Genomic DNA, 230073 nt, shown 5'->3' with positions numbered 1-230073 from the left:
AGTCCTGCGCGCGGGTCTTGAAAACCAACTCCCCCGCCACTTTAAAGATACGCTACGTATCGCCACGGCCCGCCTGTTCAATTTACAGACCAAAAAACGTGCGTGGGTCGTCGGTAAAGAACATTACGATTTAGGCAACGACCTTTTTACCCGCATGCTGGACCCTTATATGCAGTATTCCTGCGCCTACTGGAAAGATGCCGACACCCTGGAATCTGCCCAGCAGGCGAAGCTAAAAATGATTGCTGAAAAGCTGCAGTTGAAGCCAGGAATGCGGGTGCTTGATATTGGCTGCGGCTGGGGCGGTTTATCCCAGTTTATGGCATCACAGTATGGCGTTAGCGTAGTGGGTGTGACCATTTCGGCAGAACAGCAGAAAATGGCGCAGGCGCGTTGCGCGGGGCTGGATGTCACCATTTTGCTGCAGGACTACCGAGACCTGAACGACAAATTTGATCGCATTGTCTCCGTGGGCATGTTTGAGCATGTGGGGCCGAAGAACTACGCCACCTATTTTGAGGTGGTCGATCGTAATTTAAAACCTGACGGTCTCTTTTTGCTGCATAGCATCGGCTCCAAAAAGACCGACAATAACGTTGACCCGTGGATCAATAAATATATCTTTCCGAACGGCTGTTTACCGTCAGTTCGCCAGATAGCTAACGCCAGCGAGCCACATTTTGTGATGGAAGACTGGCATAATTTTGGCGCGGATTACGATACAACGCTGATGGCCTGGCACGAGCGTTTCATGAGATCCTGGCCCGAAATCGCCGATAACTATACCGAACGTTTCAAACGGATGTTCAGCTATTACCTGAACGCCTGCGCGGGGGCGTTTCGTGCTCGCGACATTCAGCTATGGCAGGTGGTATTTTCCCGCGGCGTTGAACACGGTCTGCGTGTTCCCCGCTAATCGTTATCGCCCCCGAGCCAACGGGGGCTTGACACTACGCTCCCGCTTCGCCCGTGACGTGACTGATGGCGCATTCACGCGCCGCCAGCACACGCTCAACGGTATCAACCACCGCCTGAGTTTGAGGGTCAATTTCAATGTTGACCCGCGCGCCCAGCTTTTTCTTGCCAAGCGTCGTACGCTCCAGCGTTTCCGGGATCAAATGCACACAGAAGCGCGTCGGCGTCACTTCACCGACCGTCAGGCTGATACCGTCAATACCGATAAATCCTTTGTACAGGATATATTTCATCAGCGATGGATCCTGAACCTTAAACCACACCTGTCTGTTGTTCTCAGAGGTCAGAATTTTCGACACTTCGGCGGTAGTCATAATGTGGCCCGACATTAAATGTCCGCCAATTTCATCGCTGAATTTTGCCGCCCGCTCAACGTTGACCAAATCACCGACCTTCAGGTCACCCAAATTGGTGATGCGCAGCGTTTCTTTCATCAGATCAAAGCTTATCTGGTTACCGTTAATTTCGGTGACCGTCAGGCAGCACCCATTGTGAGCAACCGATGCGCCAGTCTCCAGCGCATCCAGCATATATTCAGGCAACTCCACGACATGCGTACGAAAATTTGGTTTTTCATCAATGGACACCAATTTCGCGGTGCCCTGCACAATACCCGTAAACATACTTCAAACTCCTGAACTCAATTAAGACATCTCTGCACAGCACAATAGCAGGTGGAAATTCAGGTTGCCAGCGATGCGCCGCGCCTGCCTGTTTTTTCACTGGAGAATTACGTATTCCTCGCTACAATAGACTGAAATTTCCCCTGCATTTTCTCCTTGCTGCCAGATAAGGCGGCTTTTTTAGTCTCTCAAATAACAACAATATAGTGGTGTACACGTGCAAAAGTATGTAAGTGAAGCGCGTCAGTTATTAGCTCTGGCAATTCCGGTGATTCTTGCGCAAATCGCTCAAACCGCAATGGGATTCGTTGATACCGTCATGGCGGGCGGATACAGCGCCACGGATATGGCGGCCGTCGCCATTGGTACGTCCATTTGGCTGCCGGCCATTCTGTTTGGTCACGGACTACTGCTGGCATTGACGCCGGTAATTGCGCAACTCAATGGTTCCGGACGCCGGGATCGAATCGCCCATCAAATACGCCAGGGATTCTGGCTGGCGGGCAGCGTATCCATTCTGATAATGGTAGTGCTGTGGAACGCAGGCTACATTATTCACTCCATGCATAATATTGACCCGGCGCTGGCGGATAAAGCCGTCGGCTACCTGCGCGCGTTGCTGTGGGGGGCGCCTGGGTATTTGTTCTTCCAGGTAGCCCGTAACCAGTGTGAAGGTCTGGCCAAGACGAAACCGGCGATGGTGATGGGATTTCTCGGCCTGCTGGTGAACATTCCGGTTAACTACGTTTTCATTTATGGGCATTTAGGCATGCCGGAACTGGGCGGCGTGGGCTGCGGCGTAGCTACGGCAGCGGTTTACTGGGTGATGTTTATCGCCATGCTGTCTTACGTAAAACGCGCACGCTCGATGCGCGATATTCGTAATGAGCGTGGTTTCCAGAAACCGGACACCGCCGTAATGAAACGTCTGATTCAACTGGGTTTGCCTATCGCGCTGGCGCTATTTTTCGAAGTGACGCTGTTTGCGGTGGTGGCGCTGCTGGTTTCCCCGTTGGGGATTGTCGACGTAGCCGGACACCAGATCGCACTGAACTTCAGCTCGTTAATGTTCGTTTTGCCGATGTCTCTGGCTGCAGCCGTCACCATTCGTGTCGGTTATCGTCTGGGCCAGGGATCAACATTGGATGCGCAAACTGCCGCCAGAACGGGTCTGGGTGTCGGGGTCTGCATGGCGATGGTAACGGCGATTTTCACCGTGACATTCCGCGAGCACATAGCCCTGCTCTACAACAATAACCCGGAAGTAGTCGCTCTGGCGGCGCAGCTCATGTTACTGGCCGCGGTGTATCAGATATCGGACTCTATCCAGGTTATTGGCAGCGGTATCCTGCGTGGTTATAAAGATACGCGTTCCATTTTCTTTATTACCTTTACGGCATACTGGGTGCTGGGTTTGCCAAGCGGTTATATTCTGGCGCTTACCGATCTGGTCGTTGACCGGATGGGACCGGCGGGATTCTGGATGGGCTTTATTATCGGCCTGACCTCTGCGGCGATACTGATGATGCTGCGCATGCGGTTTCTACAACGCCAGCCATCAGCAGTTATTTTACAACGCGCCGCGCGATAACCCCATAACAGCCGCCATCTGGCGGCTTTTTGACAGCTTCAGAAGGGGCTGGCGTTTTCGGCATTCACCCACTGTTTGTGGACAGGATGCCTGAAATGCAACTCACTGGCATGCAGCATCAGCCGCGGGGTTAGTTCACTGCCTGGCAGTAGACGCCCGCCATACAAATCGCACCCCAAAATAGGATGCCCCAACTGTTGACAGTGGATCCGTAGTTGATGGGTTCGCCCAGTTTCAGGCGTCAGTTGTACGCGCGTCAAGGGGAGTAAAGTCCCCTCCTCCAGGGGGTGATAAAAGCGCTCAATAACCTGATAGCGCGAGCGGGCAGGTTTGCCGTTAATAGCGCAAATCGACATCAGTGGAAACAGCGCCGGGTCTTTGGCAATCGCTGCGTCGATAATCCCTTCATCGTTTTCCAGATGTCCGCATAACAGCGCGCTGTATACCTTAGTGACCGTACGCTGGCTAAACTGCTGGCAAAGCGCGGCATTGATAGCCTTGTTGCGGGCAACCACCATCAGCCCTGAAGTCCCAAAATCAAGCCGATGAACCAGCGTGCAGCCGGGGTAAATCTGTACCAGCCGGTAATGTACCGAATCAAGATTCTGCGGATTTTTCCCCGACAAGCTAAGCAGCCCGCTGGGTTTATTGATAAGCACCAGGTGCTCGTCCTGATAGAGGATCTCTATCTCGTCATGACAAGGTGGGGCAATGAAGGTATCGAGGATCGTAGACATGAGCGGCCTGGATAAAGTGTGGGAACGGATGATAACGAATTTTGACCAGCCAGGCGAATCGGCGCGCTTAACCCATGGCAATCATTGCATGATAGAGTGTGGATTATCCCGAGTGCGATGAGAGGGTTACACAGTGCAACAAATCGATTTTTACATGGTAGATGCCTTTACCACCACGACGTTTGGCGGTAATGCCGCAGCAGTCTGTCAGCTCGTTGACTGGCTGCCCGATGAAACATTATTAAAAATGTCGCAGCAGCATAACCAGTCTGAAACTGCTTTTTTTGTCGCCAAGGAAAATGGCTTTGAGCTGCGTTGGTTTACCACTCAGGGAGAAATCAATCTGTGTGGGCATGCCACTCTGGCCGCCGCGCATGTCATCTTTGAACATCTGGATTACCCGGACACTACCCTCCATTTTGCTACCCGGTTTGTGGGTCCGCTGACGGTCACACGCAGCGGTGAATGGCTGACGCTTGATTTTCCGGCCTGGCAAAGTGAACCTGTCGAGCCGCCCACCTTATTGTTGGAAACATTAGGCGTCACCGAATACAAAGAGGTGCGCGTCGCACGCGATTACATGGTGGTGCTGGAGAATCAACAGCAGGTTGAGGCAGTGCGCCCAAACATCCACGCCATGCTTCCGCTGGGGAAAATGGTTTGTATCACCGCACCGGGTGATGGGGAATACGATTTCGTCAGCCGTTTCTTCTGCCCGGGCGAAGCCGTTGCGGAAGACCCCGTCACAGGCTCGGCACATAGCATGCTGATCCCTTACTGGGCTGCAAAACTGAACAAAACACAGATGCTGGCGCGCCAGGTCTCGGCACGCGGCGGGGATTTACGCTGCCAACTGACAGGAACGCGTGTTTACATCGGCGGACAAGCTGTAACTTATCTGACGGGTCACGTGCTGTTGCGCTAACAGCCTTACCCGAATTAACCCATCCATGGAGGATTTATGTCGAACAAACTCGTACAGATACACTTTGATTTTCATGGTCCGTTTGGGGCTGAGATGTCGAATCAGCTCGTTGAACTGGCCGAATCAATCAACCAGGAGCCAGGGTTCATCTGGAAAATCTGGACCGAAAACGCAGCAAATAATGAAGCGGGTGGCATCTACTTGTTCCAGGATGAAAACACCGCGCTGGCCTATATCAAAAAACACACGGCCCGCCTGAAGCATTTAGGCGTGACAGACGTGACGTTCAAAATCTTCGATATCAATGAACCATTAAGTAAGATTAACCACGGTCATATCGGCTAATATTTTCCCCCAGACGCCCCGCTCCGGGGCGCTGCTACACTCTCCTGCCGTCCCCCTCATCAAAAGCCCCCCCTTTTCGCCACCTCACGATGGCGAAATAGCGTGTGCCGCGTTTGCAATAGTTCACAAAATTATCACCCGCGAAAACTACCACTAGCCGAAAGCAGTATGAAAGCGTATAAATAAGACAAACAGTATTATTTTATACAAAGTGAATTATCATCAGCTACAGGAGATTTCTTTTGTCCGTGGACATTACATCGAACTCATCTGCCGGAAGCTTCCCGCCAGCAGGTCATTACTCGCACAGTACAACGGCTGGCGGCTTCGTCTTCATTTCAGGGCAGTTGCCGGTTACTTTTGATGGCGAGAAAAAAGCGGATGCCTCTTTTGAAGATCAAACCCGACTGGTACTCAAGAATATTGATGCTTGTCTGGCGGGTGCTGGAGTTTCCCGTCAGCATCTGGTGTCTGTTCGCGTCTATGTGACGGATATGAACCAGTGGCCGACGTTTAACAAAATCTATGGAGAATGGATCGGTGATTTCCGCCCATCCCGTGCCGTAGCAGGCGTTGCTGAGCTTCATTATGGCTTCGCGCTGGAAGTTGAAGCCATTGCGTTGGCCCCACAAGCGTAACGTTTAACGACATACAGGTGAACAACAATGACTGAAATGACACTGCCAGATTATAACGATGTGGCCGCTGCGGCAGAACGCATCGCCGATTATGCCAACAGAACGCCGGTGATGACCTCCCGAACGGTTAATGAAGAATTTGCTGCTGAAGTTTTCTTCAAGTGCGAAAACTTCCAGAGAATGGGCGCGTTTAAATTTCGCGGCGCCATGAATGCGTTGCGCCAGTTCACCCCGGAACAACGCGCTGCGGGCGTCGTTACTTTTTCTTCCGGCAACCACGCGCAGGCCATTGCCCTGTCGGCAAAATTGTTGGGGATCCCGGCGACCATTATCATGCCGCATGATGCCCCGGCAGCTAAAGTTGCCGCAACAAAAGGCTATGGCGGAAATGTGGTGATGTACGATCGCTATAGCGAAGATCGTGAAAAAATTGGCCGGGACCTGGCAGAAAAACACGGGTTGACGCTAATCCCGCCTTACGACCATCCGCACGTGATTGCGGGCCAGGGCACCGCCACAAAAGAGCTGATTGAGGAAGTGGGTCAGTTAGACGTTCTTTTCGTGTGTCTGGGCGGCGGCGGGCTGCTTTCAGGATCCGCACTGGCAGCGCGACATTTGTCTCCTGACTGCATCATCTATGGCGTCGAGCCCGAAGCAGGAAATGATGGTCAACAGTCGTTTCGCAGCGGCAAAATTGTTCATATCGATACACCTAAAACCATTGCTGACGGCGCTCAAACTCAACATCTCGGGAATATTACGTTTCCAATTATCCAGCAAAACGTGAACGATATTCTGACTGTCTCAGACGATGAATTAGTCGCCTCAATGAAATTTATCGCTGAACGAATGAAAATTGTCGTGGAGCCGACCGGTTGCCTGGGTTTCGCCGCCGCCAGAGCGCGTAAAGCTGAACTGCGTGGTAAGAAAATCGGCATTATCATCAGCGGTGGCAACGTGGATATCAGCCGTTACAGTGAATTCCTTGCCGGGTGATCGAAAAGGTATCTGCTAAGCGGATACCTTACTATTGTCTGTACATTCCCGTCTGGAAAAGCGAGCCCAGCTCACTGTAAACTGCTCGCAATCGTGGCAACAGGCATCACCGCAGGAGACTGGCATGCCAAAAACCGACAACAATTCACTTCTCTGCCAAATTGATACTATCGCCAGGGGCTTGAGTGAGACCTTTTCTCCATTTTGCGAAGTGGTAGTTCATGATCTCAAAAATCCTGAACATGCCATTTTATCCATCCATAATAACCTGTCAGGACGTGAACCCGGCCAACCGGCAACAGAGCTTGGCCTGGCCAGAATCGCATCGCCTGAATTTCCCAGTATCATTGCCAACTACAGCAACCAGTTTGCCGATGGCCGCCCGGTGAAAAGCACGTCCATAGGCATCAAGGATGAAAAAGGCATATACGTAGCAGCACTGTGTCTGAATGTGGATATGACGCTGTTTCGTGGCATGCAGAGCGCCCTCGCGCGTTTTACTGAAACCACAGACTCGCCTGTTAAGGAACATATCGATCCTGGTAGTAATGAAGTCATCCGCCAGCGTATCGATGACTTTGCAGCTAAGCGCGCCACAACGGCCCGCGCCCTTAAACCTGAAGACCGTAAGCGACTGATTCAACAATTACGCAAAGACGGTTTGCTTAACGTACGAAAATCTATGGATACCGTCGCGCAGCATTTGGGCGTTTCCAGGGCTACCGCTTATCTGTATGCCCGTCAGTCAGTTCAGGCGGGTGAATAAACGGGTTCAGATAGACCACACTTGCCGCAGCATAGAATGTCTGCTCTTGATTACCGACACGAAGCGCTCCCGCTATACTAAGGGCGGCTTCGTGCCCAATTTCGTGTCCGATATAGTTATCCACCAGTAAACAACCAAATCCCGCTGCAGTGAAAAAATAAACCTTTATTTTCGTGCGTATTTATTGGCGCTGAGTAAATAGATGACTTATTTTTGTACGTACACAGTGAAATTTAGCTTTACTCAAATAACACCACCAGCATTGCTAATGCATCACAATAGAACAAATAACAACTAACCCACTGATTTAAAAGAATTTAAAAAATACTGAATTTATTGCACCAATAATACCTATGCAATATATATAAATAGCGTGATATCTAAATTATAATTCTTTTACATCCGGCTGATTGGTGAGGTAAGAATGCGGTTAATGGTCATGTTGGTAAGCTTTGTACTCTCCACCCAGCTTTGGGCAGGTGAACTTTCCAGGCCCACCGGTAAAGTTCTTTTAACGCTGTCGGGTAATATTGAAAATACAAATGCTGATGGGAAAGCCGTTTTTGATACCGCCAGCCTCGAGAAGCTCGGCATGGTCAGCTTCCAGACCACCTCCCCCTGGTATAATGGACGCACTACCTTTACGGGTATTCCACTTCAAAAAATCATGGATTATGTCGGGGCGAATGGCTCTGTTGTGAAGGTCACTGCGCTCAATGACTACACCACCGTTATCCCTCTCAGTGATTTCAAAAAATACAATGCTATCCTTGCTTTAAAAATCAACGGAAAATATATGCGCATCCGTGACAAAGGCCCGCTATTCATTGTGTACCCCTATGACAGCATGCCAGAACTGAATAATCAGATTTATTATTCAAGGTCTGCATGGCAGGTCAGTAGTATGGATATTGAGTAAACGTTCAGAGGAACATCATGAACAGAATACTGGCTGGCATCATCTTTTTTCTTTTTATATCTACCGGGTATATCTCTTTCCTAGTGCATGAACGGCAACAAGAGCTACAGAAACTGACTCATTACACCGATTCCTGGTCTGCTGCTCAGTTGGTATCACAATATTACCGATTTGAATCGTTGCTTGGTCTTTACACTATCGATGATACGATGAATCTCGATGATGTACGTATGCGTCTCGACATTATGCTCAGCCAGAGTGATTTGATAAAAGAAGGTGACCTGGGGCGCTACATAGAAAGCAATATAGCCCACCGTGAGCTGGCGGTAAAACTTGAAAATACTCTTAGTTATCTGGATGTTAATCTTGAGAGCATGAATCGTTCAGCACTCCAGGCATATCTGAAAAAAATGCATGCTCTGGATGCACCACTTGGCCGTCTTTCATCCGGTGCCTTAAACAAGGATGTTAACTCGATCAATAACGCCAACCAAAAAATTCAAACGCTGTACTATATTTACTCAGCTACCTCTGTATTGTTGATAATACTCAGTGCGATTCTGGGCGTGCTCATTTTCTATCAAAACAGAAATATTCTGCGGGCGCACCTTCAGGTCAAGAGTCTGGCCCAAGAACTGCAGAAATCTAAAGAAAAGCTACAAATCCAGAATGCTAAACTGGAATATGACGTCTACCATGATTCTCTTACCGAGATGAATAACCGCCAGCTATTCTGGAGCGATTTAAATAAAACAATCGAGATAGCAGAAAAAAATAACGATGCTGTGACCGTGATGTTGTTCGATTTAGATCGATTCAAAGAGGTAAATGATACGTATGGTCATGATGCTGGTGATATGTTATTGCGCCAGATATCAGACCGTCTGATTTCGATGAGCCTGACTTCGGATACCCTGTATCGCTTAGGAGGGGATGAGTTTGCGTTTCTGTCGAGCGGTCTGACAGAAAGCCGGGCCGTTTCACGAGCCCAGAAAATAAGTGATTTTATCAGCCAGCCCTACACTATTTACAACACGATTATCAACATAACTACCTGTGTTGGCATCGTTATCTCAGAAACTGAACGTCGCTCCGACTATCTTTATAAATTTGCCGATTTGGCCCTGTATGAGGCCAAAAATGAAGGCTCAGGTAAGATAAAAGTCTTTCGGCAACGCATGTTAGAAAAGCTGCAAGAAAGCAGAACGCTTGAGCATGATATGGCATTGGCAATAGTGAACAAAGAATTCGTGGTCTATTACCAGCCTATTGTCGATTCTTTCAGCCAGAAAATTTACAGCTATGAAGCGCTGATTCGCTGGATTCATCCTCTAAAAGGTCTGCTGTCGCCTGATAGCTTTATTCCTGTTGCTGAAAAAACAGGAATGATTAATGAGATGGGTAAAGCGGTGCTTGAAATTGCCTGCAGGGAAGCGGCGTGTTGGGCGGTTCCGGCTAAGATTTCGGTCAATGTCTCCCCTGTTCAGCTAAGCAGCAAAGGCTTTGCCGGCATCGTGTTAACCATACTGAAAGAAACAGGACTTCCACCGGACCGCCTCGAACTGGAAGTGACAGAGTCTTCTCTCTTTACTGAGAGTACGACACCAATGAACACGCTTAATAAGCTCAGAGCCCTGGGCGTGAAAATTTCCATCGATGATTTTGGTACCGGATACTCGTCTCTTTCGCGCCTCAGCAGACTTGCCTTCGATAAAATCAAAATAGACAAATCCTTTGTGCATTCGATATCCACACAGGAAGACGCCCTTAATATCATCAAACTGATCACCGGCATGGCGAAATCCCTCAATATGAAGGCTGTTGCAGAAGGTGTTGAAACGCAGGAGCAACTTGAAAGTCTTCAGGCACTGGGCTGCGATTTTGCACAAGGATATCTGTTTGGCAAACCTCAGCCTTGCATTGATGAGGAAATCAGAAACGGTTAAATCACGGACGACACATTTACTCGTGGATACAGGGCCGCGTTTTTTCTCATCTGCATACCGCGAGCGTTATCCCTGCGGGATCGCAAGGATAACCTTCGCAAACATGGTTATATCGGCCCCATGTTGATTCGCTATCAGGCTACTTGATCATCAACCGTAGTGCTAAATCATTCGGATAAGGATCAAAATAGTTCTGGGTAAGCAAATAGCTGTCCGGGTATTCAGCAAGATAGTGCTTGAGTAGCGTCAGTGGCGCCAGTATTGGCAGCAGCCCGCCGCTATAGTTGAGGATAACGTCACGTAACTCTCCGCGCTGGCGGGTGTTTAATCGATCGCGGAAGTAGCCCTGGATATGCATCAGTACGTTGGTGTGATTTTTCCGCGAGGCGGGCTTTTTAAGGATTGCCATGAGCTTTTCGCGATAAGCCACAAAAAAAGCGTCCAGATCATCCCACTGATGGAGCGATGCAACGAATGGACCAATCTCCCGGTAACCTGCCTGGTGATGGGCCAGAAGCTGAAGCTTATAGCGACTGTGGAAATTGAGTAAGCCGTGACGAGTAAGACCATCGGCCCGCAGCCTATTAAGCTCATGTAACGCGAACACTCGCTCGACAAAGTTCTCCCTCAGCACTGGATCGTGCAAACGGCCATCTTCTTCGACTGGCAACCACGGGTAGCTTTCCATCAATGCGCCGGTAAACAGGCCAGTGCCCTCTTTTCGGCCACGATTTCCTTTTTCGTCATACAACCTCACTCGCTCCATACCGCAGCTTGGTGATTTAGCACAGACAATAAAACCCGACAGATCGCCAAGTCCATCGATATATGAAGCAGCGAAATCGGACATTTTATCGGTGACATCCTCACCTGGCGCATGGCTAAAACACATGCGGATATTCCCTCGTGCGGTTTGAACCAGGCGCAACGCGGGACGTGGTACAGGCAAACCGATGGACATCTCCGGGCAGACAGGTTTGAAAGTCACCCACTGAGCCAGCTCATCCATCACAAACCCCATCCGTTTATGCCCACCGTCGAAACGCACGGCTGAACCGGTTAAACATCCACTAATCCCGATGACAGGTTGAGTGTTCATAACGACCCCCTCGTTTATTGACGACCCTTTTCGGGAAAAAACATAACGGTTTCACTATTAAATCATAGCGTACGATATCTGCTGTGAGTTCAACTGATAGATGCAAGTACTCAAAAAAATCCTGGCCGCCAGGGGAAGTGGTTAGCGGTTTTAAGATGCCTTTCGAGTGAACTGTTGCTCAGTAATAGTATTACCCCATTGATCGCCTTCCCATTCTTTCGATAATTCAAATCCGAATGATTCGTACAATCGTCTTGCCGCAGTAAGTTTATTAAATGTCCACAATTGAACCGAAGAGAATCTCTGCTCATCACAAAATCTCATCGCTTCGCCAATAAGTTTTCTACCCAGTCCGCTGCCACGACACCCATCGTCAAGGATGAACCAGCGCAGATGCGCCTCATTATTCCCCAGATCCTCACCGTCAATTGCAACTGAGCCGACTATGCGCTCATTCACGATTGCCAGCCAAATCTGATTACATGGCTTGTCCAGACGACCAGAAAAATCAGCAAGACCTGCGGCAACCTTCCCTTCAAAAAAACTGCCGAAGTTATGTTCTCTGGCGTAATAGCCGCCATGCATTTCAGTAATACGACCTATCATGCCGGGATGATAACCCGTGACTATTTTTACGCTGTTACGCAGGTTACCCTCGTTTCTTTCACGACAGCCTTTCAACGCGTTGGCATAGGAAGAAAGACCTTGTAATACAGCTTGCTGTGTAAACGGATCGAGCTTACCAAGTGCTGCTCCGACACGTTCGTCAGCATAAGTATTGATGCTATGTACGGTCTCCACGCCCTTCCCGGTAAGGCTTAGCCGTTTTGTCCTCGCATCTTCAGCAGAAGGAGCTTCTTTAAGCTCTCCGGCTTCAACAAGTTTAGCGAGCATGCGGCTAACGCTGGACTTCTCTAGCCCCAAGATCTGGACCAATTGAGCGGCTGTCAATGACCCATGTGTTTCAATTTCAAGCATGGCGTGAACTGCTGAAGGAGGATAGTCGGTTGCAGCCAGGTTTTGGTTCATGAACCCAAGCTCTCGCACCATTAAGCGTGATGCCGCACGTATGTTTTGTATGTTACTTAGTTCAGAAATCATGAGCATTACCCTGCAACAATAGTTGCATCATACAACCATTGGTGTGAGGAATTTGTCAATCCCTTATTTTATATCCGCTTCCCGCTCGAAGTAGACCTTGCGATGCATCAGGCTGTCCGTTTCGTGCCATGAGCTGACATAACGATTCAAGTCATCAGTTTTTTATCTATTGTTAAAAGCCAGAGCCTATCTGAGAAGGAATGAAAATTGTCACGTGATATCGGCATTTACATAATTATAGAAAAATTCCCACCAACTAATGACCTCAGAGATTCAATCATTCAGTCAGGCTTTCCCTGCGAACTGGATGATGAATTTGATCCTCTAACGTTCAGCGGCTTCTTACCATGTTCTGTTAATGGTTCACCTTCGGGCTTCGAATATATTGCACGTGAGGTGGATGGTGATGAACTTAATGAGTTAAATACTACCTTCGTACCTGACTTAGTTATTGTGTTTTCAACAGGTGGATATGAACTTGAGTGGATATCGGCTTTAGCGACAGCATGCTGTATTGCTGGTCTTGCCGGAGGACTGGTAGTGGACTACTTAACTGGCGATCAATATCTTACTAATGATGCTGTTAAATGGGCGAAATCTCAGATGTCAATTGTACGCTCCTAACTTTAGTAAATTTAAGTTGTCGTAGCCTGCTTCCGGCAATCAATTACATCTCTTTATCAGCAGTAAGGCAAGTGGATGCCGCTGGACAATCATTCGCTAACAGAGCCTGCTCCTCGCTCGCAGCAGACCTTCGCTGCTGACCTTTAAAAGCCAGGAAAGAACCTTCATATGACAGGGCGTCCGCTCATGCCTTGTCATCTTTCTTCTTAATATCTGCAGCTAAAGTTGGTAATTCCCCTGAACGGTTCTATAGTCGTGACTGCTTCTCATTACAGGGTTCACTAATGCGATTTAACGGACTGACTAAAGGTTTCTTCATTTTCATACTTGCCCTCGTGACCTGGGCATTCTTCGATGTATTGTCCCCCTACTTTTCCGCCATTTTGTGGGCCGCAATCCTGACCACTATCTTTAACCCGGTGAAAAACAGACTGCGCACGGCGCTTGGGGAACGCAACGGGCTGGCGTCACTGCTCACCATCGGCATCATTTGTCTGATTGTCTTTATCCCACTGATGATAATCCTCTCCTCGTTAGCTATTGAGCTGAACGTGGTCTATGCCAAATTACAACAAAACGACACTCAGTTTCCCGAAGTGGTCACCGCCATTATTTCTTATCTTCCTGACTGGGCCAGAAGTTTCCTCGCAGAACATAATCTGGATAACGTCGCGCAGATTCAGAAAAAACTGTCCGACATTGTCCTGCAGGGTGGACAGTACCTCGCAGGCAGCGCATTCCTGATTGGCAAAGGAACATTCGGCTTTGCTATTAGCTTTGGCATCATGCTGTATCTACTGTTCTTCTTACTGAAGGACGGACCGTACCTGGTGCGCCAGATTCTGGACTCATTACCGCTTTCCGATTTTGCCAAACAGCACCTGTTTGCCAAGTTCGTCGGGGTGACGCGGGCAACGGTCAAGGGCACGGCGGTAGTGGCATTAGTTCAGGGTATCCTGGGCGGCATCGCGTTTGCCATTGTTGATATCGACGGCAGCGTTCTGTGGGGCGCGCTGATGGCGTTTCTATCCCTCGTACCCGCCGTCGGCTCAGCAATCGTCTGGGTACCAGCGGCAATATTTCTCTTCGCTACGCACCAGTTGTGGCAAGGGCTGTTTATCGTAGGTTTCTTCGTGATTATCGTCGGGCTGGTGGACAATATCCTGCGCCCGCTGCTGGTGGGTAAAGACACCAAAATGCCGGACTACCTGATTCTGATTACCACCCTCGGCGGCATGGAGATCTACGGCATTAACGGCTTTGTGATTGGCCCCCTGATTGCCGCACTGTTCATCACCTGCTGGAACCTGTTTTCCGGGCGTGACCATGCAGGTAACGTGGAAGGAATCGACGAAGCCTTTATGGAAGAAGGAAAAAATCCTCCAGATTTATGATGGCAGGACGATAACAGAAGGCGGTCCTCGGACCGCCTTTTTTATTTTCACGCAAAATCATACGTTTCCTATAATTTCAATCATGCGTATTCATTAATCGTCGCAGAAGGAACTAATCAGTGCGAATTGCCACAATCACCAACTGGGCCTACAGCGCGACGGTATGTCTGACCATAGCCTCCGGCGTTGTCATGTTGATGGCCTCCAGCGCCGATAACACCGAACGCCAGGTGGTGGAGCAGCGATACCAATTCGATCAGCTGACCGAAGAAGTAGAGCTCGACGCCTGGTCGCTGTCCGATCTGGCACGCGAATATGTTATTGCAAAAGATCCTGAGGCGCTTAATGCCTACCGTCAGAAAGAAGCATCGCTAAAAGTGGTGGAACAGCGGTTGTCGAAGCTAAAAGACATCGGGGCAACGGATGAAGAGCTGGCGCTGTTACATGAAGGACTACAGATTGTTGATGCCCTGCAGGATGAACAAGCTACGGCGCTTGCCAGCGTCGCGCGCGGAGAAGAGTCGCAGGCCATCGCCCTGCTGTACGGGAAAACTTATGAACAAGAACTGGAGCGCGCCCAGGATCGGATAGACCATTTCCGTCAGTTGCTCGACAACCGCGTACGCAACACCATTGAAGATGCTACCCAGGCATCGCGCACGCTACGTACGGCCTCGGAAGTGATGGTCGGGCTAACGGCACTGCTATTTTTGTTTGTCCTCGGCTTTATTTTAAAACGCCGCGTATTACGCCCCGTTGTACGGCTGAGCGATGTGGTTAACCGTCTGGCGTCGCAGGATTACGCCGTGGAAACGCCCAGCTTTAACCAGATCGATGAAATCGGCGATATGGCGCAGGCGATCCGAATTTTTCGCGAAAACGGCCTGGTACGACAACGACTGGAGAAAGAACGAGATGCCGACTGGGCTATCCGCGAGCTGCTGGCGCGCATGACTCAACGTTTGCAGGGCTGCGAGAGTTTTGCCGATGTCATTAATGTGGCCGAGCTGTTTGCGCCAAATATTGCCCCGGGTATTGCCGGGCGGCTTTACATACTGGACCGCGAACCCTGGCAGATGCGCTGCGTTGCGCAATGGCTTTCACCACAGGGCAAAGCAGACGCTTTCCACCCGGACGAGTGCTGGGCTGTGCGCCGTGGTCAGAGCCATCCCCCGGTGCAAGGCGAACCCGATATCGCCTGCTATCATCTGCCGGAGTCATGCCAGCAGCACACTTTGTGCGTGCCACTGATTGCCCAGGGTGAAGCCATTGGTCTGCTCTCATTCCAGAACCTCAGCAAAGATTCTGCTCCCTCACGGGCGTATCTGGAGCTGATGGCGGAAGCACTCGGTCTGGCGTTAGCCAACCAGCGCCTGCGCGATGCGTTGCTGGAGAAAGCGCTCTACGATCCGCTAACCGGACTGCGCAACCGTCACCATCTGGAAGATACGCTACGCACCCAAATGAGCCAGGCAGTACGTAACAAAGAGCCGATAAGCTGCCTGATGATCGATATCGACCATTTCAAAAATATTAACGACCGCTTTGGTCATGAGGCAGGCGATAGCGTGATAAAAAGTATCGCGGCGACTATTCAACGCGTTGTCCACGACAGCGGCATGGCCTTCCGCTACGGCGGCGAAGAATTTCTGGTGCTGCTGGCTAATACGGATGAACAGGCCGCTAACCGCTTTGCAACGGATATCTACAACGGCGTACGCGAGCTGTCGCTGCGCTTTGGCGTCTCTGACATTGGTCACGTCGATGTCTCTATCGGCGTTGCCAGTTATCCACAGCACGCCCAGAGCGACAACCTGCTGCGCGCCGCAGATGTCGCGCTGTACCGTGCTAAAGAGTTGGGACGTTCGCGCATCGTTAGCTTTGGCATGCTGGAAGCAAGCTGAGTTACGCCGGCATTACGTGCATTGCTTTACCTCTGCGCCAGGCGGTGATATGTTAACTGTATGAACATAAAACACGATATCACCGCATTTAATTACAACCAGTGGTGGCTGCCTTCTTAAAGGCGGTCAGAATGTGTTTTCCCCATTTTTAGATAACCGCCGAAAGGCGGTTATCTGCATTTAAAGACCCCTTTCGGTTTTATGATTAAGGAGTCTTACATGTACAACAAAACCATCATCCTCACTGGCGATCGACCCACCGGCCCGCTGCATCTTGGCCACTATGTTGGGTCTCTGCGCCAGCGTGCTATTCTGCAACATGATTATCAGCAGTTTATATTGGTTGCTGACCTGCAAGGGCTAACCGATAACGGCAGCACGCCGCAAAAGATCCGGGACAATATTCCCGAAGTACTGGCCGATTACCTCGCCGCTGGTATAGACCCTTCACTCACTACCATTTGTCTGCAATCTGCACTGCCCGCCCTCGCTGAGCTGACCACTCTTTATATGAACATCGTCACCGTAGCTCGCGTGGAGCGTAATCCCACAGTCAAAAACGAAATTGCGCAGAAAGGTTTTGCCCGCTCGTTACCGGTTGGCTTTCTGGTTTATCCCATCAGTCAGGCAGCAGATATTACAGCTTTCAAAGCCGAAGTGGTTCCCGTCGGCGACGATCAGTTGCCAATGATTGAACAGACCAATGAGATCGTACATAAGATGAATAGCCTGTTACCAGCCCCCGTCTTGTCGCACTGTAAAGCGTTGCTGAGTGAAACCAGCCGCCTTCCAGGGATTGACGGTAATGCCAAAATGTCTAAATCGCTCGGTAACACATTACTCTTATCCGCCAGCGAAGAGGCTATTCATCATGCGGTCAGCGCAATGTACACCGACCCTAATCATCTAAAAGTCTCCGATCCGGGGAAAATTGACGGCAATATGGTATTCACTTACCTCGACGCTTTTCATCCGGATAAAGCGAAAGTGGCTGAGATGAAAGCGCATTATCAGCGCGGTGGACTGGGTGACCGGGCATGTAAAAACGAGCTGGAGATGTGCCTGCAAGAGCTTATCGCCCCGATGCGCGAGCGGCGGGCAACCTACATCCAGGATAAAGGCATGCTGATGGCGATGCTCAAAAAAGGAAGCGAACAGGCGCACGAAATTACGCAGCAGACATTAAGAGAAGTGAAGCAAGGTCTGGGTTTACCGGTATTCTGAGCGCTGATAACACCCTTTTCGATAAATAAAGATAGCTCCCGACGAATTACTATCGCCGGGAGTTATCAGAAGCTGACACGCAGCTTATTGGTCAAATACAGTAAAAGTTAGTTATCTTTAACCCGCTAAAATATTCTGCGTTACATCCTGGTATGTCCTGAACTTGCTTAGAAATGATATTAATTAAAGAATGATTTTTGCCAGAATGAAACCGACTGGTACCGCAACCACTATAGAGATACAGCCCGGCAAAAAGAATGGATGATTAACTATCTTAGAACCATTCCATCGTTTACTTAAAAATGAACCTGTATCATCGGTTGCAATAGCAAATGCAGTTGTTGGATAAATATTAGTGAGATAAAGTGCGCTAACCGCGACAAAACTGGCCAAAATTGCATCAGCACTAATCCCAATAGAAGCAGCAATAGGCATTAATAAGGCACACGTTGCCCCCTGACTGAATAACATTGCACTGGTACAGAAAAAAACAACTGCAAGTAAACCAGGATATAAACGCAACATATCACTGGCTTGTATTTTTATCTCGTCAATGTGTGCGCCAATAAGCGTACTGCTTAACCACACAATACCTAATACCACTACTAATGATTCAGCACCAGATTTAAATATAGGTGAATTCTTCAGCTCTTTCATATCCAACTTGCATATAAAAATAATGACCGTGGAAACAACAAACATGGTGATGATTATTAAATCGCGGGAGTTAATTTTGTGTCCAATAACTGACTTAAACATCAACATACAAACTACAAATAAAACACCCATCAGGAATATCACTACCGATGATTTAGCGCTGGCGGGAGTCTCATAGCTGACATGTTTATTTATAACTACTTTATTTTCCTGCATAACTTTCCTACAAACGGGATCATCAGCCAGTTTTTCGCCCTGTTTACTGGCGATGAAAGCTGCAACCAACACAGCAAAAAAAGCGGTGGGGAAAACAATCAACATAGCATCAGCAAAACTGACTCCCATTACCTCTACTGTACCATACATAATTGCCGTGGCGGCAGAGATTGGTGAGGCTGTAATCCCTAACTGTGAGGCTACAACAGCAGAGCTTAATGGCTGACTGGGTCTGATGCCGTTATCTTTTGCAACTTCCTGAATCACATTCATGACAGACATGGCGGTATAACCTGTCCCGGAAAGTACTGTCAGGATAAAGGTCACAGTTGGCGCAAGAATATTAAGGTAACCTGGATTATTGCGTAATAATTTCTCTGTCACAGTTACTAAATAATCCATTCCGCCAGCCTGTTGCATTGCAGAGAGCGCGACAATAGTAGACAGAATAATGAGCATAACGTCGACAGGTGGGCTCCCAACCGGAACATCAAAAATAAAAACTGCAATTGCTAATCCAACCCCACCAGCGAACCCTACGCCAATCCCTCCCCAACGGGCGGCAAGCATGATAGTCCCTAGCAATAAAGCGATATGTAAAATCACCATATATTTGACCTGTTTAAAATTATAATTCACGCAAAAGGGATGTAAAGGTAATGAATATAATTATTCATTACCTTAAGTTAAAGTTAGTTGTTTATCACATCGGTTGACTACGAAATATTCATTTCCTTTTTATACTGTTTAATTACTGCTGTACTTTTTTGTGGGTCAGTCATATTCATTGGGTCAAGCAAATAATCTGCCTGTTCTGGCGTCAGCAGCTTTTCTGCTAACACGACCTGTTTTACACTGGTCTGCTGCTGATACGCAGCCTTAGCAATTCTGGACCCAACCTGATAGCCAAACAGTGTTGCGATGATGGTCGAAAGCGCCGTACTTTCCTCTGCATAACGCGTGCTCACTTCTTCGTTGATCGCTATATCCTTCAGGCAGTTATCAATAAATAAGGGTATACCTTTACTCAATAACGAGCAGGACTCAAAGAGAGCTTTCAACAATACCGGTTCCCACACGTTCAGATCCAGTTCCCCCCCCTCAACAGCCATCGTCACCGTCAGGTCATTGCCAATTACCTGATACGCAATTTGATTTATCAATTCAGGCATCACTGGATTAATTTTTCCCGGCATAATTGATGAGCCGGGTTGAACAGCAGGAACAATAATTTCATTAAAACCGGCTCTTGGTCCTGAACCCTGAATACGAAAATCAGTAGCCATTTTTGAGAGAAATGCAGCTATTTTTTTTAGCTGCGAGGAAAATTCAATATAGAAATCACCATGTTGGAGACCATCGAAGAAATCTGATTCTGGGGCATATTTATCTCCAGTAATACTTTCCAGCCACTGATAAACTGCCGGAAGATATCCTTCGTGAGTGGATAATCCTGTACCTATTGCTGTTGCTCCCAACGGTAAAAATAATGCTTCTTCGCTTACTTCCACCATTTTCGCTTTAAGTTTACTGACCTGTGTGCGATAAGCGCCAAATTGCTGGCCAAACGTCATCGGCACTGCATCTTGTAAGCAGGTTCTCCCCAACTTTACCTTGTCAGCGAACAAGCAACTTTTTTCTGACAACACGGCTTCAAGTCTTTCTAATTGAACTAACAGTTGATTTATATTCATACGGCTGGTCATTTTCATCGCCGCTGGAATGACGTCATTGGTTGACTGTCCCATATTAACGTGGGTATTCGGGTGAATCTCATCATATCCACGTTTGCCAGTGATAATCTCATTGGCACGGTTTGCGACCACTTCATTCATATTCATGTTAGTTGAAGTGCCGCCTCCCCCCTGGAATATATCAATAGGGAAATGGGCATCATAATCTCCGGCCATTACCTCCTCTGACGCTTTAACGATGGCTGATGCCTTCTGTTGATCCAGAGCACCAATTTGTCTGTTAGCCTGTGCTGCTGCTTGCTTGATTACGGCGATAGACCATAAAAAGTGCGGGATTTCTCCTGCGGTTTTTCCTGACACTGAGAAATTCAACACCGCACGTTGTGTTTGAATACCGTAGTAAGCCTCGTCTGGCACCATTAAAGTTCCTAATAGATCCTTCTCTTCACGCATTTTTCTATCTCTTGTGTATTAAGGTTGCCAATACATTAAATTACCGATATGACAGATAGTTTGAAGTAGCTCAAAGAAAAAATACCATTTAAAAGTTAGATAGATACTATTAAAAACAGTAATAATCCGGGGTGTAAATGAAGGATATCAACTTCGACTTTAAGCAATTACAGGCATTTCTGGCCGTGATAGATACAGGCTCATTTACAGCTGCAGCCAAGAAACTTAGCGTAACCCAGTCATCAATTTCACAGCAGGTTGCGAACCTGGAACTCGCCTTAAATACTGCTCTGGTTAACCGTTCTCAACGCCCAATCCAGATGACAATAGCCGGGCAGGCTCTCTCCCCCCTTGGGAAAAGAATTATTGATAACGGTGTCCACCTTCAAGAACATATCAATGCTATAAGCGATGGGCATATCTCACATCTGAAAATTGGTTTTGTGGATTCAATTAGTAAAACTGTTGGTCTGGATATCCTTAAGTTCCTGCAACCACAGGTGAAGCATATTTTACAGGTAACTGGCACAGCATCAGGATTGCTCCTGGCGCTGAATAAGGGGGATATTAATCTGGCTGTAACGATGTTGCATACGGAAATGCCGCCCAATGTTAAAATGTACCCATTGATTGAGGAGGAATTCCTCTGTATTTGCCCAAAAGGATGGCCGGAAACAGAATTGGAAGAATTATGTAAGCAACGGAACTACATTGCTTATACCAAAAATACGCCAACAGGGATCCAGACACTCAACTGGCTGAAATGGCAGAATTTCTCCCCTTCAATTCAGTTTGAAATTGATAATGCTGATGAGATTTTAAAGCTAATTGCCTGCGGGTACGGATGGACGTTGACTACGCCGTTATTTATTACCACCTTTCCAGCTTTCTCTGACTCACTGAAGATCATTCAGATCAATAAACCCAAAGAGCGTCGCAAAATTGTTTTGTTGTGCAAGAATGATGAGCTTTCAGGATTTTATAAGAACCTGGCATCTGAGATTCGTTCAATACTGGAATTGAAACTGGAGCAGCAGTTTTACAATCACCTGAACCTGGGTGCTAATTCACTATCATAAATGGGTATACGTACCTGCTTGTTACCCAACCAGTAGGTATTGGCTCTGTCATGCGCCCGGTATAAGCAACAATCGCTTTCAGATGTGATCAGGATAACTATAAATACTATTCTTCAGATGAAGAATATCTGAGGGCGGTCTGAATTCTCTGAAACAGCATATGAGAGAAGTTGCGTTATGGTGTGGTTCTGACTGTAGCCTATTTTTCAGTTTCGTTCATGTAGAGGCCATTCGCTGAAAGCATGCACCGGGCTGAAGTGAACTAAACGGAAGGCTTTTAATGGAAAAAAACGGCGAATTCAGACCCTGGAAAGAGAGTTAACATCAATCAACGAGGAATACGTAATGACAGATGATAAAAGTAAACACCCGAAAGTGGATCATGCTGAAGAAAACGCATTTTTCCCTTCTGACTATTCTCTGAGTCAGTTTACCAGCCCAGTATCTGACCTTAGTGACTACAACTATCCCAAACAGTACATGGGAGAGAAAAAGGTGCTGGTCATCGCTGCGGATGAGCGTTACCTGATGACTGATAGCGGGGCTCTGTTCTCAACAGGAAACCATCCTGTTGAAACGCTGATTCCAATGTATCACCTGCATGCCGCCGGTTTTGATTTTGACATTGCGACAATATCAGGTTACATGACCAAGTTCGAATACTGGGCCATGCCGCATAAGGATGAAAAAATTATGCCATTTTTCAGCGGGTATAGGGCTAAGTTTCAAAATCCTGAGAAATTGTCCAATATATTGAGTAGCCTGAACGAGCAAAGTGAATATGCTGCCGTGTTTATTCCTGGTGGCCACGGCGCACTGATTGGACTGCCAGAAAGCAGCGAAGTAGCCGATACCCTTCGCTGGTTCATGAACAATGACCGCTTCGTCATATCCCTTTGCCATGGCCCTGCAGCATTCCTTTCGCTACGTAATGGCGATAACCCTCTTAAAGGCTATTCTATTTGTGCTTTCCCTGATTCAGCTGATAAGCAGACGCCTGATATAGGTTATATGCCTGGTCACCTCACATGGTATTTTGGCGAAGCGCTTAAGCAAATGGGGATGAACATTGTTAATGAGGATATTAAAGGAAGCGTTTACAAAGATCGTAAGGTGCTCACTGGGGACAGTCCTTTTGCGGCCAATGCACTTGGTCAACTGGCAGCTAAAGAGCTTCTTTCAGTTTATGCCTCCTAATCATTGTTAGCTAAAGTGTATAATACAGGAATCGGCTTATTTTTCTTATAGTAAGGCGTAATTGATCTGGCAGAGACAGTCACATTGATATATGTACCTGTCAGATCATATTTATGGTGTTTTGGGCTTGTGGAAGATTTAGTGATCCTGCTTTCGGGTCGTCAGGTCAGGACGAAATACCAGTCTCCGCTCATGCTAATAAGTCTCTGAAACTATTTTTCATAAAAAACAACATCTTAAAACCCTCAGCGACATACAATTTATATTTCTAATTGTAATGATAACCATTCTCATATTAATATGACCGCGTGATAATTAACTTTTGATGCATTCCGCATGTCTGACCACGCCACTACCACTGCTTCATTTACGCTCGAGTCGCTTTATGGCGCACATCACGGCTGGCTGAAAAGCTGGCTGACGCGCAAACTCCAGTCCGCCTTTGATGCAGATGACATTGCCCAGGACACTTTCCTACGGGTAATGGGCAGCGACACGCTCTCGACAATCCGCGATCCTCGCTCCTTCCTGTGCACTATCGCCAAACGAGTGATGGTCGACCTGTTCCGCCGACACGCGCTGGAGAAAGCCTACCTGGAGATGCTGGCGCTTATGCCTGAGGGGCTGGCGCCTTCGCCCGAGGTACGGGAAAGCCAGCTCGAAGCCCTGCAACTCATCGACTGCATGCTTGATGGACTAAATGGCAAAACACGCGAAGCGTTTCTGCTTTCGCAACTGGATGGTCTGACATACAGCGAGATCGCGCTAAAGCTGGGTATTTCCGTCAGCTCGGTGAAAAAGTATATGGCAAAGGCTATCGAACATTGTTTGCTGTTTCGACTGGAGCACGGCCTGTGAGCGCTTCTATCACCGATTCTCGCCGCCAGGCATTGCGATCGGCATCACACTGGTATGCCGTATTGAGCGGCGAGCGCGTCAGCCCACAGCAGGAAGCGCGCTGGCAACAATGGTATGAAGAGGACAAAGATCATCAGTGGGCATGGCAACAGGTTGAAAACCTGCGCAGCCAACTCAGCCACGTACCGGGCGATGTCGCCAGCCGGGCATTGCACGATACACGCCTTACCCGTCGCCACGTCATGAAAGGGTTACTGTTGCTGCTGGGCGTGGGCGGCGGCTGGCAGCTCTGGCAATCTGAAGCCGGTGAAGGGCTGCGCGCCGACTACCGCACCGCCAAAGGCGCGGTCAGCCATCAGCGGCTGGACGATGGCTCGCTGCTGACGCTCAACACGCAAAGCGCCGCAGATGTTCGTTTTGATACGCGACAGCGCGCTATTCACCTCTGGTACGGTGAAATTGCCATTACCACGGCAAAAGACGCCCAGCGGCGGCCTTTCCGGGTGATGACCCGCCAGGGTCAGCTCACCGCCTTAGGCACGAAATTCACCGTCTTCCAGCAGGACAACGCCACGCGCGTCATCGTTCAACAGCACGCTGTTGAAGTCATATTGGCAAACCGTCCGCAGGAAAAACGCATCGTCAACGCTGGTGAGAGTCTGCTGTTTAGCGCGTCTGAGTTTGGTGCGATAGCTTCAGCGGATGATGACAACGCCGCCTGGACCCAGGGCGTACTGAGCTTCAGCGATAAACCGCTGGGTGAAGTGATTGCCGCGCTCGGCCGTTATCGCAACGGCGTGCTGCGTTGCGATCCGGCTGTGGCCGGACTGCGCCTGAGTGGAACTTTCCCGTTGAAAAATACTGATGCGATCCTGGATGTGATTGCCCAGACACTTCCAGTTAAAATTCAGTCAGTTACACGATACTGGGTAAATATATCCGCATTGTAAGAAAAATAATTCTCATTTCGATTGTCCTTTTTCCCCTTCTCGTTCGACTCATAGCTGAACACAACAAAAATGATGATGGAGAAGGTATGACGCCTTTACGCGTTTTTCGCAAAACAACACCTTTGGTTAACGCCATTCGCCTGAGCCTGCTGCCGCTGGCGGGGTTATCGTTATCCGCCTTCGCAGCACAGGTTGATATCGCTCCGGGTTCGCTCGACAAAACCCTTAACCAGTATGCCGCGCTCAGCGGAATTACCCTGTCGGTTGACGCCAGCCTGACGCGCGGCAAACAGAGTGACGGTCTTCACGGTGACTACGACGTCCAAACTGGTCTGCAACACCTGCTGAGCGGTAGCGGCCTGCAGGTGAAATCGCTGGGCAATAACAGCTGGACGCTTGAGCTTGCGCCAACCCCGCAAGAAGATGCTCTGACCGTAGTGGGCGACTGGCTGGGAGATGCGCGCGAAAACGACGTATTCGAACATGCTGGCGCGCGTGACGTTATCCGCCGTGAGGATTTCGCCAAAACCGGTGCAACAACTATGCGCGAGGTGCTGAACCGCATTCCTGGCGTCACCGCCCCGGAAAACAACGGTACCGGCAGCCACGATCTGGCAATGAACTTTGGTATTCGCGGTCTGAACCCGCGCCTCGCCAGTCGATCAACCGTACTGATGGACGGTATTCCCGTGCCGTTTGCCCCTTACGGCCAGCCACAGCTTTCACTGGCACCCGTCTCGCTCGGAAATATGGACGCCATCGACGTGGTACGCGGCGGTGGAGCAGTGCGTTACGGGCCGCAGAGCGTGGGCGGCGTGGTGAACTTTGTCACCCGCGCTATTCCGCAAGACTTCGGTATCGAAGCCGGCGTGGAAGGCCAGCTCAGCCCAACGTCCTCACAGAATAATCCAAAAGAGACACACAACCTGATGATGGGCGGTACGGCAGATAACGGTTTTGGTACCGCCCTGCTATACTCCGGCACTCGCGGCAGCGACTGGCGCGAACACAGCGCGACGCGCATCGACGACCTGATGCTGAAAAGCAAATATGCGCCAAACGAAGTGCATACCTTCAACAGTCTGTTGCAATACTACGACGGTAAAGCCGACATGCCCGGTGGCCTGTCTCGCGCGGATTACAACGCCGATCGCTGGCAATCCACACGCCCTTACGATCGCTTCTGGGGACGCCGCAAGCTGGCAAGCCTCGGCTATCAGTTCCAGCCAGACAGCCAGCATAAATTCAATATTCAGGGCTTCTACACCGAAACCCTACGCAGCGGATATCTGGAACAGGGCAAACGCCTCACCCTTTCACCGCGTAACTACTGGGTACGCGGCATCGAACCTCGCTACAGTCAGAGCTTTATGATGGGCTCTTCCGCGCACGAAGTGGGCGTAGGTTACCGCTATGTGAGCGAGTCGACCCATGAAATGCGTTACTACACCGCCACCAGCAGCGGACAACTGCCGTCCAACGCCAGCCCTTACGATCGCGACACCCGTTCCGGCACCGAAGCGCACGCCTGGTATCTGGATGACAAAATCGACGTCGGCAACTGGACTATCACACCGGGTATGCGCTTTGAACATATCGAGTCATATCAGAACAACGCCATCAAAGGCACACATGAGGAAGTGAGCTATAACGCCCCACTTCCGGCGCTAAACGTGCTCTATCACCTGACTGACAGCTGGAATCTTTATGCAAACACCGAAGGCTCGTTCGGCACCGTACAGTACAGCCAAATTGGCAAGGCTGTGCAAAGCGGCAATGTGGAACCGGAAAAAGCGCGAACCTGGGAGCTTGGAACCCGATACGACGATGGCGCGCTGACAGCGGAAATGGGGCTGTTCCTGATTAACTTTAATAATCAGTACGATTCTAACCAGACCAACGACACCGTTACCGCACGCGGTAAAACGCGCCATACCGGGCTGGAAACCCAGGCCCGCTATGACCTCGGCACGCTGACGCCAACGCTCGACGACGTGTCGATCTACGCAAGCTATGCGTATGTGAATGCCGAGATTCGTGAGAAAGGCGATACCTACGGCAATCAGGTGCCTTTCTCGCCGAAACACAAAGGCACGTTGGGCGTGGACTATAAGCCGGGCAACTGGACCTTCAACCTGAACAGCGATTTCCAGTCCAGCCAGTTTGCGGATAACGCCAATACCGTTAAAGAGAGCGCCGACGGCAGCACCGGCCGCATCCCTGGCTTCATGCTCTGGGGCGCACGCGTAGCCTATGACTTTGGTCCGCAGATGGCAGACCTGAATCTGGCGTTCGGCGTGAAAAATATTTTCGACCAGGCGTATTTCACCCGCTCTTACGACGACAACAACAAAGGCATCTACACAGGCCAACCGCGCACGCTGTATATGCAGGGGTCGTTGAAGTTCTAAATCCCGTTTGCCCGGCCTGAATGCTGTTTTTTACAGGCCGGGTAAGCGCAGCGCCACAAGACACAGGCAACTCACATGTTCACACCATTACGCACGCTATTCGCCGCTCTGCTACTCACCAGTCACGCCTTTGCCGCCACGATACATGACGAACATGGCACCTTTACGCTTGATAAAACGCCACAGCGGATAGTCGTGCTGGAACTGTCGTTCGCGGATGCACTGGCCGCCGTCGATGTCAGTCCGGTCGGCATTGCCGACGATAACGACGCCGCGCGCATTCTTCCAGAGGTTCGCGCCCGTCTTAACCCCTGGCAATCTGTCGGCACGCGTGCACAGCCAAGTTTAGAAGCTATCAGCGTGCTGAAACCGGATCTGATCATTGCCGACAGCAGCCGCCATGCGGCTATTTACAGCGCATTACAGCAAATCGCACCGGTGCTGCTGCTTAAGTCTCGCAATGAAACCTACGCTGAAAATCTGCAGTCTGCGGCCATCATCGGTGAAGTCGTTGGCAAAAAGGCACAGATGCAGTTACGTCTGGAGCGACACAAACAACAGATGTCGGCATGGGCCAGCCAGTTGCCAAAAGGCACGCTGGTGTTGTTCGGTACCTCTCGGGAGCAGCAGTTCAACCTGCACACGCAGGAGACCTGGACCGGGAGCGTTTTGACCGCTCTGGGGCTGAAGGTACCTGCGGCGATGTCGGGCGCGTCTATGCCGTCCATCGGACTGGAACAGTTGCTGGCGCTCAATCCTGCATGGCTGCTGGTCGCGCACTATCGCGAAGAAAGCATCGTTAAACGCTGGCAGCAAGACCCGCTATGGCAGATGTTAACCGCGGCGCAAAAACAGCAGACGGCGTCGGTCGACAGTAACGCCTGGGCGCGAATGCGCGGCATTTTCGCGGCCGAACGCATTGCCAGCGACACGGTAAAAATCTTTCATCACCAGCCTTTATCCGATGTGAAATGACAGTTTTCAAACATCCAGCGTTGCAGTGGGGACTTCCCCTTGTCGCGCTTATCGCAATCTTCTGGCTGAGTCTGTTTTGCTACTCGGCCATTCCTGTTTCTGGCGTTGATGCCATTCGCGCCCTGCTGCCGGGTCATGTGCCGACGCTTCCACAAGCGCTGGTGCAAAACCTTCGTCTGCCGCGAAGCCTGGTCGCCATTCTGATCGGCGCAAGCCTGGCTCTCGCGGGAACGCTGCTGCAGACGCTGACGCATAATGCAATGGCCTCCCCTTCGCTACTCGGCATTAACAGCGGCGCGGCGTTGGCGATGGCACTCACCAGCGCCATCAGCCCTGTGTCCATAACGGGTTACTCCATCGCCTTTATCGCCGCCTGCGGCGGCGGCGTGAGCTGGCTGCTGGTGATGACCGCAGGCGGTGGATTCCGCCATACCCAGGACAGAAACAAACTGATCCTCGCGGGTATCGCGTTCTCGGCTTTTTGTATGGCCCTGACCCGTATCACCCTGCTGCTGACGGAAGATCACGCCTACGGCATTTTTTACTGGCTTGCGGGAGGCGTATCCCACGCACGCTGGCAGGAATTCTGGCAGCTTTTCCCGGTGGTGGCGGTTGCTGTACCGGTGGTGTTGCTGATGGCTAATCAACTGAACCTGCTTAACGTCAGCGACAGCACCGCCCGCACGCTGGGGGTGAATCTGCCGAAGCTACGTTTAATCATCAACATTCTGGTGCTGCTTCTGGTCGGTACCTGCGTCAGCGTGGCTGGCCCGGTGGCATTTATCGGCCTGCTGATGCCACATCTGGCTCGCTTCTGGGTGGGATTCGACCAGCGCAAAGTCCTGCCGATGAGCATGCTTATGGGCGCCACGCTGCTGCTACTGGCCGATGTTCTGGCCCGCGCGCTGGCCTTCCCTGGCGAATTACCCGCGGGAGCCGTGGTGGCTCTGATTGGTGCGCCCTGCTTTGTCTGGCTGGTCAGGAGGCGTGGATGAAAATTGCGCTAGTTATTTTCATCGCCCTCGCGCTGGCAGGATTTTCAGTGCTGTCGCTGCAAATGGGAGTGATCTCCGTTCCCTGGCGCGCCCTGCTGACCGACTGGCAGACCGGGCGCGAGTATCATTACGTGTTAACGGCGTACCGCCTGCCGCGACTGCTGCTAGCGCTGTTTGTTGGCGCAGCCCTCGCGGTTGCAGGCGTGCTGGTGCAGGGGATCGTGCGTAACCCCCTGGCATCGCCGGATATACTCGGCGTAAACCATGCCGCCAGCCTGGCCTCTGTGGGCGCACTGCTTCTCCTGCCGTCACTCCCGGTGATTGCACTACCGCCGCTGGCCTTTGCCGGTGGTATGGCGGGCCTGATCCTGTTGAAAATGCTGGCAAACTCCAGCCAACCAATAAAGCTGGCGCTCACCGGGGTCGCGCTTTCTGCCTGCTGGGCCAGCCTGACGGATTATCTGATGCTCGCGCGCCCGCAGGATGTGAACAGCGCCCTGCTCTGGCTAACCGGCAGTTTATGGGGCCGTGACTGGAGCTTTGTGAAGATTGCCCTCCCGCTGCTGATGTTGTTTCTGCCGCTGAGCCTGAGTTTTTGCCGCGATCTCGACCTCCTGGCATTGGGCGATGCGCGCGCCACCACGCTCGGTGTGTCGGTACCGCGTACCCAGTTCCGGGCTTTGCTACTGGCTGTTGCTATGACGTCAACCGGCGTGGCCGTCTGCGGCCCGATCAGCTTTATTGGGCTTGTGGTGCCGCATATGGTGCGCAGCATTACCGGCGGACGTCACCGCTGGCTGCTGCCCGTTTCGGCCCTGGCAGGTGCATTGCTGCTGGTGGTTGCCGATATGCTGGCGCGAATTATTCATCCCCCGCTGGAGCTTCCAGCTGGCGTGCTGACCGCCATTATCGGTGCGCCATGGTTTGTCTGGCTGCTTGTGAGAATGCGATAAATGACATTACGAACTGAGAATCTGACGGTCTGTTACGGTACAAATAAGGTGCTTGACGGCGTTTCACTCGCACTGCCAGCGGGGAAGATAACCGCCCTGCTCGGCCCTAACGGTTGCGGGAAATCGACGTTGTTAAACTGTTTTTCACGGCTGTTAATGCCGCAGTCCGGCAGCGTATTTTTCGGCGATCATCTCATTAACGCGTTTTCATCGCGCCAGCTCGCTCGCAGGCTGGCGTTGCTGCCACAGCACCATTTAACGCCAGAGGGGATCACCGTCCGGGAGCTGGTTTCGTACGGCCGCAACCCGTGGTTGTCACTCTGGGGGCGGCTTTCCGCTGAAGACAATACGCGGGTTAATACCGCCATGAGCCAGACCCTAATCCATCATCTTGCCGAACGACGGTTAACCGAACTTTCCGGCGGTCAGCGCCAGCGCGCCTTTCTGGCGATGGTCCTGGCCCAGAATACGCCCGTTGTACTCCTCGATGAGCCAACCACCTATCTCGATATCAATCACCAGGTAGAACTGATGCGGTTGATGGGCGAACTCCGGGCCCAAGGGAAAACGGTGGTCGCAGTGCTGCATGACCTTAATCAGGCCAGCCGGTACTGCGATCATCTGGTGGTGATGGCGAACGGACATGTTATGGCACAAGGCACACCAGAAGAGGTGATGAACCCTGGATTGCTAAGAACCGTATTCAGCGTGGATACGGAGATACACCCCGAGCCGGCATCTGGCAGGCCGATGTGTGTTGTGAAGTAGATGACACTGACCGTAATGGTATCAGGGTCTCAACAAGAAGATGACGAAACGGGGGAATAGGTTAATTAATCGTTCAGCTTAATATTAACGGGCGTCGGTTTGCTTGATACCGACGTCAGTTGTGTGCCAGGGGCGGACGTTGCTAATGGCATGATGTATGAACCAATCATCTATACACATATTAATCCATAACGAAAATATTGTTTTCACTAGCCCTGTAATGGAAGCGTTAATTTTATATTCTAACGCTTCCATTGAGCCTACCACTTTGGCAAAGCAATTCTTACACTTAAAAAGACTTTGGTTTTTTCTACTCAGCTAAATAACCTCCATCGATTGGATAAACGCCTCCGGTACAGAATGTAGAACTGTCTGACAGCAAGAACAATATGAAGTCTGCTATTTCCTGCATTTTTGCCATCCTTTTCATAGGGTGGCTATTTGCGAAACTACTTACAATATTTTCAGGGAACTCACTCATTCTTGGGGTTTGGACATAACCCGGAGCGACTGCATTGATTCGAATGCCTTGACATGCAAACTCTAGCGCTGCGGTTTGAGTTAAACCGATTATACCATGTTTAGCCACGGTGTAAGGTGCTAATCCAGGAATGCCAACCAGACCATTTACTGCAGATAAATTAACTATAGATCCACCAAACTTCATCATCTGGGGTATTTCATATTTTAGGCAGTGAAAAACGCCGCTCAATGAGGTAGCAATAACCTTATCCCAGTTTTCAACTGTCTGCTCTGTTATATTTTTACCATGTTCACCTGTTAAGCCTGCATTATTTACAGCATAATCAAGCCTGCCGAAATGTTTGATAACCTCATCTATCATTTGCCGTACTTGTTCGGGCTGTGACACATCACATCCGATCCCCATGGCTTGTTGTCCCTGTGAAGATAATTGTTTCGCTTTTTGTTTAGCCTGTTCTGACGAGCGGGATACAATAACAACTTTTGCACCATGCTTATGTAATTTCTCTGCGACGGCCTCACCTATACCTGTAGTGCTTCCTGTTATAACGGCAATTTTATTCTGGAAATTCATAACCACCCCCTATGAAGTAGAATTGAGTCTTTCATCTGGGATAGTATACAAACCATCTGTGACAGTTTTTGTCAGTACTCTTTCCCCTCGCAGATCCCTTCTTTTATTCTCCATTTTTTCAATAAAATTGTCCTGCTTTCACAATAGTTGGAGTCAAGTTGCACAATATCTTCAATTTTGTCAGTTCTAAAATGACGAAAATCATTTCTCATCTCGCACCATGCAACCAAAAGCCAGCACGACTCCATGTATACCAATCCGATGGGCCATATGACTCGTGAAGTGTAAGAATCTTTTTTATCACAATAATTTATTTTGATTTTCTTTCTTTTTTTTATAGCATTGCGAATGTCTTCAAAAAAAATCTCATTGTTTTCTGAAGGACCGATCAGATAGGATTGACTCTCAATAAGATTTTTCAATTCACTGGGAATGACGGCGTGTATTTTCGCAAGCGCATTCTTTGCGGTAATTTTGAAATTACAATCTGTATTGTGCGATACCCAATTTAACCCAAGTGTAATAGCATTTATTTCTTCATGAGAAAGATTTAAGGGAGGCAAATGAAAGTCAGATTTAACGATATAACCAATTCCAGCTCCACCTTCAATGCATACTCCTTGATGCTGCAGCGTTTTTATATCTCTGTAAAGGGAGCGTACACTTATTCCCAATCTTTCTGAGAGGATGGATGCTGTGATCGGATATCTTTGTGCCCTTAATATTTGTAGTAACTCGAGAAGTCTTTCTGTTCTAGTCATGTTGATAAATCCATTTTGAGGCGATTTCTTAAAGCATCTGTTAGATAAACATATTAGTACAAAGCAAGTGTACATGGCTAAGCTGAACTGCTACCGATGATTAATACAGTGCTATGTTCGTAATGCGTACATAAGCGGTGATCATGAGTGTAAACATCCGCTTTTCGCTTACAGCGGATCTTTAACCCAGTTAGCATGTCAGCGCTGTGCCAGGAGCTGACATTGCAGTACATTCCGCTTTCGACTCAAATCGGACTGAGGTAACGTAGCGGAAATATTATTCCGGACTCTACCAAGATGCCTTCCATCGAAACGTTTATGACTTTCCTTCTCGCGCTGACGCTTCTGGAGATTTCTCCGGGGCCAGACATGATGCTGACTATCGCCCGAGGAGTCGGCCAGGGAAGACGTATTGCACTGCTTACGGTACTGGGCAATGTATTTATAGCTGGTTTTGTGCAAGTTTCTTTTCTTGTCCTGGGGCTGGTAACCGTTGTTCATGCCTGGCCAGTAGCGCTAGATTTACTAAGGTGGGTTGGTGCGGCTTATCTTATTTGGTTGGGCATAAAAATGATTGCAACTTCAGGCACAGATACGCGTCTGCGAAAAACGGCAAAAATTTCTGACTGGAATGCCGTTAAGGAAGGCGCCCTAAACAGCCTGACTAACCCAAAATCCCTGCTCTTCATGTTTGCTTTTCTTCCTCAGTTTGTCGATCCCGCAGCGGGTCCTGTCTGGCTGCAATTGCTTGTTCTGGGCAGTATCCAAAAGCTGGCTGGAATTGTTTCCCTGGGATCAGTCGCGATGGCATCAGGAGCATTTGGAAACTGGTTAGGTAAACACCCAGGCGTTATCAAATGGCAGGAACGATTTACAGGCGTTGTCATGATTGGCCTGGGTATCCGCATGTTGTTTAGCGGGTCCGGCATAGTATCGAAATCAGCCCGCTAAGTGCCAATAGCAGACCTTACCCACTGCAGTAATTTACCCGACTGAGATCCATTCAGTAATGGTTCTCGCCAACGCCTCAGGTTGTTCGAGCGGGATCATATGACCGCAATCCTTGATGGTTCTCAACGATGCACCAGGTATGGCATCGACCAGTTCCTCCGCCTCCTGCATGGAACGGATGGCGTCATCTTCACTGGCAATAACCAGAGTGGGACAACCTATCGTTGCTGAAGGAATACCTTGTCGGGTTAAGGTCGATTGCGTAATGAAGGCTTCAAATCCGAGACAACGTCCCATTTGCTGGATAGTAGAAATCATATCCCGATCTGATGCGTTTAGGGGGTGCAGTGACCGGGCAATAGCATTGCTGCTCAGCCCCTTAAACGTTGCGGGTGACAATGACTGCACGCTTTGCCGCTTTGATTCCGCCTCTAATGGCGTATCCTCCCGTAACGAACTGGCAATCAGTACCAGGGACTCCACACGATCCGAAAAATCTGCAGCAAACTGCCGGGCAATGTACCCTCCCAGTGAAAAACCTATCAACGTAAATTTGTCAGGCAGACAGGTACTCATATGCTGCGCGATATCATGGAGGGTTAGTCCTCCGGTTACGGAAGCATGATGAACAATACAGTTTGCCGGCAGGTATGTTTCAAATTCATGCCAGAGCATTTCATTCAGCATATACCCGGGAATTAAAACGATCGTTCGTGGCATTAGGCTCATAGCACTCGCTTAAATGTATCGAAGGATTAGCTCAGGAACGGTTTAAAAATATCTGACCAAGGCTGAAACGACAATCCCAAGGGTGATAGCTATTAAAGGTCTTTTATAAACCAGCATCACGACGGCCGTGGTCAATAATGCCATCTGAGCGCCTTTGTCGCCTGTGAGGGCAACGGGGGCTAAAATCGCCACGAGAACGGAGCCTGACATCCCCTGAATAAAGGCTTTTATTCGGTGATTAAAAGGCACAAAGGACATAATCCAGACACCACCCCATCGGGTAACGAGTGTGACCAACGCCATAATAAAAATAATAATAAGAGGTCCTGTGCCTACCGTCTCAATACTCATTTTTTCTCTCTCATGATAATTCCAGTAATACCTCCGGCGAGGGCTCCAGCGATCACATGACTATTTTCTGGTAACCATTTATACGCTATCAGCGAGGCACTGGCCGCTGCGGCCCAGATAATCAACATCCTCAGGTTTCTTTCCCCTTCGAACACCATAGAAAGGAGAAAACACCCCATGACCATATCAAGACCAACGCTTTTGGGATCCTGGATAACGCTCCCAAAATACAGTCCTGCCAGGGTCCCTGCTCCCCAAAAAAGCCATAACGCAAGACCGCCACCAAAGAGTAATCCCAACCCCGCGCTTCCCCTGCTGAATGCCTGTATGGACATGGCCCAGTTAGCATCGGAAACGACCATCATGATCCCGTAGCGTTTAGCGGGTGTTAACGCGCGCAACCACGGGTATAAAGTGGCCCCCATTAACAGATGCCTGGCATTAATGGCAAAAACGGTGGCGATAAGGGTTAATACAGGAACCTGATCGGTCCAAAGCTCTAAGGTGGCGAATTGAGCATAACCGGCAAAAACCAGCAAACTCATCATTGTCGCCGACGTCGGGTCCACTCCTTTCTGCGATGCGGCCAGGCCAAAGGCGGCACCAAAAATAGCGACAAAGAGTGAAACCGGGATAAGCTGCCGAAAACCATCCCATATCAGCGAATGATTAAGTTGAGACAAATCGGGCTGGTGATGCGTCATCCGGGACCTCATGAATTTCATAACAGTGAAAGCAAACAGGGGGCCACTATGACAGTATTGTGGAATCGATAAAAACGCATAATAATTGATATTAATATTTGATTATCGAATGCAAGGCTCAAAGGTGCATCATCAAGACCTCCAGATGGACTGGCTTAAATGTTTTGTCGCGGTAGTGGATGCGGGATCGCTTTCGGCTGCGGCACCTGAAGTCCATCGCTCACAATCTGCGGTCAGCATGCAACTTAAAAAGCTGGAATCTGCATTAGGGTGTCAGCTTTTACTTCGCGGCCCTCGTCAACATCAACTCACGTCTGAAGGACAAAAACTGCTGGGGTATGCCAGAAGGATGCTCGACCTTCATGCTGAAACACAGGCCGCATTTCACGGTAAGGAGTTAACAGGGCGTATTCGTCTGGGAGTTCCTGATGACTATGCAGCAAAATACCTTACCCCTGCGCTGAAGAGATTTGCCCCTAACTTTGGGTCAGTCGAGATCGAACTGAGCTGCGAGCAATCAACGTCACTCATTCCTCGCGTTGAGAGCGGCGATCTCGATTTGGCCCTGGTCTCCCGGGAGCAACCCAACCAGGGCGCGTTACTGTTTTATGAACCGATGGTGTGGGTGGGTTCTCCACAGTTTGAGGTCTGGCGGCGCGATCCATTACCCATTGCGGTTTATGAAAGTACAAGCCTTGCTAAACGTAGTGCTATCAACGCACTAGCACTGCAGGGGCGGAGATATAAGGTGGTGTATAACAGCTCCAGTCTGTCGGGACAGATTACAGCTGTAGAAAGTGGCCTGGCTGTTGCCGTTCTGACCCAGTGCAGCGTGCCACCTCATCTGCAAATTCTTGGCAGTGAACATCTTTTGGGGCCTCTTGAACCCATGGAAGTCTCATTGTTCAGAAGCCATACTTCCCAGGGTTCTCCTGCAGTGGATAGTTTGTACGATTTGCTCCTCAGGACATTACGGGTCAGAAAAGTTGAAAGTTAAGACGATTTATTAGGTGCCTCAACGTCCGCTGCTCGCTCAAAACTGACATTCCAGTGATTTAATCCAGCGGACGCTGAATATTGATAATGGTTTCTGCGTAGGCCTATTTCAGGCGTACTGGATATTCATCATTCCCCGTTCAGTTCGACAGATGGTCGCATCGACCTGCCAGGTAGACTGAATCAGTTCCGGGGTAAGTACAGCAGCAGGCTCACCGGACGCCACAACCTGACCTTCACGCAGCACGACCAGGTGCTGACAATATTTTGCAGCCAGATTCAGATCGTGTAATGCCATAATCACGGTAATCGGCAGCGCGGAAATAAGGCGCATCAGCTCCAGCTGGAACTGGATATCCAGATGATTAATTGGTTCGTCCAGTAATAGAATATCCGGTTGCTGGGTGAGCGCACGGGCTATCTGACAGCGCTGACGCTCGCCGCCAGACAGACGCTGCCAGGTTCTCTGGGTCAGAGCATCAAGCCTCATCATCGAAAGCGCCTGTTGTACAGCATCTTCATCAGCTTGCCGCCATGGCGTGAATGCATTACGGTGCGGCGTGCGGCCGAGGCGAACAATATCAATAACACTTAGCTCCGCTTCCGCCTCCGCATGCTGTGGAACAAAAGCAAGCGTGCGGGAAAGCTGGCGCTGGCTCAAGTTACTTGTCAGCTTGCCGCCAATTTTCACCCCCTCACACGCGCAGGGCTGAACGCCAGCGATCGCGCGAATCAGCGTGGATTTACCAGAGCCGTTAGGACCGAGTAGCCCCACCGTTTGCGAACGGTGCGCAACAAAACTGATATCAGATAACACCCGACGAGCCTGGAGCGTCACACTTAGCTTATCAACCACGATATGCATAATTATTTATCCCGGTTGCGGTACAGAATCATGGCAAAAACAGGAGCGCCCACAAGCGCCGTTACTACGCCAATCGGCAAAACCTGATGACTAATAAGGGTGCGTGAGATCAGGTCTGCAAGAATCATAAAATGGCATCCGGCAAGAAAAGCAACAGGGATAGTGAGCAAATGACGATGCCCGGCGATCATGCGGGTTATATGTGGGATAACCAGCCCAACAAAGCCTACAGCACCGATGGCGCTGACGATTACCGCCGTAATCAACGCGGTAGTCAGCAGTAAAATAACGCGTACCTGAAGCACTCGCGTTCCAAGCGTCGAGGAGACTTCCATACCAAAGTTAAAGGTGTCCAGCGAGCGGCTATAGCAAACCACGATAAGCAACCCGATGATGACGACAGCGAAGCACAGCAGCGCATCAGCCCAGCGTACGCCACTCAGGCTACCCAGCAGCCAGAACATAACGCCGCGCGACTGTTCAGCATTGGCCGCCGTACTGACAATGTACGATGTTAACGCGTTAAACAGCTGCGTACCGGCGATACCCGCCAGAATGATGCGTGCAGAGTTCACGCGCATACCACCCGATAACAATATGATCAGCATAAAAGCGGTACAGGCTCCGATAAACGCCCCGACACCCGTCGTGATGGCGCCGCTGCCAATACCAAGCAACATCACGCTGACGGCGCCGGTTGAGGCACCAGCAGAGATCCCCAGCAAATAAGGATCGGCAAGCGCGTTACGCAACAATGATTGCAGAACCAGCCCGCATAACGCCAGCCCTCCACCGCAGCTGGCCGCCATCAGCGCACGACTCATCCGGTACTGCCAGACAATCCCTGCTTCTACGGCGGGTAAATCAAAGTGCGTTAGCCCCAGACCATTGGTTATTGCGCGAAAGGCAGTCGCGAAACTTACCGGTATATCGCCGGTTGCCGCAGCAAGGATCATCATGACCGGCAGACTTAGTATCCCGCAGGAAATTATCAGGCTGATTTGCCAGTAGAAAACAGATTTGCTCATCATCTGGAGGGAGCGAAAGCGTTCATCTGCTGGCTAATCAGTTCTACTGCTTCTACGTTACGCAATGATGGATTGAGCGACATGGCAGGAACCACCACGATATTCCCTTGTTTGACCGCAGGCATTTCACGGGCGACGGGATCGGTTTCCAGGAACCGTTTTTTAGTCTCTACGTCATCGGCGGGATAAAGCCGTCTTTCCATACTCGCAATAACAATAATATCAGGCTGAGACTTAACGATATGCTCCCAGGTCACCGCAGGCCACTCCTCATCAGAATCGATGATATTGTTCAGACCAAGTGTTTTATTAATCCAGCCTGGCGCGCCTTTACTGCCTGCTATCCATGGATCGCCTTTCAGACGGGGACTTGAAAACCAGTAAACCACTTTAAGCGGCGCTTGCGGTTGCATGTGGATTTGCTGCTGCGCGGCGACAATTCGCTCAGACAGCTTTTGCTTCAGAGCTTCACCACGTGCTGGCACATCAAAAACGCGCGCCAGCGCCGAGATTTCATCAAGAATGATATCGATTGAGTAAGGTTTTGATCGTGCGCCATCGCCGTTGGAGGTCGCTGTGACAGTTTTTGCAGTACAGTCGGCTGGAGAGATCCAGGTCCTGATCCCCAATTGTTCAAATTGTTGACGCGTAGCAACCTCTCCCTGCGGGCCAACGTGCCAGCTGTACTGAGCAAGAACCAGCTCAGGACGCTGGGCCGCTACGGCTTCGAATCCAGGCGCATTCTCAGCAAGTCGCTTTAACCCCGCCCCTTGCTTTTTCAAATCATCGGGTAATGCACCAAACCAAACAGCAGTGCCTACAATTTTATCTTTCAGTTCCAGCGCCAGCATGAGTTCCGTTTCATGTTGACCAATTGTCACCACACGTGAAGGTGCATGATTAAAGGTTTCTTTAACGCCGCAGTTTTCGATTGTCAGTGGATAGTGGCCGGCAGTTGCGCCAGTCAGGGGAAGCAACAGCAGTACAGACATCAACAGGGGGAAAGTGAGTTTCATAAGTCTACATTCAAGATATGTTATAACATAACAATATACGTATTCTAAAATTCGCTGTCAACGCATGGTACACCTCCTGCATATATCAGGATCTCAGAAAACGCGTACACGTCCGCTTCTTGCTGATAGCACACCTCACGGCGCTTCAGACGATCCGTTACGTGCCACGAAGATGACATTTTTTAAACTAAACTAAAGTAGTTAGCGTTGCGTTCAAACGCATCTCACCCTATGTGATACGATAATTGTTTTAGATTGTTACATGGGATCAGATTTTGAATTCATACATTTTCCTTGCCGGGGCCATCGTAGCGGAAGTCATAGGAACAACCCTGATGAAGTTCTCTGACGGATTTACACGCTTATGGCCATCTGTAGCAACTATTGTGTGCTACTGCACAGCCTTTTATCTTCTCTCCCAGACCCTGTCGACCATTCCAACGGGTATTGCGTACGCAATTTGGTCAGGTGCTGGAATCGTATTAATCAGCCTTTTGGGCTGGTTGGTAAGTGGGCAAAAGCTAGATTTTCCGGCGATCGCAGGCATGCTTCTTATTTGTGCTGGGGTTCTGGTTATTAATATTTTTTCAAAATCCTCCCCACATTGATTCTTTTCTCTTGCTTGAGCAGGAAAAGTGAGTATGAAAATACCAAAACTCCATACGAAACGTTTGCTGTTAAAACCAGTAGAAGCCGAAGATGCCTCGCAGATTCAGGTGCTTTATCCACGCTGGGAGATAGTTCGCTATATAGTCTCCTCATATCCGTTCCAAACGTATTTCAGACAGTAGCGGCATGCGGCTTATCAGGACAGAAAAGAAAGAGTATGTCAGCGGTTTGCTGGATTCTGAACTCTGGGAAATCACGCGCGACGAATGGAACGCTCGTCAGCCTGGTTAATATAAATTATGGAATGTCCATAACTGAACCGCAGAGAATTTCTCTTTTTGCCCTGCACCAATGGCAAGTTTATTAATCCTGCAGTTGCGATCATAATAAATAGATACGCAGCGAAGCCTGTCACTCGCGGGCAACATGAGTAATGCTATCTTATTTGAGGAATCCGGCATGACCCCCTTTCATCAACTAACTGCCACCAGTTTGCATGGCCAGCCCATCTCTATGGCCGACTACGCTGGCAAACTGGTTTTGGTGGTTAATACCGCCAGCCATTGTGGTTTCACGCCACAATATGCAGGCCTTGAAGCGCTCTACAAGAAGTACGCCGCGCAGGGTCTGGTAGTGCTTGGTTTTCCCTGCAACCAGTTCGGTAATCAGGAGCCCGGTGGAGCAGACGAAATCGCGCAAACCTGTCACATCAACTACGGTGTGAGCTTCCCGATGTTTGAGAAAGTGGAAGTCAACGGTGCCGCTACACACCCGGTGTTTCGTTACCTGAAAGACGAATTACCCGGCGTGCTGGGTGGGCGGATCAAGTGGAATTTTACTAAGTTCCTGATTGGGCGTGACGGCAAGCCGCTCAAGCGTTTTGCCCCCTTCACTACCCCAGAAAAAATAGAAGCCACGATCCTTACAGCGCTTAAAGTCTGAGCGCCCCTGTAATGCAAACCGCCCCTGGTATGCTCCAGTTCGCTGTCTGAATAAAAAACACGCTGCAAAATCAACAAAATATAATCAACTTGCTTAATTACTCTGCAATCGCGTGAGATCAGGAAGAAAAATGCTATTTCCCTCTTGCCTCATTCGGTCTGTGCCGCTAATATTCGTCCCCGTTGTCACCTACAACGTTGCGTTCATAGCTCAGTTGGTTAGAGCACCACCTTGACATGGTGGGGGTCGTTGGTTCGAGTCCAATTGAACGCACCATCTTGCGTCCGTAGCTCAGTTGGTTAGAGCACCACCTTGACATGGTGGGGGTCGGTGGTTCGAGTCCACTCGGACGCACCAAATCATCTCTTTGATTTGGTGCTATTTCCCTTCAAAACTCTCTTTTTATCTCTGGTTTGTATCCTTCAGTTTTATCATTTTCCATGATGATTCAATAGCACTGCGCTAAATCATTCTAAGTTCCATGATCAACGCGTATCATTCATCTTCTTCGCATAATGTCTTTCGCCAGAGAACGGATACCATGCCCTCTTCCATCCTCCTGTTCGCCGCAGGCAGTTTACGCCCGGCATTTACTCCACTGATAAGCCAGTTCACACACCAGAGCGGAATAGACGTTAAGGTTGAATATGGTCCGGCCGGTTTATTGCGCGAGCGGATTGAAGCAGGTGAACCCTGTGCGCTCTTTGCCTCGGCCAATCGGGAGCATCCGCAACGTCTGCTGGCTCAGAAGAAAGCGGTTTTCACGCAGACCTTTAGCTGGAATCAACTGAGTCTGGTCAGCAATCGAACCGGCGCCTGGCTGGATTTGCTGCGCGACCCAACGCTGCGACCAGGTACATCAACGCCCGGCTGTGACCCTTCCGGAGACTATACCTGGGCATTTTTCGACAACATGGATGTACTGGAGCCGGGACTCGGACAACAGCTTCGAACGCGCGCCATCCCGCTGGTTGGTGGTCGTGATACGATAAAAATCCCGCAAGGAGAAATAGCAAGCGCCTGGATCCTGCGCCAGGGGTTGGCCGATCTGTTTATCGGTTACGCGCATTACGCACACACGCTGCGCGCGTTGCCCGACGTACATTACGTGGCTATCCCTGATGAGCACAATATTCACTGCGAATACCAACTGGCGGTGCTTGATGCATCCAAAGAAGTGATGGCGCTGGTTGAATTCATACTTTCCCGCGACGGGCAGGCGTTTCTTACCGCCGCAGGATTCTTACCGCTTAACGACGAATAGAAAACAACGGCGCGATAAACGGCGTGTGGTGGTTCTCCACGCTAAGTTTTCGCAGTGGTAAGCCATAGGCCAGGAACAAATTTTCTTCCGTCACAATGCTGTCCGTAGGTCCTGCCCGCCATTTGCCTTCGGGGAGCAGCAGCAAAGTATGGGTGGCTATCTGTAGCGCATGCAGCGGATCGTGGGTTGAAAAGAGAATGCTGCATCCCTGATAATGGGCCAGATCGCTGATGAGTTGAAGCACCACCTGCTGATTAGCAAGATCCAGCGCGGAACATGGTTCATCAAGCAAAAGCGTCTGACACTCAGTCACCAGTGCCCGGGCTATCATCACCAGTTGTTGTTGCCCGCCGGAAAGTGAGCTAAACGAGCTGGAAGCAAGCTGCGCAATATTTAACTGCTCCAGCGCCTGCGTTGCTCTTTTTTGATCCTGCTGGCTCGGTTGCGCAAAAAGCTTCACGTGCTGTGCTCGCCCCATCAACACCACATCACTCACCGTATAAGGAAACGGCAGATGGCTATGCTGTGCCACAATCCCTATCCCACCGTTATTTTCAATACTGCCTCCCAAAGCAGGCAGCGTGCCGGTTAGCGTATCGAGCAGCGTACTTTTACCCAGACCGTTACGTCCCAGCACAGCCCAGATCTCGCCTTTTTGGCAGCAGAACGTAAGCGGGTCAAACAGCGGCGCGCGATACCCATAAGTCAGCTGATTTACACGCAGTGCGGCAGGTTTCATGATTTCTCCCGACGGCTGGAGCGGATGAGTAAAAAAGCAAACAGCGGCGCGCCGAATAATGCGGTGATAATCCCCAACGGTATCTCCGCATGCATCAGGGTGCGTGCAATATCATCCACTACAATCATAAAACCGCCCCCCAGCCAGAAGGCGCACGGCAGTAGACGACGGTGATCAACGCCCACCAGCAAACGCGCCAGATGAGGAATAACCAACCCAACCCAGGCAATACTGCCGCTAACCGCCACCTGAGCGGCGACTAAAAATGCGCAGCACACCAAAACGCTGCGTCGCAAAGGAACAACCGCGACGCCCAGCGCTCTGGCATCTTTGTCATTAAGCGATAACAGGTTTATCCGCCAGCGTAGCTGGTACAAAACCGTCGCGGCAATACCGACCGGAATCGCCAGCAGCAGTACTTTATGCCAGTTGGCCGTCGCAAAGCTGCCAAGCAGCCAGAACACGATATTGGGTAACGTCTCTTCAGTATCAGCCTGATACTGAATCAAGCTCACCAGCGCGGCAAAAAAGCCGCTCAAAATGATACCCGACAGGATCAGCACCAGCGTATTTTCCAGCCCCTGCAGCGCAGCAATGGCATATACCAGGATCAACGCCGTCAGGCCGAAGAAAAACGTTGAACCCATCATCAACCACGGCGACAGACCGAGCAAAATAGCCAGCGTGCCGCCAAAAGCGGCCCCGGACGTCACGCCGATTATATGCGGGTCGACCAGCGGATTATGAAATACTCCTTGCAGCGTCGCGCCGCATAAACCCAGCGCGCCACCCGCCAGCAGCGCCATCAGAATACGCGGTAGCCTGACCGTCCAGATGACCTTACCGGCAATCCCTTCGGCATCGCTAAAGTGCGTCAGGTGATAAAATACCTCGCGCAACGAAAGCGGATACTGCCCGAGGCACAGCGAACTGACGCCCAGCAACAGGACCGCCGCGATCAAAATCGGCTGCTGGGGTAAAAAGCGGTTACTTAGCTGCATCAGACTGCCAGTTCACGCGATAAAAACGCTGATAATAGTCTTGCGCCTGCGCATCAACATCCACGTCTTTAAAAGCATCCGGATACAGTTTCTTGGCCATCCATAGCTCACCGATCGCCAACGCTTCCGGCATCGGATAGCCCCAGGCTTTAGCGTATTCAGGCATCAGCCAGACGCGATGATTTTTCACCGCATCAATCCCCTGCCAGTTAGGATCATTTTGGATCTCAGTCACCACCTGCGGATAGCGATCCTGCACAAAAATCACCTGCGGATTCCACGCCAGTACCTGCTCCAGCGCAACCTGACGGGCACCTTTCACACTGGCAGCCGCCACGTTTAATCCCCCCGCGTGCTGCATCATCAGTCCTGTGTACTTCCCGGAGCCGTAAGTCATCAGGTCGGGGTTAGCCATATAAATACGGACTTTTTGCGCATCCGGGATTTTTGCAACCGGCGCATTAAATTTTGCCCGTGCCGCAAAAACGTAGTCGATTAATGTCTCGGCCTGCGGTTTACGCCCAACCACGTCCGCAATCAGGCGAATCCCTTGCTTTAACCCTTCGTTGTAAACCTGCTCTTCATCGGCCATGGTCGGGTTCATTTTATTCTGTTGCCCTGCGGCGTCCTTACGTAACGAGATAGCCACGACCGGAATACCGGCGCTTTGAATCTGCTGGATCATCTCCGCAGGCGCATAGTTAGCGACAAACACCACCTGTGGATGAATCGCCAGCAGGCTTTCGATATTCACGCTGGTGAGGTCGCCCGGTGTCGGCAATGTGGAAATTGTCGGCATAAAGCGTTCAAACTCAGGCCCGAGCTGTTTTTTCCAGCTCGACATCACGCCAACAATGTCCTGCTGCGCATCGAGCTGGACCAGAATATTTAAGGTCTGGTGTTGCAGCACGACCACTTTGTCGATGTGATCCGCTATCGTGACCTGACGACCAAGCTGATCGGTGATCGTACGGTCGGCCTGGGCAGAAAACGCAAACAACATGCTGGCGCATACCAGCACAAAAGAACGGAAAGTAAACATGGGATACCATCTGGATAGAGGAGTAAAATCGATATGCATTAAATTATATAACGTGATAACTGGCAACCCATTATCATCATGCGTCGCATCAAATCCCACATTTAAAAGGGGTAAATATGGCGTGCAATCCCTAGCGCGCCAGTCTTTACACGTGGACGCTACTCCTGTGGAGGTAACGCATTTAAAATTCGCATCGCCTGCTCCTGAGTAAGCGAATAATCGAAGAACTGGCGATAAAAATCTCGCGTCACGCTGACCATATCCAAACCGCTAAACAGCGCAGGATGCAGTTTTGATGCAGCCCACTGCAGCTGCAGCGCACTTTCAGTACCGTAACGATCCCAGGGGAACACGCCCGCCGGATTACGCCAAACGTTACCCTGCTTAACCGCGTCAAGTTCTTTGAACAATGCCGCGTAGGGTGAATTGCCGATATCACCGCAACCCGCCCCGAGAATAATGACCTGCGGTTGCCAGTAAAGCACCCGCTCAGGCGATACCTCTTTCATATTGCCGTTCACTTCTCCTGCCGCGTTCAATCCGCCCGCAAGCGTAATCCAGGTATCGATCAACGTGTGCCTGCCGTCGACTTTAAGCGGATTCAGCGATTGAATATGGAGTACCCGTGGGCGATGGTTTGCCGTCAATCCCGCCGTTTTAGCCTGCACGTCAGCAAGTACACGGTTTAGATACTGATTGTAAGCCGTCGCCCGGGCGCGCGCTTGCCCGGTACCCAGCACTTCTGCGGTTGTAGTGACCGATTTTTCCATCGAAGCATAGTCAGTAAATGCCATTTCAAGAGTCGGGATGCCCGCCTGGCTGTAACTTTGAGCATCCCCTTTTCCTTTTGCCACAAACAGCACATCGACGTGCCGGGCAAGCAAATCCTCACTATTGAATGATGTTCCCCATATCTGTAAGGCTTGTCTCAGGGAAGGATTGATTTTGAACATCCAGGGCTGGTTCTCCTCATGGTTCACCGTCGCAACAATGTTACGGCCAGCACCCAGCGTCATCAGTACCGAATGATGAGCAAACCAGCCATCAGCAATACGCTCAACTTGCATGGGAACGGTAACCGTGTGACCAGCATCATCCACAACCTGGCGTGTTGCCAGGGCAGGAAACGCCAGCCACACACAAAGCAGCCATGTGTGGCACGTTTTCATGAGTAACCTCTAAAAATCAACCTGAACAGAAATCTGAGCCTGACGCGGTGCGCCAAGTTGCGCGCTGGCAGCCCCTGCCCCCGTGTAACCGGTCAATGCGCCGGGAACAATATTGGTCCAGTAGTGACGATCGGTGAGGTTGGTGATATCAAACCGGAAGGTGGTTGGCGTGTTCCATAGCCTGGTGGCATAACGCGTGCCGATATCCACCGTGGTGTAACTCCCGACCCAGCTGTCATTGGCGTTATCAGTAGCCCGACGCCCGACATAATGCACGTTCGTGTCGACATCCAGTCCTGGAACCCGTTCAATGGTGTAGATCGCGAGGATATTCGAGGCGAAGCGTGGTAAACCAACAACTTGCTTACCATCCGCATTGCTGGCCGCGGTATTATGTAGCACCGGATCAAGCCAGGCTCCGCCGCCTAACACGCGCAAATTTCGGGTAATATGCCCATCAGCCATCAGTTCCAGTCCTCGGTTTTTCTGCGTTCCGTCCTGGGCAAAATCACCGTTGTCGTTGGTATAGGCAAAGGGGCGTTTAGCTTCAAACAGCGCAGCGGTAAGCAGCAGATCCTTTACTGGCGCATATTTTGCGCCCACTTCAACCTGGCGACTACGGTAGGGATCTAATACCTGCCCGGCATTGCGCGCCCCAGCGGGTGCGGTATCGCCCTGCTGCAAGCTGTCCGCCCAGGTGGTATACAGCGTGACGCTCTCCACCGGTTTATACATCAGGCTGGTAGAACCGCTCATGCCATTGTCTTTCTGCCGGCTACTTTCATGCCCAGTTTTGTTGTAGTTACTGACGGTAAACAGGTTCTCACTACCGGAAAGCAGCAAGCTCCACTGCGGGGAAAAATGCAGCGTATCGCTTAGCAAAAACGCATGCTGAGTGGTCGTTGCTGAATGATAGCGATCGTTAAAGTCCGGATATGGTGGTCGTGGGTAGTCGGGATGTTGATCAAGAGAAGAATGCCCAAGGGTGAAGGTTCCCCCGTTTCTGGGATTATAGTTTTTCCATACAAATCCACGCATTCCGGTAGAAATGTCCTGCGTCAGCCAGCCGGTATCAATGCTACCGGTCAGGTTCGCTAAATAACTGTTGATGGTAAAGCGACTGGCCGCCGAATTGGCGGTTGTGGTGGTGTAATCTCCCCGATTATTCGTCAGAGTGTTAGTCACTGCCGTCGATTCTCGATCTGCGACCTGGTGTAGCGCCCCCAGATCCAGCATCCAGTTACCGTCAAAATCATGCTTAATATGCATATCGGCGGTGGTCGTTTCGTCATCATGACCCGCATAAGACTGACCATATTTACTGTTCGTAGGATCAAATGCCGTGGGGAAGTGAACGCCCTTCGCCAGGGCAAAACTCCCAGGCATGCCTTTTTCATAGTAATGGTAATAGCTGAAATTACTCTCCAGCACCGTTTGATCTGTCAGTTGAAAATCCAGCCCTAATCCTGCGTACTGTCGACGGACATGGCTATCGGTGGTGTAACTACGGCCCTCATCATTTAGCAAGTTAAGGCGATATTTCACCCGGTCTCCCTCATCGATTGGGCCGCTGAAATCCATCGACGTCAGCGTTCCCGACCCTGTACCTTGCCCTACGGTTACGCGATGTAACGGCGTATCGACAGGTCGTTTAGACACCAGATTAAACATCCCCGCCGGATTGGCTGGGCCGTACAATGATCCGGCTATTCCATTCAACACGTCTATGCTCTGGAACTGTTCAGTCGAATATTCCGTCGTGGAGACGGCGTTCAGGCCATCAATCATATGATTCTGTACCACACTGCCCTGCATGCCGCGGGTTTGCGGGCGGACGCCGTCCCCCTGAACGGAAGGTAGGTAACGATAGGCATCTTTCACGTCTTTGATCTGTTGCTGATCCAGCACTCTTTTCGACAAGGTCTGTACCGACCAGGGAACATCAATCAGCTCACGCTCGCCAAGGCTACCTAACATTGCTTTTTTTTCACTCGCCGGCAGTTCATGTTTCGAAAACGAGGATTGTGACGAGGCGGGCGCCGAAACGATGACGGTATCTTCAGCATGCGCGGTTACGGCGGTGGAAAGACAGGCAAAGGTCAACAACCCAGAGGCTACTGGGGTAATTTTGTTATTTAACATTCGTTAATTCAGTTTGTTAGGTAGAAAGACTGGAGGCCACTAACGCAAGCGCCTTCTCTTGAAGAGTACAGTTGTTATATTTGTATGATAAATAGGATAGACTCAATCGATATGTATGTAAATATATAACGACGTGTAATTGGTCAATTTATAGCAACAAAAAAGCCGACGGTGATGACGACCGTCGGCTATGAGTATCCTTTTGACTTATGGATTATTTGGTTGCCGCTTTGATGATATCAAGCGCTTTGGCGAACTGATCCTGCGGAATGGTCAGCGGGTAAAGGAAACGAATAACGTTGCCATATTGACCACAGGTCAGCAGTAGCAATCCTTGCTCAAGGGCTTTCTTCTGCACGCGCTGTGCGGCGGCGGCGTTGGGTTCTCCCGTCGTTGCATCACAGAATTCAGCGGCAATCATAGAGCCTAAGCCACGCACTTCGGCCAGTTCAGGACACCCTGTTTGCGCCTCGGTCAGAGTGGCGCGCAGTTGTTCACCGAGGGCCGCCGCACGCTGGCACAACTGTTCATCACGAATGATATCCAGCACCGCATGAGCCGCCGCAATCGACAGCGGGTTCCCGGCGTAAGTTCCGCCCAGACCACCCGGCGCTGGCGCGTCCATGATTTCGGCTTTGCCCACGACGCCTGACAGCGGCATGCCGCCCGCAAGGCTTTTTGCCATGGTCATCAGATCCGCTTTATCAGCGTAATGATCCATCGCAAACAGCTGGCCCGTACGGGCAAACCCGCTTTGCACCTCATCAGCGATCATCACAATGCCATGCTCGTCGCAAATACGGCGGATGGCGGTCACAAATTCCGGCGGCGCTACTACGAAGCCTCCTTCGCCCTGGACGGGTTCGAAAATAATCGCCGCAACCTGGGTTGGATCGATATCGGCTTTAAACAGGCGCTCGATCGCTTTTATGGAGTCTGCCGTAGAAATCCCCTGCAATTCAGAAGGATACGGCGCATGGTAAATGGAGCCAGGGAACGGGCCGAATCCTTTTTTATAGGGCGCTACTTTGCCGGTTAACGCCATCGTCATGTAAGTACGCCCATGAAAACCGCCGCCAAACGCGATAACGCCAGGACGGCCGGTATGCGCGCGGGCGATTTTCACTGCGTTTTCTACCGCTTCAGCCCCGGTGGTGAAGAACGTGGTTTTCCGCTTACCGTCGATTGGCGCAACGGCGTTGATTTTCTCAGCCAAAGACACATAGCTTTCATACGGGACAATCTGATAAGCAGTATGGGTAAAAGCCTGAAGCTGTGCTTCGACTGCCTGCACCAGGCGAGGATGACGGTGTCCGGTGTTCAGCACGGCAATCCCGGCGGCAAAATCAATGTACTGATTGCCTTCGATATCGGTAATCGTGCTGTTTTCTGCCGACTGGGCATAAAAATCACACATTACACCCACGCCACGCGGGGTGGCATCCAGACGACGTTGTTGCAGGTTTTTATTGTTCATTCTTACACCTTGTCCATTAATACATTTAGGTTGAATTACCCTTTAAATTTAGACGCCGTCTGGTACTTTAATCGAGAGCCAAATCGTTTTATTTTAAGGATCCAAATGCGTTCACTTGCCGGAGATGTGATCAAGCAGGCATTTAGCCAGCAGCCAGATGAAAAACTGCATCGTCGTCTGTATGCCGCCATTTGTAGTTGCATCCTCGAAGGTAGCCTGAAACCGGCTACCCGAATGCCTCCGTCGCGTGATCTGGCAGGAGAGCTGACGCTATCGCGCAATACCGTCCTGCGGGTTTACGAGCAGTTGCAGGCCGAAGGCTATATTTCTGCGCGTACCAGCAGCGGCACATTTGTCACTGACAGCGTGCTGGACAATCTCAACCTGCGTCCCAATAAAGAACCTGTTGCTGCCACTCTGGAGGATCACACCCGCTTATCTGCCCGCTGCCTTGAGCTGTTGGGTCATGCCAGCGCCAGTCCCCGTCAGTGGGGGGCATTTATTCCAGGCGTACCTGATGTAGAGCATTTCCCTCACCGGGTACTCAAAAAAATTCAGGACAGGCTGGCGAGACGCCTGCGTCCGGAGTTTCTTACTTACGATGCCGCAGGCGGCGTGAATGAGCTAAAAGAAGCGCTGGCAGACTATCTGCGAACCGCGCGTGGCGTGCGGTGTTCGCCGGAGCAAATTCTGATTACTGAAGGTATTCACCAGGCGCTGGATCTGGTGACCCGAACATTATGCAACCCCGGTGATAATGCCTGGATTGAGGAGCCGGGCTACTGGGGAATCAAAAATATTCTGCGCATCAATGCGGTAAATTTTTCGGCTATCCCGGTTGATGAACAAGGCATGGTCCCTCCGGAAGCTGGAGAGCCTGCGCCAAAACTTATTTTTGTGACACCGTCACATCAATATCCTCTCGGTTCGGTGATGAGCCTCAGTCGCCGTCAGCAACTTCTGTTTCGCGCACGCGAAACGCGAAGCTGGATAGTGGAAGATGACTATGACAGCGAGTTCCGCTTTTCAGGTCAGCCGATCCCCTCTTTGCAGGGACTGGAAGAAGAGACGCCGGTCATCTATATCGGGACATTCAGTAAGACACTCTATCCTGCGCTACGTCTCGGGTATGTGGTGCTGCCCAAACCGCTAGCCGCACCGCTGAAGAAAGTTCATAACGACCTCTATCGCGGCGGACATTTGCTGATTCAGGCCGCGCTGGCAGAGTTTATCCGTGAGGGTTACTACGCGGCGCACATACGTAAAATGCGCCAGCTGTACAGTCGTCGGCGTCAGACACTGGTGGAGCTTATCAGCCGCCAGCTTGGTGAGCATTATCTTGGCTCTTTCAGCAGCAACGCCGGGCTACACTTGATTCTACAGTTGCCCGCCGGGAGCGATGACGTTGTTATTGCCCAACAGGCGAACACACAAGGGCTGCTGGTGCGCCCGCTGTCTCGCTACTACGTGAATGAAGAGAAGCGCAGCGGACTGCTGCTGGGATTTGCCAGTATCGAAGAGCATGGAATGGCGGCGGCGTTTACACGACTGGTGGGTATTATCAGAGTAAACGCCGTATAAGCACTGCCGGATAGCGGCATAAGCGCCTTATCCGGCATGCTGTTTAATGTGACGCTTTTTTAACGCCAGCCAGGTCTTCCTGGCTTACTTCGCCATTCCCTTCTCCCCAACTCTTACGCACGTAGTTAATCACGTCGCGCATTTCGGTGTCGTTTAACAGGCCACCGTACGCAGGCATCTTAAAGGAGACGTTGCCACGCGTAGTCGGTGTTTCTGCGCCGTGGGCAATCACTCTGAACAGCGGCGTCGGGTCATCAACCATGACCAACGGGTTATTGATCAAAGAAGGCGCGTTATCATCCGTACCTTTCCCTTCCAGTCCGTGACAGGTGGAGCAGTAGCGGTTATAGGTCACTTTGCCCGCCTCGGGTGAATTCGACCAGGATGCAGTAGTCGATGCGGTACGCCCCGCTTCAGGCTTCGCGCTTTTCAGGCTCAGCAGATATTGCGCGATCGCCGTGGCATCTTCATCAGTCAGATACTGCGTACTCTGCGTAACGACTTCAGCCATCGAACCAGAAACCGCGGCATGTTTGCTTTTACCGGTCAGCAGCAGCGATTTTAACGCCTGCTCAGACATTCCGCTGCCCCGCAGCGAAGGCGCATACCAGCCGTCGATCATCGCGCCGCTCAGGTACTCGGCATCAGCATTGGTATACGCTTTTTCGTTCATCGCCATGCCTCTCGGTGTATGACATGAACCGCAGTGCCCGGGACCTTCCACCAGATAAGCGCCCCGTTTTACCAGGGCAGCGTTGTCATCTGGTTTCGCATTCACTGCTGTCGTTGTTGGCGCGTCGGTAAACAACCAGTTCCAGATATGCAGTGGCCAGCGAGCGGAGAGTAGCCACGGAATAGCATTCTCTTTATTGGGTTGCGCAGACGGCGTGACATCATGCATAAAATAGCGATACAACGCCTGAACATCCGCGTCAGAAAGTTTTGCATAAGAGGGATAAGGCATAGCCGGATAGAGCGGATGACCGTCTTTGGCAATTCCCTGACGTACCGCCTTTTCAAAATCCTCGTATGAGTAATTACCAATACCCTGCGTCTTGTCTGGGGTAATGTTGGTCGAATAAATATCCCCTACCGGGGTAGGAAACTTTTTGCCACCCGCCATCGCAGCACCACCTTCAGTGGTATGGCAGGCCACACAGTCTGAGATTCGCGCGATATATTCGCCATTAGACTCCGCAGCGCTAACAGAGGCGGTAAATAAACAGGCGGCAAGAACGGTTACATTACGCATAGATCACCCCATATCCTTGAGTTCATTAACCGCACGCCATGCCTGGTCGATCGCCGTATGGGCATAAGCACTCCAGTCAGAATCGGAGTTAGCGATGGCGATGCGACCGACTGGCTGACGCGCCCGCTCGATAATTTCTGGCATTTTATCCATATCATCGAACAGCGAGTTGGCGTAATACGCATAGCCATGCGCCCAGCGGTTAACGGTAATGGCGGCGATATCGCGTTGATTATCAAAGCCCGTTGAGCCAAACATTTCCTGCAGCTGGGAGCGAATCATCTCCTCATGCGCCGCAAATGTGGTCCCCAGTAAATAGGCTCGTCCCAGACGGAACTGCTCTCTGGCCGACAGGTTACTGCCCGGATAGGTAGGCACATAGACCATGTGAATGACCATCGGATCGTCCGGTGAGGCCGGATGTTGGTACCCGCCGATGCTGACCGGATAGTCGAGCTTAACCCTGCTATAGGGAGCAGCCGGAGAGTAAAATTCATGTACGCCAAGCTGTTTGAACGCCTGCCAGTTTTTGACCACCACGTTGGTGTACACCAGCGGTGCTTTCACGTTCAGTTTGAGATCCGCCTGCTGCTGTTCCGGCATCTCGGGCACCAGATACGGGATCATCATGTTATAGCCTGCCATGATGGTATTCTTACCGCGCACACGGTGCATTTTACCGTCACGCAGATAGGTCACCGCCACGCCATCCTGTACGTTGGCCGCATTTATCACCGTGCTGTTCAGGCGCAGACGCGTGGTGTTTTCTGGTAGATCCAGCTTTTCGTAATGCAGTCTGGCGAGAACAGAGTCTTCCATAGTGTTACCCGGTAGCGCATCCGGCAGCATATACCTGACTAACAGTCGGGCCAGACCGGCGTTACCGTCCGGGAAATGGTAAACATACGGCTCTTCGAGGTCGGCCAGCGACTCTCCGTCCAACGGCGGTAACCCCATCCCTTCCATGCCAGGTAAGGCGCACGCCCTGGCATCGCTGCAGGAGATGCCTTCAATGCCGATGGCAAAGAAGTCATTGGAACGCTGCTGAAAATAGAGCAGCGCCATTTTACTCAAACCAACTTTTGTTGCTAAAAATTCACTGTAGCTGTGGGTATCCAGCCATTCCATTTTCTCATCGACCGTCATCCCCGGAAGGTAATCGCCAGGACGTACGTGCAGGTCGATCAGCGCTTTTCTGTCGTTCTCACTTAGCGGGAAATCATTGATAAAGTCTTCAATTTTACGCCCATTGAGCCTGTCCGGCGGGATATCATCAGATACCGCGCGGCCCGGATCGCCGCTGACGATTTTTGTTTCGCCAAAATTCTTTTTGTCGAAGAAAACGCCGCGACTGAGCTGCCAGTCGGGGTAGAAGTTTACGTCAAAACTCTCTTTTAACCGCGTGACGCTAACGCCCACGGTTTCCATCAGTTTTTGTACCTCAGGACTGAAATTATGCGCGGGTGACTGGAATGCTTCGCTGCCGCCATAACCGAGTAGTTTCTTGCCCGAGCTGGTAAATTCATTACGTTTGGCATGCCCGCCAAAATCATCATGGTTATCGAGGATCAGGACCCGGCTATTTTGTCCGGCAAGTTGTCGCCAGAAACATCCGGCAGCCAGCCCGCTAATCCCGCCCCCCACTATCACCAGATCGTACTCTTCCTCAACGGGCAGAGCGTTTAGATCAAAATGCTTATGCTCGCGGCCTAGCGCATGCGCCATTTCAAACGATCCAGGATGATTACCCCGCAGCCCCGTCAGCGCGGGCGGATAATAGTGTCCATCTATAAATGCGTTTCCCTTTCCTGCCGCCCTGACCCATTCCAGCGGAGTAAGCCCCGCCGCAATAGTCACCGCGACGCCGTTGAGAAAATCACGTCTGGTAATTGCCATTAACTTTTTTCCTTATTGCTACACACTGCCCTTAATACGACACAAATAAGAGATATACCCCTTCAAATTATTAAAGGGGTACAGCCGACTACTTCACTGGCTTTAACTCTTCGTCCAGTTTTTTAGAATCATAATAGTCACCCTGCCAGGTGATTTTTCCTGCTTTAACATGAATATAGCTGACGCCTTCAAATTTGATCGGATTATTTGTCGGCGGACTCCCTGCCCATTCACCACTATTTTTTCCTGAAAATTCCCAACGGAATGCCACGGTATCTTCGTCGTAGACGGGTTTACCCACCATTTTCCAGCTCAGGTCTGGCACCGCCTTAATAAAAGCGCCGATGACCTCTTTTCCCGCTTTTTCTCTGCCATTTATTGGTTCGCCCGCAGCGGCATCATAATAGACCGCATCATCTGCAAGATATTGAGCGGCTCGCGAAGCATCGTGCGCATTCCACGCCGCCATATACTCTTTCACGGTATTCAGCGAGGTGCTTTCTGCCAGGCTAAAGCCCGAGAACATCACTAATGAAAGCACCGCTATTTTTATGGTTTTCATCGTCATCCTCTCTATTCAGAAATGTCACACATGATATGTTTCACCCGAGTGTATTCTTCGAGCGAATAGGATGAGAGATCTTTGCCATAACCCGATTTTTTGAACCCGCCGTGCGGCATTTCGGCGCACAGAGGAATGTGATTGTTAATCCACACCGTGCCAAAATCGAGGTCAATGCTGAAGCGCTGCGCGCGACCATGGTTACTGGTCCAGACGCTGGCGGCAAGACCATACTCCACATCATTCGCTTTGTGTAGTACTTCTTCGTCAGTAGAAAACGATTGAATAGTCATTACCGGACCAAATACTTCATGCTGAATAGCTTCATCATTTTGATGCAATCCGGAGACGATCGTCGGTTCAAAATAGAAGCCTGGCCCAGATCCTGCGCGCCCACCGGTTTCAATTTTTGCATGTGCTGGTAAACGTTCAATAAAGCCTTTCACCTGCTCCAACTGATTTTTGCTATTTAATGCGCCATACAGCGCCTCCTGGTCCTCTGGCGGTCCAAATTTAATACTCTTCGTTTTCTGGATCAGCTTTTCCAGAAACTCAGCGTAAATGGACTGTTCGACCAGGATACGCGTAGCCGCCGTGCAGTCCTGCCCGGCATTGAAAAAGCCTGCCGTGGCGATTGTCGCAATCGCCTTGTCCATATCCGCATCGGCAAAAACCACCGCGGGCGCTTTCCCGCCCAATTCCAGATGCGCCCTGGTCAGGTTTGCCGCAGCCGAAGCCGCAACCTGCAGACCCGCACGGACCGAACCGGTAATCGAAACCAGCGAGGCTTTCGGGTTTGAAACCACCAGCGAACCGGTGCTGGCTTTGCCCAACACGACGTTAAATGCTCCTCTCGGGAACAACGGGGCAGCCAGTTCGGCCAACAGCAGCGTGCTGATCGGTGTGGTGTCGCTTGGCTTTAATACAACCGTGTTGCCTGCCGCCAGCGCTGGCGCAATCTTCCATACCGCCATCATGAACGGGTAGTTCCATGGCGTAACCTGGCCAACAATACCCAGCGGTTCGCGGCGGATAGTTGAGGTAAACCCGGCGGAATATTCTCCTGCCGCCTTCCCTTCAAGACAGCGCGCCGCGCCGGCAAAAAAGCGGATGGCATCGCAGGATGCCGCGATCTCTTCTTTCTCAATAAAATGGCGAAGCTGACCGGTTTCCTGGCTCTGCGCGTTTACTAACCGCTCAACGTTGCGTTCAATCTCATCAGCCAGGCGCAATAACGCCTTTTGCCGCTGTGCCGGCGTCGATTTTCTCCAGATGCTATACGCCGCCTCCGCCGCCGAATATGCCTGCTCCACCTCTGCCGCGCTGGCGTTAGGAGATAATGCGTACGTTTCGCCGTCAACCGGACTCACCAGCTCGAAGGTGTCTTCGCTGCTGCCTGCTACATATTGCCCATTAATAAAATGCTTCAGGGTTTTCATACCTGTCTCCTGCCAGTTAATACATAAAGAATCTTATGTAATATATATATTGTAAAACATTTTCAAATGCGCAACATTGACACTATGATAAGCCTCGCATTTTTAACTTAATTTTCACATTTACAAGGTAAGGTTTTTCATCGTGAGTCAACGCGTTATGCCCGGCTCATCATGAGGTTATCGGGACACACATTCGCCTGTGCAGTTAAGTTGCGCCCAGGCATGTAAAATGACTCGGCCATTCTTACCTTCCTTGCCCGACGGGCATGTGTTAAAAATGGTCGTTGTTTCAGGGAATTGAGTACAGAAAAGATTATGATTACTCACGCGGTCATATTTGCGCCTATCGGGCAGGTCAGTCGTTCAGACCAGATAGTGCAGCGCCTTTCAAACGCCATTATCACGGGATTGCTGGAGCCAAAAGAACAGCTCCCCAACGAAACTGATTTGGCAAAGATGATGGGTGTCTCACATATCACCATCAGAGAAGCGCTAAACACGCTTCGGGCTAATAATCTTATCCATACGGTTCGTGGGCGTAATGGCGGGAGCTTCGTATGCGAAAACATCGATGGCAAAAACAGCGCTCTGCATCCGTTCAAAGCAATCAGCACGGATTACCTTTCTGATCTGGGTGAAATGCATTGCGCCATTATCAGCCATAGCGCAAGGCTGGCCTCCAGACGGATGACAAGCGCGGATATCGCCAAATTTCGCGAGTTTGTTGAAGTACTCAGTAAAGCAAACTCACCTGAACTGATGACCCAGGCCGATATGCGTTGCCTGCTGGCGATAGCCGCCAGTTCGCATTCGGCGCGGCTGGCCAACCAGGAGCTGCAGGTGCAGGCTGAATGGGCATCGCTGGTGGCGATACTTTATCGTGCAGACAACATTCATGCCGAAATTATCGCGCTTTATTCGGCGTTGGCCGATGCGCTGGCGGCGCACAACGAGGCGGAATCTGTGCAGCTTGCCACACGGATCATCGACACGTTTACCTATTACCTTATTGAAAAAAAGCTGAAATATAACGCGAACTGACAATCAGTGAAGGCAGGACAGATAATGAGCTCTTCGACATCCTTAAGCGCATTAATTCGTAAAATTGATGATATTACCGCCTCTACCGTAGATTCTACCGTTGCGCTGGCGAGGAGCATCCATGAGGCGATTTCCGGGGTGCAAAAGCCCTCGGCAGAGGTTGTCCTCGATCCCTCGGTGAGATCGACCGTTCAGCAACACATCAAGCGCACGCTCAACGACAATCATTACTGTTCAGGAGCCGGGTTTGCCAGCCATATTGAGAGTACCGCAACAACAAAAGAGTATTGGCTGCTGGAATGGTGGTATAAAAAGGATAATGGTTTGAGTCAGGCGCACCTCGATTTGGATCAGGCCACACAACAACGACTGGATTTCAGAACCTTCGAGTGGTTTAAACACTCACCTCCGGCAGGAAAAGCCTATATCCACGGTCCCTACGTCGACTATATCTGCAATATCTCCTATACCCTGACCTCGGCAGTACCGGTCTACTACAACGATCAGTTTCTTGGTGTCGCTGCCGTCGACCTGCTGGTTAGTCAGATAGAAGCCGAACTGCTCTCCTGCGCTCACCCTGATTATGTGATTCTGACCAATCTGGAAAACAGGATAATCTTCTCCAGTTGGCCGCGCTTTCGCGTGGGTGAATTACTCGCTCCAGCAAACAGTAGTGTGGTTTATCAGAGCGACTACTTTATCCTTTATCACTATCAAAACTAAGGGCCCGAAGGCCCTTAGTTTCTAGTTATCCTGGCCTATATTCAGCTTGTTAGCGTAAGCAATAGCATCATTTTCCGGTGCCGCAGAACGACCAAACGGTCGGGTCAGGAACATATAGATAAGCCCCGAGCCAACAACAATCGCCAGGCCGAACAATACCGTCCAACGATCGATGAAGTCGCTGCTGTCTGCTGGTTGCGCCAACAACCAAATCCCACATAATCCATAGGCCAGCGCCAGCACGTTCACAATTGTGCCCCAACCGCCAATGGTCCACTCCCCGGCCGGTTTCCAGCCTTTCAGGCGCTGGCGCAGTGCGGCAAGCACAACCATCTGGAACGAAATGTAAATCCCGATGACGGCAAATGCGGTAATACGCGACAGATTATCTGGCTGAAAATAGACCCAAACACAGATGATGACCGGCAGCAAACAGCTGACGACCATGGCATTATCCGGAACGCCATTTTTAGATATCTTTGACATCCATTCACTACCCGGCAGCATTCTGTCGCGGGAGAAGGAAAAGATAAGGCGGCTTAAGGCAGCCTGCAGAGACAGAATGCAAGACAGCATCGCCACAATCGCGACGATGATAAAGACGGTTGCGCCGGTTTCGCCAAGTGCTTCGTTCAGGATAGCCGGGATCGGATCGGACGTTTTGCCATTCACGATACTGACCAGATTCGGTGAAGCCAGCAAATAACCCATTACGGAAATAATCGCAGAAATCGCACCAAATACGATGCTTAAAATCATCGCGACCGGGATCTTTTTACTCGGATTCTGCACCTCTTCCGCAACGTTACCGCAGGCCTCAAAGCCAAAGAACATAAACAGCCCCATCAGTGCGGCGGACATAAATGCGGTGGAATAGCTGCCGTCATGAGCCAGCACGCCCATCGAATCGAAGATGACAGAGAACGGCTGCGAACGGTGGAAAATCAGCAGATAAATCCCCAGCGCAATCACGCTGACGATTTCACACCAGAAGCCAATTTTCGCAACACGGGCCAGATTCTTAGTCCCGGACATATTAACCGCCATCATCAACAGCAGCAGCAGGACGGAAGTCACCAACATGGTGGCTGGCGTCTGACCATAGTGGAAGAGCGATTCAACAAACGTAGACGTATATTCCGCGATTGACGTAATGGTGACCACCAGCGCCCACAGGTAAATCCAGGCGGCGATCCACGCATACTTCTTGCCCCACAACCTTCTGGCCCAGGGATAAAGCCCGCCGGTTATTGGATACTGGGAAGCGACCTCACCAAACACTAACGCCACTAAAAGTTGTCCACATGCGACGATTAAAATCCACCAAACTGCAGGCGGCCCCGCCAGCGTTACGGCCAACGCAAACAGTGAATAGACGGCGGTAAGCGGCGACAGGTAGGTAAAACCCAGCGCAAAGTTTGAAATAAGACCGATCGAGCGATTGAACTGTTCTTTGCCATCTTTCTGAAAATTATCGTTTTTCTTATCAGTAGTCTGTTCCATATAGCTTTCTCTTTTGTGGAATAGTCGCAGGGTTGAACAATTAATGTATAAAAGATATTAAGTTATATGTATAGTGATTTTGTCGCGCGTTTGTTAAAAATGATCGCATATCACGTTAATGAAAAAATGAAGGTAAAACGGTAGAGAGAGCGAGGATTTTGCGGTATTTACGACCAACAATTCTTTAGCAATTGCGAACCGTGGGCCACTTTGGCGGATAAATACGCACAGCGGATTGCGTTCGATGCTAAGTAGCAAGAATCGCTGCTATTAAGCAACATTTTTGCAATATAATAACGGGATGTTAAACGCTGAACCTGAGCAGGTGAATGATGGAAATTGATCTCGATAATCTGGTCTTTGATGGACTGGAAGAAGCGCAAGAGCGTAATGCTGAACGTCTGGAAGATGCAGACAAGAAAGCGCAGGAAATTATTGCTGATAATGACTGCGGCGACGCCTGCAAAATCTGATTTCTAAACCGGCGCAATGCCGGTTTTTTATCGCCTGCTACCCCTTCCTGCTTGAGCCCGTATATCGCAACGCCTCAATCAGTTGCGCAAAAGCGGCGGTATGCTGTTTGCGACTGGGGTAGTACATATAATAGCCAGGAAACGGTTCGCACCAGTCCTCCAGCACTTTTTCCAGCGCGCCGTCCGCAACGGCCCGTTCTACGGTATCTTCCGGCACAAATGCCAGCCCCATTCCGGCAATCGCCGCGCCGATCCGCGGGGGCAGATTGTTAAAAATAAGCTGTCCCTCCACCCGCACGCGCAAATCTTGCCCGTCTTTGGCAAACTCCCAGGCATACAGACCGCCCAACGTCGGCATGCGCATGTTAATACAGTTATGATTTTGCAGGTCGTGCGGAGTATGGGGTTTGCCATGACGGGCAAAATATGCCGGTGAACCCACCACTACCATGCGCCAGTCTGGGCCAATCCTGACGGCGACCATGTCTTTCGCCACCTGCTCGCCAAGCCGAATACCCGCATCATAGCGGCCGGTTACAATATCCGTCAGGCTATTGTCGATGGTCATTTCAACATGCACATCAGGGTAAGTCTGTAAAAAAGGCTCCAGCGCGGGCCAGACGGTAGATTGTAACGCGTGCTCGCCCAACGTCAGACGGATGTTACCGGCCACACGCTGGCGGACATCGGTTAATGCCAGCAGCTCCGATTCAATGTCATCAAAACGCGGGCTGATACTGTTGATGAGCCGTTCTCCGGCTTCGGTCGGCGCAACGCTGCGCGTGGTGCGTGTCAGAAGTCGTACATCCAGACGTTCCTCAAGCCCACGAATCGCATGGCTTAGCGCGGATTGCGAAACCCCAAGCTTTGCCGCTGCCCGGGTAAAACTCCGCTCGCGGGCCACGATAATGAGATAATAGAGATCGTTAAAATTATCACGCAGCATGCATTTCCCCAATCCAGACCTGTTGTGACACATGGTACAGGTCAGGAGGATATTCCAGTAGCGTTTCTGGACATTAGCACACTTCAGTCATATTCACGCGCACCCTCATACAAAAACCAAACGTGAATTACTGCCGGGGTTATGCACTATTTTGCCTTCCGCCATTGCAATATTTTCACCCGTAATTAACACCCTTTTCACTAATAACATTTTGTATATAGATAAGAATTTTTTCTTATTTTGTCCCAACCGTAAGTTATGGGAGCGTAAAAAGCACAAACCAAAAACTACAGGGATTTCATACAATGATGGCAACGAAAAAATACCGCGCTAAAAAAACACTGCTGGCGCTCGGCGTGCTGCTGGCTTCAGGTCTTACCGTCTCGCAGGCACAGGCCGACCAACTGGCTGATATCAAGGCCGCTGGCGTAGTAAAAGTCGCGACATTCGACGCGAATCCGCCGTTTGGCTCCATCGATGCGAAAACGCATAAGATTGTCGGCTACGACGTTGATTTTGCCGAAGCGCTGGCCAAATCCCTTGGCGTAAAACTGGAACTGGTCGCGACCAATCCGGCAAACCGCATTCCGTTATTACAATCCGGTAAAGCCGATTTAATCGTCGCGGATATCACGATCACGCCTGAACGGGCGCAGGTGATTGACTTCTCCGTCCCTTATTTTGTTACCGGTCAGCAGTTCCTTGTGCCAGCAAAATCTCCGGACAAGCTCGAGGAATACAGTAAAGCGCGAATCGGCGCGGTAAAAGGTACCACCGGCGAGCAGGCGCTACATCAGCGCTTTCCGCAGTCGCGTGTGCTGGCCTACGACGATATTCCACTGGCGTTAACCGCGCTACGCAACGGCAATGTCCAGGCGATTACCCAGGACAGTACGATTCTGGCCGGTTTATTAGGCGGCGCGCCGGATAAAGCAGATTTCAAAATTCTGCCGGATCTGCTGAGCAAAGAAGAGATCGGCGTGGGGGTGAAAAAAGGTGAACCTGCGCTGTTAAAAGCCGTCAACGATGAGCTTTTGAAGCTGGAGTCTACCGGGCAGGCGGCCAAAATTTATGATGTCTGGTTTGGTCCTGAAACCAAGAATCCCCAACCCCGCGCCTTTAAAATAGAAGCCAGATAATATGCTCTCAGCCCTTTTTCATCGGTCCGCAGCTTCTGCTGCGGATTTTACCCATTTGCGTCAGGCGAGCGTTGAACTGCGCAATGTCATCAAACAGTATGACGCTCACACCGTACTTAACGGCGTCAACCTGTCAGTCGAACCCGGTGAAGTGGTGACTATTCTGGGCCCTTCTGGCTCCGGAAAGTCCACTCTTATACGTCTTATCAACCAGCTTGAGTCGCTGAGCGGAGGTGAAATCTTCATTGATGACAAACCGATTAGTCAGTTGCGCGGGGCTGCATTACGCCAGTTACGCAGCCGTATCGGTTTCGTATTTCAGCAATTCAATCTCTATGCGCATCTGACAGCGCTTTCGAACATCGCGCTGGCGCTGGAATATGTTCATGGCTGGAACAAGGCGGAAGCGGAGCGTCGGGCATTCGAGTTGCTGGAAAAGGTAGGACTGGCAGAAAAAGCCAACGCCTATGCCGCGCAGTTGTCCGGTGGGCAGCAGCAGCGCGTGGCCATCGCCCGTGCGCTGGCCTCGTCGCCACAAATCATTCTGTTTGATGAGCCAACTTCTGCGCTGGATCCGGAAATGATCGGCGAGGTATTACAAGTGATGAAAAACCTGGCCCACAGCGGCATCACCATGATCGTCGTGACCCATGAAATGCATTTCGCCCGTGAGATTGCCGATCGGGTGGTATTCATTGATGGCGGCGATATTCTTGAAGTAGCCGCACCAGAAGATTTTTTCACCCGACCACAGCACCCGAGAACCCAGCGTTTCCTGAAAAAAGTGCTCGATCCGTTACACCAGGAGTCATCGCTATAATGCTTGCAATGGACTGGCAGGGGGTGCTGAGCGGGCTACCTCTGCAATGGATTATTTCCGGCTTTCTCACCACGCTCTGGGTGACGCTGGCAGGTATCGTGCTCGCCACGCTTATTGCCATCGCGCTGATCGGCCTGCGCCTGACGGGCAATCGCCTCGCCAAAGCGGTAGTCGGCGCGTGGGTCTCGGTGTTTCGCAACACACCGTTACTGGTGCAACTGATGTTCTGGTATTTTGCCGCATGGAACTGGCTGCCCCGCGACATCATTACCTTTATCAATGCTGAGCATCCATGGTCTATTCTGCCGGGGGATGTCTGGTGGTTAACACCAGAATTTATCTGTTCAGCATGGGGGCTGGGCGTATTTACCTCGGCATTTTTGGTCGAGGAGATCGCCTCTGGTTTACAAGCGGTTTCTGCCGGACAACGCGAGGCTGCCGTGGCGCAGGGTTTTTCATCCTGGACGACGTTCCTTCACATTCTGCTGCCTCAGGGGCTGGCAAACGCCTGGCAACCCATTGTTGGGCAGTATCTCAACCTGATGAAGCTCTCCTCGCTCGCCAGCGGTATTGGTTTTGCCGAGCTCACCTACCAGGTACGGCAAATTGAAAGCTACAACGCGCACGCGCTGGAAGCCTTTGCCGTTGGCACGGCGCTTTACCTGTTCACCGGCATCGTTCTGGGTATGCTGCTTACGCGTCTTGGCCCGCAGCCAGCGTCGGGTAAATCGTCAAAGGTAAGAACGCGCATTTTCTGCGTCAGGAGCATACCGCGTGATCGCTAATATTTCGGTCATTACCGACAATCTTGACTATCTCCTGTGGGGACGAATGGCGCAGGGGCAACCCGGCGGCGTTCTGCTCACTTTGCTGATGGCTTTCGGCGCGGCGCTGCTGGCCCTGCCGGGCGGAATAGTTCTTGCCTGCTGCGCCTGGCGGTTTCCTGGCGCGATTCGCAACCTATTGTTCATCTGGGCAGAGTTTATTCGCGGCATTCCGCTCATCTTTGTGATTTTCTGGATGTGGTATTTGCTCCCCATGCTGACCGGAAGCGATCTTCCCGGCGCCGTTACCGTGACGCTGGCGTTGGCATGGTTCACCGCCGCCTCGGTGATGCACTCAGTGTACGCAGGAATCAGCGCACTGCCTGGCGGGCAATATGATGCAGCAGTGGTTCAGGGTTTTCGCCCTTATCAGGCACTGTGGCTTATCTTATTGCCACAGGTGCTGCGTAACGTGCTGCCGTCGCTCACGGGGATCTTTATTGGATTACTGAAGGATACATCGCTGGCATTTATCGTTAACGTGCCGGAACTCACGACGGTTGCCGGTCAGGTTAACAGCCGGGTGCAAATCTACCCGGCAGCTATTTTTATCTTTACCGGACTGGTCTATTACCTGCTGTGCCTGAGCCTGGAGAAAATCACCCAACGCCGCTTCGCGCTAAAATGACACCACGGCTCAACATTCCACGAACTGATGGTCTTCGTTGAGCCGATATTTCACCCCTGCCCGAATGTTATTTTCCCCTTCAACGGCAAGCGCAAAACGCATCCTCTCGCCATCGTGGTAGGCCAGCGCCGCGCAGCCGCCGGGACCGAGCGTTATCGAATCGACAACGCCTGTACTGGCAACGACGGCGTTCTCTCCGCTGGCAATAATGTGGATGTTATCCGCGCAGTTGGCGATTTTGGACTCTGCGCCAAAACAGGCCAACTGGGTTAAATCGCCACTGCAGGCAATCCGGTTTCTGTCACCGAGCGAGCTGATGCGTACGCGCATGCCGGTACTGGCGATACGCGTCCCGTCACCCACGCTACTGATACGTGCCGAATTTCCCGCAACCGCAATTCGCCCGCGATCGCCTGAGCTGCCGATATGCACGTTGTAGCCTACGCTACCAATGCGTGCGCTATAACCTGCGCTGGCAATCTGGGCGGCATACCCTGCGCTGGCGATTTTAACGTTATCGCTAGCGCTACTAAACCGGGCATTATCTTCCGCATCCGCCAGCGGACGGCGGGTTTCCCCCGCCGTTTGCACACGGGAAATACTCCCCATCGCGCGAATATCCTGCTGGACAAAACTCGCCTCTTCCCGCCATTTTGACCAGCCGTATTCCACCAGGCTGTCTGCCCAGTCTGTATACCCTTCTCGCTGGAGCGCACGATGGACATCGGCATAGCTTCCACCAGCGGGAAAAGTACGTAAAAACCAGCGATACATAACGGGCCCAACGCGCCAGGCCCGTAAATCACTTCGCGTAATCATCATCGCTTAATGTCGGTGATAGCCATCCACCATACACTTGAAGGTTTCGCCCGGCGTGCGACCTGTCGTGCAGAGATAAAGATGCCCAAAAATGAAAAACAGACTGACAATCGCCAGCGCGAAGTGCGCCTGCAGCAGCCAGTAACGCACGCCAGGGAACAGATCGCCGACAACCGTCGGATAGAGCGATAACAGCCCTGAGATTAGCAGTAATGGCAGCAAACCATACATCACGCCCACATAGGCCGCCTGCTGTAGCGGATTGAACTTAGAACGCTTTGATGCCGGGAATGGGTGTGATTCACCCTGCATAATGCCGAACAGGTAAAATCGCGTTTGTCTTTGCGCGCGTGCGATCCATCCTTGACGTTGAATAATATAATGATGTCCGTTGCCGCCAATCAGGTTGATCAGGACAAAACCAATCCAGCAGGCAAGCAATAAAAAGCCGCAGATCTCATGTACGGTAAGCAGGCTTTTCATCACCGATGCGCTGACGGCGGAGAAGTGATTGACCAGACCACTAGCCAGAAGTAGTAAAAAAAGCAGCGCATTTGACCAGTGCCATAAACGTACAGCCTTCGAGTATAAATAGACTTTCTCACCGTGCCCTGCCGACGCTTTATGCGCCGCTCGAAAGCGCAGCATGGCGTGTAGCGCCAGCACCAGCCACATTCCCACCAGCATTAACCCAGCGATAACCAGCCACACAGGCCAGTAGTCCGGTGAAAACAGGGGAACATACTGCGCAAGCTGGGCGTGAAACTGTTCGGCATTCTGCGACGCGTTCATACATTATCCTTTTTAATCAAATGTTGACCGAACCGACGATACAGATGGGGTTTTCCGGCGCCTGCAAGTTGATGTTCGTAATACTTATTTTCTCGCAACCAGCTCTGAATTTCTGGGCTATCTTCACGACCAAAAATCAGCGCATGTTCCGGGCAGGCGTTAACACAGATCGGCGGAAAACCTTTCGCCAGACGTGTTTCAGCACAGAAGTCGCATTTATCCGCCACTTTGGTTTGCGGGTTGAGATAACGCACCTGATAAGGACACGCGCCAATACAGTAGCTGCAGCCGATACAGGAAGACGTGTCTACCCGCACAATACCGTTTTCATCTCGCCAGGAGGCGCCGGTCGGGCACACCTCAATACAAGGCGCATCGTCGCAATGCTGACAGGACTGACGGAAGTAGTGATACAGCGTTTCGTTGTCGTTGTCAGAGACCGGAATATGCGCTATCGACAAACGGCTGCCCTGGGCAGGAACATGGTTGGTTTTCCTGCATGCGCGGGCGCAGAGATTACATCCGTTACACAGTGATTCGTCGTGAATCATGACGTAATGAACGTCTTTAGGGCTTCTGGTACTCGCTAACAGATTTTGACCTGGGCCGGTAAAAAAAATCACCGTCCCCATGCCAATGACAAATTTTCGTCGGGTGAAGGACATCGGGTTATCCTCTAATACTGTGACAGTGGTCGTCCACACATTCCATGACATCAACCTGAATAATTCAGGGGTTCTGATACTGCTCAACCTCAAGCCATTCACACAGGCCGTACGCTTTGCCATAACTCATAAAACGTTCGCTGAACAAATAAGGCTCCGCATTTGACGATTCCACAGGCCGTATATCTGCGTAATCAGGATGCGTTTCCATGGCTGTGAGCGCACCTGCAAGCTGTTGAGACTCAAAGCTATACGGCGGTTGCGTCAGCATGGCGACCTTATAGGGGCGAGGATACGTGCGACAGTCGAAGCGTACCGCTTCGGCAATCGCACGGCAGATGTCGTTTTCCATCACCTGCACACACATATCGGCGTAATTTGCGCTCATGGTTTGCGTCGAATAGAAATACGCATCTTCCGCGCCCTGCACACGGCTAATATCCGCGTCATTCGCGTCCTGACACAGCGCATCCAACAGCGTAGAAAGCTCGGTTTCAGGGACCGAATAAGGTGGCTGCAGAAACACGCTGCGCGCCACAACTTGTCCTGATGCTGAATGCTGACGAATAAAATCTGCCACAATCGACTCCGGGCTGACGGGTTCCTGAACCTGAGGTGCAGTCACCTGCTCTACAGGAGGGTGAAACGCCTGCAGCCACTGTCTCTTTTGACTGTCAACCTCGTCAGGAAACGCCTCAACGGGTATCAGAACGTCGCTCACGTTAGTCATCTTGCTTTCCTTACGCCGGCAACAGATCCTGTGCAGCCAAATCAGCGGCTACGTCTTCAAGTCCGAGTCGGTTCAGGGTTTCACGCGTTGGGCAACCCAGCTCTGGATCCCAGCCCATTTCCTGATAGAACATCGTCAGGGACTGACGCATATCCTCCCTGTCCATCTTGTCGGTTCCTTCAGTGAAAACCGGGATCTTCGGATCTTTATCAAACACCCAGGAACAGATGAGATCGTGCTCATTGCGCATATCTTTGGTTTGCATCAGTTTGACCGTATAAGCACGATGCAGAGTAAAGATGCGTTCAGCGGCCAGGTCCAGACTCGCCTGCGTGGTTTCATCACCGGTGACCGCCTGGAAGAACTTCGCTTCCAGATCCAAATCCCCGCGATAGTTACGGCTCTTGAGTGGTGAAACCGTCATCGGCCAAACCCAGTTACACAGCGTAACCGCGTTATGCAGACAGACTTTCAGCAGCGTCCATTTGGCATATTTAATCTTGGCGGCATTGATCGGGGTGTAGTTTTTGGTTTCATCGTAGGCATCCTGCGAACCAAATAACTCGCCCGCCACTTCGCGCTGTAATTTCAGCGGTAATCCGGAACCGATGAAGTTGATATGGGTATGCGTCATACAGTCACGGTTAAACATACAGTTGGTGATCGCCCCCACCTGTGCGGAGGCCTCGTTTGCATGGTGGACTGGAAAACCGAACGGTGACCACAGTTTATTTTTGGCATAACCCCAGTACTCTTCGCCCAAATCCCAGCGTTCAGCAATGGCATACGAGCCGTCCGCAAGATGGCTGAGTTCACCCACGCGATGCGCCAGGCGGTAGTAGAAGTCTTTAATAAAATGAGGATCGCCCGCTTCCAGCTGATCCCAGCGGATCTCCGCATACTCTTCAGCGGGCAGTACGCGCTTAAAGACGCCTTTCGAATAGCAATAAGTAAAATCACGGTGCAACTGCCCGTAGTTACACCAGATGCCATAATCGTCGAACAGGTTCAGACCTATCAGATTTCCCACCACGCGCCCGTCGTCTTTATCGTCGAAATCTTTCGGGCCATTAGGGAAAATGGTGGTGTGAACGAAGTTCGCTACGCAGGTGTTACCACCGGTACTCGGCACGCCAAAATCTTTCACTCGCGGGACATTAAGCTGCGACATACAACGAATGGGACATGAATGGCAGCCGCTCATTTTGACCGTGTATTTCTCAGCGGCTGGCCCCAGATCGAACACGGATTTATAGGTACGGAAACCCACGGTATTCTGGTTACCCGGCGGGATTTCGCCGGTTTCGATTGGCCCACCTTCTGCCGCGCCCCAGAAAAGTCCCTTACGGGCTGTCCAGCGCGAGTTTGGCGAAGAATATTCTGCCCAGGCCTGCGGGGTGCTTGGCACAACGTGGTTGTTGTTGGCGCCGATAAGCTCGGTCATCATGTAGTCATTGAGCCGCTTCATCTCTTTGCGATCGGCAATATTGACCCCTTTGGTCCCTTCTACCGCAATGGCCTTCAGGTTTTTCGAGCCCATCACCGCGCCAGTACCGGCGCCGCCGCTATGGTTACGGCTGTTGATCATGCAGGAGAGCGGCACCAGATTCTCACCCGCCTGGCCAATAGCCGCGACGCAGGTTTCCGGGCTGGTAATACGGCAAATTTCCTCGGTTGTGGCGCGCGTTCCCTTGCCCCACAGGAAATCGGCTTTTTCGATGCTCACCTTATCGTCTTTGATGTTGATCCAGACCGGAGATGCGGACTTTCCTTCGATAACAATGGCATCGTAACCGGCGAATTTCATTTGCGCGGCGAAGAAGCCGCCCATGTGGGCATCCACCACTAAATTGCCTTTGGTGAACGTCGATAAGGAGGTGATATTGACGCGGGAGCTACAAGGGGCACCAGAACCCGTTAATGGTCCGGTGGCGAAAACCAGTTTATTCCCTTCATCAAAAGGCATGGTGCCAGGCGGGACTTCGTCGTACATAATTTTATAACCAAAGCCCATCCCGCCGACAAATTTTTTAAATTTACTGGAATCTTCCAGGGTGATATTACCCGTGGTGAGATTGACCCGTAAAATATTACCTGTCCAACCATTAGCCATCATGTTTTCCTTTGCAAGAAGGTTTAATAGATATACCCGCCATTTTCCAGGTAGCTTTTATCTGCAAAACTGCGATATTTTTGGCAATTAATGACGCGTACCAGACATACCTGCTATCTATCAAACAGTAATATCTTTCCACTCGATAATTTTTAATGCTCCAGTCGGACAAGCATTGGCGCATTCCCCGCATAACACACATTTTGAGGATTTTTTGGTTTCGGTATTTACGGTCGCCATCATCCACGGACAGGCGGTAGTACACGCGCTGCAGCCAATACAACGTTTGTGATCCACCACAATACAACCCTCTTCCTGTTTCCAGGTAATAGCGCCGATGGGGCAGACCTTCATGCATTGCGGATCTTTGCACTGACGGCAAGTATCAGCGGTATAGTTTAAATCGCCATACAGTCCGCCGCCGGAACCAACGCCATCATCGCCAAAGAAGTAATTACGATGGATTTTTATACGGGAAAAGAAAGTGCCCACGGCGCCATCGTTATAATTAGTACAGGAAATTTCACAGCGGTGACAGCCCGTACAGCGCGCTCGCTGGGTTACCAGCACCCCTTTTGGCGTATTGATAAGCCCCACGGTGCCGCTGTCGACATCTTCCTGCTTACAGCCCAAAAGGGATAACAGTGCGGGGGCAATGGTTAATCCCGCCAGACCTTTTGCTGATATCCGCAGAAATTCAAGCCGCGTTAAACCACAATCTAAAAATGGACGATCAACCTGGTTCATTTATTTCGCATCCTCTTCGCAAACGCTGTGGTAGCAACACCTCCAGGCTAAATTAAACCAGTCCAGCTCAAGCCATTTCGGGCGGTTTATGTTGCCAACAACACGTAAAATTTTGCCCTAACCTGATCGCGTAAATGACGGTGGTTAAACAGAATGAATCTAATTCTTTAGGGTTAGGCGTAGAAATAATGTGGTTATTCAGCATACATAGTCTTGATCGTCATCAATTAAAAAACGGAAGGGAAATAATTAATGCGGAGTGAGATTTATTATCATTTAGATAAATTAAAATAGCACTTCATATGCTGTGCAAATATTTGTGACTCCACTCTCATATATATTTTTATATAGCATGCGATATATAATTAAATATACAGCGAGTTTGATAACGCTAATTGCAGCACTAAATTATAATTATTGATAGATTAACGTAATGAGAATAAGAGGACGGCGAGAGAAACTACCGCCCTCTTTTTTGCGGATTATCCGGCCAATGCTTTAATCACGGTCTCAATGGCTTGTTTTTCTAGCTCGCTGCGCTTCACACGTTGGTTGGCGAGGGTGGTTCTCAGTACTCCCGCAATGACGATATGCTTAGGTTCTTGTCCCAGATCGCGCATTTCCAGCACTACTTTACCGACTACTCTGCACATTTCACGGTACAGCTCATCGTCTTTGGTCTGATTTCCCATTTTTGCCCGCTCGTCATTAACTCAAACCAACAGCATATATCAGTCTGACGGTTTAGACAAAATTCAATGAAAATCAAACAAATGTCATAACTCTACTGAATCTTCTGGAGTCGATTTACCAGCTCCGCAAGACTTCCCGCCTGCATTTTTTCCATCACCCGCGCCCGGTGAACCTCTACCGTGCGCACGGCAATATTCATTGCGTCAGCAATTTCCCGATTCATCAACCCTTTTGCTACCAGCTGTGCCAGCTCTCGCTCCTTTGGCGTGAGCTGCTGATAACAGACGACGATCTCTTGTCGCGAGAAGGCGGCGAGAGAAACCTGCAAAGCATGCTCTAACGCCGCCTGTAAAGGCGCAGCGGAGACCGGCTTTTGCAAAAAATCGACCGCTCCGCGCTTCATTTGCTCAACCGCCATCGGAACATCGCCATGCCCGGTGAGAAATACCACCGCTAGCGTACTTTCTTGCTGACGCATGGCTTCATGGACAGCGTGCCCATCCAGAACCGGCATACGCATGTCCAGCAAAAGTACGCCCACCTGGTGCAGATTTGCCTCGGCGAGGAATGTTTCGCCCTGATCCCAGCAACACACCTCATATCCCAGACTTTCCAGTAAAAACGCGCAGGCCTGGGTGACGGCAATATCGTCATCCAGCAGATGAATGATTGCCACTACGGCCTCCCTCCAGGTTTTGCTTAAAATGTAATGTCACCATCGCACCCGCTTTTTCATCAGGAGCCTGATGATTATTGATCTCAATGTCTCCATTCGCGTAGCGCACCAGCCGCTGACAAATGGCTAATCCCAGCCCCATCCCCTCTTTACGGGTTGTCATAAACGGCTGAAAAGCCTGATACAATTGTGCCTCATCAATACCTCCGGCGTTATCCTGCACCTGAATACACACATCGCCATCCTCACGCTCGGCGCTAAACCACACTGTAGTTGCCCCTGCCTGGGCCGCATTGAGCACCAGATTGGCCAGAACCTGTTCGAGGAGAACGGCTGGCAGCGTTAATGTTAACGCCTTACTAATCTGCGTTTGCAGCGCCACCGCCGGGAATTGCTGAGGCATGCGCAATAATTGCCAGACATGATGGATGGCATCGTGAATATTGACGACTTGCCAGTCGTCGGTAATTACCGGATTGCCCTGCGCCTGGCTAACCCACTGGCGAAGATTACGCAGCGTATCAGCGCCTCGCTGTGCCTGGTTATCAATGTGCTCCAGCGCGGGCAGCAGCGGGTGCTGCTGATCCTGACCACGCAGGCGGATCAGACAGCCTTGCGCATAATGTCGGATAGCCGACAGAGGCTGATTGAGCTCATGAGCAAAACCTGAAGTCATCTCGCCAAGCACGCTCATTTGGCGAGCGGTTTCCAGTTCCTGTTCCTGTTTGCGCAACAGTACGTTGTTTCGCTCCAACTGCCTGCCGCGTCGACGAACCAGCAGCATCACCCAGATATAATTGAGCGTCAGCAACAGCAGTACGAGAGCCGCGCCTCCCATCGCCAGCCGATGTTGAATAAACCAGCTTTTGACATCCAGCCACAGCTGGCGCTGCTGCGGATGTTGGCGGACGTCGCGCAGCAACGCTTCGACTTCGCGAGTCGAGGCGGGCGCCCCCCAGCGAAACGTCGCATTCTGCGGCGCATTGAACAGTGCCCGCGTGACGCGATCGGCCAGCTCGTCGCTTACTGCAGGCAGTGCCGCAAACGACCAGTCAGGATAGAGCGGCGTACTGGTTAAACAGGGAATCGACGTTGGATGGTTAAGTACGGCCATAAAATCTGTTTTACGAATAAGCCCTTCTTCATCCATTTTTTCCAGCAGACACACCGGTACAATCACTGCCTGCACGGCTTTTTCGCGTAATAAATAGAGTAAGGCATCGGCGGGAAATCCAGTGAACATCAGATGCAAATCGCGCTCCGGGCGCAAACCGGCATCGCTGAGCGCTTTATATCCCAGCAAATAACCGCCAAATGCCTGTGCGTCAATGGCGCCAACCGTTTTGCCGATCAGATCGTGTGCGGAGGTTATCCCGCTGTCGCGTCTGACGAGGATCGCGCTGCCAATCACGTTACTGGTGGCTTTCCCCCCGCGAGTAGAACGTAGCGACGCCAGCCAACGTAGTGCAGCGCTGCTGTTTAGCTGCACAAACTGCGCCGGATTGGTGACCACAAATTGTACCGTGCCACGATTCACCGCCTCCTGCATCTGGTGCAGGTCCAGTGGTTGAATATGAAACTGTTCGCCGGGGATTTGCTGATTCAACAAGGTTTCCAGCGGCTGCCAGTGATTACGTGTGGAGACCTCCCCACGCATCGCCAAAACGCCGATATTCCATGTCTGTGCCCTGACCACCCCGCTTAGCATCCATAGCGACGCCAGCACCACCAGACATTTTACTACGTTGCGTCCCACTCAATTATCCCTGTCAATTATGTTGTTTTAGATCAACAACAAGCCGGGTATGTGGTTAACCACAATAGAGTACCCCCATCACGATTTTTACACTGTAAATCATCGAGATTCTTTATTCATCACAAGCAAATCAACGGCGTGACCAATGTTTCGTTGTTGCATCGTGACGGGAGAAAATATGGACAGCAGTAAACGGCAGTTTCTCCAGCAACTGGGCGTCCTGACCGCCGGCGCATCGCTGGTACCTTTAGCTCAGGCGCAATTCCCCTTCTCGCCTGAACGCCATGAAGGCTCACTTCAACACCGCTACGCCATGCTGGTTGACCTGCGTCGCTGTATTGGCTGCCAGGCGTGTACCGTCAGTTGCGCCATTGAAAACCAGACGCCGCAGGGCGAATTTCGTACCCTCGTTAACCAGTATCAGGTGCAGATTGAGGGCCAGCAGAGCGTCACCAACGTCCTGCTGCCGCGGCTGTGCAACCATTGTGATAATCCCCCCTGCGTCCCCGTTTGCCCGGTACAGGCCACTTTCCAACGCGAAGACGGCATTGTGGTAGTCGACAACACGCGCTGCGTGGGCTGCGCCTACTGCGTGCAGGCCTGTCCTTATGATGCGCGATTCATCAACCATGAAACGCAAACCGCTGATAAATGCACCTTTTGTGTTCACCGTCTCGAAGCCGGCCTGCTCCCGGCCTGCGTGGAATCCTGCGTCGGTGGCGCGCGCATCATAGGCGATATCAAAGATCCGCACAGTCGAATCTCGCAAATGCTGCGTGAATACCATGACGCCATTAAAGTCCTGAAACCAGAAAATGGGACAGCCCCGCACGTGTTCTATCTGGGTCTGGACGAGGCGTTTGTCACCCCGTTGATGGGACGTGCTCAACCCGCTCTCTGGCAGGAGGTTTAAATGAACCATTCACTGGTTATTGAAGAGGTTCTGGCCCATCCCCAGGACGTAAGCTGGTTACCCTGGGCCGTACAATATTTCTTTTTCATCGGCATTGCCGCCTGCGCCGCGCTGTTCGCCTGTCTGCTTCACTGGCGCAAACAAGAGACGGCGGAACTGGAAAACCTGACGCTGTTAATCGCCCTGACCTGCGCGATTACCGCGCCGCTGGCGCTGACCGCTGACTTACACCAAACCGCCCGCGTCTGGCATTTCTACGCCTGGCCAACGCCATGGTCGTGGATGCCATGGGGCGCGCTGTTTTTACCCCTATTCACCGGCTTCTTAGGTCTGTGGTTTTTGGCGCAGCACGTTAAACGGTTAACGCTCAAAAGTTACAGCGTCACCAAATGGTTAGCCATAGGTAGCGCCCTGTCGGCCATCGGATTGCTGGTTTACACCGGTCGAGAAGTGTCAGTGGTGCAGGCGCGTCCGGTCTGGTTCAGCTACGCCTTTCCGATTGCAATGTTTCTCAGCGCGCTGCAAACGTTTCTCGCCCTGCTCATCGCAACGACCAAAAACCAGGAAACATTAGCACGCAAACTGGCATGGGGGCAGACAATTACCCTGATCGCGCTGGCTGGAGTGGTGGTGATATGGGCGAGCGGCAATTCGCTTTCCGGTTCAGCTATTCGCCAGTGGCTCGACGTTGCCTCTTCGGCACGACACTACGCCATCGGCTGGGTTGCGCTATGGCTTGCATCGCTTGCTCTTTGTGGGCTGGTGCTACGTAACCCCCTGTCGCTGCCGCTGCGCATAATACTCGCATTTAGCGCGATGGCGCTGTGCTGGCTGTTGCGCTGGACGTTACTCATCCAGGTACAGACCATCCCGAAATTTAACGCGCAGTTTAACCCTTACACCCTGCCTGGGGGTACCGATGGCTGGCTGGCCATTTTGGGCACCTTTGGACTGTGGATTGCACTGATCATTATTGTTCGTGAAGCCCTGAACGCGATCGCAAGGAGAATGCAACATGGCTAATTTAACACGTCGTCAGTGGCTTAAAGTAGGCCTTGCCGTAGGTGGCATGGTGACTTTTGGCCTGAGTTATCGGGATGTGGCAAAGCGCGCAATAGACGGTTTATTGGACGGAACCTCGGGCAAAATTACCCGTGATCGCATCTTTGGTAACGCCCTCATTCCCGAAGCCAATGCCCAGCCGCGCTGGCAGCAGAACCCGCAGCAGGTTATCTCCATGACGCAGTGCTTTGGCTGCTGGACGCAGTGTGGCGTGCGGGTACGCGTCGACAATGAACAAGGCAAGGTGCTGCGCATTGCGGGCAACCCCTATCATCCATTGTCTCAGGAGCATCATATTGACTCCGCCGTCCCCTTTGCCACCGCAATGGAACAACTGGCGGGCGAATCGGGTCTTGACGCGCGTTCCACCGCTTGCGCCCGTGGTGCAACCTTACTGGAAGGGCTGTACAGCCCGCTACGTATTCTGGAACCTATGAAGCGCGTCGGTAAACGCGGTGAGGGAAAATGGCAGCGCATTAGCTTCGAACAGTTGATCGAAGAAGTGGTGGAAGGCGGCGATCTGTTTGGTGAAGGCCACGTTGACGGTCTGCGGGCAATCCATGATACCAACACGCCACTTGATGCCGGGCATCCCGGCTTTGGCCCAAAGTCCAATCAACTGCTGGTCACGAATACCAGCGATGAAGGACGTGATACATTTTTGCGCCGCTTCGCGCTGAACAGTTTTGGCAGTAAAAACTTCGGTGCTCATGGCGCTTACTGCGGTCTGGCCTATCGTGCCGGTTCCGGTGCGCTAATGGGCGATCTGGATAAAAACACCCACGTGAAACCCGACTGGGATAACGTCGAATTCGCGCTGTTTATGGGCACTTCGCCGGCGCAATCCGGTAATCCATTTAAGCGCCAGGCCCGGCAACTGGCTAGCGCCCGGTTACGCGACGACTTCCGTTATGTGGTGGTGGCGCCCGCCCTGCCATTGACTACGGTGCTGGCTGACGAGCGCGGTCACTGGCAGCCCGTACGTCCGGGAAGCGACTCTGCGCTGGCGATGGCGATGATCCGCTGGATTATCGATAAACAGCGTTATAACGCCGATTACCTCGCTATTCCCGGCATACAGGCCATGCAGCAGGCCGAAGAAAAAAGCTGGACTAACGCCACGCATCTGGTGATTACCGATGAGCTTCCAACCCTTGCCGGACAGCATTTAACCCTCGCACATTTGAACGCAAATGCCGCCGAGGAGCCAGCAGTCGTTAACGAGGCCGGCGAAATTGTCGCCGCCAGCGGTTGCCCGCGTGCGCAGTTGTTTGTCAGCCGCGAAGTCATGCTGGCAGACGGCCAGACGGTGACGGTCAAAAGCAGCCTTCAGTGCCTGAAAGAGTCCGCCGGGAAACTAACACTCACGCAATACAGCCAGCAGTGCGGCGTGTCTGAAGCAGACATTAGCGCACTGGCCGATGCGTTTACCCGTCATGGACGCAAAGCGGCGGTGATCACCCACGGTGGCATGATGGCAGGCAATGGATTTTATAATGCCTGGTCGGTGATGATGCTCAATGCACTGATTGGCAACCTCAGCCTTGAAGGCGGCGTGTTCGTCGGCGGCGGCAAGTTTAATGGCGCCACCGACGGTCCGCGCTACAACATGGACAGCTTCGCCGGGAAGGTAAAACCGAAAGGGTTAAGCATCGCGCGCAGCAAAACGGCTTATGAGTCTTCCGAAGAGTACCGCAATAAGGTGGCTGCCGGACAATCCCCCTTCCCGGCCAAAGCCCCGTGGTATCCGTTTGTCGCCGGTCAGCTAACCGAACTTCTCGTCTCAGCGCTTGAAGGTTACCCTTATCCGCTGAAAGCCTGGATCTCCAACATGACCAACCCGTTCTACGGCATTGCAGGGTTGCGCGGCGTGGCGGAAGAAAAACTCAAGGATCCTGCGCGTCTGCCGCTGTTTATCGCGATTGACGCCTTTATGAATGAAACCACGGCGTTGGCAGATTACATCGTGCCAGATACCCATAACTTCGAAAGTTGGGGATTCAGCGCTCCATGGGCGGGCGTGGCCAGTAAAGCCACAACCGCGCGTTGGCCGGTTGTCAGAGCCGCGACCAGCACTACCGCCAACGGTCAACCGGCCTCGATGGAGTCTTTCTGTATCGCTGTAGCAAAACGCATCGGGCTACCCGGATTCGGCGACAATGCGATCACCGATCCGCAAGGCAACCGCTATCCACTGAACCGTGCGGAAGATTACTACCTGCGACTCGCCGCTAATATTGCGTTTATGGGCAAAGCGCCGGTCGCCGAGGCACAGCCGGAAGACATTGCGCTGACCGGGGTACAGCGGATAGTGCCTGTGATGACCCAAACGCTGAAAGCCGATGAAATTAGCCGGGTGGCATTTATCTACTCCCGGGGCGGACGCTTTGCGCCGGACATCAGCGGGCGGGTTGAGAATCGGGTAGGCAATGCGTGGGAAAAACCGCTACAAATCTGGAATGCGAACGTCGCCGCGCACCGCCATGCGATTACCGGCGAGCGCTTCAGCGGCTGCCCGGCCTGGTATCCTTCGCGCCTGTCAGATGGCCGTGCTGTCGAGGAGTTGTTCCCGGAACAAGAGTGGCCGCTGAAACTGATTTCTTTTAAATCAAATACAATGTCCAGCGCCACGGCGGTGATCCCGCGTCTGCAGCATCTGAAGCCGGTAAATCTGGTGGCGCTCAATCCGCAGGACGGTCAGCGATATGGCTTAGCGCACGGCGATAAGGTACGGATCACCACGCCTGGCGGTCAGGCGCTGGCGCAGATAAGCCTGCTGCATGGGGTCATGCCTGGCGTAATCGCCATTGAACACGGTTATGGGCATAAAGAAATGGGCGCTGCGCAGCATACGCTCGACGGCGAACCGATGGCGTTTGATGCACAAATAAGGTCGGGGATTAATCTCAACGATTTAGGCTTTGCGGATCCTACCCGGCAGGTAGCGAATACCTGGCTTGACTGGGTATCGGGCGCGGCGGTGCGCCAGGGGTTACCCGCGAGAATTGAGCGAGTGTAATTCTCGCACCGGATGGCAACGGCAACGCGCCTTATCCGGCCTACAGGACGTCGTAGGCAGGGTAAGGCACAGTCGCCATCCGGCAAAAAGCAAATTAGTTATTTACCGGGATCACCGCGCCTTTATATTTGGTGCGGATCCAGTCCTGGATCTCTTTTGAATGCAGGACATCAACCAGCGCCACGATATCCTTTTTCTTCTCGTCGCCACGATGCACGGTAATGATGTTGGCATACGGGTTGTTTTCACCACTTTCGACGGCGATAGGATCTTTCACCGGATCCAGCCCGGCATCGATCGCGTAGTTGGCGTTAATCACCACCGCATCCCCTTCGTCGTTGTTATACATCTGCGGTAACAGCGCCGCTTCGACGTTAGGCAGGAACTTCAGTTTTTTCGGGTTTTCGACGATATCGCTAATGCGCGCGGTCACTTTATCCACACCCGGCTTCAGCTTGATCACACCCTCTTTTTCGAAAATCGACAGAATACGGCCTTCTTCAGATACCGCATCGCGCATGATGATCTTGCCACCTTCCGGCAGATCTTTAAGCGATTTTACCTTTTTCGAATAGATACCAATCGGCTCGATGTGAATCGCTCCGGCGCTGACGAAATCATAGGTTTTATCACCCGCATGGTCTTTAATCACGCTGTTCAGGTACGGAATATGCTGGAAGTAGTTCGCGTCAATCTCACGGCCAGCCAGCGCGGTGTTCGGCAGAATGTAATCCTGGAACGGTTTAATCTCTAAATCGATCCCCTGCTTCGCCAGAATCGGCTTAGCCTGCTCAAGGATCTCCGCATGCGGCACGTTAGATGCGCCAACGGTCAGAGTATCAGCCCAGGAGGCAAAGCTCAGGGCGCTTAAGGTTGCTGCGGCGAGTAACGTCAGTGATTTTTTCATGATAATGGTTTCCGTATTTTATTAGCGTTTATCTAACAGAGAGGTGATCACATCGCCGCAAAGCTGGATGATGAAGACAATGAGCAAAATCGTCACCGTCGCCACCAGCGTGACGTCGCTGTGGTTGCGCTGGAATCCTTCCAGATAAGCCAAATTCCCTAATCCACCGGCGCCAATTACCCCTGCCATCGCGCTGTAGCTAACCAGCGCAATCAGCGTCACGGTGATCCCGGACACCAGAGCAGGAGAAGATTCCGGCAATAAAACTCGAAAAATAAGCGTGCTCAGCCGTGCGCCCATCGAACGCGTCGCTTCAATAACGCCTTTATCCACTTCACGCAGGGCAATTTCGACCAGACGCGCATAAAACGGCGCGGCCCCCACGATCAGCGCAGGCAACGCGGCATTGGCACCGAGAATGGTGCCAACCATCGCTTTGGTGAACGGGATCAGCAGCACGATCAATATGATGAACGGGATGGAACGGAAGATATTCACCACCAGTGAAATAACGCTATATACCGCGCGATTGTGAAACAGTCCGCCGCGTGCGGTCAGGAACAGCGCCAGGCCAAGTGCGATCCCCAGTACAAAGGTCGCCGCACCAGAAAGGGCTGTCATATAGAGCGTTTCCTGGGTTGCCGCCAGCAGTTGCTCCCACTTCAGATGGGGAAACAGTTCTTCAGCCATGTTGAATCACCTCGCCTTCAATATCGTTCTGGCGCAGGTCGGCCAAAATATTGTTCAATTGTTCTTCAGAGGCCACAACGTGCACCCAGAGCTGACCAAACACACCGTGCGCAGTTTGCGTCATCTTGCCGTGTAAAATGTTAAACGGCAGGCCATAGCGCAGGGTCAATTCGCCAACCACAGGCCGATGCGTACGCTGCCCGGTGAACGTAAGCTTGATAACTACGCCGCCAAGCTCGCTTGCCAACTGCGGATTAAATTCGTCTTCCTCGGTGTACTGGCTCACCTGACGCACAAACTGTCGGGTGATCGGCTGCTGCGGATGGGTAAAGACGCTGAGCACGTCGCCCTCCTCAACAACTTTGCCATTTTCCATTACCGCCACGCGATCGCAGATTTTGCGTACCACGTGCATTTCATGGGTGATCAGCACAATGGTCAATTTGAAGCGGCGGTTAATATCGAGCAGTAAATCGAGGATCTGATCGGTGGTTTGCGGATCCAGCGCCGATGTGGCTTCGTCACAGAGCAGGACGTCCGGATTGTTCGCCAACGCACGGGCAATTCCTACCCGCTGCTTTTGCCCACCGCTCAGTTGGGACGGATACGCGTTTTCACGACCGCTCAGCCCAACCAGCGCAATCAGTTCAGCAACTCGCGCTTTAATAGAGGCTTTTGGCGCTCCGGCAATTTGCATTGAGAACGCAATATTCTCGCTTACGGTTCGTGACCACAGTAAATTGAAATGCTGAAACACCATGCTGATTTTCAGTCGCGCCTGGCGTAATGACTCCCCACGGGCGGCAGAAATATCGTGGCCGTTGATCGTTACGCTGCCGGAGGTCGGTTTTTCCAGCCCATTGAGCAAACGAATTAAGGTGCTTTTCCCCGCCCCGCTGTAACCAATAATTCCGTAAATCTGTCCCTGTTCAACCGTCAGGTTGACGTTATCGACAGCGGTAATGGCAAGCCTGCCTGGCGTAAACACTTTCGAAATATTTTTCAGGACAATCATGTCGTTTGGGTATCCGCTGCTGCTTATTGTTCTTCTGCTAGCGCTTTTGGCTGTTTAGCAGTATGGATGTCCAAACGAGTGTAATCAGTAGAATTGGCTTTTAAAATGAATTAAAACGCATTTGATATAACTTTTAGAAATATGCTTACCTGGACGGCGTTAAATGCCAAAAATTCAGACAGTGGGACGACAATAACGACCTGTTGCGCAACAAACCGCTGCTGCGAACAGCTTCTTTATCCATACAGCTGAACAAATTAATGAATAATTTTTGTAAAACTGCACAGATGTGTTTTGAAACGCTGTTTCCATTTTCCTTTTTGATAATTTTCAGCGTATAATGCGCGCCAATTGTCTCTTGAATGGTTTCAGCACATTGACCTGTAAAACTCAACGACTACAAAACTCACCATCCCGTTGGGCTGAAACACAAGCACACATTCCTCTGCACGCTCTTTCGATGTCACCTATCCTTAGAGCGAGGCATCACAACTTTCGTAACTCAGGTTTAGCTTCCCGTCCGTGCGCGGCGGGAGCCAGATTTCCATATCCTTCTCAACTTAAAGACTAAGACTGTCATGAAAAAGACGAAAATTGTTTGCACCATCGGTCCGAAAACCGAATCCGAAGAGATGTTAACCAAAATGCTGGACGCGGGCATGAACGTCATGCGTCTGAACTTCTCCCACGGCGACTATGCAGAACACGGTCAGCGCATCAAGAATTTGCGCAACGTCATGAGCAAAACCGGTAAGAAAGCCGCAATCCTGCTCGACACCAAAGGTCCGGAAATCCGTACCATTAAACTGGAAGGCGGTAACGACGTTTCCCTGAAAGCGGGCCAGACCTTCACGTTCACCACCGACAAATCTGTCGTAGGCAACAACGAAATCGTTGCTGTTACTTATGAAGGCTTCACTAAAGATCTGTCCGTCGGCAATACCGTTCTGGTTGACGATGGTCTGATCGGCATGGAAGTTACCGCCATCGAAGGTAACAAAGTTATCTGTAAAGTGCTGAACAACGGCGACCTGGGCGAAAACAAAGGTGTTAACCTGCCGGGCGTTTCCATCGCACTGCCAGCCCTGGCTGAAAAAGACAAACAGGACCTTATCTTCGGTTGCGAGCAAGGCGTTGACTTCGTTGCTGCATCCTTTATCCGTAAACGTTCTGACGTCGTAGAAATCCGTGAGCACCTGAAAGCGCACGGCGGCGAAAACATCCAGATCATCTCCAAAATCGAAAACCAGGAAGGCCTGAACAACTTCGACGAAATCCTCGAAGCGTCTGACGGCATCATGGTTGCGCGTGGCGATATGGGCGTTGAGATCCCGGTTGAAGAAGTTATCTTCGCGCAGAAGATGATCATCGAAAAATGTATCCGTGCACGTAAAGTCGTTATCACTGCGACCCAGATGCTGGACTCCATGATCAAAAACCCGCGTCCTACCCGCGCTGAAGCCGGTGACGTAGCAAACGCCATCCTCGACGGTACCGACGCAGTAATGCTGTCTGGCGAGTCTGCAAAAGGTAAATACCCGCTGGAAGCCGTCACCATCATGGCGACCATCTGTGAGCGTACTGACCGCGTGATGACCAGTCGTCTGGACTTCAATAACGACAGCCGCAAACTGCGCATCACCGAAGCCGTTTGCCGTGGCGCGGTTGAAACTGCAGAAAAACTGGACGCGCCGCTGATCGTCGTCGCTACCCAGGGCGGTAAATCTGCTCGCGCAGTACGTAAATACTTCCCGGATGCCACCATCCTGGCGCTGACCACCAACGAAACGACCGCGCGTCAGCTGGTGCTGAGCAAAGGCGTTGTTGCACAAGTGGTTAAAGAAATTAGCTCTACCGATGATTTCTATCGCCTGGGTAAAGAAGTCGCTCTGGAAAGCGGTCTGGCTCAGAAAGGTGACGTTGTGGTTATGGTTTCCGGCGCACTGGTTCCGAGCGGCACGACTAACACCGCATCCGTTCACGTGCTGTAATAATTCCAACACGAATTAATTTGCTTAAAAAAGCGCCCTGGTGGCGCTTTTTTTATTTTATCGATAGCCGCAATTAATAAAAAATCAAATCGGATTTCACTATCTAATCCGTGATTATCTAAGATGAATCCGATGGAAGCTTTCTGTTTTCACTCGGGTTTTTAGCTGTTTTTGCACAATTCGATGCTTCTTTGAGCGAACGATCAAAAATAAGTGCATTCCCATCAAAAAAATATTCTCAACATAAAAAACTTTGTGTAATACTTGTAACGCTACATGGAGATTAACTCAATCTAGAGGGTATTAATAATGAATCGTACTAAACTGGTACTGGGCGCGGTAATCCTGGGTTCTACTCTGCTGGCAGGTTGCTCCAGCAACGCTAAAATCGATCAGCTGTCTTCTGACGTTCAGACTCTGAACGCTAAAGTTGACCAGCTGAGCAACGACGTGAACGCAATGCGTTCCGACGTTCAGGCTGCTAAAGATGACGCAGCTCGCGCTAACCAGCGTCTGGACAACGCAGCTACTAAATACCGCAAGTAATAGTATCTGTGTAATAGAAATGGCGCACATTGTGCGCCATTTTTTTTGCCCCGAATTTCCTTCCCTGTTATTGCGTAATACGCACCTCTGCGCCCTCTCCCGGCGCGCCATTCTGTGCAGACTTCACTTCCGCTCCATTGTTAACGACCGAGGCTTGCCCGGCAGTCACGGTGACCGGATAGCCCGCGCGGCGGTACAACGCTCTTTCCACCAGGCTGTTATCCACGGCGTTACTGTCTTTAAACTGGGTAAAACCGGCTGGCAGCACATACGGCATGGTCTGGACGTTTTGCTCCTCTTCCGGCGACAGCGGTCGGTGCACCTCGACATACCGCATGCCGTTCGGCTCAATCGAATATTTTATCGGCTCATTAATCACCCTGACCGGCGTACCTGTACGGACCTGGGCAAACAGTGCTTTGATATCCGGCGCGTTCATACGAATACAACCAGAACTCACGCGCAGGCCCACGCTGTCCGGCGCGCTGGTGCCATGGATCAGGTATTCACCGTTTCCATACGCCAGACGCAGTGCAAAGCGTCCTAACGGGTTATTTGGCCCGGCGGGTACTACCGGCGGTAATGTGATGCCGCGCTCCAGAGAGCGTTTACGGATGCCTGCTGTAGGGGTCCAGGTCGGATTGGGGATTTTCTGCCCAACCCGGGTTTCCATTACCGGCGTTTCCAGCCCCTGCAAACCGATACCAATCGGGAATACCTGAACAATATTCTCTCCCGGCGGGAAGTAATACAGACGTAATTCCGCCAGATTCACAATAATGCCTTCGCGTGGCGCATCCGGCAGCAGTAATTGCGAGGGAATAGTAATCAGCGTTCCAGGTTTAGGTACGGGGGCAATAGTATTGTTGGCTTCAAGGATCAGCATTGCGGCGGTATCAAACTTACGGGCTATCGCCTGGAGGTTTTTATCGCCTTCCTGCACGGTGTAGGTTTGGTTTTGCCCAACAAGACGGCTGTTCGCCTGGGGCAAAGGATAATCGACCGCCCATGCGGCCTGAATAGCGCTGTAAGCGCCGATTAGCATTAACGTAATAACAGACGCGCGTTTCATACTCACTCACCCCCCTGGCGTTCTTGCCGGACGGCGACAAGCGCCCGATCCGGCCTACGAGTCACTGCGTTGCCCTACACGAACGCTTTCAAGAAGGTCTGAAAGTTGACGTGTTTTATCAGTTTAGCTAAGAGTTGCAGCTTTGGCGCGAATCGCCCGAATCATCGCCTCCAGCCCCTGTGACCGGGACGGTGTGAGATGCTGTGCGAGCGCCATTTTTTCAAACCACGGACGCACATCAAAGTTCACAATATCCTGAGCCGTCATGCGGTCATACAGAATGAATACCACAGCGATAAGCCCTTTCACAATTGCCGCATCGCTGTCGCCCTGTAATTCAATAATACCTTCGCCATTCTGACGCATAACAATCCATACCTGACTTTGACATCCCTGGATGCTATTTTCCGCATTACGATCGTCGTCGTTTAATGTCGGCAGGCGCTGACCCAGTTCAATAATGTACAGGTATTTCTCTTCCCAATTCGCGCAACGCAGAAAATTACGCAACAACTTTTCTTTGTCCGGTAGCGCAGCCATAACGCCTCCCTGTTATCCCAGTAAGTGATGAATACGCTTGAGACCCGTTACCAGGCGATCCACTTCTTCGTGGGTGTTGTACATGGCGATCGACGCACGACACATCGCGGGAACGTTGTAGTAGGCCATCAGCGGCATAGCACAGTGATGTCCCGTCCGCACGGCGATCCCATAATTATCGAGAAAACTCCCGACGTCATAGGCGTGATGTTTGCCGAGGTTAAACGCAATCACCCCCAGGCGGTTATCCGGACCGTAAAGCGTCAAATCCGGCACTTCCGCCAGTTGTTCCAGCGCATAGCGCATCATGAACTGTTCATATTCGCTGATTTCAGTAAGCCCCAGCGCTGAAACGTACTCAATCGCCGCGCCAAGCCCAATAATGCCCCCGGTGTTTGGCGTTCCGGCTTCAAACCGCCAGGGGGCTTTGGCCCACGTCGTCCCCTGGCTCAGGCTTACTGTCGCAATCATCGAACCACCGCCTTCCCAGGGTGGCATTTCCTGCAGCAGCGACTCTCTGGCATACAGAACGCCAATACCGGTTGGCCCGTAAAGCTTGTGTCCGGAGAAAACATAGAAGTCGCAATCCAGCGCCTGCACATCCACCTGATGATGCATAACCGCCTGTGCGCCATCCACCAGCACTTTTGCGCCGTATTGATGCGCCAGCTCAATCATCTCACCCAACGGGTTTTCCGTGCCCAGCACGTTAGATACGTGGGTAATCGCCAGCAGTTGCGTGCGATCGTCAAACAGCGTCGGTAGCGTTTCCAGCTGCAACGTACCGTCTGCATTTAGTGGAATAACGCGCAGTTCTGCGCCTACGCGGGTACACAGCATCTGCCAGGGTACAATATTGGCGTGATGCTCCATTTCACTGATGATAATGTTATCGCCCGCCCGCACATTGCTGCTGCCCCAACTGTTCGCCACCAGGTTGATACCTTCCGTGGTACCACGCACGAACACCAGCTCTTCAGCTGAACGGGCGTTAATAAACAGCGAGGCGAGCTTGCGTACATTCTCCATTTTTTCTGTGGCCTGCGCGCTCAGCGTATGGATCCCGCGGTGGACCGCTGCATAGCCATGACGGTAAAATTCGGCTTCGGCATCAATCACCTGATTAGGCTTTTGCGCGCTGGCGGCGCTGTCCAGATAGGCTAGCGGTAAACCGTTCACTTCACGCGCCAGGACCGGAAAATCGGCCCGCACTTTTTCAATGGGAAATGTCATGCTACGCCTCCCGGCAAGCGTTGGGCGATCCGCGCCAGTACCAATTGTTTCAGCGTTTCCTCGCCCAGGGCTTCCGTTAGCTCAGCGGCAAACGCATAGAGAATCATTTGTTGAGCATCCTGCTGGCCGATCCCGCGTGAACGCAGATAGAACATCTGCTCATCGTCAATCCGCCCTACCGTCGCTCCGTGACTGCATTTCACGTCGTCGGCATAGATTTCCAGCTGTGGCTTGGTGTCCACTTCTGCCAGTCTACCGAGCAGCAAATTATTGTTGGTCATCTGACCATCGGTTTTAATAGCGTGCTGGGCGACGTTGATCAGGCCATTAAATACCGCCCGGCCCTTATCGCTGACAATCGTTTTATGCAGCTGGCGGCTGTTGCAATATCCTTTGTTATGCGCAAGCCAGGTCCGTGTATCGCAGACTTCATTTTTCACTGGCATCGCCAGGCTGTTAAGCCGAAGCGTGGTGTTTTCACCATTAAGCTGGGTGCTGGTGTTATGGCGCAACACCGCAGCACCGAGTAAAAAGCTGTGGCTGGCGGCGGTGGCATCTGCGCCCAATTGAATATCGTTATGGGCGAAATGGTGGCTGAGCGAATTCTCAAATGCCAGTTTGATATGGCGCAAATGCGCATTCGCCGCGACGTTCATGGTTAAACGAGCACCGGTAAAATGGCGAAGCTCGCTTAGGCTTACATAGTATTCAATGACGGTGGCTTCAGCGCCTTCCGCCAGCTCCAGATGGTGGCGGTAGTGCGCTGTGTTCACCTTATCGCCCGTCAGTCCCTGAGTAATGTGCAGCAGCAGCAACGGTTTCGCGGGGCGCTGGTTACGCTTCACCTGAATGTGCGTTACGCTGCGGGACAGGCTTTCCGTCAGGTGCAGAAAAACTTCCGGTTGTACAGCCGCAGGCAGCGTCTGGCGCACATCGTCAACGACAATCTCAAAACCGCTACCCTCCGCGCTGTCGCTGAGCGTCGGAGAGAATTGCCCGTCGACAAACACCAGTCGGACAGCATCAATAGCCGGCGCTAACGCTTCACACTGGGCTGACGTTATTTCAGCGACATGGCTGACAAACTGGCTGTTGGTTAATCCCTCCAGCGGCGTGTATTTCCAGTCCTCATGCTTACGCGTTGGCAGTCCCAGACGTAGCATCTGTTGCAGATGCTGCTGGGCATGATGCGAGCGCGTCTCCCCTTGCGTCTCAAACAGATGATGCCACTGTTGCAGCACGTTACTGCTGTTCGCTAAGCCAGCCATAACCTTGCTCCTCCAGTTGTTTGACCAGCGAGAAATCGCCAGACTTCACAATTCGCCCCTGGTAGAGAACGTGAACATAATCGGGTTTGATATAGTCCAGGATGCGCTGATAGTGGGTGACGATAATGAATGAACGTTGCCCATCGCGCAGCGAGTTCACGCCATCGGCGACGATTTTCAGCGCGTCGATATCCAGCCCGGAGTCCGACTCGTCAAGAATGCACAGTTGAGGCTCCAGTACCGCCATTTGCAAAATGTCATTACGCTTTTTCTCGCCGCCGGAGAAACCGACGTTTACCGAACGCGTCAGCAGATCTTCCGGCATCTTCAACAACGCGATTTTCTCTTCCATCAAATCCTGGAAGTCAAACCTGTCCAGCGACTCCTCGCCACGGTAGCTGCGCACCGCATTCAGCGCCGTTTGCAGGAAAAACTGATTACTGACCCCGGGGATTTCCACCGGATACTGAAATGCCATAAAGATCCCTTCACCGGCCCGGTCTTCCGGTGACAGTTCCAGTAAATCTTTACCATTGAATTCTACCGTCCCGCCGGTGACTTCGTAGTCATCACGTCCGGCCAGCGTGGCGGAAAGCGTACTTTTCCCGGAACCGTTCGGTCCCATAATGGCGTGGACTTCTCCGGGGCGAATCTCAAGGCTGAGCCCACGCAGGATCGCCTTATCTTCCACACTGACCTGTAAATCTTTGATGCTTAGCATGTGCTTTCCTTAAATTTTAACCGACGCTGTGTTCAAGGCTTATGGCGAGCAGTTTTTGCGCTTCCACGGCAAATTCCAGCGGCAGTTCAGAGAACACGTCTTTACAGAAACCATTCACGATCATCGAAATGGCATCCTCTTCGCTGATGCCGCGCTGCAGGCAGTAAAACAGCTGGTCTTCACCAATACGCGACGTTGTGGCTTCGTGCTCAAGCTGGGCGCTATTGTTACGACACTCGACATACGGGAAGGTGTGCGCCCCACAATCCGCGCCGATCAGCATCGAATCGCATTGGGTATAGTTGCGGGCATTGGTGGCGGTCGGCATGATCTTCACCAAACCGCGATAGCTGTTCTGGCTGTGTCCGGCGGAGATCCCTTTCGAGATAATGGTCGATTTGGTGTTCTTGCCGATGTGGATCATCTTGGTGCCGGTATCGGCCTGCTGGTGACCACTGGTTAGCGCAACGGAATAGAATTCGCCGATAGAGTTGTCGCCACGCAGAATGCAGCTTGGGTATTTCCACGTAATGGCTGAGCCGGTTTCCGACTGCGTCCACGACATTTTGCTGTTTTCGCCTTCGCACAGAGCGCGCTTGGTAACGAAGTTTAAAATGCCGCCAGTGTTACCATCGCCAGGGAACCAGTTTTGTACCGTCGAGTATTTCACTTCGGCATCTTTGTGGATGATGACCTCCACCACCGCGGCATGCAGCTGGTAGCTGTCACGCACCGGGGCTGAACAGCCTTCGATATAGCTGACGTAGCTGCCCTCATCCGCAACCAGAATGGTGCGTTCAAACTGCCCGGTTTTTTCCGCATTGATACGGAAATAGGTCGACAGTTCCATTGGGCAACGCACACCTTTCGGTACATAGATAAACGTACCGTCGGATGCCACCGCCGCATTCAGCGCGGCAAAGAAATTGTCATTACCTGGTACCACCGTGCCCAGATACTGTTTTACCAGCTCAGGGTGATCGTGAATCGCCTCACCGAACGAACAGAAAATAATGCCCTGTTCCGCCAGTTTGTCACGATAGGTGGTCGCTACCGACACCGAGTCAAAAATGGCATCAACCGCCACCTCTTTGCCTTCGCGGACCGGCACGCCAAGCTGTTCAAATGCGTCCTCAACCTCTTTGCTTAAAAACGCATTCGCCCCCGTTTGCTGTACCGCTCCCGGCTCAGATGCGCAGGTTTCATCGCAATTGCCGCAGGACGGCGCGGAGTAATAGCTATACTCCTGGTAATTCAGTTTGTCGTAATGCGCTTTCAGCCAGTGCGGCTCTTCCATGGAGAGCCATGCGTTAAAGGCATTCAGGCGAAATTCCAGCATCCAGTCGGGTTCATTTCGTTTTGCCGAAATCGCACGCACGACATCTTCGTTGATCCCTTTCGCCAGCTCATCAGTTTGCAGTTGGGTGAAGAAGCCCTCTTTATAATTAAGGTGCCCGCCAGCCCAGGTGTTGACATCGTCAGTTGCTTCAGTATTACGAGACATAGTACCGCCTATACCCCAAAACTTTCGCCACAGCCGCATTCGTTCTGGGCTTTCGGGTTATGAAATTTAAATAACTGATTTAATCCTTCGCGAACGAAATCGACCTCTGTACCGTCGATAAACGGCATCGCCTGTAACGGCACATAAAGTCTGGCGCCATCCGTTTCAAACAACAGATCGTCTTTTTGGACCTCGCGGACGGTGTCCAGCACGTAGCCGAATCCCGCACATCCCGTTTGCTTCACGCCTAAACGCACGCCCAACATGTCGGGTTGCTTTGCTACCAGCTCGCGGATATGCGCCGCAGCCGCTGGCGTTAACGTCAGTCCACGCCAGGCAAAATCGTCCGGGTTAAATGTTCCTGAATGCAATTCCATAGAGTTACCTCGAGTCACTAGCTTTGAAGCTATAACACCATGTTAGTGATAATGATTATCACTTCAACCCCTCAACAGCAGGGGCATTCGGGTTAATCGCCCTTTTTGACTACTTTTACTAAGCATAGACCCTGCAGCGTGGGTTTACAGGGATGGAATTTTTTGTTCAATACATTGATTAACAATGGATTATAAAAATCCAATCGTTCAGGCAGGTCAAATATTAAAAGATGTATAGATAATGTCTATTTAAGAGATAGGTGGGGATGACCGGAGGAAAATACAATTCTAATAATGAACAAACAAAAAACCCTTAAGTCTGCTTGCTGGCAGGCTTAAGGGTTCCGGCCCCATCCGGCGCTTATCTCCGGCACTCACGATGGCTTAGCTCTTGAAGGGGCGATAAGAAGAATCTCATACACTGAACAGTTTTTTTTAACACTAATGGCGGTTTGACTATTTTATAAGCACGTTTAGCCACCCAGTTAGCACTCTGGTTCACTAAGCGCATCCAGCAACAGGCGCAACCCTGCTGGCTGATGCTCTCGAGAAAGGTATAAACCATATATCGGCAGGCATTTAGGTTGAAGCTCGGGCAATAGTCTAATCAGTTTTCTCTGTGCCAGCCCTTCTCGCGCCTCCAGTTCAGGCACCAACGCAACGCCTATTCCCGCCAACGCCGACTCACAAAGTAGCGAAGAGATCCCGGCGCTCAAATTACCTCTGATTGCAGCAGAGACAGCCTGGCCCTGGGCATCCAGAAAGTGCCAGGATTTTCCAGCAAAACCGCTGTAGTAGAGACAATTATGCTGCGTAAGATCATCGATAGTCTCTGGAGTGCCATGCTGATGCAGATAATCAACAGACGCACAGAGCACCGATTTACAGTCGCCAAGGCGACGGGCGATAGTCCCTGGCTCGGGGTTTTCCGTTATACGGATCGCCACATCAATACGTTCTCCCACGAGGCTTACCGGTTGGTTATTGATCTCCACCTCGATACGCAGTTGCGGATACCTCGCCAGAAAAGCGGGCAGAACCGGCGCTAAGATATGCAAGGCAGTAAAATGTGCACAGGCCACACGTAACGTGCCGGACGGCGTTTGTGCGGCGCTGGCGGCGCCAATATCCAGCGAAAGTTGCGCCAGAGAACGTGTTTTCAGTAATGCCTCTTCACCCGCTGGCGTGATCGTCAAACGGCGCGACGAACGATGGATAAGCCTTGTCCCCGCCCATTTCTCCATCTCGTCGAGATATCGACTGACCATCGGGCGCGACAACCCCAATGCGCGCGCGGCGGCACTCAGACTGCCCAAATCACAGATATGGTTGAATACCGTTGCCGCCATCACTCTGTCCATTGCATCCCATCCGATCGTTTTACGAAACTCAGCATGTCCTAATGAGGGAATTCTAACAGATACGAATATGCTTAAAATACGGGAACTATCAAAAGACAATTCCCTGCATAAGGTTACCTGGTATGAAAGTTAAATCTCTGGCCCTGTTATTACCTCTGTTTGCGTCTTCAGCTTTTGCCGCACCGCTACAGCTCGACGTCTATAATCCGCAGGATAAGGCTATTTTCCCAGTCTCTTCGACGCTGGTGTCTGGCCCTAAAGAGGCGATTTTGTTTGACGCCCAGTTCAGCACCAAAGATGGCGAACAACTGGTGCAGATGATTCGCGCCAGCGGTAAAACGCTGAAGGCTATCGTGATCACTTCCGGCGATCCGGATTTCTATTTCGGTCTGCAGCCCATCGTCAACGCGTTCCCGCAGGTAAAAGTTCTGGCAACACCGCACGTAGTAGACCATATCCGCGCCACCAAAGAGGCTAAGCTGCAGTTCTGGGGCCCGCAAATGAAGGACGGCGCGCCAACATCGCTCACCGTTCCACAGGCAACCACGCAAACGCATTTCACGATTGATGGCGAAACGCTGGAACTGCGTCATCCTGACGATTATGCAGCCTATGTCTGGATCCCGGCGAACCGTGCCATTATTGGCGGGACCGGCGTGGCTTCCGGGATTCACGTATGGACGGCGGATACACAGTCTGCAGAACAACGTAGCGCATGGCGTAGCGTACTGAGCGAAATGCAGAATTTACAGCCTACTCAGGTAGTTCCGGGCCATTACATTGGCGAACGCCCTGCGGGCGATAAGGCCATTCGCTTCACACATGACTATTTACAGTCGTTTGAGCAGGCGTTGGGGGCGAAGAAAGGTTCAGACTATGTGATTAAAACCATGACCGCAGCATGGCCGGGTCTTGCGGACGCAAGTTCTCTGGAGCTAAGTGCGAAGGTTAATAGCGGTGAGATGAAGTGGTAATTAAGATCTAAGGCAAAAAATAACCCCGAACGCGTGTCGGGGTTTTATTACGATAAGCATACCGGAATCAATGAACGCCCATGCGCCAGGCAAAATAGATCTCTTCTTTCAATTCAGTTGAAGAGAGCGCCAACAGATCTGCAAACTCCAGCTCAAGTTGTTTCAGTCTTTTCAGGTACTGAGCCGGTGAAAGATCGGTTTTATCACGACGTAAAAATTCTATTGCCAGTTGGGCCGGGTCTAATTGGGTAGACATATCATCCTCGCTTGTGTTCAAAACCTGCACAGTATAACACATTCCCTGTGCAGATAATGACCAAAAGCAATATGCATCACAAAATTGCGGTTGTCAGACGCGACGTGCAGCACAATCGTCCCTGCTCATCGAAGATTTCGATTTGCCACACCTGATGACGAGAGCCGGTATGTACCGCGCGACATACCCCTCTGACGCGCCCTTCCCGCGCGGAGCGAATATGGTTGGCGTTAACCTCCAGGCCCACGACTTTCTGTTCCCCCTGGGTACACAGGTAGCCAGCCACCGAACCAATACTTTCCGCCAGCACTACGGACGCGCCGCCGTGCAGCAAACCAAAAGGTTGTTTGGTACGGTGATCCACCGGCATCGTGGCTTCCAGCGTATCATCGCCAATGTGCACAAAACGAATATCGAGCAGCCCCACCATGTTTCCTTCACCCATAGTATTGAGCGCCTCGAGTGTAACTTCACGTTTCCAGATCATCCTATAATCTCCAGCAGTGCCTGTAATGGATGGCGAACGCCCGTGCCTTCAACGCGTTTGACCTGGCTGCGGCAGGAGTATCCAGTAGCCAGGCAACGGTTACGCGGCAATCGTTGCATTGCCTGGTGCCATGATAGCTCATAGATCCCCAGTGAATTCTGATGATTCTTCACTTCGTGACCATAAGTGCCCGCCATTCCACAGCAACCCACGCTGACATTCTCCAGTCTGGCGCCAAAGCGTGCAAAGATAGCCGCCCACTGCGCAGGCGCGCCCGGCAGTGCCGTCACCTCAGTACAGTGTCCAAAGAAGTACCACGGTTCGCCGCCGATTGTGACTGCCGGCTGTGACTCCAGGACTGTCGATAACCATTCGTTAGCCAGCAGCACATGGAAATCACCCCGCTGTTCCCCGAGCGCCAGCTTGTATTCATCGCGATAACAGAGCACCAGCGCCGGATCGACCCCCACCATCGGAATGTTCAGCTTCGCCACCCGGTTGAGAAACTCGGATGTCTTTTTCGCTGTTTTGGCAAAACGGTTTAAAAAACCCTTAATATGCTGAGCTTTGCCGTTTGGCGAGAAAGGCAGCAATACCGGCTGCAGACCCAACTTTTCAACCAGGCGTATAAAATCAGCCACCACCTGCGCATCGTAATAGCTGGTAAATGGATCCTGCACCACCAGCACCGTACGGGCTTTTTGCTCAATGCTGAGCAACTCGAGCTGTTCCAGCGTCATATTGGCGGAACGATGACCAACCATCTGACGTTGAAGCGATGGCGCAGACAGCAGCGGTAAATCGACCATACCGATGTGCTTTTTAGCCAGATTCCGCACCAGCGGCTGGTTGATGAAAAAGTTAAACGTTTTGGGCGCCCGCGCCATTAACGGCGCATAACTCTCAACGGTCGCCACCATATGATCGCGCAACGGTCGCAGATAACGCGTGTGGTACATTTGCAGGAAGCGCGAGCGGAATTCCGGGACATCGATTTTAATCGGACACTGTGTGGAACAGGCTTTACACGCCAGACAGCCGGACATTGCCTCTTTTACTTCGTGCGAGAAATCGTATTCACCCTTGCGCGCATGCCAGCTGTTGCGGGTACGGGCAATCAGCGTACGTAAACTGGCGCGTTTTTCCGGTAGCTCTTTCTCCAGCTGTACCGGGTCAATCCCGCGATCGGCCAGCAGACGCAGCCATTCACGCACCAGCGTGGCCCGCCCCTTTGGTGAATGAATACGGTTGAGGCTGATTTTCATCGACGGACACATGGGGCTTTTCGCATCGAAGTTAAAGCACAACCCGTTACCGTTACACTCCATCGCCCCGCGCCACTCCTGGCGTACGGCCAGCGGAATCTGACGGTCATACGTTCCGCGCTTCACCGCGTCCACTTTCATCATCGGCGCATCTACGCCTTCAGGTGGACAGATTTTCCCCGGATTCAGCCGGTTTTGCGGATCAAAGACCGATTTTACTTTACGCAGTTCGCTATACAGCTCCTCACCGAAGAACGCCGGGCTGTATTCTGCACGAAAACCTTTTCCATGCTCGCCCCAAAGCAGTCCGCCATATTTTGCCGTCAACGCGACGACATCGTCAGAAATGCGTTTCATCAGCACTTCCTGCTGCGGATCGCACATATCCAGCGCGGGTCTGACGTGCAGCACGCCTGCGTCTACGTGACCAAACATGCCGTAACTGAGACCATGGCTATCGAGCAGCGCGCGGAACTCGGCAATATAGTCAGCCAGATGTTCAGGCGGGACGCACGTATCCTCGGCAAACGGAATCGGCTTCGCGGCACCTTTAGCATTCCCCAGCAAACCAACGGCTTTTTTACGCATAGCGTAAATTCGTTCTACACCCGCCAGTTCGGTACATAGCTGCCAGCCAATGACGCCCGCTTCCTGACGAGCGATTAAGCTATCCAGACGTTCACACAGTGCGCTGACCTGCGAATCAATCAATGCTTCGTCGTCACCGGCAAACTCCACAATGTTCAGACCCAGCATCTCTTTATCAGGAACATCGGTAATCAATTCACTTACCGAGTGCCAGACGATATCTTCCCGCGCCAGATTAAGCACTTTAGAGTCGACGGTTTCTACCGACAGCGCGCGAGCTTCCACCATCACCGGGGCATTACGCAACGCCGAGTCGAAAGAGTCGTACTTAACGTTAACCAGTTGTCTGACTTTGGGCAGCGGCGTGATGTCCAGACGGGCTTCGGTGATAAACGCCAGCGTACCTTCAGAGCCGGTAAGAATGCGGGTTAAATCAAATTCGGTCATCTCATCGTTAAAGACGTGCCGTAGATCGTAACCGGTCAGGAAGCGATTAAGTTTGGGGAATTTATCAATGATCAACTGTCGGTTATCGCGGCAACGCTCATAAACCGTCTTGTAGATGCGGCCAATAGTGGTATTGCTGTTACCCAGCGTTTGGGCAAGTTCGACCGGCATTGGCTGAGTATCAAGAATATCGCCGCCCATCAGCACCGCGCGGATACCCAGCACGTGATCGGAGGTTTTACCGTAAACCAACGAACCTTGTCCGGATGCGTCGGTATTGATCATCCCCCCCAACGTTGCCCGGTTACTGGTGGATAATTCGGGAGCAAAGAAATAGCCGTAAGGTTTCAGAAACTGGTTGAGCTGGTCTTTAATCACCCCGGCTTCGACCCGCACCCAGCCTTCCTGCACATTGATTTCTATAATGCGGCTCATATAGCGGGACATATCAACAATAATGCCCTGATTCAGCGCCTGACCGTTGGTCCCGGTGCCGCCGCCGCGCGGGGTAAAAATCAGCGAAGAGAAAAGAGGTTCCGCCGCCAGACGGGCGATCAGCGCCACATCTGCGGTTGAACGCGGGAAAACAACAGCATCAGGAAGCAGCTGATAAATACTGTTATCCGTCGACATTGTCAGGCGATCGGCATAGCTCGTTGCCGTATCGCCCGTAAATCCTTGCTGCTCCAGCGCCTGCAAAAAATTGAGCACCAGTTGAACGACACCTGGCGCCTGAGAAATTTGTGGAATCATTATAGTGACCCTTTCCTGCGGTCTGTGTTGTGAATTTAATCGTTTGCGTGTTGCTTTGTTTGTTGTATCACATTTTTTTCTAATACGCTCAGCAGATTTACAGGCAGAATCCGCCTGTTCAAAACCGCTGAAATTGCTCATCATTACAGGGTGTCATTTAAGTGTTCACGTCGCGTCAACGTTCTGGCGCAAAGACAAAGGTGAAAAGTATTTATGGTAAATTTCCGTCAGCCCAGGGATATTGCACAAGTGCTGCTATCGGTGCTGTTTTTAGCCATCATGATTGTGGCCTGTCTCTGGATTGTTCAACCCTTTATCCTCGGTTTTGCATGGGCAGGTACGGTGGTCATTGCAACCTGGCCGATCCTGCTACGCTTACAAAAATTACTTTGGGGACGCCGCTCACTGGCCGTGCTGGTAATGACCCTGCTGCTGGTGCTGTTGTTTATCATTCCTATCGCGCTGCTGGTTAATAGCATTGTTGATGGCAGCGGGCCGTTGATCCATGCCGTAACCGCTGGCGATATGACGTTGCCGGATCTGGCGTGGTTGAACAGTATTCCGTTGGTCGGTGCCAAAATGTATGCCGCATGGCACAGCCTGCTGGATATGGGCGGCTCGGCCATCATGGCCAAGGTTCGTCCTTATATTGGTACGACGACAACCTGGTTTGTCGGACAGGCTGCGCATATTGGTCGCTTTATGATGCACTGTGGTCTGATGCTGCTGTTCAGCGCCCTGCTGTACTGGCGCGGTGAACAGGTGGCGTTAGGTATTCGCCATTTTGCTTGTCGCCTGGCATCCAAACGCGGCGATGCTGCCATTCTGCTGGCAGCGCAGGCCATTCGCGCCGTCGCATTAGGTGTTGTGGTCACCGCCCTGGTGCAGGCTGTTCTTGGCGGCATTGGTCTGGCGGTAACCGGCGTGCCGTATGCCACGCTGCTGGCGGTATTGATGATCCTGTCATGCCTGATCCAACTGGGGCCGTTACCGGTGCTGGTGCCGGCCATTATCTGGCTGTACTGGACGGGGGATTCAACCTGGGGCACCGTGCTGCTGGTGTGGAGCGGCGTGGTCGGTACACTGGATAACGTTATTCGCCCGATGCTGATTCGCATGGGCGCCGATTTGCCGCTGATCCTGATTCTCTCTGGGGTCATCGGCGGACTGATTGCTTTCGGTATGATTGGTCTGTTCATCGGCCCGGTAGTACTGGCCGTCTCCTGGCGTCTGTTCTCAGCCTGGGTAAACGAAGCCCCTGCACCAGGCAGCAATCCGGATGAAATCCTCGAAGAAATTGCTGAAATGGAACGCAATAAGTAATCCCACTTCAGGCGGCACGGCCGCCTGATTGTTTAACAATGCTAATCAATTCCTTTCCCTTACTGTATTGGACTGAACCTCGCCCCTCTTTAAATACTCATTTGTGTCGCAAATTCTTTACAGTTTTTAAACTATTGAGATGAATCTGATCGACGTAAAAAACCAGTATGCCTACTATTAGCCCATGGCTTTAGATCAACACATTGATTTATAAGCATGGAAATCCCCTGAGTGAAACAACGAATTGCTGTGTGTAGTCTTTGCCCATCTCCCACGATGGGCTTTTTTTTGTCCTTAGCACGCCTCGCCACCCACCTAACCGCTCCACACGTCCACTTCCCCGTTGATGAACAAATAATATTGCACAAGATACTGTGACTCTCTTCAAGCCGAAATATCCACAGCAATGTTATTACTATTCCACCGTCTTTGATGAGGTTATCAAATAATGAACGCATTAGAGCTCCAGGCTTTCCGCCATATTTTTGCTATGACGGTAGAAGAAAGCGCTATGTATATCTCGCGGGATCATAATGTTGCCGCCTGGCATCAATGGGAAAATGGCGAAAGGGAAATCCCGGAAGACATCACGCGAATTTGTGCAGAAATGAAGGCCATGAGAAAGTTAAGAATTAACGCAATTATCGACAAAATAAATAATCGTATCGGTAATAACACCATGCGTTTTTTCCCCGATTTCATCTCTTTTCAGACGGTTTATCAGCACGATAATTTTCTTGACTGGAAAATCTACCAATCTGCTGCTGCAGAGCTGTATGCCCACGACCTTGAGCGTTTGTGTTAAGAGACAGCAACACCACTCTCATTTAGCCTCTTCGCTGAGTAACATATTATGAAAAATACCTATTTCTCCACTGCGATAGGGCTGTACTTTAATTACCTGGTACACGGCATGGGGGTGATTCTGATGAGCCTCAATATGTCTGCACTGGAACAACAGTGGCAGACCAATGCCGCAGGTGTTTCAATTGTTATTTCCTCACTCGGCATTGGCCGTTTAAGCGTCTTACTGGTGGCAGGCATGCTCTCAGATCGCTATGGCCGCAGACCGTTTATTATTTTCGGCATGACCTGCTACCTGATTTTCTTTGTCGGTATCGTCAATACTCACAGTATTTATATTGCCTATGCATTTGGGTTTTTGGCAGGAATAGCAAACAGTTTTCTCGATGCCGGTACATACCCCAGCCTGATGGAGGCGTTTCCCCGCACACCCAGCACGGCCAATATTTTAATTAAAGCGTTCGTCTCCAGCGGCCAGTTTTTACTGCCTATGATTATCAGTCTACTGGTGTGGGCCGAACTTTGGTTTGGCTGGTCCTTCCTGCTGGCTGCAGCCATTATGTTATTCAACGGTGTGTTTTTGTTTCGCTGTCGGTTCCCGCCGCATCCCGGGCCTGATATCGTCATCAGAACACAACCTGCAAAACAAGAAACCGCACAGCCTGAACATCAATGCTCCTTGCTCGACCTTGCCAGTTATACCTTATACGGCTATATCGCTATGGCGACATTTTATCTGGTGAGCCAGTGGCTGGCACAATACGGACAGTTCGTCGCCGGGATGTCCTATACGTTATCGATCAAACTCTTAAGCATTTACACCTGCGGTTCCCTGTTGTGCGTTTTGATTACTGCCCCACTGGTACGCAAAGCAGCACGCGCGACATCGTTATTGATGCTGTACACGTTCATTTCATTTTGCGCCCTGCTCATGGTGTGTCTGCATCCAACAACCTACGTGGTCATCGTCTTCGCGTTTGTCATCGGTTTTTCTTCAGCCGGAGGCGTGGTGCAAATCGGTTTAACGCTGATGGCGGCACGCTTTCCGCAGGCAAAGGGCAAAGCCACCGGGATTTACTACAGCGCAGGCAGCATAGCCACTTTTACCATCCCGTTGATTACAGCGAAACTTTCCGAGATTAGCATCGCTCACATCATGTGGTTTGATACCGCCATAGCCGCTGTAGGTTTTCTGTTGGCGCTGTTTATTGGTTATCGCAGCAACATCGCATCAAAGCATCAATTAAAAATGACTCAAGTCGCAGAATAGCGCGGATGCAATATTGTTCCTCATACCTGCAAAATAATTGACTGCATTTTTAAAATTTCAGCAAAAAGTCGGCGCAGAGTATTAAATTCACAATTTGACATGCAACATCCCTGGTAAGTTAAACGCCATGCTATGTAGGCCCAATAGTTACCAACCGGTATATTATTCACAAGGTCGCCGCAATTTAAACTAAACCGACGAGCACAGAACAATTTTAAAATCCGCAAGGAGTTGTGAAAATGTCTCAAAACAAGACCTTTACTACGCCATTTCTTTTGGCGATAAGCTGTATTTATTTAAGTTATTTTTTACACGGCATTAGCGTCATTACATTGGCGCAAAATATGAGCTCGCTTGCAGAAAAATTCTCCACCGACAATGCCGGGATTGCCTATTTAATTTCCGGCATTGGTCTTGGTCGATTAGTGAGTATTTTATTCTTTGGGGTGCTCTCAGACAAATTTGGTCGGCGGGCAATCATTCTGTTAGGTGCGATTCTGTACATGCTGTTTTTCTTCGGTATTCCCGCCAGCCCGAATCTGATGATTGCCTTTATTCTGGCTGTTTGCGTCGGTGTGGCAAACTCGGCGCTGGATACAGGCGGCTATCCGGCATTGATGGAGTGTTTCCCTAAGGCATCTGGATCCGCTGTTATCCTGGTTAAAGCGATGGTCTCGTTTGGGCAGATGGTCTACCCCATCGTCGTCAGCACCATGCTGCTCAATCATATCTGGTACGGCTATGCGGTCATTATCCCGGGCGTATTGTTTGTCATCATCACCTTAATGCTGCTAAGAAGTCGCTTCCCCAGCCAGATGGTGGATGCGGGCATTGCAAAAGAACTCCCCCAGATGAACAGTAAACCGTTGGTCTGGCTGGAAGGCGTGGCATCCGTCATGTTCGGGGTAGCCGCATTTTCGACCTTTTACGTCATCGTTGTCTGGATGCCGAAATACGCGATGGCATTTGCCGGTATGGCAGAAGCCGACGCGCTAAAAACCATCTCTTACTACAGCATGGGATCGCTGGTCTGCGTGTTTATTTTTGCAGCGCTGCTTAAGAAAATGGTTCGACCCATTTGGGCGAATGTCTTTAACGCCGGACTGGCAACCGTCACCGCCGCCATTATCTATTTATATCCATCTCCATTGGTGTGTAACGCCGGTTCATTTTTGATTGGGTTCTCTGCAGCAGGGGGAATTTTACAGCTCGGCGTTTCGGTGATGTCAGAGTTTTTTCCCAGGAGCAAAGCCAAAGTCACCAGTATTTATATGATGATGGGTGGCGTCGCCAACTTTATTATCCCATTAATCACCGGATACCTTTCTAACATTGGCCTGCAGTACATCATTTTGCTGGACCTCGCATTCGCTTTGCTGGCCTTCGTCACCGCGATCATCGTTTTTATTCGTTACTACCGCGTATTTGATATTCCCCAAAATGATGTGCGGTTGGGCGAACGTTATTTTCAATAAATTATTCAGAAGGAGTATCAAATGGACGTAACTGCAAAATATGAACTGATTGGTCTGATGGCCTACCCTATCAGACATAGTCTGTCGCCTGAAATGCAAAACAAGGCATTAGAAAAAGCAGGATTGCCTTTTACTTACATGGCATTTGAAGTTGATAACTCAACGTTTGCTAACGCAATTGCCGGGCTGAAAGCCTTAAAGATGCGCGGTACCGGAGTCTCTATGCCCAACAAACAGCTGGCATGCGAATATGTTGATGAATTAACGCCTGCAGCCAAACTGGTCGGCGCGATCAATACTATCGTCAATGACGATGGTTACCTGCGCGGCTACAATACCGATGGCACCGGTCATATTCGGGCAATCAAGGAAAGCGGTTTCGATATCAGAGGTAAAACCATGGTACTGTTGGGCGCAGGCGGCGCGTCAACGGCCATTGGCGCCCAGGCAGCGATTGAAGGCATCAAAGAAATCAAACTCTTCAACCGCCAGGATGAGTTCTTTGCCAAAGCGCAAGAATTCGCCAAACGTGTCAATGAGAATACCGACTGTGTGGTCACCGTTATCGATCTCGACGATCGACAGGCTTTTGCTGACGCACTGGCCAGTGCAGATATTTTAACCAACGGTACGAAAGTGGGCATGAAACCGCTGGAGAACGACTCTCTCGTAACCGACGTTACCCTGCTGCGACCGGACCTGCTGGTAACTGAATGCGTCTACAACCCGCATATGACCAAATTATTGCAGCAGGCACAACTTGCCGGTTGCAAAACGATTGATGGTTACGGCATGTTGTTATGGCAAGGGGCTGAACAATTCAAACTCTGGACCGGGAAAGATTTCCCACTGGAGTATGTGAAACAGGTTATGGGTTTTGCAGCCTGACGGACAAGCATTTGTAATTTATTAATAGGGTAATCGATGAAAACCGTAACCGTAAAAAACCTCGTGATTGGCGAGGGTGCGCCGAAGATCATTGTCTCGCTGATGGGTAAAGACATCGCAACGGTAAAAAGTGAAGCGCTGGCCTATCGCGAAGCGGATTTCGATATTCTGGAATGGCGCGTTGACCATTTCAGCGATATCTCCTCCATAGATGCCGTGCTGGAAGCTGCACGCGCCATCCGCGATGTAATGACTGACAAACCGCTGCTGTTTACCTTTCGTAGCGCTAAAGAAGGTGGTGAACAGGCGCTATCTGTTGAAAACTATATCGAGCTAAACCGTGCGGCAGTAGATAGCGGTCTGGTGGATATGATCGACCTGGAGCTTTTCACTGGTGATGAGTTGGTTAAAGCCACCGTCGAACATGCGCACGCTAAAAATGTCGCCGTCATTATGTCGAATCATGATTTCCATAAGACGCCAGCCGCACAAGAGATTATTCAACGTCTGCGTAAAATGCAGGAACTTGGCGCTGATATTCCTAAAATCGCCCTGATGCCGCAGAACACATCGGATGTATTGACCCTGCTTGGCGCCACGCTGGAAATGCAAGAACGCTATGCCGATCGGCCGATCATTACCATGTCAATGGCCAAAACAGGGGTGATTTCACGCCTGTCCGGTGAGGTTTTCGGTTCAGCGGCAACCTTTGGCGCGGTGAAAAAAGCCTCTGCCCCTGGGCAAATTTCGGTCACCGATCTACGTACCGTTTTGACCATATTGCATCAGGCGTAATAATAAAATTTATTCATATTAATATCAGTAATGCCCTGCCCCAGATATTCGCTCATTCACGAATATCGGGCAGCTGGCCGAACATTATTAAATAACTCAAATTATTATTGTCGAATATAGCGACAGGCTGTCGCACGCATATAATCTGGAGTTTACATGAAATTATTAAGACCAAAACGCATTGATGGTCGGGTACCCGTATTATCCGCAACTGAAGCCATTAATTACATTCCTGATGAAGCAACGCTCTGTGTTTTAGGCGCAGGCGGAGGTATCCTCGAAGCAACGACATTAATTAACGCGCTGGCTGAAAAATATAAAAATGAACAGTCACCGCGAAACTTATCATTAATTAGCCCAACGGGGCTGGGTGACCGTGCAGACCGTGGAATTAGCCCGCTGGCACAGGAAGGTTTAGTCAAATGGGCATTATGCGGCCACTGGGGACAATCACCACGAATCTCCGACCTCGCTGAACAGAATAAAGTCGCCGCCTACAACTATCCTCAGGGCGTATTAACCCAGACCCTGCGTGCATCGGCAGCCCACCAGCCTGGCATTCTGAGTGAGATTGGTATCGGAACATTTGTCGATCCCCGCCAACAGGGCGGAAAACTGAATGAAGTGACCACCGACGATCTGATCAAGCTGGTGGAAATCGATAACAAAGAGTACCTCTATTACAAAGCCATTGCGCCAAACATCGCCTTTATTCGTGCCACCACCTGCGACAGCGAAGGCTACGCCACCTTTGAAGATGAAGTTATGTATCTCGATGCGCTGGTGATTGCCCAGGCCGTACACAACAACGGCGGCATCGTCATGATGCAGGTGCAAAAAATGGTGAAGAAAGCCACCCTGCACCCGAAAGCGGTACGTATCCCGGGCTATCTGGTCGATATTGTGGTCATCGACCCCGATCAAACTCAACTGTACGGCGGTGCGCCAGTTAACCGCTTTATCTCGGGCGATTTTGTCCTCGATGACAGCCAACAAACGCCTCTGGCGCTCAATCAGCGTAAACTGGTGGCTCGCCGCGCCCTGTTCGAAATGCGTAAAGGCGCGGTCGGCAACGTTGGCGTGGGTATCGCCGATGGTATAGGTCTCGTCGCGCGCGAAGAAGGCTGCGCTGATGACTTCATTCTGACGGTTGAGACCGGCCCGATAGGCGGTATTACCTCTCAGGGCATCGCTTTTGGCGCCAACGTCAACACTCGCGCAATTCTGGATATGACCTCTCAGTTTGACTTCTATCACGGTGGCGGGCTGGATGTATGCTATTTAAGCTTTGCTGAGGTGGATCGCCACGGCAACGTCGGCGTACATAAATTCAATGGCAAAATCATGGGTACTGGCGGTTTTATCGATATCAGCGCCACCTCGAAGAAAATAATATTTTGCGGCACATTAACTGCCGGAAGTCTGAAAACAGAAGTTGCCGATGGCAAATTAAATATCGTTCAGGAAGGACGGGTAAAAAAATTCGTCAATGAATTACCTGAAGTTACCTTCAGCGGGAAAATTGCCCTCGAGCGAGGGCTTGATGTGCGCTACATCACCGAGCGCGCTGTATTTACGTTAAAAGAAGATGGCCTTCATTTAATCGAGATTGCCCCAGGAGTCTCTTTACAGGAAGACATTCTGGACAAAATGGATTTTTCTCCGGTTATTTCCCCCGAGCTGAAACTGATGGACGAAAGATTATTTATCGACACCTCGATGGGTTTTGTATTACCCGATGCTGCCAATTAAAAGGAGTACCCTAATGGATTTTTCATTAACTGAAGAACAAGAACTGCTGCTTGCCAGCATTCGGGAACTGATTACCAGTAATTTCCCGGAAGAATATTTCCGTACCTGCGATCAGACAGCTACCTATCCGAAAGAGTTTATGCGCGCCCTTGCCGACAATGGTATTTCGATGCTGGGCGTTCCGGAAGAGTTCGGCGGTATCCCGGCAGATTACGTCACGCAGATGCTGGCGCTGATGGAAGTGTCCAAATGCGGCGCACCCGCTTTTTTAATAACGAACGGTCAGTGTATCCACAGTATGCGCCGTTTTGGCTCCGCCGAGCAGTTACGTAAAACGGCAGAAAGCACCATGGAAACGGGCGATCCGGCCTATGCGCTGGCATTAACCGAGCCGGGAGCGGGTTCAGACAACAACAGCGCGACCACCAGCTACACTCGCAAAAATGGCAAGGTCTATCTCAACGGGCAAAAAACCTTTATCACCGGTGCGAAAGAGTACCCGTATATGCTGGTACTGGCTCGCGATCCGGAGCCGAAAGATCCGAACAAAGCCTTTACGCTGTGGTGGGTGGATTCGAAGAAACCCGGCATTAAGGTTAATCCACTGCATAAGATTGGTTGGCACATGCTCAGCACCTGCGAAGTCTATCTTGATGACGTTGAAGTAGACGAAAGCGATAGGGTCGGCGAAGAAGGCATGGGTTTCCTTAACGTCATGTACAACTTTGAAATGGAACGGTTGATCAACGCTGCACGCAGTACCGGTTTTGCCGAGTGCGCCTTTGAAGATGCCGCCCGTTACGCTAACCAACGCATCGCATTTGGTAAACCGATTGGCCATAACCAGATGATCCAGGAAAAACTGGCGCTGATGGCGATTAAAATCGAAAACATGCGCAACATGGTGCTGAAAGTTGCCTGGCAGGCCGATCAGGAACAGTCACTGCGGACCAGTGCGGCGTTGGCAAAACTGTATTGCGCCCGTACGGCAATGGAAGTGATTGATGACGCCATTCAAATCATGGGCGGGTTGGGTTACACCGATGAAGCTCGCGTTTCCCGATTCTGGCGCGATGTCCGTTGCGAACGTATTGGCGGCGGTACCGACGAAATTATGATTTACGTCGCTGGTCGCCAAATCCTGAAAGACTATCAGAACAAGTAAGCGGTAATACGTGCCGGATAGCGCAAATGCGTTTTCCGGCACAAGCCAGGATAATCAGACCTCTGGCATCAGGCATTCCTGCTCAGCCAGATTATTTTTAAACTGCTTACGATAATCACTGGGTGTACAACCCACATGCCGCTGGAAGAGTTTGGCAAAGTGATCGACATTTTCATACCCTACCCGCCAGGAGATTTCCGCTAACGAGGCTTCCGTATTTGTCAGGGCAAATTTTGCCTCAGTCATCCGTCGCTGAATCACATAATTTATCGGCGAAATACGATACTCTTTAGTAAATTCGTGACAGATATAACTGACACTGGCACGGAATTTTTTGGAGAGCTGATCGAGAGTTATTTTTTCGCGGAAGTTATTATTCAAATAAACCAGCACATCTTTAATTAAAACATCTTTTTTGATATAACCTTGCTCTGAACGATATGCATTTTTAAAATTTTCGTAATATAAAACAGTTAGTGCATAAGCAAATGCATCGTAAGCTGAAGACGACAAATTATTTTTGCTCTGGGGCAGCATGACGCTCAACTCATTAAAGATACTCTTAATAACCTCCTTACCCTGAGTCACGCTTATGACCGGACACGAGTGCAGTTGTAATAGCTGATTATCCTGCCAACCGTTGAAACGAAAATCGTGGAGCGCACAGGTGTATGTGGTAGCAGGCGCATTGCTATCTGAAGCAACCGCATGAAGCCGCCCTTGCTCTATCACCACGATATCCCCGGCATGCGCGACATACAGCGACGAATCGATAATAAATCTTGCGACCCCTTTTTTGACATAAATAAGTTCCGTTTCATTATCGTGAACATGATGCCCCGACTCCCACTTAGGGTCATCACTGATGACGAATCGCGAAAACCTCGGGTTTTTCCCCTGTTCAAAAAGGGTCTCCATGGCATTATCAAAGCAGCGTTGATACATGACAACCTCCACCTAAAGGCAGCAATTTTATGAATTATTAATATGAAAAAATAAAAGCGATAATGACGTTATACAACGTTATTCCTTCCAGGCGAAACAAAATTATTTGCGCCATCTGCAAGATGACACCGGCTGCTCCAGTGCATTGTCACCACTGATTATTTGTGTTTTATAATAATCAGAAAGAATAAATGTTATTAACCCTGCATTAATAATTTACATATAAGAAACAAATCACGCATAAAAGCGATTAAAAACATGATGCATTTCGCATTTATTTTCACTGCCTTTGTCTTCCCGTTTTTTCCTGCAGTACGCAACGTCTGATTATTGCTGATAAACCCGGTAATCCCGGGTCGTTTTTTTTGCAAGATTGTTGGCAATGAAAACAGATTGTCCCGTCGAAAATACAGTCCCCTCTGTCGCACACTATTTTCAGTCAATTTTCCCTACTGTCGATAATGACGCGCCACGTCATCATCCACACGAGAATCACTGGAGATGCCATGAAAATAATAACCTGCTTTAAGTTGGTGCCTGAAGAACAGGACGTTGTTGTTACCCCACAGCGCTCGCTTAACTTTGACCGGGCCGATGCCAAAATCAGTCAGTTTGATTTAAATGCGATAGAGGCCGCTGCGCAACTTAGCGCCGAGGGCGATGAAATCGTCGCCTTAACGGTGGGTGGTTCGCTACTACAAAACTCTAAAGTGCGTAAGGACGTGCTGTCCCGCGGGCCGGACAGTTTGTTTATGGTGCAGGATCCACAGTTGGAGCACTCATTACCCCGCGATACCGCTCAGGCGCTGGCCTGCGCGGCCAAAAAAATGGATGTCGACCTGATGTTGTTCGGTGAAGGATCGGGGGATATCTACGCGCAGCAGGTCGGCTTACTGGTTGGTGAACTATTACAGCTCCCGGTGATTAATGCCGTCAGCCGCATCCAACGTAACGGCGATCGCCTGGTGGTTGAGCGCACGTTGGAAGATGAAGTCGAAGTGATTGATCTGCCGCTCCCCGCCGTACTTTGCGTGACGTCGGATATCAACACACCGCGTATCCCCTCGATGAAAGCGATTCTGGGCGCAGGTAAAAAACCGGTCACTCCGTGGCAAGCCAGCGATATTGGTTGGATACCTGCGTCACCGTTAGCAGAACTGGTGAGTCTCACCGTGCCGCCGCAAACCGAACGTCAGCACATCATTCTGGAAAATGACTCAGCAGAAGCCATTGCCGAACTGGCTGAACATCTGAAAAAAGCCCTGAACTAAGCCCAACGGAGAGAAATTATCATGAGTAAATTAGCCAACGTCTGGGTGTTCAGCGATAACGTAGAACGCTATGCAGAATTAATGGCCGGCGCTCGCCAGTGGGGTGAGCAGGTACACCTTATTGTGCAAGGCAGCGCCCGGGCCAAGCAGTTGCAACCCCTGGGCGCTGATAAAATCGTCGTGCTCGAAGCAATCTCCGGTTTGCAGCGTGTTGAAAATTATGCCGAAACCATCGCCGCTCTGATACATGAACACGCCGGACTGCTATTGATGCCCGCCACCAAACGGGCCAAATCCCTTGGCGCGCGCTTAAGCATTCAGCTCAACGCCGCGATGGTGAACGATGCCACATCAGTAACGCTTGATGCAGGCACACTGTTCGCTGAACACCGTATGTACGGTGGGCTGGCATTTGGCAAAGAAAAAATCAAAAGCACGCTGGCGATCGTCACGCTTGCCCCTGGCCTGCTTGAACCCGTAGCGGAAAACGCCTCGCACAACTGCCCTGTTGTCTCAGCAAATTACATCGCACCGCACCATGAAATTATGTGCCTGGAGCGTCGCGCCAAATCCGTGAGCAGCGTGGATCTCAGCAAAGCCAAACGCGTGGTGGGTGTGGGTCGCGGCCTGGTTGCGCAAAACGACCTGGCAATGGTGCACCAACTGGCATCCGTACTGGGTGCTGAAGTGGGTTGTTCACGCCCCATTGCTGAAGGCGAAAACTGGATGGAGCGCGAACGCTATATTGGCGTTTCTGGCGTGTTATTGAAATCGGACCTTTACCTCACGCTAGGCATCTCAGGACAAATCCAGCATATGGTCGGCGGTAACGGCGCGAAAGTCATTGTCGCCATCAACAAAGATAAAAAAGCGCCTATTTTCAATTACGCCGATTACGGCCTGGTAGGCGACATCTACAAAGTCGTTCCAGCGCTTATCGAACATCTCAGCCGCTAATCCTCTTTAACGCACATCTCCCGCTGCCTCGCGGCGGGAAAGGAGCATAAAGCATGTCAGATGAAAAATTTGATGCCATTGTGGTCGGTGCTGGCGTAGCGGGTACAATTGCAGGCTACGTTATGGCCCAGGCAGGACTGGACGTACTGGTCATCGAGCGCGGGAACAGCGCAGGCAGTAAAAATATGACCGGTGGGAGACTCTACGCGCACAGCCTTGAGCGCATCATGCCTGGATTTGCGCAGGAAGCACCGCTCGAACGTAAAGTGACCCGCGAAAAAATCTCCTTTCTGACCGAAGAAAGCGCCGTTACCCTCGACTTCCATCGTGAGAAAGACAACGCGCCAGCGCAGGATTCCTGGACAGTTTTGCGCAACAGGCTCGACCCATGGCTTATGGAAAAAGCGGAACAGGCTGGCGTACAGTTCATTCCCGGCGTGCGCGTCGACGCACTAATCCGCGAAGGTAATAAAGTCACCGGCGTGCAAGCCGGGGACGACATCCTGGAAGCCAATATGGTTATCCTTGCCGATGGCGTCAATTCTATCCTGGGACGGTCACTGGGGATGGTGCCTCCCTCTTCTGCACAGCACTATGCCGTTGGCGTGAAAGAGCTGATCGGCTTACCGTCGGCGGTCATTGCGGATCGATTCAACCTGGCAGGCAACGAAGGTGCAGCCTGGCTGTTTGCAGGCTCGCCGTCAGATGGACTGATGGGCGGAGGATTTCTGTATACCAACCAGAACTCCATCTCTTTGGGTCTGGTGTGTGGACTGGGAGAGATTGCCCATGCGACGAAAAGCATTCCACAAATGCTGGAAGACTTTAAGCAACACCCGACAATTCGTCCGTTGATTGCCGGCGGCGAACTGCTGGAGTACTCCGCACATATGGTACCAGAAGGTGGACTGGCAATGGTTCCGAAGCTGGTTGATGACGGTGTGATGATCGTCGGCGATGCCGCTGGTTTCTGTCTGAATCTGGGTTACACGGTGCGTGGCATGGATTTGGCGATAGCCTCCGCAGAAGCCGCCGCCAAGACAGCTATTGCAGCCAAAGAACGTCAGGATTACTCAGCCACTAGCCTGATGGACTACAAACGCGCCCTCGAACAGGGCTGCGTGATGCGTGATTTGCAGCATTTTCGCAAGATCCCGGCGCTGATGGAAAACCCGCGCCTGTTCACCCAGTATCCCCGCATGGTGGCCGATATTATGAGCGATATGTTTACCGTTGACGGACGCCCAAATCAGCCGGTTCGCAAGATGATCATGTCCCATGCCAGAAAAGTTGGGCTGATGAACCTACTGAAAGACGGCATCATGGGGGCAACCGCGCTATGAATCAGGACAATAACGTTAACGTCGACGTCAAACTGGGCGTCAATAAATTTAATGTCGATGAAGGTCATCCGCACATCATCCTGGCAGAGCACCCCGACCTTAATGAATTTCGCAAGCTGCTGAAAGCCTGCCCCGCCGGACTGTATAAGCAGGATGAGAGTGGCAATATTCATTTTGACTCCGCAGGCTGTCTGGAGTGCGGCACCTGCCGGGTGCTGTGCGGCGACACGATCCTCACACAATGGGAATATCCGCTCGGAACATTTGGCGTCGATTTCCGCTACGGCTAGCGGGTTTTGCATGTTGTCCGCCGGATTGGCCCCGCTGGCCATCCGGTCAGATGTATGCCGAAATCATCCAGGGAATAACTTCATGAGTATCACACTAACGTTTAACGCCGAACGCCGCGAAGCCTGGCGAAAACAGGGTTTATGGGGAGATGCTTCGCTTAGCGACTACTGGTGCCAAACGGCCAGAGCCATGCCGGATAAAATCGCCGTGGTTGATAATCATGGCGCTTCGTACACTTACGCCGCACTCGACGGTGCTGCCAGCAGTCTGGCAACCTGGTTTTTAGCCTGCGGTATTCAACCCGGCGATCGCATTGCCTTTCAGTTGCCGGGCTGGTGCGAATTTACCATTATCTATCTGGCCTGCCTGAAAACCGGAGCGGTTTCCGTCCCACTGTTGCCTGCCTGGCGCGAAGCGGAGTTGGTATGGGTACTGAACAAATGCCAGGCGAAGATTTTTTTCGCACCAACGCTTTTTAAGCAGACCCGACCGGTCGATCTGATCCTCCCCTTACAAAACCAGTTGCCGCATCTGCAACAGATTGTCGCCGTAGATAAACTGGCGCCAGCAACAACCTCGCTGGCGCTCAGCCAGTTGCTTTTAGCGCCACCGTTAACTCAGATGATTAACGTTCACGCCGATGAACTGGCTGCCGTGCTGTTTACTTCCGGGACCGAGGGAATGCCGAAAGGCGTCATGTTAACCCACAACAACATCCTTGCCAGCGAGCGTGCCTACTGCGCCCGCCTCAACCTTACCTGGCAGGATGTGTTTTTGATGCCCGCTCCACTTGGACACGCTACCGGTTTTCTGCATGGCGTTAACGCGCCGTTTTTAATCGGCGCGCGCAGCGTATTGTTGGATATTTTCACCCCAACAGCTTGTCTTGAACTGCTGGAGCAACAACGCTGTACCTGCGTGCTCGGAGCTACGCCATTCGTCTACGACATGTTATGTAGCATGGAAAAACGGCCCTGCGATCTCACCTCACTGCGTTTTTTCTTATGCGGAGGCACCACTATTCCGCAAAAGATTGCCCGTGACTGCCAACAGCGAGGCATTAAATTGTTAAGTATTTATGGTTCTACGGAGAGCTCGCCGCATGCGCTGGTCAATCTCGATGATTCACCCTCCCGCATGATGACAACCGACGGCTATGCTGCCGCAGGCGTCGAAATTAAAGTCGTCGATGAAGCGCGCAACACCCTGCCCGCAGGAGTAGAAGGTGAAGAGGCCTCGCGTGGTCCCAATGTTTTTATGGGCTACCTCGACGAACCCGAACTAACCGCTCGCGCGCTGGATCAGGACGGCTGGTATTACAGTGGCGATTTATGCCGAATGGACGACGCGGGATACATCAAAATCACCGGACGAAAAAAAGATATTATTGTGCGCGGAGGGGAAAACATCAGCAGTCGCGAAGTTGAGGACATTTTATTGCAGCACCCACGCATTCATGATGCCTGCGTTGTCGCGATGCCGGACGAACGCTTAGGTGAACGGTCGTGCGCTTACGTGGTGCTGAAACCTCCGCATCACTCACTCTCGCTGGAATCAGTGGTGGCCTTTTTTAGCCGCAAACGGGTGGCAAAGTATAAATATCCGGAGCATGTCGTGATTGTCGAGAAGTTACCGCGCACGGCGTCCGGTAAGATACGAAAATACCAGCTGCGTCAGGATATTATTCAGCGTTTAAACGTGGAGAGTGTGGAGATCGTTGCAGGATAAAATGCCGGATGGCGACGCTCTTGCGTCTTATCCGGCCTACATTGAATAGGCCGGATAAGGCATGATGTTACTTGTTCAGTTCAGCCAGGCTCAGCCAGGTCTGCACGACGGTGTCCGGGTTCAGCGACAGGCTGTCGATACCCTCTTCCATCAGCCAGGCCGCGAAGTCTTCGTGGTCGGATGGTCCCTGACCGCAAATACCCACGTATTTACCCTGTTTCTTAGCTGCGCGAATCGCCATCGACAGCAACGCTTTCACCGCGTCGTTACGCTCATCAAACAGTTCAGAAACCACACCAGAGTCACGGTCCAGACCCAGCGCTAACTGCGTCATGTCGTTTGAGCCGATGGAGAAGCCGTCAAAGTACTCAAGGAACTGCTCGGCCAGCAAGGCGTTGGACGGGATCTCACACATCATGATGATCTTCAGTCCGTTCTCACCGCGTTTCAGACCCTGACGCGCCAGCTCTTCTACTACCGCTTTCGCCTGAGCAACGGTACGCACAAACGGTACCATCACTTCAACGTTAGTCAGGCCCATATCGTTACGGACACGTTTCACTGCATCACATTCCAGCGCGAAGCAGTCGCGGAAGCTATCAGCAACGTAGCGGCCCGCCCCGCGGAAGCCCAGCATCGGGTTCTCTTCATGCGGCTCATAACGCTCACCACCAACGAGGTTGGCATATTCATTGGACTTAAAGTCCGACATACGCACGATGACGCGTTTCGGATAAAACGCCGCCCCCAGCGTTGCAATCCCTTCCGTCAAACGACCGACGTAGAATTCACGTGGGGAATCGAAACCTTTCATCATGCCGCGGATTTCGTTTTGCAGCTCAGGCGTCTGATCATCGAACTCCAGCAACGCACGCGGGTGTACGCCAATCATACGGTTGATGATAAATTCCAGACGCGCCAGGCCGACGCCTTCGTTTGGCAGGCAGGCGAAGTCGAAAGCCCGATCCGGGTTACCGACGTTCATCATCACCTTCAACGGCAGATCCGGCATGGTCTCCACGCTTGAGCTCTTCACGCTAAAGTCGAGCATGTCAGCGTAAACATAACCAGTATCCCCTTCGGCACAGGAAACGGTTACCTTCTCACCGTCTTTCATGCGCTCGGTGGCATCGCCACAGCCTACCACGGCCGGGATCCCCAGTTCGCGGGCAATGATCGCCGCGTGACAGGTACGACCGCCACGGTTGGTCACAATCGCCGCCGCTTTCTTCATGATCGGTTCCCAGTCCGGGTCGGTCATGTCGGTAACCAGTACGTCGCCTGGCTCGATACGGTTCATTTCGCTGATGTCATGAATGACTTTGACCGGGCCAGCGCCAATGCGATGGCCGATAGCACGACCTTCAGCAATAATTTTACCCTGCGCATGCAGCGTATAACGCTCCATGACCTGGCCGCGAGAACGCACGGTTTCCGGGCGCGCCTGCACAATGAACAGCTTGCCGGTATGACCGTCTTTCGCCCATTCGATGTCCATCGGACGACCGTAGTGCTTCTCGATCTGTACCGCCTGCTTCGCCAGCTCCTGCACTTCTGCATTGGTCAGGGAGAAAATGTCGCGCTGTTCCTGCGGTACATCCTCAATCGTTACCTGCTTACCGTGTTCCTGGGTTGGCGCGTAGACCATGCGGATTTTTTTCGAACCCATTGTGCGACGGACGATCGCCGGACGGTCAGCCGCCAGAGTCGGTTTGTGCACGTAGAATTCATCCGGGTTAACGGCACCCTGCACGACCATTTCACCCAGGCCCCATGCGGAAGTGATAAACACCACCTGATCGAAACCAGATTCGGTATCGATGGAGAACATTACGCCAGAAGACGCGAGGTCTGAGCGCACCATCCGCTGGACGCCAGCGGAGAGCGCCACGCCACGATGGTCATAGCCCTGGTGAACACGATAAGAGATCGCGCGGTCGTTAAACAGCGAGGCAAATACGTGTTTGATAGCAACCAGTACGGCATCAAATCCCTGGACGTTGAGGAAGGTTTCCTGCTGACCGGCAAATGACGCATCTGGCATATCTTCTGCGGTAGCGGAAGAGCGCACGGCAAAAGAAGCATGGGCATCGTCCGCTGAAAGCTGCGCGTAGGCATCGCGAACGGCATTTTCCAGCTCCGGCTGGAAAGGAGTGTCGATAATCCACTGGCGGATCTGTGCACCGGCTTTCGCAAGCTCGGTGACGTCGTCAATATCCGTTTTATCCAGCAGCTCATAAATGCGCTGGTTTACACCGCTCTGGTCCAGAAACTGGTTAAACGCATCGGCGGTCGTTGCAAAACCATTCGGTACGGAAACACCCATACCGGAAAGGTTAGTAATCATTTCACCCAGGGAGGCATTTTTGCCCCCAACTCTGTCTACATCATTCATGCCGAGTTGGTTATACCAAAGCACCAGCGGTGACGAGCCATTGTTGGACATCGAACAATCCTTATATATGAACGAGGTTAGGAAACTCAATTTTGCGTAATTATCTTTGCATATTTACCTCAACGAAAAAAACGGTGAATCGTTCAAGCAACTTTATTTTTTATTTTTTCAGATTGTTTACGCATTTGCGCAAACCCGCAAGCCACAGGGGATCACCACAAAAACTATCGGTATAAACATTTGTTCCGAAAAATGAAATGTACTTTTCATTAAATATAAAAATACCGTTTCATTTTATAAAATAGATGCAGCAATATTCGCTTCTGGCGAATTTTAATTTATGCTTTCAGAGAATTATGTCAGCCCCAGGATGAGCAAAATGGATAATGCTGTTGATCGTCACGTATTTTATATTTCTGATGGTACGGCCATCACCGCCGAGGTATTGGGCCACGCGGTAATGTCGCAATTTCCGGTCACGATCAGCAGCATTACGCTGCCGTTTGTGGAAAATGAGAGTCGTGCGCGGGCGGTTAAAGACCAGATTGACGCGATCTACCAACAAACTGGGGTGCGCCCTCTGGTGTTTTACTCCATCGTCTTGCCGGAAATTCGCTCAATCATTCTACAAAGCGAAGGATTTTGTCAGGATATCGTGCAGGCATTGGTTGCCCCACTGCAGCACGAAATGAAGCTCGATCCCACGCCGATAGCCCATCGTACCCACGGTCTGAATCCCGGCAACCTCAACAAGTACGATGCGCGCATTGCCGCCATTGATTACACCCTGGCCCATGACGACGGTATTTCGTTGCGCAACCTCGATCAGGCGCAGGTGATCCTGCTCGGCGTTTCTCGCTGCGGCAAAACCCCAACTAGTCTTTATTTGGCGATGCAGTTTGGTATTCGTGCGGCCAACTACCCCTTTATTGCCGATGATATGGATAATCTAGTGCTGCCAGCGTCACTGAAGCCGTTGCAGCATAAATTATTCGGCCTGACCATCGACCCTGAGCGCCTGGCGGCCATCCGCGAAGAGCGCCGGGAGAACAGCCGTTACGCCTCCATACGCCAGTGCCGTATGGAGGTGGCTGAGGTGGAAGCGCTGTATCGTAAAAATCAGATCCCATGGCTGAACAGTACCAATTATTCGGTAGAAGAGATTGCTACCAAGATCCTCGACATAATGGGGCTGAATCGCCGCATGTACTAGAATGCTAGTGCATTGGTTCGATTTTTTGTTATTATGCTCGCCACCAGGCAGGATGAGTGTGATATTGTGATGTACATCACTTCCCGGTAGTCCTGCCGTTGAAGCAACAAATTTCTGAGACAAGTAATGAACAGAACCGATGAACTCCGTACTGCGCGTATTGACAATCTGGTCACTCCAGCAGAGCTTGCGCAACGGCATCCTGTTTCTTCCTCCGTCGCCCGTCATGTCACGGAATCCCGACGTCGGATAGAAAAAATATTAAATGGTGAAGACGCTCGTTTGCTGGTGATCGTAGGTCCCTGCTCGATTCACGATCTTGATGCCGCCATGGAATACGCGACCCGCTTGCAGGGGCTGCGCGAAAAACATCAGGCGCGCCTGGAAATCGTGATGCGCACCTATTTTGAAAAACCGCGCACCGTCGTGGGCTGGAAAGGCTTAATTTCCGACCCGGATTTAAACGGCAGCTACCGCGTGAATCACGGCATTGAACTGGCGCGCAAGCTGCTGTTGCAGGTCAATGAACTGGGCGTACCCACGGCAACAGAATTCCTCGACATGGTGACCGGTCAGTTTATTGCCGATTTAATCAGTTGGGGAGCCATTGGCGCGCGCACCACCGAAAGCCAAATCCACCGTGAAATGGCGTCCGCGCTCTCCTGTCCGGTCGGCTTTAAAAACGGCACGGATGGCAACACGCGTATCGCTGTCGATGCGATCCGCGCCTCCCGCGCCAGCCACATGTTCCTCTCTCCGGATAAAACCGGCCAGATGACCATTTATCAAACCAGCGGTAATCCTTACGGACATATCATTATGCGCGGCGGTAAAAAGCCGAATTATTATGCTGAAGATATTGCCGCCGCCTGCGATACCCTGCACGAATTTTCGCTGCCTGAGCATCTGGTAGTCGATTTTAGCCACGGCAATTGCCAGAAGCAGCATCGTCGTCAGTTGGACGTTTGTGATGACGTGTGTCAGCAAATTCGCAACGGTTCGACGGCGATTGCCGGGATTATGGCGGAGAGTTTCCTGCGTGAAGGTACGCAAAAAATCGTTAGCGGCCAGCCGCTGGTTTACGGTCAGTCCATTACCGACCCATGCCTAAACTGGGAAGATACTGAACTGTTGGTTGAAAAACTCGCCTCTGCGGTTGATAGCCGTTTTTAATGTTGTTCGCCGGGTAACATCACGTTGCCCGGTGCTAATCCTTTGTTTTTCCCCTCCTTGTTGTACAAAATCTATTCTCGTCACAATTATTTCACAAAAATGCTTGCCGCAAATTTGCAGTTTGATGATAATGATTATCATTGTTAAATTGATTGTTATTTTTAAAAACTATTTCACGTATGGATAACACAACAACAACGCACGCAAAAGAGAAAGCCCCCCCTGCTGTCGCGCCAAACGAGCGTCGAATTGACAGTAAAAGTCTATTGGGCAAAGAGGGACGCGTGATCATAGAACACGATGGTCAGCTCTATCTGCTGCGCCAGACCCAAGCCGGAAAACTCATTCTGACTAAATAAACAACACTTTTCGCCAGCCACCCAGGTAATCCCCAGGCAGCCAGCGCTTTTCGATTTCCTAATGGAGAGTTGCTATGCCACACCTGCACACTGCATCCCTGCGTCCATCACTGTTGGCGCTGGCGATTATCAGTAACCTGCCCGCCGTCGCTTATGCGGCGGTTGAAGATATGACCGTTACCGCCACTGGCAATGCCCGTAGCGCCTTTGAAGCGCCGATGATGGTCAGCGTGATTGATGCCACGGCCCCAGAAAACCAGACCGCCAGCTCGGCAGCCGATCTGTTGCGGACGGTTCCGGGTCTGACCCTCGATGGCACAGGTCGTACCAATGGCCAGGACGTGAATCTACGCGGCTACGATCGACGCGGCGTTCTGGTGCTGGTTGACGGCGTTCGTCAGGGCACCGACACCGGACACCTGAACAGTACCTTCCTCGACCCGGCGCTTATCAAACGCATCGAAGTCGTACGCGGCCCTTCTGCACTGCTGTACGGCAGCGGTGCGCTGGGCGGTGTGATCGCCTATGACACAGCGGATGCCAAAGATCTGCTGGAAGCCGGACAAAACAGCGGTTATCGCGTGTTTGGTACTGCGGCAACCGGCGATCACAGCCTCGGTATGGGCGCCAGCGCTTTTGGGCGCACCGATACGCTGGACGGACTGCTTGCCTGGTCGAGTCGCGATCGTGGTGATTTGCGTCAGAGTGACGGTACAACAGCGCCAAACGACGAAGCGATCAACAATATGCTGGCGAAAGGCAGTTGGAAAATTGACAGCGCCCAGACGCTGGCCGGTTCGCTGCGTTACTACAACAATGACACCCGTGAACCTAAAAATCCGCAAACCAGCGCAGCGGATGCCACCAGCAACCCGATGACCAACCGTTCAACGATCCAGCGCGATGCGCAACTGACCTACTCGCTCTCCCCGGCGGACAATGACTGGCTGAACGCGGATGCTCGTATTTACTGGTCCGAAGCGCGCATTAATGCACAAAACACGGATAACACCGGCGAGTTTCGCAAGCAGACGACCAAAGGCGGTAAACTCGACAACCGTACCCGCCTGTTTACCGACTCTTTCGCATCTCACCTGCTGACCTACGGCGGTGAGTACTATCGTCAGGAACAACAGCCAGGTGGCACAACCACCGGTTTCCCAGAGGCAAAGATCGATTTCAGCTCCGGCTGGCTACAGGATGAAATCACCCTGCGCGATCTGCCGGTTACGCTGCTGGGCGGTACCCGTTATGACTCTTATCGCGGCAGCAGCGACGGCTATGAAGATGTCGATGCCGATAAATGGTCGTCCCGCGCCGGACTCACCGTTGCGCCAGCAGACTGGCTGATGCTGTTTGGTTCTTACGCTCAGGCCTTCCGTGCACCGACTATGGGCGAGATGTATAACGATGCGAAACACTTCTCGATTGGCCGTTTCTACACCAACTACTGGGTGCCAAACCCTAACCTGCGTCCGGAAACCAACGAAACGCAGGAATACGGATTTGGTCTGCGCTTTGACGATCTGCTGATGGCAAGCGATGCGCTCGAATTTAAAGCCAGCTATTTCGACACCAAAGCGAAAGATTACATCTCCACCAGCGTCGACTTCGCCGCCGCAACAACGATGTCTTATAACGTCCCCAACGCGAAAATCTGGGGCTGGGACGTCATGGCGAAATATTCCGCCGATCTGTTCAGCCTCGACATGGCCTATAACCGTACGCGCGGCAAAGATACTGACACGGGAGAATACATTTCCAGCATTAACCCAGATACGGTCACCAGCAAACTGAACGTGCCGGTTGCGCACAGCGGATTCTCCGTGGGCTGGATAGGGACATTTGCCGATCGTTCAACGCATATCAGCAGCAGCTACACTAAACAGCCCGGCTATGCGGTAAACGATTTCTACGTGAGCTATCAGGGCCAACAAGCGCTGAAAGGTATGACCACCACACTGGTACTGGGCAACGCCTTCGACAAAGAGTACTGGTCGCCGCAAGGCATTCCGCAGGATGGTCGTAATGGCAAAATTTTCGTGAGTTATCAGTGGTAATCACTTTTCCCCGGTTCGCCGGGGTAGCAATCTGGAAGGAAGAGACAATGAATCATTACACACGCTGGCTGGAACTGAAGAAAGAAAATCCTGGCAAATACGCACGTGACATTGCGGGGTTGATGAATATTAGCGAAGCCGAACTGACCTTCGCCCGCGTCGGTCATGACGCCTGGCGCTTACGTGGCGAAGTACGCGAAATCCTCGGCGCACTGGAAACCGTAGGCGAAACCAAATGCATTTGCCGCAACGAATACGCGGTACATGAGCAGGTGGGTGCTTTTACAAATCAGCACCTCAACGGTCATGCCGGGCTGGTTCTTAATCCGCGCGCCCTCGACCTGCGCCTGTTCCTCAATCAGTGGGCAAGCGTATTTCATATCAGCGAAACAACCGCCCACGGCGAACGTCAGAGCATCCAGTTCTTTGACCATCAGGGAGATGCGCTGCTGAAGGTCTACGCCACACAGAATACCCTCATTGAGGATTGGGCGGCGTTGCTGACCCGATTCATCTTTGCCGAAAACCCGCCACTGGTGCTGCAACCCGCCAACAATTCTGCTCCCGCCGTCGTCACGGTCGATGCGCAGACCGTTGATCAAGAGTGGCGAGCAATGACCGATGTCCATCAGTTCTTCGGTCTGCTGAAACGCCACGACCTCACCCGCCAACAGGCGTTTAATCTGGTGGGCGACGATCTGGCCTGTAAAGTTTCTAATAGTGCACTGGTGCAGTTACTCGACACCGCGCGTCAGGATGGCAATGAAATCATGATCTTTGTGGGTAATCGCGGCTGCGTACAGATTTTTACCGGCGTGATTGAAAAATTGGTACCGATGAAAGGCTGGCTGAATATATTCAACCCGGCATTTACCTTACACCTGCTGGCAGAGAGCGTGGCAGAAACATGGGTAACGCGCAAACCGACCGCCGATGGACACGTCACCAGTCTGGAACTGTTTGCTGCCGACGGCACGCAAATTGCCCAGTTGTACGGTCAACGTACGGAAGGCGAGCCGGAGCAGACGCAATGGCGTGCACAGATTGACGCGCTGACGCCGAAAGGACTGGCCGCATGAAAAAACTGCTGGTCCTGATCGCGCTGCTGCCCATTGCAGCGCTGGCTGCTGCCGGGGAACGGGTTGTTGCACTCGGTGGCGATGTTACCGAGATTGTATACGCATTGGGAGCACAGTCTTCCCTTGTGGCGCGAGACAGCACCAGCCAGTGGCCTGAAGCAGCAAACGCGCTACCGGATGTTGGTTACTTACGCCAACTCAACGCCGAAGGGATCCTTGCTACACGCCCTACGCTGGTCCTTGCCAGCGCGCAGGCACAGCCCTCTCTGGCGCTAAAACAGCTTGAGCAGAGCAACGTCAGGGTTGTTACGATCCCGGCGAGCAACGATCTTGAGGTGATTGATGAAAAAATTCGCGTCATCGCCGAAGCAACCCATCGGCAGGCCGAAGGCGAAACGCTGCGCGCCAGCTTACGTCAGGAAATGGCGGCGTTGCCGTCATCTGAACTAAATAAACGCGTGCTGTTTATTCTTAATCATGGCGGGATGACTGCAATGGCGGCGGGCCAGCAAACCGGAGCCGATGCGGCTATTCGTGCCGCCGGTTTGCACAACGCCATGCAGGGCGTTAACCGCTATCAGCCGCTGTCACAGGAAGGCGTCATTGCCAGCCAGCCCGATCTGGTGGTGATTTCACAGGACGGCGTTAAGGCGATGGGTGGCGAAGATAACCTGTGGGCGCTGCCGGGCCTTGCGCTAACGCCTGCCGGGCGGAATAAACAGGTGTTACAGGTGGATGATATGGCGCTACTCGGCTTCAGCGTGCGTACGCCGCAGGCCATTTTGCAGCTTCGCGCTAAAGCAGAGCAATTGCCCTGATGTCCCGACGTATCAGTTATTCTTTATGGGCGCTCGCACTCATATTAGTCATGATGACAATCCTGGCTACCGGTTTTGGCGCGTTGCGCCTGCCGGTAAGTCTGCTCTGGCATGATGGCGATGAGGCACTGCGTCAAATCTGGCTCACAATTCGTCTGCCGCGCGTCCTGCTGGCGCTGGTGATTGGCGGCTCTCTGGCGCTCGCAGGCTGCGTGATGCAGGGACTGTTTCGCAACCCGCTAGCTGACCCGGGATTACTGGGGATAAGCAGCGGCGCCGCCTGCGCCGTCGCCCTGTGGGTGGTACTGCCTGTCTCTTTGCCCGCGCTGCTGATGCTGTACGCCCCAATGCTGGCCGCTTTTATGGGTGCCCTGGCGGCAACGGTGGTGATTTTTATCCTCAGCCAACAGCGCGACGGATCACTCTCGCGTCTGCTACTGGTCGGTATTGCCATCAACGCGCTTTGCGGGGCGGCGGTTGGCGTTCTGTCGTGGGTCAGTAATGATGCGCAACTGCGCCAGCTGTCGCTATGGGGAATGGGAAGTCTGGGGGCTGCGCAATGGTCCACGCTGCTGGCGGTAACCTCGCTGACTATCCCGACGGTGCTGATTATCTGGCGTCTGGCGCCGGCACTGAACCTGCTGCAGTTGGGTGAGGAAGAGGCGCATTATCTCGGCGTAGATGTTCGTACCGTTCAGCGTATTTTGCTGCTTTGTAGCGCATTGCTGGTTGCCGCAGCCGTGGCGGTAAGCGGCGTAATTGGATTTATCGGGTTGGTTATCCCGCATCTGATGCGCATGTGGCTTGGCTCAGATCATCGGGCCGTTATTCCGGGATCCGTGCTGGCGGGCGCGTTTCTGTTACTGATTGCCGACACGTTGGCCCGTACGGCGGTTGCCCCTGCAGAGATGCCGGTCGGTCTGTTGACCAGTCTTCTCGGCGCACCGTGGTTTTTATGGCTTATTTTTCGTCAGCGAGGACCGCATGGCTGAACATTTCATCGCTGAAGGGATTCATTATCGCGTGGCTGGCAGAGCGGTAATTGACGATGTATCACTCGCCCTCGCAAAAGGTGAACTGGTGGCGCTCATCGGCCCAAACGGTGCGGGAAAATCCACCCTGCTGCGCCTGCTGACCGGTTTTCTCAAACCGGCAACCGGGCGCTGCGTGCTGGCGGGCAAACCGCTGGAGGAGTGGCCTACCCAAACGCTGTCGCGGCATCGGGCGGTAATGCGCCAGCAAACGCAACTGGGATTTGACTGGCCGGTAGAGGCCGTCATCGCGATGGGACGTGCGCCCTGGACCCAACAGCAGGAACCCCAGCTTATCGCTCAGGTAATGGAAATGACCGGGTGCACACCGTTGGCGGGCCGGCAATACGCCGCACTTTCCGGCGGCGAGCAACAGCGAGTGCAGTTGGCCCGTGCACTGGCGCAACTTTGGTGCCACGGCGCGCCTCGCGGTTGGTTATTCCTTGATGAACCCACCTCTGCGCTGGATCTTTATCACCAGCAGCACCTGTTGCGCTTGCTGAAGACGCTAACCGCTTCGGGAGAGCTACATGTGTGCATTGTGCTTCACGATCTGAACCTCGCCGCACTATGGGCGGACAGAATAGTGTTGCTGCACGATGGCAGGTTGGTATCGCAGGGAACGCCTGAGAGCGTGCTACAGGCCGATGACCTGAAGCGCTGGTATGGCGCTCAGGTACACGTTGGCCAGCATCCGGCCAACGGATCTCCGCAGGTGTTTCTGGCCCTTTAACTTGAACAGCTCACTTCCAGCCGTTTACCCCAGTCAGGTGGACGGCTGACATAGTCATCATCACGATCGGTAAACGGGGTACGCAACGCCTGGTGCAACCGATGCAGCTCGGCGTAATCCCCCTGCTCTGCCTGACTAATCGCCCGTTGCGCCAGCCAGTTACGTAATACCATCGCCGGGTTAGCCGCCTTCATCTGCGTTTGTCTGACTGCGTCAGCAATGTTGTCTTGCTGTAGACGCGAGCGATACCGCGTGAACCAGTCGTCAAACGCCGCGCGGTCGATAAACTCATCGCGCAGTGGGGATTGCGCACTGTGTTGTTCCGTTTGGCTGAGCATACGAAACGTTCGCGTATAGTCGCTTCTTTCCCTCGCCATCAGACTAAACAGTTCGCTTAGCAATTCGTTATCGTCTTTCTGCTCGCTAAAGAAGCCGAGCTTTTGCCGCATCCGCTGACCGTAGCGAGTTAACAGCGCCAGTTGGTAACCGTCCAGCGCATCATTGAGCGTCTCGACCGGGATAAATGGCGACAGGGTTTGCGCCAGACGTTGCAAGTTCCACAGCGCCGCGGCCGGTTGATTATCGAAACTGTATCGTCCCTGGTTGTCCGAGTGGTTGCAGATAAAATCGGGCTCGTAGTCATCTAGAAAACCGAATGGACCGTAATCCATCGTCAGTCCCAGAATCGACATGTTGTCCGTGTTCATGACTCCATGCGCAAATCCTACCGCTTGCCAGTCAGCGATTAACGTCGCTGTACGCGTGACAACATCGTTAAACCACAGCTGGTATTTATCGGCTTCTTCCTGCCATTGCGACCAATAATGGCGAATTGCAAAATCAGCCAACTGACGCACTTTTTCCGGCTCGCGGCGATAGTAGAAGTGTTCAAAATGGCCAAAACGCATATGGCTTTGCGCCACGCGAATGAGCATCGCCCCTGCTTCTACCGTTTCGCGATACACCGGCGTGTCGCTGGTAACAATCGACAATGCCCGCGTGGTTGGTATGCCCAGGTAGTGCATCGCTTCGCTGGCCAGGCTTTCGCGAATTGTTGAGCGCAGTACGGCGCGCCCATCCCCCATACGGGAATAAGGCGTAAGTCCGGCGCCTTTCAGGTGCCAGTCAAACGTGGAGCCATCAGCGAGCCGTTGCTCGCCCAGCAGGATCCCGCGGCCATCGCCAAGCTGGCCTGCCCAGACGCCAAACTGATGTCCGCTATACACTTGCGCTAAAGGCGACATCCCGGGGAGCAGCGATTCGCCACCCCAAACACCCGCTCCGCTCGGAATATCAAAAAGCGACTCAGGAATAGCTAATAGCTCCGCCAGCGCATCGTTATGCCAGATCAGGCGTGCGTTTTTCAGGGGTGTCGGCGAAAGTGCTGTATAGGTTGCTGGTAATTCATCACGCCAGCGAGTGGTAAAAGACAGGGTCATAGGGCCTCCTGTCTCTAGTGTAGACTGTTAAAAGCCTGTTAAACACCAGCAAATAAAAGGGTTATATTCTGGATAACGAAATTATCTGTGCCGGTGGCACGGCGGGCCACAGCGCGCCCTGTATGGCGCTGAATCCCAAAGGCAGTACGCGCGCTAACATCTCTGGCGTATCGATACCGCTAATGATGATTGACTCACTGCTGGGAGATAACTGTGCCAGAATAGCCCGCATAAACGGCTCAAACGAAATATGTGTAATCCTTTGTTGAACAAAGTTTTTATCTAACACAACGCGTTTGAACAGCCCATCAAAAATTGCCCGGGTGGATATACCGCCAGCACCATAGTTTGTCAGAACTAATGGAAATCTCGCCGCCAGCGCGGCCAGCGTTGGATTCTCTTTTCCATTATTTAACTCTGGATAGTTTTCATTAATAGCCAGTTCCAGAAATGAAAATCGTTCAACTTGTGAAGCAAATTTAGCATCTGATAATAAAGTATTAGCAATTGCCGGCGTTAAATTAATCCAGGCCAGGACATTTCGCTGAATAAAAAAATGTTGGCACGTTTCGATTAATTCAAGCTTTTCGGTAAATAAGCGACATTGCTCTTCATCCGACATCCGAGGTAGGACCAGCTCGGTGGGTATACGCACATCCCCATCCGCGCTGGCGAAACTGGTGATGATATCGACGTATTCAAGATCGCCTTTTTCGCTTCTCGCAGGCAAAAAAGAAAACTCTGAATGGTAAAGAGTATCCAGTGAAACAATCATCGCGCCAGCCCCTCTGCATAGGTGTTATCCGGCATCCTGTAGCAAAGGATGGAGAAATACGTTATTGCTGATGCAAGTAGAGGCCCTTTCATTTTTCCCTTTATAGCCAGTAAATCGAATCCTTTTTTTTAGCTTATCCTGATTATAAGCGAATATCCAGCTTTGCACTTTTTAATATCTCGGGATAAATCATATTTTTAGCAAGATACGCTCTTACTGTTCAGGGGTATAGTCCGGCTGATGGTAGAATTAAAAAGTGACTTTCAAATGGAAATGCCGAGGCCGCACAGTCCTGGGCGGCCTTGTGACTAATGAGGATTAAATACGTCGCGCCTGCCAAAAGTTTTTACGCCAGTAAACGTTGTCCAGGGACGAGCGCATCACTCCGCGGCTGGTGGAGGCATGAATAAATTGATTATTGGTATCGTAAATTCCGACATGCAGACCACTTTCTCCAGACCCGGTTTTAAAGAAAACCAGATCGCCGGGCAGCAAATCGTCTTTATCAATTTCGGTACCAATCTTTGATTGCGTGCGCGTATCACGCGGGAGTTGCAGATCGAATTTATCGCGCATTGTCATCAAAACAAATCCAGAACAATCCACCCCGCTACGGCTCATGCCGCCATAACGATAGGGTGTGCCATGCCAGGTTTGTAGCTGGTCATTAAGACCGGCGATAACCGCGATAGAATCCGACAATCGGGCATTTGGCGCAGGAGCACGATGGCTGCTGCAGCCCGCCAAAAACAATGCTGTGATGAAAAGAAGCCAAAAGCGCATTCAGGACGAATCCTCTGAATTATATTTTTATGCCAATTTAGCGTGGAAATTATATGATTTTCAAGAACCCATTTAACTTAAGTGGTTGATATGAGCATTCTGTGGCCTTCAATATCCAAACGACGGAAGTTCACGCCATAAGCCGCAGACAGATTGGCGGGCGTGAGTACCGCATCACGAGCGCCGCTGGCAAGCAACTTCCCACGTTTGAGGAGCCAGGCCTTATGCGCATGACGTAAGGTGTGATTAAGGTCATGGCTGCTCATGACAATCGCTATGCCCTGCAGACACAGCTGACTCAACAAGCGGTCCAGCGCGTTTTGTTGCGCCACGTCCAGGCTGTTCATCGGCTCATCCAGCAGTAAAAGTTGGCCGAATGGATTCGCTTGCGGGCTAATCTGCAGGATAACCGCAGCCAGACGCACGCGCTGCCACTCACCGCCGGAGAGCTGATTCACGCTGCGCCCCAGCTTATCCCCAAGCCCAAGCGCATCAGCGATTTCCTGTAACAGATCGGTGCGCGCTTTGTCTGGCTGATGCAGCGTCAGAAAATGCCAGACCGGCATCGCAAACGGCGGGTTTTGCTGTTGCGCCAGATAGGCGCGGTATTGCGCCAGCTTTGCTGACGGCCATTCGTCCAGCGGCATATCACCAAAGATGATGCTGCCCTCACCGGTCGTCAGCCCCGCCATTCGTGCCAACAGCGTGCTCTTTCCAGCACCGTTAGGCCCCACTAAATGCAGGATCTCTCCGGCTTTTATCTCACCAGAAAGCGGGCCGAGACGGGTCGATTCCGCTACGTCCTGTAGCTGCATCAATCGAGACATTAGTTCGCCAGCGCCTTCTTGATAGATTGCACCAGAATGGGATCCTCAGGCGTCATATCGGGTGAGAATCGTTGCAATACCTGACCATCTCGCCCCACTAAAAACTTCTCGAAATTCCATAGAATATCGTCCGGATAGAGCGGTGCCCGACCTTTACTCGCCATACGCTCATAGAACCCACTATCCGCAGGCGCAGTGGCCGTTGGCGCGGCATCAATCAGCTTCTGATACAGCGGATGGCGTCCCTCGCCGTTAACGTCAATTTTGCTGAACATTGGGAAGGTAACCCCCCAGGTGGTACTGCAATACGTTTTTATTTCCTCTTCGCTGCCCGGCTCCTGACCCAGAAACTGGTTACAAGGGAACCCAAGGACAGTAAAACCCTGTTGATGCCAGGCTTTCTGCAGATTCTCCAGTTGCTCGTATTGCGGCGTCAGTCCACATTTTGAGGCCACGTTGACGATTAACAGCACATTTCCGGAATACGGCTGCAGTGAGGTAGCCTCACCGTCGATGGTCGTCACTTCTGTATCGAGAATAGTGTTTTGCATAGCATCTCCAGAACAACAGGTGAATTTTCAGTTTTTAATCATAGACCGAACCAACGCGTTCTAGCGCGCGGCTTTTAACAATAGCCAGATAAATACCGGTGCGCCCATGGTGGCCGTCACCACGCCGATTGGCAGCTCAGCCGAGGCCAGCACCAGACGCGCGACAACATCAGCAAACAGTAGTACGATTGCACCAGCCAACGCGCAGCCCGGCAGCAACACGCGGTGATCGGTTAAGCCGCACAGCCGCAGAATATGTGGGATCACCAGCCCGATAAAGCCAATCGCTCCGGCCAGAGCCACGCTTACGCCAACCATCCAGCCAGTGGCGACCACCAGCAGGTTGCGCCAGAACCACAGGGGCAGTCCCAGCTGACGTGCGGAAGTCTCCCCCAACGCCAGCATATTCATCGGCTGCGACTGACAGCAGATCCACACCAGCACCGGAATCAACGCCACCATGAGCCAGGCCTGATGCCAGTCTACGCCACCAAAGCCCCCCATCATCCAGTACATCAGCTGTCGCAAATCAAAAGACGTGGAGAAGTAGATGGCCCATGTCATCAACGCGCTACAGATAATCCCCAGCGCTACTCCCGCCAACAACAGGCGGCTGGTAGACAAATGACGTCGGGCAAAACGTAGCAGAATAAGCGTGATAATCAGCGCCCCAGCGATAGCGCATAAACCCAACGCCCAGCCGGGGAGTTGCCCCTGCCCCAGCAGCACCGCTGCGATAAGCCCGACTCCCGCGCCGTTAGACACGCCCAATAATCCAGGCTCTGCGAGCGGGTTTTCAAATAGAGCTTGCATCACGGCTCCTGATAAGGCCAACGCAGCGCCTACCAGCAAAACGGCAAGAGTACGGGGAAGTCGAATTTGCCAGACGAACAGATCGCCGCGGGCGCTGAACCAGTCGCCGGGGGCGATCCACTGTTCTCCTGCGCACAAGCTTAGAATCGTTGCCAGTAGCATCAGTACTGACAGTGACAGTATCCAGCGCACGTTTCGTCGCTGCTGTTGATGGGCGAAAGTCAGCATGTTTTCCATTCTGCTGAAAAGAGATGGAGGTGATTCTACGGTGCTGATTCAGTAGTGAAAAGGAAAAAGGCCGCATAGCGGCCTTTTTAGTTATACGCGTCATACTCTGCGTATCGTTAAATCACTCTTCTTTGGGCGTTGCGTTTTCGACCCGGCTTTTTAACTTCTGTCCGGGTCTGAAGGTCACCACGCGCCGTGCTGTAATGGGAATATCTTCGCCCGTTTTCGGGTTACGTCCCGGACGTTGATTCTTATCACGCAGATCGAAGTTACCAAAACCAGAGAGTTTTACCTGCTCACCATTTTCCAGAGCACGACGGATCTCTTCGAAAAACAGCTCGACCAGTTCTTTGGCATCCCGCTTGCTAAGCCCAAGCTTATCAAACAGATATTCTGACATTTCAGCTTTTGTAAGCGCCATAGGTTCAATCCCTCAATGATGCCTGGAATCGCTCTTTTAATGCCTCTACACATTTGGCGACGGTAGCGGCAATCTCCTCTTCTTCAAGTGTACGGCTGGTATCCTGAAGGATCAGGCTGATAGCGAGGCTCTTATAACCCTCCGCAACACCCTTACCGCGGTACACGTCAAATAAGTTTACGCCAACTACCTGATTTACGCCAACTTTCTTACACTCGGATAAAATATCCGCAGCGGGAACGTTTTCTGCCACAACGACCGCGATATCGCGACGGTTCGCCGGGAAGCGAGAAACTTCACGCGCCTGAGGCACCACGCGGTCTGCGAGCTTGTTCCACTCCAGTTCAAACACCAGAGTGCGACCGTTCAGATCCAGTTTACGTTCCAGTTCAGGATGAACAACCCCAATGAAACCAATGCGTTCACCTTTCAGATAAATCGCCGCAGACTGCCCCGGATGCAGCGCTGGGTTCGCTTCAGCGTTGAACTGAATGTCCGCCAGTTTGCCGGTCAGGTCGAGAACCGCTTCCAGATCGCCTTTCAGATCATAGAAATCAACGGTCTCTTTTGCCAGGTTCCAGTGTTCATCATGACGGTTGCCGCAGATCACACCCGCCAGCATCAGATCCTGACGGATCCCGAGGTTGGCCTGCGTATCCGGAACGAAACGTAAACCCGTTTCGAAAATACGCACGCGGTTCTGCTGACGGTTCTGGTTGTACACTACCGTAGACAGCAAGCCAGTCCACAGGGACAAACGCATTGCCGACATATCAATAGAGATTGGGCTTGGCAGCAGCAGCGCTTCTTCACCCGGATGCAGCAGCGACTGGACTTTCGGGTCGACAAAGCTGTAGGTAATGACTTCCTGGTAGCCTTTGTCATTCAGCATGGTTTTTACGCGTTTCAGCGACAAATCCGCTTCACGATGCGTACCCATGATAAGACCCGCCTGAATTGGCGTGTTCGGGATATTGTCATAACCGTATACGCGGGCGACCTCTTCTACCAGGTCTTCTTCGATTTCCATATCGAAACGCCAGCTCGGCGCTACCGCTTTCCACTCATCCTGCCCTTCCGTCACGTCACATCCCAGACGACGCAGAATGTCGCTCACCTGCTCATCCGCAATATGGTGTCCGATCAGACGATCCAGTTTGCTACGGCGAAGCGTAATGGTTGCGCGTTTTGGCAGCGTAGCTTCGTTCGTCACATCAATGATTGGACCCGCTTCGCCGCCGCAGATATCAATCAGCAGGCGTGTCGCGCGTTCCATGGCTTTATGCTGCAGAGCCGGGTCAACACCACGCTCATAGCGGTGAGATGCATCGGTGTGCAGGCCGTGACGACGTGCGCGACCAGTAATAGACAGCGGGCTAAAGAATGCGCATTCCAGCAGGACGTTTTGCGTTTCATCATTCACACCGGAGTGTTCGCCACCAAAGATGCCGCCCATCGCCAGCGCTTTGTTATGGTCCGCAATCACCAGCGTATCCGCATTCAGCTTCGCTTCGCTGCCGTCCAGCAATACCAGGGTCTCCCCCTCTTTTGCCATACGGACAACAATCCCGCCTTCAATGCGGTCTTTGTCGAAGGCGTGCATCGGCTGGCCCAGTTCGAGCAGCACATAGTTAGTCACGTCAACCACGGCATCGATAGAGCGGATACCGCAACGACGCAGTTTTTCTTTCATCCACAACGGGGTTGGCGCTTTAACGTTGATACCTTTTACCACGCGCCCCAGGTAGCGTGGGCAGGCTTCCACCGCTTCGACCTGAATCGGCAGGACGTCGCTAATGGTTGCGGCCACAGGCGCCATTTCTGGCTCAACCAGCGGGGCTTTGTTCAGTACAGCAACGTCACGTGCCACACCGATAATGCCTAAGCAGTCGGCGCGGTTCGGCGTAACGCTGATTTCGATAGTGTTGTCGTCAAGCTTCAGGTATTCACGGATATCGGTGCCAATTGGCGCATCGGCTGGCAGTTCGATAATACCGTTATGATCGTCGGAAATACCCAGCTCGGAAAACGAGCACAGCATGCCTTCAGACGGCTCACCGCGCAGTTTAGCGGCTTTGATTTTGAAATCGCCCGGCAGAACGGCACCCACGGTTGCCACGGCCACTTTCAGGCCCTGACGGCAGTTTGGCGCACCGCAGACGATATCCAGCAGGCGGTCGCCGCCGACATTCACTTTGGTAACGCGTAGTTTGTCAGCGTTCGGGTGCTGAGCGCACTCAACCACTTCGCCCACCACAACGCCATTGAACGCGCCGGAAACGGGATCCACACCGTCAACTTCCAGACCCGCCATCGTGATTTGGTTTGACAGCGCATCGCTATCAATTGCCGGGTTTACCCATTCGCGTAACCACAGTTCACTGAATTTCATTGTTTTATCCTGCCTTTATTTAAACTGTTTGAGGAAACGCAGATCGTTTTCGAAGAAAGAACGCAGATCGGTAACGCCGTAACGCAGCATGGTCAGACGCTCCATACCCATACCGAATGCAAAGCCAGAGTAGATTTCCGGATCGATGCCGACGTTACGCAGCACGTTCGGGTGAACCATCCCGCAACCCAGCACTTCCAGCCATTTACCATTTTTGCCCATCACGTCCACTTCCGCAGAAGGTTCGGTGAACGGGAAGTAGGACGGACGGAAACGAACCTGCAGGTCTTCTTCAAAGAAGTTGCGCAGGAAATCGTGCAGCGTGCCTTTCAGGTTGGTGAAGTTGATGTTGGTATCAACAATCAGCCCTTCCATCTGATGGAACATTGGGGTGTGCGTCTGATCGTAATCGTTACGATATACACGGCCCGGAGCGATAATACGGATCGGCGGTTGTTTTTCCTTCATGGTGCGGATTTGCACGCCTGAAGTCTGTGTACGCAGCAGACGCGTCGCGTCAAACCAGAAAGTGTCGTGGTCAGCGCGCGCCGGGTGATGGCCAGGAATATTCAGCGCATCGAAGTTATGATAGTCATCTTCGATTTCTGGACCCGTCGCCACGGTAAAGCCCAGCTCACCGAAGAAACTTTCAATCCTGTCGATAGTACGCGTTACCGGATGCAGACCGCCGTTTTCGATACGACGCCCAGGCAAAGAGATATCGATCGTTTCTTCAGCCAGACGGGCATTCAGCGCGGCATTTTCTAATTCGGCTTTACGCGCGTTCAGTGCCTGCTGAACCTGCTCTTTGGCAACGTTTATCACCGCACCTGCAGCCGGGCGCTCTTCTGCCGGCAGTTCGCGCAGGGTAGTCATCTGAAGGGTCAGGTGCCCTTTCTTGCCCAAATATTCGACGCGGACATTGTCTAACGCGGCAACATCTGAAGCCTGGTTAATGGCGGCCGTTGCACTGGCAACCAGCTCTGCGAGATGTGACATGGTTTTCCTCGTTATGTTGCGATATTCACTAGTCGCTCGTCTATACGCCAAACCATTCAAGTTGTATCAACGCGGCAAAAGAGCAAATGCAGCCAATACAGAGACAACTTGAAGGATGACGCGTATAAAAAAAGCCTCCACCAGGGAGGCTTTTAGGCGCTGTTTTCCGTTTCTTCTTTCACGCGCAAGCCTCCTGAGTTCAGGTGCTAAAGTAAAAGAAGAAGCGGAAAATAGCAGCATTCATGCTTGCGTTACCTTGTGTGGTAAAAAAAACCGGACAACCGTTATTGAAAAGGCTTACGGATAAATTGTCAACTAATTGATTGCGCTACAAATAAAAGAGAGGGAGCCAGGCTCCCTCTTTTCACCGGCTTATGCCAGAGCTGCTTTCGCTTTTTCGACCAGAGCGGTGAACGCTACTTTGTCGAATACTGCGATGTCAGCCAGGATCTTACGGTCGATTTCAACAGAGGCTTTTTTCAGGCCGTTGATGAATTTGCTGTAAGAAATACCGTTCTGACGTGCTGCTGCGTTGATACGCGCAATCCACAGTTGACGGAACTGACGCTTTTTCTGACGACGGTCACGATAAGCGTACTGACCAGCTTTGATAACAGCCTGGAAGGCAACGCGGTATACGCGAGAACGCGCACCGTAGTAGCCTTTAGCTTGTTTCAAAATTTTCTTGTGACGTGCACGGGCAACTACACCACGTTTTACGCGAGCCATATGTGCTCTCCTGTATCTATATTCTTAGTAAAAAAATGAATTAAACGTTAACGGCTTATGCGTACGGCAGGCACGCGATAACCAGACCCAGATCGCCTTTAGACACGAGGCCTTTTGGACGCAGGTGACGTTTACGCTTAGTAGATTTTTTGGTCAGAATATGACGCAGGTTTGCGTGCTTACGCTTAAATCCACCACCACCGGTTTTTTTGAAGCGCTTAGCAGCACCGCGTACGGTCTTAATTTTTGGCATTTTAATAACTTCCACTTCGCATTGTTAATAAACGAAACGTAGGCGAACAACGGCTGTGGAACCCGCAGGCTCCACAGACATTGCTACTTGAAGGCCTTACTGTTTCTTCTTAGGAGCGAGCACCATGATCATCTGGCGGCCTTCGATCTTCGTAGGGAAGGATTCGACTACTGCCAGTTCACTCAGATCGTCACGGACGCGGTTGAGCACTTCCATACCGATCTGTTGGTGGGCCATCTCACGGCCGCGAAAACGCAGCGTGATCTTAGCCTTATCGCCATCTTCCAGAAAGCGTACCAGGCTGCGGAGTTTTACCTGGTAATCGCCATCGTCGGTACCAGGACGGAATTTAATTTCCTTAACCTGGATAACTTTTTGCTTTTTCTTCTGTTCCTTAGAAGACTTACTCTTTTCATAAAGGAACTTGCCGTAGTCCATAATACGACAAACTGGCGGTTCGGCGTTAGGGCTGATTTCAACTAAATCTACTCCAGCTTCTTCAGCTTTTTCGATCGCTTCTCTCAGACTCACAATACCCAAAGCTTCGCCTTCCAGACCTGTTAAGCGAACTTCCAGGGCGCGAATCTCGCCATTGATACGATTCGGACGTGCCGTTTGAACTCGTTTTCCGCCTTTAATACCTTATTCCTCCAGTTGTTGAAGACTGCGGCTGCGAATCTCTTGTTGCAGCTTCTCAATCACTTCATTTACGTCCAGGCTGCCCAAGTCTTTGCCACGACGGGTGCGCACGGCAACTTTGCCTGCTTCTACCTCTTTGTCGCCACAGACCAACATGTAAGGGACACGACGTAAAGTGTGCTCGCGGATTTTAAAGCCAATCTTCTCATTTCTCAAGTCTGCTTTTACACGAATACCCGCATTTTGTAGTTTCTGCGTTAATTCGTTAACGTATTCAGACTGAGAATCGGTGATGTTCATGACAACAACCTGAACCGGCGCAAGCCAGGTCGGGAAGAAGCCAGCGAACTCTTCGGTCAGGATACCGATGAAACGTTCCATCGACCCAAGAATTGCGCGGTGAATCATAACCGGCACCTGACGCTCGTTATTTTCGCCAACATAAGAGGCGCTTAAACGGGACGGCAGGGAGAAGTCCAGCTGTACAGTACCGCACTGCCATGCACGATCGAGGCAGTCATACAGGGTAAATTCAATTTTCGGACCGTAGAATGCGCCCTCACCCAGTTGGAACTCAAACGGGATGTTGTTTTCTTCCAGCGCAACGGCCAGGTCAGCTTCAGCACGGTCCCACATTTCATCGCTGCCGATACGTTTTTCGGGGCGAGTGGACAGTTTGACGACGATTTTCTCGAAGCCAAAGGTGCTGTACATATCGTAGACCATACGAATGCAAGCGTTAACTTCATCACGGATCTGCTCTTCTGTACAGAAGATATGCGCATCATCCTGAGTGAAGCCACGAACACGCATCAGGCCATGCAGCGCGCCTGACGGCTCATTACGGTGGCAGCTACCAAACTCTGCCATACGCAACGGCAGATCGCGATAGGATTTCAGACCCTGATTGAAGATCTGCACGTGGCCTGGGCAGTTCATGGGCTTAATGCAGTATTCACGGTTCTCAGAGGAGGTCGTGAACATTGCATCTTTGTAGTTATCCCAGTGACCTGTTTTTTCCCACAGCACGCGGTCCATCATGAACGGACCTTTAACTTCCTGATACTGGTATTCTTTCAGTTTTGAGCGAACAAAGACTTCCAGTTCACGGAAGATAGTCCAGCCATCGTTATGCCAGAACACCATACCCGGCGCTTCTTCCTGCATGTGATACAGGTCAAGCTGCTTGCCGATTTTACGGTGGTCGCGTTTGGCCGCTTCTTCCAGACGTTGCAGATAGGCATTCAGGGCTTTTTTATCTGCCCATGCAGTACCATAAATACGCTGCAGCATCTTGTTATTGCTGTCGCCACGCCAGTATGCCCCAGCGGTCTTCATCAGTTTGAAGTGATGGCAGAAACGCATGTTCGGCACGTGCGGGCCACGGCACATATCGACATATTCTTCATGATGGTACAAGCCAGGCTTGTCATCATGGGCGATGTTTTCATCAAGAATAGAGACTTTATAGGTCTCGCCACGCTTCACGAAGGTTTCACGCGCTTCGTACCAGCTGACTTTCTTCTTAATGACATCGTAGTTTTTCTCAGCGAGCTCGTGCATCCGCTTCTCGAGCGCGTCGACGTCTTCCTGGGTTAACGTACGGTCAAGATCGATATCGTAGTAAAAACCGTTATCAACAACCGGTCCGATCGCCATTTTGGTGTGCGGCCAGAGTTGTTTGATCGCGTGCCCTAACAGGTGCGCACAGGAGTGACGAATGATCTCCAGACCTTCTTCATCCTTCGCGGTGATGATGGAGAGCTTCGCATCATGCTCAATCAGATCGGAAGCATCTACCAGCTCACCGTCAACACGGCCAGCAATAGTGGCTTTCGCCAGACCTGGACCGATGTCCAGCGCAACATCCATGGGGCTTACAGCGTGGTCGTAATGGCGTTGGCTGCCATCAGGAAGAGTAATAACAGGCATGTTATATCCTTATTTGCAGTGGTGACCCACACGTAAGATCACATACAAAGATTCAATATTTAAAATTATCAAAAAGGTGTGGGCTGATTCCCGCTTCACTCTGCGAAATATGTCACTGATTGCCTCAATGGCTACACTGGACCTACACCCGCTTTTTGATAACACCGTTTCACAGTGTACACGGCATTTCGAGCCGATCAAAGCAACAATCAACGCGTACTCTATGATGTAAATCAATTCACTGACACCCTGACGTCTTTGTTACACTTGCAGAAAGTCATCTAATCTGAGCAGGAAAAGAACAATGCCAACAAATCGCTTTGCAAAGAAACACTGGAAGATGGTGGTGATCCTACTCGTTATTTGTGCGGCAATGCTAATGCTACGTTGGGCAGCGATGATCTGGGGTTAAAATACTGGCGCGCTGTTCCGGTTCGGATGTATTTATCAATTAAATCGAATTTGTCTGAAAAATAGCGCGTTATTGATAAGTACTAAAAATAAAACACAGATTAACTATTAAATAACCTTAACTTTAATAGATAAAAGCCGGGCCAATTATTTGACCCGGTTTGTCATTACATCCGGTAGCCGAGTGAAACAGTAGTACGACGATCGGTATGTTCCGGCGCTGTTGCCGGTGGTTCAGAGTTCCAGGTGACGTTGTAAGCCACCTTTAACCCAAAGTGTTCGTTGATGGCAACGTTCAAGGCCGTTTCAGAGTTGAGCGTTGTATCGTCAGCACCGAATACCGACACGCCTTGCGTAAATTTAGTATTGTCAGTCATTTGCCACGCATAGGCCCCGGACGCATAGCCCAACGGCTGCGTTTCGGTGGTGCCATCCGTATGCTCGTCGTAGCGCACGCCAGGACCGAATTCAAAACGGAAGCTATGTACTGGTCCGTTAAGGAACTGGCGACCATAACCGGCGGTCAGCACGTCACGCTCGCGATAGCCGTTGTAACGGTCGGTCAACCAGCTTGCCTGCCCAAAGAGGTAGTCATAGTCGGTCATGTTGTAACGACTACGACCACCTACGGCATATTTCTCTGATGAACGCTCATCATTTGAGGAGGTATTGCTGGCATTTCCCCACAGAGACCACGCCGTGGTTTCACCGTACCAGGTCATGGTGGTGTCTGCGGTTAAAGAAGAACTTTTTGTGTTGCCTGACTGGGCGAGATATCCCGCGTTCAGGTTACCTTCAAAGGGTTTTTTCGCGCTGGAAGGGTCATCCATGACAGTAAAAACGGAATCATCGGCGGCAGCATGCATTGACGCAAGCAGGCCACCCGTCAGCAGTAATGCTGCGGGCACTGTCTTCAAAAGCTTCATTTATTAAGAGTCCGTACAACAAAAAAAGAGACCATTACGGTCTCGGAAACTTTCATATGGATCAATGACAAAAGACCCTTGAAAGGTAACAAATTATAAAAAGACTCGAATAACATAGCAATAAATTCTTATTTCATTTTTTGAATAAGAGCGTTCCTAAACCGTTTTTTTATTTATATATCTTTGACGCAAATGTTTTAAATAAAGATATTAAAAATCATGTTGTTAATTACTTCACTTTCGCGAGGTTAAGTGCCAGACTGAGGACAGCCTAACAGGAGGTAAAGATGGTACGTATCTATACGTTAACACTTGCGCCCTCTCTCGATAGCGCAACAATCACTCCGCAAATCTACCCGGAAGGTAAACTTCGCTGTACCTCGCCGGTTTTTGAACCCGGCGGCGGCGGCATCAACGTCGCTCGCGCAATTGCCCATCTTGGCGGAACCGCGACGGCTATCTTCCCTGCGGGAGGCGCTACCGGAGAGCATCTTGTCGCTCTGCTCGCCGACGAAAATGTTCCCGTATCCACCGTCGAAGCCAAAGACTGGACCCGACAAAATCTCCATGTGCACGTTGAGTCCAGCGGCGAACAGTATCGCTTCGTCATGCCAGGTGCTGCGCTGACCGATGACGAGTTCTACCAACTTCAGGATCAGGTGCTGGAAATAGAGTCTGGCGCGCTGCTGGTTATTAGTGGCAGTTTGCCGCCTGGCGTACAGCTTGAGAAGCTGACCCGTCTCGTTACCACAGCACAAAAACAAGGGATTCGCTGTATTGTCGATAGTTCTGGTGAAGCGCTGGCGGCGGCGTTGGCTATCGGCAATATCGAACTGGTCAAACCTAACCTCAAAGAACTGAGCGCACTGGTCAACCGCGAACTGACACAACCCGATGATGTGCGCAAAGCCGCGCAGGAAATCGTGCAAAGCGGAAAAGCCCATCGCGTTGTGGTCTCGCTTGGGCCGCAAGGGGCACTGGGCGTTGATCGCGACACCTGCGTTCAGGTGGTTCCGCCACCGGTGAAAAGTCAAAGTACCGTAGGCGCGGGCGACAGTATGGTCGGCGCCATGACGCTTAAACTCGCTGAGAACGTACCTTTTGAAGATATTGTCCGCTACGGTGTAGCAGCAGGTAGCGCCGCTACCCTGAATCAGGGTACGCGTCTGTGCGCCTTAGACGATACGCAAAAAATATATTCGTATCTTACTCAGTAATGACACCTTCCCCCTTGTGTTGATTCAGGGGGATTTGCCCGTAAAACTGTCGGCATGGGTGTTATACGTCTATGATAAAAAATCACGTGATTACAAAGAAGTGAATCATGTGCAACAGGACGTCTTCACATCGATGCGAGGTGAAGAAGAACGACAAACATTAAGTGCCTTTCCAGCGATGACGCGTCAGTGGTGTGCGTCAGTTCGTGTTTTTTAACCGCATTCTTGCGCTAACCTTATGATCTGGCAGACAACATGGGGAGAGACATCATGTGGCAGGCTATCAGTCGTCTTTTAAGCGAGCAACTAGGTGAAGGCGAAATCGAACTGCGTAACGAACTGCCCGGCGGAGAGATCCACGCCGCATGGCATTTACGCTATGCGGGGCGCGATTTTTTCGTCAAATGCGATGAAAGAGAGCTGTTAACCGGCTTTACGGCGGAAGCCGATCAGTTGGAGCTACTTTCTCGCAGTCAAACCGTATCTGTACCGAAAGTCTGGGCGGTAGGCGCAGACAGAGATTACAGCTTTCTGGTGATGGATTTCCTCCCTCCCCGTCCGCTTGATGCGCACAATGCTTTTATCCTCGGCCAACAGCTGGCGCATTTGCATGAATGGAGCGATCAGCCGCAGTTTGGGCTCGACTTCGATAATGCGCTCTCTACCACACCCCAGCCCAACACCTGGCAACGTCGCTGGTCAACCTTTTTTGCCGAGCAGCGTATTGGCTGGCAGTTGGAACTCGCCGCTGAAAAAGGCATTGCGTTTGGCAATATAGACGCCATTGTTGAGCATGTTCAGCAGCGTCTATCTTCCCATCAACCGCAGCCGTCTCTTCTGCACGGTGATTTGTGGTCCGGGAACTGCGCTCTCGGTCCAAACGGTCCGTACATCTTTGACCCTGCCTGCTACTGGGGGGACAGAGAGTGTGACCTGGCCATGCTGCCGTTGCATACCGACCAGCCGCCGCAAATCTATGACGGCTATCAGTCTGTTTCGCCGCTACCATTAGATTTTCTCGACAGGCAGCCTGTCTACCAGCTCTATACGCTGCTGAATCGGGCAATTTTGTTCGGGGGACAGCATCTGGTGGTCGCGCAGAAAGCGCTGGACAGGTTACTGGCGGCTTAGCCTGCTTATCAGGCCTGGCGTTTCACAACGCGGCAGGCCTGATAGACCTGCACTTACAAAAAGCCCAGCAATGAAAAGAAGAAGTAGCCGATCACGATAACAATCACCGGCAAAATATAGAGTGGGAATATTTGCAAAAAAATCGTATGGTGCGGAACCACGATACGCGACTCAAGTTGCGCGCGCGATAAACCTTCACTGCCTTTTGCCTGTTCCAGAATCAACTGGTCCTCAACGCCCTCGCGTAAAAAACGCGCCTGACGACTCATTCTGGCACCGGAGTCCTGCAACGCCAGACCGATAAAAATCAGAATGAAAATCAGCCAAAAGACGAGATTCAGTCCACTTTGAAAATCGGGCGTCGGCGAGTTATACCAAAACACGTTAAGAAAAGGTGTGTTCACCCGCATCATGTCGATCATCACATGGGCAAAATCGAGCATGACTGCGTTAATTCCTTCCTGCTTTTCGCTGTGCGCATACATAAACTTCAGTACTGAAACCAGCGTTGAAATCAGCGCGGGAATGAAAACCACCCATCCCACCAGCCTTTTCAAGATGGCAATGCGTCCAGCTTGTTGATACGTCATGAGTTCCCCTTGATTAAGACGTGTCATTTTGGCCTAAGTTTACCCGTTGATTACCGTTTTCGCCTGATCTTTAAAGGCGGTATACTGCCGAATTAGCCATAATGAACGCTCAGAGCCCGTTCTGGCTGGCTCTTAATCCCTTTTATCACCGTACAGGAGAGGTTGTGATGTCAACCCCGCGTCAGATTCTTGCTGCAATTTTCGATATGGATGGATTACTGGTCGATTCTGAACCGCTTTGGGATCAGGCTGAACTGGATGTGATAGCAAGTTTAGGCGTTGATATCTCCCGCCGCCATGAACTTCCCGATACCCTTGGTTTACGCATCGACATGGTGGTTGATTTGTGGTTTGCGCAGCAACCATGGAATGGTCCCTCACGTCAGGAAGTTACCGAGCGCATCATTACCCGGGCAATTGCGTTAGTAGAAGAAACAAAGCCGTTGCTGCCGGGCGTGCGTGAAGCCGTGGCGTTGTGCAAATCTCAGGGAATCAAAGTAGGACTGGCATCCGCCTCGCCGCTGCATATGCTGGAAAAAGTGCTGACCATGTTTGAGCTGCGCAGCAGCTTCGACGCACTGGCTTCTGCGGAAAAACTGCCCTACAGCAAACCGCACCCACAGGTTTATCTCGATTGCGCGGCGCTACTGGGTATCGATCCTTTAAACTGCGTAGCACTGGAAGACTCGGTAAACGGTATGATTGCTTCGAAAGCCGCCCGTATGCGTTCCGTCGTGGTGCCGGCGCATGAAAATCAGGACGATCCTCGCTTCGTTCTTGCCGACGTCAAACTGACCTCGCTCACCGAACTCACCGCCGCTCACCTGCGCGGCTAATCCTGTGACGGGCAATGTTCGGATTGCCCGCCTTCCCTGCTTTTTATTTTTTAAAACACCGTTTCATTTTCAATTGTATTTCTGTTTAACCTCTCCTATCCTTGCCCTACAGAGCAAGCGTTAATGGCATATATAGTTGAGGTAAACATGATTCAGGAAGCTTTTCGTCTCGAGGGTAAAATCGCTATCGTCACAGGATGTGATACCGGCCTTGGGCAAGGTATGGCAGCGGCGCTGGCGGAAGCGGGCTGCGATATCGTCGGCGTGAATCGTAAAATACCGCATGAAACCGCAGAGATAATTAACGGCCTTGGTCGGCGCTTTATGGCCATTCAGGCCGACCTCAGCCAACAGGATGCGCTCACCAACATTGTGACACAAGCGGTGGCGGCGTTTGGCCGGGTCGATATTCTGGTTAACAATGCGGGAACCATCCGTCGCCAGGATGCGCTGGACTTCAGCGAAAAGGATTGGGATGACGTGATGAACCTCAATCTTAAATCCGTTTTCTTTCTGTCACAGGCCGTGGCGCGCCAGTTTCTGGCTCAGGGCAACGGCGGAAAAATCATTAACATTGCCTCAATGCTCTCTTTTCAGGGCGGTATCCGCGTACCTTCCTATACCGCATCAAAAAGCGGCGTGCTGGGTATCACCCGCCTGCTGGCCAATGAATGGGCGCCCCAGGGGATTAATGTTAATGCCATCGCTCCCGGCTATATGGCGACCAATAACACACAACAGTTGCGCGAAGACAGTGAGCGTAATCAGGAGATTGTCGATCGTATTCCCGCCGGACGCTGGGGCACGCCAGATGACCTGAAAGGCCCAGTCGTTTTCCTCGCCAGTCCTGCCTCTGACTATATACATGGCTATACGCTGGCCGTGGATGGCGGTTGGCTGGCGCGGTAAAGGCGCACTTGTGACAAAGGGTTACAACGTCACCTCTTCCGCCTACTGTATAAAACCCCTATACTGTATGAATCGACAGTTTATTGGGTTTTATCATGACGGCGGAAGGTCACCTTCTTTTTTCTATTGCCTGTGCGGTATTTGCCAAGAATGCCGAGCTAACGCCCGTTCTTGCGCAGGGTGACTGGTGGCATATTGTTCCTTCAGCCATTTTAACGTGCTTGCTGCCGGATATCGATCATCCCAAATCCCTGCTGGGGCAGCGTCTGAAGTGGATATCAAAACCCATTGCCCGGGCATTTGGTCATCGCGGGTTTACGCATAGCCTGCTGGCAGTCTTTGCCCTGCTGGCCACGTTTTACCTGAAAGTCCCGGACACGTGGATAATACCGGCAGATGCCTTACAAGGTATGGTTCTTGGTTATCTCAGCCATATACTGGCCGATATGCTAACCCCGGCGGGCGTTCCTCTGCTTTGGCCATGCCGCTGGCGTTTTCGTCTGCCGATCCTCGTGCCGCAGAAAGGTAATCAACTGGAGCGGTTTCTGTGCATGGCGCTGTTCGCGTGGGCAATCTGGATGCCGCAGACCGTACAAGAGAACAGTGCGGTGCGCTGGTCATCACAGATGATAAATACGCTGCAAATGCAGTTTAATCGTTTTATAACGCACCAGGTTGACTAATTAATCAGCCAAAAAGTCATTTTTGGCATAAACAATTCCATTTGAATATAAGAGGCAAGTCACAGTTCTGCTAATCTTGCGCCAACAGAATCACCTTTAAACGGTGATACGCATAATAAGATCAGGAGAACGGGGATGAACTTTCCATTAATCGCGAACATTATCGTGTTCGTAGTGCTGCTGTTGCTGCTGGCGCAAGCCCGTCACAAACAGTGGAGTCTGGCAAAAAAAGTACTGGTCGGTCTGGTCATGGGTGTCGTGTTTGGCCTCGCCCTGCACACCATTTATGGCTCCGACAGCCAGGTTCTTAAAGATTCCGTACAGTGGTTCAACATTGTCGGCAACGGTTATGTCCAACTGCTGCAGATGATTGTCATGCCGCTGGTGTTTGCGTCTATTCTCAGCGCCGTCGCACGTCTGCACAACGCCTCTCAGTTAGGTAAAATCAGCTTCCTGACCATCGGCACCCTGCTGTTTACCACGCTGATTGCCGCGCTGGTAGGGGTTCTGGTGACCAACCTGTTCGGCCTGACCGCCGAAGGTCTGGTTCAAGGTGGCGCCGAAACTGCACGCCTGAATGCGATTGAAACCAACTACGTTGGCAAAGTGGCTGACCTCAGCGTTCCGCAACTGGTGTTATCCTTTATCCCGAAAAACCCGTTTGCCGACCTGACTGGTGCTAACCCGACGTCGATTATCAGCGTGGTTATCTTCGCTGCATTCCTGGGTGTTGCCGCGCTGAAGCTGCTGAAAGATGATGCACCAAAAGGCGAGCGCGTTCTGGTCGCTATCGATACCCTGCAAAGCTGGGTGATGAAGCTGGTTCGTCTGGTGATGCAATTGACTCCGTACGGCGTTCTGGCGCTGATGACCAAAGTGGTTGCAGGCTCCAACCTGCAGGACATCATCAAGCTGGGTAGCTTTGTCGTGGCCTCTTATCTCGGTCTGGGCATCATGTTCGTGGTTCACGGGATCCTGCTGGGTATTAACGGCGTTAGCCCGCTGAAATACTTCCGTAAGGTGTGGCCGGTACTGACTTTCGCCTTCACCAGCCGTTCCAGCGCAGCCTCAATTCCGTTGAACGTTGAAGCGCAAACCCGTCGTCTGGGCGTGCCTGAATCTATCGCCTCTTTCGCCGCCTCTTTTGGCGCCACGATTGGCCAGAACGGTTGTGCGGGCCTGTACCCGGCAATGCTGGCAGTAATGGTCGCGCCGACCGTCGGAATCAACCCGCTGGACCCAATGTGGATTGCCACGCTGGTCGGTATCGTGACCGTGAGTTCCGCAGGCGTTGCGGGTGTCGGTGGCGGAGCAACGTTTGCCGCGCTGATCGTCCTGCCTGCTATGGGTCTGCCGGTCACGCTGGTTGCGCTGCTGATCTCCGTTGAACCGCTGATCGATATGGGTCGTACCGCGCTGAACGTAAGCGGGTCTATGACTGCCGGTACGCTGACCAGTCAATGGCTGAAGCAGACCGATAAAACGATTCTGGACAGCGACGATAACGCCGAACTGGCGCATCGCTAAGCCGGTTAGTTGAAAAACAAAAAACCGCCGGAGTGTCATGCTCCGGCGGTTTTTTTATATCCATTAATCGCTCAGTTCATTTTCCTGACGAACCTGATTAGCCCAGCGTTGCGCTGATTCCGGGACCGTAAATGCAGGCGAACGTTGAAACGCCTCCCCCATTAAGACAAAAGCGACATATTTTCCGCGCAGTATCCATACGTCACGAAACGCATCCATTTTAACCGCATGCTCTGGTGGGGCTGGCTCCACGCGAGGAACATAGCTGATAACCGGACGATTTTGTTGGCGAAGAGGTTTCATAATCAGTTGCTTCACTAAAGACAAATTCTAAAAATCAGAAAACTGCTATCTTAGCCGATTTTGCCTCCTGACGTCCTGCCTTGCGTGCGCTGTTTGCCTGGTTCATCGCGCTTTACACCATCGGTCTGTTCCTGCGCCACTGAGTGAGTGGTCTATAGTTAAAGCTTTTGACGGCAACAACGACCCTTTAAGCGATGAAAGCAGGAGAAGAGTTTAATGTCACAGAATGATAAGCACCCACTCCATCACTCAGCGCCGGTTCATGATGCCAGCGAATCCCAGCCAGGACTTGACTCACTGGCGCCAGCAGACGGTTCACATCGGCCAGCGCCTGAACCCACGCCACCAGGCATGCAGCCCACTACGTCCGGCAGCTTAAAAGCGCCTGACGTCACAAGTGACAAACTCAACGCGCTGGAGAGTTTTCGCAAAGGAAGCGAGGATTTTGCCCTGACCACCAATCAGGGCGTGCGCATTGCGGATGATCAAAACTCTCTGCGCGCCGGAAACCGTGGGCCCACCCTGCTGGAAGACTTCATCCTGCGGGAAAAAATCACCCACTTTGATCACGAACGCATCCCTGAGCGGATCGTACATGCCCGAGGTTCTGCCGCTCACGGTTACTTTCAGCCCTATGCCAGCCTCAGCGCAACGACGAAAGCGGACTTTCTGAGTGATGAAAATAAAATCACACCGGTTTTTGTGCGTTTTTCTACGGTTCAGGGCGGCGCAGGCTCCGCGGATACAGTCAGAGATATTCGGGGGTTTGCGACCAAGTTTTACACTGAAGAGGGCATTTTCGATCTGGTGGGAAACAACACACCTGTTTTCTTTATTCAGGATGCCCATAAATTCCCGGATTTCGTCCATGCGGTTAAACCGGAGCCGCATTGGGCAATCCCACAGGGCCAAAGCGCGCATGATACCTTTTGGGATTATGTCTCATTACAGCCGGAAACGTTGCACAACGTCATGTGGGCAATGTCCGACCGGGGTATCCCACGCAGCTATCGCATGATGGAAGGCTTTGGCATCCACACATTCCGGTTAATCAATGCGCAAGGGAAAGCCACCTTTGTCCGATTCCACTGGAAACCGCTGGCAGGCAAAGCGTCGCTGGTATGGGATGAAGCGCAAAAACTTACCGGTCGGGATCCCGATTTTCATCGTCGCGATCTGTGGGAAGCTATCGAAGCGGGCGATTATCCGGAATATGAACTGGGGCTACAGTTGATTCCCGAAGAAGACGAATTTAAGTTCGATTTTGACCTGCTCGATCCGACCAAGCTGATCCCGGAAGAGCTGGTTCCGGTGCAACGCGTCGGTAAAATGGTGCTGAACCGCAATCCGGATAATTTCTTTGCTGAAAATGAGCAAGTCGCGTTTCATCCCGGACACATCGTCCCCGGCATCGACTTTACCAACGATCCCCTGCTACAGGGCCGCTTGTTCTCCTATACCGATACCCAAATCAGTCGCCTTGGCGGGCCAAACTTCCATGAAATCCCGATCAATCGCCCAACCTGTCCGTACCATAATTTCCAGCGTGACGGCATGCATCGTATGGACATCGATACCAATCCTGCCAACTATGAACCGAACTCTATCAATGATAACTGGCCGCGCGAAACGCCGCCGGGACCAAAACGCGGTGGATTCGAGTCGTATCAGGAACGTATTGAAGGAAACAAAATCCGCGAACGCAGCCCCTCTTTTGGCGAATACTATGCGCAGCCTCGCCTGTTCTGGCTAAGTCAGACGCCAATTGAACAGCAGCATATTATCGGTGGATTCAGTTTTGAACTCAGTAAAGTTACGCGCCCCTATATTCGTGAAAGAGTGGTCGAACAGTTAGCTCATATTGATACGGCCCTCGCCAAAGCGGTTGCCGATAATCTCGGTTTTGAGCTAACCAAGGAACAGACCAACATTGCGCCGCCGCCCAACGTCAACGGTTTGAAAAATGCACCGTCACTCAGTTTATATGCGGGTTCGCAGGGAGAGATTAAGGGCCGTGTGGTCGCCATCCTACTGAATGACCAGGTGAAATCGAGCGACCTGCTCGCCATCATGCAAGCCCTACAGGCTAAAGGCGTACATGCCAAATTGCTCTATTCCCGAATGGGTAATGTGGTTGCCGATGATGGTTCTGCCCTGACGATCGCCGGTACTTTTGCGGGTTCGCCATCCCTGACGGTCGATGCGGTTATCGTTCCGTGTGGCAATCTCGCGGATATCGTTACGAACGGTGATGCCCGATATTACTTACTCGAAGCGTATAAACACTTAAAACCTATCGCCCTGGCTGGCGATGCTCGTCAGTTTAAAGCAACGTTGAATATCAAAAATGATGGAGAGGAAGGCGTGGTTGAAGCGGACAGTGCAAACGCACAGTTTATGGATACCCTGCTGACGCTGATGACCGCGCACCGCGTCTGGTCACGCGCCGGAAAAATAGACACGATTCCTGCCTAAAAAATGCGGCGCATTAAGCGCCGCAAACTCAGGAATTACACGTTCAGAAAACTGCCAAGACGATAACCGCGCTCCGCAATAGCATATTTCAGTGACGAAGACGTCAGCACGTCGAGCTCAGTTAAGCGGGGGTAACAGTAGGCACTTTGACGAATAATGTCATCGATAAAGGCCGGGTGACACATCACTTCCAGCGAGGACTCTCCCCGGTCTGCTGACGCGTCAAGCGTTTGCAAAAACAGGGCTTCAGAAATCGCCTCGCCGTAAAACTCGCTGCTGAATCCCTGGGAAGTCCGTAACGTCTGTGGAAAGTCAGACGCCTGGAATACCGCCTGACGATCGATCCGTAACGCAATCCCTTTTTGGGCAGCAAACCCGGCCACTATAGGGAAAATCTGCGGGAACATATGCACGTGGTGATGGCTATCCAGATGCGTCGGCTCCCGCCCGAACAGGTCAATAAAATGCTGATACTGCGCGGCCAGCTCCTGAGAAATTTCATCCAGCGGTAAGATGTCTTCTTCAGCCATCTGCCAGATCCATTTCCCCAGTAATCCGTCACGAGTAAGACCAGGCATTGCCGTCAACGGCCTGCCCAGCGTCAGAACAAAATGCATGCCGACGGCAAGTTCCGGTATGTCGCGACTCAGCTGTACCGCATGGTCAATTGCCGCGCCGTTAACCAGTGCCGTCGTCGAGGTGACAACGCCATTGCGGCAGGCTTCAACAATGCCGTAGTTTTGTCCTTTACTCAGGCCAAAATCATCCGCATTTACAATCAGTACGCGTTCCATAGCCGACCTCAGTTAGTGTTGTTCGCTTTTGAGTTTTTCAATACACCCGGCAAAGTTTGGCAGCCATTTTTCATGCGCCAGAATCAGCTCACGCGCCAGGATTTCGGCATCGCTGTCGGAGTGCACCAGCGGACTCAGGTTCAATGCCAGCAGCACATCATTCAGCTCGCCGCTCAACGCCGCATTGCTCGCCGCGACCTCGAAGCCTTTAATGGTATAGATAAGGCCGAGCACTTTCTCATCAAAATGGGTAATCCGTGGATGCGGTGTAGCCCCGTTACGTCCCAGCGTGCAGGTCATCTCTACCGCCCAGTCCGCAGGGATATTATCAACATGCCCATGGTGCGGAACGTTGACATAGTGCTCGGTCTGTTTGTCGTTGTAGATGGCGTTGATCACTTCGCAGGCCGCATCGGAGTAATAGGCTCCACCGCGCTGCTCCAGTTCTTTCGGCTTCACGTTCAGATCCGGGTTTTTGTAGAGATCAAACAGTTGTTTCTCCACTTTCTGTACCACCTGAGCGCGTGCGCCGCCCTTATAGTATTCACCCATTTCAATCGCCAGCATCTCTTTTGGCTTGAAGTAGTAGAGCAAATAAGAGCACGGCAGCAGTTTCAGCGAACGAATCAGTCCTTCACTAAACGGCAGGTCAAAGATGTTCTTCACGGTAGAGGCTTTCAACTGGCCCGAAGCCACACCGTCCAACAGTTCATCAAAGCGTGATGTACCGTTCACCAGTACGTCTTTAATAAAGACCATATGGTTGAGACCAAACAGATCGATGGATAAGTCGTCGCTCTCGTTAAGCGCCAGCACATCGCTAATGAACATTTTCATGCCGACAGGAATATTACACACGCCGATGAATTTTTTGAAATTCGTATGACGATAGACCGCTTCAGTCACCATCCCGGCCGGGTTAGTAAAGTTAATCACCCACGCATTCGGGCACAGCTCTTCCACATCTTTCACAATATCAAAGATAACCGGAATGGTACGCAAACCTTTGAACAGCCCACCAGCGCCGTTAGTTTCCTGCCCCAGATAACCGTGACTCAGTGGAATGCGCTCATCCTTTTCACGGGCTTTTAGTTGCCCTACGCGCAGCTGGGTAGTAACGAAATCAGCATCTTTCAGCGCTTCACGGCGGTCCAGTGTTTTAAACAACTTCATCGGCACACCCGCTTTGTCGATCATTCGCTGGCAAAGGTCAAAAATAATGTCCAGTTTCTCTTTTCCACCGTCGACATCAACCAGCCACAACTCAGAAACCGGTAATTCATGATAGCGCTTAATAAAGCCTTCAAGTAACTCAGGGGTGTAGCTGCTCCCGCCACCGATAGTGACGACTTTTAATTTCTGGCTCATAATTTCTCCCTTCAGTGTCAAAACACTGACGTGTATTATGCTCAACCCGTTTGTCAGGTATAGCGTGGCTGTCCCGACGCTATTTTGGGCAAGCTATAAAAAATGGGTTATTGGCAAATAATATCTACTGATTAAACTCAGTTAATTTCTTACGATAGCTATTAGGTGTAAATGACGTCAGCTTTTTAAACGTTTTAATAAACAGGCTTGGACTACTGTAGCCAGACTCATAAGCAATATCCGTTACAGAGTAGTTAGTCATTTCCAGCTGTTTTTTAGCAAAGTTAATGCGGATTTCATTGATGATCTGCATCGGCGTTTTGCTGTAATAACGCTGGGTCGCGCGGGTCAGATACTCCTGGGATTTCGCGGACAGGTGTACCATATTTTCCAGCGCATTCTCGCTAAACTGCCGTTTGTCGTGCATGGTCTCGACGGTTATTTTGAGCCACTGCGGAATATCATCTAACACCTGCTCTTCGCGATGATGGCGTAACCGATTAATAATATAGAAGGTGACCACTTCTACAAATTCATCGAGTCCGCTCTCACGAAAGTTCAGTGATGCAATAACCGTTTCAATATAGGTAAGAAACGCGTTATTCGCGTGATAGACCTGCGATGCAACAAAACAAAATGGCAGCAGCGGATGATAGTGCTGTTCAAAAAAACGTTTACTGATGCCGACGTTAAGGATCCTTGTTGCACCAAAATCATAAAAACTTTGGTGGTGCGATCCCAACGGGATAAAGACAAAGTCTCCACGTTCGAGCAGTACGCGTTTGCCGTTGATTTCCTGATAATAGCGCCCGGTTAACACCAGGGTGAATTCATAGTAGTCATGCTGATGCAGCCCGCTGATGCTCTCAGTTTTGTTATAGATGAACACATGGAAATTTTTGCCATTAAATAGCTGCTGCTCATAGACGGTCTTGATTTCCGGTGCGTTAATCTGTAGCTGCATTATGCACTCCTCGCTATTTCAGCTTTTCGTGAAGCTCAATCAGTTCAGTCACCAGCTCACGCGCCAGCATTGATGTCATCAGGTGGTCCTGCGCGTGGACCAGCACCAGACTAACTTTCATTTTACCTTCGCCCTGATCGCCTTCAATCAGTTTCGTTTGCACGAGGTGCGCTTCGTTCAGCGCCAGGCGAGACTGGTCCATCATGGCCTTAGCCGACTCGAAATCACCTTGCTTGGCCATTTTGAGCGCGCCGTACGCCAGGCTACGCGCCTGACCGGAATTGATGATGAGGCCCATCACCACTTCTTCAAGTTCTTCTGCTTCTGACTGCGTGTCGACGATGTTTTCGATATCCAACATACTTTTTTCCTCTGGTTCAGTCCGGCATGACCGTGAAGCCATGCCGGATTAAATTTAGAATTTCAATGCGTTAGCGATATCTTCTTCGCTTTCTTCTTGATCAATAACGTTCTGCGCTTTATTGGCTACCACCACGAATGGCAGGTAAACCAGCGTTGCAATACCGAGGTTGAACAGTGCGACCAGCAGAGCAGCGACGCTACCGTTGGTGTTAAAGAACGCGCCCAAACCGGTTGGCATAGTCCACGGTGCAATGTTGGTAATCGGTGGAATAATGCCTGAGTAATAAGCTGCCAGCGTAATCGCCGCCAGAATCGGCTGAACCAGAATGAATGGGATAAACATCACCGGGTTCATGATGATCGGCAGACCGAACAGGATAGGTTCGTTAATCTGGAACAGACCTGATGGCAGCGCCAGTTTAGCAACCTGACGATAGTCAGGACGACGCGATGCCAGGAAGATAGCGATAATCAGACCCAGCGTTGCCCCGCTCCCTCCAAGGAAGATGTAGGAGTCGAGCATCGGTTTCGCCCAGACGTGGAACGTCTTACCGGCTTCCAGCGCGGCGTCTACGGAACCAAACTGTTGGTAGATGGAGATGTTTTCCAGCGCCCATGGCGTCATGATTCCGCTGTCCAGCGCGGTCAGCGCCAGAGAACCGTGAATACCGAAGAACCACAGCAGTGGAACAAAAATCACGTAGGCCCAGCCCACCACGCTGCCCAATGACGCCAGCGGAGTTGAAATGGAATCCATGATGATCTGGTGGAAGTTCGTACCCCAGGTGTTCAACGCCCAGGCGATGATCCCCATAATGGAGAGGATAAGGAAGCCAGGAATCAGTGCAGAGAAAGAACGCGATACGGATGTCGGTACGCTATCAGGTAATTTAATAACCCAATTGCGACGGACCACAAAGGTAAACATTTCCGCGACCGCGAGGCCGATAATAATACCGGAAATAATATTGGCACCGCCGAGCCAGTTTGCGCCAACGGCATAGGCTTCACCCACGCTATATGGCGTTACGGTCATAAACGCGGCGACGGATAACAGCCCGGCTGCCAGTGAGTCGACTTTGCGTTCTTCTGCCAGCGCCATGCCAATAAAGAACGGCGCCATCAAGGACATGATACCCAGCGTACCGTTATAGACGTTTCCACCAATGCCTTTCAAACTATTCAGCGTTTCAATAGTTGAGGCATCAAGTCGAATACCCATTGAATAAAAAAACGACCCCTCCCCAAAGCTCAGGAAAACGTTATTGATTAATACAAACATGGCCCCTGCGAGGGTTAACGGCATTAAACGAATAAAGCCGTTTTTGATTGCATTAACGTGTGGCTGCTTTCCAATTTTTACAGCAAAAGGAAGGAGTACCTTTTCAAGTGAAGCAATAGCGTTACTCATAGAAAAATACCCTTAAATACCGCAATTGATAATTACGGTGAATGTTAATGAAATAACTCTTTGACGGGAAAAATTAAAATAAAATAATTAATTTGCTGCGGCTTTTTTAATTGCTGCAACTGCAGCCTTAAGCACGCCTAAACCATCGACTTTGCCATACAGCAGCGAGTCAATCACTTCCACAGGCTTGTTGGGTAACAAGCGCTGAATTTCGGGCAACATATAAGCAATTTGTGGACCTAATAATACGACATCGGCCGCAGGACCTTTTTCTCCGGCCAGCGTCTCAGGAAACGCTTCAATAATAACCGGTACTTCGTATTTTTCGGCCTGAGCACGCATCTTCGAAACCAACAATGAAGTCGACATGCCCGCAGAACAAAACAGATAAATGTGTTTCTTTTCCATTAAAACGATCCTCATATGCGATTATCTGTCAACCAGACACTCCGCAAGCCATAACCTGCATCCATGCTCTGGGTAACTTGCGTCAGCTAAATTACTTTTTTAGGTGGCTGAAACGAGTATACGGGATTGCACCGATGGATGGTATTTCCTTGACCAACTAAATTGTCTCTCCTTGACCTATCGTTATGACCCCCCTCACATTTCGGGCAAATAATTCGCGGCAATAAATAAGATCGTGTGGCACAAAAAAACCGGCGCGATGGCCGGTTCTTCTGTGTGCTCAGGCAATAAACAGTTGTTACTTCTTCGCCGCCTGCGGGTCGGTGTCGTACTCTGCACAGGTCTGATAACCGGAGTTAATCACGTGTCCGGTGTCGTCCAGAGCAACAAAATAGGTTTCAGCTTTACCATCTCGTTGACCCAGGATGTAGGTCTGGCATGTCCCACGTGCATGGATCATACTGACTTCAGAAGAAGGTTTACCGGCAATCTGCGCCACCTGCGCCCGGCTCATCCCTTTCTTCACATCTTTCACCACGGGCTGAACAAATTGGTCTTTGGTACGGTCGTAGGCCGTACACCCTGCCAGCATAGTCAAAACAGCCGCTGCGCTCAGAATTCCTGTTAGATTCTTGTTCATATTCCGTCCTCTTTTATTTCAGCGTGTTATATAAGCCTGGAGCACAACAACGCATTTTTCAAGCAATCAGATGATACTTAGGTAGTTTCGGAAAATTCTATACCCTAAATAATTCGAGTTGCAGGAAGGCGGCAAGGGAGTGAATCCCCAGGAGCTTACTAAAGTAAGTGACCGGGGAGAACGAGCGCAGCCAACGCACATGCAACTTGAAGTATGACGGGTATATTAAAACAAAATACTGCGATATCAGGCTCGGATCCCTTGTCGTTTGGGCCTCAACGCGTTAGCTTTAACACATCATTTTTTTGATCATTTTTATTTTAGGAGGGGGTTAAATGACTCTGCAGCAAGAGATAATTCAGGCGCTTGGCGCAAAACCGCACATCAATGCAGAAGAAGAAATTCGCCGCAGCGTGGATTTCCTGAAATCCTATCTGCAGGCCTACCCCTTTCTGAAATCGCTGGTGTTGGGAATTAGCGGCGGACAAGACTCGACGCTCGCTGGAAAACTGTGTCAAATGGCGATATCCGAGCTTCGCAACGAAACGGGGAATGACGCGTTGCAGTTTATTGCCGTGCGCCTACCGTATGGCGTTCAGGCTGATGAACAGGACTGTCAGGACGCCATCGCCTTCATTCAACCGGACCGCGTGCTCACTGTTAATATCAAGGGCGCGGTGCTGGCCAGCGAGCAGGCCCTGCGTGAGGCGGGTATTGAGCTGAGCGATTTTGTGCGTGGCAATGAAAAAGCCCGTGAGCGCATGAAGGCACAATACAGCATCGCCGGCATGACCAGCGGCGTTGTCGTGGGTACCGATCATGCAGCGGAAGCCATCACCGGATTTTTCACTAAATACGGCGATGGCGGCACCGACATTAACCCTCTATTCCGTCTGAACAAACGCCAGGGTAAACAGTTGCTTGCGGCGCTGGGCTGCCCGGAGCATTTATATAAGAAAGCGCCAACCGCCGATCTTGAAGACGATCGTCCTTCTCTGCCAGATGAAGCCGCTTTGGGCGTCACCTACGACAACATCGACGATTATCTGGAAGGAAAAGCACTGGCTGCCGACGTCGCGAAAAAGATTGAAGGCTGGTACGTAAAAACTGAGCACAAACGCCGTCCACCGATCACCGTGTTTGATGATTTCTGGAAAAAAGCGTAACCCTTTTCTCTTCATAATGCCGGATAGCGCCAGTATTGACGAAATCCGGCATTAGCCTGCTGACCTCATGCCGCTTTTTTAATCGCCTTCAAGCTGCTACACTGGATGAATAACCAGCATCCGGAGTGAACAGTGGTACAGCGTCAATCAGCCCCTCGCCTGTCATTTGAGGCAGCGGCAATCTATGAATATCCCGAACACCTGCGCCCATTTTTGAGTGAGCTTCCCACCGCGCCCGGCGTCTATCTGTTTCACAGTGATAGCGACACCATGCCGCTTTATATTGGTAAAAGCGTCAATATTCGCAGCCGCGTGCTGGCGCATTTACGTACCGCAGATGAAGCGGCCATGCTACGTCAGGCCAAACGCATTAGCTGGATTTGTACGGCCGGAGAAATTGGCGCCCTGCTGCTGGAAGCACGGCTTATCAAAGAACAGCAGCCGTTGTTTAACAAACGACTGCGACGCAATCGTCAACTTTGTGCCTTGCAGCTTACCGAGCGGACTGTTCAGGTTGTCTACGCACGAGATATTGATTTCTCCCACGCCCCCAATCTGTTTGGTCTGTTTGCTAATCGCCGCGCGGCGCTACAGACGCTGCAAAGTCTCGCCGATGAACAAAAGCTGTGCTACGGCCTGTTGGGTCTGGAACCCCTGAGTCGCGGGCGCGCCTGTTTTCGCTCCGCGCTTAAACGCTGTGCCGGAGCCTGCTGTGGGAAGGAAAGCCCTGAAGCGCATCATTTGCGTCTGGTAGAAGCACTGGAAAGAGTGCGCGTGATCTGCTGGCCATGGAGCAATGCCATTGCGCTGCAGGAAACGCGCGCTGAAATGACGCAGTACCATATCATCAATAACTGGCTGTGGCTGGGGGCCGTTTCTACGCTGGATGAAGCGGCAACACTGGCGCGTATGCCGGCCGGCTTTGACCATGATGGCTATAAAATTCTCTGCCGGCCTGTTCTGTCTGGTCAATATGACATTATTGAACTGCGTCCGGAGAATGCCCCGGCATCCAGTTAATCTCACTAAACAGCAGTTTCCCCTCACGCTCCAGCAGTCGTAATGTGTGTTTACCGTCGTGCCAGCTTGCACCCTGATCGGCCGTCAACAGCTTATCGCCCAGTTGCCAGGCGCCGCTGATAACGAACACCACACCGCCGCGCGAACCAAAGGTCGTAAAGGTGCGATCGGCCACCCTGACTTTCGCCTGGCAGACATCCCGTCGGGTCATGATATTAAAATCCATCGACATCTGCCCTTCCGTCAGCTTCGCTTTTACCACCTTGTCACCGGCAAAGGTAAAAGGCTGATGCTGTTTCAGGGTATGCGTGAAGGTGTTCGACTCTTCCAGGGTCACTTCTCCGCCTTCCAGCAGGGTAATCACGCGTTCTACACCGGGAAAAAGAGAAAACTCACCGTTTGCTGCGATGGAGGCGATACTCGCCCGCCAGTGAAAATCTCGTGTTGCTGGTGGAAAACAGCAAATTTCACGCGTTTCTCCCGCACCATTTCGCCACAGATTGACCGGCATTTTGCGGATATCAAAGTATTCCATCATCCCTCCAGAAAGGCGCAGCACGGCAGCCCGCCATAACAGGCAGCCATAAATCATCATTGTTTTGTTCACCCTGCAGATTATTGTTATCGGCAGCAGAGTTGATTTGCCTTAGCGATGAACCCGGTGTTTTGCAAAAAAATTAGCGCCTTCCAGGTGGAATTTTCGCGGGCTTCAGGAGAATAACGCGTCACAAGCGCGGTGCAAGAGGCGGTAAAGAAAAAACCGCCGATCCTGCCCACCTCGTTAAACGTGTTGTGGACAAGAGCGGCGGTCTTGAGTTTGGTTTCACACTGCGCGGCAATCAGCACACACAGCGTGAATGATTTAGTGTAGACGCTGAACGATTACTCAGCAGCTTGCGGCATTTTACCTTTCTGCGCTGCACGTTCTGTCAGACGCTTCTCAAAATTGGCATTAAACTGCTTTTTCTGTTCCGGCGTCAGGATGTTGTAAATCTTGTTCTGGGTTTCCATATGCGCCAGCATATTGGCTTTGCGCTGTTCTTCCATCTTCGCAATTTGCGCTTCTGCTTTTGCTTTATCGAAGCTATCGCTGGCAATGATGTCGTGCATTGCGCGGCGCTCTTCCAGCGGTGGACGTTTCATCTGATCGCGCTGACCTTTCATGATTTCGCGAATCTGCTGTTTCTGTGCGTCGGTCAGGTTCAGGTCTTTGAACATCATGTCATGATGCGGGGCGAATTTGCCGTTGTGGTGCATCATCGGTTTGGCATCCGCTGGCGCAGCTGTTGTCGTGTCAGCGGCGTGTGCCAGGTTAGCAGCGCCCAGCGCCAGGGTAGAGGCAACAAACAGAGCAGTCAGTTTACGCATAATTTCTATCCTTTCTTTCAGTTATTTTTACGACACTCATGCGACTCTTATGCAATGTGATGTCGTGTTGACGAGATTAACTTTACCGGCTTAAGCGTCAATTAATCAGAGCAACGGTAAAACAGTGAAAGTGTAAAAAACAAACTTTCATCAATTATGGAGAAAAAAAGAATTAATTGCGCAGAGTTGCAATGAAAAATTACAACAGGATGATTTTGAAGGGATTATGAAGAACTATACCTGAACCCTGATTATTAAGAAAGCAATTCACCAGGAATAATCTGTAATAAATAAAAACAGCACGCAAAATATGCCCTTAAGGATAAACCTGCAGGGCAAATATATTCGTCACAATTTTTCCAGCATCAATCCGGCACGTAAGCCACAGGCCACGTTAGGGTTCGGAAAGAGAACGTATTCAACATCATGGGTGACGATAAAACGTTCATCCCCGTCCTGCGCAAGCAAAGTTCCCTCTTTAAAAGGGGTAAAGTTGAGCGTCTGGTTATCCATATGGAGAATGAAATCATCACTACGCCGCGTAATTTGCGACACCACGCGGTAACGCAGCGGGGATGTTTCTCCGCAAGCCATTCGCTCGCCCCGCAGCAGCTTCGCCAGCGCATCTGACGTCTGCGAAAACTGGGCCAGATCGTTTTGTCCAAACGGTAGCGCTTTACCCAGCTCCAGCGTACAGGCCAGCGCGCCAAAATGTTCGGCGCTAAAATGGGTAAACGTGCCGCCAGGTGTCTGATGGAAAACCAGCGCCTCCAACCCTGCATCACCCAGCCATCCCAGAAAATCTTCGTCCCAGGCAACGTTGCGTTGTGGCAACACGCCAAAGCGCAGATGCTGTGACCCGCGGATCGCGGTGTGCAGATCCAGATGCCAGCGTACTGGCTCTTTTGCCCGCGAATAGAAATCCTCCAGACACAGCTCAAGCTCGTGGGCGCGGTACGTTTCTTCACTCGCGGCAAAAATCTGCCAACGACCGCCAAACATCCGGTTCAGGTCACTATGGCAATAACGTTTTCCCGCTGCCAGCGCCTGCGGGTTTCCCAGAATCACCAGCAGTCGCCATGTCAGTGCCAGCTCGCCGCTAAACAGCCTGGAAAGCAATGATTCGAGAATCTCTACCGGGGCCGTTTCATTGCCATGGATCCCCGCAGACAGCACCAGAGACTGTTCAACGGGTGCATTCGGCGTCAGTTCCAGAATCCCGCGCCCCACCCACTGCCAGGTAAAACCATGTGCTGTGCCCTGGATTTGCTCGGGGATTTTCCCGTTAAGCGTTTGGGTCAGAAAATTATCCATGACTGGTCCTCTCCTGCTGGAAAGGATACACAGAGCCGAGATTGAGCAATTGCGTCAGCGTATCCAGCGCTTCACGCCCCTCGCGCAACAGCTGCGGGTCGGCAAGATCCGCGGCGGTAAGACGATCGCGGTAGTAACGGTCAACCCAGTTATTCAACGTGTTAAACAGCGTGTCGTTCATGATAACCGCCGGGTTCACCACCTGCAGCTCTTGTGGGGTAAGCACCACTCTCAGGCGCAAACATGCCGGACCACCGCCGTTGGACATACTTTCGCGAAGATCGAATACCCGCAGGTCATCGATCGGATTGTCTTCCTCGAGCAGACGGTTCAAATACCGCCACACGCACGCATGCTCCCGACATTCCTGCGGCAGGACCAACATCATCGAACCGTCATCCCGGCTGAGTAACTGACTGTTAAACAGATAGGTAGTGACCGCATCCTGCACCGACACTTCCGCAGTCGGGACTTCCAGCGGAGTAAATCCAGCCACCTGGCTGCGTAACTGCTCTAACAACGCCTGCTGTCTGACAAATGCCTGTTGATGACAAAACAGCACCTGACGATTCGATACCGCAATCACATCGTTATGAAACACGCCAAGATCGATGACGTCCGGGTTTTGCTGGGCAAAAATGCGCTGATGCGGGTTAACCTGATTCAGTCGTGCGACCGCTTCGCTGGCCTCACGGGATTGCCTCGCCGGATAGCGCTTCGGCTGGGAGGCATTCCCTTCTTCACGACCGTAAACGAATAGCTGTACGCCAGGGTCACCGTAATCTCCACCGAGGCGGTTATGGTTTGCCGCCCCTTCATCACCGAAAAGCGCAACCTGAGGCAACGCGCCGTGGACCGCAAAGCTATGCTCATCGCGGAAAATTGCCCGTAACAATGCTTCGGTAGTTGGCGCTTCCAGCGAACGGTGGAACTTATTATTCAGATTCGCCACTGTCAGATGTACTTTCCCGTCCAGCGAATCTGCCGAAGGGCAGACCGTTGCCGCATTCGCTACCCACATAGGCGATGCGGAGCTGGCGCAGGAAAGCCAGTGAGGCGCCTGACGCGCCACCTTCTCCAGCACCTGTTCGTCACTGCCGTGAAACCCCAACTGACGCAATACCGGAATATAAGGCCGTTCGTGGGGAGGGATCACCGCCTGGGGAAATCCCGCATCCGCCAGCGCTTTCATCTTTAGCAGACCCTGTTTCGCCGCCAGACGCGGGTTCGACACCTGAAAACGATGTTTGGTTGAGGCCTCATTACCAAATGACAGCCCCGCATAATGGTGGGTCAGTCCCACCAGACCATCAAAATTTACCTCACGGGCTTTCATAGCTTGTCCTCGCGAGAAAAATCCAGTCCGGGGCTAAGCGCCGTTGGCAGCGTTAAGGCAGGTGATTCCAGACTTGCCATCGGCCAGGCGCAATAATCTGCGGCATACCACGCGCTCGCGCGATGGTTCCCGGACGCGCCAACCCCGCCAAACGGCGCTGTGCTCGCCGCGCCAGTTAACGGCTTATTCCAGTTGACGATCCCAGCCCGCGCCTCCAGCAGCAATTGGTCAAACTGGCTGCGATCGGGTGACACCAGGCCGCATGACAGCCCAAAACGGGTGTTGTTCGCCATACGAATCGCATCATCAAAGCTGTCATAACGCCAGACGCCGAGCAGCGGACCAAAAACCTCTTCATCAGGTACGTTTCCTGCCCCGGTCAGTTCGATAATACCAGGGGTCAGCAGTGACGTTCCGGCTTTCACCAGACGTGGCGCCAGCAGCGTACGGCCACCCAATGACTCCAGGCGCTGCCAGGCATCATAGACGTGCTGCGCGGCCTGTTCGGAAATCAGTCCGCCAAGAAACGGCTGCGGTTGTGCATCCCAGTTGCCGGGCATTAAACGCTGGCTGACCTCCACCAGACGCGCCAGGAACGCATCCCCCTGCGCGCCTTTTTTAACTAACAGGCGGCGGGCGCAGGTACAACGCTGTCCGGCGGTAACAAACGCGGATTGAATCGTCAGATGCACCGCGGCATCAATATCTTGCGGATTCTCAATAATCAGCGGGTTGTTGCCCCCCATTTCCAGGGCAAGGATTTTTTCCGGCTGGCCGGATAGCTGTCGATGCAGTTGATAACCGGTATTGGCACTGCCAGTAAACAGCAGACCATCAAGATCTTCCTGCGCGCTCAGCGCCTGCCCCGTTTCGCGTCCGCCCTGCACCAGGTTCAGCACGCCCGGCGGTAATCCCGCCAGCTCCCACAGCTTTGTCACGGCTTCGCCGGTCCACGGCGTCAGCTCGCTGGGTTTGAAAATCAACGTATTGCCTGCCAGCAGTGCCGGAACAATATGACCATTGGGTAAATGGCCGGGGAAGTTATACGGGCCAAATACCGCCAGTACGCCGTGCGGGCGATGGCGCAACGTTGCCGCGCCATCCGGTAACTCGCTGTGCTGCTCTCCGGTACGGGCATGATAAGCTTTCACGGAGATAGCTATTTTATTGATCATCGCCGTCAGTTCAGTCGCGGCTTCCCAATGAGGTTTGGCGGTTTCCCGGGCGATAATCTGGGTCAGCTCGGCTTTATTGCTTTCCAGCAATGAAGCAAACTTTTCAACAATAGTCTGACGGGCGCTAAAGGGCTGTTTAGCCCAACCGGTAAAGGCTGCGCGCGCGGCCCGACACGCCTGTGCTACCTGAGTTGCATCGGCATCATTGCCCTGCCACAGCGCATCACCGCTTACCGGATTGGTTTTCACCCGACGCTCACCCTGCCCGGTCACCCAGTCGCCGTTTATCCATAATGTCATGCTGTTTTCTCCTCTGCACAAAGACGCACAAAACGTACATGGTCGCCCGCATGGCATTTCAGGGCGTCCAGTTGCGCCGCCGTCAGTACCAGACGCTGAGTATCCGGGTCGGCACGAACCAACATGACGCGGAAGTTTTGATAATTTTCATTGGCAACCAGACAAGCTGGATAATCGCCCGGCGCAGGCTGCCCTTCAGCCACCTCCACCAGTCGGCTTTTACGGATAGCCCGCACCCGGTCAATATCACATTCCAGGGTCGGCCCGCCGTCGAAAATATCGACATAGTTACGGTAGCGAAACCCTTCTTTCTCCAGCACTGCCCGAGCAGGAGCCGTTTGCGGATGTACCTGACCAATCACGCTTTGCGCTTCATCAGACAAGAAATGGGTATAAATCGGATGCTTAGGCATCAGTTCAGCAATGAATGCTTTTTGCCCGGTTCCGCAGAGAAAATCCGCCCGGCTAAACTCCATCGAGAAAAATCGTTTGCCGAGGCTTTGCCAGAACGGAGAGTAGCCATGCTCATCGATCACGCCGCGCATCTCGGCCACGACTTTCTCATTGAATCGATCGCGAAAGGCCGCCATAAACATAAAACGCGACTTCGACAGCAAATAACCGTTGCCCTCTTTACGCCAGTCCGGATCGAGAAACAGAGTGCAAAGTTCGCTACTGCCCGTATGATCGTTACTCAGAAACAGCGTCGGCAGCGCGTTGTACACGTTCAGCTCTTTCGACGCGTGCACCAGAGTACCGACCCGGTAGTTGTACCAGGGGTCGTTAAGTCCCACCGCCACCTCGATGGCGCAAATCCCCGCCACGGTTCCGCTGGCGCTGTCTTCTAGCACAAACACATATCCCTGCTCACTTTTTGGCAACTCACCGCGCCAGGTTTGTAGCGAACGTTCGATACGCGCCATCAGCGTAGCTTCATTCGCCGGTAGCGAAGTCAATCCGCCGCCGGTCTTACTGGCAAGCTGCATCAACGCAGTGATATCCGCGCGTTCAATGGGACGAATCACCATCATGATGAACCTCCTGCTTTAATGCGTTCGCAGGCCAGCGCAAAGCGATCCAGCCCGGTGGCGACCTCTTCTTCGCTGACGTTTAACGCAGGGGCAAAACGCACCACGTTAGCACCAGCAATCAGTACCATCACCCCGGCAACGGCCGCTTCTTGCGAGATAAGTTTCGCTTTCCCGGCAAATTCCGCGTTCAGCACGCAGCCGATCAGCAGTCCGAGTCCACGAATTTCACTAAACAGTCCAAAACGTTCGTTAATGGCGTTAATACGCTCCACAAACCAGTCGTGGCGCTGTTTCACTCCGTTGAGCACTTCCGGCGTGTTAACAATTTCCAGCAGTTTGCCCGCCACCGCCGTGGCCAGCGGGTTTCCGCCGTACGTTGTACCGTGCGTACCGACCGTCATCACGCTGGCACAATGCTCTGTCGCCAGCAGTGCGCCGATGGGAAAGCCACCGCCCAACGCTTTTGCTGTCGTCAGTAGATCCGGCGTAACGCCATAATGCATATAGGCATACAGTTCTCCGGTACGGCCAACGCCGGTCTGAACTTCATCAAATATCAGCAGTGCATTATGGCGATCGCATAATTCACGCAGCCCCTGTAAAAAGGCATTCGTTGCCGGCACCACGCCGCCTTCACCCTGCACCGGCTCCACGATAACCGCGCAGGTGGTGTCATCAATCAGTTGGCTGGCAGAGTCGAGATCGTTGTATACGGCATGACGGATATCCGGCGGCAGCGGTGCGAAATCCTGTGAATAGGCAGGCTGTCCTCCGGCGCTGACGGTAAAGAGCGTGCGGCCATGGAAAGCATTTTTAAACGCTACAATGCCGCTCTTCTGGCTGCCAAAACGATCGTGAGCATATTTACGCGCCAGTTTTAGTGCCGCTTCATTGGCCTCTGCGCCAGAGTTACAGAAGAAAATGCGCTCGGCGAAGGTGGCGTCAATTAACTTTTTCGCCAGACGCAGCACCGACTCGTTGGTGTAGCCATTTCCCGTATGCCAGAATTTGCTCGCCTGGTCGTTTAATGCATCGCGCAATGCCGGATGGGCGTGACCCAGCGCGTTAACCGCAATGCCTCCCGCGAAATCGATATACTCTTTGCCCTGCTGGTCCCACAGACGTGAACCTTCACCACGCACCGGAATAAAAGGGGCCGGAGCGTATACGGGCATCATCCATTCATCAAAATTTTCACGCGTAATTGACAGAGACATAGCGACCTCAACGGTAAATAAAAAGTTATCTGTATGTTAATAAATATAGTGTTTGCGGTGTAAATGTAGATTGCAGGGTTCGTGCCAGCCAGCGAAAAAAGTGCATAAACAGAGGTTGGTAACGGAATATCAACAGGTTACAACGTGGCGATATTCACTATATGTGCATATAAAGTGAATATGTTTGCGCATCCGGCGACTAAACAGAGGAAAAAACGCAGTTTTATTCAGTCGCCAAATATAATTCTGAAATTGTGATCGTATACGAAATTTATCGGGAATTATTGCCCTATTCCGACGCGCTTCGCGCCAAAACGGTGCAGTTTTTGCTCCATCGTTAACGCCATTAGCAATCATTGTTGGAATCAGGTGACAAGAAGCAGTCAGCCTGCGGAAATTCTGCTACCATCCTTGCACTATTCATCTTGCAAAGTGGCAGCGACTATGAAATTTGTCTCTTTTAATATCAACGGCCTGCGCGCCCGTCCCCATCAACTGGCAGCCATTGTCGAAAAACACCAACCGGATGTTATTGGCTTACAGGAGACAAAGGTCCACGACGATATGTTCCCTCTCGAAGAGGTAGCAAAGCTCGGTTACAACGTCTTTTATCATGGACAGAAAGGTCATTACGGCGTGGCGCTGTTAACGAAAGAAACGCCAATCGCGGTGCGTCGTGGCTTCCCGGGCGATGGCGAGGAAGCGCAGCGTCGTATCATCATGGCGGAAATTCCATCCCCGCTGGGCAGCATCACGGTGATCAACGGCTATTTCCCGCAGGGCGAAAGCCGTGACCATGAAACTAAATTCCCGGCCAAAGCCGCGTTTTATCAGAACCTACAAAACTATCTGGAGACAGAACTGAAACGCGACAATCCGGTGTTGATCATGGGCGATATGAATATCAGCCCTACCGACCTCGATATCGGCATCGGCGAAGAGAACCGTAAACGCTGGCTGCGGACCGGTAAATGTTCCTTCCTGCCGGAAGAGCGCGAGTGGATGGAGCGCCTGCTGGGCTGGGGTCTGGTAGATACCTATCGCCACGCTTATCCTGAAAAGAACGACCAGTTCTCGTGGTTTGATTACCGCTCAAAAGGCTTTGACGATAACCGTGGCCTGCGTATCGATCTTCTGCTGGCGAGCAACCCACTGGCGGAGCGCTGCGAAGAAACCGGCATCGACTATGAAATTCGCAGCATGGAAAAACCGTCCGATCATGCGCCTGTATGGGCTAAATTCCGCGTCTGACCTTCTGCGTCTTTTCACTCTCCGGGCCCGGCCTGGAGAGTCTGTTTATTCTGTGCAAAATCAATAAAGCGACGGTAATACATTGTTACGGCCGGGAATTTATTATATCTTCCCGCGCACTTTTCGCTGACGAAAATGCTGCATTGCACTCGGTTTTACAGGAGAACCCCCATGAAAAAGAAGTTCGCATAAAGCAGAATACCGGCTGCTGATTGTCGCGGTCCTGTTCTGCGTTCTGGCGGGAGTTTTCCATCATTATGGTCTGACCGACCTGATAACCAATTTCCATCATTTACGAGACGTCATCCGCCAAAGCGGTATGTTCGGCTATACGCTTTATATCCTGTTGTTTATTGTTGCTGCGCTGTGTCTGATCCCAGGCAGTATCCTGGTGATCGTCGGCGGGGTGCTATTTGGTCCCGTGACAGGAACGCTCATCTCGTTAGTGGCGGCAACCGTTGCCTCGGCGCTGTCGTTTTTGCTGGCTCGCTGGCTTGGTCGGGATCTACTGCAAAAATACGTTGGGCACACAGCGACGTTTCAGGCTATCGAAAAAGGCATTGCGCATAGCGGAGTAGACTTTCTGATCCTGACCCGGCTCGTGCCGCTGTTCCCCTATAACATTCAAAACTACGCTTATGGGCTGACGGCGATTCCGTTCTGGTCATTTACCGTGATATCTGCGGTAACCACCTTGCCCGGCATCTTCATTTATACGCTGATGTCGCACGAACTGGCCAGCGAAGGGATTAGCTGGGCATTTATCGGTACGCTCAGCATTGCGGGGCTGGTGTTATTCGCCCTCGTTCAGGCCGCCAAAGCCTGGGCCAGGTATAAGCATATCGATCCATCGTCCCGTCATGAGTGCACGGGTAAATGTTCAAAATGAATACACCGCGGCTGACACGCTATTACCGGGTAAGCTTGCTTGCTCTGCTGCTGCTCGCGCTAATCGCATGGGCGTGGATACCAGGCGTGAGCGACTTTCTCCACGCCAGCCTGGCGGCGTTTGCTACGCTCGATCAGCATGCTGTTGAGAACTTCATTCGTTCTTACGGAACCCAGGCCGCGGTGGTGTCGTTCTTCCTGATGATCCTGCAGGCCATCGTCGCGCCCCTTCCTGCCTTTGTTATTACGTTTGCCAATGCCTCGCTATTTGGCGCATTTTGGGGCGGCGTACTGTCCTGGAGCAGCGCGATGGTGGGTGCGGCGCTGTGCTTTTTTATTGCCCGCGTTTTAGGTCGCGGCGCGGTGGAGAAACTGACCGGAAAAACGGTGCTGAACAGCATGGACGCTTTTTTCGAGCGCTATGGCAAGCACACAATTCTGATCTGTCGCCTGTTACCTTTTGTGCCCTTCGACCCGGTAAGTTATGCAGCAGGCCTGACCTCGATTCGCTTTCGCCATTTTTTCATCGCCACCGGCATCGGACAATTACCTGCCACTATCGTCTATTCGTGGGCGGGTAGCCTGTTAACCGGCGGCACATTTTGGTTTGTTACCGGCCTGTTCATTCTGTTCGCCCTGAGCGTAGTGATATCCGTGGCGAGAAGCCTTTATCTTGAGCATCAACGGAAAAAAACCTGAGACTTCCCCCCATTTTTAGCAATGGAGATATTATGCGTTACTGCTTATTGTGCCTGAGTTTGTTGCTCTGCCCGCTGGCGACGTTTGCCCAGGACGCCACCTGGCAGCAAATCAAAAAAGATGCCCGCGGTCAGACGGTGTGGTTCAACGCCTGGGGTGGCGACAATGCAGTTAATCAGTATCTCGACTGGGTTAGCGGTGAGATGAAAACGCACTACGCCATTAACCTAAAAATCGTGCGCCTGGCGGATGCTGCCGACGCCGTAAAACGCATTCAGACGGAAGCGACATCCGGGCGAAAAACCGGTGGCTCTGTCGATTTACTGTGGGTTAACGGCGAAAACTTCCGTACGCTGAAAGAAGCCGGACTGCTGCAAACTCAGTGGGCGCAAACGCTGCCTAACTGGCGCTATGTTGATACCCAAAAACCGGTGACGGAAGATTTCTCCGTTCCAACGGAGGGGGCTGAATCACCGTGGGGCGGCGCCCAGCTAACCTTTATTGCCAGGCGCGATCTCACCGCGCAGCCGCCGCAATCCCCGCAGGCACTTCTGGAGTTCGCGCAGGCGCACCCCGGTACCGTGACCTATCCGCGCCCGCCAGATTTTACCGGAACAGCGTTTCTTGAGCAGTTGTTAATATCGCTCACCACCAAACCGCAAGCGTTGAAAATCGCTCCCGATGCAACCACCTTCGCCGACGTTACTGCCCCGTTATGGCACTATCTTGATGCGTTGCACCATGTACTCTGGCGCGAAGGCAAAGACTTTCCGCCCACGCCTGCGCGAATGGATGCGCTGCTTAATAGTGGCGTTCTGCGTTTCTCAATAACCTTTAACCCTGCCCACGCACAGCAAAAAGTGGCCAGCGGCGAATTGCCCAAAAGCAGCTATAGTTTTGGTTTCTCACAGGGCATGCTCGGCAACGTGCATTTTGTCACCATTCCGGCGAATGCGCGCGCCAGCGCCGGAGCGAAAGTCGTGGCAAACTACCTGCTTTCGCCCGAAGCGCAACTGCGCAAAGCCGACCCGACTGTCTGGGGGGATCCTTCGGTGCTTGATCCACAAAAATTACCTGTCGAACAGCGTAATGCGCTGCTGGCACGGATCCCGCAAGGACTCCCTGCCGTACTGCCAGAACCGCATGCAGCCTGGGTAAACGCTCTGGAACAAGAATGGCTACGCCGCTACGGTACGCATTAATACTGCTACTCTGGGCCATTATGGCGGCAGTATATCTGCCGCTGGCGCCAGCGGCATTGTCGCTGATAGCACCGGCGCTTAACACCGCACACTGGCTGGCGTTAGTCACCGATCCTCAATTCCCGCAGGCGTTACTGGCAACGCTGGTTTCCGTAATCCTCGCGGCTGGCGGCGCGCTGCTCATCGCTCTGCTGGCAATCCTCGCCTTGTGGCCCGGCGCTGGCTGGGTACGTCTGTATACGCGTCTTCCCTGGCTGCTGGCAATTCCGCACGTTGCCTTTGCCACCAGCGTGCTGTTAGTTTTTGCCGAAGGCGGCCTGCTCTGGCAATGGCTTGCGTTTTTCAGCCCCCAGCCGGATCGGTACGGCATTGGTCTTGGCGTGACGCTGGCCGTGAAAGAAAGCGCCTTTTTGTTATGGATCCTCTCGGCCCTGCTAAGTGAAAAACAACTTTCGCAGCAGGTTATCGTGCTGGATTCGCTGGGTTACAGCCGACTGCAATGCCTGAAGTGGCTGGTTCTGCCCGCTATCGCCCCGGCGTTGGGCAAAGCTATGCTGGCGATTGTCGCCTGGTCACTCTCCGTTGTGGATGTGGCAATCGTTCTTGGCCCCGGCAATCCGCCAACGCTTGCCGTATTGAGCTGGCAATGGCTCAGTCAGGGCGATGTCGAACAGCAGGCTAAAGGTGCGCTCGCCAGCCTGCTGCTGGTGTTGTTGCTCCTTATTATCGCGCTGGTGGGTTATCTGTTCTGGCACGCCTGGCGACGAACTATTCCGGCAGTCAACGGTGAACGCCTGCGTTTTCCATCCGCTACGACCGCACGCCCGCTGGTACAGCTTTTACCCCTGAGCGGTATGGTATGTGCGCTGGTGCTGGCACTTCTCGCCAACTATTCCTCGCTAAACAGCGAGGCGCTCAGCAACAGCCTGCAACTGGGACTCCTTTCCAGCGTGCTGGCGCTGCTGATACTGTTTGCCTGGCTGGAATGGGGTCCACAAACCGGACACCGCTGGGTCTGGCTACCGCTCATTTTGCCTGCGCTGCCGCTGGTGACCGGACAGTACCTGTTGGCATTATATGGCGGACAGGATGGGCTGATGACGACCATTATCTGGGGCCACCTGCTGTGGGTGATGCCATGGATGCTGTTTGTTCTCAAACCGGCGTGGCAACGCATTGATCCGCGATTGATTTTGATTGCACAAACGCTGGGCTGGACGCGGGAGCGGATATTCTGGCAGGTGAAATGCCCACTGCTAGTGCGCCCGGCGCTGATTGCCTTCGCGGTTGGATTCTCTGTCAGTATTGCCCAGTATATGCCGACGCTGTGGTTAGGTGCCGGACGCTATCCGACGCTGACCACCGAAGCGGTGGCATTAAGCAGCGGTGGTAGCACCGCGATTCTGGCTACCCAGGCATTATGGCAGCTTCTGTTACCACTGTTAGTTTTCGCACTCACGGCGTTTCTCGCTGCGTGGATTGGCCGCTTTCGACAAGGACTCCGCTAATGCTTACCGTACGAGACGTTTCGTTGTACCAGGGCGCGACAGCGCTGGTAAAGGACGTTAATTTTCAGGTAAATAAAAGTGACATTGTCACTATTATGGGGCCTTCCGGCAGCGGAAAGTCTTCGCTATTTTCGTGGATGATCGGAGCGCTGTCTCCTCAGTTTCAGGCGTCAGGCGAACTGTGGCTCAACGAACGACGCATTGACACCCTGCCTACCGCGCAGCGCCAGATTGGCATCCTGTTCCAGGATGCGCTGCTGTTTGACCATTTCAGCGTTGGGCAGAATTTACTGCTGGCCTTACCCGCCAGTCTGCAAGGTCCCGCCAGGCGTCATGAGGTAGAAAGCGCCCTCGCGCGCGCGGACCTGGCAGGATTTTATTCACGCGATCCGGCTTCGCTCTCCGGTGGGCAGCGTTCGCGGGTCGCCCTGCTTCGCGCGCTGCTGGCGCAGCCTCAGGCGCTGTTACTCGATGAACCCTTTAGCAGGCTGGATGCGTCACTGCGCGATACATTTCGCCAGTGGGTCTTCACTGAAGTCCGTAAGCTGGGTATACCGGTGGTCCAGGTTACCCATGACGCGCAGGACGTTCCGCCCGCAGGCCGTGTATTACAGATGGAAAGCTGGGCGTGAATGTAGCGATATGCTGCGTTAACGCAAGGTTTTTACTTCACTGGCGGCACAGAATGTCGTCCTCTTTTTTCAACGTCGGGCTATTCGATGAAACGTGTTTCTCAAATGACCGCGCTGGCACTGGCTTTAGGGCTCGCTTGCGCTTCTTCCTGGGCTGCTGAAACAGCACAAACGCTCACCCTCAACCAGTTACAGCAAAAGCAGGGCGCGGCGATCGATACCCGTCAGAGCGCTTTTTACAACGGCTGGCCGCAGTCGCTCAATGGTCCTTCAGGACACGAACCTTCCGCGCTGAACCTGTCTGCCGCCTGGCTCGACACGATGAATGATGCACAACTCAGCGCCTGGGTTAAGTCACATCAGTTGAAAACCGACGCGCCGGTCGCGCTGTATGGCAGCGATAGCGACATGCAGGCCGTCAAATCTCGCCTGCAGAAAGTCGGCTTTAGCCATATCTCAACCCTCAGCGATGCGCTTACGGACCCTGCCCGTCTGCAACGTCTGCCGCACTTCGAACAACTGGTTTACCCGCAGTGGCTGCTCGACCTGCAGCAGGGTAAAGACGTGACTGCCAAACCGACCGGTGACTGGAAAGTGATTGAAGCCGCCTGGGGCGCGCCGAAGTTGTATCTGCTGAGCCATATCCCCGGTGCGGGCTATATTGATACCAACGAAGTCGAAAGCGAACCACTGTGGAATAAAGTTTCCGACGAGCAGCTCAAAGCGATGCTGGCGAAACACGGTATCCGCCACGACACCACGGTGATTTTATATGGACGCGATGTTTATGCCGCCGCGCGCGTGGCGCAAATTATGCTGTACGCAGGCGTGAAAGATGTTCGTCTACTCGACGGCGGCTGGCAAACCTGGTCCGACTCAGGTTTACCGGTCGAACGTGGTACTCCGCCGACGGTGAAGCCAGAACCTGATTTCGGCGTAAAAATTCCTGCCCAGCCGCAGTTGATGCTGAATATGGAACAGGCTCGCGGCCTGCTGCATCGACAGGATGCGTCGTTGGTGAGCATTCGTTCATGGCCGGAGTTTATCGGTACTACCAGCGGCTATAGCTACATCAAGCCAAAAGGTGAGATCGCAGGCGCACGCTGGGGCCACGCAGGCAGCGATTCCACGCATATGGAAGATTTCCATAATCCGGATGGCACCATGCGCAGCGCGGATGACATCGCCGCCATGTGGAAACAGTGGAATATCACGCCAGACCAGCAGGTTTCTTTCTACTGCGGCACCGGCTGGCGTGCTTCAGAAACGTTTATGTATGCCCGCGCGATGGGCTGGAAAAACGTCTCTGTTTACGACGGCGGCTGGTACGAGTGGAGCAGCAATCCGAAAAACCCGGTTGCCCGCGGTGAACGGGGTCCGGACGCCAGCAAGTAAAATGGTCACGATTGCCGGATAAGCGCATCCGGCAACGCAATACATTACGCCTGACGCTGAACCGCTTTCAGCGTCAGATATCCACTCCAGATTCGGGTGAACGTCGTCATCCAGCACAGCGCGCCAAAGACCCACGCCATCACAGCGAAATAGTCCGGGAACAGACATCCCAACACAAACAGCATAATCGTCTCGGTTCCTTCGGTTAGTCCGCCCAGATAATAAAACGATTTATGCGCGTAGCCAGGGTTATCTATCTGATGCTTAGCCGCCAGCGCGGCGAAGGCCAGAAAGCTGCTGCCGGTGCCAATAAACGCGAACAATAGCCAGCCGCCTGCCAGGGCATTTTGCGCCGGTGCGGCAAGAATAAAACCAAACGGCACTAAAGCGTAAAACAGAAAATCAAGCGAGATATCGAGAAATCCTCCCGCATCGGTAAGCCCTCTACGCCGAGCCAGCGCCCCATCCAGCCCATCAAATAGCCGATTGAGCACAATGGCCACCAGCGCCGCCAGATACCAGCCTAGCGCCAGAAATGGCAACGCCAGCACACCAATGGCAAAACCGACAAGCGTAAGTCCGTCCGGAGTAATCGCGGGTTTATCAATGACCCCCACGCAGCGATGCAAAAGCGGTTTTAATCGCGGGTGAAGATGACGGTCAAGCATGCGGGCGTCCTTTATAACTGTCGCACAGTCCCTGGGAGGGGATATCGAGTGCGGCATTAAAACGCGCCGAGAGATTTTGAAACGCAATCAGCGCGGTCATTTCAGTAATCGCGGTATCGGTAAAATACTGCTTCATCTGCGCTTTCAGCGCATCGTCAACCTGTGGAGGCGTTGCGGTCACCGCATCCGCATAGGCCAGCGCTACGCGCTCTTCTGCACTGAACAGCGTCGATTCTTGCCAGTTGGCAACCTGCAAGACTTTATCCAGCGCGCCGCAGCGTTCAGCCAGCCGTAAACTGTTGGCATCAACGCAGAAAGCGCAGTGGCACACCTGAGATACGCGGGTCATTAGCAATGCGCGCATCACCGGCGTTAAGCGCGCCTTTTTACGCTCCAGAAATCCAACAAACAGCGCTACCAGCCAGAACAGAAATGGCATCCGCCCCCACCAGCGCGTGGGATGCAGCACATCGCCATAATGCTTTTTCTGCGTCGCAACGAGCGGTTTTAAACTGAAAGGGATACGCGTTAACGGTTTTACCCACGACTGAGGATCGTTCAACGGTTGCTCCTGAATACTTTAGATAAAACGAAGATAACGATAGTATGTCACTTTCTGCCGTTAGATCTTGATGAATATAATGAAAACTCTCGACGTGGTCGCCGCTATCATAGAACGTGATGGCAAAATTTTACTGGCTCAACGTCCGCAGCATGCGGATCAGTCAGGTATGTGGGAGTTTGCCGGCGGTAAGGTTGAGTCTGGCGAAAGTCAGCCCGAGGCGCTGGTCCGTGAACTGCGTGAAGAGTTGGGCATCGAGGCGGTCGTTGGGCGCTACATTGCCAGCCATCAACGCGAGGTTTCAGGCCGACTGATTCACTTACATGCCTGGCATGTGCCGTCATATCAGGGAGAACTGAAGGCGTATGAGCATCAGGATATCGTCTGGTGTTCACCCGAAGAGGCGCTGCGTTATCCGCTGGCGCCTGCCGATATCCCGTTGTTAAAAGCGTTTATCCTTTTACGCGCCGCCAGACCAGCGGATTCGTGCTGATCGTTTTATCATCACGCTGGCACTGCAACAGAACGCCATCCGCCTTAATCACCGCCCCTTCTGAGTAGTTTTGATCCTGATAAATACAGCACTGACTACAGGGTTGCGCCCGCTGACCGCTGGAACTGAATACTTCCGGCGGCACATTCACCTGCACGTCCGGGCGATAAAGCTGATTTGCCAGCGTCGCGCTGGACATTATTGCCAACGCTCCAGCCACGATTAAACGGCGCATATTCTTTCCTTTTTGACTGACAGTTATGCTCAGTATAACGGTATAAATCGGCAGAAACTTTAGCCCCTTCCGTCATCGTTTTTGGTTATGACCCGCGGCGCAATATTAATTTACTTAGCGGGGTTAATTTTTTCTTGCGTCCCGTCACACTGCTGATGTTATAGTCAAAAACTGCAAAACACTTAACACAAAAATCAAAAATATAACCATATCAATACATAAGAGGTTCTTATATCTATGGATCAGACATGTTCTCTGGAGTCATTCCTTAACCATGTGCAAAAGCGCGACCCGAATCAGACCGAGTTCGCGCAAGCCGTTCGTGAGGTAATGACGACACTGTGGCCCTTCCTCGAACAAAACCCACGTTATCGTCAGATGTCATTGCTGGAACGTCTGGTTGAACCGGAGCGCGTGATCCAGTTCCGCGTAGTCTGGCTGGACGATCGCAATCAGGTACAGGTTAACCGCGCGTGGCGTGTGCAGTTCAGCTCCGCCATTGGCCCGTACAAAGGCGGTATGCGTTTTCACCCTTCCGTGAATCTGTCGATCCTGAAATTCCTTGGCTTCGAGCAGACGTTTAAGAACGCCCTCACCACGTTACCAATGGGCGGTGGTAAAGGCGGGAGCGATTTCGATCCGAAAGGGAAAAGCGAAGGCGAAATCATGCGCTTCTGCCAGGCGCTGATGACCGAACTGTTCCGCCATTTAGGCCCCGATACCGACGTTCCGGCGGGCGATATCGGGGTGGGCGGTCGTGAAGTCGGCTTTATGGCCGGGATGATGAAAAAACTGTCCAACAACAGCGCCTGCGTCTTTACCGGTAAAGGTCTCTCTTTTGGCGGCAGCCTGATTCGCCCGGAAGCCACCGGCTACGGCCTGGTGTACTTTACCGAAGCAATGCTGAAACGCCATGGTCTGGGCTTTGAAGGCATGCGCGTAGCGGTCTCTGGTTCCGGTAACGTGGCGCAATTCGCCATTGAAAAAGCTATGGAGTTTGGCGCCCGCGTCGTTACCGCCTCCGATTCCAGCGGTACCGTGGTTGACGAAAGCGGCTTTACCAAAGAAAAACTGGCGCGTCTGTGCGCGATCAAAGACAGCCGTGACGGTCGCGTGGCGGATTACGCTCGTGAGTTTGGCCTGACCTATCTGGAAGGCAAACAGCCGTGGTCGGTTCCGGTTGATATCGCCCTGCCGTGCGCCACTCAGAACGAACTGGATGTCGATGCGGCGCGCGTGCTGATCGCCAACGGTGTGAAAGCTGTCGCCGAAGGGGCCAACATGCCGACCACCATCGAAGCCACCGACCTGTTCCTCGAAGCGGGCGTCCTGTTCGCACCGGGTAAAGCAGCCAACGCCGGTGGCGTAGCGACATCTGGTCTGGAAATGGCGCAAAACGCCGCTCGTCTGGGCTGGAAGGCGGAGAAAGTGGATGCGCGTCTGCATCACATCATGCTGGATATTCACCATGCCTGCGTCGAGTATGGCGGCGAAAGCAAGCAAACCAACTACGTACGTGGCGCCAACATCGCGGGATTCGTGAAAGTTGCCGACGCGATGTTGGGCCAGGGTGTGATTTAATTCATCCCGTACGCCGGATGCGGCACACGTGCCTTATCCGGCCTGCAAACTACACGCCCGCCTCTTCAGATGGCGGGCTTTTTTTCGCCGTACGTTTACGCGGCGCGCTCTTTTTCTTGTCGCCACCACTACCGCCCGGAGCGGCAATGCCACGGAAGCGTCGTACCGGCGTGCTGCGCGCCTGATCGATAAGCTGATACAGCGTTCCCACCAACGGCTGCATGAAGTCCTGATAACGACACTGCTTTTCACTGATTTGGGTCAGGATAGATTCCCAGTGCGCGGTCATGTCCGGACGCGTCGCCATTTCGGGCAGCGAGTGAAACAGCGCTTTTCCCGCGTCGGTAGAATGGATATAACGCCCTTTTTTTACCAGGAATCCGCGTTTAAACAGCAGCTCGATAATCCCGGCGCGCGTCGCTTCCGTTCCTAATCCATCCGTGGCACGCAGGATCTTTTTCAGATCTTTATCCTGCACAAAGCGCGCAATCCCGGTCATCGCTGACAGCAGCGTGGCATCAGTAAAGTGCCGCGGGGGCTGGGTCTGACGTTCAACCACTTCGCCTTTTTCGCACAGCAGCTCATCGTCTTTTGCCACCACCGGCAGCGGCGTCCCGTCGTTATCTTCATCGCGCTCTTTGTTGCCAAGCAGCGTGCGCCATCCGGCCTCCGCCAGAAAACGCGCTTTGGCGACAAACTTTCCTTTGGCGATATCCAACTCAATAACGCACTTCCTGAAGACCGCGTCCGCACAGAACTGCATCAGATACTGACGGGCAATCAGGTTGTAAATTTTCGCTTCGTTATCGTTCAGGTTGATGGACGAACTGCGTGCGGTAGGAATGATGGCGTGGTGCGCATCCACTTTTTTATCGTCCCAGCAGCGGTTTCGCGTATCAGGATTGACCGCTGGTTGCGGGAGCAAATCGGGGGCATGAACGCTAATCGCGTTCAACACCGCGTGACGTCCGGCAAAGTGTTCTTCCGGCAGATAACGGCTATCCGAACGCGGATAGGTAATCAGCTTATGGGTTTCATACAGCTTCTGGCAGATATCCAGAACGTTTTGCGCACTTAAGCCAAAGCGTTTCGCCGCTTCAATCTGCAACGCCGACAGCGAAAACGGCAGCGGCGCAGATTCTGATTCCCGTTTATCGTTATAACTGGTGACTATCGCCGGCTGGCCGTTAATGCGGTTTACCACGTGTTCAGCCAGGGTACGATTCAGCAAGCGCCCTTCTTCATCCTGATACGGCTCACACGCTTCGCTCGGTTGCCAGATAGCGGTAAATCGCTCATCGGCAGGCGTCACGATATGCGCTTTTACCTCGAAGAAATCTTTGGCGACGAAGTTTTCAATCTCTTCATCGCGACGCACAACCAGGCCGAGCACCGGCGTTTGTACGCGCCCGACCGAAAGTACGCCCTGATAGCCCGCGTTACGCCCAAGAATGGTGTAAGCGCGCGTCATATTGATACCGTACAGCCAGTCCGCCCGCGCCCGCGCCAGTGCCGACACGCACAGCGGAATGAACTCACTGTTGGCGCGCAGGCGCTCAATAGCCCGCTCGACGGCCTGCGGGTTGAGGTCGTTAATCAGGCAGCGTTGCACCTGCTGGCGCTTTTCAGGGGCCAGTTGCAGGTAATCAAGTACCTCATCCACCAGCAGTTGTCCTTCACGGTCGGGGTCACCTGCGTGAATGACTTCGCTGGCCTCATGTAAAAAGCGCTTAATGACATTGAGCTGTTTGGTCACCGAGGGACGCGGCTGCAGTTGCCACTTTTCCGGGACAATCGGCAGATCGACCAGACTCCAGCGAGCATAGCGACTGTCGTAGGCATCTGGCTGCGCCTGCTCAAGCAGGTGACCAATGCACCAGGTCACCACTTGTCCGTTTCCGCATTCAATAAAACCGTCACCTTTGCGATGCGGCTTCGGCAGCACATCGGCGATAGCGCGCGCCAGACTCGGTTTTTCGGCAATAAACAACCGCATCGAGTTAACGGATCTCAACCATGGCGCGACCGCCACGAGCTTCCACTAACTCACCAATCGCGGTGAGGTCGATGCCAAACTGCGCTGCCGCCGCTTTCACTTCGGCTTCAGCTTCCGGCGTTACCGCCAGCAGCAGACCACCAGAAGTTTGCGGATCGCAGAGCAGATCGCGTACCGACTGCGGCATTTCACCCATCAGGTGTCCGTAGCTGGCAAAGTTACGCTGGGTTCCGCCCGGCACCGCGCCCTGCGCGATGTATTCTTCAACGCCAGGAAGCTTAGGAATATCCTGGTAGACGATCTGCGCCTGAACGCCAGCGCCCTGACACATCTCGCTCAGATGTCCCAGCAGACCAAAACCGGTAACGTCGGTCATGGCTTTCACGCCGTCGATATCGGCGAATGCCGCCCCTGCAATGTTCATCCGGCACATCACTTCCGTCGCCAGTCCTTTGTGTTCGTCTTTCAGCAGCGATTTTTTCTCTGCGGTAGTCAGGACGCCAATACCCAGCGGCTTGGTCAGGAACAACTTACATCCGGCCTCGGCGGTGCTGTTTTTCTTCACGCGTTCGGTCGGCACAATGCCGGTTACCGCAAGGCCAAAGATAGGTTCTGGGGCATCGATAGAGTGGCCGCCCGCCAGCGCAATACCCGCCTGACGGCAGGCAAAGCGTCCGCCTTCGGTAACTTCGCGAGCGATTTCCGGCGCCAGCTTATCCAGCGGCCAGCCCAGAATAGCAATTGCCATAATCGGTTTGCCGCCCATTGCGAAAATATCGCTGATGGCGTTAGTCGCAGCGATGCGGCCAAAATCAAACGGATTATCGACAATCGGCATAAAGAAATCGGTGGTGCTGATAACGCTGGTGCCGTTCCCCAGATCGTATACGGCCGCGTCGTCTCGGGTTTCATTACCCACCAGTAAGTTCGGATCAACAAACTTCGCCTGCTCGCTGTGCAGAATGGTTTCCAGCACTTTTGGGGAAATTTTACAACCGCAACCGGCTCCGTGGCTGTATTGCGTTAAACGAATAGCTTGCTCGCTCATGGACATCTCCTGTCATTGCAATCCGGATATGGTAGCGCTCATTCCATGATGTGGTAAGAGTGACTGTCTGAATTCGGGTGTCTTTGCTCATAATCCAGACAGTTTTGCCGTTGATATCAGAAATAACGGACGAATGCGCTCGGATCGGCAAGGTTAACCGTCGTGGACGCTTTGAGCTGTGGTGTGCCCAGATAGAGAAAACCAACGATTTTATCCTGCGGGCGACAGTCAAACGCGTCACGAACGACCGCACTTTCGGTTAATGCGCCGCTGCGCCATATACCACCAAAGCCCTGCGCAATTGCAGCCATCTGCATGGCCATTACCGCACAACCGGCAGACATTTCCTGTTCCCATAACGGAACCTTGTCGTTTTCTTCACATTTCGCCACCACGGTAATAATCAGCGGCGCGCGAAACGGTGCGCTGCGCGCTTTTTCCTGGGCTTTCTCATCGCTGCCTGCGGCAATCGCGCCTTTTTCCAGCACATCACTAAAGCGTTCACGTCCCTCGCCCTCAATAACAATGAACTGCCACGGTTGCAGCGTTTTGTGGTCCGGCGCGCGCATTCCCGCCCGTAGAATATTTTGCAGTTGCTCACCAGCCGGGGCCGGATCGACGAGACGAGAGGCGCTACGACGGGTCATAAGTAATTCGAGTGCATCCATTTGCTTAACTCCAACAATGAGATTTGTTCACAAAATTAACACGTGAGCGGATTTTGTTACAGCACAGGCGGTGATTCCTGCTGACAAGTGCCTGTAGGGTCATTACGATAGCCTCATCTTATCGCCTTTCTCCGGGATTTCGGGATGGCGTGTTGTTAATCGGTAGGGAGAATACATGCGAACCCTGTGGCGATTTATTGCCGGATTTTTTAAATGGACATGGCGATTACTCAATTTCGTCCGTGAATTTGTGCTTAACCTGTTCTTCATCTTTTTGGTGCTGGTTGGCGTGGGCATCTGGATGCAGGTCAGCAGCAGCAATACCAGCGAACACGCTGAGCGAGGCGCGCTGCTGCTGGATATTTCGGGGGTGATTGTTGATAAACCCTCAAGCACCAGTCGTTTAAGCGTGATTGGCCGTCAGCTGTTTGGTGCCAGTTCCGATCGTCTGCAGGAAAACTCCCTGTTCGATATCGTGAATACCATTCGTCAGGCAAAAGATGATCGCAACATCACCGGCATAGTGATGGATCTGAAAAATTTTGCCGGGGCTGACCAGCCCTCCATGCAGTATATCGGCAAAGCGCTGCGGGAATTCCGTGACAGCGGGAAACCGGTCTTTGCCGTGGGCGATAACTTCAGCCAGGGACAGTATTACCTCGCCAGTTTTGCCAACAAAATTTACCTCTCTCCTCAGGGTTCCGTTGATCTGCACGGCTTTGCCACCAACGGTCTGTACTACAAGTCTCTGCTCGACAAACTGAAAGTCTCCACGCACGTGTTCCGTGTCGGAACCTATAAGTCTGCCGTAGAGCCGTTTATCCGCGATGATATGTCTCCTGCCGCGCGTGAAGCGGACAGCCGCTGGATCGGCGAGCTGTGGCAGAACTATCTCGACACGGTCGCCGCCAACCGCCAGATCCCAGCTCAGCAGGTGTTCCCTGGCGCGCAGGCGATGCTGGACGGATTAACGAAAGTCGATGGTGATACCGCGAAATACGCGCTCGACAACAAACTGGTGGATGCACTCGCTTCCAGCGCTGAAGTCGAAAAAATGCTGACCAAACAGTTTGGCTGGAGCAAAGCGGATAAAAACTATCGCGCCGTCAGCTATTACGATTATTCGCTGAAAACGCCAGCGGATACGGGAGACAGCATTGGCGTTATCTTCGCGAATGGCGCGATTATGGACGGTGAAGAAACCCCGGGAAATGTGGGTGGCGACACCACTGCCGCACAGATCCGCGAAGCGCGTCTCGACCCGAAAGTTAAAGCGATTGTGCTGCGTGTGAACAGCCCTGGCGGCAGCGTCAGCGCCTCCGAAGTCATTCGTGCTGAACTGGCTGCGGCAAAAGCGGCGGGTAAACCGGTTGTCGTGTCCATGGGCGGCATGGCGGCTTCTGGCGGATACTGGATCTCCACGCCAGCCAGCTACATTGTGGCAAATCCCAGCACCTTGACCGGGTCAATCGGGATCTTTGGTGTGATCAACACCGTCGAAAACAGTCTGGATTCTATTGGCGTACATACCGACGGCGTGGCGACATCCCCGCTGGCGGATATCTCCATCACCAAAGCGTTACCGTCTGAAGTCCAGCAAATGATGCAACTGAGCATTGAGAACGGCTATAAGCGCTTTATCACGCTGGTTGCGGATGCGCGTAAGACAACGCCTGAGCAGATTGACAAAATCGCGCAGGGCCACGTCTGGACCGGTCAGGATGCGAAAGCCAACGGACTGGTAGACAGCCTCGGTGATTTTGACGACGCCGTCGCGAAAGCGGCTGAGCTTGCCAAACTGAAACAGTGGCATATTGAGTATTATCAGGACGAACCAACATTCGTCGATATGGTGATGGACAGCATGTCAGGCTCCGTTCGCGCCATGCTGCCCGAAGCCATTCAGGCCATGCTCCCGCCACCGCTTGCTTCTGCGGCGAGCGCGGTAAAAGCGGAAAGCGATAAGCTGGCCGCGTTTAACGATCCGCAAAACCGATATGCGTTTTGCCTGACCTGCGCCAACGTTCGCTAACTATTGACCCCTCTTCAGGATGAAGAGGGGTTTTCTTTGAGACAGAAGATAAGTCATGCAAAAGAAATCGATTTACGTTGCCTATACCGGCGGTACCATTGGTATGCAGCGCTCCGAACAGGGTTATATTCCTGTTTCCGGTCATCTCCAGCGTCAGCTGGCGTTGATGCCTGAATTCCACCGCCCAGAGATGCCAGACTTCACCATCCACGAATATGTCCCGCTGATGGATTCCTCCGACATGACGCCTGAAGACTGGCAGCATATTGCGGAAGACATTAAAGTGCACTACGACGATTACGACGGTTTTGTCATCCTGCACGGTACTGACACCATGGCGTTTACGGCTTCAGCGCTCTCTTTCATGCTGGAGAATTTGGGTAAACCGGTAATTGTGACAGGGTCACAAATCCCGCTGGCAGAGCTACGTTCAGACGGGCAAATCAATCTGCTGAATGCGCTGTACGTGGCGGCAAATTACCCGATCAATGAAGTGACCCTGTTTTTCAACAACCGACTGTTTCGCGGCAACCGTACCACTAAAGCGCACGCCGATGGTTTTGACGCCTTTGCCTCCCCTAACCTTGCACCGCTGCTGGAAGCCGGGATCCATATCCGTCGACTGGGTACACCACCAGCCCCACACGGCACAGGCGAACTGATTGTTCATCCTATTACTCCACAACCAATTGGCGTGGTCACCATTTATCCCGGCATCTCTGCTGATGTGGTGCGCAACTTCCTGCGCCAACCGGTAAAAGCGTTAATATTGCGCTCCTACGGCGTGGGCAATGCCCCACAAAACAAAGAATTTCTGAAAGAGCTTGAAGATGCGAGTTCGCGTGGCATTGTGGTGGTGAATCTGACCCAGTGTATGTCCGGCAAGGTAAATATGGGTGGCTATGCGACGGGGAATGCCCTGGCGCATGCTGGCGTGATTGGCGGCGCGGATATGACCGTCGAGGCTACGCTCACCAAATTGCACTATCTACTGAGCCAAGGACTGGACACGCAGACCATTCGTGAAGCAATGACGCAAAATCTGCGCGGCGAGCTTACCCCGGACGAATAAGGAGTCTATGCCCATGGCCCGAGCCTTACTGTTGGTCGATTTACAAAATGACTTTTGTGCCGGCGGCGCTCTCGCCGTTCCGCAAGGCGACAGCACAATCGATATTGCCAACCGTCTGATTGACTGGTGCACAGTACGCGGCGACACTGTCGTTGCCAGTCTGGACTGGCACCCGGCGAATCACGGTAGCTTTGCCAGTCAGCATCAGGTCGAACCTTACAGTCAGGGGCAACTCGATGGCCTGGCACAGACGTTCTGGCCCGATCATTGCGTGCAAAACAGCGAAGGGGCAGCTTTGCATCCGCTGTTGAACCAACGTGCGATTTCTCAAACCTTCACCAAGGGAGAGAATCTACTGGTCGACAGTTACAGTGCATTTTTTGATAACGGCCGTCGTCAGGCAACCGCGCTGAACGCTTGGCTGCTCGAACACCGCATTGCCGAGCTTATTATCATGGGGCTGGCTACCGACTATTGCGTTAAGTTCACCGTACTGGATGCGCTCGATCTTGGTTACACCGTCAGCGTGATTACCGACGGCTGCCGTGGCGTCAACATTCACCCCCAGGACAGTGCAGAGGCTTTTATGGAAATGGCGGCAGCGGGCGCAACGCTGTATACGCTTGATGACTGGCTGGAAACCCAGCCGTAAGCGATGCCGACAGGGTCACTCCTGTCGGCGCATTTTCTCAGGCCAGCGCTGAAATCTCTTCCAGCGATACTTTGCGTGTTTCGATGCCAAAACAAAAAAGAATTAGCGCGCATAGCACCAACATTACGCCTAGCACGATAAAGACCGTAATCGACCCGTAACGGGTCAACAAAATAGCAACGCCATAGGGCGTAAACACCGCGACAATCCTTCCGACTGCATTCACAAAACCCGACCCCCGCAATCTAAGATGCGTGGGCCACAGTTCAGGGACATACACCGCAGAAGCAAAGCAAACATACATATACAGAAAAAAGATCATCACCAGCCCATAGCTCAGAATGGCCCACTCTTCGGTTTGAATCGAATAGAAATACCCGAGCAGCGCGATAATAATCAACAAGGATGAACCAAATAACCGCCGTGGAAAACGATCGATAATTAGCGCAGCAATAAATATTCCAACCGGCGCGCCAATCATAATTATCGCGGTCATAAAGATGGATTTCGTTACATCGATTCCTGAATTAACAAATATCGTCGGGATCCATACCGTAATGGTATAGAGCGAAATATTCATCGCGATAAGCACAGTGATCGCCACCAACGTACAGCGCAACATCGGCCCCTTGAACAGGAGCCAAAATGACCCACTTTCCGTGCTTAAGTCCGCCGTCAGGCAACCATTCTGGCAGGAGGATAAAGTGATGTTTTTTTCTTTCTCAATTTGCGATTCCACCTGCAAAAGATGTTTTTCAGCTTCACTTCTTTGACCTTTACCAGCCAGCCAACGCGGGGATTCAATATAGTATTTTCCCGACAGATACCAGGCCAACAGCATTGCCATACCACCAAGCAAAAACATCACCCGCCAGCTTATAAAGGCAATAATCACGACGCCAATTGCCGCCGATAGCATTGGCGCCCAGTTGCCGACAAACGACAGGCGGGCAGACCATTTTCCGCGCACCTCAGGCGGAATAAATTCCGTAAATGAGGCATAGCCCACCATAATTAGCGCCCCCATTCCAACCCCCATCAGACAGCGGAAAAAGATAAGCCAATACATGTTGGGCACAAACGTTGCCGCACAGGCTGAGGCCCCGACGATTAGCAAATTGATACGGAACGCTTTGCGTCGTCCGAAGTAATCACCAATAAAGCCACCGCCGAGTGAACCGATAAAGTAGCCGAACATCAACGCTGAGGTAAACGCGGCATTCAGATAATTATTTGACCAGCCGGTACTGACTAATTTTGCCAATACCACATTCCCGGAGTAGCTGAGAAAACCGGTTATTAATAAACTAAAACTAATAATGCCGAAAATGCGAAAATGAAATCGAGATAAAGGTAAGCGATCTAATCTTGCGCCGATAGGGTCACATTTTTCCATCTGGATGCCTCAAACTCAGCTAAATAGAAAGTATGGCGATCGCGGCAGAAACAATTTTGCCGCGCCATCCATCATCATTAGATTCTTATGGCATTTTCCAGGTGCAAACTAAAATAATATCGACGCAACTCACGCTACAATTAATAAACGAGTTGAATATTATTCTCTTGGCAAAATGCAATCCACTCTGCACCCGGTGCCTTATTGGTTATAAGATAATTAATATGGCTAAAGTCAACGAGCTGGACGAAAGCTTTGCGATCAAATTTTGAGTGATCAACCAACAGCGCCACTTCAGTCGCCTGACGGATCATGGTTTTTTTGATTTCCGCTTCCGCTTCGTTAGAATCAAGCGCCCCGCTCTGCATATCCAGTCCTTTGCAGCTCATCACCATAATATCAACATGATAGCGGCTGATAATCTCCTTGGTGATCCTTCCCTGCAGCGACAGTGTATTCTTGTTCAATTCACCGCCGGTAGAAACCACGTTAATTTCTGACTGCGCCAATTCATGAAAAGCTTCAGCCGAGTTGGTAAGCAGTGTCAGATCGTTTCTTTCCTTCAACAGCTTTAATAATTCCATCGCAGTACTGCTGGAGTCGGCAGCCATCGTGGTCTTATTTTTAATAAACGGCAATGCATTACGGGCAATGATCTGCTTCTCTTCAAAGAAAGATTTTGCTCGCTTATAAAAATGAATATTGTCGGACAACGCTGTGGTATTGAGCACTGCACCGCCATATGTTCGAGTCAAAAAACCTTCATCTTCCAGTTTTTCAAGATCGCGGCGAATCGTTTCCTCAGTTACCTGAAAGATTGAACTTAAATTCGATACCGCCACTTTCTTATCGTTAGCCACCATTTGCTTAATGGCCTGAATCCTGTCTTTTGCCGCCACGATGACACCTCTGTTTCCTGCAAAGTAATAATAAGACCCTAGTATCTCACAGGCTATGTTTATTTTCAAAAGAACATGTCTGAATCACAGATTTTAATACTATTTTACACAGAAACAGAGGTCAGTCCCATCAGGCTTATTTGCTATCCAACGCTTCTGACATTTGTCTCATCAATAATGAATCATCATCTGACAGAGGAATAGTTAACGCCTCAACATTCTCACGAACCTGCTCAGGCGCAGTTGCGCCGCTCAGTAAGGTGATTAAATCACTTTGCTTTAATATCCACGCCAGAGCCAGCGCGGGGATTGTACAATGGTATTTCTCGCACAGCGGCCGCCATTGCTCAAGCATGTCAATCACCCTCAGCATATTGTCCCGTTGGAACCAGACTTTGTTGGCCCGCGCACCGCCAGGGACATAATCCCGATCAATAGTCCCGGTCAGGAGTCCCTGCTCGAGCGGTGAATAAACCTGCACAACAATGCCATTCTGCTGGCATAACGGCAGCAGTTCAGTTTCCAGTGCGCGATCAAGAATGCTGTACTTGGCCTGGATGATATCCAGCTCACCATGTTTGAGATACTCTTTGATATGCCCGGCATCCACGTTTGCGGCACCTATAGATCGAATTTTGCCTTCTTTCTTCAGGGCGTTCAGCGTATCAACAGTTTCCGCTATCGGCGTAAAACAGGGTTCGACCGACTGCCAATGGGTCATATAGATATCAATGCTGTCGATACCCAATCTTTGCAGGCTGGCATCAACCTCTTCGCGAATAGATTCAGGCGTGAGGTTTTTATACAGCTGGCGATCGCCCACTTTGTTAAACAGGCTACCTGTTCGCTCCCAGACGATGCCGCATTTGGTTTCAACCACTACCTCACTGCGCGGCAGCTTTTTCAGCGCCTGCCCGACAATCACTTCACTGTTGCCAAAGTTGTAGCCTGGCGCGGTATCTATCAAATTGATACCGCAGCGATGCGCCTCAACAATGGTATCGATACAAATCTGCAGATCGAGATCGCCATTCCATGCTGGGCCGCCGCCAATGGCCCATGTGCCTAATCCCATGCGGGAAAGCATAATATCCGTACTGCCTAAAGGAATCATTTTCATCTGCCGCTATTACCCTTCGTATTCGTCAAGAAGTTGTTCAACCAACTTTCTGTTCTTCACGCCCGTCGTGGCGCCCACGCTCAGTACCGATATCGCTGCCGTTGCGTTAGCAAACAGCGCGCACTCGCGCAGCGGCTTGCCTTCAAGCAGTGCAGAGATAAATCCCGAGGCAAAATTGTCTCCCGCACCGATGGTGTCGATAGCGGTAATTCCCGAAACTGCCGGGACCTCCATTTTCAGATCGGCACGTTTGATAAAGCAGCCTCTTTTGCCGGTCTTAATCACAACTGTTTTCACGCCACAGTCCAGGAAACTGTCGGCAATATCATCCAGCGTCTCTTTCCCGGTGAGCAGTTTTGCCTCCTCGAAATTGGGAAACAGATAATCGACGTAGCTTAACGCCTGGCGAATATCTTCCAGTGTTTCATTAAGCCGCGGCTTGATCATATCGGCACAAATAATTAACTGATGCGCTTTCGCCTGAGTGAAAATTGCCGTCAGCGCATCGCCATCCAATAATGGGCTATTAAAAATACTTGCCAGCGACAGCAGTTTTGCCTGAGAGAAACGGTCAAAATCTACATCGTTTATATTCAACTGCCACAGGCTGCCGTTGCGGTTAGTCACAAAAGTACGCTCACCATCAGCAGTGACTAAGCCCACATTGATAGAGGTATCAACACCGGCATCCTGTTTCAGACTCTGAATATCGATACTCTCCCGACGGCAATGTTCGATAATAAAATGACCTGCCGCATCATCCCCCACCCGACTAATTAACGCTGTACGATGGCCAAGGCGAGAAATAATGGTCGCCTCATTAATAGCGTCGCCGCCCGTGGTCATGGCTATTCTTTCTAAAGGATAAGAGTCTACATCAAAGATATTTTTGCTCACTGGCTGCAAAGGAATATCAACAATTGCCGCCCCTATACAAATAACCTCGATATTATCCATATTGTCATTCCGCTTTACCGTCAGAGCCAAACAATTTAATTTTTTCTAATGCTCGCTCTTTTACTGCTTTACGAACTTCACGTTCAACGTGGAGAAACGGCTGATTCTGATTCGCTTGTACAGCCGCCATGGCGGCCTGGCATAGTTCAGTATGAATGTTGATTTTAGAGATGCCTAATGAAATGGCTTTTTTGATATCCGCATCGCTGATACCTGACGCACCGTGTAGCACCAGCGGAACAGAAACCGCCCGGCGTACGCGCTCAACAACCTCGAAATTAAGTTTCGGTTCAGAGGTATAAACCCCGTGCTGGTTGCCAATCGCCACCGCCAGAGAATCACAGCCGGTACGCTCGACAAATTCCGCCGCCTGGCTTGGGTCGGTATAGTGATAGCCCGCCAACGCCTCTTCATAAACCGTTTCATTCCCCACATGGCCCAGTTCAGCTTCGACCGGCACGCCCAGCGGATGGAAAAAATCCACAGCCTCTTTCGTCAGACGAATATTCTCTTCAAAATCAAAGGCAGAGGCATCACGCATTAGCGAATTCATACCATGGGTCCAGGCGTTATGGATAATTTCCATGCTGCGTCCGTGATCCCAGTGCGTAATAACCGGAACCGAGGCTTTTTTCGCCATTGAAACCATCATGTGCGAGAAATCTTCAAATGTGGTATTACCTACAAAACCAGTGCCGAAGGAAATAATCACCGGCGATTTAGATTCTTCCGCCGCATCCATCACCCCCATTAGCATTTCTGCATTCCACACGTTAAAGTGGGCAATTGCATAATGTTTATTTTGGGCATCATTTTCCCAATATTTAATATCTGCCAACATGGTTATTTCTCCCTTTTGAATAAATTAATGATTTACTTTAATAACGCCTTTGATAATTTCACGCTTGTTATTAACGGATTCATCAAACGCGCGCTGAACATCTGCATAATCGTAAATATGCGTCACCATCGACTTCACATCGAAACGACCAGAGGAGATGGCTTCAATCGTTACCGGGTAGCGGTTGGCATAACGAAAAACCGTCTGAATCGACACTTCACGGTTAATTTTGAGGAAATTAATCGCTGAATCACCAGGTACTGTACCCACGATCATAATTTTCCCGCCGCGCATCACCAGATAGGGAGTCTGTTTAACGGTGATGGCTGAGCCGGCGGTTTCGAAAACAATGTCCGCCCCCATGTCGCCAGAGAATTGTTGGCAACAGGCGATGGTGTCCTCTTTTGCACCGTTGATAACGGTCGACGCCCCAAGTTGCTCGGCCATCACCAGGCGTTTTTCCAGCACATCAACCACCGCAATGTCGGTTGCGCCCAAACATTTACAAGCTTGCAGGGTCATTAAACCAATACAGCCAGCCCCCAGAATGATGATTTTCTTGCCCGGCTTAACGTCCGCCAGCATTGCAGCATGCATACCGACCGCCGCAGGCTCCACCAGCGCGCCTTCCAGCGTGTCCATGTTATCGGGCAGCTTGTAAGTGAAGCTCTCCGGATGACACAGATAGTGGGTTAGCGCGCCGCGATAATTGGGCTGAGTGGCCATGAAATCGACGTCCGGACAGATGTTGTATTTCCCTTCAAGACAGTAGCGACAGTGACCACACGGCACGCCCGGCTCAATGTTCACCCGGTCTCCGGGTTTAAATTTTGTCACTCGGTTTCCTACCGCCACCACCGTACCAGCGCATTCATGCCCCAGACCAATTTCCTGATTGGGATCTTTCGGCGGAATAAAAGGACCCGATTCAAAACCATGAACATCTGATCCACAAATTCCAACGTATTCCACTTTAATCAGCACTTCATGCTCTTTTGGCACCGGAATTTCGGCGTCGATAATTTTCATCGTTCCCGGTGTTTTTAAGATTGCTTTTGAATTTTTCATCTTATTTCCCATCAATATTATTTGCTGGTAATTGCATCAATACCGAGACTTTCGACAGAGACGCCTTTTGTTTCGATTCCGATAGTGGCAATAGCAACCGCGACAATAATTGAGACAGCGCCAAGTAGTACAAATACTCCCGTCACACCGTAGCTGCTAAGCAATACCGCGACAGCATAAGGTGCCGCGATACCGCTGATACGCCCTACCGCGTTGGCAAGCCCAGACCCGCGAAGTTTCGCCTCGGTCGGCCATATTTCCGGAACATAAACCGCTGAGGCATAACAGACGTACATATAAACAAATGTAATCAGGAAGAAACCAATTAATGTTATTAACAGCATGCTGGTTTGCAGTGAATAGATATAACCCAACACAGCGATTAATACTAATAAGCCAACTCCCATGATTTTTCTCGGAATTTTATCCATTACCAACATGGCGATAAAAATCCCAAACGGCGCGCCAAACATACTCATGGTATTTAAAACAATGGAGTCTTTCAGATTAATACCTTGAGTCATAAATATTGTCGGTAGCCAGTTAATTAAGGTGTACTGCACGACGTTCATGGCAATCAGAACAAAGGAACCCAAAATAACCCGTTTAAGTAACACCCCTGTTAATAAGGCGGAATACGGAACAGAACGCGGTTGTTTGCCATCATCATCTATTACGACTGGTGGCAGCGGCTTGCCGGTCTGGCGAATAACGCCCTCCTCAATTATCCGCATTACCTGTTCGGCTTCCTGGTAGCGTCCGCGAGATTCCAGCCAGCGAGGCGACTCCGGGAAACTGCGCCATGCAATAACAGTTGCTATAAGCGACAGCACAGCTGGAATCAACAACTGTACACGCCAGTTCCATTCCGCGCTGATAAGTGGTGTCAGCCCCATAGCAATCAGCGAACAAAGTGGATAAGACCAGTTACCGATAAACGATACCCGACTGGACCAGGTACCACGATTTCGGCCTGGCATATATTCGGTAAACCCGGCAAATAAGGTCACCAGCAATGCACCTAATCCAACTCCCATTACAAAACGACAGGCGATCAGGAAGGTCATGTTGGGTGAAAACGCACCAACTATCATAGAAATAATATGAATCGCTTCATACAAGATAAATGCGTTTTTACGCCCGGTTTTGTCACCGATAATTCCCCCCCCGAGCGCGCCGAGAAACATTCCTGCCGTCGTAATGGCAGAAAACGTGGCGGTGGTGGAATTATCGGTCCAGCCGAGTTCTTTTAACTGCGCGAGAATTAATCCGCCAACGGCATTACTCCAACAAACCAGTAATCCGAAGGCAACCATTGCAAACATCGACATGTGCCAGCGGCAGTCAGGCAGCCTGTCCAACCTCGCGCCGCAGTGCGGTTTTGCTATCTGTTCCATCCGGGAACCTTCCTTTAATAAATGGGTTATTCATCAAAGTCATAGGTCATGATGACCTTAATCGCGGTTTTATCGACCATGGCGTCAAAACCTTCGCGCCATTGCGACAGACCAATACGGTGAGTGATCATCGGTTTGACTTTGATCGCGCCGCTGGCCAGCAGACGGATGGCATTGCGCCAGGAGGTGGAATCGTAAGCCATATGGCCAATGATGCTTTTATTCCACGCAGTGATGTCGTTAATGGAAAATTCGAGAGGCTTGAAGCCCATGCCCACGCGGACGACTTCACCGTTGGGACGCAGCATTTCAATTGATTGTTTAAGGGCAATGTTGGCACCGGAACATTCGATAACCAGTCCCAGATTGTCTTTCCCGCAGATTTCCTGACAACGTGCAACCACATCTTCGGTCGAACCGTTGACGACCGCTGTCGCCCCCATTTCTTTGGCAATGGGGAAACGCACCGCGACATCGTCTTCCAGCCCGACCATCACGATATTAACAGCCCCCATAATGCGCGCCATTTGTACGGAAAAGAGTCCTAACGGGCCGGTACCGAAAACCACAACGTCCTGGCCCGGAAGAAATTTGGATTGCTGAGCGATAGATTTGTAGGCATTGCAGATAGGATCCAGCACAGCCGCTTCTTCATAATCGACCCCAGCAGGGATTTCCCACAGCGCGTGACGGTGAATCTTGAGGATTTCCCCAGGGACCAGACAATATTTCGAGAACCCACCGCCCCAGGTATTGTTATCCAGACCTAAATTCACCTTTTCTGTACAACAAAGAAAATCGCCTTGTTCGCATGCAGGACATACGCCGCAAACGTGCCCGCTGTTATCTGACACCACTCGCTGCCCTACCTTCCAGTCCTTAACCTTGTCGCCAACCTGTACAATTTGCCCAGCGAATTCATGACCACGAATCGAATTAAAAAGGTCGGATCCACTGTCGACATTGTAGTGTTTCATGTCCGCGCCACAGATAGCAGCCGCCTTGATTTCAATCACAACGTCATCCGGACCGCATACTGGCTCCGGAACATCAATCATCTTGTAGCCACCAAAGGCCTTGCCAAATCTTGCCAGTGCTTTCATTGAATTTTCCTTTGTGTTCGTTTTGCATCAGTGGTCATCATACTTATCCATATAATTTTTGAGGTCAACATTAAATCTTTAAAACACAGATACAGATCTGCATTTCACAACTCAGATCACAAATCAGTGCAAAGATGAACTGAAACTCAATGGAACACGGCAGCCGCTTCGCTAAAAATGGCGTGAACCTCTTCGCATTTTTTCTGTTATGAAACTGTTAACCTACGAGTGCTGTTTTTTTCGCCACGCCATTTCCGTGGCGTGTTTGCTTGTTTAAATGTCAAAGAGGAACACCGATGAAACTATTGCCTTTGTTGGCAGCATTACCCCTGCTCTGCGCCAGCGTTGTTTCCGCCAGTTCACTGATGTCAGTTGGCTACTTTAATGGTGGCGGCGACGTCACTGCCGGCCCCGGTGGCGACATCAATAAACTGGATGTTCGTCAGATAACCCACCTCAACTATTCATTTGGCCTTGTCTACAACAATGAAAAAGACGAGACCAATGACGCCTTAAAAGACGCCAGCAAGTTGCATCAGATTTGGCTTTCACAGAAAGTGCAGGATGATTTGCTGAAAATTCCACAACTGCGTAAACAAAACCCGAACCTGAAAGTTCTGCTTTCCGTCGGTGGTTGGGGCGCACGTGGATTCTCTGGCGCGGCGGCAACGAAAGAAACACGTGCGGTATTTATTCAGTCTGCGCAGGAGATAATTGCGAAATATGGTCTTGATGGCATCGATCTCGACTGGGAATATCCGGTCAATGGCGCCTGGGACTGGTCGAAAGTCAGCCGGGCGACCGCGCTAACTTTACCGCACTGTTAACTGAGCTGCGTGCCGCATTAGGGCATAAAAAACTACTGACCATCGCCGTGGGCGCGAATGCGGAAAGCCCGAAAAGCTGGGTGGATGTGAAAGCCATTGCGCCATCGCTCGACTACATCAACCTGATGACTTATGACATGGCTTACGACACCCAGTATTTCAACTCGAACCTGTACGATTCGACGCATTGGCCGACGGTCGCCACGGCGGATAAGTACAGCGCCGATTTTGTCGTTAACAACTATCTTGCCGCTGGTCTAAAAGCGAGTCAGATGAACCTTGGCATTGGTTTTTATGGACGAGTACCAAAACGTGCCGTTGAGCCAGGCATTGACTGGAGCAAACCCGACGCGCAGAAAAACCCCGTTACCCAGCCCTATTTCGAACCCGCGCAAATTGAGTTGTTCAAATCACTGGGCGTCGATCTGAGCAAAGATACCTATGTGAAGTACAACGATATCGTGGCGAAGTTGATCAACGATCCGCAAAAGCGCTTTAGCCAACATTGGGATGATGAAGCGAAAGTGCCGTGGTTATCGGTAAAGTCTGCGGATGGAAAAGCACTCTTTGCTCTCTCCTATGAAAATCCGCGCTCGGTAGCGATTAAGGCTGACTACATCAAGAGTAAGGGGCTGGGTGGCGCCATGTTCTGGGAATACGGTGCGGATGACCAAAATCAGTTGGCGAAGCAGTTAGCCGATTCGTTAGGCATCAAACACTGATCCCAACGCCTGACACAATAGGTTATGATTAGCGCATTCTGCTGCGCCCGCTTTTGGCGCAGCTCTTCATTTTCTACTGGAGGCATGAGCTTTATGGCTTTTATCCCTAAAAATTACGCCCGTCTGGAAGTCGGTTACCGGGAAAAGGCGCTTAAACTCTTTCCCTGGGTCTGCGGACGTTGTTCCCGTGAATTCGCGTATTCAAATTTGCGCGAGTTGACGGTACACCATATCGATCACGATCACTCCAATAATCCGGAAGATGGTAGCAACTGGGAAATGTTGTGCCTGTACTGCCACGATCATGAGCACTCGAAATACACAGAAGTGGATCAGTATGGTTCTACCGTAGTGGCGGGCGAAGATGCGCAGAAAGACGTCGGTGAAGCGAAATATAACCCGTTCGCCGATCTGAAGGCGATGATGAACAAGAAATAACATCAGTTGCGGGCCCGACACCTATATATGCCGGGCCTGGGTAATCAAGATTTAAACGTCGCTATCGGTTCGGGTGAAATACCAAATTCCACTTTCAGCTGCTGCTTACTCTTCATCACCATCTCACCGTTGGTATCAATTGTCATATGCTGCGCGTCAATATTGTTTCGCGCCTGCCATAACATGACCAATTGCAAGCAGTTCTCTTTTTGTTCTGCCGTTAGCGCCACGCCATCCGGCCATTTTCCGAGTTCAACGGCAGTAGATAAGCGCTGATAAACTTCCGGCGTCATGCTGTTGATCATCTCATCAAGATTCATGTTAAATCCACTCTCCGCAGAATAATTTGCTGAATCGTTTCTTCAGCCCTTGGTTTGCTCACCGTTTTCACCATCGGTGAAGTTCAAAGACGCTGAGTTAACGCAGTAACGTTCACCGGTAGGTTTCGGGCCATCCGGGAAGACGTGTCCCAGGTGCGCATCGCAGTTACCGCAGCGGATTTCAATGCGCTGCATACCGTGTGACGTATCTTTTATGTAACGGATAGCCTCTTCACTGACAGGCTCGTAAAAGCTGGGCCAGCCGCAGCCTGAGTCATATTTTGTCTCGGAACGAAATAGCGGTTTGTCGCAGATCAGACAGTGGTAGATGCCGTCACGTTTGTTATGCAGCAAACGCCCGGTAAATGGCGGTTCTGTCCCGTGATTCTGCGTCACGTAGAACTGCATTTCGGTTAAATTATTTTTCAGTTCTTCTGGAGAAGGTTGATTAGCCATTTGCTCACATCTCGCTTTATCTAAACTCACATCGCGAGACAGATTCTAACAAAACATTAACACCGGAGTACGAACTTTTGTTCTAAACTTAATCCTTGCGAAATGGCAGCCTGCAATTCGTGATCAGAATCACATTTTTATCTTGATTGCCCTTTAAAATTCGGGCCGCCGACCCCATGTGGTTTCAAGCCCAAAGGAAGAGTGAGGCGAGTCAGTTGCGCAAAGCTTAGGCAGCAGTTTGATTTGTCGCAATGATTGACACGATTCCGCTTGACGCTGCGTAAGGTTTTTGTAATTTTACAGGCAACCTTTTATTCACTAACAAATAGCTGGTGGAATATATGACTATCAAAGTAGGTATCAACGGTTTTGGCCGTATCGGTCGCATTGTTTTCCGTGCTGCTCAAGAACGCTCTGACATCGAGATCGTTGCAATCAACGACCTGTTAGACGCTGACTACATGGCTTACATGCTGAAATATGACTCCACTCACGGCCGTTTCAACGGTACCGTTGAAGTGAAAGACGGTCATCTGATCGTAAACGGTAAAAAAATCCGTGTTACCGCTGAACGTGATCCGGCTAACCTGAAATGGGACGAAGTTGGTGTTGACGTAGTAGCTGAAGCTACTGGCCTGTTCCTGACAGACGAAACCGCTCGTAAGCACATCACTGCTGGCGCGAAAAAAGTGGTTCTGACTGGTCCGTCCAAAGATAACACTCCGATGTTTGTTAAAGGCGCTAACTTTGACAAATACGAAGGTCAGGACATCGTTTCTAACGCTTCCTGCACCACTAACTGCCTGGCTCCGCTGGCTAAAGTTATCAACGACAACTTCGGCATCATCGAAGGTCTGATGACTACTGTTCACGCAACCACCGCTACTCAGAAAACCGTTGATGGCCCGTCTCACAAAGACTGGCGCGGCGGCCGCGGCGCATCCCAGAACATCATCCCGTCCTCTACCGGTGCTGCTAAAGCTGTAGGTAAAGTACTGCCAGAACTGAATGGCAAACTGACTGGTATGGCGTTCCGCGTTCCTACCCCGAACGTATCTGTTGTTGACCTGACCGTTCGTCTGGAAAAAGCTGCTTCTTACGAAGAAATTAAGAAAGCAATCAAAGCTGCTTCCGAAGGCCCGATGAAAGGCGTTCTGGGTTACACCGAAGACGACGTAGTATCTACCGATTTCAACGGTGAAGTTTGCACTTCCGTGTTCGATGCTAAAGCTGGTATCGCACTGAACGACAACTTCGTGAAACTGGTATCCTGGTACGACAACGAAACTGGTTACTCCAACAAAGTTCTGGACCTGATTGCTCACATCTCCAAATAAGTTGAGATGAGTATCTGATCCAAAAAGGCGACTTCGGTCGCCTTTTTTTATGACCAAAATATTTAAACACCAAGGATTGCATCATGATTAACAAAATTTTCGCTCTCCCGGTCATTGAACAAATTACCCCTGTCCTCTCCCGCCGTCAGCTTGATGAGCTTGAGGTTCTTGTTGTCGATCACCCACAGGTTAAAGCTTCTTTCGCACTGCAGGGCGCACACCTTCTTTCCTGGAAACCAAACGGCGAAGAGGAAGTTCTGTGGTTAAGTAACAACACTCCGTTTAAAACCGGCGTAGCGCTGCGTGGCGGCGTACCAATATGCTGGCCGTGGTTTGGTCCGGCGGCTCAGCAGGGTCTGCCTTCTCATGGCTTTGCCCGTAACCTGCCATGGACGCTAAAAGCACACAACGAAGACGACAATGGCGTGGTGCTGACGTTTGAACTGCAAAGCAACGCTGAAACGCGTCAGCTATGGCCGCATGAATTCTGCCTGTTGGCCCGTTTCAAAGTGGGCGCTACCTGCGAGATGGAACTGGAAGCTCACGGTGAGTTTGAAACCACCTCTGCGCTGCATACCTATTTCAACGTCGGTGATATTGCGGCGGTGAAAGTCAGTGGTCTTGGCGATCGTCTGATCGATAAAGTGAATGATGCTAAAGAAGATGTGCTGGCTGATGGTATCCAGACCTTCCCGGATCGCACCGATCGTGTCTATCTGAATCCGGAAGCGTGCAGCGTGATTCATGATGCTGCGCTGAATCGCAATATCGACGTCGTCCACCACCATCATCTGAATGTCGTGGGCTGGAACCCGGGCCCGGCACTGTCCGTCAGCATGGGCGACATGCCTGATGACGGCTACAAAACGTTTGTTTGCGTAGAGACGGCTTATGCGACAGCTCCGCAGAAAACCACTGAAGAAAAACCGTCTCGCCTGGCGCAGACTATCCGGGTAGCTAAACGCTAACACAGCTCTGAGCACCATGCCGGATGCGGCTCACGCCTTATCCGGCCTACAAACCGCTCGCAGCCGTAGGCTATTCGACAAATCAGGCCATATCCAGCGCCGTTTTGCCTTTTGGTGCCGGATATGCCTTATCTAACTGCTTCAGCTCATCAACAGAGAGCGCTATCTCCAGGGCAGCGGCATTCTGTTCCACATGCGCTACGCTTGCCGCTTTCGGAATCGCCATTACGCCCGGTAGACGAATCACCCACGCCAGCAAAACCTGAGCAGCGCTGACATTGTGCGCGCGCGCGATGTCGTTAACCACAGAGTTAGCAAGCAAGTCACCGCGCAGTCGACCTGCCTGAGCCAGTGGGCTGTATGCCATAACTGGCATCTGCTGCTGCTGGCACCACGGCAGCAAATCATATTCAATACCGCGCGATGCTAAGTGGTAAAGCACCTGGTTAGTTGCGCATTCCCGCCCACCAGGTACCTGCCATAACGCCTGCATATCATCATAATCAAGATTTGAGACGCCCCAGCGACGGATTTTCCCTTGCGCAATAAGCGCTTCCATGGCATTAACAGTCTCAGCAAATGAAAAATCGCCCGTCCAGTGCAGCAAATAAAGATCCAGATAATCAGTTTTCAGTCGACGCAAGCTCGCTTCACAGGCGGTAATGGCCTTCTGTCCACCGGCATTCCAGGGATAAACTTTCGAGACTAAAAAGGCGTTATCACGCCGCCCCGCTATTGCTTCACCCACCACCTCTTCCGCTGCGCCATCAGCATACATTTCGGCGGTATCAATCAGCCGCAGCCCGAGATCCAGACCAGCCTGCAGCGCAGAAACTTCATCCCGGCGTCGGCTTCGGTCCTCGCCCATGTACCATGTTCCCTGCCCAATAGCAGGAAGCGATTCCTGCTTTGTAAACATCACCTGTTTCGCTGTCATCGCACCCTCCTGTGTTAATGCACCACAGTAAAGCAAAACAACCGGCATGTGTCCTGTTAAGGTGCACAAATTGCACCATCCGTGATTGGGATTGACCGCTATGGCAATGGCATAAAAAACCCGGGAAGAAATAATGCTCCCGGGCTAAATAGAAAAATTCTTAACTGCGCGGCGATTATTTCAAGCGGCCTAAATATTTACCCTCTTTCATCGCATTGATCTTTCCATTTTTATAAACGATGACGGAAATCAGGCCCGCGCTATAAGTCTGAGCTTCTGCACTGTTCTCATCATTTGCCGCAGCTTTGCCATTAATATAAGCAATACCATCAGCGCCGCGTTTAAAGTCCACACCCAGTTTATTCACATGCACTGGCGTGGTTTTAGTGACGTGTGCCGGGGCATTCGCATCGCTGACCATCGTTTTATGTTCATGCTGCAGCTGCTGTCGATATGCTTCACTGATGGCATAGGCGGGCACCGCTGCAGATGTCGCTGCCAGCACAGCGATAATTATTAATTTTTTCATAAGTTAAATCTTAATATTTGTCGTGTTTGTGGTGATGACTGGTATTAGTATCATTTGAGCTATATACGTTTTGCGCGTTTTCCATAGCCTGTTTTTCAGCTGCGGCATTGATTGTCGCCTGACGGTTTTGCTCTGCGATATAGCAGGCATCGCGGCTCACGCCCTTGCTTTCGCAAGCATTCATGCGTGAAGCCTCAGTGGAACATCCCGCCAGAACGCAGCTCATCATCGCTATCAAGATTAACTTTTTCATTATTTATACCCGGTTGATTCTCAAGAAAGCCACATGGCATGTAATACCTCAGCCACGCAGAGTTACTGTCTTAACTTTAAGTTGGATTAATATCTGCAATAGATAATTTAATGTCAATTTTAATTTTTTCAGATAAATACCTAAAAGATGTAAAGTAAAAATGAATTGAATGGTTTTCTTTTTTTCAAATGAAAGTTAACTTTCAATGTTAATCAAAAAGAATAAAATAGTTATCAACTGTTTTATAGCGCACGATAAGAAATAATAAATGCATGCTACGATTATAAAAGAGAATCCTATCAAGATATTGCACAAACCAAAATCACTTACACAGGACAATGATTCGTAAAATTGTGCAGATACGCCTCCCTTACCAAACGAAGATATTTAAGGTTAATCATGCAAGAGGTTTAATTTTGGTAATTGCGACAGAGAAACTACGTTAAATATTCGTTGCGACCAGGTGTAATGTCATAATGGCACAAAAAATCAAATCTCATGTTTTAGATCAACATTCATCTCTGTTACGCACAAAAAAGCCCGCATCTCTGCGGGCTAGTGTTTGACACGCAGTGGTATCAGAACTTGTAGGTCACACCCACTGAGAAGATGCCAGACCAGGACTTGTCAACCATTGGGCTGTCCTTCACTTCATCACTCAAACGCACATAACGGCCAGTGCCGTATACGTTCCAGTTGCCAAGGAAGTTATAGCTCGCGGTTAACTCCAGGAACGGATCCCAACCATCGTCAGCGTTGTAGCTTTTCAGACCACTGCGGCGAGACTCGTTATTAGACACGCCATAATAATAGTCGTTGTAGTTTTCGCTGCTGTACTGCACACCGATACCCGGCGTCAGAGTCAGCGCACCGTTGGTGTAACGGTAGAGCCAGGCCAGATCCCAGATAAAACCATTGCTGTTATCCAGAGTATCACCCGCCAGTGCAGTACGCAGGAAACCATACTGGGTGTTATGTACATACGAGAGGCCAGCCATCAAGCTGCTTTTACGCTTGTCGAGTTGGCGCAAAGCATGGCTATCGCTATCACCCGGCTTGAAGTGCGTCGGATCATAGTACGCCATGATGGAGAGCTTATCTGCCGTATCATTCCACAGATAGTAGCCGCCACCCAGACCGTGGAACCAGACGTTATCGCCTTCATAGGTGACAACCGGAACGGGATAAACATCACGGTCATACTGTTTGTACGGGCTGTTAATCACGCCGGCACCTGCACCAACAGTCCACTGACTTTCCGCCTGTGCGGTGCTAACTGCGGTTGCTGCAAGGATGCCCAATGCCAGAAGTTTGAGTTTGGTCACAGTCCATAATTCCTTATTCAAATGTGTAGCGGTCAAAGTGTAACCGCCAATACTCTTCAGCCCAACTATTTTACGTATTCGCCCCGGAATGTAACCCCCTAATTTCTCAGCGAGTGATGACAATTTGCTTGCAGAAGGGTTAACACTGTATGAATCCTGCCTCATTTCTTTACATAAGATGTGCTTTTTTTGCTGATGAGTTATTGATATGCCATTGAAATTCATTTGCGCACACAGGCAAGTTTTGCAAATGCCATCTACGCTTAATTTTAGAAGGTGTATCACCGAATGCGTTGATCTCCTGACCACCACAATGGCATGAGAGTTGCTTATTTCTTCAGCGGCGACGTCGTTCAGTTTACCTCTTCAGGGGCCTCTACTATTCATATGAACGGCTCTTAACATGTGCTAAAAAACGAAAGGACGGCATACCATGAATATATTCGATCACTATCGCCAGCGTTATGAAGCTGCCAAGGACGAAGAGTTCACGCTGCAGGAGTTTCTTACCACTTGTCGGCAAGATCGCAGTGCTTATGCCAACGCGGCAGAGCGGCTATTAATGGCTATTGGTGAGCCTGTCATGGTCGACACTGCCCACGAACCTCGACTTTCTCGACTCTTTTCGAATCGGGTGATTGCACGATATCCCGCCTTTGAAGAGTTTTACGGCATGGAAGACGCCATTGAGCAGATTGTTTCTTATTTGAAGCATGCGGCTCAAGGTCTGGAAGAGAAGAAGCAGATCCTGTATCTGCTGGGGCCTGTGGGAGGGGGGAAATCATCTCTTGCTGAGCGGCTGAAGTCGCTGATGCAGCGAGTACCGATTTATGTCCTGAGCGCCAATGGCGAACGTAGTCCGGTAAACGATCATCCGTTATGCCTGTTTAATCCACAGGAAGACGCGCAGATTCTGGAAAAAGAGTATGGGATCCCGCGTCGCTATCTCGGTACGATCATGTCGCCGTGGGCTGCGAAACGTCTGCATGATTTTGGCGGGGACATTACAAAATTCCGCGTCGTCAAAGTCTGGCCGTCTATTCTGGAGCAGATCGCAATCGCCAAAACGGAGCCTGGTGATGAAAACAACCAGGATATCTCTGCGCTGGTGGGGAAAGTGGATATTCGTAAACTCGAACACCACGCCCAGAACGATCCTGATGCCTATGGTTATTCGGGCGCACTGTGCCGCTCAAACCAGGGGATTATGGAGTTCGTTGAGATGTTTAAAGCACCGATTAAAGTGCTGCATCCTCTGCTGACCGCAACCCAGGAAGGAAACTACAACGGGACAGAAGGTATCTCCGCCCTGCCGTTTAACGGGATTATTCTTGCCCACTCGAACGAATCCGAATGGGTGACGTTCCGTAATAACAAAAACAATGAGGCGTTCCTTGACCGTGTTTACATCGTCAAAGTGCCTTATTGCCTGCGGATCTCCGAAGAGATCAAGATTTACGAAAAACTGCTCAATCATAGTGAGCTGACCCATGCGCCTTGCGCGCCGGGTACGCTGGAAACGCTCTCTCGCTTCACCATTCTTTCTCGTCTGAAAGAACCTGAGAACTCGAGCATTTACTCGAAGATGCGCGTTTACGATGGTGAAAGCCTGAAAGATACCGATCCAAAAGCGAAGTCCTACCAGGAGTATCGGGATTACGCTGGGGTAGATGAGGGAATGAACGGTCTCTCCACGCGTTTTGCGTTTAAGATCCTTTCTCGCGTCTTTAACTTTGATCATGCAGAAGTTGCGGCGAACCCGGTGCATCTGTTCTACGTCCTGGAACAGCAAATCGAGCGCGAACAGTTCCCACAGGAGCTGGCTGAACGATATCTTGAGTTCCTGAAAGGTTATCTGATCCCGAAATATGCTGAATTCATTGGCAAAGAGATCCAGACAGCCTATCTCGAATCCTATTCCGAATATGGACAAAATATTTTCGACCGCTATGTCACTTATGCGGATTTCTGGATTCAGGATCAGGAGTATCGCGACCCGGATACCGGTCAGCTGTTTGACCGTGAGTCGCTGAACTCAGAACTGGAGAAAATTGAGAAGCCGGCGGGTATCAGTAACCCGAAAGATTTCCGTAACGAGATCGTTAACTTTGTTCTGCGTGCCAGAGCGAATAACAGCGGTCGTAACCCAAACTGGACCAGTTACGAAAAACTGCGCACGGTTATTGAGAAGAAAATGTTCTCCAATACCGAAGAGCTGCTGCCGGTGATTTCGTTCAATGCCAAAACCTCGACTGACGAGCAGAAAAAGCACGACGATTTTGTCGATCGTATGATGGAAAAAGGCTACACGCGTAAACAGGTGCGTTTACTGTGCGAATGGTATTTGCGCGTACGTAAATCGTCCTAATAGCATAAATGCCCGGTGGCGCATGCGCTTACCGGGCTTGCAAAACAATGTTCCGTAGGCCGGATAGCGCCAGCGCCATCCGGCACTTACAGACATGGCGAACAGTTGGCAGTACGGGGGGCATATGACCTGGTTCATAGACCGACGTCTTAACGGCAAAAACAAGAGCACGGTAAACCGTCAGCGCTTCTTACGCCGTTATAAATCGCAAATTAAACAGTCGATCTCCGAGGCCATTAACAAGCGTTCGGTGACTGATGTGGATAGCGGCGAATCTGTCTCTATTCCGACCGATGATATTAGCGAACCGATGTTCCACCAGGGGCGTGGCGGCCTGCGCCATCGTGTGCATCCGGGTAACGACCATTTTGTGCAGAATGACCGTATTGAGCGCCCACAGGGTGGCGGCGGCGGTTCAGGAAGCGGGCAAGGCCAGGCCAGCCAGGATGGCGAAGGTCAGGATGAATTCGTCTTCCAGATCTCTAAAGATGAGTATCTCGATCTGTTGTTCGAAGATTTAGCACTTCCTAACCTGAAGCAGAATCAGCAGCGTCAGTTAACGGAGTACAAAACGCACCGGGCAGGGTTTACCTCAAACGGTGTGCCTGCCAACATCAGCGTGGTGCGCTCCCTGCAAAACTCACTGGCGCGCCGCACGGCGATGACGGCGGGTAAGCGTCGCGAACTGCATGCGCTCGAAGCAGATTTGGAAACCATCGCGAAAAGTGAACCAGCGCAGTTGCTGGAAGAAGAACGGTTACGCAAAGAAATTGCCGAATTACGGGCAAAAATCGAACGCGTGCCGTTTATCGACACCTTTGATTTACGCTACAAGAATTATGAAAAACGGCCCGATCCTTCCAGCCAGGCAGTGATGTTTTGTCTGATGGACGTTTCTGGCTCAATGGATCAGTCGACCAAAGACATGGCCAAGCGTTTTTACATCCTGCTGTATTTGTTCCTGAGCAGGACCTACAAAAACGTGGAAGTGGTTTATATTCGCCACCATACCCAGGCGAAAGAGGTGGATGAGCACGAGTTCTTCTACTCTCAGGAAACCGGTGGCACCATTGTCTCCAGCGCGTTGAAGTTAATGGATGAAGTAGTAAAAGACCGTTACGACCCGGCCCAGTGGAATATTTATGCCGCACAGGCCTCGGACGGTGATAACTGGGCGGATGATTCACCGTTGTGTCACGAGATTCTGGCGAAAAAACTGCTACCGGTGGTGCGATATTATAGCTATATCGAAATCACCCGCCGCGCGCACCAGACCTTGTGGCGTGAATACGAACATCTACAGTCAACGTTTGAAAATTTTGCGATGCAGCATATCCGCGACCAGGATGATATTTATCCGGTATTCCGCGAACTGTTTCATAAGCAAAGTACGACCAGTAATAGCTGACCACATAAACAAATCAGCCAGAGATTACCTCCTCTGGCTGATTTTTATGACCACGTATCTTGACCAGACTTTATGTCATAGCGCATTTTGTCTCAGGCAAGCCACTTCCACTTCGAGCGCGGAAATATCGCCAGAAGACAACAGAGGTTGCATTTTCACGAGTGACTCCTCTGGTAGCTGGTACAAATTAAGGGCCAGTAATCGTTCAATTTCACCCATCGGCAGGCGATATTTTATTATTTTAGCCGGATTACCTCCGACTACAGCATACGGTGGCACATCTTTAGTCACCACCGCACCTGCTGCAACAACAGCGCCTTCCCCAATAGTAACGCCTGGCATGATCATGGCCCGCATACCTAACCAACAACCATCATGCAACACCGTGTCGCCCCGAAACTCGTAAGCATCTTTGATTGACGCCATAAAAGGATAAAGGCTGATCCAGTCAAGCCGATGCGTACTATTTCCACCCATCAGAATAACGCTTTCCGCGCCTATGCAGACGAAATTCCCGATAATCAACTTATCCAAATGTCCAAGCGGTTCCCAGTCTTTGCTGATCTCATCGCCGAGTAAATACCTCACAACCGAACGTTCGAATCCTTGATCCCAGCAATCACTGTAATAACTATGTGTACCCTTAATAATAATATTAGGGTTGGTCACCGTCTGATGAAGATACTCCATTCTCGACCAGTGTTTTTCTGACACTTCACCATCCTTTTATCATTGAGTTTTAAAACACCCTACATCCTTTCCACCAGCGGATAGAAGTCTTTATTTTCTTTTTGCATACGCTCATACACTTTGCGTAGAACATTGTTGGCATCACATCTGAATGCCGCATCATTACCTACTAATTTACTGGCAATATTCCAGCGCCGGGAAAAAACTTCATATTCACTGACGATATCCGTCATTTCGCGTTGAAATTTTGAGCTAACCTGTCTGAGCGTGCTGCTTCCATCATGTTCAATATGCGGATAAAGGAACTGATCTTCAGCAGACAAATGCGTTTTAATAATTGCACTCATGCTAACGATCGCAGTAGCAATTTCCTGAGCATTGGATGATACCCCTGCATGGCTCAACTTACGCAGAAATGATATTTTTTCCAGGATTTCAACATGCTGATTTTTCATTTTATCAATATTCATCCGGTTATCCTTTTCATTTTCCCTTTACGGAGCAGCAGGCAATGTAGTTGAGCTGGTGACGTTGCGAACGGAAGAAGCGAAACATTTTCAGGAACCGGCGACGATTGTCACTCGTGCGTAAGCCGTTAAACACAATTTTAATCGCTCCTGTAAGCCCTTCATCACGAATTAATCCTCGCGGCGACATCAGCGACATATCGCCATTCTGCTGCAGGACCTGTTCAAACCCACAGTTGAGAAATAACTCGCGCCAGGCTTGTCTGGTCATCGGGCTGACATTCGACTTCACCACCTCTACAAGCTGGCCCTGCTCGCCCGCGCCCAGTTTTTGTGCGGTAAACATAATGTCGTGAGTGAGCAGACGACCGCCGGGCTTCAATACGCGAAAATACTCGGCAACTAACTTCGCCTTCGCTTTATCGGCATACATTGTCAGCATGGCTTCGTTAATCACAACGTCGAAACTGTTATCCGCAAAAGGAAGGATGTTGGCGTTAGCAGCCATGACGTGAATGTGATTTTCCAGACCTTTTGCCGCCACGTTGTTTCTGGCGTTTTCCAGTGCGGTTTTATCCATATCAATGGCGTATACCGTACAACCATAGCGTTGAACTAACTCTATCGCCGTCGTGGCCATGTTGCATGCCACTTCAAGTACCAGGCTGTTGGACGTTAACTGTGACTGGCTGAACAACCACTCTGTTGCTTCAACGCCTCCCGGACGCAGACGTGTTTTGCCCAGGCTGGCTAAGAAAGTATGCCCCGCTTTTTCAGTCGCGCTCATCTGTCTGTCTCCTTTTCTATAAGTTGCATTATAAATACAACATTAAGAGTTAAAGGTGAAGCACGCGAATGATTTTTATTACAAAATGTCCTTTCCAGTAGCGTTAGAGCGGATGTATGCCGTGTGATAGACTGAAGTATCAGACTTACAGGGCTGTAAATCATTATGAAATTGCATCATAAAGCGCTCAGGCTCTTTATCTCCGTCAGCGTAATTGTTTTGACGTCTTCTTTTTTGGTTTATGAGCTCATTGCCAGCGATAAAGCAATGAATGCGTATATGCGCTATATCAATGAGAAAGCAGACTCGTCGTTTCTCTATGATAAGTATACTAATCAAAGCATTGCAGCCCATCTGATGCGCACTTTTTCATCCCCCCAGGAACCTGCTTCTGTCGAGCAACAAAAAGCACTTTGCAACGCTTTCGACAGCGTTAACGGCACTCATGGGCTCAACCTCACGAAGCATAGCTACCAGCCATTACACGGTACGTTGCAAACTACCTCCACAAAATGTAGCGAGAAACTTGAAGATATATTTCTACTGCCTTCTTTTGACCAGGCGGTAAACGTTAATCGTGAGCAAAGAGATTACGGTCAGGGATTAGGTACGCTGGAGTATAAATTTCGATATTACGTCGATCTCAAGAATAATTATGTCTATTTCTATGATCTGATCGACTCGCGAAAATTTGCGATACACAACTGGTCGTTTTTGCAAAAAGGTACCCTGGGAATCGACCAGAATGATATTGACGGTATCTTCACGGGGCGCACGGTGATCTCCAGCATTTATGAAGATAATCTGACCGAGAAAAAGGTGATGAGCTTTTTAACACCGGTCTACTATGCCAGTAAGTTAAAAGGCGTGGTGATGGTGGATATCAACAAAGAGAATTTAAAGAATATTTTTTATACCAGCGACCGCCCTCTCGTCTGGCGCTATCTTAACGTAACGCTCTCGGACATCAACTCTGGTAAAGAGATACTCGTTCACCAAAGCGAGACCAACCTGTTTCGCTACGTTCACTACCAGAAGGAGATACCCGGCGGGATACGCATCACTTTATCGCTTGATTTTATGTACTTTATTGTCTCCTCCTGGAAAATATTCGCCTTCTATCTGCTGGCGACGATCCTGCTGCTGAATATGGTCAGAACACACTTTCGGCTGTACCACAACGTCACGCGGGAAAACATCAGTGACGCGATGACCGGGCTCTATAACCGTAAAATTCTCACGCCGACGCTCGAACAGCGTTTACAGCAGTTAGTAAACTCAGGCACCCTCGTGACCTTTATCGCCATTGATTGCGATAAACTAAAAGTCATTAATGATACGCTGGGTCATAAGGAAGGCGATCGCATTATCACCATTTTGGCCAAAGCTATTCAAACCTCGATTCGCAAAAGCGACTATGCCATCCGCCTCGGTGGGGATGAGTTTTGTATTATCCTCATCGATCACCCCGGCGAATTAACGCCTCGTCTGCTGGAGAGGATCCGCTATAACTTACAAATTATTGCGCAAGATATATCAATCAGCTTTTCCGCAGGGATTTATAATATGCAGCCAAACGACACCATCGATGATGCCTATAAAGCATCCGATGCACAGCTCTACCTGAACAAACAGAAAAAACGCACCGGTGCGTGATCTTTTTTCTGACAGGATTTTCATTGTTGTACCAGGAGTAAGTCATGACGGAAGTGAACAAAGGTAACGCCACACATCAGCGTTTAATTTCGCTGTTGGCAGAACAAGGCGCAACGTATCGCGTGATAAGCCATGAAGCCGTAGGTAAATGTGAAGCGGTTTCTGAAATTCGTGGTACCGCGCTGGGTCAGGGAGCAAAAGCGCTGGTCTGTAAGGTGAAAGGCAACGGTGTAAATCAGCATGTACTGGCGATTCTGCCTGCCGACCAGCAGGCTGACCTGAGCCTGCTCGCCAGTCATATCGGCGGGTTAAGAGCATCACTTGCCAGCCCTGCGGAAGTCGATGAGCTGACAGGCTGCGTATTTGGCGCTATCCCACCGTTTAGCTTCCATCCAAATCTCAAGCTGGTTGCCGATCCGCTATTATTTGCGCGTTTTAATGAAATTGCGTTCAATGCCGGGGTGCTCGAAAAATCCGTGATTATGGATACCGCAGATTATCTGCGCATCGCGCAACCGGAATTAATCCCGTTCCGCCGCGAGCAATAACAGCCCGAGTTAGCAGTAAAAAACGTCGCATCGTGCGTTAGCCCAAAAAAAATCATAATCATTAAAAAAAGCCTGTTCCGTCACGCATTTACGCGTACAGTAAGCAGGCTTATTTTTTCTTTTGGCAAGGAAACTACGATGTTTGATGTCACTCTGCTGATCCTGCTCGGACTGGCAGCTCTGGGCTTTGTCAGCCACAACACCACTGTCGCTGTTTCAATTCTGGTGCTGATCATTGTCCGTGTTACCCCTCTGAATACTTTCTTCCCATGGATAGAAAAACAGGGCCTGACCGTCGGGATTATCATTCTGACCATTGGCGTTATGGCGCCGATCGCCAGCGGAACGCTACCGCCCTCCACGCTCATCCACTCCTTTGTTAACTGGAAATCACTGGTCGCTATTGCCGTCGGGGTATTTGTCTCCTGGCTTGGCGGGCGCGGTATCACGCTTATGGGCAGCCAACCTCAGCTCGTTGCCGGTTTACTGGTGGGCACGGTACTGGGCGTGGCGCTATTTCGCGGTGTGCCGGTGGGGCCGCTCATTGCAGCAGGTCTGGTGTCATTGATTGTTGGGAAGCAGTAGCCAGCCCAGCCAGATAACGGCCTGGCGTCTGTCCCAGGCCTTTTTTGAACATGGTGATAAATGCCGTGGTTGAATCGTAACCGAGCATTTGCGCAACCTGTTGCACGTTATGACCATCTATCAGCGCCTGCAGCGCCAGAATCAGTTGAAGCTGGTGACGCCAACGGCGAAAACTCAACCCCGTTTCCTTAACGACCAGACGGGCAAGGTTCCGCTCACTCATCGCAAATACGCTGGCCCACTGCCCCAAGGTCTGCCACTGCGCCGGTTCCCGCGCCATCGTCGCGACCATTTTGCGGATTTTCGGGTGTTCGGAAACCGGTAACTGCATTTGCTCCTGCGGTTGCTGCGGAAGTTCATCAAATAATACCTGCGTCAGTCGCTGGGTTGCCGGCTCCAGTCGTTGAGTATCCGTTTTGGACGCCAGCGCCAGAATAAGCTCCCGACATAACGGGGCGATTTTCAGCGTGCAGCAGCGTTCGGGCATCACGACGGCCTGCGGCTCAATAAACAAAAAGCACAATTGCGCGCCAACGGTAACGTGGTTGCTGTGTGGAATCTCACCGGGGATCCACACGGCATATTGTGGAGGCACCATCCACATGGCATTTTCAACCTCACAGGTGATCGCGCCATGCAACGCCAGAATCAACTGACCCTTACGGTGTTGATGTAGCGGACTGAAGAGTTCATCTTCCCGGGCCTGAATACAAAACGCCACCGCCGCATCGTGATGAAGGTCGGGCTCATACCCATCCAGCCTCAGTCCTAACATAAAATGTCCGTTTTTAGCGATAAACTGTCATTTTAGCTTGATTCATCCATAGAGTAAAAACGCTAAAGTATCGCCTCGCCTGACGATATGAGAAAAAAATGACAAATACGCCTTCCTCCCGCGGCAAAAACGCAGCTTTGCTGATTGCGGGGATCCTGATGATTGCCACCACATTGCGCGTCACCTTTACCGGTGCCGCCCCATTGCTGGATGCAATTCGCGCCGATTATGGTCTGAGCACCGCCCAGACGGGACTTCTGACCACCCTGCCGCTGCTGGCGTTTGCTCTGGTATCGCCTCTGGCCGCCGCCGTTGCGCGCCGTTGGGGCATCGAACGCAGCCTGTTTGCCGCTATGCTACTGATTTGCGCAGGTATTGCGATACGTTCGCTACCCTCACCGGGGTTCCTGTTTAGTGGCACCGCCATCATTGGTTGCGGAATCGCACTGGGAAATGTGCTTTTACCTGGGCTGATCAAGCGTGATTTTGCTCAGCATGTGGCAAAACTCACTGGCGCATACTCGTTGACCATGGGCGCGGCGGCGGCACTGGGTTCAGCTATTGTGGTTCCGCTGGCGTTGAACGGGTTTGGCTGGCGCGGCGCGCTGATGGTACTGATGGTTTTTCCGCTGCTGGCGCTGATTATCTGGTTACCTCAATGCCGCCAGAAGGCCAATGCCAGTCTGAGCAACTCGCGCGCATTGCATTCCCGCGCCATCTGGCGATCAAGCCTCGCCTGGCAGGTGACGCTGTTTCTCGGGATCAATTCACTTATCTACTACGTGATCATCGGCTGGCTGCCTGCCATTTTGATCAGCCACGGTTACAGCGAGGCGCAGGCTGGTTCGTTACATGGTTTACTGCAGTTGGCGACCGCCGCGCCAGGTTTATTAATCCCTCTCGTACTGAACAGATTTAAGGATCAGCGCGCCATCGCCGCTCTGGTTTCGTTAATGTGCGCCCTCGGCGCGGCAGGATTCGCGGTAATGCCAGACCAGGCATTGCTATGGACTATCCTGTTTGGCTTTGGCTCAGGCGCGACGATGATCCTCGGCTTGACCTTTATTGGCCTGCGCGCAAGCTCAGCACATCAGGCTGCTGCCCTGTCCGGCATGGCACAATCTGTTGGGTATTTACTGGCCGCCTGCGGGCCACCGCTGATGGGTAAAATTCACGACCTCAACGGTAGCTGGCTGATTCCATTAGCGGGTGTCGCCGTGTTAGCGATGCTGATGGCAGTGTTTGGTCTGTGCGCGGGACGCAATCGGGAAATCGCAAACGCATAATACAGCGGGCAGGTTCATGAACAACCTGCCTGTTTTTTCATCCACGCGCGGCGCGCAGCATCGCCTGAACTAACGGCACGGGTTTTCCCGCGAGAGCTCCGCGTTCATGCTGAAAGAGCGTACCGACATAAAATGGATGCGTCACCAGCTCAATGGCGCGGATATCACCAGCTTCATCCCAACCGGTTACCCGAAGATCGCCGCTTTCAAGCTCGGCGGCAAAATCCTCCGATACGCCGTAGTTGCAGTGATACCCCTCGGTGATAACATCCCGTCCGTAGGCTTTGGCAATCAGCGTATTGGCCCGCAGCTCAATATCATCCGTTTTTTCTACCAGCGAGCAGGTCAACGGCGCAATCACCATCCGACCCGTGCTGTCCGTCTCCGCGTGTGCGGCGTCGCTCCAGCCCAGCACGTTGCGGGCATACTCCAGAACCGCATGTTGAAAACCGCCACAGGTCCCCAGGAATGGGATGCTGTTTTCACGCGCGTGGCGTATCGCTATCAACGCCCCTTCAACATGGCGATATGGACTGCCAGGAACGACCCAGATGGCATCATAGCCGATCAAATCTTCACTGCTGCTGATATCAGATGTGGTTAGCCAGTCATAATCAGCCACCAATTCCAGGACGGCGGCGGCATCATCGATGGCAAGAGGGATAGCCTGGTGCGCTACAATATCGGGACTGTAATCGCCCACCAGCGCAATGCGAAGCGTATCTTTAATTGGGGAAATTTCCATTAAGCTTTCCTTATGTCCAGACAATGAGGGACACTATAAGGAGCCTCAGCCTACCTATTTTTTGTTGATATCACAATCCCTTAAATTGGGTGTCAGAGCGGGCAGAATGCTATAATGGTCACGTTTTACGATCTTATTTAACCGTAATAAAGGTGATGAAATATATCAAAGCAGTGGCTTAAAGGAGCGGATGAAAAGATGAAAATTCAATGTAAACGCGTGTATGACCCCGCGGAAAAAGATGATGGCTATCGCGTACTGGTCGACCGGTTGTGGCCTCGTGGGATAAAAAAAACCGACCTTGTTTTTGATGAATGGAATAAAGCGCTTACGCCGTCATCTGATTTACGTAAGGCGTTCCACGCAGAATTGATTGATTTTTCGCACTTTTCCGAGCAATACCGCACTGAACTGGCCCAACAGCAGCAGGAAGGAAAGCGTCTCGCAGAGATTGCCCGACAGCAAACCTTAACGCTACTGTATGCGGCGAAAAATACTCAGCAAAACCACGCACTGGTGCTCGCTGAGTGGCTACGTCAATGCTGACCGCGTATCACTTACCCGTTTCCGGATGATCTCTACGCCAGAGCGCCCATTCATCAATAACTTCACCGCCGGGTAGTTTGCAGTCTGACCTTACGCCTTGTGGGGTCTGCACCGCAATCAGCGAGCCGCCCTTTTGTTCGCAATACACCGATGCCGGATTCGCCATGCCAATCTTAGGTGGTTTGGGGGCTTCAGGCTGAGCGGTACATCCCGCCAGCACCAACAAGCCGGGCAAAACAATAGACGCCAGTTTCATATTTACTCCTGTTAAAAAACTTATCCTGGCAGGTTACCCCGACTTTACATCTATCTCCATATTTTCCTGCCAGCTATCCATTTTATGTTTACATTCTGTGCTGGATGGCGTGTTTCATCTTTCACCTTGATGTTCTATCATGCGGGCAACGTCAGCCCAGTCATTACTCAGGAGCATTTACACCTCATGTCGGACATGATCCTTGCCAGAGTCTCACAATCCTTAGCTACGGAGCAGTCAGTTGAGAGTCTGGTTCGCCAACTTCTGGAGATGCTGGAAGTGGTGACAGAGATGGAATCCACCTATTTAACCAAGGTCGATTTAGATGCCCGCCTGCAGCATATTTTGTACGCGCGCAATAGCAAGCAGATGCAGATCCCTGAGGGGCTGTCCGTACCGTGGGATGAGACGCTGTGCAAACGCGCCATAGACGAAAACTGTCTGTACAGCGATAACGTACCCGCCCGCTGGCCGGAATGCACCGCCGCCCGCACGCTGGAGATAACCACCTTCCTGAGCACTCCGGTTCATCTTCCCGACGGAACATTTTACGGAACGCTCTGCGCCACCAGCCGTCGCCAGCATGCCTTGAGCCAACGTGGCGAGCAGGTGTTACATCTGTTTGCGGGCCTGATCGCCCAGTCGATTCAAAAAGAGTCGCTGGTGGCTCAGTTACGCGAAGCGAATGCCGCGCTGATTGCCCACTCCTATACCGATGCCCTGACCGGATTACAAAATCGGCGCGCAATCTTTGAAAATATCGAGACCCTTTTTTCGCTTGCCCGCCACCTCAGGCAGAAGGTAGTCGTCGCCTATATTGATTTGGATGATTTCAAATTGATCAATGACCGCTTTGGTCATGAGGTTGGCGATCAGTTCCTGATCCAGATTGGTCAGCGCCTGCTTGGTGAATGCGGTGACAATGATATTCTTGGTCGACTGGGCGGTGATGAATTTTTAGTCGTTAGCCTGTCACCGGAAGATGACAAAGAGCAACGCGATCGCCTGCTGCAGGTAAAGAATCAACTACATCAGCAAATTTGTGGCGACTACCTCCTGGGTGACATTCATCTGTTTTATCCTGGCGCCAGTCTGGGCATCGTGGAAATTGATCCGCTGGAGACTGATGTAAACTGTGCGCTTCACCTTGCAGACAGCGCTATGTACAAAGATAAGAAACGTCAGGATAAAACCCCTTTTGTCGTACATTAAGCCCTGCTATGCTGGCTCGTCTTTAAATCACTCTGGCAGATAATCGTATGCGACTCGGTATTATTTTCCCCGTCATCATTTTCATTTCCGCTGTCGTTTTCTTATCCTGGTTTTTTATTGGCGGTTACGCTGCGCCGGGAGCATAACGATGAAAAAAACAACGTTGATTATGATTGGGGTGGCTATCATCGTCGTTCTGGGAACGGAACTGGGCTGGTGGTAATCAAAGAAAAAGGCCACTTATCAGTGGCCTCTGTTGTCTGTATGTTTACTTAGCTTTTGATTTTTCTGTAGATAAACAACACCACAATCGCGCCGATAACCGCTACGACGAAACTGCCGAAGTTGAAGCCATCGACTTTACCAAAACCAAAGAGGGTACTTATCCAGCCACCCACTACCGCACCAACCACCCCTAAGATAATGGTCATAAAGAATCCGCCGCCATCTTTACCCGGCATAATCCATTTTGCCAAAATCCCAGCGATAAGACCGAAAACCACCCATGAAATGATGCCCATAATTTTCCTCACTTATGTTTTTAAATTAACGATTCACTCGTCGTATAAAAGCATAGCATAGCGCTGAAAAATTAAAATTTGTGATCATCATCACTTCTGATTTTCATCTTTTTCCGATGTTTCATAATGTTATGACTGCTGAGCAACGTGCTAAATTTTTGTCGCATCTCGTCATTAATGTCGAATCGTCAGTCATCATACTTAACGCTTTGGCTGTCAGCCGCGCTATTGCTGGGTTTTCACTTCTGGCACACTTTATGCTTTAACAGCCCGTCACCATGACAAATCGTAGCCCGCGATGCCTATCGCTTGGCTGCGTCTACAATTCGCGCTATTTCAGCATTTAACAGGTCTGTTATTGATGAAAAAAATCACCAGTGTTTGCCCATACTGTGGGGCCGGGTGCAAGCTTAAGCTTGTCGTTGAAAATAACAAAATCATCCGCGCTGAAGCCGCAGAGGGTGTAACAAACCAAAATCAGTTATGCCTGAAAGGCTACTATGGTTGGGACTTTCTTAACGATACTCGCCTTCTGACCCCTCGTCTGACTCGCCCGATGATCCGTTATGAAAAAGGTGGAAAATTCACTCCCGTTAGCTGGGATGAAGCCATTCGTTACACCGCTAAACGCTTATCTGAAATCAAAAATACCTATGGCCCTCGCGCCATCATGACCACTGGTTCTTCCCGAGGCACCGGGAATGAAACCAACTATGTGATGCAAAAATTCGCACGTGGCGTGCTACATACCAACAATGTCGATTGCTGTGCCCGCGTCTGTCACGGTCCTTCCGTTGCCGGGTTACAGGAAACGTTAGGCAATGGCGCAATGAGCAACTCCATCAGCGACATTGAAAACTCAAAATGCCTGCTGATCTTTGGTTATAACTGCGCAGACTCACACCCAATCGTGGCTCGCCGGGTAATTAAAGCTCGCCAGAACGGCGCAAAAATCATTGTCTGCGACCCGCGTCGTATTGAAACCGCCCGTATCGCTGACCAACATTTGCAGTTAAAAAACGGTTGCAATATGGCGATGGTCAACGCCTTTGGCCATGTTCTGATCGAAGAGCAACTCTACGATCGCGAATATGTGCAAAAGCATGCGGAAGGCCTGGAAACATATTGGGAAGTCGTTAAGGACTATGCGCCTGAAGCTGTTGAACATTTGACCGGCGTTCCAGCACAACAGGTTCGTCAGGCAATGCGTACATTTGCCGCGGCGCCATCGGCAACCGTAATGTGGGGAATGGGCGTCACCCAGTTTGGTCAGGCCGTTGACGTGGTTCGCGGTTTATCGAGTCTGGCGTTGCTGACCGGAAATCTGGGACGTCCTAACGTCGGCGTTGGCCCGGTGCGCGGGCAAAATAACGTGCAGGGCGCGTGCGATATGGGGGTACTGCCTAACCAGTTCCCAGGGTATCAGGACGTGACCGATTTTGCCGTTCGGGAGAAATTCGCCACCGCCTGGGGCATCGATGTTAATCAGATGGATGGCAAGGTCGGGACCCGTATCACCGAAGTTCCGCATCTGGCTATCGAAGGTAAAATCAAAGCCTACTACATCATGGGAGAAGATCCGCTGCAAACCGAGGCCGATTTGGGCCTGGTCCGCGAAGGATTTAACGCGCTCGATTTTATCGTCGTGCAGGATATATTCATGACTAAAACGGCGGAAATGGCTGATGTTCTCCTGCCTGCCACCTCATGGGGCGAACACGGCGGCGTCTTTACCTGCGCCGATCGCGGCTTCCAGCGTTTTGAGAAAGCGATTGACCCCACCGGTGATGTAAAGCGTGACTGGGAGATTATCAGCCTGCTGGCCAGCGAAATGGGTTATCCAATGCAGTATCAAAATAACCAGCAAATCTGGGATGAGATGCGCGAACTATGCCCCCTGTTCTACGGCGTGACCTATGAGAAAATGGGTGAGATGGGGCATGTTCAGTGGCCATGCACGGATCTCGATAGTCCTGGAACACCATACCTTTACGCGCACAGCCAGTTTGATACCGCCAATGGCAAAGGCAAACTGTTTGCCGCACAGTGGCGAGCGCCCGCAGAAGTTCCTGATGACAAATATCCGCTGGTACTGTGTACGGTGCGCGAGGTCGGGCACTACTCCTGCCGTTCGATGACCGGCAACTGTGCAGCGTTGCAAGCGCTGGCAGACGAGCCTGGATATGTGCAAATCAATACCCATGATGCAGAAAAGCTGGGTATTCGTCATCGTGACCTGGTATGGGTCAGCTCGCGTCGGGGTAAGGTCATCAGCCGCGCAGACGTCTCCGAGCGCATCAATGCCGGAACAGTCTATATGACTTATCAATGGTGGATTGGCGCGTGTAACGAGTTAACCCAGGATAACCTTGATCCTATTTCGAAAACGCCGGAAACCAAATATTGCGCCGTGAATATTGAGCACATTACCGATCAGGGATGGGCAGAGAAATATGCCGCGCAAACGTATAGTGACATGAAATCACGCCTGTGTGAGGCTATTGCGTAAGTCAGCGCCATCATCGCCTGAGTCTAACTTTCCAGACTCAGGCCTTATCTCATTACTTCGCCAGCTGGGCTTCACTAAAATGGATGGAAGCAGTTTCCTCCTGCTTATCACGTCGCATAAAGCCCAGGTTCATCAGGAACAATCCAGCCATAAACGGTAGCTCATACAATTCTTCAATCAGATCGCCATACTGTGCATTGTGCAGAAAGATGGGGGCCAGCAGACGATGATGCTCCACCGTATCAGAGATTAAAAATGCACAGGTGGTGATCGCCAACAGCCAGAGCGGTAACGGTTCATTACGCACACGGCGGGCAATATCCTGGCGTAAGTGCTTCGACAGCAGCACCGGCAGAATAAGCATGGCAATTAATACAACTGAGATAGCTCTGAACAGAAGTTTAGGATGCTCAGGGAAGTAATCGCGTCCCCAACTGGTGCTTCGGCCCAGCAAGACCACCCACCACGCTGCCGCCCAAAGCCAAAATTGCTTCTCGCCTACAGGACGTGATAAAGGTCGGATGTAGATAAGAGTAAATACCGCGCCAAACAGCAGCCAAAGCGCCTGGCCATTTTCAATCCATCTGACCACAGTCCCGTTGAGCAGCGGTAGATGCCAGTTCGCGACGAACGGGATCGCGACAATGACCAGTCCAAGAATGATTGTGGATAATGTAAGTCGGGTATTGAGTTTCATAAGCGCGATGTTCTGTATTGTTACTGTTTCGCGATCATAACCCCTGTGAATGATCAACTATTAGCAATCAATGCGAATTTCTTAAGGTATTCTTAAGGAATCCTTTTCCGGACACATTCGTGTTTCGCGCGGATAAAAAAACCGCACTGCGCCATCGAAACGCAGTGCGGTTTTTAGACTAAAAACTAATGTATTCAATCAGTAGCAGTAGCTAACGCTTACCATCCGCAGACTTCGTGCTCATTCTCGGTATCGTACGAACGCACGGTGTTGACCAGATCTTTGACAACTTCTGCTGCCACATCCGGCACCAGTAATGTCATAGGTGCTTCTGTTTCATAATCAACAGAAACACCGTTGCTGTTATTGGTCACTGTTACGGTATAGGTTGCTTTACCCATGATTTACTCCTTGCCGGTGCGCACGACTTTTCGTTGATTTGCGCTCTCCATCAGAACTTCCGGGGCAACGAAAAAATCGATATTAAAGTAAGTGTCGTCGGTCATCACTTCGATGTTATGCCATTTTTCCGGTGGAAAAACGCCAAACTGACCGGCTTCAATAACCATCACCTCTACTGGCTCCGGACTGTGTTCATCTGCGTATCCGAGATATTTGACCGCCCCCTGCATAACCGAAAGTCGAGGATAAACCCCGGCCCGGGTTCCTTTATCAAGGTGGCGTTCGAAAATTCCGGCAGGCGCCGTTTCTTTGTTCCAGAATGGAGTAGAGCGTGTATGGATATGATTCTGTGGAATTTGAAGCATTTTTCTTCCCTTTTCCAGTCGACAACCAGCGAGTCTTATTGAACCGCTGCTGTACACAGGGTACGCCTCAAAATATACATTTAAAATACCATTTATTGGTTATAACCATACGATTATCAATGAAAAGCAGAGCATCATATCGAAGGCCCGCCGCAATCAGCGGGCCGATAGCATCACGACTGAAGCGTGGCCAGACGAGCGGCAAAACCAACGAAAATCAGACCGATAAGGGAATTACCCACTTTGGCCAATTTTTTCTTCGTACGGATATACTGCGTCACGAACGCGCCGGAGAAAATAAGGAAGCTCAGGTAGAAAAAGCTCACTATCTCAAGCGTAATAGCCAAAATAAAGAACGACAGTCCTGAGTGCGGCGCATTGACATCAATAAACTGCACGAAGAACGAAACATAAAACAGAATAGCTTTGGGATTGGTCAGACTCAGAATGAGTGCGCGTTTAAAAATGGCACCAAACGGGACTTCCTCTGGCGCGGCGTCGCCTGCTTTCGATTTCAGTGTTGCATACAGGATCTTCGCGCCAAGATACAGTAAATAGAACGCGCCGAGGTAACGAACGATGTTAAACAAAACGGGCGTTGTTTTGATCAATGCGGCAACGCCGGCATAGGCCAAAAACATCAACACGGCATCACCGATAAACACACCGCTGGCTGCGAGATAACCGCCCTTCACTCCCCGACCGACGCTGTTCTTCAGCACAAATATCGTATTTGGCCCCGGTACCAGCACGATAAAAATAGCCCCCACCAGATACGTCCAGTAATTCAGAACTCCATACTCTGCGAACACGTTAACCTCTTCCTGAAAAAACACATGCACTTGCTGCAATACAATATGCTAACGAATGCGACAGGTGATGGAAAGAGAAGGTTATTAATTAAAAAAACCCGCCACTGGTGGCGGGTGTGTACAGATAAGGTTAATCTGGATCAGTGGTGCAGCATCTCATCCACAACCTCTTCGCCCTTTAACTGATAAGGGTAGTAGGTAGGCCAGTTTTCCATCTCTTCAAGCAAGGCTGCCTGCGAGGTATTTCCCATAAAGATATGGAAGTGGCTGGATTTACGCGGTGCGATAATATGATCGCTGAATTGCACGTATTTAGGTGCTTTGCTGTCAGCGGCTTTACACTCAAACAAATACCGTACACCTTTCTTGCCTGATTTATAGTGCAAGATTTTAAACCCGGCATAGTCGTATTTGCACGATGCAACCTGATTACCGGTGTGAAATTCCATCACGCCATTTTCTATGCCAATGGAGTCTACGTTGGTTGCATAGCCTGTACGATAATAAGCTTTAATTTGTTCTGCCGTTTTGCTTTTATCTTTCTCCGCTTTCTTTTTGAATACCGGATCAAGCTCGCCGCTGACCAGATACGGATAGACGGATTGCCACATGCCATCCCAGTCGGTCAGCGCCCTGTCCTGCACCTGGTTATCATCAAATATCCCCTCCGACGCCTTTTGTTCTGCCTCACTCATTGGCGCACCATGGGAATGATGACCATGCGCCAAAACCGAACCACTGACTAAAAGCATCCCCAGAGCGATTGTCATTTTTTTAAAACGAATAGCCAAAATTTCACCCTCAAATCATTTGCGAGTGAAATGTTATAATATAACGTTACATTTAAATCAACGCCGTTGTGAAAACTATTCAACGCTCCGGTGTGCGATTTTCCAACGACTGTCAAAATGGGCCTGATACTGCGCTATAACGGCAGGTTCGCCACGAACGATCAGCACATTTTCGGAGTTGGCAAATTCTGCAGATTTGGCAAAGTTGAACGAGCCGGTTTCCAGTGTGTCGCCATCTATTATCATTACTTTGTCATGTTGGATGTGGTAGTGGCCATCCAGTTGCACATCGACCCCATTCGCGGCAGCGAAAGCGATGGCCTTCTGGCTGACCTTGCCCTGATTTCGTTTTTTATCGATAACCGCCCGAACAACAACGCCCCTCTTTTCGGCATCTACCAGGGCCTGAACAATATCTGCCGACTGAAATGAATAAGCCATCATATCGATGCTGCGCTGCGCATGGTTAATCGAATCCAGCACTAAAACCCGGGCCGAACCTTCCGGCGAAAAGCCCACCTGAATCGAAGCATGCGCGGCAACAACAACTGCACCGCACAATAGCGCAGCCAAACCAATTGATTTTACGCTCACGTTAGATATTAGCCTGAAAGGATGAATCGTCCGAAGAGAGTAGCGCTCGCGTGCAGATCTGATCAAGCAACGCCTGCTGATGGCTGATAATTAGCATACCTAATGGCCGACGCTGACATTCTTCAAGCAGCAGCGCCCAGATATCCCGTTGGATGGAAGGATCGAGCTGGGCGGTAATTTCATCGGCAATAAGAAAACGTGTCCGCGGATCCAGCGCGCGAAGTAAGGCAATTCGCGCCAGTTCACCGCCGGAAAGCTGTCCGGGACGGCGATCCAACCACTCTGAGTTGATGTGAAGACGGGTAAGCATTTCAGCATCAGGTCGCCAGGCATCATGAACCGCATCGCCGGTGCTGCGCCGGGGGTTAAAGGTTAATTCCGGATGCTGGGGCACCAGTTGCACCGGGCAATACTGGTGCATTGGCAGCGGTTGCTCATCAACAACAATGTCACCCGAGGTCGGCTTTTGCCAACCCGCCAGCACGCGTCCCAGCGTCGTTTTTCCGGTTCCGCTGGGCGCGCAAATCCCAATGCGTTCTCCAGGGGGCAGAGAGAAGGTCAGATTTTGCCATAACACTTTTCCCCCCTGACAAATCGTAACATCACGACAGCACAGCATCGCGCTCTCCAAAAAGTTGATTTCTTTCAGGCAGCGCCCGCCATTGTCGTTGCAGATGCTCGCTAATCTCTCCGCGTAACAGCTGTTCCCGGCTGACGTTATCCGACACCCTACCCTGATGCAGCGCGACAATACGATCCGCATGACGGGCCGCCAGCGTGAGGTCATGCGTTACCCACAAAACGCCTGCCCCGTGCTCACAAAGCTTGCGCAGTTGTTCAAGCAGTTGATTCGCCAGCGGCGCATCAAGCCAGGCGGTAATTTCATCCGCCAGAATATAGCGAGCCTGACTCAGAGATGCGTGACATGCCAGAACACGTTTCGCCATCCCCCCTGAAAGCTGGCGCGGGAAAGCATCTAATACCTGACTTTCCAGTCGGCTACGCTGGAGCAATCGGTCAATTTTTCCGGCATTCCATTGCTGGCCAGAAAGCTGGCTTGCCCTGCGCAGATGCTTTTCAATCGAGAGCAGCGGGTTAAGCGCCTGAACGCCTTGCGGGACATAAGTGAAGGTATTGCCGCGACATTTACGAATATCATGGTTGTCCAGCGTTTTGCCCTCAAGGGTGATAGCCCCCTGGAAGCGCAAATTATCCGGTAAGAGATCGAGCAGGCATTGCAGCAGCAGACTCTTCCCTTCCCCACTTCCCCCAACTAGCGCCACCATCTGACCAGGCGCTACGTCAAAAGAGATATCCTGCAACAGCGAAGACCATTGTTTCGCGCCGTACCAGCGATAACGCGCTACATCCAGCGAAACCTGTCTTAAACTCAACATGCGTCACCTCGTAACCATAAACGATGCACCGCCCTTGCGAGCTGATCAAATAACATCACCAGACTGAACAGCATCAGTCCTGGAAACAGCACCAACCACCAGTCGCCATGACTGATAAATCTCAGCGCATCCGCCAGCAGCAGGCCCAGTGACGGTTCATGCGGCGCCAGCCCAAAACCGAGGAAGCTTAACGCCGCGCTGTGCAACACCGCGTGGGGAAACATCAGCAATGTTCCCGTTAACCACTGGGGTAATAATGCGGGTAGATAGTGGTGCCGCCAGCAGTAAAAATGTCCGTGTCCCAGACGCCAGGTCAGCGTCAGATAGTCACTATGAGCCACGCGCTGCGCTTCGGCACGCAGGATCAGCGCCAGTCGCGGCCAGTGGGTCAGCGCAACCGCCATGATCACCCCGTTTTTCCCGCCACCCAGCGTAAAGCAGATCAAAATGAGCAACAGCAGATGCGGCATCGACAGCATGGCATCGGTAATCAGACGCATAAGCACATCCAGACGCGGATGTATGCGCGAAACCGCCGCCATCATTAATGCGATGAAGCCGCTGCACAACGCCGCGCCAATACCAATTTGCAGACTGGTTAACGCGCCCTGAAAGCATCGTGTCCACAAATCGCGACCCAGGTTATCGGTGCCAAACCAGTAAAGCGCATCGGGTGGCAGATGACGGGCAAGCAGATTAACGCTCAACGGATTATCCAGCGTCGCTGCGCCATACACCGCAATAAAAAGCAGGCAGCTAAAAGAGAACAAAAGACGAATTAGCGTCGGCGTTGGGTTATAGAGCATCAGGTCGCTCCAGAGCGCGATTCAACACATGGATAAGCCAGGTTGACAGCGAGTTGCCAATGAACACCAATACGGTACTGAACAACACTATCCCCATCAGTAACGGCAGATCGCCGCGTAACCCGGCATCAATAGTGGCCTGTCCCAGTCCCGGGTAAGCAAACACTTTTTCCGCCAGCAGCGCGCCGCCCAGTAGTTCTCCCAGCGAAGCAAACTGCAGGCACAGCGCTGGCGTGATAGCGTGGCGCAGAACCTGATGACGCAACAGCGACCAGCCTTTATCTCCCTGAGAACGCGCAAAACGAACAAAATCACTTTTCATCACGCTGGCGATACTTTCCCGCGTGTGAAGCGTAATTTGTCCCAGTCCCAGCAAACTTAGCGCGCAAACGGGAAGCACCAGATGGCGCAGACGCTCAGTCAGCGTGGCCATATCGCCGCTGTTGCCCGGCTCCCATGCGCAGCAGACCGGAAATACCGGCCAGCGCACAGCAAATAACGCCAGTAACAGCATGCCAATCCAGAAGGTCGGCAGCGAAGAAAGCAAATAGCTGAGGCGACAAATTGCTTTATCCGGCCAGCGATTCAGGTAGCGACCCGCGACAAATCCCATCACCGTTCCCAGTACACCGGAAAGTAACCACGCGCCGCCAAGTAGCGCAAACGAGGTAGCAAAGCGCTCTTTAATCACGCTGGCAACCGGCGCATTAAATAACATTGAATAGCCGAGATCGCCCTGCAATACGCGTATAAACCAGTGAACAAAACGCTCCCATAGCGGCTGGTCCAATCCCCAGCGAGCAGCGATCCGCGGATATTGTTCCGGCGGCACGTGCAGGAGATCGTTGCCGATATAGGCGCGAATCGGATCGACAGGAGAAAAACTGAGCAGCAAAAAAGTGCCAGCCGCAACCAGCACTAATAGCACTATCAGCCGTAGAAAATGGCCCACAACAGACTTCATCAACGGCAGGTCCAGGTCCATTCGTCCAGATTATTGAGCAGTGACCAGCTACCGTGAATTTCCGGTGCGCCTTTGCCCAGGTCAATACACGGATTAGCCAGGTAAGTGTGCTGAATGTTCAGCAGCCAGGCCCAGGCGGCATCGCCCTGCACGCCGGCCCCTTGCTTGCCATCCCACTCCACCTGTTGCCAGAAAGGCAATGCTTTTTGCCAGTCCGGAGCGTCAATAGCCTGTTTAAGATGCTGTTCAACAACGGGATTACTGTAATAGCCCGGATTGTAGTATTCCACGCCCGCGGCCTGATTACTGTAGTGATGGAAAAGCTCCATCGGATCCAGGCTTCCCCAGCCAAACAGCGTCGGATTCGCATGCATATGGCGCTCAACGGTTTCCCAGCTTCCGGATTGCAGCGAGACCTGAATACCCACGGGCTCCAGCATCGCACGTACGGCTTCGGCTAAATCCCGGCGCGTGCTGTCACCGCTGGCGTACCACAGCGTCAGGCGAGCTTCTTTGCCGTCTTTCACTCGTACGCCGTCTTTCCCCGCCTTCCAGCCGGCCTCTTCCAGAATCGTCCGTGCTTTTTCGCTGTCGCCATCGTTGAACGCGACGGACTGCCCCTGCCATGGCAGGCCCTGAACCGCGCTATACGCCGGAATCGCATGGCCTTCCATGACCTGTTCGGCAAGCTGCTTACGGTCAATGGCGTAATTGATGGCGCGTCTGATAGCGACATCGGCAGTGATATCGTTACCAATTGGGTAACCATTGGCGTCTTTTTTACCCGCAGGAACCATCGGGAACACAATGCCACGGTTTTCCACACTGTCGCGAACCCAAAGCTTCAAATTCTGCTGCTGAGGGGCGACTGCCATCGACGGCGCAATACGCACGAGTCCCAGTTGGCCACTGCGCGCTGCGGCATAAGCGTTATCTTCATCAAGGAAGACAAACACCAGCTTACTGAAATCATTTTTCTTACCGGCATACCAGGGGTTAGCCTCCACGATCAACTGCTGCCCCGGCTGAAAACTCACCAGCCGATAAGGACCCGCGCCTATTGGATTTTTGGCGAAGGTTTTTTCGTCATACCGTTTTTCCGGGACAATACCCAAAGAACCCAGCACGTTTACAAAGGTGCTCTGCGGGCTGCGCAGCGTAATTTCTACCGTGCGGTTATCTTTCAGGCTGGCATGGTTGAAGTTCCCCATGTCGATTTTGCCGCCGCTTTTTGCGGCTTTGTTATAGGTGAACACCACATCTTCCGCGGTTAGCGGGGATCCATCAGAGAATTTAAGGTCGGGTTTTAACGTCAATGTCCAGGTTTTGCCGTCTGCGCTGGTCTCTACTTTTTCCGTCAGCAGGTTTCCCCAGCTCATATCTGCATTTTGTTTTAATAATGGTGCGTGCAAAAGCAAATAGCTGCCATGACTCCAGCCCAACATCGGGTCAAACCCTTCCGTTGGCTCCGGTCCAATTGCCAGTTTTAACGTCTGCCCTTCGCTCGCATTTTGCGCGGCGAGAAGTGGTGAGGTTAATGCGAGAGTCAATGCGCACGTAAGCAGTGCCAGCTTGCCTTTGATCATTATGTTATCCAGATTAGCGTTATTTTTATGCCGCTCAACGATGTCTTGTCGTTTAACGGTCTCCTGGGGAAGGGATTATGGCGGACAGAAATGACGAAAAAAATGATGCGGCGCAGAAAAGTATGACGATTTTCTAAAATTATCATACTTTTTTCTGATACTCCGTTATGAGTACGCACTGAATTACAGAAACAGAGCAAAAGTTAGCCATTTAATTAATGGCAAATTAATAACAACCTAATGATTGCAAATACTAATTATTGGTCTTTTCCGCTATTCCCTTAGCTCAAATTAATGACAATTTATGTATATTTATTCAAGAAAAAGACCAGAAGTGATAAGTTATGTAAATACATAATGATAATTATTTGTATTATCATTCCCATCAATTATCTTACTGCCTTTGAATTTTAACAAAGGAAGTTTGACTATGCGCTTAAAACCTGTTGCTTCTGTTGTTCTGTCCTGTTTAGGATTTTCTAGTCCTCTGGTCTTCGCTGAAGATGTCATGGTGGTAACCGCTTCCGGTTACGAAAAGAAAATCACCAACGCCGCTGCCAGCGTCTCCGTTATTTCGCAGCAAGAGTTACAAACCAATAAATATAATGACTTAGGCGAAGCTCTGCGTTCTGTTGAAGGGGTCGATGTTGAAAGCAGTACCGGTAAAACCGGTGGGCTGGAGGTCAGCATCCGCGGTATGCCCGCCAGCTATACCTTGATCCTGATTGACGGTATTCGTCAAAACGGCAGCAGCGACGTGACGCCAAACGGCTTCTCTGCCATGAATACCAGCTTTATGCCTCCGCTGGCGGCAATCGACCATATTGAAGTGATCCGCGGCCCGATGTCGACGCTTTATGGCTCCGACGCAATCGGTGGCGTAGTGAATATCATCACCAAAAAAAGCACCGATAAATGGAGCACCTCCATCAATACTGGCGTTAACCTGCAAGAGAGTAATAAATGGGGTAACAGTACGGTCGCCAACTTCTGGTCAAGCGGCCCGTTAATCGCGGGCGTACTGGATATGCAGGTTCGGGGGAGCACAACCCAGCGTCAGGGTTCCAGCGTCACCTCCCTGAGCGATACCGCCTCCACCCGCGTACCTTATCCGACCGAATCGGAAAACTATAACATCGGTACGCGCCTCGACTGGAAAACGAATGAAAACAATACGCTGTGGTTAGATCTCGATTCTGCCAGACAGCGTTATGACAACGACGACGGTCAATTAGGAAACCTGACGGGGGGTTACGACAAAACGCTGCGCTACGAGCGTAACAAAGTTACCCTCGGTCACGATACCGCCTTAACGTTCGGCACCTGGAAATCCTCCCTCGGCTGGAATGAAACCGAGAACAAAGGACGACAACTGGTCTCCTCGGCACTCACGCCAGAGAACGCAGGCCGGGCCGGTGATGCGCGTGAACTTAAGAACACCAACGTCATCCTGGACTCAGTGCTGCTGACGCCATTGGGTGATTCGCACCTCTTAACCCTCGGTGGGGAATATTGGGATGCACGAATGAAAGATGGTGTGGTGCTGGCCAATACCGGTGAGACGTTCCACCAAAAAACGTGGGCAGCCTATGTGGAAGATGAATGGCATATTCTCGATTCGCTGGCCTTAACCGCAGGAACACGCTATGAGCATAACGATGTCTTTGGCGGTCATCTCAGCCCACGAGCGTATATGGTCTGGGACGTTTCCGACGAATGGACGCTCAAAGGTGGCGTAACGACAGGTTATAAAGCCCCCTCGCTGAGCCAGTTGCATAACGGGATCAGCGGCGTAACTGCGCAAGGAACGGTGAATACGGTCGGTAACCCGGACCTCAAACCGGAGGAAAGTCTCAGCTACGAAACCGGGCTGTATTACGAGAACGATGCAGGGCTTAACGCCAACGTTACTGGCTTCTATACCGAATATAAAAACAAAATTGTCTCATATTCTATCGATGATAATACCAACAGCTATACCAACAGCGGCAAGGCAAGGACCGATGGCGTTGAATTTGCCAGCACCTTCCCGCTGTGGTCAGATGTGCTGACCTTATCCCTCAACTATACCTACACCCAGAGCAAGCAAAAAGATGGTGACAATAAAGGCGCGCCATTAAGTTACACGCCAAAACATATGGCTAACGCCCGCCTGAACTGGCAGGCAACGGAAGATATGAACGCCTGGCTGAGCGCACGTTATCGCGGTAAAGCTCCACGCTTTACCGAAAATTACGACAACCTCAGCGCGGTACAAAAGGCCGTATATGACGACAAAGGCGCTGATTTAAAAGCCTGGACCGTTCTCGACATGGGGATGTCTTATAAGCTGACCAAAGACCTGACGCTTAATACAGCGATTAATAACGTGCTGGATAAAGACTTTAGTGAAGTCAAACTGTACCAGGTGGGCCGTAATAGCACCTACGCAGGTGATTATTATCAAACTGCGCAATCTACAACCGGATACGTAAACCCAGGTCGTAACTACTGGGTTTCTCTAAACTATCAGTTCTAATTTTTACAAATCCTGCTGGCCGAGCTATCACATGTATCTCAGTCAGCAGGAGCTCAAGATCTATAAGGCAACAGATATTCTTCTGGTACCGAGTTAATCCAGTTTTATTCGACAAAAACATTCACTTTAGGTTTTGACAGCAGAATAATGACGAACTCAGTGAAAGTTACGGGCTTATAGAAATAGTATCCTTGCAGGAAAACGATATTGTTTTTATTCAGGTAATCAAGCTGCGCCTTTGTTTCAACCCCTTCTGCAACGATGCTTAAAGACAGTTTACGTGCCAGTTCAAGTACACAATCTAAAATCCGGGTTGAATCGGGATGCTCATTTACCCTTCCCACAAAGCTCTGATCGATCTTGATGTAATCAATATGCAAATCATGCAAATAAGAAAGGCCAGAATAACCGGTACCAAAATCATCCAAGGCGATCACAAAGCCATTTTCATGGAGCGTATTGAGTCTCTGCACAAGATCCTCGTCCACATCCAGCGGTTCGCGCTCAGTGACTTCGATGACCAGATTGAGATCATCGTGGTTAAAACTGTCCCTGTATTGCAGGCACTCATGCACGAATGTAGGGGATATGATATGGGATGCGCTGTAGTTAATACCGACATGGAAGCCGGGTGGCAATTTGCTGGAAATAGAGTTCATATTCGCAGCGACCTGCCTCATCAGGCTTTGTGTTAGCGGCACGATCAGACCTGACTTTTCGGCGATGGGAATAAAGGAAGCGGGAGAGATATACCCGACCTTCGGATGTTTCCATCGGGCCAGCACTTCAACGCCACGTAACGTCCCCTCTCGACCATTTACGATAGGTTGATAAAAAGGCACGATCTCTCCTTTTGCTATCGCCCTACGCAACGTTTCTTCGGGGGTATCATTCTTGTTCAGATACTTATCAATGGCATAAGCAGCTGCAACAGAAATTAACAGGACAAAAACCAAAATTCCTGAGCCTTGTGTAACCAGCCTTTTTGCACTAAATAATGGTGGTTTATTATAAATAATACTGAACGGATACTTTGCGGAATTCACCTGTCCAGACGTACGAGTACTTGCTGTGACGGTTTTCACATCGCCCACTAAACCGAGTACGTTATCGCCCACGAGCAGTGAGTATGCCGCACCCTTTAATGGAACTTTTAGAGCGCCACGAATATGCACCCCACTGATCGTGACAATAATACGACTGGTTTGAAAACGAGTTTGATACAGCAGAACGGGTATCTCGTTTTCCGTATTGCCTGCGGGAGTCAGCAGCAAATTTGAATCAGTTATTACAGGAATTCGCTTAAGTAAGATCCTATTCCCCGGCAAAGACGTACACCAAACTTTCCCCTGCCGGATAATGATCAGCGTTCGCAAATGAGGCCGAAGCGCTGCCTCGGTTCCAAGTTGGTACTGAGCATCCTGGTCGCATTTTTTTTCAGCGATACGCATGGCTGTACCGGTTGCCTGGAAAGCCTCATCGAGTATGTTATCCATATTTTTCGCGGCATATCTGGCTCCTCCAAGAGTTTCCAACGAGGAGGAATACCAGAGCTGCATATTGAGAATAAAAACACCGATGAATAAAAGGCACACTGCAGCAATTACCGGTAACAATGCTTTGCGCATTCTCGTGTCCTGTGGCGAAAATTGAAAACTCATGATGATGAACATTTACGTGTTCAAATTTATCTCTACAGAGCATGGTAGACAGAAACAGAAACCGCCATAAGCCCAGTCACTCTTCCCCAATAAAAACGTAACCGTATAATTTGTATATAAAAAATCACTAAAAATAGCATGGCAAAACCGGCGTAGTACATCATCTAATTTTGCTATCATAGAAATATACGAATAAGAGGTGAGCCAATGAAAATCTTTATCACTGACAGTGACGGGAACCTGATTCCTGTTGACGGAAAAAGCGTTGTCATCGAATTGAATAGCGGCGGCACTATCGAGATCGCCGAGGAGTACAGCCGGGACGATGTTCCTGAAGGTATTAATTTGTGGGGCGGACGAGAACCCTCCCCTTCACTCTCATTCGAGGAAATCAAAGCCAGAACTGAAGGCCTTGGCGTTTATCCCATCGCAGCCAACGCTCTGCATGTATTCCCGTACAAACTTTCATCAAAAGAATAATTGCACTCATTATTGGGTTTAAAATAACCAGACTGACATACGCCAGTCTGGCTGAACTTGCCCGGCAGAATCAGCTTAGAAGTTCCATTTCACACCGACCATCGCAGCGCTGTCGTTATAGCCTTTGTCGCCAGCCTGGACCCCGATGTTGCCCCACAGATTAAGACGCGGACTCACCTGTCCTTCCACACCCACTTTTACTTCGGCGATATTTTTCGCCCCGTCCTGACGAACATTCACGCCGTCCATGGTCGTACTGAAATCACGTGAATTGTGCAGCCAGTTCAGTTCGGCAAACGGCTGGAATTCACGCTCTTTACCGTTATCCATCTGATGATGGCTCTTAATCCAGGTTTTCAGGCCCAGCCGGGTCTGTACATTGCCGTTACCATTGCTGGTGATACGGGTGCCGTTGCTTTCCTGATGATCGTCCGCCTTCACGCCCATCCAGACCGCCTGCGCCTGAGGCTGGATGTACCATTCATTCAGCGTGCCCTGACTGCCGGCAAATTCGCCCATTTTCTGGGCATATCCCATTTCCAGCGAAGCGGTCACCCCTTTCGATTTATATGACTCGCCCTGCAGGTCATCGCCTTTAACATTGTTATCAAACCAGCTGTACTGAGCCCAGCTGTCCAGCCAGGCGCCGTTATGCGACGCGTCATTGGCATACCATGTGGCATACACGCCGGTGCTGTAGCCATTGACTGAACCCCGGGAACGATAACCCGTGCGTGATGACCGGGTGTTACTGTGGTCGTTCCCGTAGCCCGCCATCACGCCCAGGTGCCAGCGGTCAAGTCCGTTCTGGCTCCATTGCGCAATGTCGCCTCCCAGCTGCAATACATAACGGTTGCTCTGGGTTTTCAGCTGGCCGCTGCCGTCACGCCAGTTGTTGTGCCCGCCAACGTGGCGCATCCACATACTGGTGACTTTCTGCTCGCCGGTCAGGGCATCGGTATACTGCGTTTCGCCCAGGCGATCGTACAAACGGGTGACGAACATGTTGTTGGCTGCCGCCAGGTTAGCCGTGTAGCTGCCGCCTTCCGGGCGCAGATCTTTATCGGGATCCGGATCCGGATTTGGTTCGGGATCCGGATTGGTTTTGCCGCTGGTCAGATACCAGTTGCCGCTGTTCTCATCCTGACCGCGCCCAAGGCTGTAGTCATATGCCCCTGCCACAATACGGCCAGCCTGGGTGAACTCACCGTCCGATGCGCCATCAACATGAATAACTTCGATCCCATCAATCGTGGCGGCCCCTTTCCCACCGGCGTTGGTGACGCTGACGGAGGTGGTGCCACTGGTATCGCCTTTCACCACCAGCTTATCCGTAACGGAATTGTCATCCCCCAGCGCGGTGTTCAGGGAAAGATGCCCACCATTCCCCGTATAATTGCCATTGACCACCAGCTGGTTACCGGCCTGCTGACCATTCACACCGGTTGCGAGGGTACCGCTGTTAACCAGGTCGCCCCCCACCGTGAACAGGAGGTTGTCGCCGGTCCCGGTTCCCACCTGCAGCACACCGGCGTTATTCACATGACCTGCAACACCCCCCGTGCCCGAGAGCATCCCCGCAGCCGCAATGTTGGCTTCGCTACTGGCCAGCGTGACCGGAGATGTACCGTCCCCCAGTACCAGGCCGCCCTGCTCAATCTCCGTTTTGCCCGTCCAGGCGGCGTTATTGCCGACGGTAATGGAGCCGGCTCCCAGCTTGGTCACATCGCCGCTACCATAAACATCGTTATTAAGCTGCCAGTCGGTATTACTGTTCAGCACCAGTGAACCGCTGTTGCTCACCTCTGCGCTGCCCAGATTTTCTGCTGTGAACGCGGTGAGCCGGGAATCCGCATCCACAGCAAATTGCCCCGTAAAGGCACTGTTGTTGCCCATCAGCGCGACATCGCTTTCGCTGAGTTCAACCCGTCCGGCATCGCTGATGCTGTTGTAAAGCGCGCCTGCGGCCTT

At 51.4% G+C, this 230073-nt stretch carries 222 protein-coding genes, 2 tRNA genes, 1 other RNA gene, 3 pseudogenes and 1 other annotated feature (2 of these 229 only partly in view); of the genes and pseudogenes, 106 read left to right on the top strand and 122 right to left on the bottom strand.

The window, feature by feature from the left end; translation table 11 throughout:
* Nucleotides 1-916 carry the 3' portion of a cyclopropane fatty acyl phospholipid synthase gene (gene cfa, locus WHR59_RS11380; protein ID WP_043016442.1) on the top strand. Its footprint begins 233 nt before the window's first position, so 916 of the gene's 1149 nt are visible here — the last part of the coding sequence; its start codon lies off the left edge, out of view; its stop codon occupies nt 914-916.
* 34 nt (nt 917-950) lie between these two features.
* Here cfa and WHR59_RS11375 read toward each other — a convergent pair whose 3' ends face one another.
* Nucleotides 951-1598, bottom strand: coding sequence for a riboflavin synthase subunit alpha (locus WHR59_RS11375; protein ID WP_087050600.1), 648 nt, complete (start codon nt 1596-1598; stop codon nt 951-953).
* Nucleotides 1599-1815: 217 nt separating this feature from the next.
* Between WHR59_RS11375 and mdtK the strand changes: the two genes are divergently transcribed.
* Nucleotides 1816-3189 carry an MdtK family multidrug efflux MATE transporter gene (gene mdtK / locus WHR59_RS11370; protein WP_047411470.1) on the top strand — a complete coding sequence of 458 codons (1374 nt, stop codon included), beginning with the start codon at nt 1816-1818 and terminating at the stop codon, nt 3187-3189.
* A gap of 38 nt (nt 3190-3227) precedes the next feature.
* On the opposite strand, the gene WHR59_RS11365 is transcribed toward mdtK, so the two are convergent.
* Nucleotides 3228-3926, bottom strand: a complete 699-nt coding sequence (locus WHR59_RS11365; protein ID WP_181231382.1) for an RluA family pseudouridine synthase — start codon at nt 3924-3926, stop codon at nt 3228-3230.
* Nucleotides 3927-4059: 133 nt separating this feature from the next.
* Between WHR59_RS11365 and WHR59_RS11360 the strand changes: the two genes are divergently transcribed.
* The 7 genes from WHR59_RS11360 (at nt 4060) to WHR59_RS11330 (ending at nt 10461) form a co-directional block, all read left to right on the top strand.
* On the top strand, nt 4060-4851 hold the full coding sequence (locus tag WHR59_RS11360) for a PhzF family phenazine biosynthesis protein (RefSeq protein WP_338844006.1): 792 nt from the start codon (nt 4060-4062) through the stop codon (nt 4849-4851).
* Between the two features lie 36 nt (nt 4852-4887).
* Entirely contained in the window at nt 4888-5196 is a 309-nt protein-coding gene (locus WHR59_RS11355; RefSeq protein WP_043016447.1) for a monooxygenase, read from the top strand.
* A gap of 242 nt (nt 5197-5438) precedes the next feature.
* Nucleotides 5439-5834 carry a RidA family protein gene (locus tag WHR59_RS11350; RefSeq protein ID WP_172863067.1) on the top strand — a complete coding sequence of 132 codons (396 nt, stop codon included), beginning with the start codon at nt 5439-5441 and terminating at the stop codon, nt 5832-5834.
* A 27-nt stretch (nt 5835-5861) separates the two neighbouring features.
* Nucleotides 5862-6830, top strand: a complete 969-nt coding sequence (locus WHR59_RS11345) for a threo-3-hydroxy-L-aspartate ammonia-lyase (protein ID WP_080625134.1) — start codon at nt 5862-5864, stop codon at nt 6828-6830.
* Nucleotides 6831-6954: 124 nt separating this feature from the next.
* Nucleotides 6955-7596, top strand: coding sequence for a helix-turn-helix transcriptional regulator (locus tag WHR59_RS11340; RefSeq protein ID WP_087050602.1), 642 nt, complete (start codon nt 6955-6957; stop codon nt 7594-7596).
* A gap of 424 nt (nt 7597-8020) precedes the next feature.
* A complete protein-coding gene (locus tag WHR59_RS11335) occupies nt 8021-8515 on the top strand; it encodes a molybdopterin-dependent oxidoreductase (protein ID WP_043016451.1) in 495 nt (164 codons plus the stop codon).
* Nucleotides 8516-8532: 17 nt separating this feature from the next.
* Nucleotides 8533-10461 (top strand): putative bifunctional diguanylate cyclase/phosphodiesterase, encoded by a 1929-nt coding sequence (locus WHR59_RS11330; RefSeq protein ID WP_047411482.1) that lies wholly within the window; start codon nt 8533-8535, stop codon nt 10459-10461.
* A gap of 139 nt (nt 10462-10600) precedes the next feature.
* Here the strand turns inward: WHR59_RS11330 and WHR59_RS11325 are convergent, their stop codons facing one another.
* Complete coding sequence (locus WHR59_RS11325; protein ID WP_172863068.1) at nt 10601-11560, bottom strand: YbgA family protein; 960 nt, start codon at nt 11558-11560, stop codon at nt 10601-10603.
* Nucleotides 11561-11710: 150 nt separating this feature from the next.
* Nucleotides 11711-12661, bottom strand: a complete 951-nt coding sequence (locus WHR59_RS11320) for a helix-turn-helix domain-containing GNAT family N-acetyltransferase (RefSeq protein WP_338844004.1) — start codon at nt 12659-12661, stop codon at nt 11711-11713.
* 207 nt (nt 12662-12868) lie between these two features.
* Between WHR59_RS11320 and WHR59_RS11315 the strand changes: the two genes are divergently transcribed.
* The 4 genes from WHR59_RS11315 to trpS all read left to right on the top strand — a co-directional run bounded on the left by WHR59_RS11315 (nt 12869) and on the right by trpS (nt 17807).
* Nucleotides 12869-13285 (top strand): hypothetical protein, encoded by a 417-nt coding sequence (locus tag WHR59_RS11315; protein ID WP_338844003.1) that lies wholly within the window; start codon nt 12869-12871, stop codon nt 13283-13285.
* Between the two features lie 284 nt (nt 13286-13569).
* Nucleotides 13570-14679: an AI-2E family transporter gene (locus WHR59_RS11310; RefSeq protein WP_047411496.1), complete on the top strand. Its 1110-nt coding sequence runs from the start codon at nt 13570-13572 to the stop codon at nt 14677-14679.
* Between the two features lie 119 nt (nt 14680-14798).
* Nucleotides 14799-16583: a diguanylate cyclase gene (locus WHR59_RS11305; RefSeq protein WP_338844002.1), complete on the top strand. Its 1785-nt coding sequence runs from the start codon at nt 14799-14801 to the stop codon at nt 16581-16583.
* A gap of 219 nt (nt 16584-16802) precedes the next feature.
* Nucleotides 16803-17807, top strand: a complete 1005-nt coding sequence (gene trpS, locus WHR59_RS11300) for a tryptophan--tRNA ligase (RefSeq protein WP_043016457.1) — start codon at nt 16803-16805, stop codon at nt 17805-17807.
* Nucleotides 17808-17990: 183 nt separating this feature from the next.
* Here the strand turns inward: trpS and WHR59_RS11295 are convergent, their stop codons facing one another.
* Both WHR59_RS11295 and WHR59_RS11290 read right to left on the bottom strand, forming a co-directional pair.
* Nucleotides 17991-19289, bottom strand: a complete 1299-nt coding sequence (locus tag WHR59_RS11295; RefSeq protein ID WP_043016458.1) for an anaerobic C4-dicarboxylate transporter — start codon at nt 19287-19289, stop codon at nt 17991-17993.
* A 107-nt stretch (nt 19290-19396) separates the two neighbouring features.
* Nucleotides 19397-20827 carry an aspartate ammonia-lyase gene (locus tag WHR59_RS11290; RefSeq protein ID WP_213733085.1) on the bottom strand — a complete coding sequence of 477 codons (1431 nt, stop codon included), beginning with the start codon at nt 20825-20827 and terminating at the stop codon, nt 19397-19399.
* Nucleotides 20828-20964: 137 nt separating this feature from the next.
* Here WHR59_RS11290 and WHR59_RS11285 point away from each other — a divergent pair, with 137 nt between their 5' ends.
* The 9 genes from WHR59_RS11285 to fecE all read left to right on the top strand — a co-directional run bounded on the left by WHR59_RS11285 (nt 20965) and on the right by fecE (nt 31013).
* Complete coding sequence (locus WHR59_RS11285; RefSeq protein ID WP_338844001.1) at nt 20965-21906, top strand: LysR family transcriptional regulator; 942 nt, start codon at nt 20965-20967, stop codon at nt 21904-21906.
* Nucleotides 21907-22251: 345 nt separating this feature from the next.
* On the top strand, nt 22252-23103 hold the full coding sequence (hchA, locus tag WHR59_RS11280) for a glyoxalase III HchA (RefSeq protein WP_043016461.1): 852 nt from the start codon (nt 22252-22254) through the stop codon (nt 23101-23103).
* Nucleotides 23104-23439: 336 nt separating this feature from the next.
* Nucleotides 23440-23961 (top strand): ferric citrate uptake sigma factor FecI, encoded by a 522-nt coding sequence (gene fecI / locus WHR59_RS11275; RefSeq protein ID WP_043016462.1) that lies wholly within the window; start codon nt 23440-23442, stop codon nt 23959-23961.
* Nucleotides 23958-24911: a ferric citrate uptake sigma factor regulator FecR gene (gene fecR, locus WHR59_RS11270; protein ID WP_338843999.1), complete on the top strand. Its 954-nt coding sequence runs from the start codon at nt 23958-23960 to the stop codon at nt 24909-24911. Before fecI ends, fecR begins: the two co-directional genes overlap by 4 nt.
* Before the next feature lie 86 nt (nt 24912-24997).
* Nucleotides 24998-27322 (top strand): TonB-dependent Fe(3+) dicitrate receptor FecA, encoded by a 2325-nt coding sequence (fecA, locus tag WHR59_RS11265; protein ID WP_080625124.1) that lies wholly within the window; start codon nt 24998-25000, stop codon nt 27320-27322.
* 75 nt (nt 27323-27397) lie between these two features.
* On the top strand, nt 27398-28297 hold the full coding sequence (locus WHR59_RS11260) for a Fe(3+) dicitrate ABC transporter substrate-binding protein (protein WP_200006967.1): 900 nt from the start codon (nt 27398-27400) through the stop codon (nt 28295-28297).
* A complete protein-coding gene (gene fecC, locus WHR59_RS11255; protein WP_043016466.1) occupies nt 28294-29292 on the top strand; it encodes an iron-dicitrate ABC transporter permease FecC in 999 nt (332 codons plus the stop codon). Before WHR59_RS11260 ends, fecC begins: the two co-directional genes overlap by 4 nt.
* Nucleotides 29289-30245: a Fe(3+) dicitrate ABC transporter permease subunit FecD gene (fecD, locus tag WHR59_RS11250; RefSeq protein WP_080625122.1), complete on the top strand. Its 957-nt coding sequence runs from the start codon at nt 29289-29291 to the stop codon at nt 30243-30245. The genes fecC and fecD overlap by 4 nt, the downstream gene beginning before the upstream one ends.
* Nucleotides 30246-31013 (top strand): Fe(3+) dicitrate ABC transporter ATP-binding protein FecE, encoded by a 768-nt coding sequence (gene fecE / locus WHR59_RS11245; RefSeq protein WP_080625121.1) that lies wholly within the window; start codon nt 30246-30248, stop codon nt 31011-31013. It abuts the gene before it with no gap.
* Between the two features lie 310 nt (nt 31014-31323).
* On the opposite strand, the gene WHR59_RS11240 is transcribed toward fecE, so the two are convergent.
* Both WHR59_RS11240 and WHR59_RS11235 read right to left on the bottom strand, forming a co-directional pair.
* The gene (locus tag WHR59_RS11240; RefSeq protein WP_338843998.1) at nt 31324-32070 is read right to left on the bottom strand and encodes an SDR family NAD(P)-dependent oxidoreductase; all 747 of its coding nucleotides are present in this window, start codon (nt 32068-32070) and stop codon (nt 31324-31326) included.
* Nucleotides 32071-32141: 71 nt separating this feature from the next.
* Nucleotides 32142-32831 carry a YafY family protein gene (locus tag WHR59_RS11235; RefSeq protein ID WP_338843997.1) on the bottom strand — a complete coding sequence of 230 codons (690 nt, stop codon included), beginning with the start codon at nt 32829-32831 and terminating at the stop codon, nt 32142-32144.
* A 297-nt stretch (nt 32832-33128) separates the two neighbouring features.
* Between WHR59_RS11235 and WHR59_RS11230 the strand changes: the two genes are divergently transcribed.
* Nucleotides 33129-33782 (top strand): LysE family translocator, encoded by a 654-nt coding sequence (locus tag WHR59_RS11230; protein ID WP_043016471.1) that lies wholly within the window; start codon nt 33129-33131, stop codon nt 33780-33782.
* Between the two features lie 33 nt (nt 33783-33815).
* Here the strand turns inward: WHR59_RS11230 and WHR59_RS11225 are convergent, their stop codons facing one another.
* The 3 genes from WHR59_RS11225 to WHR59_RS11215 are packed head-to-tail and all read right to left on the bottom strand — an operon-like array spanning nt 33816 to nt 35566.
* Nucleotides 33816-34511, bottom strand: coding sequence for an alpha/beta fold hydrolase (locus WHR59_RS11225; RefSeq protein ID WP_100194437.1), 696 nt, complete (start codon nt 34509-34511; stop codon nt 33816-33818).
* A gap of 42 nt (nt 34512-34553) precedes the next feature.
* Nucleotides 34554-34862, bottom strand: coding sequence for an AzlD family protein (locus WHR59_RS11220; protein ID WP_087050606.1), 309 nt, complete (start codon nt 34860-34862; stop codon nt 34554-34556).
* A complete protein-coding gene (locus WHR59_RS11215; protein WP_087050607.1) occupies nt 34859-35566 on the bottom strand; it encodes an AzlC family ABC transporter permease in 708 nt (235 codons plus the stop codon). Before WHR59_RS11215 ends, WHR59_RS11220 begins: the two co-directional genes overlap by 4 nt.
* Before the next feature lie 145 nt (nt 35567-35711).
* On the opposite strand from WHR59_RS11215, the gene WHR59_RS11210 reads away from it, so the two are divergent.
* Entirely contained in the window at nt 35712-36563 is an 852-nt protein-coding gene (locus tag WHR59_RS11210) for a LysR family transcriptional regulator (protein ID WP_228084740.1), read from the top strand.
* Nucleotides 36564-36671: 108 nt separating this feature from the next.
* Here WHR59_RS11210 and WHR59_RS11205 read toward each other — a convergent pair whose 3' ends face one another.
* The 3 genes from WHR59_RS11205 to WHR59_RS11195 are packed head-to-tail and all read right to left on the bottom strand — an operon-like array spanning nt 36672 to nt 39471.
* On the bottom strand, nt 36672-37427 hold the full coding sequence (locus tag WHR59_RS11205; protein ID WP_043016475.1) for an ABC transporter ATP-binding protein: 756 nt from the start codon (nt 37425-37427) through the stop codon (nt 36672-36674).
* Between the two features lie 2 nt (nt 37428-37429).
* Complete coding sequence (locus WHR59_RS11200; RefSeq protein WP_422388592.1) at nt 37430-38455, bottom strand: FecCD family ABC transporter permease; 1026 nt, start codon at nt 38453-38455, stop codon at nt 37430-37432.
* Nucleotides 38455-39471, bottom strand: a complete 1017-nt coding sequence (locus WHR59_RS11195; protein ID WP_422388589.1) for an ABC transporter substrate-binding protein — start codon at nt 39469-39471, stop codon at nt 38455-38457. Before WHR59_RS11195 ends, WHR59_RS11200 begins: the two co-directional genes overlap by 1 nt.
* Nucleotides 39472-39746: 275 nt before the next feature.
* Here WHR59_RS11195 and WHR59_RS11190 point away from each other — a divergent pair, with 275 nt between their 5' ends.
* The 6 genes and pseudogenes from WHR59_RS11190 to WHR59_RS11165 all read left to right on the top strand — a co-directional run bounded on the left by WHR59_RS11190 (nt 39747) and on the right by WHR59_RS11165 (nt 42286).
* Complete coding sequence (locus tag WHR59_RS11190) at nt 39747-40079, top strand: EmrE family multidrug efflux SMR transporter (protein ID WP_063941528.1); 333 nt, start codon at nt 39747-39749, stop codon at nt 40077-40079.
* A gap of 33 nt (nt 40080-40112) precedes the next feature.
* Nucleotides 40113-40371, top strand: a pseudogene (locus tag WHR59_RS11185) (hypothetical protein).
* A 168-nt stretch (nt 40372-40539) separates the two neighbouring features.
* Nucleotides 40540-41022, top strand: coding sequence for a glutathione peroxidase (locus WHR59_RS11180; protein ID WP_043016478.1), 483 nt, complete (start codon nt 40540-40542; stop codon nt 41020-41022).
* 199 nt (nt 41023-41221) lie between these two features.
* A tRNA-Val gene (locus WHR59_RS11175) sits at nt 41222-41298 on the top strand.
* 4 nt (nt 41299-41302) lie between these two features.
* Nucleotides 41303-41379 (top strand) — tRNA-Val (locus tag WHR59_RS11170).
* A 184-nt stretch (nt 41380-41563) separates the two neighbouring features.
* Nucleotides 41564-42286: a substrate-binding domain-containing protein gene (locus WHR59_RS11165; protein WP_087050618.1), complete on the top strand. Its 723-nt coding sequence runs from the start codon at nt 41564-41566 to the stop codon at nt 42284-42286.
* Here the strand turns inward: WHR59_RS11165 and WHR59_RS11160 are convergent.
* The 6 genes from WHR59_RS11160 to puuE all read right to left on the bottom strand — a co-directional run bounded on the left by WHR59_RS11160 (nt 42273) and on the right by puuE (nt 49856).
* Nucleotides 42273-43025, bottom strand: coding sequence for an ABC transporter ATP-binding protein (locus WHR59_RS11160; protein WP_043016522.1), 753 nt, complete (start codon nt 43023-43025; stop codon nt 42273-42275). The genes WHR59_RS11165 and WHR59_RS11160 overlap by 14 nt on opposite strands.
* The gene (locus WHR59_RS11155; protein WP_100194443.1) at nt 43022-44026 is read right to left on the bottom strand and encodes a FecCD family ABC transporter permease; all 1005 of its coding nucleotides are present in this window, start codon (nt 44024-44026) and stop codon (nt 43022-43024) included. The genes WHR59_RS11160 and WHR59_RS11155 overlap by 4 nt, the downstream gene beginning before the upstream one ends.
* Nucleotides 44013-45068, bottom strand: coding sequence for an ABC transporter substrate-binding protein (locus WHR59_RS11150; protein ID WP_100194444.1), 1056 nt, complete (start codon nt 45066-45068; stop codon nt 44013-44015). Before WHR59_RS11150 ends, WHR59_RS11155 begins: the two co-directional genes overlap by 14 nt.
* Nucleotides 45069-45226: 158 nt before the next feature.
* Nucleotides 45227-46237, bottom strand: coding sequence for an ABC transporter substrate-binding protein (locus tag WHR59_RS11145; RefSeq protein WP_100194445.1), 1011 nt, complete (start codon nt 46235-46237; stop codon nt 45227-45229).
* Nucleotides 46238-46246: 9 nt separating this feature from the next.
* Nucleotides 46247-48379 carry a TonB-dependent receptor gene (locus WHR59_RS11140; protein ID WP_100194446.1) on the bottom strand — a complete coding sequence of 711 codons (2133 nt, stop codon included), beginning with the start codon at nt 48377-48379 and terminating at the stop codon, nt 46247-46249.
* 214 nt (nt 48380-48593) lie between these two features.
* Nucleotides 48594-49856, bottom strand: coding sequence for a 4-aminobutyrate transaminase (gene puuE, locus WHR59_RS11135; protein WP_043016527.1), 1263 nt, complete (start codon nt 49854-49856; stop codon nt 48594-48596).
* Between the two features lie 105 nt (nt 49857-49961).
* Between puuE and WHR59_RS11130 the strand changes: the two genes are divergently transcribed.
* Entirely contained in the window at nt 49962-51437 is a 1476-nt protein-coding gene (locus WHR59_RS11130) for a PLP-dependent aminotransferase family protein (RefSeq protein WP_043016528.1), read from the top strand.
* 43 nt (nt 51438-51480) lie between these two features.
* On the opposite strand, the gene WHR59_RS11125 is transcribed toward WHR59_RS11130, so the two are convergent.
* The 4 genes from WHR59_RS11125 to WHR59_RS11110 form a co-directional block, all read right to left on the bottom strand.
* Nucleotides 51481-52689, bottom strand: coding sequence for a cytochrome c (locus WHR59_RS11125; RefSeq protein ID WP_043016529.1), 1209 nt, complete (start codon nt 52687-52689; stop codon nt 51481-51483).
* A gap of 3 nt (nt 52690-52692) precedes the next feature.
* A complete protein-coding gene (locus WHR59_RS11120; RefSeq protein ID WP_043016530.1) occupies nt 52693-54585 on the bottom strand; it encodes an NAD(P)-binding protein in 1893 nt (630 codons plus the stop codon).
* A gap of 88 nt (nt 54586-54673) precedes the next feature.
* Nucleotides 54674-55147, bottom strand: coding sequence for an ester cyclase (locus WHR59_RS11115; protein ID WP_100194447.1), 474 nt, complete (start codon nt 55145-55147; stop codon nt 54674-54676).
* Nucleotides 55148-55158: 11 nt separating this feature from the next.
* Nucleotides 55159-56586, bottom strand: coding sequence for a gamma-aminobutyraldehyde dehydrogenase (locus WHR59_RS11110; RefSeq protein ID WP_087050625.1), 1428 nt, complete (start codon nt 56584-56586; stop codon nt 55159-55161).
* Nucleotides 56587-56901: 315 nt separating this feature from the next.
* On the opposite strand from WHR59_RS11110, the gene WHR59_RS11105 reads away from it, so the two are divergent.
* Both WHR59_RS11105 and WHR59_RS11100 read left to right on the top strand, forming a co-directional pair.
* Entirely contained in the window at nt 56902-57627 is a 726-nt protein-coding gene (locus WHR59_RS11105) for a FadR/GntR family transcriptional regulator (protein ID WP_043016533.1), read from the top strand.
* Nucleotides 57628-57651: 24 nt separating this feature from the next.
* Nucleotides 57652-58350 carry a cache domain-containing protein gene (locus WHR59_RS11100; RefSeq protein WP_043016534.1) on the top strand — a complete coding sequence of 233 codons (699 nt, stop codon included), beginning with the start codon at nt 57652-57654 and terminating at the stop codon, nt 58348-58350.
* Nucleotides 58351-58371: 21 nt separating this feature from the next.
* Here the strand turns inward: WHR59_RS11100 and WHR59_RS11095 are convergent, their stop codons facing one another.
* Entirely contained in the window at nt 58372-59853 is a 1482-nt protein-coding gene (locus tag WHR59_RS11095; protein WP_043016535.1) for an APC family permease, read from the bottom strand.
* A 332-nt stretch (nt 59854-60185) separates the two neighbouring features.
* Between WHR59_RS11095 and WHR59_RS11090 the strand changes: the two genes are divergently transcribed.
* Nucleotides 60186-60326: a hypothetical protein gene (locus tag WHR59_RS11090; RefSeq protein WP_003832695.1), complete on the top strand. Its 141-nt coding sequence runs from the start codon at nt 60186-60188 to the stop codon at nt 60324-60326.
* A 37-nt stretch (nt 60327-60363) separates the two neighbouring features.
* Here WHR59_RS11090 and WHR59_RS11085 read toward each other — a convergent pair whose 3' ends face one another.
* The gene (locus tag WHR59_RS11085) at nt 60364-61272 is read right to left on the bottom strand and encodes a LysR family transcriptional regulator (RefSeq protein ID WP_100194448.1); all 909 of its coding nucleotides are present in this window, start codon (nt 61270-61272) and stop codon (nt 60364-60366) included.
* A 305-nt stretch (nt 61273-61577) separates the two neighbouring features.
* Between WHR59_RS11085 and WHR59_RS11080 the strand changes: the two genes are divergently transcribed.
* The 4 genes from WHR59_RS11080 to WHR59_RS11065 are packed head-to-tail and all read left to right on the top strand — an operon-like array spanning nt 61578 to nt 64683.
* A complete protein-coding gene (locus WHR59_RS11080) occupies nt 61578-62411 on the top strand; it encodes an ABC transporter substrate-binding protein (protein WP_043016537.1) in 834 nt (277 codons plus the stop codon).
* Nucleotide 62412: 1 nt separating this feature from the next.
* On the top strand, nt 62413-63231 hold the full coding sequence (locus tag WHR59_RS11075) for an amino acid ABC transporter ATP-binding protein (protein WP_043016538.1): 819 nt from the start codon (nt 62413-62415) through the stop codon (nt 63229-63231).
* Nucleotides 63231-64016: an amino acid ABC transporter permease gene (locus WHR59_RS11070; RefSeq protein ID WP_087050627.1), complete on the top strand. Its 786-nt coding sequence runs from the start codon at nt 63231-63233 to the stop codon at nt 64014-64016. Before WHR59_RS11075 ends, WHR59_RS11070 begins: the two co-directional genes overlap by 1 nt.
* Nucleotides 64006-64683 carry an amino acid ABC transporter permease gene (locus tag WHR59_RS11065; protein ID WP_043016540.1) on the top strand — a complete coding sequence of 226 codons (678 nt, stop codon included), beginning with the start codon at nt 64006-64008 and terminating at the stop codon, nt 64681-64683. Before WHR59_RS11070 ends, WHR59_RS11065 begins: the two co-directional genes overlap by 11 nt.
* A gap of 9 nt (nt 64684-64692) precedes the next feature.
* Here the strand turns inward: WHR59_RS11065 and ydhT are convergent, their stop codons facing one another.
* The 9 genes from ydhT to ttrS form a co-directional block, all read right to left on the bottom strand.
* Entirely contained in the window at nt 64693-65457 is a 765-nt protein-coding gene (gene ydhT, locus WHR59_RS11060) for a protein YdhT (protein WP_370867302.1), read from the bottom strand.
* Between the two features lie 51 nt (nt 65458-65508).
* Nucleotides 65509-66294: a thiosulfate reductase cytochrome B subunit gene (phsC, locus tag WHR59_RS11055; RefSeq protein WP_075146091.1), complete on the bottom strand. Its 786-nt coding sequence runs from the start codon at nt 66292-66294 to the stop codon at nt 65509-65511.
* Nucleotides 66291-66959, bottom strand: coding sequence for a 4Fe-4S dicluster domain-containing protein (locus tag WHR59_RS11050; RefSeq protein WP_051642705.1), 669 nt, complete (start codon nt 66957-66959; stop codon nt 66291-66293). Before WHR59_RS11050 ends, phsC begins: the two co-directional genes overlap by 4 nt.
* Before the next feature lie 64 nt (nt 66960-67023).
* Complete coding sequence (locus WHR59_RS11045; protein WP_338843993.1) at nt 67024-67689, bottom strand: YdhW family putative oxidoreductase system protein; 666 nt, start codon at nt 67687-67689, stop codon at nt 67024-67026.
* A gap of 10 nt (nt 67690-67699) precedes the next feature.
* Nucleotides 67700-69802 carry an aldehyde ferredoxin oxidoreductase gene (locus tag WHR59_RS11040; protein WP_047411596.1) on the bottom strand — a complete coding sequence of 701 codons (2103 nt, stop codon included), beginning with the start codon at nt 69800-69802 and terminating at the stop codon, nt 67700-67702.
* A gap of 120 nt (nt 69803-69922) precedes the next feature.
* The gene (locus WHR59_RS11035) at nt 69923-70549 is read right to left on the bottom strand and encodes a ferredoxin-like protein (protein WP_043016545.1); all 627 of its coding nucleotides are present in this window, start codon (nt 70547-70549) and stop codon (nt 69923-69925) included.
* Nucleotides 70550-71031: 482 nt separating this feature from the next.
* Nucleotides 71032-71241, bottom strand: a complete 210-nt coding sequence (fumD, locus tag WHR59_RS11030; RefSeq protein WP_003029345.1) for a fumarate hydratase FumD — start codon at nt 71239-71241, stop codon at nt 71032-71034.
* A gap of 92 nt (nt 71242-71333) precedes the next feature.
* A complete protein-coding gene (gene ttrR, locus WHR59_RS11025; protein WP_043016546.1) occupies nt 71334-71918 on the bottom strand; it encodes a tetrathionate respiration response regulator TtrR in 585 nt (194 codons plus the stop codon).
* Entirely contained in the window at nt 71893-73626 is a 1734-nt protein-coding gene (gene ttrS, locus WHR59_RS11020; RefSeq protein ID WP_101706158.1) for a tetrathionate respiration histidine kinase TtrS, read from the bottom strand. Before ttrS ends, ttrR begins: the two co-directional genes overlap by 26 nt.
* A gap of 226 nt (nt 73627-73852) precedes the next feature.
* Here ttrS and ttrB point away from each other — a divergent pair, with 226 nt between their 5' ends.
* Genes ttrB through ttrA form a run of 3 tightly spaced genes read left to right on the top strand, consistent with a single transcriptional unit; the run spans nt 73853 to nt 78668 of the window.
* Nucleotides 73853-74587, top strand: a complete 735-nt coding sequence (ttrB, locus tag WHR59_RS11015; protein WP_233602754.1) for a tetrathionate reductase subunit TtrB — start codon at nt 73853-73855, stop codon at nt 74585-74587.
* Nucleotides 74588-75610: a tetrathionate reductase subunit TtrC gene (ttrC, locus tag WHR59_RS11010; protein ID WP_100194451.1), complete on the top strand. Its 1023-nt coding sequence runs from the start codon at nt 74588-74590 to the stop codon at nt 75608-75610.
* Complete coding sequence (gene ttrA / locus WHR59_RS11005) at nt 75603-78668, top strand: tetrathionate reductase subunit TtrA (RefSeq protein ID WP_100194452.1); 3066 nt, start codon at nt 75603-75605, stop codon at nt 78666-78668. The genes ttrC and ttrA overlap by 8 nt, the downstream gene beginning before the upstream one ends.
* A 94-nt stretch (nt 78669-78762) precedes the next feature.
* Here ttrA and WHR59_RS11000 read toward each other — a convergent pair whose 3' ends face one another.
* Genes WHR59_RS11000 through WHR59_RS10990 form a run of 3 tightly spaced genes read right to left on the bottom strand, consistent with a single transcriptional unit; the run spans nt 78763 to nt 81280 of the window.
* A complete protein-coding gene (locus WHR59_RS11000; protein WP_047411612.1) occupies nt 78763-79575 on the bottom strand; it encodes a MetQ/NlpA family ABC transporter substrate-binding protein in 813 nt (270 codons plus the stop codon).
* A 21-nt stretch (nt 79576-79596) separates the two neighbouring features.
* On the bottom strand, nt 79597-80265 hold the full coding sequence (locus tag WHR59_RS10995; RefSeq protein ID WP_047411615.1) for a methionine ABC transporter permease: 669 nt from the start codon (nt 80263-80265) through the stop codon (nt 79597-79599).
* The gene (locus WHR59_RS10990) at nt 80258-81280 is read right to left on the bottom strand and encodes a methionine ABC transporter ATP-binding protein (RefSeq protein ID WP_047411618.1); all 1023 of its coding nucleotides are present in this window, start codon (nt 81278-81280) and stop codon (nt 80258-80260) included. Before WHR59_RS10990 ends, WHR59_RS10995 begins: the two co-directional genes overlap by 8 nt.
* 376 nt (nt 81281-81656) lie before the next feature.
* On the opposite strand from WHR59_RS10990, the gene WHR59_RS10985 reads away from it, so the two are divergent.
* The 3 genes from WHR59_RS10985 to lpp all read left to right on the top strand — a co-directional run bounded on the left by WHR59_RS10985 (nt 81657) and on the right by lpp (nt 83817).
* Nucleotides 81657-81851, top strand: coding sequence for a hypothetical protein (locus tag WHR59_RS10985; RefSeq protein WP_242637968.1), 195 nt, complete (start codon nt 81657-81659; stop codon nt 81849-81851).
* A gap of 7 nt (nt 81852-81858) precedes the next feature.
* Nucleotides 81859-83271: a pyruvate kinase PykF gene (gene pykF, locus WHR59_RS10980; protein WP_003029366.1), complete on the top strand. Its 1413-nt coding sequence runs from the start codon at nt 81859-81861 to the stop codon at nt 83269-83271.
* A 309-nt stretch (nt 83272-83580) separates the two neighbouring features.
* Entirely contained in the window at nt 83581-83817 is a 237-nt protein-coding gene (gene lpp, locus WHR59_RS10975) for a murein lipoprotein Lpp (RefSeq protein ID WP_003029373.1), read from the top strand.
* 67 nt (nt 83818-83884) lie between these two features.
* Here lpp and ldtE read toward each other — a convergent pair whose 3' ends face one another.
* The 8 genes from ldtE to WHR59_RS10935 form a co-directional block, all read right to left on the bottom strand.
* The gene (ldtE, locus tag WHR59_RS10970) at nt 83885-84889 is read right to left on the bottom strand and encodes a L,D-transpeptidase LdtE (RefSeq protein ID WP_075146085.1); all 1005 of its coding nucleotides are present in this window, start codon (nt 84887-84889) and stop codon (nt 83885-83887) included.
* A gap of 123 nt (nt 84890-85012) precedes the next feature.
* On the bottom strand, nt 85013-85429 hold the full coding sequence (gene sufE, locus WHR59_RS10965) for a cysteine desulfuration protein SufE (protein ID WP_043016555.1): 417 nt from the start codon (nt 85427-85429) through the stop codon (nt 85013-85015).
* A gap of 12 nt (nt 85430-85441) precedes the next feature.
* Nucleotides 85442-86662, bottom strand: coding sequence for a cysteine desulfurase SufS (sufS, locus tag WHR59_RS10960; protein WP_080625105.1), 1221 nt, complete (start codon nt 86660-86662; stop codon nt 85442-85444).
* Entirely contained in the window at nt 86659-87930 is a 1272-nt protein-coding gene (gene sufD, locus WHR59_RS10955; RefSeq protein ID WP_338843990.1) for a Fe-S cluster assembly protein SufD, read from the bottom strand. The genes sufS and sufD overlap by 4 nt, the downstream gene beginning before the upstream one ends.
* Nucleotides 87905-88651 carry a Fe-S cluster assembly ATPase SufC gene (sufC, locus tag WHR59_RS10950; protein ID WP_080625103.1) on the bottom strand — a complete coding sequence of 249 codons (747 nt, stop codon included), beginning with the start codon at nt 88649-88651 and terminating at the stop codon, nt 87905-87907. The genes sufD and sufC overlap by 26 nt, the downstream gene beginning before the upstream one ends.
* Before the next feature lie 16 nt (nt 88652-88667).
* Nucleotides 88668-90155 (bottom strand): Fe-S cluster assembly protein SufB, encoded by a 1488-nt coding sequence (gene sufB / locus WHR59_RS10945; protein WP_043016559.1) that lies wholly within the window; start codon nt 90153-90155, stop codon nt 88668-88670.
* Between the two features lie 8 nt (nt 90156-90163).
* Nucleotides 90164-90532, bottom strand: coding sequence for a Fe-S cluster assembly scaffold SufA (sufA, locus tag WHR59_RS10940; RefSeq protein ID WP_043016560.1), 369 nt, complete (start codon nt 90530-90532; stop codon nt 90164-90166).
* A gap of 485 nt (nt 90533-91017) precedes the next feature.
* Nucleotides 91018-91893 (bottom strand): LysR family transcriptional regulator, encoded by an 876-nt coding sequence (locus WHR59_RS10935; protein ID WP_043016564.1) that lies wholly within the window; start codon nt 91891-91893, stop codon nt 91018-91020.
* Between the two features lie 122 nt (nt 91894-92015).
* Here WHR59_RS10935 and WHR59_RS10930 point away from each other — a divergent pair, with 122 nt between their 5' ends.
* Nucleotides 92016-92867 carry a Vmh family MBL fold metallo-hydrolase gene (locus tag WHR59_RS10930; RefSeq protein ID WP_075146082.1) on the top strand — a complete coding sequence of 284 codons (852 nt, stop codon included), beginning with the start codon at nt 92016-92018 and terminating at the stop codon, nt 92865-92867.
* A 67-nt stretch (nt 92868-92934) separates the two neighbouring features.
* On the opposite strand, the gene WHR59_RS10925 is transcribed toward WHR59_RS10930, so the two are convergent.
* The 3 genes from WHR59_RS10925 to WHR59_RS10915 all read right to left on the bottom strand — a co-directional run bounded on the left by WHR59_RS10925 (nt 92935) and on the right by WHR59_RS10915 (nt 96663).
* Nucleotides 92935-93123, bottom strand: a complete 189-nt coding sequence (locus WHR59_RS10925; RefSeq protein ID WP_003030540.1) for a YdiH family protein — start codon at nt 93121-93123, stop codon at nt 92935-92937.
* A 76-nt stretch (nt 93124-93199) separates the two neighbouring features.
* A complete protein-coding gene (gene menI, locus WHR59_RS10920; protein ID WP_114682693.1) occupies nt 93200-93610 on the bottom strand; it encodes a 1,4-dihydroxy-2-naphthoyl-CoA hydrolase in 411 nt (136 codons plus the stop codon).
* Nucleotides 93607-96663 (bottom strand): D-2-hydroxyglutarate dehydrogenase YdiJ, encoded by a 3057-nt coding sequence (locus WHR59_RS10915; protein WP_338843989.1) that lies wholly within the window; start codon nt 96661-96663, stop codon nt 93607-93609. Before WHR59_RS10915 ends, menI begins: the two co-directional genes overlap by 4 nt.
* A gap of 213 nt (nt 96664-96876) precedes the next feature.
* Between WHR59_RS10915 and ydiK the strand changes: the two genes are divergently transcribed.
* The 9 genes from ydiK (at nt 96877) to WHR59_RS10870 (ending at nt 106135) form a co-directional block, all read left to right on the top strand.
* Nucleotides 96877-97986, top strand: a complete 1110-nt coding sequence (ydiK, locus tag WHR59_RS10910; protein WP_047411648.1) for an AI-2E family transporter YdiK — start codon at nt 96877-96879, stop codon at nt 97984-97986.
* 184 nt (nt 97987-98170) lie between these two features.
* An RNA gene (gene rprA, locus WHR59_RS10905) (antisense sRNA RprA) lies at nt 98171-98278 on the top strand.
* A 156-nt stretch (nt 98279-98434) separates the two neighbouring features.
* On the top strand, nt 98435-98791 hold the full coding sequence (locus tag WHR59_RS10900; protein ID WP_213733090.1) for a YdiL family protein: 357 nt from the start codon (nt 98435-98437) through the stop codon (nt 98789-98791).
* Nucleotides 98792-98839: 48 nt separating this feature from the next.
* Nucleotides 98840-100060 (top strand): MFS transporter, encoded by a 1221-nt coding sequence (locus tag WHR59_RS10895; protein WP_338843988.1) that lies wholly within the window; start codon nt 98840-98842, stop codon nt 100058-100060.
* Nucleotides 100061-100299: 239 nt separating this feature from the next.
* Nucleotides 100300-101535, top strand: a complete 1236-nt coding sequence (locus WHR59_RS10890) for an MFS transporter (RefSeq protein WP_043016571.1) — start codon at nt 100300-100302, stop codon at nt 101533-101535.
* A 21-nt stretch (nt 101536-101556) separates the two neighbouring features.
* Nucleotides 101557-102423: a quinate/shikimate dehydrogenase gene (gene ydiB, locus WHR59_RS10885; protein WP_043016572.1), complete on the top strand. Its 867-nt coding sequence runs from the start codon at nt 101557-101559 to the stop codon at nt 102421-102423.
* Between the two features lie 36 nt (nt 102424-102459).
* Nucleotides 102460-103218, top strand: a complete 759-nt coding sequence (gene aroD, locus WHR59_RS10880) for a type I 3-dehydroquinate dehydratase (protein ID WP_338843987.1) — start codon at nt 102460-102462, stop codon at nt 103216-103218.
* Nucleotides 103219-103374: 156 nt separating this feature from the next.
* The gene (locus tag WHR59_RS10875; RefSeq protein WP_338843986.1) at nt 103375-104970 is read left to right on the top strand and encodes an acyl CoA:acetate/3-ketoacid CoA transferase; all 1596 of its coding nucleotides are present in this window, start codon (nt 103375-103377) and stop codon (nt 104968-104970) included.
* Nucleotides 104971-104983: 13 nt separating this feature from the next.
* Complete coding sequence (locus WHR59_RS10870) at nt 104984-106135, top strand: acyl-CoA dehydrogenase (RefSeq protein WP_080625098.1); 1152 nt, start codon at nt 104984-104986, stop codon at nt 106133-106135.
* 54 nt (nt 106136-106189) lie between these two features.
* Here the strand turns inward: WHR59_RS10870 and WHR59_RS10865 are convergent, their stop codons facing one another.
* Entirely contained in the window at nt 106190-107080 is an 891-nt protein-coding gene (locus tag WHR59_RS10865) for an AraC family transcriptional regulator (RefSeq protein WP_047411666.1), read from the bottom strand.
* Between the two features lie 506 nt (nt 107081-107586).
* Between WHR59_RS10865 and WHR59_RS10860 the strand changes: the two genes are divergently transcribed.
* The 5 genes from WHR59_RS10860 to fadK all read left to right on the top strand — a co-directional run bounded on the left by WHR59_RS10860 (nt 107587) and on the right by fadK (nt 112670).
* On the top strand, nt 107587-108351 hold the full coding sequence (locus WHR59_RS10860) for an electron transfer flavoprotein (protein ID WP_075146072.1): 765 nt from the start codon (nt 107587-107589) through the stop codon (nt 108349-108351).
* Between the two features lie 21 nt (nt 108352-108372).
* On the top strand, nt 108373-109308 hold the full coding sequence (locus WHR59_RS10855; protein WP_338843985.1) for an electron transfer flavoprotein subunit alpha: 936 nt from the start codon (nt 108373-108375) through the stop codon (nt 109306-109308).
* A gap of 53 nt (nt 109309-109361) precedes the next feature.
* Nucleotides 109362-110651, top strand: a complete 1290-nt coding sequence (locus WHR59_RS10850) for an FAD-dependent oxidoreductase (RefSeq protein WP_172863093.1) — start codon at nt 109362-109364, stop codon at nt 110649-110651.
* Nucleotides 110648-110941, top strand: a complete 294-nt coding sequence (locus tag WHR59_RS10845) for a ferredoxin (RefSeq protein ID WP_043016580.1) — start codon at nt 110648-110650, stop codon at nt 110939-110941. Before WHR59_RS10850 ends, WHR59_RS10845 begins: the two co-directional genes overlap by 4 nt.
* An 82-nt stretch (nt 110942-111023) precedes the next feature.
* Nucleotides 111024-112670, top strand: coding sequence for a medium-chain fatty-acid--CoA ligase (fadK, locus tag WHR59_RS10840; protein WP_338843984.1), 1647 nt, complete (start codon nt 111024-111026; stop codon nt 112668-112670).
* A gap of 67 nt (nt 112671-112737) precedes the next feature.
* Here the strand turns inward: fadK and ppsA are convergent, their stop codons facing one another.
* Complete coding sequence (gene ppsA / locus WHR59_RS10835) at nt 112738-115116, bottom strand: phosphoenolpyruvate synthase (protein WP_043016582.1); 2379 nt, start codon at nt 115114-115116, stop codon at nt 112738-112740.
* Nucleotides 115117-115444: 328 nt separating this feature from the next.
* Between ppsA and ppsR the strand changes: the two genes are divergently transcribed.
* The 8 genes from ppsR (at nt 115445) to WHR59_RS10795 (ending at nt 123531) form a co-directional block, all read left to right on the top strand.
* The gene (ppsR, locus tag WHR59_RS10830; protein WP_338843983.1) at nt 115445-116278 is read left to right on the top strand and encodes a posphoenolpyruvate synthetase regulatory kinase/phosphorylase PpsR; all 834 of its coding nucleotides are present in this window, start codon (nt 115445-115447) and stop codon (nt 116276-116278) included.
* 126 nt (nt 116279-116404) lie between these two features.
* Nucleotides 116405-117451, top strand: a complete 1047-nt coding sequence (gene aroH / locus WHR59_RS10825) for a 3-deoxy-7-phosphoheptulonate synthase AroH (protein ID WP_047411681.1) — start codon at nt 116405-116407, stop codon at nt 117449-117451.
* Nucleotides 117452-117621: 170 nt separating this feature from the next.
* On the top strand, nt 117622-117810 hold the full coding sequence (hemP, locus tag WHR59_RS10820; RefSeq protein ID WP_072033381.1) for a hemin uptake protein HemP: 189 nt from the start codon (nt 117622-117624) through the stop codon (nt 117808-117810).
* A gap of 74 nt (nt 117811-117884) precedes the next feature.
* Nucleotides 117885-119870, top strand: a complete 1986-nt coding sequence (locus WHR59_RS10815; RefSeq protein WP_100194459.1) for a TonB-dependent hemoglobin/transferrin/lactoferrin family receptor — start codon at nt 117885-117887, stop codon at nt 119868-119870.
* Nucleotides 119871-119917: 47 nt separating this feature from the next.
* Nucleotides 119918-120949, top strand: a complete 1032-nt coding sequence (gene chuS, locus WHR59_RS10810; RefSeq protein ID WP_080625091.1) for a hematinate-forming heme oxygenase ChuS — start codon at nt 119918-119920, stop codon at nt 120947-120949.
* Nucleotides 120946-121767, top strand: coding sequence for a heme/hemin ABC transporter substrate-binding protein (locus WHR59_RS10805; protein WP_043016587.1), 822 nt, complete (start codon nt 120946-120948; stop codon nt 121765-121767). The genes chuS and WHR59_RS10805 overlap by 4 nt, the downstream gene beginning before the upstream one ends.
* Complete coding sequence (locus WHR59_RS10800) at nt 121767-122759, top strand: FecCD family ABC transporter permease (protein ID WP_043016588.1); 993 nt, start codon at nt 121767-121769, stop codon at nt 122757-122759. The genes WHR59_RS10805 and WHR59_RS10800 overlap by 1 nt, the downstream gene beginning before the upstream one ends.
* A complete protein-coding gene (locus tag WHR59_RS10795) occupies nt 122752-123531 on the top strand; it encodes a heme ABC transporter ATP-binding protein (RefSeq protein ID WP_338843982.1) in 780 nt (259 codons plus the stop codon). Before WHR59_RS10800 ends, WHR59_RS10795 begins: the two co-directional genes overlap by 8 nt.
* On the opposite strand, the gene selO is transcribed toward WHR59_RS10795, so the two are convergent.
* From selO to thrS, 14 genes are all read right to left on the bottom strand, one after another.
* Nucleotides 123528-124970, bottom strand: a complete 1443-nt coding sequence (gene selO, locus WHR59_RS10790; RefSeq protein ID WP_087050645.1) for a protein adenylyltransferase SelO — start codon at nt 124968-124970, stop codon at nt 123528-123530. The genes WHR59_RS10795 and selO overlap by 4 nt on opposite strands.
* Nucleotides 124971-125031: 61 nt before the next feature.
* Entirely contained in the window at nt 125032-125745 is a 714-nt protein-coding gene (locus WHR59_RS10785; protein WP_047411698.1) for an EAL domain-containing protein, read from the bottom strand.
* 318 nt (nt 125746-126063) lie between these two features.
* Nucleotides 126064-126528, bottom strand: coding sequence for an NlpC/P60 family protein (locus tag WHR59_RS10780; protein WP_003832591.1), 465 nt, complete (start codon nt 126526-126528; stop codon nt 126064-126066).
* Between the two features lie 77 nt (nt 126529-126605).
* Nucleotides 126606-127355 (bottom strand): vitamin B12 ABC transporter ATP-binding protein BtuD, encoded by a 750-nt coding sequence (gene btuD, locus WHR59_RS10775; protein ID WP_087050646.1) that lies wholly within the window; start codon nt 127353-127355, stop codon nt 126606-126608.
* Nucleotides 127355-127906: a glutathione peroxidase gene (locus WHR59_RS10770; RefSeq protein ID WP_075146064.1), complete on the bottom strand. Its 552-nt coding sequence runs from the start codon at nt 127904-127906 to the stop codon at nt 127355-127357. The genes btuD and WHR59_RS10770 overlap by 1 nt, the downstream gene beginning before the upstream one ends.
* 60 nt (nt 127907-127966) lie before the next feature.
* Nucleotides 127967-128947, bottom strand: a complete 981-nt coding sequence (gene btuC / locus WHR59_RS10765; RefSeq protein WP_043016594.1) for a vitamin B12 ABC transporter permease BtuC — start codon at nt 128945-128947, stop codon at nt 127967-127969.
* Nucleotides 128948-129068: 121 nt separating this feature from the next.
* Nucleotides 129069-129368 carry an integration host factor subunit alpha gene (gene ihfA / locus WHR59_RS10760; RefSeq protein WP_003030571.1) on the bottom strand — a complete coding sequence of 100 codons (300 nt, stop codon included), beginning with the start codon at nt 129366-129368 and terminating at the stop codon, nt 129069-129071.
* A gap of 4 nt (nt 129369-129372) precedes the next feature.
* A complete protein-coding gene (pheT, locus tag WHR59_RS10755; protein WP_213732873.1) occupies nt 129373-131760 on the bottom strand; it encodes a phenylalanine--tRNA ligase subunit beta in 2388 nt (795 codons plus the stop codon).
* 15 nt (nt 131761-131775) lie between these two features.
* On the bottom strand, nt 131776-132759 hold the full coding sequence (gene pheS / locus WHR59_RS10750; RefSeq protein WP_043016596.1) for a phenylalanine--tRNA ligase subunit alpha: 984 nt from the start codon (nt 132757-132759) through the stop codon (nt 131776-131778).
* 124 nt (nt 132760-132883) lie between these two features.
* Nucleotides 132884-133008 (bottom strand) — a sequence feature (Phe leader region).
* Entirely contained in the window at nt 132959-133003 is a 45-nt protein-coding gene (pheM, locus tag WHR59_RS10745) for a pheST operon leader peptide PheM (protein WP_001386830.1), read from the bottom strand. Its footprint overlaps the feature before it by 45 nt.
* A 123-nt stretch (nt 133009-133131) precedes the next feature.
* Complete coding sequence (rplT, locus tag WHR59_RS10740) at nt 133132-133488, bottom strand: 50S ribosomal protein L20 (RefSeq protein WP_003030578.1); 357 nt, start codon at nt 133486-133488, stop codon at nt 133132-133134.
* 55 nt (nt 133489-133543) lie between these two features.
* Nucleotides 133544-133741, bottom strand: coding sequence for a 50S ribosomal protein L35 (rpmI, locus tag WHR59_RS10735; protein ID WP_003030583.1), 198 nt, complete (start codon nt 133739-133741; stop codon nt 133544-133546).
* A 96-nt stretch (nt 133742-133837) separates the two neighbouring features.
* Nucleotides 133838-134380: a translation initiation factor IF-3 gene (infC, locus tag WHR59_RS10730; RefSeq protein ID WP_048997935.1), complete on the bottom strand. Its 543-nt coding sequence runs from the start codon at nt 134378-134380 to the stop codon at nt 133838-133840.
* Nucleotides 134381-134383: 3 nt separating this feature from the next.
* A complete protein-coding gene (gene thrS / locus WHR59_RS10725; RefSeq protein WP_003832572.1) occupies nt 134384-136312 on the bottom strand; it encodes a threonine--tRNA ligase in 1929 nt (642 codons plus the stop codon).
* Nucleotides 136313-136616: 304 nt separating this feature from the next.
* On the opposite strand from thrS, the gene yniD reads away from it, so the two are divergent.
* Complete coding sequence (gene yniD / locus WHR59_RS10720; protein ID WP_003030590.1) at nt 136617-136724, top strand: small membrane protein YniD; 108 nt, start codon at nt 136617-136619, stop codon at nt 136722-136724.
* 166 nt (nt 136725-136890) lie between these two features.
* On the opposite strand, the gene WHR59_RS10715 is transcribed toward yniD, so the two are convergent.
* On the bottom strand, nt 136891-137649 hold the full coding sequence (locus WHR59_RS10715; protein WP_003030592.1) for a DUF481 domain-containing protein: 759 nt from the start codon (nt 137647-137649) through the stop codon (nt 136891-136893).
* A gap of 287 nt (nt 137650-137936) precedes the next feature.
* Between WHR59_RS10715 and pfkB the strand changes: the two genes are divergently transcribed.
* Together pfkB and WHR59_RS10705 are read left to right on the top strand one after the other, a co-directional pair.
* A complete protein-coding gene (gene pfkB, locus WHR59_RS10710) occupies nt 137937-138866 on the top strand; it encodes a 6-phosphofructokinase II (RefSeq protein WP_043016597.1) in 930 nt (309 codons plus the stop codon).
* Nucleotides 138867-139136: 270 nt separating this feature from the next.
* Nucleotides 139137-139997, top strand: a complete 861-nt coding sequence (locus WHR59_RS10705; RefSeq protein WP_043016598.1) for a fructosamine kinase family protein — start codon at nt 139137-139139, stop codon at nt 139995-139997.
* A 53-nt stretch (nt 139998-140050) separates the two neighbouring features.
* Here the strand turns inward: WHR59_RS10705 and WHR59_RS10700 are convergent, their stop codons facing one another.
* Complete coding sequence (locus WHR59_RS10700; RefSeq protein ID WP_043016599.1) at nt 140051-140587, bottom strand: YniB family protein; 537 nt, start codon at nt 140585-140587, stop codon at nt 140051-140053.
* 167 nt (nt 140588-140754) lie between these two features.
* On the opposite strand from WHR59_RS10700, the gene hxpB reads away from it, so the two are divergent.
* The 4 genes from hxpB (at nt 140755) to tcyP (ending at nt 144542) form a co-directional block, all read left to right on the top strand.
* Nucleotides 140755-141423, top strand: coding sequence for a hexitol phosphatase HxpB (gene hxpB, locus WHR59_RS10695; protein WP_043016600.1), 669 nt, complete (start codon nt 140755-140757; stop codon nt 141421-141423).
* Nucleotides 141424-141570: 147 nt separating this feature from the next.
* Entirely contained in the window at nt 141571-142332 is a 762-nt protein-coding gene (gene kduD / locus WHR59_RS10690) for a 2-dehydro-3-deoxy-D-gluconate 5-dehydrogenase KduD (protein ID WP_080626306.1), read from the top strand.
* Between the two features lie 83 nt (nt 142333-142415).
* Nucleotides 142416-143015, top strand: a complete 600-nt coding sequence (locus tag WHR59_RS10685; protein ID WP_087050648.1) for a metal-dependent hydrolase — start codon at nt 142416-142418, stop codon at nt 143013-143015.
* Nucleotides 143016-143150: 135 nt separating this feature from the next.
* Nucleotides 143151-144542 carry a cystine/sulfocysteine:cation symporter gene (tcyP, locus tag WHR59_RS10680; RefSeq protein ID WP_043016601.1) on the top strand — a complete coding sequence of 464 codons (1392 nt, stop codon included), beginning with the start codon at nt 143151-143153 and terminating at the stop codon, nt 144540-144542.
* A 63-nt stretch (nt 144543-144605) separates the two neighbouring features.
* Here the strand turns inward: tcyP and cedA are convergent, their stop codons facing one another.
* Nucleotides 144606-144848, bottom strand: a complete 243-nt coding sequence (cedA, locus tag WHR59_RS10675) for a cell division activator CedA (protein ID WP_131348455.1) — start codon at nt 144846-144848, stop codon at nt 144606-144608.
* 213 nt (nt 144849-145061) lie between these two features.
* Between cedA and katE the strand changes: the two genes are divergently transcribed.
* Nucleotides 145062-147320, top strand: a complete 2259-nt coding sequence (katE, locus tag WHR59_RS10670; protein ID WP_087050649.1) for a catalase HPII — start codon at nt 145062-145064, stop codon at nt 147318-147320.
* A gap of 35 nt (nt 147321-147355) precedes the next feature.
* Here katE and chbG read toward each other — a convergent pair whose 3' ends face one another.
* From chbG to osmE, 7 genes are all read right to left on the bottom strand, one after another.
* Nucleotides 147356-148114: a chitin disaccharide deacetylase gene (gene chbG / locus WHR59_RS10665; RefSeq protein WP_213732371.1), complete on the bottom strand. Its 759-nt coding sequence runs from the start codon at nt 148112-148114 to the stop codon at nt 147356-147358.
* A gap of 12 nt (nt 148115-148126) precedes the next feature.
* A complete protein-coding gene (locus WHR59_RS10660; RefSeq protein ID WP_043016604.1) occupies nt 148127-149482 on the bottom strand; it encodes a 6-phospho-beta-glucosidase in 1356 nt (451 codons plus the stop codon).
* 124 nt (nt 149483-149606) lie between these two features.
* A complete protein-coding gene (gene chbR / locus WHR59_RS10655) occupies nt 149607-150449 on the bottom strand; it encodes a transcriptional regulator ChbR (RefSeq protein ID WP_087050652.1) in 843 nt (280 codons plus the stop codon).
* A gap of 10 nt (nt 150450-150459) precedes the next feature.
* Nucleotides 150460-150807, bottom strand: a complete 348-nt coding sequence (chbA, locus tag WHR59_RS10650; protein ID WP_003030618.1) for a PTS N,N'-diacetylchitobiose transporter subunit IIA — start codon at nt 150805-150807, stop codon at nt 150460-150462.
* 54 nt (nt 150808-150861) lie between these two features.
* Nucleotides 150862-152220 carry a PTS N,N'-diacetylchitobiose transporter subunit IIC gene (gene chbC, locus WHR59_RS10645; protein ID WP_003030619.1) on the bottom strand — a complete coding sequence of 453 codons (1359 nt, stop codon included), beginning with the start codon at nt 152218-152220 and terminating at the stop codon, nt 150862-150864.
* An 87-nt stretch (nt 152221-152307) separates the two neighbouring features.
* Entirely contained in the window at nt 152308-152628 is a 321-nt protein-coding gene (gene chbB, locus WHR59_RS10640; protein WP_003030620.1) for a PTS N,N'-diacetylchitobiose transporter subunit IIB, read from the bottom strand.
* A gap of 298 nt (nt 152629-152926) precedes the next feature.
* On the bottom strand, nt 152927-153268 hold the full coding sequence (osmE, locus tag WHR59_RS10635; RefSeq protein ID WP_003030621.1) for an osmotically-inducible lipoprotein OsmE: 342 nt from the start codon (nt 153266-153268) through the stop codon (nt 152927-152929).
* 335 nt (nt 153269-153603) lie between these two features.
* Here osmE and nadE point away from each other — a divergent pair, with 335 nt between their 5' ends.
* Nucleotides 153604-154434 carry an ammonia-dependent NAD(+) synthetase gene (nadE, locus tag WHR59_RS10630; RefSeq protein ID WP_075146061.1) on the top strand — a complete coding sequence of 277 codons (831 nt, stop codon included), beginning with the start codon at nt 153604-153606 and terminating at the stop codon, nt 154432-154434.
* 132 nt (nt 154435-154566) lie between these two features.
* Entirely contained in the window at nt 154567-155454 is an 888-nt protein-coding gene (gene cho, locus WHR59_RS10625; RefSeq protein ID WP_075146060.1) for an excinuclease Cho, read from the top strand.
* Here cho and ves read toward each other — a convergent pair.
* From ves to WHR59_RS10590, 7 genes are all read right to left on the bottom strand, one after another.
* The gene (ves, locus tag WHR59_RS10620) at nt 155414-155989 is read right to left on the bottom strand and encodes an environmental stress-induced protein Ves (protein ID WP_003030626.1); all 576 of its coding nucleotides are present in this window, start codon (nt 155987-155989) and stop codon (nt 155414-155416) included. The genes cho and ves overlap by 41 nt on opposite strands.
* A gap of 347 nt (nt 155990-156336) precedes the next feature.
* The gene (gene spy / locus WHR59_RS10615; protein WP_003030629.1) at nt 156337-156822 is read right to left on the bottom strand and encodes an ATP-independent periplasmic protein-refolding chaperone Spy; all 486 of its coding nucleotides are present in this window, start codon (nt 156820-156822) and stop codon (nt 156337-156339) included.
* Between the two features lie 348 nt (nt 156823-157170).
* The gene (gene astE / locus WHR59_RS10610; RefSeq protein ID WP_080625082.1) at nt 157171-158136 is read right to left on the bottom strand and encodes a succinylglutamate desuccinylase; all 966 of its coding nucleotides are present in this window, start codon (nt 158134-158136) and stop codon (nt 157171-157173) included.
* The gene (gene astB, locus WHR59_RS10605) at nt 158129-159472 is read right to left on the bottom strand and encodes an N-succinylarginine dihydrolase (RefSeq protein ID WP_338843977.1); all 1344 of its coding nucleotides are present in this window, start codon (nt 159470-159472) and stop codon (nt 158129-158131) included. Before astB ends, astE begins: the two co-directional genes overlap by 8 nt.
* Nucleotides 159469-160947: a succinylglutamate-semialdehyde dehydrogenase gene (astD, locus tag WHR59_RS10600; protein ID WP_213732369.1), complete on the bottom strand. Its 1479-nt coding sequence runs from the start codon at nt 160945-160947 to the stop codon at nt 159469-159471. Before astD ends, astB begins: the two co-directional genes overlap by 4 nt.
* Nucleotides 160944-161978 carry an arginine N-succinyltransferase gene (gene astA, locus WHR59_RS10595; RefSeq protein WP_043016613.1) on the bottom strand — a complete coding sequence of 345 codons (1035 nt, stop codon included), beginning with the start codon at nt 161976-161978 and terminating at the stop codon, nt 160944-160946. The genes astD and astA overlap by 4 nt, the downstream gene beginning before the upstream one ends.
* On the bottom strand, nt 161975-163195 hold the full coding sequence (locus tag WHR59_RS10590) for a succinylornithine/acetylornithine transaminase (RefSeq protein WP_338843975.1): 1221 nt from the start codon (nt 163193-163195) through the stop codon (nt 161975-161977). Before WHR59_RS10590 ends, astA begins: the two co-directional genes overlap by 4 nt.
* Nucleotides 163196-163639: 444 nt before the next feature.
* On the opposite strand from WHR59_RS10590, the gene xthA reads away from it, so the two are divergent.
* From xthA to WHR59_RS10555, 7 genes are all read left to right on the top strand, one after another.
* A complete protein-coding gene (xthA, locus tag WHR59_RS10585) occupies nt 163640-164446 on the top strand; it encodes an exodeoxyribonuclease III (protein ID WP_043016615.1) in 807 nt (268 codons plus the stop codon).
* A 223-nt stretch (nt 164447-164669) separates the two neighbouring features.
* Nucleotides 164670-165335 carry a TVP38/TMEM64 family protein gene (locus WHR59_RS10580; RefSeq protein ID WP_338844073.1) on the top strand — a complete coding sequence of 222 codons (666 nt, stop codon included), beginning with the start codon at nt 164670-164672 and terminating at the stop codon, nt 165333-165335.
* The gene (locus WHR59_RS10575; protein ID WP_075146054.1) at nt 165323-166033 is read left to right on the top strand and encodes a TVP38/TMEM64 family protein; all 711 of its coding nucleotides are present in this window, start codon (nt 165323-165325) and stop codon (nt 166031-166033) included. The genes WHR59_RS10580 and WHR59_RS10575 overlap by 13 nt, the downstream gene beginning before the upstream one ends.
* 32 nt (nt 166034-166065) lie before the next feature.
* Nucleotides 166066-167235, top strand: a complete 1170-nt coding sequence (locus WHR59_RS10570) for an ABC transporter substrate-binding protein (RefSeq protein WP_338843974.1) — start codon at nt 166066-166068, stop codon at nt 167233-167235.
* Nucleotides 167208-168743, top strand: coding sequence for a thiamine ABC transporter permease (locus WHR59_RS10565; RefSeq protein WP_338843973.1), 1536 nt, complete (start codon nt 167208-167210; stop codon nt 168741-168743). The genes WHR59_RS10570 and WHR59_RS10565 overlap by 28 nt, the downstream gene beginning before the upstream one ends.
* Nucleotides 168743-169375 (top strand): ATP-binding cassette domain-containing protein, encoded by a 633-nt coding sequence (locus WHR59_RS10560; protein WP_043016621.1) that lies wholly within the window; start codon nt 168743-168745, stop codon nt 169373-169375. The genes WHR59_RS10565 and WHR59_RS10560 overlap by 1 nt, the downstream gene beginning before the upstream one ends.
* A gap of 87 nt (nt 169376-169462) precedes the next feature.
* Nucleotides 169463-170770 carry a sulfurtransferase gene (locus WHR59_RS10555; protein WP_181231345.1) on the top strand — a complete coding sequence of 436 codons (1308 nt, stop codon included), beginning with the start codon at nt 169463-169465 and terminating at the stop codon, nt 170768-170770.
* A 44-nt stretch (nt 170771-170814) separates the two neighbouring features.
* Here the strand turns inward: WHR59_RS10555 and WHR59_RS10550 are convergent, their stop codons facing one another.
* Nucleotides 170815-171438 (bottom strand): CDP-alcohol phosphatidyltransferase family protein, encoded by a 624-nt coding sequence (locus WHR59_RS10550; protein ID WP_181231344.1) that lies wholly within the window; start codon nt 171436-171438, stop codon nt 170815-170817.
* Nucleotides 171431-172000, bottom strand: coding sequence for a carboxymuconolactone decarboxylase family protein (locus WHR59_RS10545; protein WP_043016624.1), 570 nt, complete (start codon nt 171998-172000; stop codon nt 171431-171433). Before WHR59_RS10545 ends, WHR59_RS10550 begins: the two co-directional genes overlap by 8 nt.
* Nucleotides 172001-172079: 79 nt before the next feature.
* On the opposite strand from WHR59_RS10545, the gene WHR59_RS10540 reads away from it, so the two are divergent.
* Nucleotides 172080-172493, top strand: a complete 414-nt coding sequence (locus WHR59_RS10540) for a pyrimidine (deoxy)nucleoside triphosphate diphosphatase (RefSeq protein ID WP_047411768.1) — start codon at nt 172080-172082, stop codon at nt 172491-172493.
* Here the strand turns inward: WHR59_RS10540 and WHR59_RS10535 are convergent.
* Complete coding sequence (locus WHR59_RS10535) at nt 172453-172728, bottom strand: YnjH family protein (protein WP_043016626.1); 276 nt, start codon at nt 172726-172728, stop codon at nt 172453-172455. The two genes, WHR59_RS10540 and WHR59_RS10535, sit on opposite strands and share 41 nt — an antisense overlap.
* Before the next feature lie 237 nt (nt 172729-172965).
* Between WHR59_RS10535 and gdhA the strand changes: the two genes are divergently transcribed.
* Nucleotides 172966-174309, top strand: a complete 1344-nt coding sequence (gene gdhA, locus WHR59_RS10530; protein WP_003832501.1) for an NADP-specific glutamate dehydrogenase — start codon at nt 172966-172968, stop codon at nt 174307-174309.
* A gap of 49 nt (nt 174310-174358) precedes the next feature.
* Here the strand turns inward: gdhA and topB are convergent, their stop codons facing one another.
* From topB to WHR59_RS10515, 3 genes are all read right to left on the bottom strand, one after another.
* Nucleotides 174359-176305, bottom strand: a complete 1947-nt coding sequence (topB, locus tag WHR59_RS10525; protein WP_043016627.1) for a DNA topoisomerase III — start codon at nt 176303-176305, stop codon at nt 174359-174361.
* A gap of 4 nt (nt 176306-176309) precedes the next feature.
* Nucleotides 176310-177353, bottom strand: a complete 1044-nt coding sequence (gene selD, locus WHR59_RS10520) for a selenide, water dikinase SelD (protein WP_043016628.1) — start codon at nt 177351-177353, stop codon at nt 176310-176312.
* A gap of 116 nt (nt 177354-177469) precedes the next feature.
* A complete protein-coding gene (locus WHR59_RS10515) occupies nt 177470-178021 on the bottom strand; it encodes an NAD(P)H nitroreductase (protein WP_338843972.1) in 552 nt (183 codons plus the stop codon).
* Between the two features lie 175 nt (nt 178022-178196).
* Between WHR59_RS10515 and sppA the strand changes: the two genes are divergently transcribed.
* The 3 genes from sppA to pncA are packed head-to-tail and all read left to right on the top strand — an operon-like array spanning nt 178197 to nt 181777.
* The gene (gene sppA / locus WHR59_RS10510; protein WP_043016630.1) at nt 178197-180053 is read left to right on the top strand and encodes a signal peptide peptidase SppA; all 1857 of its coding nucleotides are present in this window, start codon (nt 178197-178199) and stop codon (nt 180051-180053) included.
* 55 nt (nt 180054-180108) lie between these two features.
* Nucleotides 180109-181125, top strand: a complete 1017-nt coding sequence (gene ansA / locus WHR59_RS10505) for an asparaginase (protein ID WP_338843971.1) — start codon at nt 180109-180111, stop codon at nt 181123-181125.
* A gap of 13 nt (nt 181126-181138) precedes the next feature.
* Nucleotides 181139-181777: a bifunctional nicotinamidase/pyrazinamidase gene (gene pncA / locus WHR59_RS10500; RefSeq protein ID WP_043016632.1), complete on the top strand. Its 639-nt coding sequence runs from the start codon at nt 181139-181141 to the stop codon at nt 181775-181777.
* Nucleotides 181778-181814: 37 nt separating this feature from the next.
* Here pncA and WHR59_RS10495 read toward each other — a convergent pair whose 3' ends face one another.
* From WHR59_RS10495 to WHR59_RS10460, 8 genes are all read right to left on the bottom strand, one after another.
* Nucleotides 181815-183173, bottom strand: a complete 1359-nt coding sequence (locus WHR59_RS10495; protein WP_075146044.1) for an MFS transporter — start codon at nt 183171-183173, stop codon at nt 181815-181817.
* Between the two features lie 140 nt (nt 183174-183313).
* Nucleotides 183314-184072: a DeoR/GlpR family DNA-binding transcription regulator gene (locus tag WHR59_RS10490; protein WP_043016634.1), complete on the bottom strand. Its 759-nt coding sequence runs from the start codon at nt 184070-184072 to the stop codon at nt 183314-183316.
* 136 nt (nt 184073-184208) lie between these two features.
* The gene (ydjG, locus tag WHR59_RS10485) at nt 184209-185192 is read right to left on the bottom strand and encodes an NADH-dependent methylglyoxal reductase (RefSeq protein ID WP_338843969.1); all 984 of its coding nucleotides are present in this window, start codon (nt 185190-185192) and stop codon (nt 184209-184211) included.
* Nucleotides 185193-185201: 9 nt separating this feature from the next.
* Entirely contained in the window at nt 185202-186149 is a 948-nt protein-coding gene (locus tag WHR59_RS10480; RefSeq protein ID WP_100194474.1) for a sugar kinase, read from the bottom strand.
* Nucleotides 186150-186153: 4 nt separating this feature from the next.
* A complete protein-coding gene (locus WHR59_RS10475; protein ID WP_338843968.1) occupies nt 186154-186990 on the bottom strand; it encodes a ketose-bisphosphate aldolase in 837 nt (278 codons plus the stop codon).
* 24 nt (nt 186991-187014) lie between these two features.
* Nucleotides 187015-188058, bottom strand: coding sequence for an NAD(P)-dependent alcohol dehydrogenase (locus WHR59_RS10470; protein ID WP_043016638.1), 1044 nt, complete (start codon nt 188056-188058; stop codon nt 187015-187017).
* Nucleotides 188059-188075: 17 nt separating this feature from the next.
* Nucleotides 188076-189455 (bottom strand): MFS transporter, encoded by a 1380-nt coding sequence (locus WHR59_RS10465; RefSeq protein ID WP_043016639.1) that lies wholly within the window; start codon nt 189453-189455, stop codon nt 188076-188078.
* A gap of 26 nt (nt 189456-189481) precedes the next feature.
* On the bottom strand, nt 189482-190558 hold the full coding sequence (locus WHR59_RS10460; RefSeq protein ID WP_043016640.1) for a zinc-binding dehydrogenase: 1077 nt from the start codon (nt 190556-190558) through the stop codon (nt 189482-189484).
* Nucleotides 190559-190854: 296 nt separating this feature from the next.
* Here WHR59_RS10460 and WHR59_RS10455 point away from each other — a divergent pair.
* A pseudogene (locus WHR59_RS10455) lies at nt 190855-192107 on the top strand (glycoside hydrolase family 18 protein).
* 93 nt (nt 192108-192200) lie between these two features.
* Complete coding sequence (yajD, locus tag WHR59_RS10450) at nt 192201-192545, top strand: HNH nuclease YajD (protein ID WP_043017929.1); 345 nt, start codon at nt 192201-192203, stop codon at nt 192543-192545.
* Nucleotides 192546-192589: 44 nt separating this feature from the next.
* Here yajD and WHR59_RS10445 read toward each other — a convergent pair whose 3' ends face one another.
* Together WHR59_RS10445 and msrB are read right to left on the bottom strand one after the other, a co-directional pair.
* On the bottom strand, nt 192590-192865 hold the full coding sequence (locus WHR59_RS10445) for a YeaC family protein (RefSeq protein WP_043016642.1): 276 nt from the start codon (nt 192863-192865) through the stop codon (nt 192590-192592).
* 42 nt (nt 192866-192907) lie between these two features.
* Nucleotides 192908-193321, bottom strand: a complete 414-nt coding sequence (msrB, locus tag WHR59_RS10440; RefSeq protein ID WP_043016643.1) for a peptide-methionine (R)-S-oxide reductase MsrB — start codon at nt 193319-193321, stop codon at nt 192908-192910.
* A gap of 341 nt (nt 193322-193662) precedes the next feature.
* Here msrB and gapA point away from each other — a divergent pair, with 341 nt between their 5' ends.
* A complete protein-coding gene (gene gapA, locus WHR59_RS10435; protein ID WP_003030697.1) occupies nt 193663-194658 on the top strand; it encodes a glyceraldehyde-3-phosphate dehydrogenase in 996 nt (331 codons plus the stop codon).
* Between the two features lie 83 nt (nt 194659-194741).
* A complete protein-coding gene (locus WHR59_RS10430; RefSeq protein WP_338843966.1) occupies nt 194742-195626 on the top strand; it encodes a D-hexose-6-phosphate mutarotase in 885 nt (294 codons plus the stop codon).
* Nucleotides 195627-195708: 82 nt separating this feature from the next.
* Here WHR59_RS10430 and WHR59_RS10425 read toward each other — a convergent pair whose 3' ends face one another.
* From WHR59_RS10425 to WHR59_RS10410, 4 genes are all read right to left on the bottom strand, one after another.
* Nucleotides 195709-196563, bottom strand: coding sequence for an aldo/keto reductase (locus tag WHR59_RS10425; RefSeq protein WP_199995103.1), 855 nt, complete (start codon nt 196561-196563; stop codon nt 195709-195711).
* A 175-nt stretch (nt 196564-196738) separates the two neighbouring features.
* The gene (locus WHR59_RS10420) at nt 196739-197092 is read right to left on the bottom strand and encodes a hypothetical protein (protein WP_199995102.1); all 354 of its coding nucleotides are present in this window, start codon (nt 197090-197092) and stop codon (nt 196739-196741) included.
* 10 nt (nt 197093-197102) lie between these two features.
* Complete coding sequence (locus tag WHR59_RS10415) at nt 197103-197345, bottom strand: hypothetical protein (RefSeq protein WP_043016647.1); 243 nt, start codon at nt 197343-197345, stop codon at nt 197103-197105.
* A 578-nt stretch (nt 197346-197923) separates the two neighbouring features.
* A complete protein-coding gene (locus WHR59_RS10410; protein WP_043016648.1) occupies nt 197924-198670 on the bottom strand; it encodes a MipA/OmpV family protein in 747 nt (248 codons plus the stop codon).
* A gap of 433 nt (nt 198671-199103) precedes the next feature.
* Between WHR59_RS10410 and yeaG the strand changes: the two genes are divergently transcribed.
* Together yeaG and WHR59_RS10400 are read left to right on the top strand one after the other, a co-directional pair.
* On the top strand, nt 199104-201038 hold the full coding sequence (yeaG, locus tag WHR59_RS10405; RefSeq protein WP_043016649.1) for a protein kinase YeaG: 1935 nt from the start codon (nt 199104-199106) through the stop codon (nt 201036-201038).
* A gap of 124 nt (nt 201039-201162) precedes the next feature.
* The gene (locus WHR59_RS10400; RefSeq protein ID WP_043016650.1) at nt 201163-202446 is read left to right on the top strand and encodes a YeaH/YhbH family protein; all 1284 of its coding nucleotides are present in this window, start codon (nt 201163-201165) and stop codon (nt 202444-202446) included.
* 75 nt (nt 202447-202521) lie between these two features.
* Here the strand turns inward: WHR59_RS10400 and WHR59_RS10395 are convergent, their stop codons facing one another.
* Genes WHR59_RS10395 through WHR59_RS10385 form a run of 3 tightly spaced genes read right to left on the bottom strand, consistent with a single transcriptional unit; the run spans nt 202522 to nt 204390 of the window.
* Nucleotides 202522-203160, bottom strand: a complete 639-nt coding sequence (locus WHR59_RS10395; protein WP_181634622.1) for a CatB-related O-acetyltransferase — start codon at nt 203158-203160, stop codon at nt 202522-202524.
* 35 nt (nt 203161-203195) lie between these two features.
* Nucleotides 203196-203606: a hemerythrin domain-containing protein gene (locus tag WHR59_RS10390; RefSeq protein WP_043016652.1), complete on the bottom strand. Its 411-nt coding sequence runs from the start codon at nt 203604-203606 to the stop codon at nt 203196-203198.
* 13 nt (nt 203607-203619) lie between these two features.
* A complete protein-coding gene (locus WHR59_RS10385; RefSeq protein ID WP_338843965.1) occupies nt 203620-204390 on the bottom strand; it encodes a class I SAM-dependent methyltransferase in 771 nt (256 codons plus the stop codon).
* 165 nt (nt 204391-204555) lie between these two features.
* Here WHR59_RS10385 and dgcJ point away from each other — a divergent pair, with 165 nt between their 5' ends.
* The 3 genes from dgcJ to WHR59_RS10370 all read left to right on the top strand — a co-directional run bounded on the left by dgcJ (nt 204556) and on the right by WHR59_RS10370 (nt 207179).
* Nucleotides 204556-206046, top strand: a complete 1491-nt coding sequence (dgcJ, locus tag WHR59_RS10380; protein WP_338843963.1) for a diguanylate cyclase DgcJ — start codon at nt 204556-204558, stop codon at nt 206044-206046.
* Between the two features lie 44 nt (nt 206047-206090).
* Nucleotides 206091-206594, top strand: coding sequence for a YbaK/prolyl-tRNA synthetase associated domain-containing protein (locus tag WHR59_RS10375; RefSeq protein ID WP_080625063.1), 504 nt, complete (start codon nt 206091-206093; stop codon nt 206592-206594).
* Nucleotides 206595-206732: 138 nt separating this feature from the next.
* The gene (locus tag WHR59_RS10370) at nt 206733-207179 is read left to right on the top strand and encodes a DUF441 domain-containing protein (RefSeq protein ID WP_043016656.1); all 447 of its coding nucleotides are present in this window, start codon (nt 206733-206735) and stop codon (nt 207177-207179) included.
* Here WHR59_RS10370 and WHR59_RS10365 read toward each other — a convergent pair.
* Nucleotides 207156-207954 (bottom strand): annotated as a pseudogene (locus WHR59_RS10365) (AraC family transcriptional regulator). The gene WHR59_RS10370 and the pseudogene WHR59_RS10365 sit on opposite strands and share 24 nt — an antisense overlap.
* A gap of 98 nt (nt 207955-208052) precedes the next feature.
* On the opposite strand from WHR59_RS10365, the gene WHR59_RS10360 reads away from it, so the two are divergent.
* Nucleotides 208053-209240 (top strand): CynX/NimT family MFS transporter, encoded by a 1188-nt coding sequence (locus WHR59_RS10360; protein ID WP_087053164.1) that lies wholly within the window; start codon nt 208053-208055, stop codon nt 209238-209240.
* Between the two features lie 37 nt (nt 209241-209277).
* Here the strand turns inward: WHR59_RS10360 and WHR59_RS10355 are convergent, their stop codons facing one another.
* Nucleotides 209278-209985 (bottom strand): CTP synthase C-terminal region-related (seleno)protein, encoded by a 708-nt coding sequence (locus tag WHR59_RS10355; RefSeq protein ID WP_087050668.1) that lies wholly within the window; start codon nt 209983-209985, stop codon nt 209278-209280.
* A 198-nt stretch (nt 209986-210183) separates the two neighbouring features.
* Between WHR59_RS10355 and WHR59_RS10350 the strand changes: the two genes are divergently transcribed.
* A complete protein-coding gene (locus WHR59_RS10350; protein ID WP_043016660.1) occupies nt 210184-210531 on the top strand; it encodes a DUF488 domain-containing protein in 348 nt (115 codons plus the stop codon).
* 7 nt (nt 210532-210538) lie between these two features.
* On the opposite strand, the gene WHR59_RS10345 is transcribed toward WHR59_RS10350, so the two are convergent.
* On the bottom strand, nt 210539-210787 hold the full coding sequence (locus WHR59_RS10345; protein ID WP_047411803.1) for a DUF333 domain-containing protein: 249 nt from the start codon (nt 210785-210787) through the stop codon (nt 210539-210541).
* A gap of 186 nt (nt 210788-210973) precedes the next feature.
* On the opposite strand from WHR59_RS10345, the gene WHR59_RS10340 reads away from it, so the two are divergent.
* From WHR59_RS10340 to yoaJ, 3 genes are read left to right on the top strand one after another with little or no spacing between them, the layout of a single operon-like run.
* Nucleotides 210974-211999, top strand: a complete 1026-nt coding sequence (locus WHR59_RS10340) for a sensor domain-containing diguanylate cyclase (protein ID WP_338843960.1) — start codon at nt 210974-210976, stop codon at nt 211997-211999.
* Between the two features lie 47 nt (nt 212000-212046).
* Nucleotides 212047-212145, top strand: coding sequence for a YoaK family small membrane protein (locus tag WHR59_RS10335; protein ID WP_032941789.1), 99 nt, complete (start codon nt 212047-212049; stop codon nt 212143-212145).
* 2 nt (nt 212146-212147) lie between these two features.
* Entirely contained in the window at nt 212148-212222 is a 75-nt protein-coding gene (gene yoaJ / locus WHR59_RS10330) for a protein YoaJ (protein ID WP_099530266.1), read from the top strand.
* A gap of 49 nt (nt 212223-212271) precedes the next feature.
* Here the strand turns inward: yoaJ and WHR59_RS10325 are convergent, their stop codons facing one another.
* On the bottom strand, nt 212272-212520 hold the full coding sequence (locus WHR59_RS10325; RefSeq protein WP_043016663.1) for a GlsB/YeaQ/YmgE family stress response membrane protein: 249 nt from the start codon (nt 212518-212520) through the stop codon (nt 212272-212274).
* 361 nt (nt 212521-212881) lie between these two features.
* On the opposite strand from WHR59_RS10325, the gene fdhF reads away from it, so the two are divergent.
* Complete coding sequence (gene fdhF, locus WHR59_RS10320) at nt 212882-215029, top strand: formate dehydrogenase subunit alpha (RefSeq protein WP_338843959.1); 2148 nt, start codon at nt 212882-212884, stop codon at nt 215027-215029.
* Between the two features lie 52 nt (nt 215030-215081).
* Here the strand turns inward: fdhF and WHR59_RS10315 are convergent, their stop codons facing one another.
* The 11 genes from WHR59_RS10315 to WHR59_RS10265 form a co-directional block, all read right to left on the bottom strand.
* Nucleotides 215082-215726, bottom strand: a complete 645-nt coding sequence (locus tag WHR59_RS10315; protein ID WP_338843958.1) for a hypothetical protein — start codon at nt 215724-215726, stop codon at nt 215082-215084.
* A gap of 218 nt (nt 215727-215944) precedes the next feature.
* Complete coding sequence (locus WHR59_RS10310; RefSeq protein WP_003832433.1) at nt 215945-216127, bottom strand: DUF1869 domain-containing protein; 183 nt, start codon at nt 216125-216127, stop codon at nt 215945-215947.
* A gap of 3 nt (nt 216128-216130) precedes the next feature.
* The gene (gene yeaR, locus WHR59_RS10305) at nt 216131-216493 is read right to left on the bottom strand and encodes a DUF1971 domain-containing protein YeaR (RefSeq protein ID WP_003030735.1); all 363 of its coding nucleotides are present in this window, start codon (nt 216491-216493) and stop codon (nt 216131-216133) included.
* A 173-nt stretch (nt 216494-216666) separates the two neighbouring features.
* The gene (gene leuE / locus WHR59_RS10300) at nt 216667-217305 is read right to left on the bottom strand and encodes a leucine efflux protein LeuE (protein WP_003840862.1); all 639 of its coding nucleotides are present in this window, start codon (nt 217303-217305) and stop codon (nt 216667-216669) included.
* A gap of 140 nt (nt 217306-217445) precedes the next feature.
* Nucleotides 217446-218075: a metal-binding protein ZinT gene (gene zinT, locus WHR59_RS10295; protein ID WP_338844072.1), complete on the bottom strand. Its 630-nt coding sequence runs from the start codon at nt 218073-218075 to the stop codon at nt 217446-217448.
* 96 nt (nt 218076-218171) lie between these two features.
* Complete coding sequence (locus WHR59_RS10290) at nt 218172-218690, bottom strand: phospholipase D family protein (RefSeq protein WP_075146029.1); 519 nt, start codon at nt 218688-218690, stop codon at nt 218172-218174.
* A 1-nt stretch (nt 218691) separates the two neighbouring features.
* Nucleotides 218692-219309 carry an ATP-binding cassette domain-containing protein gene (locus WHR59_RS10285; RefSeq protein ID WP_043016668.1) on the bottom strand — a complete coding sequence of 206 codons (618 nt, stop codon included), beginning with the start codon at nt 219307-219309 and terminating at the stop codon, nt 218692-218694.
* Nucleotides 219293-220087, bottom strand: coding sequence for an ATP-binding cassette domain-containing protein (locus tag WHR59_RS10280; RefSeq protein WP_338843956.1), 795 nt, complete (start codon nt 220085-220087; stop codon nt 219293-219295). The genes WHR59_RS10285 and WHR59_RS10280 overlap by 17 nt, the downstream gene beginning before the upstream one ends.
* Nucleotides 220081-220893 (bottom strand): ABC transporter permease, encoded by an 813-nt coding sequence (locus tag WHR59_RS10275; protein ID WP_043016670.1) that lies wholly within the window; start codon nt 220891-220893, stop codon nt 220081-220083. The genes WHR59_RS10280 and WHR59_RS10275 overlap by 7 nt, the downstream gene beginning before the upstream one ends.
* Nucleotides 220883-221857 carry an ABC transporter permease gene (locus WHR59_RS10270; RefSeq protein ID WP_047413516.1) on the bottom strand — a complete coding sequence of 325 codons (975 nt, stop codon included), beginning with the start codon at nt 221855-221857 and terminating at the stop codon, nt 220883-220885. Before WHR59_RS10270 ends, WHR59_RS10275 begins: the two co-directional genes overlap by 11 nt.
* The gene (locus WHR59_RS10265) at nt 221857-223443 is read right to left on the bottom strand and encodes an ABC transporter substrate-binding protein (RefSeq protein ID WP_338843955.1); all 1587 of its coding nucleotides are present in this window, start codon (nt 223441-223443) and stop codon (nt 221857-221859) included. The genes WHR59_RS10270 and WHR59_RS10265 overlap by 1 nt, the downstream gene beginning before the upstream one ends.
* 430 nt (nt 223444-223873) lie before the next feature.
* On the opposite strand from WHR59_RS10265, the gene WHR59_RS10260 reads away from it, so the two are divergent.
* The gene (locus tag WHR59_RS10260; RefSeq protein ID WP_043016672.1) at nt 223874-225961 is read left to right on the top strand and encodes a TonB-dependent receptor; all 2088 of its coding nucleotides are present in this window, start codon (nt 223874-223876) and stop codon (nt 225959-225961) included.
* Nucleotides 225962-226065: 104 nt separating this feature from the next.
* Here the strand turns inward: WHR59_RS10260 and WHR59_RS10255 are convergent, their stop codons facing one another.
* Entirely contained in the window at nt 226066-227589 is a 1524-nt protein-coding gene (locus tag WHR59_RS10255; RefSeq protein ID WP_087050674.1) for an EAL domain-containing protein, read from the bottom strand.
* A 240-nt stretch (nt 227590-227829) separates the two neighbouring features.
* Here WHR59_RS10255 and WHR59_RS10250 point away from each other — a divergent pair, with 240 nt between their 5' ends.
* Nucleotides 227830-228102, top strand: a complete 273-nt coding sequence (locus WHR59_RS10250) for a hypothetical protein (protein ID WP_043016674.1) — start codon at nt 227830-227832, stop codon at nt 228100-228102.
* Between the two features lie 75 nt (nt 228103-228177).
* Here WHR59_RS10250 and WHR59_RS10245 read toward each other — a convergent pair whose 3' ends face one another.
* Nucleotides 228178-230073, bottom strand: partial view of an autotransporter outer membrane beta-barrel domain-containing protein gene (locus tag WHR59_RS10245; protein ID WP_422388591.1) — the 3' portion only. It continues 2184 nt past the right edge of the window; only the last 1896 of its 4080 coding nucleotides appear in the window; its start codon lies beyond the right edge, outside the window; its stop codon occupies nt 228178-228180.

The organism is Citrobacter europaeus (assembly GCF_037482245.1).
In the GTDB taxonomy this organism is placed as follows: Bacteria; Pseudomonadota; Gammaproteobacteria; order Enterobacterales; family Enterobacteriaceae; genus Citrobacter; species Citrobacter europaeus.
This window is presented reverse-complemented; position numbering and strand designations above follow the sequence as displayed.

What these genes read in the sequence shown, in the direction of transcription:
- WHR59_RS11355 (WP_043016447.1), top strand. Translation starts at nt 4,888, where the DNA reads ATGTCGAACAAACTCGTACAGATACACTTTGATTTTCATGGTCCGTTT.
- WHR59_RS10800 (WP_043016588.1), top strand. Translation starts at nt 121,767, where the DNA reads ATGTCCCGACGTATCAGTTATTCTTTATGGGCGCTCGCACTCATATTA.
- yeaG (WP_043016649.1), top strand. Translation starts at nt 199,104, where the DNA reads ATGAATATATTCGATCACTATCGCCAGCGTTATGAAGCTGCCAAGGAC.
- WHR59_RS10930 (WP_075146082.1), top strand. Translation starts at nt 92,016, where the DNA reads ATGAAAGTTAAATCTCTGGCCCTGTTATTACCTCTGTTTGCGTCTTCA.
- WHR59_RS10465 (WP_043016639.1), bottom strand. Translation starts at nt 189,455, where the DNA reads ATGGAACAGATAGCAAAACCGCACTGCGGCGCGAGGTTGGACAGGCTG.
- ydjG (WP_338843969.1), bottom strand. Translation starts at nt 185,192, where the DNA reads ATGAAAATGATTCCTTTAGGCAGTACGGATATTATGCTTTCCCGCATG.
- WHR59_RS10860 (WP_075146072.1), top strand. Translation starts at nt 107,587, where the DNA reads ATGAAAATAATAACCTGCTTTAAGTTGGTGCCTGAAGAACAGGACGTT.
- WHR59_RS11295 (WP_043016458.1), bottom strand. Translation starts at nt 19,289, where the DNA reads ATGGTGATTTTACATATCGCTTTATTGCTAGGGACTATCATGCTTGCC.
- WHR59_RS10375 (WP_080625063.1), top strand. Translation starts at nt 206,091, where the DNA reads ATGACGGAAGTGAACAAAGGTAACGCCACACATCAGCGTTTAATTTCG.
- WHR59_RS10430 (WP_338843966.1), top strand. Translation starts at nt 194,742, where the DNA reads ATGATTAACAAAATTTTCGCTCTCCCGGTCATTGAACAAATTACCCCT.
- WHR59_RS11335 (WP_043016451.1), top strand. Translation starts at nt 8,021, where the DNA reads ATGCGGTTAATGGTCATGTTGGTAAGCTTTGTACTCTCCACCCAGCTT.
- astB (WP_338843977.1), bottom strand. Translation starts at nt 159,472, where the DNA reads ATGAAAGCCCGTGAGGTAAATTTTGATGGTCTGGTGGGACTGACCCAC.
- WHR59_RS10400 (WP_043016650.1), top strand. Translation starts at nt 201,163, where the DNA reads ATGACCTGGTTCATAGACCGACGTCTTAACGGCAAAAACAAGAGCACG.
- WHR59_RS11310 (WP_047411496.1), top strand. Translation starts at nt 13,570, where the DNA reads ATGCGATTTAACGGACTGACTAAAGGTTTCTTCATTTTCATACTTGCC.
- WHR59_RS11035 (WP_043016545.1), bottom strand. Translation starts at nt 70,549, where the DNA reads ATGAACCAGGTTGATCGTCCATTTTTAGATTGTGGTTTAACGCGGCTT.
- pykF (WP_003029366.1), top strand. Translation starts at nt 81,859, where the DNA reads ATGAAAAAGACGAAAATTGTTTGCACCATCGGTCCGAAAACCGAATCC.
- WHR59_RS10535 (WP_043016626.1), bottom strand. Translation starts at nt 172,728, where the DNA reads ATGCGCCGTTTAATCGTGGCTGGAGCGTTGGCAATAATGTCCAGCGCG.
- WHR59_RS11045 (WP_338843993.1), bottom strand. Translation starts at nt 67,689, where the DNA reads ATGACTAACGTGAGCGACGTTCTGATACCCGTTGAGGCGTTTCCTGAC.
- pfkB (WP_043016597.1), top strand. Translation starts at nt 137,937, where the DNA reads ATGGTACGTATCTATACGTTAACACTTGCGCCCTCTCTCGATAGCGCA.
- WHR59_RS11365 (WP_181231382.1), bottom strand. Translation starts at nt 3,926, where the DNA reads ATGTCTACGATCCTCGATACCTTCATTGCCCCACCTTGTCATGACGAG.
- WHR59_RS11320 (WP_338844004.1), bottom strand. Translation starts at nt 12,661, where the DNA reads ATGATTTCTGAACTAAGTAACATACAAAACATACGTGCGGCATCACGC.
- WHR59_RS11210 (WP_228084740.1), top strand. Translation starts at nt 35,712, where the DNA reads ATGGACTGGCTTAAATGTTTTGTCGCGGTAGTGGATGCGGGATCGCTT.
- WHR59_RS10425 (WP_199995103.1), bottom strand. Translation starts at nt 196,563, where the DNA reads ATGACAGCGAAACAGGTGATGTTTACAAAGCAGGAATCGCTTCCTGCT.
- WHR59_RS11230 (WP_043016471.1), top strand. Translation starts at nt 33,129, where the DNA reads ATGCCTTCCATCGAAACGTTTATGACTTTCCTTCTCGCGCTGACGCTT.
- WHR59_RS10335 (WP_032941789.1), top strand. Translation starts at nt 212,047, where the DNA reads ATGCGACTCGGTATTATTTTCCCCGTCATCATTTTCATTTCCGCTGTC.
- WHR59_RS11140 (WP_100194446.1), bottom strand. Translation starts at nt 48,379, where the DNA reads ATGTTAAATAACAAAATTACCCCAGTAGCCTCTGGGTTGTTGACCTTT.
- btuC (WP_043016594.1), bottom strand. Translation starts at nt 128,947, where the DNA reads ATGCTGACTTTCGCCCATCAACAGCAGCGACGAAACGTGCGCTGGATA.
- yajD (WP_043017929.1), top strand. Translation starts at nt 192,201, where the DNA reads ATGGCTTTTATCCCTAAAAATTACGCCCGTCTGGAAGTCGGTTACCGG.
- WHR59_RS10345 (WP_047411803.1), bottom strand. Translation starts at nt 210,787, where the DNA reads ATGAAACTGGCGTCTATTGTTTTGCCCGGCTTGTTGGTGCTGGCGGGA.
- WHR59_RS11000 (WP_047411612.1), bottom strand. Translation starts at nt 79,575, where the DNA reads ATGAAAAAATCACTGACGTTACTCGCCGCAGCAACCTTAAGCGCCCTG.
- WHR59_RS10420 (WP_199995102.1), bottom strand. Translation starts at nt 197,092, where the DNA reads ATGAAAAAATTAATAATTATCGCTGTGCTGGCAGCGACATCTGCAGCG.
- ttrA (WP_100194452.1), top strand. Translation starts at nt 75,603, where the DNA reads ATGGCTAATTTAACACGTCGTCAGTGGCTTAAAGTAGGCCTTGCCGTA.
- WHR59_RS10770 (WP_075146064.1), bottom strand. Translation starts at nt 127,906, where the DNA reads ATGCAAAACACTATTCTCGATACAGAAGTGACGACCATCGACGGTGAG.
- chbB (WP_003030620.1), bottom strand. Translation starts at nt 152,628, where the DNA reads ATGGAAAAGAAACACATTTATCTGTTTTGTTCTGCGGGCATGTCGACT.
- WHR59_RS11200 (WP_422388592.1), bottom strand. Translation starts at nt 38,455, where the DNA reads ATGAGCAAATCTGTTTTCTACTGGCAAATCAGCCTGATAATTTCCTGC.
- WHR59_RS10540 (WP_047411768.1), top strand. Translation starts at nt 172,080, where the DNA reads ATGAAAACTCTCGACGTGGTCGCCGCTATCATAGAACGTGATGGCAAA.
- spy (WP_003030629.1), bottom strand. Translation starts at nt 156,822, where the DNA reads ATGCGTAAACTGACTGCTCTGTTTGTTGCCTCTACCCTGGCGCTGGGC.
- WHR59_RS10280 (WP_338843956.1), bottom strand. Translation starts at nt 220,087, where the DNA reads ATGTTGAGTTTAAGACAGGTTTCGCTGGATGTAGCGCGTTATCGCTGG.
- WHR59_RS11235 (WP_338843997.1), bottom strand. Translation starts at nt 32,831, where the DNA reads ATGACTAGAACAGAAAGACTTCTCGAGTTACTACAAATATTAAGGGCA.
- WHR59_RS10350 (WP_043016660.1), top strand. Translation starts at nt 210,184, where the DNA reads ATGAAAATTCAATGTAAACGCGTGTATGACCCCGCGGAAAAAGATGAT.
- WHR59_RS10805 (WP_043016587.1), top strand. Translation starts at nt 120,946, where the DNA reads ATGAAAAAACTGCTGGTCCTGATCGCGCTGCTGCCCATTGCAGCGCTG.
- WHR59_RS10480 (WP_100194474.1), bottom strand. Translation starts at nt 186,149, where the DNA reads ATGGATAATATCGAGGTTATTTGTATAGGGGCGGCAATTGTTGATATT.
- btuD (WP_087050646.1), bottom strand. Translation starts at nt 127,355, where the DNA reads ATGTCTCGATTGATGCAGCTACAGGACGTAGCGGAATCGACCCGTCTC.
- WHR59_RS10390 (WP_043016652.1), bottom strand. Translation starts at nt 203,606, where the DNA reads ATGAATATTGATAAAATGAAAAATCAGCATGTTGAAATCCTGGAAAAA.
- WHR59_RS10415 (WP_043016647.1), bottom strand. Translation starts at nt 197,345, where the DNA reads ATGAAAAAGTTAATCTTGATAGCGATGATGAGCTGCGTTCTGGCGGGA.
- astE (WP_080625082.1), bottom strand. Translation starts at nt 158,136, where the DNA reads ATGGATAATTTTCTGACCCAAACGCTTAACGGGAAAATCCCCGAGCAA.
- fecI (WP_043016462.1), top strand. Translation starts at nt 23,440, where the DNA reads ATGTCTGACCACGCCACTACCACTGCTTCATTTACGCTCGAGTCGCTT.
- WHR59_RS11220 (WP_087050606.1), bottom strand. Translation starts at nt 34,862, where the DNA reads ATGAGTATTGAGACGGTAGGCACAGGACCTCTTATTATTATTTTTATT.
- ves (WP_003030626.1), bottom strand. Translation starts at nt 155,989, where the DNA reads ATGGAATACTTTGATATCCGCAAAATGCCGGTCAATCTGTGGCGAAAT.
- ppsR (WP_338843983.1), top strand. Translation starts at nt 115,445, where the DNA reads ATGGATAATGCTGTTGATCGTCACGTATTTTATATTTCTGATGGTACG.
- WHR59_RS11165 (WP_087050618.1), top strand. Translation starts at nt 41,564, where the DNA reads ATGCCCTCTTCCATCCTCCTGTTCGCCGCAGGCAGTTTACGCCCGGCA.
- ttrB (WP_233602754.1), top strand. Translation starts at nt 73,853, where the DNA reads ATGGACAGCAGTAAACGGCAGTTTCTCCAGCAACTGGGCGTCCTGACC.
- WHR59_RS10895 (WP_338843988.1), top strand. Translation starts at nt 98,840, where the DNA reads ATGAAAAATACCTATTTCTCCACTGCGATAGGGCTGTACTTTAATTAC.
- WHR59_RS10285 (WP_043016668.1), bottom strand. Translation starts at nt 219,309, where the DNA reads ATGCTGTGCTGTCGTGATGTTACGATTTGTCAGGGGGGAAAAGTGTTA.
- aroD (WP_338843987.1), top strand. Translation starts at nt 102,460, where the DNA reads ATGAAAACCGTAACCGTAAAAAACCTCGTGATTGGCGAGGGTGCGCCG.
- WHR59_RS10705 (WP_043016598.1), top strand. Translation starts at nt 139,137, where the DNA reads ATGTGGCAGGCTATCAGTCGTCTTTTAAGCGAGCAACTAGGTGAAGGC.
- WHR59_RS10890 (WP_043016571.1), top strand. Translation starts at nt 100,300, where the DNA reads ATGTCTCAAAACAAGACCTTTACTACGCCATTTCTTTTGGCGATAAGC.
- WHR59_RS11085 (WP_100194448.1), bottom strand. Translation starts at nt 61,272, where the DNA reads ATGCTGCGTGATAATTTTAACGATCTCTATTATCTCATTATCGTGGCC.
- WHR59_RS10325 (WP_043016663.1), bottom strand. Translation starts at nt 212,520, where the DNA reads ATGGGCATCATTTCATGGGTGGTTTTCGGTCTTATCGCTGGGATTTTG.
- fecC (WP_043016466.1), top strand. Translation starts at nt 28,294, where the DNA reads ATGACAGTTTTCAAACATCCAGCGTTGCAGTGGGGACTTCCCCTTGTC.
- yniD (WP_003030590.1), top strand. Translation starts at nt 136,617, where the DNA reads ATGCCAACAAATCGCTTTGCAAAGAAACACTGGAAGATGGTGGTGATC.
- WHR59_RS11155 (WP_100194443.1), bottom strand. Translation starts at nt 44,026, where the DNA reads ATGCAGCTAAGTAACCGCTTTTTACCCCAGCAGCCGATTTTGATCGCG.
- WHR59_RS10275 (WP_043016670.1), bottom strand. Translation starts at nt 220,893, where the DNA reads ATGCTCTATAACCCAACGCCGACGCTAATTCGTCTTTTGTTCTCTTTT.
- WHR59_RS10340 (WP_338843960.1), top strand. Translation starts at nt 210,974, where the DNA reads ATGTCGGACATGATCCTTGCCAGAGTCTCACAATCCTTAGCTACGGAG.
- WHR59_RS10355 (WP_087050668.1), bottom strand. Translation starts at nt 209,985, where the DNA reads ATGGAAATTTCCCCAATTAAAGATACGCTTCGCATTGCGCTGGTGGGC.
- ydiK (WP_047411648.1), top strand. Translation starts at nt 96,877, where the DNA reads ATGGTAAATTTCCGTCAGCCCAGGGATATTGCACAAGTGCTGCTATCG.
- sufE (WP_043016555.1), bottom strand. Translation starts at nt 85,429, where the DNA reads ATGGCTGCGCTACCGGACAAAGAAAAGTTGTTGCGTAATTTTCTGCGT.
- pheT (WP_213732873.1), bottom strand. Translation starts at nt 131,760, where the DNA reads ATGAAATTCAGTGAACTGTGGTTACGCGAATGGGTAAACCCGGCAATT.
- WHR59_RS10445 (WP_043016642.1), bottom strand. Translation starts at nt 192,865, where the DNA reads ATGAATCTTGATGAGATGATCAACAGCATGACGCCGGAAGTTTATCAG.
- WHR59_RS10360 (WP_087053164.1), top strand. Translation starts at nt 208,053, where the DNA reads ATGACAAATACGCCTTCCTCCCGCGGCAAAAACGCAGCTTTGCTGATT.
- WHR59_RS11070 (WP_087050627.1), top strand. Translation starts at nt 63,231, where the DNA reads ATGCTTGCAATGGACTGGCAGGGGGTGCTGAGCGGGCTACCTCTGCAA.
- WHR59_RS10700 (WP_043016599.1), bottom strand. Translation starts at nt 140,587, where the DNA reads ATGACGTATCAACAAGCTGGACGCATTGCCATCTTGAAAAGGCTGGTG.
- kduD (WP_080626306.1), top strand. Translation starts at nt 141,571, where the DNA reads ATGATTCAGGAAGCTTTTCGTCTCGAGGGTAAAATCGCTATCGTCACA.
- hxpB (WP_043016600.1), top strand. Translation starts at nt 140,755, where the DNA reads ATGTCAACCCCGCGTCAGATTCTTGCTGCAATTTTCGATATGGATGGA.
- phsC (WP_075146091.1), bottom strand. Translation starts at nt 66,294, where the DNA reads ATGAACGCGTCGCAGAATGCCGAACAGTTTCACGCCCAGCTTGCGCAG.
- pncA (WP_043016632.1), top strand. Translation starts at nt 181,139, where the DNA reads ATGGCCCGAGCCTTACTGTTGGTCGATTTACAAAATGACTTTTGTGCC.
- ldtE (WP_075146085.1), bottom strand. Translation starts at nt 84,889, where the DNA reads ATGAAACGCGCGTCTGTTATTACGTTAATGCTAATCGGCGCTTACAGC.
- katE (WP_087050649.1), top strand. Translation starts at nt 145,062, where the DNA reads ATGTCACAGAATGATAAGCACCCACTCCATCACTCAGCGCCGGTTCAT.
- WHR59_RS10870 (WP_080625098.1), top strand. Translation starts at nt 104,984, where the DNA reads ATGGATTTTTCATTAACTGAAGAACAAGAACTGCTGCTTGCCAGCATT.
- gapA (WP_003030697.1), top strand. Translation starts at nt 193,663, where the DNA reads ATGACTATCAAAGTAGGTATCAACGGTTTTGGCCGTATCGGTCGCATT.
- WHR59_RS10865 (WP_047411666.1), bottom strand. Translation starts at nt 107,080, where the DNA reads ATGTATCAACGCTGCTTTGATAATGCCATGGAGACCCTTTTTGAACAG.
- nadE (WP_075146061.1), top strand. Translation starts at nt 153,604, where the DNA reads ATGACTCTGCAGCAAGAGATAATTCAGGCGCTTGGCGCAAAACCGCAC.
- WHR59_RS10515 (WP_338843972.1), bottom strand. Translation starts at nt 178,021, where the DNA reads ATGGATGCACTCGAATTACTTATGACCCGTCGTAGCGCCTCTCGTCTC.
- WHR59_RS10260 (WP_043016672.1), top strand. Translation starts at nt 223,874, where the DNA reads ATGCGCTTAAAACCTGTTGCTTCTGTTGTTCTGTCCTGTTTAGGATTT.
- WHR59_RS10255 (WP_087050674.1), bottom strand. Translation starts at nt 227,589, where the DNA reads ATGCGCAAAGCATTGTTACCGGTAATTGCTGCAGTGTGCCTTTTATTC.
- WHR59_RS10590 (WP_338843975.1), bottom strand. Translation starts at nt 163,195, where the DNA reads ATGTCTCTGTCAATTACGCGTGAAAATTTTGATGAATGGATGATGCCC.
- WHR59_RS11075 (WP_043016538.1), top strand. Translation starts at nt 62,413, where the DNA reads ATGCTCTCAGCCCTTTTTCATCGGTCCGCAGCTTCTGCTGCGGATTTT.
- chbC (WP_003030619.1), bottom strand. Translation starts at nt 152,220, where the DNA reads ATGAGTAACGCTATTGCTTCACTTGAAAAGGTACTCCTTCCTTTTGCT.
- WHR59_RS10460 (WP_043016640.1), bottom strand. Translation starts at nt 190,558, where the DNA reads ATGAAAGCACTGGCAAGATTTGGCAAGGCCTTTGGTGGCTACAAGATG.
- fumD (WP_003029345.1), bottom strand. Translation starts at nt 71,241, where the DNA reads ATGGGAAATCAGACCAAAGACGATGAGCTGTACCGTGAAATGTGCAGA.
- sppA (WP_043016630.1), top strand. Translation starts at nt 178,197, where the DNA reads ATGCGAACCCTGTGGCGATTTATTGCCGGATTTTTTAAATGGACATGG.
- WHR59_RS10925 (WP_003030540.1), bottom strand. Translation starts at nt 93,123, where the DNA reads ATGTCTACCCAATTAGACCCGGCCCAACTGGCAATAGAATTTTTACGT.
- rpmI (WP_003030583.1), bottom strand. Translation starts at nt 133,741, where the DNA reads ATGCCAAAAATTAAGACCGTACGCGGTGCTGCTAAGCGCTTCAAAAAA.
- ttrS (WP_101706158.1), bottom strand. Translation starts at nt 73,626, where the DNA reads ATGCTAAGCGGGGTGGTCAGGGCACAGACATGGAATATCGGCGTTTTG.
- WHR59_RS10850 (WP_172863093.1), top strand. Translation starts at nt 109,362, where the DNA reads ATGTCAGATGAAAAATTTGATGCCATTGTGGTCGGTGCTGGCGTAGCG.
- hchA (WP_043016461.1), top strand. Translation starts at nt 22,252, where the DNA reads ATGACAGATGATAAAAGTAAACACCCGAAAGTGGATCATGCTGAAGAA.
- fecE (WP_080625121.1), top strand. Translation starts at nt 30,246, where the DNA reads ATGACATTACGAACTGAGAATCTGACGGTCTGTTACGGTACAAATAAG.
- WHR59_RS10935 (WP_043016564.1), bottom strand. Translation starts at nt 91,893, where the DNA reads ATGGACAGAGTGATGGCGGCAACGGTATTCAACCATATCTGTGATTTG.
- trpS (WP_043016457.1), top strand. Translation starts at nt 16,803, where the DNA reads ATGTACAACAAAACCATCATCCTCACTGGCGATCGACCCACCGGCCCG.
- WHR59_RS11100 (WP_043016534.1), top strand. Translation starts at nt 57,652, where the DNA reads ATGAGCTCTTCGACATCCTTAAGCGCATTAATTCGTAAAATTGATGAT.
- WHR59_RS10570 (WP_338843974.1), top strand. Translation starts at nt 166,066, where the DNA reads ATGCGTTACTGCTTATTGTGCCTGAGTTTGTTGCTCTGCCCGCTGGCG.
- WHR59_RS11090 (WP_003832695.1), top strand. Translation starts at nt 60,186, where the DNA reads ATGGAAATTGATCTCGATAATCTGGTCTTTGATGGACTGGAAGAAGCG.
- fadK (WP_338843984.1), top strand. Translation starts at nt 111,024, where the DNA reads ATGAGTATCACACTAACGTTTAACGCCGAACGCCGCGAAGCCTGGCGA.
- WHR59_RS10370 (WP_043016656.1), top strand. Translation starts at nt 206,733, where the DNA reads ATGTTTGATGTCACTCTGCTGATCCTGCTCGGACTGGCAGCTCTGGGC.
- WHR59_RS10550 (WP_181231344.1), bottom strand. Translation starts at nt 171,438, where the DNA reads ATGCTTGACCGTCATCTTCACCCGCGATTAAAACCGCTTTTGCATCGC.
- sufS (WP_080625105.1), bottom strand. Translation starts at nt 86,662, where the DNA reads ATGACATTTCCCATTGAAAAAGTGCGGGCCGATTTTCCGGTCCTGGCG.
- pheS (WP_043016596.1), bottom strand. Translation starts at nt 132,759, where the DNA reads ATGTCACATCTCGCAGAGCTGGTTGCCAGTGCAACGGCCGCCATTAAC.
- WHR59_RS11195 (WP_422388589.1), bottom strand. Translation starts at nt 39,471, where the DNA reads ATGAAACTCACTTTCCCCCTGTTGATGTCTGTACTGCTGTTGCTTCCC.
- WHR59_RS11120 (WP_043016530.1), bottom strand. Translation starts at nt 54,585, where the DNA reads ATGGCAATTACCAGACGTGATTTTCTCAACGGCGTCGCGGTGACTATT.
- WHR59_RS11125 (WP_043016529.1), bottom strand. Translation starts at nt 52,689, where the DNA reads ATGCGTAATGTAACCGTTCTTGCCGCCTGTTTATTTACCGCCTCTGTT.
- topB (WP_043016627.1), bottom strand. Translation starts at nt 176,305, where the DNA reads ATGCGGTTGTTTATTGCCGAAAAACCGAGTCTGGCGCGCGCTATCGCC.
- WHR59_RS11240 (WP_338843998.1), bottom strand. Translation starts at nt 32,070, where the DNA reads ATGAATTTCCAGAATAAAATTGCCGTTATAACAGGAAGCACTACAGGT.
- WHR59_RS10470 (WP_043016638.1), bottom strand. Translation starts at nt 188,058, where the DNA reads ATGAAAAATTCAAAAGCAATCTTAAAAACACCGGGAACGATGAAAATT.
- WHR59_RS10310 (WP_003832433.1), bottom strand. Translation starts at nt 216,127, where the DNA reads ATGGGTAAAGCAACCTATACCGTAACAGTGACCAATAACAGCAACGGT.
- chuS (WP_080625091.1), top strand. Translation starts at nt 119,918, where the DNA reads ATGAATCATTACACACGCTGGCTGGAACTGAAGAAAGAAAATCCTGGC.
- WHR59_RS11345 (WP_080625134.1), top strand. Translation starts at nt 5,862, where the DNA reads ATGACTGAAATGACACTGCCAGATTATAACGATGTGGCCGCTGCGGCA.
- ydhT (WP_370867302.1), bottom strand. Translation starts at nt 65,457, where the DNA reads ATGTATCGCTGGTTTTTACGTACTTTTCCCGCTGGTGGAAGCTATGCC.
- WHR59_RS11110 (WP_087050625.1), bottom strand. Translation starts at nt 56,586, where the DNA reads ATGAAAACCCTGAAGCATTTTATTAATGGGCAATATGTAGCAGGCAGC.
- gdhA (WP_003832501.1), top strand. Translation starts at nt 172,966, where the DNA reads ATGGATCAGACATGTTCTCTGGAGTCATTCCTTAACCATGTGCAAAAG.
- WHR59_RS11285 (WP_338844001.1), top strand. Translation starts at nt 20,965, where the DNA reads ATGAAGGATATCAACTTCGACTTTAAGCAATTACAGGCATTTCTGGCC.
- ihfA (WP_003030571.1), bottom strand. Translation starts at nt 129,368, where the DNA reads ATGGCGCTTACAAAAGCTGAAATGTCAGAATATCTGTTTGATAAGCTT.
- ttrC (WP_100194451.1), top strand. Translation starts at nt 74,588, where the DNA reads ATGAACCATTCACTGGTTATTGAAGAGGTTCTGGCCCATCCCCAGGAC.
- rplT (WP_003030578.1), bottom strand. Translation starts at nt 133,488, where the DNA reads ATGGCTCGCGTAAAACGTGGTGTAGTTGCCCGTGCACGTCACAAGAAA.
- chbA (WP_003030618.1), bottom strand. Translation starts at nt 150,807, where the DNA reads ATGTTGGATATCGAAAACATCGTCGACACGCAGTCAGAAGCAGAAGAA.
- WHR59_RS10265 (WP_338843955.1), bottom strand. Translation starts at nt 223,443, where the DNA reads ATGATCAAAGGCAAGCTGGCACTGCTTACGTGCGCATTGACTCTCGCA.
- WHR59_RS10875 (WP_338843986.1), top strand. Translation starts at nt 103,375, where the DNA reads ATGAAATTATTAAGACCAAAACGCATTGATGGTCGGGTACCCGTATTA.
- WHR59_RS10990 (WP_047411618.1), bottom strand. Translation starts at nt 81,280, where the DNA reads ATGATTGTCCTGAAAAATATTTCGAAAGTGTTTACGCCAGGCAGGCTT.
- astA (WP_043016613.1), bottom strand. Translation starts at nt 161,978, where the DNA reads ATGATGGTGATTCGTCCCATTGAACGCGCGGATATCACTGCGTTGATG.
- WHR59_RS11130 (WP_043016528.1), top strand. Translation starts at nt 49,962, where the DNA reads ATGCGTTCACTTGCCGGAGATGTGATCAAGCAGGCATTTAGCCAGCAG.
- WHR59_RS10995 (WP_047411615.1), bottom strand. Translation starts at nt 80,265, where the DNA reads ATGGCTGAAGAACTGTTTCCCCATCTGAAGTGGGAGCAACTGCTGGCG.
- menI (WP_114682693.1), bottom strand. Translation starts at nt 93,610, where the DNA reads ATGATCTGGAAACGTGAAGTTACACTCGAGGCGCTCAATACTATGGGT.
- WHR59_RS11145 (WP_100194445.1), bottom strand. Translation starts at nt 46,237, where the DNA reads ATGAAAACGTGCCACACATGGCTGCTTTGTGTGTGGCTGGCGTTTCCT.
- WHR59_RS10855 (WP_338843985.1), top strand. Translation starts at nt 108,373, where the DNA reads ATGAGTAAATTAGCCAACGTCTGGGTGTTCAGCGATAACGTAGAACGC.
- WHR59_RS11325 (WP_172863068.1), bottom strand. Translation starts at nt 11,560, where the DNA reads ATGAACACTCAACCTGTCATCGGGATTAGTGGATGTTTAACCGGTTCA.
- WHR59_RS10785 (WP_047411698.1), bottom strand. Translation starts at nt 125,745, where the DNA reads ATGATTGTTTCACTGGATACTCTTTACCATTCAGAGTTTTCTTTTTTG.
- WHR59_RS11040 (WP_047411596.1), bottom strand. Translation starts at nt 69,802, where the DNA reads ATGGCTAATGGTTGGACAGGTAATATTTTACGGGTCAATCTCACCACG.
- sufC (WP_080625103.1), bottom strand. Translation starts at nt 88,651, where the DNA reads ATGCTAAGCATCAAAGATTTACAGGTCAGTGTGGAAGATAAGGCGATC.
- fecA (WP_080625124.1), top strand. Translation starts at nt 24,998, where the DNA reads ATGACGCCTTTACGCGTTTTTCGCAAAACAACACCTTTGGTTAACGCC.
- WHR59_RS11115 (WP_100194447.1), bottom strand. Translation starts at nt 55,147, where the DNA reads ATGAAAACCATAAAAATAGCGGTGCTTTCATTAGTGATGTTCTCGGGC.
- sufB (WP_043016559.1), bottom strand. Translation starts at nt 90,155, where the DNA reads ATGTCTCGTAATACTGAAGCAACTGACGATGTCAACACCTGGGCTGGC.
- WHR59_RS11160 (WP_043016522.1), bottom strand. Translation starts at nt 43,025, where the DNA reads ATGAAACCTGCCGCACTGCGTGTAAATCAGCTGACTTATGGGTATCGC.
- WHR59_RS10250 (WP_043016674.1), top strand. Translation starts at nt 227,830, where the DNA reads ATGAAAATCTTTATCACTGACAGTGACGGGAACCTGATTCCTGTTGAC.
- WHR59_RS11150 (WP_100194444.1), bottom strand. Translation starts at nt 45,068, where the DNA reads ATGTTTACTTTCCGTTCTTTTGTGCTGGTATGCGCCAGCATGTTGTTT.
- fecD (WP_080625122.1), top strand. Translation starts at nt 29,289, where the DNA reads ATGAAAATTGCGCTAGTTATTTTCATCGCCCTCGCGCTGGCAGGATTT.
- selD (WP_043016628.1), bottom strand. Translation starts at nt 177,353, where the DNA reads ATGAGCGAGCAAGCTATTCGTTTAACGCAATACAGCCACGGAGCCGGT.
- fdhF (WP_338843959.1), top strand. Translation starts at nt 212,882, where the DNA reads ATGAAAAAAATCACCAGTGTTTGCCCATACTGTGGGGCCGGGTGCAAG.
- WHR59_RS10385 (WP_338843965.1), bottom strand. Translation starts at nt 204,390, where the DNA reads ATGAGCGCGACTGAAAAAGCGGGGCATACTTTCTTAGCCAGCCTGGGC.
- WHR59_RS10845 (WP_043016580.1), top strand. Translation starts at nt 110,648, where the DNA reads ATGAATCAGGACAATAACGTTAACGTCGACGTCAAACTGGGCGTCAAT.
- WHR59_RS11205 (WP_043016475.1), bottom strand. Translation starts at nt 37,427, where the DNA reads ATGCATATCGTGGTTGATAAGCTAAGTGTGACGCTCCAGGCTCGTCGG.
- WHR59_RS11050 (WP_051642705.1), bottom strand. Translation starts at nt 66,959, where the DNA reads ATGTCCTTCACCCGACGAAAATTTGTCATTGGCATGGGGACGGTGATT.
- WHR59_RS11375 (WP_087050600.1), bottom strand. Translation starts at nt 1,598, where the DNA reads ATGTTTACGGGTATTGTGCAGGGCACCGCGAAATTGGTGTCCATTGAT.
- WHR59_RS10575 (WP_075146054.1), top strand. Translation starts at nt 165,323, where the DNA reads ATGTTCAAAATGAATACACCGCGGCTGACACGCTATTACCGGGTAAGC.
- WHR59_RS10815 (WP_100194459.1), top strand. Translation starts at nt 117,885, where the DNA reads ATGCCACACCTGCACACTGCATCCCTGCGTCCATCACTGTTGGCGCTG.
- WHR59_RS10780 (WP_003832591.1), bottom strand. Translation starts at nt 126,528, where the DNA reads ATGCGCTTTTGGCTTCTTTTCATCACAGCATTGTTTTTGGCGGGCTGC.
- ansA (WP_338843971.1), top strand. Translation starts at nt 180,109, where the DNA reads ATGCAAAAGAAATCGATTTACGTTGCCTATACCGGCGGTACCATTGGT.
- WHR59_RS10715 (WP_003030592.1), bottom strand. Translation starts at nt 137,649, where the DNA reads ATGAAGCTTTTGAAGACAGTGCCCGCAGCATTACTGCTGACGGGTGGC.
- puuE (WP_043016527.1), bottom strand. Translation starts at nt 49,856, where the DNA reads ATGAACAATAAAAACCTGCAACAACGTCGTCTGGATGCCACCCCGCGT.
- dgcJ (WP_338843963.1), top strand. Translation starts at nt 204,556, where the DNA reads ATGAAATTGCATCATAAAGCGCTCAGGCTCTTTATCTCCGTCAGCGTA.
- WHR59_RS10660 (WP_043016604.1), bottom strand. Translation starts at nt 149,482, where the DNA reads ATGAGCCAGAAATTAAAAGTCGTCACTATCGGTGGCGGGAGCAGCTAC.
- chbG (WP_213732371.1), bottom strand. Translation starts at nt 148,114, where the DNA reads ATGGAACGCGTACTGATTGTAAATGCGGATGATTTTGGCCTGAGTAAA.
- aroH (WP_047411681.1), top strand. Translation starts at nt 116,405, where the DNA reads ATGAACAGAACCGATGAACTCCGTACTGCGCGTATTGACAATCTGGTC.
- osmE (WP_003030621.1), bottom strand. Translation starts at nt 153,268, where the DNA reads ATGAACAAGAATCTAACAGGAATTCTGAGCGCAGCGGCTGTTTTGACT.
- ppsA (WP_043016582.1), bottom strand. Translation starts at nt 115,116, where the DNA reads ATGTCCAACAATGGCTCGTCACCGCTGGTGCTTTGGTATAACCAACTC.
- selO (WP_087050645.1), bottom strand. Translation starts at nt 124,970, where the DNA reads ATGACCCTGTCTTTTACCACTCGCTGGCGTGATGAATTACCAGCAACC.
- astD (WP_213732369.1), bottom strand. Translation starts at nt 160,947, where the DNA reads ATGACATTATGGATAAACGGCGACTGGGTGACCGGGCAGGGTGAGCGT.
- WHR59_RS11290 (WP_213733085.1), bottom strand. Translation starts at nt 20,827, where the DNA reads ATGCGTGAAGAGAAGGATCTATTAGGAACTTTAATGGTGCCAGACGAG.
- WHR59_RS10560 (WP_043016621.1), top strand. Translation starts at nt 168,743, where the DNA reads ATGCTTACCGTACGAGACGTTTCGTTGTACCAGGGCGCGACAGCGCTG.
- WHR59_RS11095 (WP_043016535.1), bottom strand. Translation starts at nt 59,853, where the DNA reads ATGGAACAGACTACTGATAAGAAAAACGATAATTTTCAGAAAGATGGC.
- thrS (WP_003832572.1), bottom strand. Translation starts at nt 136,312, where the DNA reads ATGCCTGTTATTACTCTTCCTGATGGCAGCCAACGCCATTACGACCAC.
- WHR59_RS11225 (WP_100194437.1), bottom strand. Translation starts at nt 34,511, where the DNA reads ATGAGCCTAATGCCACGAACGATCGTTTTAATTCCCGGGTATATGCTG.
- WHR59_RS10795 (WP_338843982.1), top strand. Translation starts at nt 122,752, where the DNA reads ATGGCTGAACATTTCATCGCTGAAGGGATTCATTATCGCGTGGCTGGC.
- WHR59_RS11330 (WP_047411482.1), top strand. Translation starts at nt 8,533, where the DNA reads ATGAACAGAATACTGGCTGGCATCATCTTTTTTCTTTTTATATCTACC.
- WHR59_RS10270 (WP_047413516.1), bottom strand. Translation starts at nt 221,857, where the DNA reads ATGAAGTCTGTTGTGGGCCATTTTCTACGGCTGATAGTGCTATTAGTG.
- WHR59_RS11260 (WP_200006967.1), top strand. Translation starts at nt 27,398, where the DNA reads ATGTTCACACCATTACGCACGCTATTCGCCGCTCTGCTACTCACCAGT.
- ydiB (WP_043016572.1), top strand. Translation starts at nt 101,557, where the DNA reads ATGGACGTAACTGCAAAATATGAACTGATTGGTCTGATGGCCTACCCT.
- WHR59_RS11180 (WP_043016478.1), top strand. Translation starts at nt 40,540, where the DNA reads ATGACCCCCTTTCATCAACTAACTGCCACCAGTTTGCATGGCCAGCCC.
- WHR59_RS11340 (WP_087050602.1), top strand. Translation starts at nt 6,955, where the DNA reads ATGCCAAAAACCGACAACAATTCACTTCTCTGCCAAATTGATACTATC.
- sufA (WP_043016560.1), bottom strand. Translation starts at nt 90,532, where the DNA reads ATGGAATTGCATTCAGGAACATTTAACCCGGACGATTTTGCCTGGCGT.
- msrB (WP_043016643.1), bottom strand. Translation starts at nt 193,321, where the DNA reads ATGGCTAATCAACCTTCTCCAGAAGAACTGAAAAATAATTTAACCGAA.
- WHR59_RS11080 (WP_043016537.1), top strand. Translation starts at nt 61,578, where the DNA reads ATGATGGCAACGAAAAAATACCGCGCTAAAAAAACACTGCTGGCGCTC.
- zinT (WP_338844072.1), bottom strand. Translation starts at nt 218,075, where the DNA reads ATGACAATCGCTCTGGGGATGCTTTTAGTCAGTGGTTCGGTTTTGGCG.
- WHR59_RS10915 (WP_338843989.1), bottom strand. Translation starts at nt 96,663, where the DNA reads ATGATTCCACAAATTTCTCAGGCGCCAGGTGTCGTTCAACTGGTGCTC.
- yeaR (WP_003030735.1), bottom strand. Translation starts at nt 216,493, where the DNA reads ATGCTTCAAATTCCACAGAATCATATCCATACACGCTCTACTCCATTC.
- tcyP (WP_043016601.1), top strand. Translation starts at nt 143,151, where the DNA reads ATGAACTTTCCATTAATCGCGAACATTATCGTGTTCGTAGTGCTGCTG.
- xthA (WP_043016615.1), top strand. Translation starts at nt 163,640, where the DNA reads ATGAAATTTGTCTCTTTTAATATCAACGGCCTGCGCGCCCGTCCCCAT.
- WHR59_RS10555 (WP_181231345.1), top strand. Translation starts at nt 169,463, where the DNA reads ATGAAACGTGTTTCTCAAATGACCGCGCTGGCACTGGCTTTAGGGCTC.
- WHR59_RS11105 (WP_043016533.1), top strand. Translation starts at nt 56,902, where the DNA reads ATGATTACTCACGCGGTCATATTTGCGCCTATCGGGCAGGTCAGTCGT.
- lpp (WP_003029373.1), top strand. Translation starts at nt 83,581, where the DNA reads ATGAATCGTACTAAACTGGTACTGGGCGCGGTAATCCTGGGTTCTACT.
- sufD (WP_338843990.1), bottom strand. Translation starts at nt 87,930, where the DNA reads ATGGCTGGCTTAGCGAACAGCAGTAACGTGCTGCAACAGTGGCATCAT.
- WHR59_RS10475 (WP_338843968.1), bottom strand. Translation starts at nt 186,990, where the DNA reads ATGTTGGCAGATATTAAATATTGGGAAAATGATGCCCAAAATAAACAT.
- WHR59_RS10900 (WP_213733090.1), top strand. Translation starts at nt 98,435, where the DNA reads ATGAACGCATTAGAGCTCCAGGCTTTCCGCCATATTTTTGCTATGACG.
- WHR59_RS10315 (WP_338843958.1), bottom strand. Translation starts at nt 215,726, where the DNA reads ATGAAACTCAATACCCGACTTACATTATCCACAATCATTCTTGGACTG.
- WHR59_RS10495 (WP_075146044.1), bottom strand. Translation starts at nt 183,173, where the DNA reads ATGGAAAAATGTGACCCTATCGGCGCAAGATTAGATCGCTTACCTTTA.
- WHR59_RS11215 (WP_087050607.1), bottom strand. Translation starts at nt 35,566, where the DNA reads ATGACGCATCACCAGCCCGATTTGTCTCAACTTAATCATTCGCTGATA.
- WHR59_RS10565 (WP_338843973.1), top strand. Translation starts at nt 167,208, where the DNA reads ATGGCTACGCCGCTACGGTACGCATTAATACTGCTACTCTGGGCCATT.